The following is a 230,686-nucleotide window of genomic DNA, read 5'->3' on the forward strand; positions in this document are numbered from 1 at the left end:
GGGCTGAGGATGCGACGGGCTTCATCGTCCAGGGATTCCAGTTTTTCGTCAAAGACCAAGGTGCCAGCATCGTCAGTAGTGACCAGGCCGGTACCGTACAGCTGGCTGATGAAGTTTTTCAGTACTACCTTGTCGAAGAATTCTGGTGAGTTGAATTCGTAGAGCAGCGACAACCGTTGTGCCGTCTGATGAGCCAGTTCGCCCAGTTGATTGGCGGTCAGCATGCCGGAACCATACTGCACCAGAAGACGAATGGTCAGATAGTAGCGTTCCAGAGACGGCATGACGGTCTGGCCAAGATGGTCCAGCATGTCGGATTCATGGGTGTGAATCGGGGCCCCGTGCAGGCAGTCGTCTTCGCGGCTGATCAACTGTTCCTTCTCCAGCACATCCACCGTCTTGCTGACCGCCCGGGACAGGTCGTCGCCGTCCTGCCAGTGTAGATAGTACTCATTGCGCAGGAAGGGGTAGAGCAGATGCACCATGCTCTGCAGGGTGTCCATACTGATGGAGCGGGCGTTCATCACCAGCGAACAGATCAGGCCGGGCAGAATAAACAGGTGCAGGCTGTTGTTGCGGACGTAGGCCATCTGCAGGGCGGTTTTTTCATCGGTGGTCACCACGTCACCCAGCTTGTGCTCGATACGCTCCAGGAACTCGTTGTCTAGCCCGTACTGAATGATAGCGGAGGCATCATCCGTGGCGATGGAGGCGCTGTCACTGTAGGGGGCCTGTTTGAGCAGAGCGATGTACAGGTTCAGCTGCTGGCGTAACTGGGCCACATCCATGGTGTGCTTGGGCGACGCCAGCAGGGCCAGGCTGAGCAGGTTGATCGGGTTGGCCACGGCAGCGGCATTGATGGATTCCACCACTTCCTGTCCGAGTTCATTGACCACATGCTTGAACCAGGCTGGGCTTTCATCGGCAGCCAGGTCCTCGCTGCGCCAGGCGGTGTGATGCTCGTCGAGGAAGTCCACCAGCTTGATGGGCTCACCGAAATTCACGTGCACCTGGCCGAAGTGACTGCGCAGCACCGCCAGGGATTTCATCAGCCCGCCGACGGATTCCTTCTGCTTTTTCTTGCCGTGCAGCTCGCCGATATAGGAGCCTGATTCGATCACTTTCTCATAGCCCACATAAACCGGCACAAAGGCAATCGGCTTGCGGGCATCACGCAGGAAGCTGCGCAGAGTCATGGCCAGCATGCCGGTGCGGGGCTTCAACATCCGGCCGCTACGGCTGCGCCCACCTTCCACGAAGTACTCGATGGAATAACCACGCACGGTGATGGTATGCAGGTACTCGCTGAAGACGGTGGCGTACAGGGGGTTGTCACGAAAGCTGCGGCGCATGAAGAACGCACCGCCGCGTCGCAGGATAGTCCCGACGATGGGCATATTCAGGTTGATGCCGGCGGCGATGTGCGGTGGCACCAAGCCATTGCGGAATACCACAAAGGACAGCAGCAAGTAGTCGATGTGGCTGCGGTGGCAGGGCACATAGATCACTTCGTGATCGCCGGCCACTTTGGTCAGGTTGTCCATGTTGTACAACCTGACCCCGGCATACAGTCGGTTCCAGACCCAGTTCAGGAATAACTCCAGGGAGCGAATCACTGTATGGGAGTAATCCGCGGCGATTTCCATGGCGTAATGGCGAGCCTTGGCTTCCACCTTCTCGATACTGGTTTCCTGGCGCTGGGCCTCGGCGCGGATGGCTTCCTGTACCGGGATGGAGTCCACCACGGTGTTGGTGAGGGTGCGACGGTGCGACAGATCCGGGCCGATGGCGGCTTCCTGCTGACGGCGAAAATGCACACGCAGAATGCGGGAGGCCTTGCGCACGGTCTGTTCGTCCGTGGGGCACTGATCCACCAGGGTGCGTAGGGACATGGGCTTGCTGAAATGAACGTACAACTGCCGGCCCTGGGTGACGATGATAAAGAATTTCTTGATGAAACCCGCCGGCGACCAGTTGTCGGAAAACAGAATGCGCCACAGAGAGCTTTCCTTTTCCGGACGGCGGCCCCAGAACACCGATACCGGCACCAGCTGTACATCGGCCTCGGGATTGGCGCGTAGTGCGCTAACCAGTTTTTCCAGCCGTGGCGGTGACACGGGTGTTCGCTGCCGGCCATTACTGAATTTGCGCCGGTACAGCTGGAAGTAACTATGGCTCAGGTGGCTTTTGCCCAGCGTCAACCCGTGCAGTGCAGATGCAAGGCCCAATTGTCGTGCGGATTGGTCCGCTGCCGCGGCGTCGGCGGCAGAGCGATCACGCAGCACATAGACCACCGGGGTATTGGGGGCAAGTTGCAGTTCGTCAGGGTTGGAAGGCAGCGCGTTAGCACGTGTGCACAAACGCAGGAAAATGCGGATCAGGAAGAAGCCCAGGCGATCCAGGCCAAGCCAAGGTGTCATAGTCGGATTCAGTTAACTAGTGTGCCGCAAGTGTAGCGAAAGCCCTGGGCAGGGAACACCAGCGCATATTTCAATTTGTTTCAGAATTGCGTCTGCCAACTCGTACCATGGTCCAGTATACCGTTATATTCACGGGAACAAGTCAGGTAGCCTTGCTAGACTGTTGGCAGTTTATTGATAAGGACTAAGGAGTTAACGGTGTCGACACCGCAAACGGGGATTTTTGATCGTAGTTATCAACATCATCTGTTCTTCGAATTCTGCCTTGGCAGTGGCCAGGAGATGCAGGCAGTCAGAGCCGCTTTGCACCAGCTGAATTCGCTGAAAAGTGAAAAGACACCGGTGTTGATGGCGTTCGGGCCAGCCCTCTGGGAGCAACTGGACACCCGCTTCAGCTTCCCGCCGTTCTCCCTGGAAGGCCATGTGCCGGCCACCCAGGGGGATCTGTGGGTCTGGGTGCAGGCGAAAGAGCGCGGTGATCTATTCGATACCGGCATGCAGGTACGCGATGCTGTGGGCGAGCTGCTTTCCACGCAACTGGAGCTGAACAGCTTCGTCTACCATGACATGCGTGACCTGACCGGGTTTGTCGATGGCATTGGCAATCCCACCGGTGAAAAGGCAGAAGAGGCCGCCTTCATTGCCGAGCCACACCCCGGTGCAGGCGGCAGCTGGGTGCTGACCCAGAAGTGGGTTCATGACCTGAAGAAATTCAACCAACTGCCGGTCAACGAACAGGAAAACGTGTTCGGCCGCACCAAGGAAGATGCAGTTGAGTTTGACGAAGAACGCATGCCGGCGGATGCCCATGTGGGTCGCACCGATGTGGATCGCGATGGTGTTCCCCAAAAAATGTGGCGCCGCTCGGTCCCCTACGGCGACAGCAGTGAACACGGCCTGTACTTCCTGGCCTTCTGCTGCGAACTGGATCGCTACGACTACCTGCTTCGCCGCATGTACGGCATCGCCGACGATACGGTCAAAGACCGCCTGCTGGACTACACCCGCCCGGTAATGGGCTCGTGGTGGTATGCACCGGATCAGGAGTGGATTGATAAGATCAGTGAATAGTTAATAGTGAACAGTTAACAGCGGCGCGGTTTCGCGCCTTCTGGACTGAAAACAAAGAGGCCGCGTCCATGATTTGGACGCGGCCTCTTGCGTTTCAAAACAGTTCAAACCTGTTCCGCGAAACTGTTCACTATTAATTGTTAACTATTCACTGCCTCAATCCGTTTTCCATTTGGTAAACATCTTCTTCACCAGGAACGGGGTGAGTTTCAGTGAGGCGCTGAGCATCTGGCCGAGGCCTTTGGGGAAGACGAAGTGCAGGGCGTTCTTGATGCCGTTGTAGGTGGCTTCGTCGAAGGGGTACCAGAAGATGTTTCGCTTGGAGGGCAGGATGTCCCAGTTGACCGCTTTTGCCTGAGTCATCTCCTCCAGGCCTTCCGGGCCGTGGGTGCGGCCGATGCCGGATTCCTTCCAGCCGCCCCAGGGGGTTTCGGAGAGGCCGTGGCTGTAAAGGTGATCATTAATGGTGGTGACCCCGGACTGCAGACGGGCAGCAATGGCGCGGCCACGCTTGTTGTTCTTGGTCCACACGGAGGAGGTCAGTGCCAGCTTGGATTCGTTGGCCTTGCGGATGGCGTCTTCTTCGTTAGCCACGCGTTGCACGGCAATCAGGGGGCCGAAGGTTTCATCGCACATGGTGAGCATGTCGTCGGTGACATTGGTCAGCAGCGTCGCCGGGTGAAAGAAACCGTTTTCCACGTTGCCTACCGGGCGGGACTGGGCTTCGATACGGGCGCCCTTGGCCAGGGCATCTTCCAGGTGTTGCTGCACGGTGCGCAGCTGGCCGGCAGTGGTCAGGCTGCCGATATCCACATTGAAATCGTTGCAGCCTACGCCGTGACGCAGCTGGCGGGTCTTCTTGGCGAGTAGATCCACGAACTGGTCGTAGACCGCGTCCACCACATACACCCGTTCCACACCGCCACAACTTTGACCGGCATTCTGGTAACCGGCCCAGGCGGCACCGTTGGTGGCCCGTTCCAGGTCCGCATCTTCCAGCACCAGCATGGGGTCGTTGCCGCCCAGCTCCAGGGACACCGGAGTGAGGGTTTCAGCGGCCTGGGCCATCAGGGTTTTGCCGGCGGGGACGCTGCCGGTGAAGAACAGCTTGTCCACGCCATTCTCAAAGTAACCAGTGGCAACTTTGGAGCCGGAGCCGACGATGTGATGGAACAGACCCTCTGGCAATTCCCCAGCGGCAATGATCTGCTCGATGGCGCGCCCAACTGCCGGGGTGGCAGCGGCCACTTTCAGCAGTACGGCATTACCGGCCATCAGGCCCATGACAATTTCACCGAAGGGGATGGACAGCGGATAGTTCCAGGGGCTGATAATGCCCACCACGCCCAGGGGCACACGCAGCATGTGTGTCTTCTTGTTGAAGAACAGAATGCTGCCGCCGGGGCGGTTTTTCTCTTTCAGATATTTCTCGGCGTTGTTTGCATACCACTTGCAGGCCAGGGCGCAGGGCAGCACTTCGGTGGCCAGGGCATCGGTGAGGGTCTTGCCGTTGCTTTCGCTGACGGTGCGGGCCAGGTCGTCGGCGCGGTCCACGATATAGCTGCGCATCATGGTGATGTGGCGGGCCCGTTCCTTGAACGATTTGGCCGCCCAGATCGCCTGGGCTTCACGGGCCTTGGCCATGATCTCGGGCAATTTGGCCAGGTCGGTTTCATTCAGCTCGGCCACGGCGGTGCCGGTGGCCGGGTTGGTGTCCAGTACGGTTTTGCTATCGAGTTTTTCTTGCGCGGTCATGTGAGGAAGTCTCCATCACGGCAGGTCGCAAAGGCGGCCTGCGGGCTGTTCTGAGAGGGCCAGTGTCTGGCTCCGGGAAAGGCACATAGGTAAACACAGAGTAGACATTCTGGCTAGTGCTGTTGGGGCCGATTTCAGGCCGTGACACCACGGCTTTGCTGTGCTTCCGTCAGCCGGAACGCCATGCGCTCGAAGGTCAGGGCAATACGCTCCAGGGCACCGGCAATCAGCTCCCGGTCGCGCTGAGCCAGGTTGCCAGCGTTCTCCATATCCACTTTGAGCTTTTCTGATTGCAGGCGAAAGCCCTCGTCGACGGTGCCACGGGAACAGGACTGGTAGGCAGCAGCCAGGGCCAGTTGCCAGCGATCGGCGCTGTCGAGCAGCGCGGGTGGGGCATTGCTGCGCAGGCGACTTTGAATCCACAGGGAGACCTGGCCCAGGTTCAGTCCGGTGAGGCCCAGGTCGGTGAAGTGGCGCTGGGCCTCGGGCAGGGCCTTGTCACAGATGGTCAGCCAGCGCAGGCGGTCGGCCATGCGCGCGTTGAACCATTCCTCATTGATGTTGGCGGCACCTGATGTGGCCGTAGAGGGATTGCCCATCAACGTCAGGTCGGTGGCGGTCTGGCGGATCAGCCGGCGGCGCAGGTTGGGGCCATTGGGTGGCGTAATCAGACGGAACATGAGGAAGGCGATGGCGATGCCAGCGGTGATTGCCAGGCCGTTACTGGCCACCCGGGCCACATCAAAATCCATGGCGTTGCCCGGCTGCACCAGAATGAGATAGGGAGTGCAAAAGCCCAGGCCCAGGGGCAGGGTCAGGCGTTTACTGATGGCCAGCAGGCCGACAAACAGAGGCGCGCCGAGAATCAGGATGAGCAGGGGAAAGTTGCCGTTATTGATGGCCAGCAGGGGCAGGGTGAAAAACAGGGCCACCGGCGCGGCCAGCACGGAACTGAAGGTGGCCCGTTTCAGCACCAGATCCGGCTCTGGCAGGCGTGCAAAGAGAATAGTGAACATCACCGGCATGATCATCAGCATGATGGCCATGGGGCTGGCAGTGCCTACCCAGAGCCCGGCAGCAAGGGCAAACACCAGCGCACTGCGCAGGCCCACGGCGGCGGCGATCTGCAAATCCCGGTAAGGCCGCAGGCCCTGCGGTCGCAGTTGCACTTCATGGCTGAAATGCAGGGCACGGTTGGCCTCCAGGGCGAGGATCAGATCCGCTGTCAGGTTCTGGCTGACCTGGAAGAAGCGCCGCTGCAGAGGCGGGGCATCCTCGGCTTGCTCGCCGCGGGCTTCGCGCAGTTGCTGGCGCAGGCTCTGGGCTTCTTTCATTGCCTGCTCGGCGGAGTGGGTTTCGCGCATGCGCTGGAAGGCGGTGCGCAAGGCATCCAGCAGGTCGCGCAGGGCCGGGGTGAGCAGGTCATCGTGGTTGCGCATCAGGCGCCCGATCACGCGGATGCGGGCTACCAGTGACAGGGTTTTGTGGCAGATCACCGTGGCCGCCCGGGCCCGCCCCGGGCCATGGCTGCCCTCGTAGTGAACGGCGCTGCTGTCATCACTGAGGGCAAAAATGCCCTGCAGCAGGGTATCCACCTGATTATGGCGTTTGGCGTGGGTGCCCGTCGGGTCCAGTTCCAGTTCCAGATAGGCCAGTGTCTGATTGAGGGCGGTGCGGGCATGCTCCTTGAGCAGACCACTGACTCGTACAGGCCACAGCAAGCTGCTCACCAGGGTGGCGCAGACGGCGCCGAGAATGATCTCACTGACCCGGGCGTTGGCAATGTGGAAGATGCCCAGGCTGGAGGTATTGGCCGGGTCGGCGATGGCCAGCACGACAATGAGGGTGGCGGTGATGCCCGCCATGGCGAAACCGTAGATGAAATTGGCCTGACGGACCCAGGCGGAAGCGCCGGCATTGATGCCGATCCACAAGGTCAGTGCGCCAATGGCCAGGGCCGGGTAGGGGAGTAACCAGGCCAGGATCAGCAGCCCCATGGCGCCGCCTACCAGGGTACCGCCGATCTGGCAGAAGCCTTTTTCAATCACCAGCCCGGTTTCCGGGCGGACTTGCAGGAACACGGCGGAGATCAGCGCCCAGTAGGGCCGGTCCAGTTGCAGCAGCATGGACAGATAGAGTGCCAGGGCCATGGCGATGACCCCCTTGGCGGCAAACAGGACAGACTGGCGGTCAGGAGTGAGCAGAACGGCCAGTCGCGGATCCAGTTTCATGGGTCGCTCTTGGTGTCCCGCTCGTGGAGGCGCACGGTGGCAGTCATGCCAGCGGCCAGCAGAATGTCATCGGGAATGTGGTCCAGCTCGATATGCACAGGAATGCGCTGGGCCAGGCGCACCCAGTTAAAGGTCTGCTGGACCTGGGGCAATAGCTGGCCGTCAGTCTGAGTGTTGGCGTTGGCGATGGCCTGGCCCACGCTGGTGACCTTGCCGCGCAGTTTGCGGGCGCCGTTCATCAGTACCACTGTGGCACGCTGGCCCACGTTCACCATGGGTAGTTTGGTTTCCTCGAAGTAGCCGGTGACATAGAAACTGCCGGCCTTGACCATGGACACTACCGGAGTGCCCTGATTAACGAAGTTTCCTTGCTGCAGGGTCAGGTTGACGATGGTGCCGTCTGCGGGAGCTTCCACACTGGTTCGCTCCAGGTTGATTCTGGCGCTGGCCAGTTCTGCCTCGGCCAGCGCCACATTGGCGGCAGCAAGCTGGGCCTCGATACGGGCACTGTCCAGTTCTTCACGGCTGATGCTGTTGCCGGCGTGCAGGCGTTTGCGCCGTTCGTATTGATGTTCCGCCAGGCGCAAGGACTCCTGCTCGTGGAGCAGTTGGGCTTCGGCCCGGGCCAGTGTTGCCCGGTAGCGGATGTCATCAATCCGGAACAGGGGATCGCCCTGTTGTACGGCCTGGTCATCACGAATGTGCAGCTCGCGGACCCAGCCGGACACATCCGGGGATAGCGTAATGATTTCGGCGCGCACCTTGCCGTCGCGGGTCCAGGGCGCATAGAGGTAATAATTCCACACCCAGTTACCGGCCAGCAGGGCGAGAATGACCAGAACCACGGTGAGCAGAATACGTAGTGGTTGTTGCATGCGTTATCCCTGGCTCAGCACTCGTAAGGAAAGGGCGACAAAGCAGATAAACAGTGACAGATAGACCCAGGCACTTTTCCAGAGTTGCTGGTGCCAACCCAGTTTGCGCAGCAGAAGGAAGGTCAACAGGGTGAGCATCATGCCCAACAGCACGAACAGCACCATGGGGCTGATCAGCAGTCCGCCAACCGGAATTTCATGCAGCCACATCGTTGTTCCCTGGCAGAGTCATCTTAACGAGCATGGTAACGGATAATTCGGGGCACCTGTAGGAGCACCGCTCGAGGTGCGAACCCGAGCCCAGGCGAGGGGCATGATTTTCAGTGCCTTTCCGAATCTGTCGAACCCGGAAGCTATCGATAGGTCCTTGCTGACGCGCGGTTCGCACCTCGAGCGGTGCTCCTAAAGGTGCCATAAGAGAGGTCGGCTTGATCCCTATTACTGCTGCCGATTCACTGCATCAGCTTTTCGAGCAGGCGGGTGTAGATCCTGGTCAGTGTGTCCAGCTCACTGATACTGGTGTGTTCGTCCACCTTGTGGATGGTGGCATTGGTGGGGCCCAGCTCCACCACCTGGCTGCCGGTGGGGGCGATAAAGCGCCCGTCACTGGTGCCGCCGGCGGTGGACAGTTCCGTGTCGAGGCCGGTGACATCATTGATGGCGGTGACGGCAGCGTCCACCAGAGCGCCACGATCGGTAAGGAACGGCTGCCCGGACAGGGTCCACTGCAGATCGTAATCCAGGCCGTGTTTGTCCAGCACCGCCTCGGTACGCTCGCGCAGCAGGGCATCGGTCAGTTCCGTGGAGAAACGGAAGTTGAAAATGACCTGGCAGGTGCCGGGGATCACATTGGTGGCCCCGGTGCCGGCGTTGATGTTGGAAATCTGGAAACTGGTGGCCGGAAAGAAATCGTTACCCTGATCCCATTCGGTAGCGGCCAGCTCGGCCAGGGCCGGTGCCGCATCGTGGACCGGGTTGCGGGCCAGGTGCGGGTAGGCTACGTGCCCCTGAATGCCTTTGACGGTGAGCCGTGCGCCCAGGGAACCCCGGCGACCATTCTTGATCACATCGCCCACGGTGTTGGTGGAGGAGGGTTCGCCCACCAGGCAATAGTCGATGTGTTCATTGCGGGCCTGCAGATGCTCGACCACCTTGACGGTGCCGTTCACTGACGGGCCTTCTTCATCGGCGGTGATCAACAGCGCCAGGCTGCCGTTGTGGTCCGGATGGGCTGCCACAAAATCCTCAATGGCCACCATGATGGCGGCGATGGAGCCTTTCATGTCTGCGGTACCGCGCCCATAGAGCAGATCACCTTCCTCGGTGGGAGTGAAAGGGTCGTACTTCCACGCCGCCACATCCCCGGTGGGCACCACGTCAGTGTGACCGGCAAACGCAAACACCGGCCCTTGCGTACCGCGCCGTGCCCACAGGTTGCGCACTTCCTCGAACCACAGGGTTTCGCACTGGAAACCAAGGGCTTCCAGTTTTTCAATCATCCAGTCCTGACAGCCTTCGTCCTCGGGAGTGACGGAGGCACGGCGGATGAGTTCTTTGGTGTAGTCGAGGGTGCGGGACATGAAATCAGCTCCAAGCCTCAAGCTACAAGCTACAAGCTCACAGACCGGGAAGGCCTGCGTGTCGCTTGCAGCTTGTAGCTTGTAGCTGTCTTTAGTTGTGCTTATGTAGCTCTTCGTTCAGGGCAATGGCGCTCTTGTTGGTGAGGCACTGCACGGCACCGCTGAGGGTGTCACGACGGAACAGCAAGTCGGACTGGCCAGCCAGGTCTCGGGCTTTCACGGTGTCCACGATTTCACCCTTGTCGTCCAGCAGCTGCACCTTGGAGCCGGAGGTGATGTACAGGCCGGCTTCGATGGTGCAACGGTCACCCAGGGGGATGCCGGTGCCGGCGTTGGCGCCCAGCAGGCAGCCTTCGCCCAGGGAAATGATGATGTTACCGCCACCGGACAGGGTGCCCATGGTAGAGGCGCCACCGCCGATGTCGGAGCCCTTGCCGACGAAAACGCCGGCAGAAATGCGGCCTTCGATCATGCCCGGGCCTTCGGTGCCGGCGTTAAAATTGATAAAGCCTTCATGCATGATGGTGGTGCCTTCGCCCACGTAGGCGCCCAGACGGACCCGCGCGGTGTCGGCAATACGTACACCCTTGGGCACCACGTAGTCGGTCATCTTGGGGAACTTGTCTACGCTGTTCACTTCCAGCACCTTGCCATTCAGACGAGCCAGCAGCTGACGCTCGGGAAGCTCGTCCAGGTCCACGGCTCCTTCATTGGTCCAGGCCACATTGGGCAGCAGCGGGAACATGCCGGACAGGTTAACCCCGTGGGGCTTCACCAGACGGTGGGAGATCAGCTGCAGCTTCAGGTAGGCCTCCGGGGTGGATGCCGGTTCCGCATCGGTTTCCAGTACGGTGAGAACCACGGGACGGTCCGACTCCTGGAAGGCGACGGCATAGCTGGCTTCATGTTCAAAGCCGGCTTCACGCCATTCGCGGGCAATGTGCTGCACCTGACGGTGGGTCAGTTCGATGGCGGCATTGCCACCTTGATAACCCAGTTCTTCACGAATGACCTCGACCAGTTTGTCATCCGGGTTGAGAGCCGGATCGGGATAAAACACTTCCAGCCAGTTGTCGTTGCGGTTCTTGGTGCCGCAGCCCAGGGCGATGGCGAAAAAGTTGCTCATGGTGTCCTCTCTAATGCGTCGGACGTCAGGCGTCTGACGTTTCTTAATTCAAAGTGTCTTTCCACTCGTCGGCTTTGAAACCGGCGAGGATGAAATTGTCGTTTTGCAGAATCGGGCGTTTGATGATGGACGGATTCTCCGTCGCCACGGTAATCGCCTTTTCCGTGTTCATGGATTCCTTTACCGCATCATCCAGATTTTTCCAGGTGGTGCCGCGCTTGTTGATAACGGTTTCCCAGCCCAGCGCTTCCAGCCACTGACGAAGACGTTGCTCGGGCACGCCTTCCTTCTTGTAGTCATGGAAGTGATAGACGATGCCGTTGTCATCCAGCCATTTCATGGCTTTCTTCATGGTATCGCAGTTCTTGATACCGAAGATTGTTAGTTCCATGGAAAACCTTAAAAACAGTTGAAAGTTTAAAGTTCAAAGTTGAAACGCAGACTTGGCCGTGCGAGTTTTTGCTCGGTACCCGCGATTAACGCGGGGTCGCGGGCAAGGAAATCATTACATCTCAAGAGGTTGCCGCGCTTTTCAACTTTCAACTTTTACCTTGTAACTCATCCAGCAACGCCTTGATGCGTTTCGCCCCTTCCACACATTCTTCCAACGGTGCCACCAGCGCCATGCGTACCCGGTTCTTGCCCGGGTTTTTGCCATTCACTGTGCGTGACAGGTAGCGGCCGGGGAGTACGGTGACATTCTGCTCCGCTTGCAGGCGTTGGGCGAATTCCTCATCGGAAATCGGTGTTTTCGGCCACAGGTAAAAGCCGGCAGCCGGGGCGGATACCTTAAGAGGGCCGCCGAGAATGTCCAGTACCGCGTCGAATTTTTCCCGGTACAAAGCCCGGTTTTTTTCCACGTGGGTTTCATCATTCCAGGCGGCGATGCTGGCCAGCTGGTGGTGAATAGGCATGGCACAGCCGTGGTAGGTGCGATAGCGCAGGAAACCCTTGAGGATTTCGCTGTCACCGGCCACGAAGCCGGAACGCAGGCCGGGCAGGTTGGAGCGTTTGGACAGGGAGTGAAACACCACGCAGCGGCGATAGTCATCCCGGCCCAGTTCCGCACAGGCCTGCAGCAGGCCGGCGGGGGGCTTGTCCCGGTAGATTTCCGAATAGCACTCGTCCGAGGCGATCACGAAATCGTATTTATCCGCGAGCTGAATCAGGGCCTTGAGCTGGGCCTTGGTGAGCGTGGCGCCGGTGGGGTTGCCGGGTGTGCAGATAAACAGCAGCTGGGTACGAATCCAGGTGTCTTCGCTGACCGCATCAAAATCCGGCTGCATGCCAGTGTCGTCGGTGCAAGGCAGGTACATTGGCTCGCCACCGGCAAGCAAGGTGGCGCCTTCATAGATCTGGTAGAAGGGGTTGGGCATCAGCACCAGTGGCTGGCGCTGGCGATCGATGACAGCCTGGGTAAAGGCAAACAGGGCTTCCCGGGTGCCATTCACCGGCAGTACCTGGCTGGCGGCATCCACGCTGTTGAGGTGAAAGCGGCGCTTGAGCCAGGAGGCAATGGCGTCGCTCAGTTCCGGGATGCCGGCGGTGGTCGGGTAGCGCGACAGCAGGGCGCTGTTGTCGCGCAGCACCTGTTGCACAAAGTCCGGCGAGGGATGCTTGGGTTCGCCAATGGACAGGGCAATGGGCGACTTGTCCGAGGCGGGCAAATCCTTGAACAGGAGTTTCAGTTTTTCAAACGGGTAAGGGTGCAACCGTTCCAGATCTGGGTTCATAGGGTCAGGAGTTTCCGTTGTTCTTGTCGTCGAGTTCTTTGATGAGGGTTTCCTGCAGCTCCTGACACAGGGCCGGGTCGGAAACCGGGTCACCATCGAGATCGGTAATGAAAAAGACGTCTTCCACGCGCTCGCCGAGGGTGGCAATGCGGGCATTCTGCACCAGTAGTTCAAAGCGCATGAAAATGCGGCCGATATGGGCGAGCAGGCCGGGGCGGTCCAGGGTCTGGATATCCACGGCGGTGCGGTCGTTGACGATATCGTTGCTGATCAATACCTGGGTGGGGACATCGAAATGTTTGTGTCGACGAGGCATACGTCTGCTCACCGTGGAGGAGAAGCGTTCTGGATGCTTCAGGGTCTCGGTGAGCGTCTTGCGAATCTGCTCGATACGCGGCCAGTCCTCGCCAATCGGAGTGCCGTTCTCGTCCAGTACGATGTAGGTATCCAGGCTGAAGCCGTCGGCACTGGTAATGATGCGCGCGTCCATGATGGTCAGGCCCAGGGTGTCCAGGGCGTTCACCGTGGCGCTGAACAGATTGCGGGTGTCCGGGGTGTAGATAAAGATCTGCGAGCCGCCGGCCAGCACGCTTTGGCTGGATTCGCGGATCAGCACCAGTGGGTCTTCCGGGTCATCCCGGTCCAGCAGGGCTTCGGTATGCCAGGAGATATCCCGGGGTGTTTCGCGCAGGAAGTATTCGTCGCCGATATTGGCCCACAGGTTTTCGATTGCCCTGGGGTCGTGGTCCCGCTCGGTGAGCATCTTCATTGCCGCATCGCGGGTTTCGTCGATCCAGTCCTGTTTTTCCACCGGGTTGTTGAGGCCCCGGCGCAGGGCACGCTTGGTCTCCGTGTAGAGCTGACGCAGCAGGGAGGCGCGCCAGGAATTCCACAGGGTGGGGTTGGTGGCGTTGATGTCGGCCACGGTGAGCACGTAGAGATAATCCAGGTGCACCAGATCGCCCACCTTGCGGGCAAATTCGTAGACTACATCCGGGTCGGAGATGTCCTTGCGCTGGGCCGTCACGCTCATCATCAGGTGGCTTCTCACCAGCCAGGCCACCAGTTTGCCGTCCCAGGCGGTAAGCCCGTGACGCTGGCAGAAGGCAATGGCGTCTTCCGCGCCCAGTTCGGAATGGTCGCCGCCACGGCCTTTGGCGATGTCGTGGTAAAGACCGGCGGCATAGAGCAGTTCCGGCTTGGGCAGGCGATAGAACACCTCGCTGGCCAGGGGGAATTCCTCGCGCAGGTCTTCATAGCGCAGCCGGCGCATGTTCTTGATCACCAGCAGGGTATGCGCATCCACGGTGTAGATGTGGAACAGGTCGTACTGCATCATGCCGATGATGCCGCCGAACTCTGGCAGGTATTTGCCGAGAATACCGTAGCGCTTCATGCGCCGCAGCTGCGAGAACAGGGCGTGGGGGCTGCGCAGCAACTGCATGAACAGGCCGGTGTTTTCCGGGTCGTTGCGGAAGGCCTCGTTGATCTGTCGACGATTGTAGATCAGCGCGCGAACCGTAGAGGCACGAATCCCTTTAAGCTCCGGGTTCTGGGCCATCAGCACAAAGGCTTCCAGCAGGGCGCTGGGGTGTTTCTCGAAGACTTGCGGGCTGGTCACTTCCAGGTAGTCATTGCGGACCTGGAAGCGGCGGTTGAGTGGGCGCACCTGATCCGGCTTCTCGTTGTGCAGGATCACCTCATCGAACAGCTGCAGCAGCATCTCGTTGAGTACCGACAGGGCCAGCGCCACTCGGTAGAACCCTTTCATGAAATGTTCTACCGCCAGATTGGCACTGGAATCCTCGTGGCCCAGGCGGGTGGCGAGCTGGCGCTGATGATCGAATAGCAGCCGGTTTTCGTTGCGCTCGGTATGCACATGCAATTGCCAGCGCACCTCCCAGAGATAATCCAGGCACTTGCGCAGCACGCCGTATTCTTCAGCGGTGAGAAAGCCCACATCCACCAGGGCTTCCAGGCTGTCGGCATTGAAGTGGCGTTTGGCCACCCAGGCGATCATCTGCACATCGCGCAGGCCACCGGGGGCATTCTTCAGATCCGGTTCCAGATTGTATTCGGTGTCATTGAAGCGCTTGTGGCGGGCTACCTGTTCCTGCCACTTGGCGGCGAAGAAGGCGGCGGAGTCCCACATGTGCTCGGGGCCGGTGCGCGCTTCCAGTTGTAGCCGAAGGGTGTCGCTGCCACCCAGGGTGCGCGCTTCCATGATATTGGTGGCAACGGTGATGTCTTCCCGGGCCAGATCCACGCATTCATCCAGAGTGCGCACCGCATGGCCGATTTCCAGGCCCATATCCCAGAGGAAGGCGACGAAACGCTCCAGGCTGTCGCGCAGGGTCTGATCCGGACTGTCGGCCATCAACACCAGCACATCCACATCAGAACAGGGGTGAAGCTCGGCCCGGCCATAGCCGCCCACGGCCACCAGTGCCACGCCATCCCGGTCGGTGAGGCCGAACAGGGACCAGGCTGCAATCATTACCTGGTCCACCAGATCGGCCCGCGCGCGGACCAGTTCGGTAATGTCGGTGGAGGCAAAGGCCTGGTTGAGGCGCTCCTGACCCTGCTCCAGATACTGGCGGGCATACTGGCCCGGTTGGGCGCTTTCCTGGAGGGCCTCAAACAGTTGTTCCTGGGGCAGGGCGGGGGAGAAGGTCATGAATGTCCTGTGGTGGTGTTGCGGGCATGCCAGTCACCATTACGGTGACTGGCAGGAAACCGGTTGGCGGCCCGTGTCAGTACAAATCGGTCTCTTCGCTGCGGGCGGTGAGAACTTCGTAACCATCGGCGGTTACCGCGATGGTGTGCTCCCACTGAGCAGACAATTTGCGATCCTTGGTGACCACGGTCCAGTTGTCCGGCAGCAGCTTGTTCGCGGCCTTGCCGGCATTGATCATGGGTTCAATGGTGAACACCATGCCTTCCTGTAATTCAAGACCCGTGCCAGGCTTGCCGTAATGCACCACCTGGGGCTCTTCATGGAAGCCCTCGCCGATGCCATGGCCGCAATATTCGCGTACCACCGAGAAGCGTTCACCCTCGGCCATTTTCTGGATGCGGTTGCCGATGTCACCCAGACGGACACCGGGTTTGACCATTCTGATGCCGGCCATCATGCATTCGCGGGTGGTTTCTACCAGCCGGCGGGCCAGTACCGAGGGCTCTCCCACATAAAACATCTTGGAGGTATCGCCGTGCCAGCCATCCTTGATCACGGTGACGTCGATATTGACGATGTCGCCGTTCTTGAGGGCTTTGCGGTCATTGGGAATGCCATGGCAGACCACGTGGTTCACTGAGGTACAGACGGATTTCGGGAACGGAATGCGACCCGGCGCGCCGCCATAACCCAGGCAGGCGGGGATGGCCTGCTGCTTGTTGACGATATGATCGTGGCAGATGCGGTCCAGTTCCTCGGTGGTGACCCCCGCCTTGACGTGCTCGCCGATCATCTCCAGGACTTCGGCGGCCAGTTTGCCCGCTTCGCGCATTTTGGCGATCTGTTCGGGGGTTTTGATGACAACATTCATGAGACTTGAGGAAACTCCAGCTATTTCAGTGGGTTGAGCGGGCTAGGGGCGGTGCTCTCTGTGCCGGCAATGCGCCTTTGGCGTTGCCCGCGAAAGGCGTCTGTGGTATAAAGCGCGCGCTTTCCCGCTCACTGTCGGCCCTGTGGCAACAAGTGCCGCATTGTAACCGTCGTTGGGTGGGGAAGGAAATCACACATGCCCCGTCACATAGCCCCGGGTGCCGGCTTTCCTGTTTAAGGTTGCTGGTTGGGTTTATGCGGGGGCGTGGAGGCCTAACCCAAAGTGGAGTATTAACAATGTCCAGCGTAACTATGCGCGATATGCTGAAGGCCGGTGTGCACTTCGGCCACCAGACCCGTTACTGGAACCCGAAGATGAACGCTTACATCTTTGGCGCCCGTAACAAGATTCACATCATCAACCTGGAAAAGACCCTGCCTCTGTTCAACGACGCCATGGCGTTCCTGAACAAGCTGGCTGCCAGCAACAACAAGATCCTGTTTGTTGGCACCAAGCGTGCAGCGCAGAAAGCGGTGAGCGAAGAAGCTCAGCGTTGCGGTATGCCCTACGTTGATCACCGTTGGTTGGGCGGCATGCTCACCAACTGGAAAACGATCCGTCAGTCCATCAAGCGGTATCGCGAGCTGGAAGCCCAGTTCCAGGACGGTACCTTTGACAAGCTGACCAAGAAAGAAGCCCTGATGCGCAAGCGTGAGATGGACAAGCTTGAGCGTTCCATCGGTGGTATCAAGGACATGGGCGGCCTGCCCGATGCCCTGTTCGTGATCGACGTGGATCACGAAGACATTGCCCTGCAGGAAGCCCGCAAGCTGGGTATTCCGGTTGTAGCGGTAGTGGACACCAACTCCAACCCGGATGGCGTAGATTACGTGATCCCGGGTAACGACGACGCCATCCGTGCTATTCAGCTGTACGTGAAAGCGGCGGCCGACACCATTCTGGAAGGCAAGCAGTACGCCCAGAACCAGACCGGTGGTGAAAGCGAATTCGTCGAGGTAGCCGACGAGGCCGAAGGCGAGAAAGCCGAAGGTTGATCCGTCGAGGCAGGCCCCCGCGGCCTGCCTGTATTACCGAAACTTACCAAATTGAGAGGATAATCATGGCTGCTGTAACTGCTGCAATGGTTAAGGAGCTTCGCGAGCGTACCGGTCTTGGCATGATGGAGTGCAAGAAGGCGCTGGTGGAAGCGGATGGCGATATCGAAAAAGCCATTGATGATATGCGTAAGTCCGGTCAGGCCAAAGCGGCCAAGAAAGCCGGTCGTACCGCCGCGGAAGGCGGTGTCGTGGTTGCGACCAACGATGCCAACACCGTGGCTGTCATGGTGGAAATCAACTCTGAAACCGATTTCGTTGCTCGTGATGACAACTTCCTGGGTTTCTGTGACAAAGTCGCTGGCGCAGCTCTGGCTGCTGGCGAAACTGACGCCGCCAAAATTGGCGAGCTGAAGCTGGAAGATGGCTCCACCGTTGAAGAGGCGCGTCAGGCGCTGGTTCAGAAGATCGGTGAGAACATCCAGATCCGTCGTGCGGCCAAGCTGGAAGCAGAAGGCGCCATCGGCGCTTACGTCCATGGCGGTCGTATCGGTGTACTGGTGGCCCTGAAGGGCGGCGATGCCGAGCTGGGTAAAGATGTGGCCATGCATGTGGCTGCGGTTAACCCGATGGTGATCAGCGGTGATCAGGTTCCGGCTGAAGTGCTGGAAAAAGAGAAAGAGATCATCCGTGCCCAGCCTGATATGGAAGGCAAGCCGGCTGAGATCGTCGAGAAGATGCTCGGCGGCCGGATCAACAAGTACCTGAAAGAGGTTAGCTTGCTGGATCAGCCGTTCGTGAAGGACCCCAATACCTCTGTAGGTGCCTTGGTGAAGGGTGCTGGCGCCGAGATCGTCGCTTTCGAGCGTCTGGTTGTGGGCGAAGGTATTGAGAAAGAAGAAGTCGATTTTGCTGCCGAGGTACAGGCTGCGGCCAAAGGCTGAGGTTGAGCACTGATCGATGACCAAAGAACGCCTTGCTGGCGAGATCAGCAGGGCGTTTTTTTCGCCTGTTGACAGGCTGTTACGGGCGATTCAGGGAAAAGCGCTTGCAACCATCGTGCGGGGCGGTACTGTGCTAGCAGACCATATACCGACGCGGGATGAGCGCAGCGTAAAGGCCGGACTGGCAGCAGCTGCCAGGCCGGTAACAGTGTAAAAGCGGGTATTCATGGGTGGCGCTTTCTTATGAGTGGTGGAGAACAAGACATGCCGACGAACAAGGAGCGCTCGCCGCGCTATAACCGGATTCTGCTCAAGCTGAGCGGTGAAGCGCTGGCGGGTGACGAGGGCTTCGGGATTGATCCCAAAGTACTGGATGCGATTTCCCTGGAAATCGGTCAGCTCGTCGGTATCGGGGTCCAGGTGGGCCTGGTAGTGGGTGGTGGTAATCTGTTCCGCGGCGCGGCGTTGCAAAGCGCTGGTCTGGACCGGGTGGCAGGTGACCATATGGGCATGCTGGCGACGGTGATGAACGGCCTGGCGCTGCGTGATGCACTGGAGCGGTCCAATATCCGCACTCGTCTGATGTCGGCGATCCCCATGAGCGGGGTGGTGGAGCATTATGATCATCGTAATGCCAATCGCCATCTCAAGAATGGAGAAGTAGTGATCTTCTGTGCCGGCACCGGCAACCCCTTCTTTACCACCGATTCTGCGGCCTGTCTGCGCGGTATCGAGATCAGTGCCGATGTGGTTCTCAAGGCCACCAAGGTGGATGGCGTCTATAGTGATGATCCGCAGAAAAATCCGGCGGCAATCAAGTATGACACCTTGACCTATGACGAGGTGCTGGATAAAAAGCTTGGAGTCATGGATCTGACGGCTATCTGTCTGTGCCGCGATCACTCCATGCCTCTGCGTGTGTTTGATATGAACAAGAAGGGTGCGCTGCTGAACCTGATGCTGGGTGGCAGCGAAGGGACCCTGGTAGAGGCCGGTTAATCCCCGGCTGAAGCTGTTGGAAGTTTTTTTGTTGTCCGCCCTGCGGACGTTGCATAACAAGGGTCTGGTTGGCGTCTCGAGGCTTTCCAGGCTCTGCTGAAAAGAAAGGCGAGGAATAACGGTGATTGACGATATTCGCAAAGATGCAGAATCCCGCATGAAGAAGAGCCTGGCTGCGCTGGATACCGCGCTGAAACGTGTGCGTACCGGTCGTGCCCACCCCAGTCTGCTGGACAATATCACGGTGGATTACTATGGCGCGGAGACGCCGCTGCAGCAGTTAGGCAATATCTCCGTGGAAGAGGGGCGCACCCTGACCATCTCTCCCTTCGACAAGAGCCTGATCCCGCAGATTGAGCGGGCCATCATGACCTCTGACCTGGGTCTGAACCCGTCCACCTCCGGTAGCCTGATCCGGCTACCGTTGCCGCCGCTGACCGAGGAAACCCGTCGGGACCTGGTCAAGGTGGTCCGGGCTGAAGCCGAGCAGGCACGGGTATCCGTACGCAGCGTCCGCCGTGACGCCAACAGCGACCTGAAAGAGCTGCTCAAGGAAAAGGAAATTTCCGAAGATGAAGAGCGTCGCGGCGAAGAGCTGATCCAGCAGCTCACCGACAAGATGGTGGTGGAAGTGGATCGCGTGCTGAAAGAGAAAGAAGAGGAATTGATGACCGTTTAATACAACCGGTCATCGTTCACGGATGCGGGCTGTGACCTGAAGCCAAGGATTCAGGTGTGCGTCAGCCCGCTTTTTGTTATTTGGCGGATGCAGTATGGCCAGCGAAAACATCCACTCCAGTGCCCCGGATATCGATTCCCACCAAGGCGAACTCCCCCGGCATGTGGCCATTATCATGGACGGCAACAATCGCTGGGCCCGCAAGCAGGGGCTGCCCGGGGAAGAAGGGCATCGTGCCGGTGAAGCCACGGTGCAGACTATTATCCGCAGTGCGGCTGAGCGGGGTATCGAAGCGCTGACCCTGTTTGCCTTCAGCTCGGAGAATTGGCGTCGCCCCCAAGGGGAAGTGGACCACCTGATGGCGTTGTTCCTCAAGGCCCTGGGCGGTCGAGTGGAAGAGCTGCATGGCCACGGTGTGCGTATCCGCTTTATCGGTGATCGCAGTGCTTTTGCCGAGGACCTGCAGAAGGGCATGGCAGAAGCCGAGGCGCTGACCGGTGATAATCCTCGCATGACGGTGGTCATCGCGGTGAATTACGGTGGTCAGTGGGATATTGCCCAGGCGGCCCGTCAGCTGGCGATTCAGGTGGAGCAGGGCAGCATCACGTCCGACCAAATCACGGCCGAAGCCCTTGGGCAGCATGTGGCCATGGCCGATCTACCTCTGCCCGACCTGCTGATCCGCACTGGTGGCGACCAGCGCATCAGCAACTTTCTGCTGTGGCAACTGGCCTACAGCGAACTGTTTTTTTCCCCGTTGTTATGGCCTGATTTCGATGCGGACGCCTTTGCTGCCGCCTTGCAGGATTATGCCGGCCGCCAGCGTCGTTTTGGACGCTCTGGTGAAGAAGTGGCCGGATTGAAAGGAGAATAAGAATGTTGAAACTGCGCGTGATTACAGCGCTGATCCTGCTGCCCATTGTGTTGGGCGCCGTCTTCGGGCTTGGCCGATTGCCGTTTGCTCTGGTGGCCGGTGTGTTCTTCCTGATGGCCGGCTGGGAATGGGCGGCCATGATGGGAAAGGTGTCAGCCGCGGTTCGTAGCGGTTGGGTCATCGGTCTTGGTGTGGTGATGGCCTTGGCAGAGATCTATCGCCCTGCCTGGTTACTCAATGCTATTCCTGTCTGGTGGTTGCTGGCCCTGATTCTGGTTATCGGTTACCCGGGCAATGCCCGTGTCTGGTACCGCCCGGCCCTTATGGCTCTGGTCGGGTTGCTGTTGCTGGTGCCTTCCTGGGCAGCAATCGTACAACTCCAGGACGAGGGTGCGCTGGGTCTGGCGGGCCCGTGGGCACTGATGTTCATCCTGCTCTGGGTGTGGGCCGCGGATACCGGCGCCTATTTTGCCGGCCGAGCCTTCGGTAAACACAAGCTGGCGCCACTGGTCAGCCCCGGCAAGACCATTGAAGGACTTGCCGGTGGTGTGGCGTTGGCGTTGGCAGTGGTGGCGGGTGTCTATGCGGCCGGTCTTCTCGATGCCAAGTTGCTGCCACTGATGATTGTGGCCCTGCTGACGGTGCTGGCATCCGCTTTGGGTGATCTGTTCGAGAGCATGGTGAAGCGTGAGCGCGGCTTCAAGGACAGTGGCACCATCCTGCCCGGCCATGGCGGCATGCTGGACCGCATCGACAGTGTGACTGCGGCCCTGCCCATTGCTCTGGCCGGTTTCAACTGGTTTTCCCTGCCGGGAGGCAGTCTGTGACACCCTCTGCCAGACAGCGTCTGACTATTCTTGGTGCCACTGGCAGTATCGGCCAGCAGACCCTGGATGTGGTGGGCCGACATCCGGAACGCTATGAGGTGTTTGCCCTCACGGCCAGTTCCCGCTGGCAGCTGATGGCCGAGCTGTGCCAGACAGTCCAGCCGCGTTTTGCCGCCATGTCTGACCCGGCAGCGGCGGCGGCGCTCAGGAACCATCTGGCCGAGGCCGGGTCTCAAGTTGAAGTATTGTCCGGGCCCACGGCTCTGGCGGATCTGGCGGCCCATCCCGATGCGGATACGGTGGTTGCCGCCATCGTCGGGGCGGCTGGGGTCAGGCCCACCCTGGCGGCGGTGGAGGCCGGCAAGCGAGTGTTGTTGGCCAACAAGGAAGCCTTGGTGGTCACCGGCTCATTGTTTATGGATGCGGTAAAGCGTCACGGAGCCACGCTGCTGCCACTGGATTCCGAACACAACGCCATCTTCCAGTGTTTGCCGGATGAGGGCGTTAATGCCGGTGTGGAGCGTCTGTTGCTGACGGCCTCCGGCGGTCCGTTCCGTGAATTCAGTGCCGCCGAGCTTGCGGCGGTGACGCCGGCGCAGGCAGTGAAGCATCCAAACTGGGACATGGGCCCAAAGATTTCGGTGGATTCCGCCACCCTGATGAACAAGGGCCTGGAATTCATTGAAGCCTGCTGGTTGTTCGACGTGTCCCCGGACATGATCGATGTGGTGGTGCATCCGCAGAGCGTGGTGCATTCCATGGTGGCCTACCGGGACGGCTCGGTGCTGGCTCAACTGGGTACACCGGATATGAGAACACCCATTGCCTGCGGTTTGTCGTGGCCAGAGCGGGTGGAATCCGGCGCCCAGCGCCTGGATTTTTCTGCCCTCATCGGACTGAATTTCGAGGCGCCGGATCTGCAGCGTTTTCCCTGCCTGGGATTGGCGAGGAATGCCATGCGCGCCGGAGGCACAGCCACGGCAGTATTGAATGCGGCCAACGAAGAAGCTGTTGCCGCTTTCCTGGCTGGCAGGCTGGACTTTATGGGCATCCCGGCGGTCGTGGAACTGACACTGGAAAAGCAGGCTTCACCCGCCTGTACGGATGTGGATGCTGTGATGGAAATCGACCGCCAGGCTCGTGAAATGGCCTGCCGACTGATCAAGGAACGCGAATGCTGACGCTTCTGGCTTTTGTAGTCACCATCGTCATTATTGTGGCCTTCCATGAGTGGGGTCACTTTTTGGCCATGCGTGCGTTTGGCGTTCGTGTGCTGACTTTTTCTGTGGGCTTTGGCCCCAAGCTGTTCCGGTTTACTGACAAAAAAGGGACTGAATGGGTCGTCAGCGGGATCCCTCTGGGTGGCTACGTGAAGCCACTGGATGCCCGTGAAGATGAAACTGCCGAAGGTGACCCGGGCGAGTTTTCCAGCAAACCGGCCTGGCAACGGGTGATTACCTATGCCGCTGGCCCGGTATTCAATTTTATTCTAGCCCTGCTCATTTATTGGCTGTTGATGGTCGGCTTCGGCCAGAGTCGCATGCAGGCGGTGGTGGGGCCGGTGGCACCAGGGACGGTGGCGGAACAGGCCGGCTTTGCCCCTGGAGATCGCATTTTGGAGGCGGGTGGTACCGCTGTTGAGGGCTGGCGTCCTTTCTACAACGAATTGATTCTGCATCTGGGAGAAAAGGAAAAACTGCCGGTGACAGTAGCCACCGCATCCGGTGATACGGCGGTGCGCGAGCTGGATACGTCGCCCTGGTCTGCGGACCTGGAGAAGCTGCCACTGGATGCACTTGGCATCAGTCAGGCGGTGTTGATTGGCGAGGTTGTCGGGGGTAGTGCTGCAGATCAGGCCGGCTTGCTGGTCGGTGATCAGGTGATAGCACTGGACGGCGAGCCGCTCAGCGGCTGGCAGGCCTGGCAGGAAACCATCATGGCGTCTGCAGGGCAGACTCTGGAGCTCACTGTGCTGCGAGACGGGGCAATACGGCGTTTTGCTGTCACCCCGGAAACAGTCACAGAAGGAGAGCAGAGTTTCGGCCGTATCGGCGTAGCCATGGGCGGAATTTACCAGCAGCAATTCGGCCCGGGCGGTGCCATTGTGGCGGCCTCCGAACGTTTTGTGGAACAGAGCGAAGTGGTCTGGGCAAGCCTGGTAAAACTGGTGACTGGCAAGTTGTCCCTGGATAATCTGGGCGGCCCCATTACCATTGCGCAGGTGGCTGGGGAGAGTGCTTCCTATGGCATTGCCAGTTTTCTGGCGCTGCTGGCCTATCTGAGCATCACACTCGGTATTATCAATCTGCTCCCGGTACCCATGCTGGACGGCGGCTGGATTTTCTTTGGAATCATTGAAATGATTCGCGGTCGCAGTTTACCGGAGCGGTTTCTTATGGCCGCGCAAGGAGTAGGGCTGACGCTAGTGATCAGCTTTATGCTACTGGCCATTTACAACGACTTGGTGAAGCAGTTTTCATGATATTTGGGGACAAACTAAACCGCCCCCTGAAGGGCCTGTTGGCGGTAGCCTGCCTGTGTCTGGCACCTTGGGTGAACGCGGAATCCTTGGTGCCATTCAAGGTGCACGATGTACGTGTGGAAGGGCTTCAGCGCCTGCCTGTGGAGCGGGTCTATGCGGAATTGCCGATTCAGGCAGGTGACACGGTGGACCGCGATCAGATTGTTGATGCGGTTCAGCGTCTGTTTGCCACTGGCAACTTCGAGGATGTTCAGCTGGGTCGCGATGGCGATGATCTGGTAGTGGTGGTCGCGGAGCGTCCCAGCATTGCCCGCATCGAACTATCAGGCAACAAGTCCATCGACGAGGAAAACCTGCGCAAGGGGCTAACCGAAGCCGGTCTTGCCGAAGGCGAGGTGTTCCAGCGCTCCACATTGCAGGCGATCGCCGGTGAGCTGGAGCGCCAATACGTCAGCCAGGGTCGTTATGGTGCCGATATCAAGACCGAATCGGTGCCGCTGCCTCGTAATCGGGTCGGACTCAAGATCGAGATTTACGAAGGCAAGGCCGCTCGTATTCGCGATATCAATATCGTCGGCAACGATCTGTTCGATGACGAGGAACTGCTGAAAGATTTCGAACTGAATTCCACCGGCTTCTGGTCGTTCATCAAGGGTGATGACAAATACTCCCGGCAGAAACTGAGCGGTGACCTGGAGCGGTTGCGCTCCTATTACCTTGATCGTGGCTACATCAATTTTTCTATCGAATCCACCCAGGTGTCCGTGACTCCGGACCGTCGCAGCGTGTTTATCACGGTCAATGTGGCGGAAGGTGAGCAGTACACCGTCAATGAAGTGAGCCTGGCAGGTGATTTGGTGGTGGGCGAGGAGCAGCTCGAGCCCCTCTTGATCGTCAAAAAAGGGCAGGTGTTCAGCCAGCAGTTGGTGACCTACACCAATGATCTGCTCAAGCGCCGTCTTGGCAATGAGGGTTATACCTTTGCCGAGGTCAACGGCCGTGACCACAACGCCAACGATGAAGACAACACCGTCGACGTGACGTTCTATGTGGAGCCTGGGCGCAAGGTATACGTGCGCCGTATCAACTTCAGCGGTAACGCTAAAACCGATGATGAAGTGCTGCGTCGTGAGCTTCGCCAGTTTGAACAGGCGCCAGCGAATACCTCCCTGGTGGACCTGTCTCGGCAGCGCTTGCAGCGTCTGGGCTACTTCAGTGTGGTGGAAGCTGACACTCCCCGTGTGCCGAACTCCGAAGACCTGGTAGATGTGGAATACAAGGTGGAAGAGCAGCCTTCTGGCTCCATCGGCGCCAATGTGGGTTTCTCCGATGCCTCCGGGTTTATCTTTGGTGCCAATGTCACCCAGAACAACTGGCGTGGCTCCGGTAACCGGGTGTCTTTTGCACTGAGCCGTTCGGATATCCGCGATTCCTACAGCTTTTCCCATTACAACCCGTACTACACCCTGGACGGTGTGAGCCGTGGTTTCAGCCTGTTCTATTCCAAAATTGATTTTGATGAAACCTCGGTAGCCTCCTACGCGGCCGATCGTCTGGGTGGCTCGGTGACCTTCGGTTATCCGATTTCTGAATATTCACGGCTGAGTTTCGGTGGCACCTATGAGCAAACCGATATCACCACCGGTGATTTCGTTGCCGTGGATATTTTCAACTTCCTGGAGAAGGAAGGTACCGAGTTTAACGAGTACAAGCTCAATGCCTCCTTGCAGACCAGCACGCTGAACAGAGGTGTGTTGCCGGATCGCGGTTGGTCCAGCAGCCTTGGCTTGGAAGTTGCCGTCCCCGGCTCGGACTATGGCTTCTATAAACTGAATTGGAACGGCCAGAAATATTTCCCGATCACTCAGCGATGGACATTGCGTACCCGGGCAGATGTGGCTTACGGGGATGGTTACGGTGACGATGCCGTATTGCCGTTCTTCGAGAACTATTACTCCGGTGGCATCGGTTCGGTGCGGGGCTATGAATCGCGTTCCCTGGGCCCGCGCTCTGAAGGGCTGGCGTTTTTCCTCAACGGCACCCGTGACCCGGACCCGGATCCCATCGGTGGCAACTTGCTCACCGAGGCCAGCCTGGAGCTGATCTTCCCGACGCCGTTTGCGCCGGAATCCCGAAGCGTGCGAACCTTCCTGTTCGCCGATGCGGGCAACGTGTTTGAAACCGAACGCAGTGACATTGTGGCCGACTTCGAAGCTACAGACCTGCGTACTTCCGTGGGGGTAGGCCTGACCTGGCTGACAGCGATTGGCCCGCTCAGTTTCAACCTCGCCAAGGCACTGAATGACCAGTCCGGCGATGATACGGAAGTTTTCCAATTTTCTCTGGGACAGACTTTTTAGGAGTTTAATAATGATGAAAAAATGGATTGCTGTTTTTGCTGTAATGTTGCCGGCACTCGCCATGGCTGAAAGTCGTGTGGGCGTGATTGACCCCATCGGTGCGCTGCAGGCTGCTGACAACGTGAAATCCCGCATGAGTGCACTGGAAAAAGAGCTGGGTGCCGATGAGCAGCGTCTCAACAGCCTGCGTCAGGAAGTGGGAAAGATGCAGGAAAAAATGCAGAAAGAAGGCATGACCATGTCTTCCGAGCAGCAAGAGCAGATGCAGACCGAAGGTCAGCAGAAAATGATCGAGATCCAGAGCCTGCAGCGCAAACTGCAAAAGCGTGCCAACGATGCCCAGCGTGAACTGCTGCAGGAAATGGAGCCGAAGCTGCAAAGTGCCGTTGCCGAAGTGGCCAAGAAAGAAAACCTGGATCTGGTTGTCAGCGCCCAGGCAGTGATTTACACCAAGCCGGATCTGGATATCACTGAAGCGGTAACCAAACAACTGAACAAGATGAAGTAATGCTGACTCTCGGTGAACTGGCCCGGCAGCTGGACGCCGAGCTGGTCGGAGATCCCGACCAGCCGGTGGACGGTCTGGGTACAATACAATCTGCCACGGACAGCCAGCTGACCTTTCTGGCGAATCCCCGATATCGCAGCTTCCTGGAGCAGACGCGGGCTGCTGCGGTGCTGATCCCCGAGTCCCAGCGGGAGTTCTGCCCGGTGGCTGCGTTGATCGTGAAAGATCCGTATCTGAGTTTTGCCAGGGCCAGTGCCTTTTTCGAAACCGCGCCGGTAGCAACCCCGGGCATTCATCCCTCTGCCGTGGTGGATCCGCAGGCCCGGATTGCCGATTCCGCCTCCATCGGCCCCAATGCGGTGGTCGATGCCGGTGTAACGGTAGGCGAGGGGGCCGTGATCATGGCCAATTCCGTGGTGGGCGCCGGTTCGGTGATCGGGGATCAGTGCAAGATCTGGCCAAATGTTACAATTTATCATGGTGTGACACTGGGCCCGCGCACTATCATACATGCCAATTGCGTGATTGGCGGCGATGGTTTCGGCTTCGCCTTCAATGGCGGCGGCTGGACCAAGCTGCATCAAGTCGGCGGTGTCATCATCGGCGCAGATGTGGAAATCGGCGCCGGTACCACCGTGGATCGGGGTGCCATTGAAGACACTGTGATTGGTGATGGTGTGATTCTGGATAATCAGATCCAGGTTGCCCACAACGTGGTGATCGGGAACCATACGGCTATCGCGGGTAAAGCCGGTATTGCCGGTTCTGCCAAAATCGGCGCCTACTGCTTGATCGGCGGGGCTGCCGGGATTGCCGGGCATATCGAAGTCTGTGACAAGGTGCAGATACTGGCCATGTCACTGGTGTCGAGTTCCATCAAAGAGCCTGGTACTTATGGCTCAGCGTTACCCGTGGATACCCAGAGTCGCTATCGTCGAAATGTGGCTCGCTTCCGAAATCTTGATGATCTGGCTCGCCGTGTGCGCAAACTGGAACGTTCAAGCGATTAACGACCGCGTATTGCGGCACTTGCCTGTGTGGAACACATGATGATGGATATTCAGGCGGTCAGGGAATACCTGCCGCACCGTTACCCTTTTTTGCTGATTGACCGTGTTCTTGATGTGGAGCCCGGCAAGCGCATTGAAGCGATCAAGAACGTGAGCATTAACGAGCCCTTCTTTAATGGTCATTTTCCCCATGAACCGATCATGCCGGGTGTGCTGATCATCGAGGCCATGGCTCAGGCGGCGGGAATCCTCGGTTTTGTTACCGAGAACAAGAAACCTGGCGACGGTTTTATCTATTTGCTGGTTGGCACTGACCGCGCGCGCTTCAAGCGTCGTGTGGTGCCGGGTGACACGCTGCACCTTAGTGCCGAGTTCATCATGACCAAACGCAACATCCTCAAGTTCGCCTGTGAGGCCAAGGTTGACGGCAAGATCGTCGCCAGTGCCGAAATGCTTGTGGCTGAACAGAAGGTCTGAGTCGGGCGGCATATGCCATAACGGTTTGGCGTATACTCCCTGTATTTACAGCAGAATAAAGCGAAAATTCCATGATACATCCGACCGCCCTTATCGATCCGGCCGCGGAGCTTGCAGAGGATGTGCAGGTCGGCCCCTATACGGTCATCGGCCCCGATGTAAAAATCGGTTCCGGTACCGTCATTGCCTCTCATGTGGTCATCAAGGGACCGACCACCATTGGCAAGAACAACCATATTTTCCAATTTGCGTCCGTGGGTGAAGACTGCCAGGACAAGAAGTACAAGGGTGAGCCAACCCGGTTGGAAATCGGTGATGACAATGTGATCCGTGAGTCGGTGACCATTCATCGCGGTACCATTCAGGACAATTCCCTGACCAGGATCGGCAGCCGTAATCTACTGATGGCCTATGTGCATGTAGCCCATGACTGCATGGTGGGTGATGATTGCATTTTCGCCAACAATGCCTCTATTGCCGGGCACGCCCATGTGGGTAATGGCGTGATTCTGGGTGGCATGACAGGGGTTCATCAGTTCTGCAAGATTGGCTCCTATGCCATGACCTCCGGTTGCTCTCTGGTACTCAAGGATATTCCCGCCTACGTGATGGTGTCCGGAAACCCGGCCCAGGCTCGCAGCATGAATTTCGAGGGTATGAAACGCCGTGGCTGGTCCAAACAGACCATCGCGTCTCTGCGTACCGCCTACAAGGTGTTGTATCGCCAGGGGCTGACCCTGGAGCAGGCTCTGGCAGAGATGGAAGCCATGGAAGCCTCCGACGAGCTGCAACTGCTTATTGATTCGCTCAAGGCATCCGAACGCGGTATCACCCGCTGAGATGGAAGCCAGCAAGGACGCTCCGCTTGTTGCCCTGATCGCCGGAGAAGCCTCCGGCGATATTCTTGGTGCAGGATTGATGCAGGGCCTGCAGGCTCGTTATCCGGGGGCCCGATTTATCGGTGTCGGTGGCGAGGAAATGGCCGCCGCTGGTCTCTCCAGCCTGTTTCCCATGGAAAAGCTCTCGGTGATGGGAATTACCGAAGTGCTGGCGCATCTGCCGGAACTGTTGCGCCTGCGCAAACAGCTAGTGAGCTTCCTGCTCGAACAGCGCCCGGATGTGGTCATCGGCATTGATTCGCCGGATTTCACTCTCCCCATCGCACGACGCCTCCACGCACAGGGTCTGAAAACCGTCCATTACGTGAGCCCTTCGGTGTGGGCGTGGCGGCAGGGCCGAATCAAGGGCATCAAGCGCAGCATCGACTTGATGCTCTGCTTGCTGCCGTTCGAAGCGCGCTTTTACGAGCAACACCAGGTGCCGGTGGCGTTTGTGGGCCACCCCCTGGCGGACCGTGTACCCCTGGAAACGGATACCCCGGCGGCGCGTACCGAGCTTGGTCTGCCGGAAAGTGCCGACATTCTGGCAGTCTTGCCAGGCAGCCGGGGCGGGGAAGTGGGGCAGCTGATGCCCGCCTTTCTGGATGCCATGCTGGCCCTGCATGCTCGGCGGCCGGATCTGCACTTTGTGATTCCCGCAGCCAATAGTGCCCGCCGTGAACAGATTCAGGCATTGCTGGATACAGCGACGGATTTGCCGGTCACCCTGGTAGACGGGCAAAGCCGTACCGTGATGGCGGCGGCAGATGTGATTCTGATGGCCTCTGGTACAGCGACCCTTGAGGGCCTGTTGGTGGGTAAACCCATGGTAGTGGGCTACCGGGTGGGTAGCATTACCTATGCCATCGCCAGTCGATTGGTGAAGAGCGAATTCGTGTCGCTGCCCAACCTGCTCTGTCGCGAACAAATGGTCCCCGAGCTGATCCAGGACGGCCTGACCACCGACGCCATTGTGCAGTCCGTGGGCCATTGGTTCGATAACCCGGATCAGGCTGATGCCCTCAAGTCCCGCTTCCGTGCCGTGCACGAACAGCTGCGTGGTGGTGCCAGTGAAAAAGCGGCGGATGCGGTCAGCCAACTGCTGGAGCGCAGCTGATGGATCCGTTTTCCGAATACGCCCTGGCCGAGCCTTTCATTCCTTCCGTGTTTCGCTGGCAGCCGGGTATGCGAGTGGCCGGTGTGGATGAGGTCGGTCGCGGTCCCTTGGTGGGAGCGGTGGTGACCGCCGCAGTGGTGCTGGATCCTGCGCGCCCGATCCCCGGTCTGGCTGACTCCAAGAAAATCAGTGAAAAGAAAAGGTTGCAGCTGGAAGTTGAGATAAAGTCTCATGCTCTGGCCTGGTCGCTGGGGCGCGCTGAACCGGAAGAAGTTGATGAGCTGAACATCTTCCATGCCACCTTGCTGGCCATGCAGCGTGCGGTACTTGCCTTGCCTCTTGACGTGCACGCCGTGCTGGTGGACGGTAACCGCGTCCCCGAGCTTGTCTGTCCGGCAGAGGCGGTGGTGAAAGGTGATGGCCGGGTGCCAGCCATTTCCGCAGCCTCCATTCTGGCCAAGGTGGCTCGCGACCGGGAAATGCAGCAGCTTCACCAGCAACATCCCCAGTATGGCTTCGATCGCCACAAGGGTTACCCAACCAAGGTGCATCTGGCCGCGCTGGAACAACATGGTGCTCTGGCTCAACACCGCCGCTCCTTTGCGCCGGTGGCCAGAATTCTCGGCGTCCATGTTTGACCTGGCACTGACCGGGGCGGCTTGCCGAAATACGTTACGAACACAGCAACACTGAGGAACACCCCATTGAGTGACCCCCGTTTTGTCCACCTGCGCCTGCACACCGATTATTCCCTGGTGGACGGGGTCGTGCGGGTCAAGGAACTGATCAAGACCTGTGCCAGCCAGGCCATCCCGGCGGTGGCCGTGACGGATGATTCCAATCTGTTCGCCATGATCAAGTTCTACTCCGCAGCCATGAATGCTGGGGTCAAGCCGTTGATGGGGGCGGATCTGTGGGTGGAAAGCGCCCATATCGAAGAGCCGGCAAAGCTGTCTTTCCTGGTACAGAACGAACAGGGCTACCAGAACCTGACCTTGCTGATCAGCCGCGCCTGGCAGACCAATCAGGACCGGGGCAGGGCTCTGGTCAAGGCAGAATGGCTGGAAGAACTCCATGAGGGGTTAATCGTGCTGTCCGCCGCCAGCCAGGGTGAAGTGGGGCAGTTGTTGCTGGCCGAAAAAACCGACCTGGCGCGCCAGCAGGCTCGCTGGCTGCAGTCTGTTTATGGTGATCGTGTCTACCTGGAAGTCCAGCGCACCTCCCGGCCGGGGGATGAAGATTGCCTGCACGCCACCGTGGCTCTGGCGGCAGAACTGGCTCTGCCAGTGGTAGCGACCAATGACGTACGGTTTATTCGCCGGGGGGATTTCGAGGCCCATGAGGCCCGCGTCTGCATCCATGATGGCAACACCCTGGAGGATCCGCGCCGGCCCAAGAAGTATTCCGAAGAGCAGTACCTGAAATCGGAAGATGAGATGGCGGCGCTGTTTTCCGATCTGCCGGAAGCGCTGGAAAACACCGTCGAAATCGCCCGTCGCTGCACCCTGGATATTCGCCTGGGCGAAAACTTCCTGCCGGACTTCCCGATCCCGGATGGCATGACCATTGAGCAATATTTCGAAAAGCTTTCCCGGGATGGCCTGGAAGACCGCCTTGCGGTGTTGCTGGACAGAAATGACCCGGAGTACCCGAGCAAGCGCAAAGACTATGACGACCGGCTCAAGTTCGAGCTGGATATCATCAACCAGATGGGCTTTCCCGGCTACTTTCTGATCGTTGCCGACTTCATCCAGTGGGGTAAGGACAACGAGGTGCCGGTTGGGCCGGGGCGGGGGTCCGGTGCCGGCTCGCTGGTGGCCTATGCCCTCAAGATTACCGATCTCGACCCCATTGGCTACGACCTGCTGTTCGAACGTTTCCTTAACCCGGAACGGGTATCCATGCCTGACTTCGATGTGGATTTCTGCATGGAGAAGCGCGACCGGGTGATCAACTACGTGGCCGACAAGTACGGCCGTGATGCGGTGAGCCAGATCATCACCTTCGGCACCATGGCGGCGAAGGCGGTGGTGCGCGACGTGGCGCGGGTGCAGGGCAAGCCTTATGGCCTGGCAGACCGGCTCTCCAAGATGATCCCGCCCACCCCGGGGATGACCCTGGAAAAGGCGTTTGAGCAGGAAGAAACCCTGCGCGAGTTTTTGGAAAGCGACGAGAACTCCGACAAGGACTCCGCCAACGAAATCTGGGAAATGGCGTTGAAACTGGAAGGCCTGACCCGGAACGTGGGCAAGCACGCCGGGGGCGTGGTGATTGCACCGGGCAAGCTGACCGACTTCGCGCCGCTCTATTGTGAGGAAGACGGCACCAACCTGGTAACCCAGTACGACAAGGACGATGTGGAATCCGCCGGGCTGGTGAAGTTCGACTTTCTCGGCCTCAAGACCCTGACCATCATTGACTGGGCGGTGAAGGCTGCCAACGTCAAACGTCAGCGGGAAGGGCTGGATGATCTCGACATCGACCATATTCCGCTGGATGATTCGCCCAGTTTCGACCTGCTCAAGAAAGGCGATACCACCGCCGTATTCCAGCTGGAAAGTCAGGGCATGAAGGAGCTGATCAAGAAGCTCAAGCCCGACGTCTTTGAAGACATCATTGCACTGGTGGCCCTGTACCGGCCGGGGCCACTGGAATCCGGCATGGTGGACAACTTCGTCAACCGTAAACACGGCCGCGAGCCGCTGGCTTACCCGGATCCGCAGTACCAGCACGAATGGCTGGAGCCGATTCTCAAGCCGTCCTACGGGGTCATCCTGTATCAGGAGCAGGTGATGCAGATCGCCCAGGAGCTGGCTGGCTACACCCTGGGTGGTGCGGACATGCTGCGTCGGGCCATGGGCAAGAAAAAGCCGGAAGAAATGGCCAAACAACGGGTCATCTTTGAAGAGGGTGCCAAGGGCAAGGGCGTTGACCCGGACCTGGCCATGAAGATCTTCGACCTGGTGGAAAAATTTGCCGGCTACGGCTTCAACAAGTCCCACTCGGCTGCCTATGCACTGGTGGCCTATCAGACCGCCTGGCTGAAGGCTCACTATCCGGCGGAATTCATGGCCGCTACCATCTCGGCCGATATGCAGAACACCGACAAGGTGGTGACCTTCATCGACGAGTGCAAGACCATGGGCTTGCAGGTGTTGCCGCCGGATGTGAACTCCTGCGGTTACCGTTTTACGGTGAACCCGGAAGGCGACATCGTTTACGGTCTGGGCGCCATCAAGGGACTGGGCGAGGGGCCTATCGAGGCCATTGTGTCCGCCCGCGCCGACGGTGGTGGCTTCAAGGACCTGTTCGATTTCTGCCGCCGTATCGACCTGAAAAAGATCAACCGTCGCTCCCTGGAAGCCATGGTGCGAGCCGGGGTGCTGGACAAGCTGGGCCCCCCTTCCTCCGACAAGCGATCCAGCTTCCATGACCGCGCCACGATCCTGGCGACCTTGCCCGATGCCATCGCCGCCGCCGACCAGGATGCCCGTAATGAGGCCGCCGGCATCATGGATATGTTCGGTGCGGTGGACGAAAGTCCAGCCACGGCCGTGGAATGGAAACCGGCCCGCTCATGGAACGACGACACTCGTCTTAACGGCGAGCGTGACACCCTGGGGCTGTTTCTCACCGGCCACCCCATTGATCAGTATGAGAGCGAAGTGCGCCAGTTCGTTTCCGCCAGGCTCAACTCGCTGCTACCCACCGGTAAAGGCGAGGCCGCAACGGTGGCCGGCCTGGTGGTGGCTTTGCGTATAACCCGCAGCAAGCGCAGCGGCGAGCGTATGGCGTTCGTCACCCTGGATGACAAGACCGGGCGTGTTGAAGTCTCCGTGTTCGGCAAGACCTTTGCTGAATACGGGGATCTTGTGCAAAAGGATGCCCTGTTGATCTTCAAGGGCGGTGTCCGTAACGATGACTATACTGGCGGTTTCAATCTCATCGCCGATGAAATCATGGACATGCGCCAGGCCCGGGAAACCTTCGCCCGGCGACTGCGTGTGGCGGTGCCGGTATCCGACGGGCTGCCCCGACGCCTGCAACAGACGCTGGCTCCGTACCAGGGAGGGAGCACCCCGGTGCTGCTGGATCTGGACCATCCCATCGCCGCTGCCAGCTTCTGGATGGGCGAGGCCTGGAAAATCAGCCCCCACGAGTCCCTGGTAGAGGAGCTGCGAGTGCAGTTCGGCGAAGATGCAGTGCGGATGGAGTATTAACAGCAGCTTCTAGCTACTAGCCTCTAGTTGCGAGCTAAAAGCTAGAAGCTGATTTATTCCCTGAAACAGTTTGCAACCTAGCCGTGGGCTTCGCGTCTCGACCTTGTCATCCGGTTACGGCTACACTTGTGCAGGCCAATTCCGGCGGGATCAGGGATGACGATTCTGCCAGCCATGCGCCAGAGAGGGCGATTTTTCCCGGCGTTGCCAGCAAAACACCATAAACAGGCTCAGAGATATGAACCCGAACTTCCTCGAATTTGAACAACCCATCGCAGATCTGGAAGCGAAGATCGAGGAATTACGATTGGTAGGTAGTGGCAGCGAGGTCAACATTTCCGAGGAAGTGGCCAAGCTGCAGGAAAAGAGTATTTCGCTTACCGAGAACATTTTCAGCAACCTCAGTGCCTGGCAGATCTCGCAACTGGCCCGTCACCCCAAACGGCCTTACATGCTGGATTACATCAAGCGGATTTTCGCTGATTTCGATGAACTGCATGGGGACCGTGCCTTTGCCGATGATCCGGCCATCGTTGGTGGCATTACCCGCCTGAACGGTCAGCCGGTGATGGTGATCGGTCACCAGAAAGGGCGCGAAGTGAAGGAGAAGGTGCGTCGCAATTTCGGCATGCCCAAGCCGGAAGGCTACCGCAAGGCCCTGCGTCTGATGGAGATGGCCGAGCGTTTCAAAATGCCGATTCTTACCTTTATCGATACTCCCGGGGCGTTCCCGGGAATTGATGCGGAAGAGCGCGGCCAGTCCGAGGCCATTGCCCGCAACCTGCGCGTCATGTCCCAGCTGAAAGTACCGATCATCGCCACGGTGGTAGGTGAGGGCGGCTCTGGCGGGGCGCTGGCCATCGGTGTCTGTGACCACCTGCAGATGCTGGAATTCTCTACCTATTCGGTAATTTCCCCGGAAGGTTGCGCCTCTATTCTCTGGCGCAGCGCCGACAAGGCCCCGGAAGCCGCGGCGGCCATGGGCCTCACCGCGGGCCGACTCCACGAGTTGGGTATCGTCGATCAGGTCATCAAGGAGCCGCTGGGTGGCGCTCATCGTGATTATGACCAGGCGGCGGATGCCATCCGCAAGGCGCTGGTCAAGCAACTCGATGAGCTCAAGACTCTGGAGGTTGAAGCACTGGTGGAGCGCCGCTACGACCGGCTGATGAGCTACGGCAATGTCGTCAGCGCTACCGCCGACGAATAACCGTCTGCCGGCCGTCCTCTAGCCGCCCGTCACGCTGCTGTGGGAAGCTAGGTTTGCATAGCGAAGGCGGCGGCGCCTTTTTGCTAAAACCCGGTTCCGGCAAGCGTGATAATCTGATTCCCAATGGCAAACCTTCCCCTGATTTCTGATCTGGCACAGCAGGCCCCACCGGGGCCGTTGTTGCTTGCCTTCAGTGGCGGCCTGGATTCCACCGTATTATTGCACCTGCTGGTGGAAGCCGGTTTTGGCTCGCGCCTGCGAGTGGTTCATATCAACCATCAATTACAGCCTGACAGCGGTGACTGGGCGGCACATTGCCAGCAGGTCGTCTCAGCCATGGGGTTGCCCTGTGAGGTAATCGCTGTGCGGGTGGAGGCCGGCAAGGGCATTGAAGCCGGGGCCCGGCAAGCGCGATACCAGGCCCTGTTTGCTGACGCCCACCGGGATGGTGCCACCGTGATTACCGCCCACCACCGCGATGATCAGGCCGAGACCCTGCTGCTGCGCTTGCTGCGTGGCGCGGGTGTGCAAGGGCTTGCCGCCATGCGTGCCCTGGATCATCGTCAGGGAATAGCCGTATGGCGTCCCCTGCTGGACCAACCCCGATCTGTTTTGGAGTGCCATGCCCATGAGCAGGGGCTGCAATGGCAGGATGATCCCAGCAATCAGGATCAATCCCTGCGCCGTAACTATCTGCGCCACAGCATTTTACCGGCCCTGCGTCAGCGCTGGCGCGGGGCCGATGAAATTCTGGCCCGAACTGCCCAGCACATGGGCGATGCCCGTGAGTTGCTGGACGAAAGGGCGCAACAGGATGCTGACGCCGGTGGGGTTAGTGAACAGTTTCCACTGGCGGCACTGGCAGCATTAGGCCCGCCCCGGCAGCGAAACCTGTTACGTTGGTGGCTTCATCGTCGCGGTGCCAGCGCGCCCAGTGCAGCTGTGTTGGCCGAGTTGCTGGCCCTGCGGGGTGCCGCCCAAGACAGCCAGGCCAGGGTGGAATGGGGGCACTGGGCAGTGCGCTTGTTTCAGGGGGCCTTGTATTTGCTTCCCCGCGACGCCTTGGCGCCCTGGCAGGGCGAGTTGCTCTGGTCGGCGGACTCGCCCCCGCCCCCGCTGCCATTCTGGCGATTGGCGACCACGGCCGAGGAGGGCGGGGTAAGCCTGATGCGCCCGCCTGGTGACCTCACCCTGCGCCCCTTCACTGGTGGCGCCCGTCTGTTGCGTAATGGCATGCACCAGCGCATCAAGGAACTGTGGCGAGCGGCCGGCGTGCCTCCCTGGCAGCGTCATCAGTGGCCACTGTTATACCGGGGCGAGACGCTGGTATCGGTGCCGCTGGTAGGGTTGGCGGATGGCGAAGAGGCAGCAAGCTGTGAAGAATGGTTTTTGTTGCCGGACTCTCGTTAGCCATGTGAAGTGATGGTTGCTCCGCGAGGCCTTCAGCCTGTTTTACGGTGCAGTTCGCCTTAGGCTCAGTGCACCCTACGAAGCGTTCCAGATTGGCCAATGTCCTACAGATTTGATCAACGCTGACTGATATAGCAGGGGACTTCAGGTCTGTACCTTTGGATTATGGGCCTGCAAGCAGGCAGCCATGACCCTGGCCAGCGTGCCCCGAACTTCGCCTGATTAGCCAAAAGAGTATCCATGCAAGACGCGCAACAATTACTGCAACAAACATTCAAGCTCCCGACCTTTCGTCCCGGTCAGCAGGCAGTCATCGACGCGCTGCTGGCTGGCCGCTCGGCGTTGGCGGTGTTTCCTACCGGCGGCGGTAAAAGCCTCTGTTACCAGTTGCCGGCATTGATGCTGGATGGGCTGACGCTGGTGGTGTCGCCGTTGATTGCGCTGATGAAGGATCAGGTGGACCAGCTCAATCGCCTGAATATTCCGGCAGCACGACTGGATTCCAGTGTCGACGCCGGAGAGTTGCAGGCCATCTATCAAGGTCTCGACGAAGGCACTATCAAGCTGCTCTATGTGGCGCCGGAGCGTCTCGCCAATGAGCGTTTCCTGGCCCGGTTGAAGCGCCTGTCTATCAGCATGATGGCAGTGGATGAGGCGCACTGTGTGTCCGAGTGGGGGCATAACTTTCGACCCGACTATCTGAAGCTGGCGCAGCTGGCCCGGGATCTCAAGGTGGGCCGGGTGCTGGCGCTGACCGCCACGGCCACCCCGCAGGTGGCAGAGCAGATTTGCGATAGTTTCGACATCGCCGGGGCGGATCATATTCAGACCGGTTTTTTTCGTCCCAATCTGGCCCTGGCGGTGCGCCCTTGCCGTACTGCCGAGCGTGATCAGTACCTGCTGGATCAGCTCACCAGTCGGCCTGCTGAACCCGCTATCGTGTATGTGACTTTGCAGAAGACCGCCGAGACGGTGGCGGCCTTTTTGCAGGCACAGGGATTTAATGCCCAGGCCTACCACGCCGGGCTCAAAGATGAGCCCCGCCATCAGGTGCAGGAGGCGTTCATGGCCGGGGAGACCGACATCGTGGTTGCCACCATCGCTTTCGGCATGGGGATCGACAAGGCCGACATTCGCGCGATCTATCACTACAACCTGCCCAAATCCCTGGAAAACTATATGCAGGAAATTGGCCGGGCCGGTCGCGACGGACAATCCTCCCATTGCCATCTGCTTGCCAACCGGGATGACCTGACGGTGCTGGAGAATTTCACCTATGGGGATACACCGGACGGTGAGTCGCTGGCTGCCCTGATTCGCTGGCTGTTGTCGCAGCCGGGGCAATTCGACCTTGCCGTTCATGAGTTGTCCGGGCAGTTCGATGTGCGGCCTCTGGTCATCAACACCTTGCTGACCTACCTGGAACTGGAAGGGGTGATCCGCGCTACGGCGCCGTTCTATACCGAATACAAGGTGGCTTTCCAGGGTTCGAGGGAAGAGATTCTTGCCGGCTTCAACCCGGAGCGGGCCGCTTTTCTGGAGCGCCTGTTTGCCACTGGTAAGGAGGGTCGAGTTTGGCTGACCTTGCGGCCCATCGACGCCGCCCAGACACTGGGCGATGATCGATTGCGGATCCTCAATGCCCTGAACTATCTGGAACAGCAGCAGATGATCGAGCTACGGGTGGCCGGTGTGCGTCAGGGGTATCGAATGCTCAACCCGCCAGCGGAAAGTGAGCCCTTGATCGTGCGGATGCAGGAGCAGTTTGCCCTGCGTGAGCAGCGCGATATCCAGCGCTTGCAGCAGGTGTGTGACTGGGCGGGGAGTGGTGATTGTCACCAGCAGGCATTGGTCGGCTATTTCGGCGAGACTCTCGCGCAGCCCTGCGGCCAGTGCAGCGCCTGCCTCGGCGAACAGCCGCAGTTGCCGTCCCGTCGCCACCGTGCACCGGACCCGGCAGTGATTCACGCCATGCGTGAGGAAAACCACCAGGCCCTGACCACGCCCCGGCAGTTGGCCCGCTTTCTCTGCGGCATCACCAGCCCCAGAGCCAGCCGAGCCCGCCTGGCCCGACACCCGTCGTTCGGCTCACAGATGGGGGCGCCGTTTTCCGAGGTGCTGGCCGCCTGTAAGGGCGACTGACACCGGGGGCACGGGGGGGGAATTCCGATCACCTGGCGCAGCCTGGCTAATTCAGACCTGCCCAGGATGGCAGTTGCGAGTTACCAAAGGCCGGGCCGGTTTCCCATTTCGCAACCCGCACCCGCAACTCCTTGAGCATCGAAAGTGGCACCGGTAGATGAAATAACGACTGAGTCCTTCAGGATAGTCCTGCGCCGTGCATCAGCCGGCACCACTTTTTACGCTCCCGAGAGCGATTCCGATTGAGGCGAGGGGCGCCTTCTGTTAACATTTTCTCCCGTCCTGATGTAGCGCAAGCCCCTGAATTTTCAGGTGTTCAACCATCACTTGCGTAGCTGGCCAACCCGATTCAGAAAGCCCCTTGCCCGTGTCATGCGTGCAGGGTGTTTTTTTATTGGTGCCGGTTACACTGGTGAGAGTGCTACCAACCCACTAGCAATCTGGTGAGTGCATGTCACGTTTCATCTTTGTCACCGGCGGTGTGGTGTCGTCTTTGGGTAAGGGGATCACTTCAGCATCCCTGGCCACTTTGTTGGAAGCCCGCGGCCTCAACGTCACCCTGATCAAAATGGATCCGTATATTAATGTGGATCCCGGCACCATGAGCCCTTACCAGCACGGTGAGGTATTCGTGACCGAAGACGGCGCCGAAACCGACCTGGACCTGGGTCACTACGAGCGTTTTATTCGCACTCGCCTTAGTCGTCGCAACAGCTTTACCACCGGCCGTGTCTATCAGGACGTGCTGGACAAGGAGCGCCGCGGTGAGTACCTGGGTGCCACCGTGCAGGTGATCCCCCATATTACCGACGAGATCAAGCTGAAGATCCGCGAAGGGGCGGGGGATGCGGACGTTGCCATCGTGGAAATCGGTGGTACCGCCGGGGATATCGAGTCCCTGCCATTCCTGGAAGCGGCACGGCAGATGCGTGTGGAGTTGGGCTCCAGCCAGTCCTTGCTGGTGCACCTGACTCTGGTGCCCTATATCGCCACTGCAGGTGAGATCAAGACCAAGCCCACCCAGCATTCCGTGAAGGAGCTGCGCTCCATCGGCCTGCAGCCGGATATTCTTGTGTGCCGGGCAGATGACCCGATTCCGCAGAGTGCCCGCGACAAGATTGCCCTGTTTACCAATGTGGAAGCGCGGGCGGTGATTTCCTCCCCGGATTGCAAAACCATCTATCAGGTGCCCCGTGGCATGCACGAACAGGGCCTGGATGACATTGTGGTGGAGAAGTTCGGCCTGGATCTGCCGGAGCCGGATCTGGGCGAATGGGATCGTGTGGTAGAAGCCCAGCTGAATCCGGAAAGCGAAGTCACCGTCGGCATGGTGGGCAAGTACATCGAGCTGGTCGATGCCTACAAGTCACTCAATGAAGCCTTGATCCACGCTGGCATCAGCAACCGGGCCAAGGTGAATATCCTTTATCTGGATGCGGAAGATATTGAACGCGAAGGCACTGGGGTGCTGGAAAACCTGGATGCCATCCTGGTCCCCGGTGGCTTTGGCGATCGCGGCACGGAAGGCAAGATCGCTGCCATCCGTTATGCCCGTGAAAACAAGGTGCCGTACCTGGGCATCTGCCTGGGTATGCAACTGGCAGTAATCGAATACGCCCGTCACGTGGCCGGTATCGAAAACGCGCATTCCTCCGAACTGCGTCCGGATACGCCGGACCCGGTGGTAGGGCTGATCACCGAGTGGACCACGGAAGACGGTCGCAAGGAACAGCGTTCCAAGGAATCCGATCTGGGTGGCACCATGCGTTTGGGTGGCCAGGAATGTATTCTGGAGGCGGGCAGCCGTGCCGCCGAGTGCTATGGTGATACCAGTATTATCGAGCGCCATCGTCATCGCTATGAAGTGAACAACAATTACTTGCCGCAACTGGAAGCCGCCGGCCTCAAGATTGTTGGCCGTTCAACGGATGGCGAGTTGGTGGAAGTGATCGAGGTGGCAGACCACCCCTGGTTTGTGGCTTGTCAGTTCCACCCGGAGTTTACGTCCACGCCTCGTGATGGGCATGGTCTGTTCAGGGGCTATGTGGCTGCGGCCCTGGCGGAACAGAAAGCACACTAAGGACCTGTTATGCAGAAGACCATCAAGCTAGGCGAGCTGGAATTTGCCAACGACAAGCCCATGGCTCTGTTCGGCGGCATGAATGTGCTGGAATCCCGTGATCTGGCCATGCAGGTGGCGGAAGCCTATGCGGAAGTGACCAGCAAGCTGGGCATTCCCTGGGTGTTCAAGGCCAGCTTCGACAAGGCCAACCGTTCCTCGCTGAGCTCCTACCGGGGGCCGGGGATGGAAGAGGGGCTGAAGATCTTTGAAGAGATCAAGCAAACCTTCAATTGTCCGGTGATCACTGATGTGCATGAGCCCTATCAGGCGGCACCGGTGGCCGAGGTGGCGGATATCATCCAGTTGCCGGCCTTTCTGGCCCGGCAGACGGATCTGGTGGTGGCCATGGCAAAGACCGGGGCCATCATCAACATCAAGAAGCCCCAGTTCCTGGCTCCCCACGAAATGAGTCATATCCTGCACAAGTGCGAGGATGCCGGTAACGACCAGCTTATCCTCTGTGAGCGTGGTTCCAGCTTCGGGTACAACAACCTGGTGGTGGACATGCTCGGCTTTGGCATCATGAAACAATTCAACTACCCGGTGTTTTTCGACGTGACCCATGCCCTACAGAAGCCAGGGGGTCGTGCGGACAGCGCCGATGGTCGTCGTGCTCAGGTGGCTGAACTCGGTCTTGCCGGCATCAGCCAGGGCATCGCCGGATTGTTCCTGGAAGCCCACCCGGACCCGGACAATGCCAAATGCGATGGCCCCTGCGCCCTGCGTCTGGACCGTCTGGAGCCATTCCTGACACGAATGCAAACCCTGGATAATACCGTCAAGGCACTGCCTGCCTTTGAAAACAACTGATTGAAGAGAGATTGACTGTCATGTCCAAGATCGTTGACATCAAAGCCCGCGAAATTCTCGACTCCCGTGGCAATCCCACCATCGAAGCTGATGTGATTCTGGAATCCGGCGCCTCCGGCAGTGCCTGTGCCCCCAGTGGTGCCTCTACCGGTTCCCGCGAAGCGCTGGAGCTGCGTGATGGCGACAAGGCCCGTTACCTGGGCAAGGGCGTTACCAAGGCCGTTGGCAATGTGAACTCCGCCATCCGGGAACTGCTGGTAGGAATGGAAGCCGGCGACCAGAAGGCCCTGGACAAGGCCATGATCGATGCCGACGGCACCGAGAACAAAGCCAAGTTCGGCGCCAACGCCATTCTCGCAGTGTCTCTGGCTGCAGCCAAAGCCGCTGCAGTGGATCAGGGCAAGCCCCTGTACGAGTACATTTCCGACCTGCAGGACGATGACAACGAATACTCCCTGCCGGTACCGATGATGAACATCATCAACGGTGGCGAGCACGCGGATAACAACGTGGATATCCAGGAGTTCATGATTCAGCCGGTGGGGGCTCCCACGGTGGCTGAAGCAATCCGCTATGGCGCCGAGATTTTCCACGCCCTGAAAGGCGTGCTGAAAAAGCGTGGTCTGAACACCGCAGTGGGTGACGAAGGTGGTTTCGCCCCGGACCTGCCCAGCAACGAGGCGGCTCTGGAAGCGATCATGGAAGCCATCGAGATTGCTGGCTACAAGGCCGGTGATGACGTGACCCTGGCCCTGGACTGCGCAGCCAGCGAATTCTACAAAGACGGTAAATACGTGCTGGCCGGTGAAGGGCGCAGCATGGATTCTGAAGAGTTCGCCAGCTATCTGGCTGAGCTGTGCGACCGTTACCCGATCATCTCCATTGAAGATGGCATGGATGAATCCGACTGGGATGGCTGGAAAATCCTCACCGATAAGCTGGGTAAAAAGATTCAGTTGGTAGGCGACGATCTGTTCGTAACCAACACCAAAATCCTCAAGCGAGGCATCGATGAGGGTGTGGCCAACTCCATCCTGATCAAGTTCAACCAGATCGGTTCTCTCAGCGAAACTCTGGATGCCATCAAGATGGCCAAGGATGCCGGTTACACCGCCGTGATTTCCCACCGTAGTGGTGAAACTGCTGACAGCACCATTGCCGACCTGGCTGTGGCTACGGCCGCCGGGCAGATCAAAACCGGTTCTCTGTGCCGCTCCGACCGGGTGGCCAAGTACAACCGCCTGATCCGCATCGAGCAGGAACTGGGGCGTGCTGCCTACCATGGTCGCAAAGAGTTCAAGTTCCTCGGTTAAATGATGCCGGATACCAGAACCAGCAGGGCAGGGACGGAATCTGGCAAGCGGGAGGCCATGCAGCTGTCTCCCGCCAGTCAGATTGTGATTGCTCTGTTGGCTCTGGTATTTGTTGGCCTGCAGGCCCGGCTGTGGTTTGGTGAGGGCAGTCTGCGTCATGTGGCGACACTGGAAAAAGAGGTGGCCACACTCAAGCAGAGCAATGCCAAACTGAACGAACGCAACCGGCTGATGGCAGCCGATGTGAAAGATCTCAAGCAGGGCACCGAAGCGGTGGAAGAGATCGCCCGCAAGGATCTGGGCATGATCCGCGACGGTGAAAGTTTTTTCCTGATTCTCGAACAACCCCGGGGCGGTGAGTGAATCCTGTCATTAACGGCCCTCTCTTTGCGGTGGTACCGGCTGCCGGTATCGGTGAACGCATGGGGGCGGGTTTTCCCAAGCAGTACCTGTCACTGGCCGGCAAGACCCTGGCCGAGCATACCCTCAATCGTTTGTTATCGTTTGCCCCCATCGACCGGGTGTTGGTAGCCGTATCCGCTCAGGATCCCTGGTGGCCGACGCTGGGGGTGTCCACGCATTCGCGTATTGCCACTGTCAGTGGCGGAGCCGCTCGGGCCCAATCCGTGCGCAACGGCGTCGCCAGGGCGCTGGAGCTGGGTGGAGAGAACGCCTGGGTGCTGGTTCATGATATGGCCCGGCCTCTGGTACGGTTGTCAGACATTCAGAACCTGCTCGACCAGACCGACAGTCAGGGCGCTATATTGGCCTTGCCGGTGGTAGATACCATCAAGCAGGCCGATGAGGGCAACCATATTGCCGCCACTCTGGATCGTGACTGTATCTGGCGGGCGCTGACGCCGCAGTTGTTCCCTGCTCGTGCGTTGCACGATGCCCTGCAGGGTGATCTGACCGGCATTACCGATGAAGCCTCTGCCATGGAACGAGTGGGACGCCGTCCGGCGTTGGTGGCGGGGCATGGTGACAATATCAAGGTTACCGTCCCGGAAGATCTTGCACTGGCCCGTTTCTATCTGGCCTGCCAGCTGGGCGACGAGGAGAGCATGCTGTGAGTATTCGTATCGGCCAGGGCTTCGATGTGCATGCGTTCACAGACGGTGACCACGTGATGCTGGGCGGTGTGGCGATCCCTCACAGCCATGGACTCAAGGCTCACTCGGATGGTGATGTGGCCCTGCATGCCCTGTCGGATGCCTTGCTCGGAGCTCTGGCTCTGGGGGATATCGGTCACTACTTCCCGGACACCGATCCGCAATGGCAGGGCGCGGATTCTGGCACCTTGTTGGCGGCGATCTATCAGGATGTGACCGCGGCCGGCTGGCAATTGGGCAATGCGGATATCACCGTCATCTGCCAGGCCCCTAAACTGGCTCCTCATATTGGCGCCATGCGCCAGCGCATTGCCGATCTGCTCGATTGCGAGGTGGGGCAGGTTTCCGTCAAGGCGACGACCACCGAAAAACTCGGTTTCACTGGTCGCAAGGAAGGTATTGCGGTGCAGGCCGTGGTACTTGTGGAGTCTCGATGAGTCTTCCCTGCGCCCATGGCGGCCCGGCATCCACGGGGGTGCTGAAAGCTTCCCCGGCGGACTTTCAGGTATTCGAGCACATGCATGTGCGCCCGGAAGGCGAGGGCGAGCACCTGTGGCTGGAGATTGAGAAGACCGGCTGGAACACCGAGGATGTGGCGTTGTTACTGGCCAAACAGGCGGGCGTGCACCGCCTGGCTGTAGGCTACAGCGGGCTTAAAGATAAGCATGCCATTACCCGCCAGTGGTTCAGCCTGCATCTGCCCGGCAAGGCAGACCCTGAGTTTGACTGGCCGCCAGGGCTGAGGGTGCTTCAAGGCCTTCGCCACCGCCGCAAGCTGAACCGGGGTACTCATCGTGCCAACGGTTTTGTGCTTCGTGTCACCGATTTCCAGGGGGATCGCCAGCAGCTGGAACAACAACTGGCCACCATTGAGCGTCAGGGCGTGCCCAACTATTTTGGTGAACAACGCTTTGGTCGCGGTGCCGGTAACCTGGTGCGGGGAACTGAGTGGTTGTGTGGGGGTGAAGCGCCGCGCAAGAAAGCGCTGCGCGGCCTGTGGCTGTCAGCGGTGCGCAGCGACTTATTCAACCAGGTCCTTGCCGAGCGCGTTAACCGACAATGCTGGGACCGGGTACTGGCCGGTGATCTGCTGCAGCCGCAAGGGAGCCGCGGCCTGTTCCCTGCGGACGACGACACAGATGCCTACGAAAGAGTGATTGCCGGTGAGGTTCATCCAACCGCCCCTTTGCCGGGGGTGCCGGGCATGGCATCATCTGGCCCTTGCCGGGAACTGGAACAGCAAATACTCGCACCCTACGCCACCGTAATTGATGGCCTGTGCCGCGTCGGCGTTGACGAAGCCCGCCGGGCAACACGGTTGCCGGTACGGGAATTGCAGTGGTCCTGGCAAACTGAAAGGGAAGGGGAAGTGTGCCTGGAGCTGGCGTTTACGCTGCCCACAGGCGCTTTTGCCACGACAGTCATGGCGGAAATAATAAAACCTGAGTCACAAACCGCAGGTTAACCCTGAGTGATCCGCCGAGAGGCACATCCAGAGGCAAAAGAAGTACAGATGGATATCCAACTTAGTGGCATCGGCATGACCTCTGCACGGACCCGGGATCGTCTGGTGCAGCGGCTGCGTGATGCCGGTATCAGTGACGAACGTGTGCTTGATGCCATCCGCAATACGCCGCGTCACCTGTTTATTGAAGAAGCTCTGGCACACCAGGCCTACGACGATACGGCATTGCCCATCGGCCACGGACAGACCATTTCCCAGCCCTGGGTGGTGGCACGTATGACCGAATTGTTGATCGCCAACGGCAGACCAACCAAGGTGCTCGAGATCGGCACAGGCTGTGGTTATCAAACGGCAGTGCTGGCCCAATTCTGTGACGCCCTCTATTCCGTGGAACGCATCCGGCCATTACAGGATCAGGCGCGCAAGCGTTTGATGAAGCTGGGCCTGGCTCGGGTACAGCTCAAACACGCGGATGGTGGCTTTGGCTGGAAGAGTGAAGCCCCCTTTGATGCGATCCTGGCTGCCTGCGCCCGTGCGGACATTCCTGATGATCTGTTGTCACAACTGGCAGACGGTGGCCGTTTGGTGATGCCAGTGGGCGGTGATCGTCAGCAGATCCTTACTGTGGTCGATCGTGATGGCGACCAGTTCCATGTGCAATCACTGGATGCTGTCCGCTTCGTGCCATTCCAGCGTGGGGTGATGCGGTAGGGCAGCTACTAGCTACTAGCTGCGAGTAAAACAAGCACTTTTCTTTAGTTAGGGGTCGCGCTTCGTTTGGGGCGAGCCCCACCCTGAAAGCTAGAAGCTAGAAGCTCTTTTCAAGGACTAACATGATTCGACCCGGTATTTTCTTTCGCGGCATGGCCATGGGCGCAGCTGATGTGGTGCCTGGGGTCTCTGGTGGCACCCTGGCGTTGATCACCGGCATTTATGAAGAGTTGATCGATACTCTGGGCGGGCTGACGCCGCGTTTGCTGAAGGTATGGCACCAGCAAGGCGTTGTGGCGTTCTGGCAACAGGCCAATCTGACGTTTCTGGTGACGCTGCTGGCGGGAATATTCACCAGTATTGCCGTGCTGGCCCGTCTGATAACCTGGTTGTTGGACACGCACCCGGTGCCGGTATGGGCGTTCTTCAGTGGCCTGATTCTGGCCAGCATCTTCCTAGTATTGAAACCCCTGCGAAAGCGGGGCCCGGTGCAGATCGCCGCCTTTGTGGCGGGCACTGGCATTGCCGTGGCCATCGGGCTGGCGCCGGCGCTGTCAGCGGTGGGCAGTGGTGCAACGGTGTTCTTCTTCAGCGGCATGCTCGCCATCTGCGCCATGATCCTGCCCGGCATTTCCGGCAGTTTTATCCTTCTTTTACTGGGAATGTACCAACCGGTGCTGGAGGCAGTGAAGCAAGGTGAGATACCGTTGTTACTGGCCTTTATGGCCGGCTGTGCCATCGGGCTGTTGAGTTTTGTACATGTGCTCAAATGGACCCTGCACCGATATCACGACACCGTGATGGCCTTGCTGGCCGGGTTCATGGCCGGGTCGTTGCTGAAGCTGTGGCCCTGGCGGGTATCGGGTGAACAAGGTCTGGAAGATCGTTGGTTGTCACCGGCGCAATATGCCAGTGAAACCGGTGACGGTTCGCAATTGGCATTGGCCCTGCTGGCCGCGCTGGTCGCGGCAATGCTGGTGTGGCTACTGTATCGGCTGGCGCCAGTGCATAATGTTGCGCAGGATTCGTAAGTATTGAATTTCCGGTACCGTAATCCGGTGCCATTTCGAGGGAGTGGTTAATGGCGTGCCAACACCCGACAGGTAGCGACTCATTCTGATGCGTGTCCTGGCGACGGCATTGATCTTCGTGATGGTAAGCGGCTGCAGTGCGGGAAACTTTGCACCGGTCGTTGATATCTATGGTCAAGAGCCGCGAACCAGCAAGGTCACCGCTGGCACCCATGAAGTGCGCGGGGGAGAAACCTTATATTCCATCGCCTGGCGTTATGGTTGGGACTATCGTGAGCTGGCCAGGGCCAACAGGATTCCGGCGCCCTATACCATCTATCCGGGGCAGCGTATTTCCCTGGCGCTGAAAGCGCCCTCCAGCGGTACTTCATCGGCCTCCTCAAGTACCAGTAAACCGGCACCGAAAGCCCAGGACAAACCCACCAGCAAACCGGCACCCGCCAAGCAGCAAAAAACACCTGCGCCCAAACCCTCTGCGACTGCTTCTGCAGGCTCCACGGTGGGCCCGGTGAGCTGGCGCTGGCCGGCAGGCGGGCAGGTGGTAGAAACCTTTTCCAGTGACAACCATGGCCGCAAGGGCATTGCCATTTCCGGTAAAACCAACAGCCCGGTAGTGGCAGCGGCGGATGGGCGAGTGGTGTATCGTGGCAGTGGCCTGACCGGTTACGGCAATCTGTTGATTCTCAAACACAGTGATCGCTGGCTGAGTGCCTATGCCCACAATGACAGGATGCTGGTCAAGGAAGGAGATGCGGTAAAGGCAGGACAGCAGATCGCCGCCATGGGAGCCACTGGTACTTTCCGTACCCAGTTGCACTTTGAAATTCGCAAGGATGGCAAACCGGTAGATCCGCTCACCTACTTGCCCAAGAAATAACGCCTCTGCTTACCAATGGAACCCATCCATGACCAGTGAAACCCGCCGGGAACACCGCCTTTTGATGATTGCCGCATTGGCATCAATCTTTACGGCGTTGCTGCTGATCGCGGCCAAGACGGTGGCCTGGCTAATGACCGGCTCGGTGAGCCTGCTGGCATCGCTGGTGGACTCGGTGATGGATTCGCTGGCCTCGCTGATCAATTTCTTTGCCATTCGTTATTCTCTGGTGCCTGCCGATGAAGAGCACCGCTTTGGCCATGGCAAGGCTGAAGCGCTGGCGGGGTTGGGGCAGGCAATTTTCATTGCCGGCTCGTCAATATTCCTGATTCAGCAGTCCGTTTTCAAACTGATGGATCCGCAACCGATTGAGCAGAATGCCGTGGGGGTAGCAGTGATGGTGTTTTCCATCGCGCTGACCTTCGGACTGCTGCTGATCCAGAAATTCGTGGTCAGAGAGACCGGCTCAACCGCCATTGAGGCTGATTCACTTCACTATCTGTCAGATCTGTCAGTAAACGCCGGGATCATTCTGGTGTTGGTGGTCAGCCAGTATGGTTTTCTGTGGCTGGATGGCGCCATGGGGTTGGTGATTGCCTTGTTTATTCTTTACAGCGCCTGGTCGATTGCCGGCGAGTCCATTCAGTTGCTGCTGGATCGGGAGATTCCCGGTGATGTGCGTGATGTAATCGGGGCCATTGTGGCGGAACACGCCCCGGCACTGGGGTTTCATGACCTGCGTACCCGCCAGTCTGGCCGCACCCAGTTTATTCAGTTACATGTGGATATGGATCAGAACCTGTCGCTGCGTGAGGCCCATGACCTGGCTGAGCGTATCGAGCAGGGGATCCGGCAGGCCTATCCGGCGGCGGATGTGATTATCCACCAGGATCCGGTGGCGGTAGGCCCCAGCGTGCCGGTGGCGCGCCCCCATCACAGCGATTCCTGATACGCCTTTCTGGCCGCTTGTTCTGTGCGGTCAAGCCTCCCTGTCAGAGTAAACACATTGTATTCATGTGGTCTTTTGAGTAGCTTCAAGGCTGTGTTTCTGCGTTGAGGACAGACCATGAAAAGCCAGCTTCAGGCGCGGCGGGTTTCCGCCATCTGGCAACAGGGCATGGCCCGCCGGCGGTTTCTGAAATGGGGCCTGCTGGGCTCCGCAGGTGTGGCGGCTGTGGCCGCCGGGGGCTTCGCCTTCTTGCGCCGCTCCCCTCTGGACAAGCAAGCGGCTCCGGCCTGGGCACAAGGCCTGTCCGAGGCGGAATACCATCTCTTCAACCGGGCACGCCAGGTACTGTTGCCCGTTGATGGCACCACTTTGCTGCCCAGCGAGCAGGTGCCAGTTGTGCAGAATGTGCAAACCCTGTTGGGGCATTTGCACCCACTGACGCGAAAGGAGGTGGCGGCCGGCCTGGGTCTGTTTGATAACGCTGCGGTGTTCACGCTAGGCAGCCGTTTTGTCGATTTGAATGATGACGATGCCCGGGCCTATTTCGATAGTTGGGGCCAGGGCAATGTGATCCAGCGGACCCTGGCCACGGTTATCAAGCAGCTCGTCTATAGTGCCTACTGGCAGGATTCCGCCACCTGGCCACCCACGGAGTTCGATGGACCGGTGAGTGACAAGTGGGGGCTGGAATACCTGGGTAATGCACCGCTGCCTGACAGTGTTGCTGATGGGGAGGCGCGGGCATGAGCGAAGTGAAATGGCAGGCTTCCGGCTTGCGAGTCCACCAGGCCAGTGATGTTACCCGTGACCATTTGCAGCTGGAAGCCGATGTGGTGATCGTCGGGTCTGGCGCTGGTGGGGCAGTCAGCGCCTATGAGTTGGCCAAACGGGGAATGAAAGTGCTGGTGCTGGAGGCAGGTCCTTATGTGCCCTCCAAGGACTTCACCGAGAATTTCACCGACAGCCTGGACACCCTCTATCAGGATCATGGCAGTCAGAGTAACAGCGACGGCGATTTGCTGGTGCTTCAAGGGGCCTGTGTGGGAGGCTCCACGGTAGTCAACGGCTGTGTCTGTTTCCGAACCCCGGACTTTATTCTGCAGGACTGGCAGCGGGATTTCGGGCTGAATGAACTCACCGTTGACGAACTGGCGCCGTATTTCGACGAAGTGGAAAAGAACCTGGCCGTTCATGATAACGGTGAGCATGAAATTCCTCGGCATGGTCGTCTGATCCGCGCTGGTGCCAATCGACTGGGCTGGTCGGTGAAACCGCTCAAGCGCAATATCCGCCAGTGCGGCCTTACCGGACATTGCCTGTCCGGCTGCAAGACCGAGCGTAAGCAATCCATGCTGGTGACCTATCTGCCATGGGCGGCGGCTCATGGGGCGCAGATATACGCGGATACCCGGGTGGAAAAAATCCTCACCCGCGAGGGTAAGGCCAGTGGCGTGGAGGCGATCATTACCCGCCATGACGGCACGGTGGCGGCAACGCTGTCCGTGTCTGCGCCCCGTGTCATCCTGGCCGCTGGGGCAGTGCAGACCCCCTTGCTGCTGCTCAAGAGCGGGCTGGCAAATCGGTCCGGACAGGTGGGCAGAAACTTTGCCTGCCACCCCTCCCTGTATGTGCCTGCCCGTTACCCGGAGCCGGTGTACCCCTGGCGTGGGGCCATGCTGGGGGTCTATGTGGATGAATTTATGCATCCGGACAAGGGTGGCTTTGTGCTGGAAGATGGCGGGGCAGGGCTGGTAGAGCTGACCATGGCCGCAGAACCTGGCACCGGCAAGCCGTTTATGGATTATATGGCCAATGCCAAATATCTGGCCGGGTTGGTGACGCTGATCCACGATCACAATGTGGGCAGCATCGAATGGGATGGCGAGCGTAAAAAAATCAACTACCAGCTGAGTGATATCGATTTCCCCTCCATGCAGCGGGCGCTGAAGGCCGCCGCCAGGTTGCATCTCGCTGCTGGAGCCAGCGAAGTCTATGTGCCTGCCAGCGATCAGCGTGTCATCCGCAGCGAGGCCGATATCGACAGCCAGGTGGACAGCCTGGAAAACCAGCCCCAGCATCTGCGCATGGTCAGCTACCATCCACAGGGTACGTGCCGTATGGGGGCGGACCCGGACCACAGTGTGGTCGCCGCCAATGGCCAAAGCCATGATGTACCCGGCCTCTATGTGGCCGATGCCAGCCTGTTACCCACCTCTATCATCGTTAACCCTCAGATCACCGTGTATGCCCTGGCGACACGCATTGCCCGCCATATGGGCTGATTCAGTGCCTTCAACAGCCTGCCCGGGGGTGGCTGACAGGATGTCGGTTGCTCCCGGTCACTGGGGCTTTGGCGTTTGTAACGGTTTGTTATAGACTGGGACCTGCATCCGTGGCCTCATCGCGGCGCCTGACGTAAGCCTTTGCCGCCACAGACAATTTTCTTCAGTCGGTCGTATTGCCTGATACGCCGCTTCTTCAGAAAATTGCCTGTGACAACAAATTCTTGCGCCATGCATCCACACTGAAGCCACGGATACAGGTCACTAGAAATTACCGCTCCACCAATAACAACAAGGACCCAAAGGAACAGGGTCTGCCCAGGAGAGGGTTAGATGAATAACAACAAGCGTGCGCCGCTGCCCGGCTTTCTGGCCGGTCTGGAGCCGTTGAGTCGTCGCAGTTTTTTGCGCAGCTCCGTGCTTGCCAGCGCCGCAGTTACCTCCGGTTGTGCCAGTATGTTCGGGCGACGAAATGCCCCGCAAGCGCTGCAATATCATAGCCTCAATCAGGACGAAGCCCGGGTTATCACCCGCCTGACCGAGGTCATGCTACCCACCGCCAGTTATGGGCTGCCATCCAGTACCGAGGTCGTGCCGACGGTCAAGAATGTGGACGCCATGACCCAGCGTATGCCCCAGCAGACCCGCGAGTTGCTCGGCCTGGGCATCTGGGTGTTCAACAACCGCCCCATGGTCAGCTTCAAGTTCAGCCAGTTCACCTCCCTCTCCGATGACAAGGCGCTCGATTACGTTAACGCCATGCAGGAAGGGTCGTTCTTCGAGCGTGGCCTGATGACTACGCTGAAAGCGCTGGTGGCATTGAACTACTGGCGTGATGAGCGCACCTGGCCGGGGCTGGAATACCATGGCCCGGTGACCGAAGTGTGGGGCGTGCGGCGTCTGGGTAATGCACCGTTGCCGCGAGCCTGACAGGGGGAATTATGGCTTTTGTACGTGTCGCCCGTGACGGTGTCCCCGTCACCGAGGCAAAGGATGTGGCCCTGGATGCAAACCTGGGCAAACGCTTCACCCTGAAAACCGATGTGGTGGTGGTGGGCTCTGGTGCTGCCGGTTCCATTGTGGCCTATGAAATGGCCAAAGCCGGTCGCGATGTACTGGTGCTGGAATCCGGCCGCTATTACCCCAGCTCCCAGTTTACCGAACACCTGGGCGATACCATGACCAAGATCTATCAGGATCAGGTCGGCCAGGTAAATACCACGGCGGACATCATTTTCGTCCAGGGCGCCTGTGTTGGGGGTTCCACGGTGATCGGTGCCTGCGTGATGGAAGAGCCCGGCGATGCAGTGCTGGATGGCTGGGCGAGCCGGTATGGCCTGGAGAATCTGTCGGCGGAAAAATTCCGGCCTTACCTGGATGGTGTGGCCGACCAGTTGCAGATCCATATCAACGAGGCTCATGAAATCAATGCCTGTGCCCACAAGGTGATCCAGGGCTGCGAGAAAATGGAGTTTTCCTGGAAACCGGCCCAGCGCAACGTGAAGCAGTGCGCGCTGACCGGGCACTGCCTGGCCGGTTGTCCTTCTGACCGGAAAATGAGCTCTCTGGTGACGCATTTGCCCTGGGCTGCCGCCCATGGCGCACGAATTTTCTCGGATACCGAAGTGGTACGCGTGCTTACCCGTGATGGTCGTGCCCGTGGCGTCGAAGCGCGAATTACCGACCCGGACAGCGGTGCCCACGTGGCCGACATGCAGGTGGATGCGGACATGGTGGTACTGGCCGCTGGCGCTATCCATACACCGCTGATCATGCAGCGCAGTCAGGTGGAAGATCGCAGTGGCCAACTGGGTCGCAACCTGTCCATTCAGCCCTTCACCCAGGTACTGGGAAAGTTCAAGGAGCCTCTTTATGGCTTCCGCGGTGCGTTGGTCGGGGTGCAGGTGGATGAATTCACCCGCACCGATGGCTATACCATCTTCTCGGGGTTGGCAGAGCCGGAATCCCTGCTGGCTCAGGGTGACATGAAGGCGGGCAAGGCCCATATCGACTTCATGAAGAACTACAAGTACTACGCCGGTGTGAATGCGTTCAGCACGGACCAGGGCAGGGGATACGTGGAATGGTCCGGGGACGCCTATAGCGGCGACAAGACCATTCACTGGAACCCGAACCGGGAAGAATTCAACAATATGAAGGCGTCTGCTGCTCTGGCGGCGCGTATCTTCTTCTCCGGCGGCGCGGAAAAGGTCTACATGCCTACCTTCCAGAACCTGGAAGTGGATTCGGTCTTTGCGCTGGATGAAACCCTGGACAAGGTGGATTTCGGCCTGAAAGGCATGTACACCTTCCGGGCCAACAGCTTCAGCCCCCATGGTACCTGCCGGATGGGGTCTGACCCCTACGAGGCGGTGGTGGCGCCCACGGGGCAGGTGTATGGCACAGCAGGCCTGTTCGTGGCTGATGCCAGCCTGATCCCCGAACCCATGACGGCGCCGGTACAGTGGACCGTGCAGGCGCTGGCTCAGTATGTGAGCGACAAGATCAACGAGAACGCGCACAGCTACTTTATCAGTTAACCAGGAAACAGCCCCGAGACGGAACGCTAGGCGTTCCGTCTCGGGGCTACCGTTCTTCCTGAGTGTATGGCTAGCTTCCAGCCTGACCCCGTTTTTTCTCTTCTCAGTAAACTCTGTGCCCTCTGTGGGAAAAAATGATTTCCTGCTGGTAGCCACGACGCAAATCGCGGCCCCCACGGCGTCATTCGCCATCCCCGCCTGTGCTAGCATTGATGCCCTAATCGGCACGTCATTTCAGGAGAGTCATCATGCCGGGTTACGAATTCGCAACCACCCATCGTGTGCTGGTAGAGGCGGGCGCCGCCGGCCGTCTGCCCGGGCTGTGTCAGGAGCGTGGAGCCAGCTGGGTACTGCTGGTCACGGATCCGGGTATCCGCAGCACGCCACTGCTTGGCCCGGTGGAAGACAGTTTTCGCCAAGCCGGTATGTCGCTGACCATCTTCGATCAGGTCAGCGCTGATCCAGCCGATACGGTTGTGCTGGATGCAGCGCGGCAGGCCAGAGAGGCGAAAGCTGACCTTGTGATTGGGTTCGGTGGCGGTTCATCCATGGATGTGGCCAAGCTGGTGGCGTTGCTGGCGCATCCGGATGCCAGTCAGCAACTGTCCGATATCTACGGGGTAGGCCTGGCCACAGGGCCGCGCCTGCCGTTGATACAGGTGCCCACCACGGCAGGAACCGGTTCGGAAGTTACCCCGGTCGCTATTGTGACTACCGGTGCTACCACCAAGGCGGGTGTGGTAGCACCCTCCCTGCTACCGGATCTTGCCGTGCTGGATGCGGAGCTGACCCTCGGCCTGCCGGCCCCTGTGACGGCTGCCACCGGTGTGGATGCCATGGTCCATGCCATCGAGGCGTACACCAGTGCTCACAAGAAAAATCCTTATTCGGATATGCTCGCCCGCGAGGCCTTGCGCCTGTTAGGCGATAACCTGGTGACAGCAGTGAACGATGGCAGCAACCTGGCGGCCCGTGAAGCCTGTTTGCTGGGAGCGATGATGGCCGGGCAGGCGTTCGCCAATGCTCCGGTGGCCGCCGTGCATGCGCTGGCCTATCCGCTGGGTGGGCATTTTCATATTCCCCATGGTTTGAGCAACTCCCTGGTACTGCCCGAAGTGCTGAAATTCAATGCCGAGGCGGCTGCGCCTCTGTACGCAGAGCTGGCGCCGATTCTCAGTGATCGGAGTTTTACTGATGCCAGAGGTGGTGCCGAGGCACTGATTGAGGCGCTGGAGGCTCTGATCCATGCGGTTGGATTGCCCGTGCGTCTGCGCGATGCCGGGGTTAGCGAAGATAGCCTGGAAACTCTTGCAGCGGACGCAATGCTTCAGCAGCGTTTGCTGATCAACAATCCACGGGAAGTCTCCGAGGCGGATGCTCTGGCGATCTACAAGGCGGTGTACTGATGGCAGAGAAGGGCAACCGGCCTGGTCGTGATGCGTATGGGTATCTCTGCCCGGTGGACAGCCGCTGGAGCGACAACGATATCTACGGCCATATCAATAACGTGGTTTATTACAGCTATTTTGATTCCACCATCAACCGCTATCTGATTGAGCGCGGCGGCCTGGATATTCATGATGGCGAGCATATCGCCTATGTGGTCAGTTCCGGTTGTGATTATCTGGAAGCCGCTGCTTACCCGGACTCGTTGTCAGTGGGCATGAAGGTGGACAAGTTGGGTAACAGTTCAGTGCGTTATGGCCTGGCACTGTTCGGTGCTGAAGGGCCGGCCAAGGCGACCGGTTTTGTTGTGCACGTTTTTGTGAATCGGGAAAGCGGTCGACCGGTATCGATCCCGGAACCGTTGCGCGCAGCGCTGGATAAACTGATCTGACAGACAGATTCGTTTTACCTTTAAGGTCTCTCTAATGGGCAGGGGATAAAGTAGGGTGCACTGAGCCTGAGGCGAACTGCACCATTAAACGCCGGATCGGTGCAGTTCGCCTTAGGCTCAGTGCACCCTACGGATACAAAAAAGCCCGGCCTTTTGAGCCGGGCTTTTTTATGGCCGATCGTTATGATCAGTTGGGGAAGAAGTTCAACTTGTAGTCTCCCTTCCAGGTTTCCACATTCATGGCACCAAAGTTCATGCCCTTGGCAATCAGCATGATGCGCCGTTCCAGTTGGCTGTCGCCCAGCTGGCTGGATTTCACTTTCACATCCTGCACATCGCCATTGGGAGCAATCACCAGGTAAAGCACCACAGTGCCTTGCAGGGCCGGGTTGCTGCGCAGCGCCCGCTGGTACTGGCTATTGAACTTGCCAGCGTAGCGATCGAATACGCGCCGCAGCTGCTCCTGGGTACGACGGCTCTTGCCATCGCTGCCCTTGCGACTGGTGCTGGCAGCCTGGCCGGATTCGGCAATCTTGCTGTCCACCTTGCCGGCGCCAACAGTGCCAGCGGACAGGGTGCCACCGCCGCCACCGCCGCTGGAGGCCCTGGCAGTTGCCACACCGCCGGAGCCGGTTCCGGCACGCTTGCCGATCAGATCTCGCTCGGCCTTGGCTGCGCTATCGCCGCCGGTACGAAGGTTGTCGCCGGAATTCACCAATGGGCCGATATCATCCAGACCCGCCAGGGAATCGCCAAGATCTTCTTCCAGTCGAGCCTGGGCTTTTTCCCGGGCCTGTTCCCGCTGTGGTTCGACGGGGTCGGGCTTCGGTTGCGGTTTGGGCTCCGGTTTGGGTTCTTCCGGTTCCGGCTCTTCTTCCTCGGGTTCAGGCTCAGGCTCCGGTTCGGGCTCCGGCGGCGGCGGTTCTTTTTGCTTCTCAAGGACCAGCTGCGCCAGACGTTCCGGGATTTCCTGTTGTTCACGCGGGTCCGGTTTCTCGATGGTGACCGATTCCACCACAATCATCAGCAGCAATGACAGAATCAGCAGAATGATAATGATGCCGTAAAGGCGCCGGTCTTCCCCCTCTTGTTTGTCCCAGGGCAGGGAACCATCGATGAGTATGCGCAGTTTGTTGTTATTGTTCTGCGTCATTCAGACTCCTCCTCTGCCACTTTCAGGACAGCAAAGGCGACCTTGGTGTAGGGCGTCTCCATGCAACTGCGCATCAGTTTCTTGATGACGGCATAGGGCACATCCCGGTCGGCCTGAATCATCACTTCCCGTTCGTCTTCCGGGTTTATCGCAATAGCGCGGGAAGCCCGGAATTTCAGCTCTTCCACCAGGGCATCGACGGTACGTTCTTCTTGCACTTTAACCGCTTGGGTATCGGCAATTTTACGGCCATCGATAATCACATTAGTGGCACTGACCTGGATGATCAGAACATCGTTGGGCAGTTCCTGTGCGGTAGATTCCGGTAGCTGAATATCCTGATCTTCCGGTAATTTGGCAGCGTTGTTGTTATTCACCAGCAGGAAGATCAGCAGGATGGTGAAGATATCCATCAGTGAAGTCAGGTTCAGGGTGGCAACCATCTTGTGGCGGCCATGGTGACGGGCCATACGGCGGGCGCGGGCGGATTTCTTCACGCGTCACCTCCGTTACTGCCAGTCTGATCCTGTGGCGCTGAACCGATGCTGATACTCGGGAACAGCTCTTTCTTGATGGTCTGGCCATTGACCTGCGTGTTGTACAGGCGCACGGCATCCATGGTGTGGATCATCACCTCATAGGGGGTGTCATCCTCACAGAGCAGGGTTATGGCGGTTTCCTCGGGAAACTTTTCTTTCAGTGTCACCAGATAATCATGCAGGGCGGCACTGTCGTGATCCTCGCCCTGATTATCGACAATTTTCAGGACGGCACTGGTGTTACGGTCCACCACTTCATAGCGGTTACCGTAAATCAGCACTTCCAGCACCAGCTTGTCTTTTTCGTCGTCTTCCGAAGGTGGACTGCTTTCATTCACCGCCGGCAGGTTCAACTGCAGGATGGAGACCTGCGCGAAGACCGCGTTGATGAGCAGAAAGGGAATCAGCACTACCATCAGATTCAGAAAGGCAGTGATGTTCAGTTCCACATCGGTGTCGCGCGAACGTCGTCTGCGAAATCGCATACCAGATCCTTACACCAGATTGGCGAAAACAAGAAAGTACGGCTTACTGGCCGTCGTTCTTGCGCTCTTGCTGGGCAGAAACCTGGCGGAAGACGTTAACGAATTTCACCGAGGCCATTTCCATGCTATCCACCAGTTTGCCGGCCATGGCGTTGATAAAGGCGAAGGCCAGCAGCATGGGGATGGCGGCAATCAGGCCGAAGGCGGTGGTGTTCATGGCAACGGAAATGGAGGCGGAAAGCAGGTCGGCTTTCTGGGCCGGGTCAGCACTGGCCACCGCGGTAAAGGCGCTGATCAGACCGAGAATGGTACCCAGCAGGCCGAGCAGGGTGGCGATGTTGGCAAAGGTGCCGATGTAGGGGGTGCGGGCTTCCAGGCGTGGGATGATTTCCATCAGGCCTTCTTCCATGGCCAGCTCGATATCGTCATGACGCTTGGCAGTCTTGGCGCGCTCCAGGCCGTAGCCGATGACTTTGGCCATGCCTGTATTGCTGTTGCTGACCACATCCAGCGCCTGGCGAAATTGGCCCTTGGCGATCAAAGGATAGACGTCTTTCCAGGTTTTCTGGTTCTTTGCCTTGGTGGCCTGGAGGTAAATGATTCGTTCCAGGGACAGGGCAAGGCCCAGGGCCAGGACGACAAGAATGGGGTACATGAAGAAACCGCCATCCTGAATAAAGGTAATGGCGGTCTCGACAACCCCAGAGTTCTGGGCGGCGGTGGTGGTTGGCATGGACTTCTCCTGCGGTATTCCTGTTAGTGTTATTGTTTCGCGTGCAGCAATGCCGTGGTGGTGGCTGCTACACCTTCCCCAAAGCGCCAATTTTTATCAGAAAAAAGGCGTGGGCGCATCTAGTGATATCGGTTGATGTGCTATTTCAGGAACAGATCATCATTATCCGGCTCCTGATTAAGGAGCTGGTGATACTCGATTTCCCGCATCAACACCTCCTGGTCCAGGGGCTCAAGTACCCGGTTTAGCAGGGAAGAGGTGGGATCTTTTTTCTCCAGCTTTACCTCCCGGTCCTTCCAGGGCACCACGTTGAGCACCGTGGGGGCTTCCTGGGTGCCGATCACATTGGTTGACGCTTCCTGGCCATCGCCTTCAGCGTGGCTGACTGTGGCGCACATGAGGGCGGTGATCACGAGTAAAGGGCGCATCAGTTCAACTCTCCATTCTTGTTACCGGCATCCTGGTCCGCCACTGGCTGGCTGGGAGCGTCCGGCGCTCTGCGCTGCAGGTCTACAATCCAGTTGGACACGTTCTCATCCGGCAATTTCTGCAGGTTCTGGTAGGCCTGAAAATGTTCCAGTGCCAGTTGCAGATCCTGCAGGTAAAGCTCGGCGAGAACCGCCAGGTTGAAATGAGCGCGAGCATATTTCGGGTCCAGAACCAGAGCCCGCTCATAATGGATACGGGCGTCATCGAACTGGCCCTGCTCACGTAATGCCAAGCCCAGCCCATTGTGGGCATAGGGATTGGCATCATTGATGGCAAGGGATTGTTCGAAAGCCTGTTGTGCCTTGGCGTAGTCTTCCTGTTCCATGTAGATCAGACCCACATTGAGCTGAGGGCCGGACAGTTGCGGGAAACGCTCACCCAGGGAGCGGAACATCACCAGGGCTTGCTTGTCTTTGCCAGCTATTCGAGCCTGCAATGCACGGGCATATTCCGCCATGGCCTGCTCGGCGATCTTTTCTACCTTGGGATCATGGGGTACTGGCGGAATATGAATGGCGTCACTGTCGGCGGCAGCGCCACCGTCTTTCTGTTGCTCATATTTGCTGGTGCCGCCCTCGCCGGAGCCCTCCAGCCCGATGCCGCCTTTGCTGGCGCAGCCTGACAGTGCCAGGACGGCGAGCAGTGCGGTGGCCGCGCCCAGGCGGCCACGATCAGTAAATGATGTCCACATAGCTTTCTACCTGTTCAAACTTCGCATAGCGGCCTGGGATCAGTTCTGCCAGAGCGCCAAAGCTTTTCTTTACCCACTGGTCATAAATATCGTCGGTGACCAGATTGGTATTGGCGATAAGGATGTCGATAGCCTGGTCCTCGTAGGGGAAGGCCTTGTCTTCCAGCAGCATGGTGTACTCTTCGAGCTCCAGTTCATCCAGCCCGTTCGGGCGTTCAGATGCGATCAGGTCGCGGGCCAGTACCCGATACATTTCGCCGATTTTGTAGTTGGCGGCGGTGGCATATTCCGCGACGCCAATGTCAGCGACTGCCTGGTAATCCGCCAGAGCTTTTTTCATGACGGCGGTCTTGGCGGCCAGGGAGGGTTTCAGCGGCTGCGTAAGGGTAATGCGTTTGAATTCCGCGAAGTTGGGTTCTGCCAGGGTAAAGCTGGCGTAGGCAGCCAGCCAGGCAACCCGGTCATTGGCTTCACTGCCGGCTTGGCGGTAGCTGGTCACCAGTTGTTGCAGCCAATGGTTTTCCCGCTCGCTGTTGCCGGTTTTCCGATTCAGCTCTACCAGCCGGAACTGCGCTTCAGAGCGGAAATCGTAGGGTTGTGGCCATTCCTGTAGATACTGCTGGTAGAGGGCAATGGAGGCCTGGGGCTGTTCGGCCCGGTCCTGCATTTCCGCCGCTTTCCATAACGCCTGGCGGGAGAGCTCCGGATCGTCGCCTTTGTAATTGGCGGCAATCAACTGTAGCTCGCCGGCTGCGGCGGTGTAGTTGCCCTGTTTCTCGTAGGCAATGGCCAGCTTGTCGGGGATGGTGTCGGTGAGCGGGTCGTCGGGGTAGCGCTGACGGAAGGCCTCCAGAACCGGGATGGCATCGGCGCCGCGGCCCTGGTTGATGAACAGGGTGGCGGCATCGAATTCGGCATTCTTGCGAACCGCCGCTTCCGGCACGGCCTGGCCAACACGCAGGAAGGTGGCAGCGGCGATATCCAGGTTACCCTGTTCCTGCTGCTGCTCGGCCTGGCGGTAAATGCTGACCGCCAGTTTCTCCCGGTATTGTGCGCGTTGTTTGGCGGACATCTGCATATCGAGCAGTTTGCCGTAAGCCATTTCGGCCACTTTGAAACGGCCCAGATCGAATTCACCGTTGGCAATGGTGGCCCAGCCATAGCGCATCAGCTCGGCGGAAGGGGGCGGTTGTCGATTGACCAGAATGCCTGCGGTTTTCACAGCGCCTTCCACGTCACCCAGCGCCAGTTGGTCCTCGGCGGTGTCATGCAACACATTGGGGACTTCCGGGTGTTCCGGGAAGCGTTGTCCGTATTGCTGGGCGCTGGCGATTTTCTTGGTCCGCCAACTGCTTTCCTGTTCCTCGTCCGGGTTGCTGTCGAGAATCTGCTGGTAGGCTACCAGGGCGTTGAAGGCGGCATCACCGCCTTTTTCATAGCCTTGGTACTGATAGGCCGTACGTTCAAACTCGCTGATAGCGGCAGGGAAATCCTCGGCGGCGTAGAGCACTTCCGCATAGCGGTGATTAACCTTGCCCTGGTCTTCGCTCGGAGGAGGGGTGTCCAGGTATTCCTGGTACCAGCGCGCCGGGTTGCGGTAATCCCCCGGGTTGCCGGATTTCTGGGCCAGCACATGGTGGTATTCGGCCAGGTCGAGAATATGGCCCTTGAGCAGCGATACATACTCTTCACGAATATCGGGATGGCGGACCCAGTAATCGCTGTTGATCCCATAATGCTGAATGAATTTTTCCTTGGCCGGCAACACCAGGGTAGGGAAGCCACCTTTCTGGTAGGCGTCGATCTGCAGACTGGAGAATTCCGGTGCCAGGGTGGAATCCGGGTACACCTGGACAAACATGTCGAAGGCTTCTGCTGCATCGCGGAAGCGCTCCTGGCTCAGGTAGACCTGGCCCAGGGAGCGATAGATATCCGGTTCGTAATCCCGCTTGCCGTTGCGAGCAAACCATTTTTTCACCGACTGTGGACCATCCAGGTTACTGAATGCCAGGCTCACCACGCGCTGGGTGTCGGCGAACAATTTATTTTCCATGCTGGTGTCGTCATTGAGCTCACTGGCGCCATTCAGGGTGTCCAGCAGGGTAAAGAAGCTGGCCTGGGCCAGCTCGTAGTCGCCCAGTTTGTAATGGCTCCAGCCATGCTTGTAGAGCGCCTGGCTGTAGAATTCATTATTCGCGCCGCGGTTGATGACGTCCGCGTAGGCTTTTTCTGCGTAATCGTAATCACCGTCCGAGAACAGCATTTCGCCCCGACGGAACTGGGATTCCAGTGCCCATTCGCTGTTTGGATACTGCGCTACCAGGGCGTCCAGGCTGGCGCGAGCCTGTTCCAGGTTGCCATCCATGGCGTAGGCCTTGGATAACAGGTAATAGGCTTCGGCGCGCTGCTCCGGGTCGTTGGTGCTGTTAAGCAATTCCTGATACAGGGCGATGGCGGTGTTGTAATCCACGTCCTTATCGGCCAGCGATGGCGCCATGGTGCCGGCCAGATCCAGCAGCGCCAGTTTGCGTTCGGTATCCGGTGTGGTGTTCACCTGCTCCATGGCGTTGTCGTAGACGAGTTTGTCCACTTTTTGTTCGAGACGCTCGTTGTCGGCGTCTTCAATACCCATTTCCTGTTCGGTGGCGGAGGACAGGGCCAGATCCGCCATGCGCCGGAGGGTCTTGGCTCGACGCTCCGGGTCGTCGAACAGCTCAGCGGCCTGCCGGTAGCTGTTCAATGCATCCTGGGTGCTGGCACTTTCCAGTTGCTGTTCTTCGATGATGATGTCGGTGCTTTCCAGATCCGCCAGGGTTGTCCCCCCGAAACGGGCCTGTTGCTCCAGTGTGCCGTTCTGCGGTGCAGACGCGCAGCCGCCAAGAGCAATGATTGCGGCTGCCAGCCCATGCAGGCGAAATCGGTTCACGATCCTGTCCTCTGTTTGCTGCCGTCGGATGCCGAAGAGTCCTGCAGGCGGGCAACGGCCAGATGGGCCTCGGCCAACTGGTCTGCCAGTTTCTGCTGGTTGGCCAATAGCAGCGCAAGGGCATCGGCCTGCATGCTCTTTTCCAGAGCCTCTAGGGTGTCTTCGGTAAGACGCTTTATTGTTTCAATTCGCTGGGTCTGCTCGGCCAGTCTTTGGCCAAGGTCGTCCCGGGTGCGCAGAGTGGCATCACGGATCTGCTGTTGTACGGCAGCAATTCGTTCGCCCAGAACACTGCTTTCTTCTCGTAATTGGGTAGCAGCTTGCTCCTGTTTTTGCCGTTGTTCTATCGACTGGTGAGCAATATCCCACAACAACAGGCCGCGTACTTTGCGTAAACGAAGGGCATTGGCATGGCTTGAGCCGGGCAAAGTGCCGAACTGGCGTGCCATGGCATCCACTTTCTTCCACATGATGGCCTGTTCGGCGTTGGCCACGTCTTGCGGTTTACTCATGTCGACAAAGTTGGGGATCGCTGCGGAGACCTTGTCACTGGCCAGGGCCAGCTGTTCCTGTCGGCTCATGTGGCGGGTCATTTCGCCGCGCACATGGGGCAGGTTGCGGCTCAGGCTTTGCTGCTGGATTTGATAGGTTTCCTGAAGCGCAGGCAGTGACTGCTGCCATTTCTCTACCATGCTCTTGATCTGGTGAATCTGTCGGTAGTGCTCGAAGCGTTGGGCAAAGGCGTTGCTGGAGAACAGCTTGTAGAGATAAGAGAGTTCATTGCCCTGGGCCAGATCACCACTATTGGCTGGCAGCAGGCCGGCCTGATTACCGTCTTCCGGTAGCAAGGCTTCCGACCAACCGGGTTTGGCGATGTTGTCGATGGCTTTCTGGATATCTTTCAATGCCTGACGGTATTCCGAGGCGGCATACTGGTAGCCGGCCAGGGCCTGGGGCAGACCTCCGAGCTCTTCGTAGGCACGGGGGGCCAGCATGAGCGCTTCCTGCACGGAGGGGTGGCTGCTGTTGCGGCGTACCGCTTCCAGCCACAGGGGCAGGGCGCGTTTTATCTCGCCGGCCCGGTAATTGGCCAGTCCCAGGGCGAGTAAGGCATCTTCGGAGAAGGGACCGTCACTGCGGACTTGGCGCAGGTCTGCACGGGCGCTTTGCAATTTACCTTCTCTCAATTCGGTCAGGCCGGATGCCAGAGCGGCCCGATCGCGCAGGGCGAGAGCCTGGTCAGAACTGCCACCGGCTTCCAGCAGGGATTTGAGCAGGGCTACCCCCTGTTCACGGTGACCGCCGCGAATCAATGCCACGCCCATGTTGTAAGTGGCGTAGCGGCCTTCGTCCGTGCTCAGGGGAACGGAGTGCAGATAATCCAGGGCGCCGGCAAAATCTTCCTCGGCCATGAAGATATTGGCCAGCATGAGACGTCGGCGGGCGTCGTCTGCCGGATCCAGGCCTTCCACGTTTTCGCCGTCCAGAATCATGGCGGCTTCCGCCAGATTGCCTTCACGATAGTGCAGAGCGGCCTTGTGCAGCCAGGTCTGGGCCCGGGTGCGGCTGAGAATGTCCTTTTCCAACAGGCGGTTGAAGATGACCTCTGCCTTGCCTGGCAGGCCATAGGTTACATAGAGATCGCCCAGCAACAGCTCCGCGTAGTCGGTGTCCTCATTGAATAGGGCCTGCTGCTGATTGACCAGCAGCGTGTTGATGGCATTGAAGTTGGCATGACGATAGTAGTCGAACATGACCTCGCCAAAAGCCAGGTAGCGGTGCTCCTCTTGGCCAAGAGGTATCGGACCTTCGTTGATATCATCGAAGAACTCGACTTTTGCCGCCTGGACGGGGGACAACAGGGTGGCGAGGCACGCCGCGACCAGCCACCGTTTTCGCCGCACCTGTGTCATTGCTGATTCCACTCACGGAATTCAAACTTGTGTTGCTGCTTGTTCAGGTCGTCCACCACCTGCATTTCCACCATTTTCTTGCCGGCACCCTTGGTGAAGGTATAGCTGGTGGTTTTCTGGTAATCCTTGCCGAGTGGATCATAGCCGGTGATGGTGGCTTCCATGACATGGCGGCCACTGGCCAGGTTACCGGTGTAAAGACGTTGGATGCCGCCCTTGGTGAGGGCCTCGAATTCCTGGTCACTGTAAAAATGGTAACCCACGTGTTGGCCATCAATGGTCAGATTCACGTCGACCAGGCGGATCGGCGTACCCACATCCACGGAGACAAAGATGCTGGTTTGTGGGCTGGCATAGAGGAGCTCCTGCTCGAGCAGGGTGAGGTCCCGGTTCAGGTCCAGGGCTTCGCTTTTCAGCTGGCGGATCTGCTCGGACAGACCATCGTCATCGGCGGCGCTGGCGACCGTACACAGGCCGATAAGGAAGGCGCCGCACAGGGGCAAGAGTGCTTTCATGGGGTGGCGATCGCTTTGTGTTGTTGTTATTGGCCGGTAACCGGCTGGCGTAGTGACTAGTTGTAATCAGAAGAATGCCTTAAATCAAGGGGAACAGTCAGTCATTATTGGCCGTGAGAGCCGATTTTGGTGGCTTCTATAGTCAAGGAATTGCGTTTAATTGCTATGAAATTGCCATTATTGCTGATGAATGCCCTGAATCAGGCTGGTTTGCAGGGGGATTGGACTCTGACGCCAGTGGCGGGTGGCGACACCGCCCGTAGTGGCGTGCTCGAGGATGGCGTGAGTCGTTATTTTGTTAAACAACATCGCAACCCTCTGTTGCTGGAAGCGGAAGCGCGTGGCCTTGAGGCGCTGGCAGCAAGCCTGAGAGTCCCCAGGGTGGTGCACTGTTACTCATCCAGTGAAGGCGGTGTGCTGATTCTGGAGCACCTTCCTATTGCTTCCCTGACGGGAAGCAACCAGTGGATGGCCGCCGGAGCAGCGCTGGCTTGCCTGCACCGGGTTGAAGGGCCTGCCCGGTACGGCAGTCACCCGGATAACTTTATCGGCGCCAGCCCGCAGAGCAACGCGGACCACGGTGACTGGATCACCTTTTTTACCAACGAAAGGCTGGCGCCCCAGCTGCAACGGGCCACTCAGCGGGGGCTGCCGCCAGTGGCTGCGGAGCGCACTGCCCGGGTCATCGAACAACTGGACCGCTGGCTTCCTTCCCGGCCGCCCTGTGCCCGGGTGCACGGTGATCTGTGGCAGGGCAACCTGGGGCAGGTGAACGGGGAGCCGGTGTTCTACGATCCGGCCTGTTATCATGGCGATCCGCAGGTGGATCTGGCCATGTTGAACCTGTTTGGCGGTGTGCCTGCGGCGTTCTATCAAGGCTATCAGGCGGAGTATCCCTCTACGTTGCGATACCAGGCCTGGCCCGTGTATGACCTGTATCACTGGTTGAATCACTACACTCTTTTTGGTGGCCAGTATGCCCGGGCAGTGGATGACACTGCCCGCCGCTTGCTGGCCTCCCGTTGACAGGAAAAGCGATGCAGATTATTGCCGATGCCAACATGCCGGGACTGGAAGCCTTTGACGCCTTGGGCACGGTGACCCGGGTGGATGGTCGAAGCCTGACTCGACAGCAGTTGGGTGATGCCGAGGTGTTGCTGGTGCGGTCGGTGACCCGGGTGGATGACGGGTTGCTGGCTGGATCCCGGGTACGGTTTGTGGGCTCGGCGACCATCGGCACGGATCACGTGGATCTCGGCTATCTGCAGGAGCAGGGCATTCGCTTCGCTCACGCCCCGGGTTGCAATGCCCGAGCCGTGGCGGAATATGTGCTGCAGGCAGTGCTGCGGCTCTGTCAGGCAGGTAACCGTTCCCCGCTGGGGGCAACGGCGGCGGTAGTAGGGCTGGGCAATGTGGGGCACCGGGTAGCCGACTGGCTGTCCGATCTGGGCATGATCGTGCGTGCCTGTGATCCGCTTCTGGCAGAACAGGGCTATGAGGGCCCCTACGAACTGGAGCCCCTGGATGCCATGCTTGATGCGGACCTGATCACCTTGCATGTACCCCTGACAGACAATGGCAATCACGCCACCCGCCATCTGCTGGATGCGGGCCGGCTGGCACAGCTGTCTTCGTCGCAGATGCTGATCAATACCTGCCGGGGGCCGGTGATCGATAATCGGGCTTTATTGGCGGGGCTTGATACGGGTCGAGGGCCGGCTACCATTTTAGATGTCTGGGAAACCGAGCCACGGGTGCCCCCTGCGTTGTTCAAGCAGGTCCTGCTCGGCTCACCGCATATTGCCGGCTACAGCGCAGAGGGCAAGCTCAAGGGGACCCAGATGCTCTATCGCGCGTTCTGTGACTGGCTCGACGTGACGGCGCAACCGGCGCCGATCTCGGCAGGTAATGAGATCATTACGCAGCCGGTGGCGAGCGAAGAGGATTTGCTCAGGGTGTTGCAGATAGCGTATCGGTTATCGGAGGATCACAGGCGGCTCGGTGACAGCCTTGCCTCGGCGGATCCCGGCAAGGCATTTGACCGGCTGCGCAAGGAGTACCCGTTGCGTCATGAGCTCCATGATTGGCGTTACCAGGGGGATATTACTGCGCCCTGGCAGCCGATCATGCGCCGGCTTTTTGCGCCGGCGTAAACGGTTGGGCAGAAGCCTGACTGTTTTTTTCAAGGCGCTGGAATGCTTGCTGGATCATGGCTTCTGTAATGGGAATTTCCCGGCCCTGCTCATCAATGATGGCGGCCCCGTGGAAATTCTTGCCGGGTTGCTGGCTGTCGAGATTCATGGCTGCATCCCCTTGAGTCTGCATGATTGGGTCGTTTATTTAGGCGCTGACCACCGTGGACAGCAATGCCATTTTTGTATCTGGATATGACCGCTTTATGAAAGTCGACGAAAGTCTCTGCCTCGGTGTTCTGGTAAACCCCTACGCGGGGCTTGGTGGCAGCGTGGCCCTGAAGGGTAGCGATGGCGAGGCAACCCGTGACGAAGCGCTGCGACGCGGTGCCGAGCCCCAGGCCCCGGCCCGCATGACCCGCGCGCTCAAGGCGCTTGCCGAGGCGCAAAATCTGACCGTGCTGACCTGGGCCGGCGAGATGGGTGAAACTAGCTGCCGTGAAGCCGGACTGTCCTGCCAGGTCATCGGCCAATCCGTCATGCCCAGTGGTCCGCAGGATACCCGCAGGGCGGCAGAGGCTCTGAAAGACGCGGGAGCGGAAATGATCCTTTTCGCCGGCGGTGACGGCACAGCTCGGGATCTGGTGGATACCCTGGGGCAGGGGACACCGGTACTGGGCGTTCCGGCCGGCTGCAAGATGCATTCCGCAGTCTATGCCATCAACCCGGAAGCCGCCGGTAGCCTGCTGGCAGAACTGGCTACCGGCGAGCTGGTTGGGCTGGAGCTGGCAGAAGTCCGGGATATCGATGAGGACGCTTTCCGCGAGGGGGTTGTCCGTGCTCGGCATTATGGTGAGCTACAGGTCCCTGCTGAAGCCCGTTACCTGCAGCAGGTAAAATGTGGCGGCCGCGAAGTGGAAGATCTGGTGGTCACCGAAGTGGCCGCCTGGATAGCGGATAGCCTGGAAGACGATACTTTTTACCTGATGGGCTCCGGTTCTACGGTGGCAGTGGTGATGGAACAGCTGGGTCTGGAGAACACGCTGCTGGGTGTGGACCTGGTCTACAACCAGGAAGTGGTTGGCCGGGATCTGGGAGCACGGGCGCTGCTGGAGCAGATCGGTGATGCGCCTGCCAAAGCGGTGATCACCGTGATTGGCGGGCAAGGGCACCTGTTCGGTCGTGGCAACCAGCAATTCAGCCCGGCCCTGATTCGCCGCCTGGGCAAGGACAATATCCAGATACTGGCTACCCGCACCAAACTGAAGACGCTGGAAGGACGGCCACTGCTGGTGGATACCGGCGATGCGGAACTCGACCGGGAGCTTTGCGGACTGTGGCCGGTGACTACCGGGTATGAGGATCAGGTGTTGTATCGGGTAAGCACGGAGGCAGTTAACAGTGAATAGTTAACAGTTAACAGCGCCGCGATAGGGGTTGTCATGCTTTGAAACGCAAGAGGCCGCGCCCAAACCATGGGCGCGGCCTCTTGTCTTTCAGTGATGACGCGCTGGCACGCGTCGCTATTAACTATTCACTGTTAACTGTTCACTATCTTCACCCGTGCCGCTTCTCCTGCAATGCCGCAATGCGATCATCCAGCGGCGGGTGCGAGGCGAACAGGGCCTTGAAGCCTTTGGCCAACCCGGAGTTGATACCGAAGGCCACCAGGGTATCCGGCATCTGGTTGGGCATCTGGGATTCGGCTTTCAGGCGTTGCAGGGCAGAGATCATGTCGCGGCGCTCTGCCAGCTGGGCGCCGGCCACATCGGCCCGGTATTCCCGGAAGCGGGAGAACCACATGACGATGGCGCTGGCGGCGATGCCGAAGATGATTTCCGCCACGATTACCACGATGTAGTAACCGAATCCCAGACCGCCCCCGCCGTCACGGCGCATGAAGCTGTCCACCACATAGCCCACTACGCGGGCGGCAAAGATCACGAAGGTATTTACCACCCCCTGGACCAGGCTCAGGGTGACCATGTCGCCGTTGGCCACGTGACCGATTTCGTGGGCGAGCACCGCGCGCACTTCTTCCGGGCGGAAGCGGGTCAGCAGGCCCTGGGACACCGCTACCAGGGCGGCATTCTTGTTCCAGCCGGTGGCAAAGGCGTTGGATTGCTGGGCCGGGAAAATGCCCACTTCCGGCATTTTGATACCCGCCTTGTCAGACAGCTCTTTGACGGTCTGCAACAGCCATCGTTCCGCGTCGTTGCCGGGGTGCTCGATGATCTTTACCCGCGCAGACCATTTGGCCATGGGCTTGGAAATCAACAGGGAAATCAACGAGCCGGCAAAGCCGAATACCGCACTGAAGATCAGCAGGCTGGTCAGGTCCAGCCCAGAGCCGCTGGCGGCAAAATAGGAATTCACCCCGAGCAGACTCAGGGTAATGCTGGCGACCACAATCACCGCCATGTTGGTCAGCAGATAAAGCGCAATGCGCATCATCGTCGGTTATCTCCACGTCTTATCGGAAACTTGATTATGGGGGCGAAGGGTGTGAAGGCAAGGTATACTGCGCGGCAAAATTGCATCCTGCCACGTCTCTATCACTGCCTTTCCGATCCTATGCAACCCACCGAACTGTCAGACCTGCTTGCCCCTTATCTGGTTCCCTCCACGCCGACCCGGCACCGCCTTTTTCATGGCCGGGGAAAAACTGTGCCGGCCCTGGAATGGTTGACCATCGACTGTTTTGCGCCAGTGATGGTCGCCACCGTATTCCGGGCCCAGGACGAGGCCATTCTGAAAGCACTGGAGACCAGCCTGACAAAAGCGCTGACCGACCAGGGCTGTGACACTCTGGTGGTACAGCATCGCTATGACGGCAAGGCGGAGAATGTGCTGGTGTGTGGCGAGCTGCCCGAGTCGCCGCTGGCGGAGGAAGGCGGGTTGGTCTACAAGCTGGATTTTCATCGCGGGCAGAATCTGGGGTTCTTTGCCGATATGGCGCAAGGACGGCGCTGGATCCGCGAACGCGCCGAGGGCAAAAAAGTCCTCAACCTGTTCAGCTTTACCTGCAGCTTTTCCGTGGCGGCCCTGGCCGGTGGTGCCGATTCGGTGGTGAATATTGATCTCTCCGACCCGGCGCTCAGACTGGGGCAGCAGAACCATGGGCTCAACGGGTTCGAGGATGCCAAGGTGCATTACCTGCCGCACAACATTTTCCGCAGCTGGAAAAAGCTTCACAGCCTGGGCCGTTACGACATCATCGTGATTGATCCCCCCAGCGCCCAGAAGGGCAGTTTCATGGTGGAAAAGGACTATCCGAAATTACTGAAGAAGCTGCACAAGTTGCTGGCCCCGGAGGCGGAGATCCTGGCCTGTGTGAATGCCCCCTGGCTGGACTACGGGTGGCTGGAAGCCTGTGTGGAGGCGAATCTGACGGGAGCAGAGCGGGTAGGGCGGTTACCGGGGGCTCCGGGCTTCGACGAAGCGGGGGAAACGGCCTTGAAGACGGTGCATTATCGCTACCGGCGACCGGCAGATCTCGATAGCTGAGCTGGATCGCTGGCTCCTGCATTCCAACAGCTACCGTAGGGTGCACTGAGCCTAAGGCGAACTGCACTGATCCGGCGTTTGATGGTGCAGTTCGCCTTAGGCTCAGTGCACCCTACGCATAGGCAACGGGCGGGGCTTAAAAGCCGTCTTCGTTGACGAAGTGCGGGTTGTCATTCTGCTTGAGCAAATCGGCAAACTCTTCGGCCTGTACCGGCTGCGGATTGCGTGACAGCAGATAACGGACTACCGCAGTGGTGCGCACTGAATCCTGAGCGCGAATAGCCTGCAGGAACTGTTCGGCCAGGGTGGCTTTTTCGTGTTTTACGGTGGCGGGGAGTGTCGGGTCGGTGTTGTCGAAGCGCAGTTCACTGAGGGCGGTGAGCAGCACAAACGCCTTGTTGGTCAGTACGGCCTGCTCGATGCCTTCCTGAAAGATGGTCGCTTCATAACGCAGCAACCCTTCCTCCGCCAGCCACAGCATAGCCCCCAGGCAGGCCATGTGGCGGCTACTGTGCAGGCCCACATCGTCCACTTCCGTGGGCCCGATGATGTCTTCCACGTACAGCGCGCCAGGGCGCGGGAAGCTCATGTAGGCCTGCATGAGAATGCGGGCAACGTCATGGCTGAAGTCGTCGATGTGCAGGTGTGACATGGGCGGCTCTTTCAAGCAAATGTAAGAGCGTCGTTGGCGGCGCGATAAGCCAAACCAGGATCAAAAGCATTTTCACCACAGAGGGCACAGAGCACACAGAGAAAAACCTGTCTTTTCCTCAGTGATTTCTGTGCCCTCTGTGGTAAATACCGCTTTTCAGATTTTGGGTTATCGTGCCGCCAGCGACGCGCCTACAGGCAAATTTTATTTTTTTCGTGCCCGATCCAGATAACGGGCAATGCGGCCGATGGAATCTTCCAGATCATCCACCCGAGGAAGGAAGACCACACGGAAGTGATCCGGGTCTGGCCAGTTGAAGGCGGTACCCTGAACGATCAGGACCTTTTCTTCGCGCAGTAAATCCAGCGCAAAGGCCTCATCATCCTCGAAGGGGAAGACCTTCGGGTCCAGCTTCGGGAACAGATACAGGGCAGATTTGGGTTTGACACAACTGACCCCGGGAATGGAATCCAGCATTTCCCAGGCCAGATCCCGCTGGCGCCCCAGGCGCCCGGTGGGCAGCACCAGATCACCAATGCTCTGATAGCCGCCCAGAGCCGTCTGGATGGCATGCTGGCTGGGCACGTTGGCGCACAGGCGCATGCTGGCCAGCATATCGAGCCCTTCGATATAGCTCTCTGCCCGGTGTTTGGCGCCTGAAATCACCATCCAGCCAGCGCGGAAACCGGCTGCGCGATAATTTTTGGACAGGCCGTTGAAGGTGATAAAGAGAAGATCGTCAGCCATGGAGGCGATAGAGGTGTGCTCTTCGCCGTCGTAGAGGATCTTGTCGTAGATCTCGTCGGCGAACACGATCAGGTTGTTTTCCCGGGCAATCTGCAACAACTCCTGCAGCATGGCTGGTTCATAGTTGGCGCCTGTGGGATTGTTCGGGTTGATGATCACCAGGGCCTTGGTGTTCTTGTTCACCTTGGCACGGATATCGTCCAGTGACGGTTGCCAGTCTTGCTGTTCATCGCACAGATAGTGAACCGGGGTGCCGCCGGACATGCGCACCGCAGCGGTCCAGAGAGGGTAGTCCGGTGCTGGCAACAGCACTTCATCGCCGCTATTGAGCAGCGCCTGCATGGACATGACAATCAATTCGGAGACGCCGTTGCCGATGATCACATCATCCACGGTGACGCCTTCGATGCCCTTGGTCTGGGTATACTGCATCACCGCCTTGCGGGCCGGGAACAGACCCTTGGAGTGGCAGTATCCGGTGGAATCCGGCAGGTTGCTGATCACGTCCTGAAGCAGCTCTTCCGGTGCCTCGAAGCCGAAGGGGGCAGGATTGCCGATGTTCAGCTTGATAACCCGGTGACCTTCGTCTTCCAGGCGATGGGCTTCACGCAGCACCGGGCCGCGAATGTCGTAACATACACCGCGCAGTTTGTCGGATTTGTTGACGTGGTATTGGTCGTTGGTCATGCCGGTCCCGTTGAATTGGATAGAGCCAAGAGGCTGATTCTACAATGTCCCCAAATTACTGTATATCGACCTGAATCCCTGACTTCATCGCGACGTCTGGCGCAAGGAATTATTCAGAGGTTCCCAAGCCTTTGCCGCCACGCTCAAATCACGGATTCAGGTATCGAGTTACTACAAACAAAACGCAACCGGAGTAAAGCGTGACCCCATTCAAGGATTTGCTGGCCCTGGCGGTAAACCGCAAGGGGTCTTTAAAAGCGGTGAAGGCGGAACTGCCTGGCGTGGCGGATGCTGAGCTGTTGCGCAGCCGCGATGATGCGTTCTATTTTTCGGCGTTGACCCGGCGCATTTTCCGGGCCGGGCTCAAGCATTCCCTGGTGGACAACAAGTGGCCGGCGTTCGAGGAAGCTTTTTTCGGGTTTGATCCGGAAAAACTGGTGCTGATGCCGGACACCATGCTCGATGACCGCATGCAGGACACGCGCTTGATTCGCCACTGGGGCAAGATGAAAGCCATCCGCCATAATGCCCAACTGGTGCTGGATCTGGCCGAAGAATACGGCAGTGTTGGCAACTGGCTGGCGGATTGGCCGGCGGATGACACCGTGGGGATGTGGCTGCTGCTAAAGAAGCGTGGCAAGCAACTGGGTGGCAACTCAGGCGCCGCCTTCCTGCGCATGGTGGGGCGCGATACCTGGTACCCCACCGGTGATGTGATTGCTGCCTTGAAGGCCCAGAACATCATCGACAAACCCCCAGCCAGCCAGCGTGACCAGCGGGCCGCACAGGCGGCGTTCAACGTCTGGCAGCGGGAAAGTGGTTGGCCACAGGCTCATATCAGCAAGGTACTGGCGTTCACGATCGGTTGAGGCGGTGTCAAAGGCGTGAGGTCCTTGATGGCGGCAACCATTTAAATGATAATGCCTCTCCTTTCTATTTCGAACCTGGTTCAATTATGGTTGATGTTGCCGCCAAGGCCCGTTTTAGCGCGCTGCTGATCACGCTTTTCTCTTTCTGCCTGCCGGCGTTTGCCAATAACCAGACTGCGCTGGTGCAGCTGGTTGAATACGTGGGAGCGGATTACATCAATGCCGTGGTGGATGGCGATATCGTCAGCCCGGAAGAGTACGCCGAGATGGAAGAGTTTACCGCTCTCTTGGCGCAAGGGGTGGCTCAGCTCCCCGCCGCTGATGGCAAGCAAGACTTGCAAGATAAGGCGGATGCCCTGCAACAGGCGGTGATCGACAAGGCCACGGAACCGCGAATCAAGGCGCTGGCCCAGTCTGTCCGTGCCACCCTGGTCACCGTCTACGGTATCCCGGTGTCACCAAAAGCGGCGCCGGACCTGGAGCGCGCCGCCGAGCTGTATCAAACCCAATGCGCCGCCTGCCATGGCGAGCAAGGCCGGGGTGATGGGCCCGCTGGGGCGGCTTTGGAACCGGCTCCCACCGACTTTACAGCCGTCTCCCGCTATAACGGCCGTTCATTGCTGGGTCTGCATACCACCATCACCCAGGGGGTGGATGGCACCGGTATGGCCGCCTACAGCGATACCCTCAGCGACAAAGACCGCTGGGCCCTGGCGTTCTTCGTGGGGGCCAAAGCGGTCAGCGATGAGATGGCCGAAAATGGCAAGGCCGCCTTCAACCGGATTCCCGGCATGCAGACTTCCCTGACCCTCGATACGCTGGTGGCCCAGGCCCCGGAAGATGTGCTGAAAGAGCAGGGTGAGCAGGCCTATGCCGCTCTGGGCTATCTGCGTCGGGAGCCGTCAGCACTGTTCAACGAAAACCGCTTTATTGCCTTGAGTGATGAGCGTTTGCATGAAGCCGAGCAGGCGTACCGCAGCGGTGATCACCAGGCAGCCCGGAGCGCTGCATTGTCCGCCTATCTGGACGGTTTCGAGATGATTGAGCAGCAGTTGGCGGCGGTGGATGGTGACCTCATGCGCCGGGCCGAGGCGGACTTCATGGCTGTGCGTGAAGCCATTGATCGACGTCACGAGGCCGACATTGTCAGTGAGCGGGCGGCGACAGCCCGGGCCTCCCTGGCGGCAGCCGCGGATGCCTTATCCGGAGACGGCTTGAGCCCTGCGGCAACCTTTTCCGCCAGCTTCTTCATTCTGTTCCGCGAGGGGCTGGAAGCCCTGCTGGTGGTGGCAGCCCTGCTTACCTTTACCCGCAAGGCCAATGCGGCAAGCGCCACCCGCCATATCCATCTGGGCTGGGTCGCTGCGCTGCTGGCCGGCGGCCTGACCTGGTACGCAGCCAACTCCCTGATTACCTTCAGTGGCGCCTCCCGGGAAATGACCGAAGGGGTGGCCGGGGTGGTCGCGGCGCTGATCCTGTTCTATGTGGGTTTCTGGATGCACAGCAACAGCCACAGCCAGAAGTGGCTGGGGTATATCCGCAACAAGGTGGACGATGCCCTGGGTAGTGGCACCATCTGGGTGCTGACGTTTGTGTCCTTTATTTCGGTGTATCGGGAAATTTTCGAAACCATCCTGTTCTACCAGGCCCTGTGGAGTCAGGTGACGACGGCGACCCAGGCCTTCGTGTTTTATGGTATCGGTGCGGCTGTGACAGCCCTGGCGGTGGTCTGTTTCCTGTTCTTCCGCATTGGTATGAGGCTGCCCCTTAGCCTGTTCTTCCGGGTGACCAGCCTGGTGCTGCTGGTGCTCTCGGTGGTGCTGTTGGGCCGAGGCATTGCCGCCCTGCAGGAAGCGGGTGTATTGGATGCCTATTACCTGGGGGTACCGACCATCGAGTGGTTGGGTTTCTTCCCTACGGTGCAGGGCGTGACGGCGCAGGGAATGGCTGTGTTGCTTGGTGTTCTGCTGTGGTTACGGGGAAGCAAGCCGGACTGATGGGGGCTCCTGCAATGCCTGGGGGTGTGTACGGTGCCATTATCGGGAATAATGCCCGGCAGTATCAGAGCGGAGCGCTTAGCTCCGCTTGGCCCGACAGGTCGGCGCTTGCCCTGCAGACGGCCAGTTGCCCTCAGATTGAAAGCGGTACCCCATGTCACAAACCAAAATCAGTTTTCTCGGCATCGGTTTGATGGGCGCGCCCATGGCGGCGCGTCTGCTGGACGCCGGTTTCTCCCTGACCCTCTGGAACCGCACAGCGGAAAAGGCGCAGGCCTTGGGCGAGCGTGCGCGGCTGGCTGTCAGTCCGGCGGATGCGGTTGCCGAGGCGGATGTGGTGATCACCATGCTGGAAAACGGCACGGTTGTGGATCAGGTGCTCTATCACAGTGGTGCCATCAATCAGCTTCGCCAGGGCGCCCTGGTCATTGATATGAGCTCCATTGAGCCCGCCATGGCCCGCCGTCATGGGGCATTGGTGGAAGCGCAGGGCGGGACTTACCTGGATGCGCCGGTTTCCGGTGGCACCCGGGGCGCAGAAGCCGGCAACCTGTCGATCATGGCCGGCGGTGGCGATGAGGGTTTCGTCCGTGCCGCTGAGGTACTGCAACCCATGGGCATCGTGACCCATATCGGCCCGGTGGGTAGCGGTCAGCTAGCCAAGCTTGCCAATCAGGCCATTGTCGGTATCACCATTGGCGCCGTGTCAGAGGCCCTGTTGCTGGCAGCCAAGGGCGGGGCTCGGCCGGAAAAGGTCCGTGAGGCCCTGTTAGGCGGTTTTGCCGGCAGCAAAATTCTCGAGCAGCATGGCGAGCGTATGCTGCAGCGTAATTTCGAGCCCGGAGCGCCGGCGCGGATTCAGCTCAAGGATCTGCGCATGATCCTGGATGAGGCTCGCCATGAAGGCCTGACGTTACCGCTCAGTCAAAGGGTGTTCGAGCAATACCGGGCATTGCTCGCCAGCGGTAATGGCGAGGTGGACCACAGTGGGCTGTTGCTGGAACTGGAGCGGCTCAATGGCGTCCGACTAGGCAGCGCTGACGAGGAACACTGATGCCACGATTTGCCGCCAATCTGTCTCTGCTGTTCACTGAGTTGCCGTTTCTGGATCGCTTTGCTGCCGCCGCTGACGCTGGCTTCCAGGGCGTGGAGTTCCTGTTTCCCTATGACTGGCCGGCGTCGACGTTGGCGCAAAAGCTGCAACAGCATCATCTGACCCAGGTACTGTTCAATCTGCCACCAGGGGACTGGCAGGCCGGTGAGCGGGGGATTGCCTGCTTGCCTGACCGGGTAGAGGAGTTTCGCGAAGGGGTGTTTCAGGCCTTGGAGTATGCCGATGTGCTGGATTGCCAGCGGATCAATTGTCTGGCGGGCATTCGGCCGGGCTCACTGCCTGCTGATATCGCGTTCCAGACCCTGGTGGAAAACCTGCGTTTTGCTGCGGATCTTTTGGCGGCTAAAGGAAGGACCCTGACGGTGGAAGCGATCAATTCGAAAGTGGATATGCCGGGGTTCTTTATCGATACGTCTGTTGCTGCCATGGCGGCGATCGAGGCAGCGGGGCGAGAGAATATTCGGATACAGTTCGATCTCTACCATATGCAAATCATGGAGGGGGATCTGTGTCGTTCCCTTTCCCGACTTTGTCCCCATATAGGACATATTCAGTTTGCCGATAACCCGGGGCGTCATGAGCCGGGTACCGGCGAAATTCATTTTGATAGGGTGTTTGCCCACCTTGATACGCTTGATTATCGGGGCTGGGTCAGTGCGGAATATCGTCCGCAACAGGACACCGAGACCAGCCTTGGCTGGTTCAGACCAGGGACTCATTGATTGATGATGCAACTTAACTGGGGCGGCAAAATTATTCTCGGCCTGCTGGGGATGCTGGTGGGCGGGCCTATCGGCCTGGGTATCGGGGTGCTGATCGGGCACATGCTGGACAAGGGTGCGGCCCAGGTGCAGAGCTTTCGCCCGCAACAGGGAGAAGTGCAGAAGGCCCTGTTCGATACGGTGTTTTCCATCATGGGGCATCTTGCCAAGGCGGATGGCCGGGTCAGCGAGGATGAGATCGCCCAGGCCAGGGCAGTGATGGATCGCATGCAGCTCAACGAGGAACAGCGCGCTGAAGCCATTGCCCTGTTCAATCGTGGCAAGGAGGCCGATTTCCCGCTGGATGCCACCGTGGCGGACTTCGCCGCTACCGTAAAACATCGCAAGCAACTGATTCTGGTGCTGCTGGAAATCCTGCTGCAAGTGGCCCTGGCTGATGGCCAGATTGATCAGGCGGAAGAAGATGTTCTGGTTCGGGTTGCAGAAGGGCTGGGTGTGCCGCGGGCCCAGTTTCAGCAAATCCTCAACATGCTGCTGGCCCAGGCCCAGTTCTCCGGTGCTGGCGGAGCCTATAGCGGCGGGCGCAGTGCTGCCGGTCCATCGCGGCCATCACTGGGGCAGGCCTATCAGGTGCTGGGTGTCAGTGAGTCGGCGTCCAACCAGGAAATCAAGAAGGCCTATCGCAAGCTGATGAGCGAACATCACCCGGACAAGCTGGCGGCGAAAGGGGTGCCGGACGAGATGATCCGCATGGCCACCGAGAAGACCGCAGAAATCAGCAAGGCCTACGATATGATCAAGGAAAACCGGGGCTTTAAGTAGGCGGCACAACAGGAAATACGCCCACTGTTGGAGCTTTGCTTGCAAAGCTCCAACGGTTAACCGCCGAGTGCCGCGTCAGGCCGGTTGCGATATTTCAATAGCTCACGCTGGGTAGCCGGTCCACTTTTGGGATCGACCAGCCACTGCTCACCAGATCGCTTTCTCCCGTCCACCATCGATTCAGCAACCGGGTTGCCAGATCGGCACGAGCCCGGCCCTCCAGACGCTGGCTGGCTTCGTGATAGGCGGGCTGATAGCGCAATCGCGGTGGTAGTCGGCGGGTGATGTCCATTAGCCGGTTCAGATGCTTCTGGTAGGCTCGGTGGCTGTCAAGGCCGGTTTGCGGTAACTGGAAGGTCTGTCTCAGGTGTTCGGGGACCTGGAAAGAAGCCAGCGGCAAGTACTGTCCATAGGGCAGTCGGCCCGGGTAGCCCTGCTCGCGAATCAGGTCGTGGCCCAGCTGGCGGCGTCGATCACTGATCGGGCCATGGTGGTTGAAACGACGTTTCCACCAGCGCCGATGGGCGTGCCAGTCTGCCGGTCGCCGGCTTTCGGGAATTCCCATGACCTGCGCCAGCAACATGGTTTCCTCGAACAATCGTTCCTGATGCGCGGTATTCAGTGGCTCTATAACCTCCTGGTACACAGTCAGGCAGGAGTCCATCCAGGCTGTCAGCGCATACAGCAGGGTTTCACTGTCATCCACGTCGAACAGGGTCTTGCGTCGCATGCGTGGGCTATCCAGTGTCAGCAATGCCTGGTCCAGGTTGCCGAAGACCAGTTTCAGCATGAACACCTGGGTGTGCTGAAGTCGTTGTACCAGATCATGGGAATCTGCCAGTAACTGGGACAGGCGACTGTCCGCCAGTGCCAACAGCACCACTCGGCCATGTGCCAGGGAGGTGAGGTTCTCGCGCATCAATTGCCAGCAGATGGAGCCGGGGCCGAACAGGCCCGCGTCGGGCTGATGGCATTGTTCGCTGGCCTGGATCAAGCCGTTCTGGATATGGTCGCGGGTCAGTAATTGCGGTAACGCCATGTGCACGCCTCCTTTGTGCAGTGTGGGTTCCGACTACCTACCGTGCTGGGCGGTGACAACGTAGCGCTATAATTTCATCTTACGGGCCTGCCTGATTGAATCTAATCAGGAAATGTGGTGATTTAATGATGTATGGGAACAGTGGCGCAGTTTTTTGTGTCCGAGAGTTAGACGTAGCCCTTACCGGGTTACGCAACGTTACCGCAAAGGAGAAATGTCCATGTTGGGAGAGAATCACAGCATCCACCATGAATTTCCGGATCAACACCAGAAGATCGATGATCTGGTAAGCCATGACCCCGGATTCAAGGCGCTGGTGATGGAGCACGACAAGCTGGACAAGCAGATACGAGGCCTTGAGATGCGTGAGAGCCCGATTGCTGACCTGGATATGGAGCGCTTAAAGCGGGAACGAATCAGGCTGAAGGACGAGGTGTACCATCGTCTCAACAATGAAGCGAGCTAGTTTTATTGTTTGAGAAAAAGTCTTAAATTTCCGTTACGAGTCCTGAAAAGCAGGCTTTTTTTGCTCTTCGTGACTCGCCACAGGCAGTGACGTAGGGCACCTAGAAATCCACCCTTCCTGACACAATGAACTGGACATCGTCGACTTCGTCCTGATCTACCAGTGGTGCTGCTACATCCAGATGCAGCACCCGATCCACTCTGAATTTACTGGGGCTCAGGCGTAGTCCCAGTCCCGCGTTAGCCAGGGTGCTGCCGCGGGGCTCACCCTGTTCCCAGGCTTGCCCGGCGTCCACATAAACGGCTCCGCCCACATAGGCCAGGTTGAAAATTTGCCAATTGGTAAAGCGGCGTCGCTCAACGGAAAAGACCCAGCGGCGGTCGCCACGCTGATAGTTGGTTGGGTAACCGCGAAGGTTATCGTTGCCACCAATGGTCAGTTGTTCATCCTGACGCAGATTGCTACCGGCGTTCAGATTGAGGCGCGCGAACCAGCGATTGTTCTGGTTGAGGAAATAGTAATAACTGAGGTTTCCCCCATAGATGGTGCTGACAAAATCATCGTCTTGATAACGCCCGCTTGCAGACAAGCCGCTGCGAAACAAGTGATGCTTGCGAATAAAGCGGGTGTTGTTGGTGCTCATGTTGAAAATGATCGACTCGGCATTGCTGCCGAGGGATTCGCTGGCGTGCCCCACACGCGCAAAGTGATACCAGCCCAGGCGAATGTCTTCCTGACGCTGGGCGCGGTTCAGATTTGAGGCTACCAGATGCTGGTTCTCCTGATATTCCAGGGACAACCAGGGGTACACGCGACGCTCGTCCTCGGGCAGCGAGGTGGTTTCGTCGGGGACCGCGCTAAAGCGTTCCTCTTCGTCGGTGATCCCCAGCCGCCAGCGGATAACAGCTTTTTCCTTAACCCCCGGCGACCAGCCAATAAACGCTTCGTAACGGTTATCCTCAAGACGATAGCGATTGACCGTCTGATCATTTACCTCGATGCGTTCCAGCAGGTTTTCCCGCTGTACGTCGACGCCGCCAGACCAGTGGCTGTTCAGTTGATAGAAGGGCCGTACCAGGCCGCCTGACAGGGATTCACCGTCACTGGCATTGGTATAGCTAAGATTCAGTTGTACCCGCGCGGGGAGCAGAGGGTTGCGGTAACTGAAGAAATGGCCGCTGCGGTCGGCATCATCGAAGTAGCCGGTGGCGACCCTCTGGCCGCTGCCCAACAAATTACTTTCCGTGAAACCGGCGCTGGTGCTGTCATCGCCGCCGGAACGCGATGCCGAGGCAGAGGGTGAAAAAGTCCACACATCCCTAACTACCACCAACAGGTCTATGGTGTCTGCACAGACCTTGTGGGGGACGATCATGGCATCGACAAGATAGTCGTTACCACGCAGTAGTCGTTCATTTTCCCTGAGGCGATCCCGTTCAAGCGACTCACCACGGGTCAGGATCATCTGCTTTTGCAGGGTGCTTTTTCGTGTCTCGATATGCAGAAAGTTGGCTGCCCGATACAGCCAGTTATCCTCAGCCGGATCGTCTTCGTTGAAGATGGGCAGCACGGTGTAGTGAATCTCGCCGATGGAACGTCCCTGGTAGTCACTGAAGTCCACGTTCTGGCGGGTCTCGACAAATTCAAACAGGGCAGGATCACCGTAATCGTAGATAACGTTACAGCTTTCATCCGGGGAGGAGGCCCAGCTCGGCAAGGGCAACAACAACAGGAATGCCGTCAGCCAGGAAATGCCAAACCCGGCCCGGGAGAGTTGTTGCCGCTGCGTACCGGGACACAGTGCCTGCATGAACGAACGCCTTACCGGGAGAGCTTTCACTCTACAAAGCCCTCGACGGGAATGACAAGTTTTCTGCCGTACCTGGCACTCTTTCATGTTATTCCAATGTCAGGGTGGCGCTCGGCTCGTCCAGTTGCTGGCGGGCGTAGTTACCTGGCGCAAGCCCCTGGCTGTCCTTGCTGTAGAACAGCCGGGTAACAAAATAAAACTCCTGGCCAAAGGGTATGTCCGTCAATGAAAAGCCCACATTGGGAAGCTGGCCAGGGAAACGTTCAGGGTCGTTAACTAGTGAAGCATCATCCTGGTAGAGCAGACGGGCAGGGGTATCAAAGCCCTTCAGGAACGCCAACTGGGCGAGCAGATCAAAACCACGGCCAGTGCTGAACCATATCCAGTTGTCACCGCCCAGCGGTTTGTCGAGCATGGCCTTTTCGGCGTCGGACAACCGACCATCCGTGATCGCAAGATGATTGCCGGTCCAACTGGTCATCAGTTGGCTGTCATAGAGGCCATTGCCGTCCAGGGAAATGTCCAGTGCCGGGCGTTTCACAACGGTTTCGGCGATGCCGGGCAGGGTGAAGCGACTATGGATCTCCATCTGTTTGGGCATCACCAGAAAATAATTGTTGATGCGCAGCACGGGAACCTTGGCAACGGTTACCGACGTGGACGCGTAAACCAGCGCTGCCAGAGGGCCATTGATGACCTGTTTGACCTTGGGGTCCAGGTTGTTGTTGCTCAGGGTGATCCGGTTGTTTTCTCCGAAGAGACCGGCACTGAGGCGTAATTTAAGGGTATCGAGAATGCTCTGTCGCTCACCGTTTTCGCCTTCAAAGCCGCGAAAGTAAAAGTCGCTCCAGTTGAACAGGTTGCCGCCCGCCATGCTCAGTGCATAGTCGGTGCTTTTGATGGTCATGGACTGCGGGTCGAACTGAACGTAACGATCAGTATTCTGCAGGTAGGCATTCTTGATCAGGTAAAAGTAACGGGTTTGGCCACCTTGTTCCACGGCCAGTTCTGCTGCCACCTGTTCGGTAACCGGGCCATCAAGGGGTTGGCCGCCATCTTCAAAACGCAGCAGCAGGCGATCCTCGGCATCGATCCGCAGGGGGTCGCCAACCGGGCTGGTGCTGTCATCTTCTTCGAAATAGGGGTAGCCCTGTTCTGACCATTGCACCCACTGATGCGGCACGGGCGCCAGCCGCCCATCCTGAATGGTGAAGAACGAATAGAGCCCGCTCTGCTTTCCATGCAGGGTTTTGAAGGTTTCGCCGGTAAGCGTAATGATCTGCGCGTGCAAGGTGCCGGACAGAGCCGGCAAAAGGAACAGCAGGGCAGCTGCCAACGTCGGCAAGCGTTTATTATTCTTCATGTTTTACATCACTGGGCCGGTATAAGCCTACATGATGCGCGTTTAAACCGGGCCGTCAATGGCCCGGTAAACGGACGGTCATTTTGCCAACTCAGGCCGGTTGCAAAAATGCTCAAGTGCCTGCGGATTGGCCAGGGCATTGCGGTTGGTGACCGGGCGTCCGTGGATCACTTCCCGGACTGCCAGTTCGACAATCTTGCCGCTCACGGTGCGTGGAATTTCGGGCACCTCGGCAATCACCGCCGGCACATGGCGGGGCGTGGCACCTTCACGGATCGCTTTGCGGATTTGCGTCTGCAGTGCCTCGCTGAGATCGACGCCATCGGCCAGCACCACAAACAGCACCACGCGCACATCCCCTTGCCACTCCTGGCCGACCACAATGGCTTCGCGGATCGCATCCAGGGTTTCCACCTGACGGTAGATTTCTGCGGTGCCGATGCGAACGCCGCCCGGGTTCAGCACCGCATCGGAACGGCCGTGAATGATCAGCCCGCAGTGTTGTTCATGGGGAACCAGCTGGGCGTAATCCCCATGGGCCCAGACGCCGTCAAAACGGGCGAAGTAGGCCTTGTGGAAACGACTGCCATCCGGGTCGTTCCAGAACTGTATCGGGCAGCAAGGGAAGGGCTGTCGACACACCAGCTCGCCTTTGCTATCCGCCAGGGGAGCGCCGTTGTCGTCAAACACGGCCACGTCCATGCCTAGGCCCGGGCACTGCAATTCGCCGCGGTATACCGGCAGCAACGGATTGCCCAGAGCAAAGCAGGAAATGATATCGGTGCCGCCGGAAATGGAGCTGACCAGCAGATTCGGTTTCACCTGCTCATAGAGATAGTCATAACTCTCGTGGAGCAGGGGAGAGCCGGTTGAGAAGAGCGTTCGCAGGGTAGACAGATCATGGCTTTCGCGGGGCTTGAGGCCGGATTTCTCCACGGCCTGGATGAACTTGGCGCTGGTACCGAAATGGGTGATGGCTTCGTCATCCACCAGATCGAACAGCCGGGCAGTGTTCGGGTAAGCCGGGTTGCCATCGTAGAGTACCAGGGTAGCGCCGGTATGCAGTCCACACAGCAACCAGTTCCACATCATCCAGCCGCAGGTGGTGAAATAGAACAGGGTGTCATCCGCGCCCACGTCCGCATGCAGCTGCAATTCCTTGGTCTGTTGCAGCAGGGTGCCGCCGGCGCTATGAACGATGCACTTGGGCTGCCCGGTAGTGCCGGAGGAATAGAGAATAAACAGCGGATGATTGAACGGCAGTGAGGCGAAGTCCGGTGCCGGCCCGGCACTATCCAGCCAGGTTTGCCAGATCAGTGCTCGTCGCACCGGCGTACTGTTGCCTTTGCCGGGCACCACCACCATCAGTTCCGGTTTCAGGGCGTAATGCAGGGCGTCGATACGCTCGCCAAGGTCGATCCATTTGCCGTTGTAGTGGTAGCCATCACAGGCCACCAGCACGGTGGGTTCGATCTGGCCGAAGCGGTCGAGCACGCCGGATACACCGAAGTCCGGCGAACAGGATGACCATACCGCGCCTATCCAGGCTGCGCCCAGGGCGGCGATCACCGTCTCAATGCGATTGGGCATGTAGCCGGCGACCCGGTCACCGGGTTTCACGCCGGCAGCCTGCAATTGGGCGGCGACCTTGCCGGCGGCCACTCGCAGGTCGGCGTAACTGACCTGGGTGCGGGTGCCGTCTTCCAGCACGCTTATCAGGGCCGGGTGGGTATCGTTGCGGTGTAACAGGTTTTCCGCATAGTTCAGCTGCGCTTGGGGAAACCAGCGGGTGTCCTGGAAACGGTCGCGGCGGGTCAGTACGGTGTCGCCGGGCTCGCCCACCAGACCACAGAAGTCCCACACCTGTTGCCAGAATGCCTCCGGCTGCTCCACTGACCAGGCATGCAGAGCATTATAATCGACCAGCGGTTGGCCGCTGTGGTGACGGGCCTGTTCCCAGAATCTGGCCAGCCGGCTGTTCTGTTGTGCTTCACCCGGTTGCCAAAGCGGTGCGGACATTGTGTTCTCCCAAGTGTCAGGTGTCCGGCAGCAAGTGTCCGGCGGTTTCAATCAGCTCGGTAATACGGCCGGATGGCCGCGACTGTCTCAAGCCTCAGCGGTCTCTTCAAATTCCACCAGCAAGGTGCCTTCGCTGACGCTGTCGCCGACGGCCACATGAAAATCATGGACTGTCCCCGGCACCGTAGCGCGCAGGGTGTGCTCCATCTTCATGGCCTCCAGTGTAATCACCGCATCGCCAGCAGCAACGGTATCGCCGGCCGACACGTGCAGGGCCACGATAGTGCCGCTCATGGGCGCGATGAAGCCGGCTTCTTCGTCGTGCCGGGCACTCTCACGGCTGGGGTTCAATGTGACCGCACGGGCCTGGCCGGCCACGAACAACAGCAGGGTGTTGTCATCCTTGCGGGCATAGCGTGCGCGCAGACCGTTGTTACCCCAGTGCAGGTTGATGGTCTGCGCATCCATTGTCGCAACAAGGGGGGCCTGCTTGTCGCCCACAGACGCGGAGCCATCTTGTTCGCGGACCGTGATCAGGTCGCCATCGACCTGAAGCAGGGTTTGCCGGAAACGTCGGCCCAGCGGCCGCCAGCCCTGCAGGCTTTGCCAGGGGGAATCGCCGGTGTTGTCGGTGGCGAATACCTGGCTGGCAGCCAGGGCCAGCAGCTCGGGGGCCGTCTGCGTGGCCTCCAGCAGTTGCGGGCGGTGTTCCAGAAGACGGGTATCCAGTTCGCCACCGGCAAAGGCTGCGTCGTTGAGTACCCGGTGCAGGAAAGGGGCATTGTGATGGATGCCGCTCAGTTCCAGGGCTTCCAGAGCCGTGATCAGTTTCTGGCGGGCCTCATTGCGTGACGCGCCATGGCAGATCAATTTGGCGATCATGGGATCATAATGGTCGTCTACCCGATCGCCATTTTCATAACCGGCATCCACCCGGGCCACTTCATGGGGCCAGCGCAGATGGCTGAGCAGGCCGGAGGAGGGCAGGAATCCCTGCTCCGGATTTTCCGCGTAGAGACGCACTTCCATGGCGTGGCCGTGACGCTCGATCTGATGCTGCGCTTTGGGCAGCGGTTCGCCGGCGGCGACGGCGAGCTGCCAGGCAACCAGGTCTTCGCCGGTAATCATTTCCGTCACCGGGTGCTCTACCTGCAGACGCGTGTTCATTTCCATGAAGTAGAACTGGCCATCGGGACCGTAGAGGAACTCGACGGTGCCGGCACCGCGATAATCAATGGCCTTGGCCGCTTGAACTGCGGCGTTGCCAAAGGCGTCCCGGGTGGCCTCATCCAGGCCAGGTGCCGGGGCTTCCTCAATGATTTTCTGATGGCGACGCTGTACCGAACAGTCGCGCTCGAAAAGGTGTACGGCGTTGCCGTGATTGTCGGCGAATACCTGCACTTCCACATGGCGAGCCGTGGGCAGATAGCGCTCCAGCAGTACCCGGTCATCGCCGAAGGCACCGCGGGCTTCGCGGCGTGCTGCCGCCAGCGCTTCGGAGAACTCGCCGGCGTTGTTGACCACACGCATGCCCTTGCCGCCACCGCCGGCCACCGCCTTGATCAGAAGCGGGAAACCTACCTGCTCACTGGCACGAACCAGGTCGTCATCACTGGCGCCTTCTTCGTCGAAACCGGGCAATACCGGCACACCGCTGGTTGCCATCAATTGCCGGGCGGCGGCCTTGTCGCCCATGACGTCGATGGCGCGGGCATTAGGCCCGACAAAAATGATGCCGGCGTTTTCGCAGGCGGCGGCAAAGGCAGTGTTCTCGGAAAGGAATCCGTAACCCGGGTGAATGGCATCGGCGCCGGTATCCTTGGCGGCGGCGATGACCTTGTCGATGACCAGGTAGCTTTCCCGCGCCGGGGCCGGACCCAGACAGACCGCCTGATCCGCTTCACGCACATGGGGCAGGGTGGCGTCGGCCTCGGAGTAGACCGCCACGGTGGCAATACCCTGCTGGTGGCAGGTGCGGATAATACGCCGGGCAATTTCGCCACGGTTGGCGATCAGGAGTTTTTTTATCTGTGCCATGTTGTTGCCTTTGTCCTGCCGCAGGAGCGTCGCCGGTGGCGCGATTCCGGCGTGGGTTGCCGCGCCGCCAGCGACGCTCCTGCGGATAGTGGGTCAGATCCAGTTCGCTGTTCGTTTTTCCAGAAAGGCGCTCAGTCCCTCCTGGCCTTCTTCGCCGGTACGCAGCCTGGCGATCAGGTTGGCGGTGTCGTTGAGCATGCTCTGACCGATTGGGCCGTCACTGACGCGGGCGATCAGGTTGCGTGCTTCGATCTGGGCACGGGGGCCGGCGCTGAGCAGGGCGGTGATGAGGTTGCTGACCGCCTCATCCAGTTCGCTCTCCGGTACCACTTCATGGGCAAGCCCAAGCGCGACTGCCTTACTGGCAGGAATGACCTCGGCCGTCATGAAATAGCGATTGGCCTGCCGGGCGCCCATGGCGCGCACCACATAGGGGCTGATCACCGCCGGTACAATGCCCAGTTTTACCTCGCTGAGGCAGAAGCGGGCATTGTCGGCAGCCACCGCCATGTCGGCGGCGCAGATCAGGCCCAGCGCGCCGCCAAAGGCCGCGCCCTGCACCCGGGCGATGACAGGTTTGGGGCACTGGTCGATAGCCTGCATCAGCCGCGCCAGTTTCAGTGCATCGTCGCGGTTCTGTTGCGCATCCAGTTTGCCCATGGCGCGCATCCAGTTCAGGTCTGCACCGGCGGAGAAATGCTTGCCCGTGGCCTGAAGCACCACAATGCGCACGCTGTCATCGTTACCGGCTTTTTCAAAGGCCTCGGTGAGCGAGGCGATAATGGTGTCGTCGAAGGCGTTGCGCTTGTCCGGATTATCCAGAGTGATTTGCGCCACACGGTCTTTGATCTGTGTCGTTACGCTCATGTTATACGTCCGATGTTCTCGTAGGGTGCACTGAGCCTAGGGCGAACTGCACCGTTACGGCGTTGGATGGTGCAGTTCGCCTTAGGCTCAGTGCACCCTACTTGTGGTCTTTGCTTGCCGCGTGAAGCGTGCAAGTATCTCTTAATCACATCCGAAACACGCCATAACGCGTCTCTTCGATCGGTGCGTTCAAGCTGGCTGAGATGGCCAGCCCGAGGACATCACGGGTATCCGTCGGGTCAATCACGCCGTCGTCCCACAGTCTCGCGCTGGCATACCAGGGTTGCGCCATCTCTTCGTAGCGCTCGGTCATATCTGCCTGGAATGCGGTTGCTTCCTCGTCACTCCATTGCTGGCCTTTCTTCTTCAGCGACGCCTGCTTTACCTGAGTGAGAACGCTGGCGGCCTGTTCGCCCCCCATCACGCAAATACGGGCATTGGGCCACATGAACATGAAGCGCGGATCATAGGCGCGCCCGCACATGCCGTAATTGCCGGCACCGAAACTGCCACCGGTGATCACTGTGAACTTGGGCACGCTGGCACAGGCCACGGCGTTGACCATCTTGGCGCCGTGTTTGGCGATACCTTCGGATTCGTATTTCTTGCCCACCATGAAGCCGGTGATGTTCTGCAGGAACAGCAACGGAATCTTTCGCTGGTTGCACAGCTCGATAAAGTGCGCGCCTTTCTGGGCAGATTCGGAGTAGAGCACGCCATCGTTGGCGAGAATGCCCACCGGGTAGCCATGGATATGGGCAAAGCCGCACACCAGGGTGGTGCCATAGCGGGCCTTGAATTCATCTAGCTCGGAGCCGTCTACCATACGGGCAATCAGTTCCCGCGCCGGCATGGGCTGGCGGGTAGTGGTGGGGATGACGCCGTATAGCTCGGTGGGATCGTAGGCCGGCGGGCGGACCGGTTGACGGTTTACCTGATCCGGCTTGTGCCAGTTCAGGTGCGCGATGGAACGGCGTGCCAGCTCCAGGGCATGGGGTTCGTCGTCGGCCAGATGGTCGGCCACGCCGGATTGTTCGCAGTGCAGGTTGGCGCCGCCCAGCTCTTCGGCGGTGACCACCTCGCCGGTGGCAGCCTTCACCAGTGGTGGGCCGGCCAGGAAGATGGTGGCCTGTTCCTTCACCATGATCACTTCGTCGGCCATGGCCGGCACGTAGGCGCCGCCGGCGGTGCAGGAACCCAGTACCACACTGATCTGGGGAATGCCCCGGGCGGACATGTTGGCCATGTTGAAGAAGATGCGACCGAAGTGATCCCGGTCCGGAAACACTTCGTCTTGGCGGGGCAGGTTGGCACCGCCGGAATCCACCAGATAGACACAGGGCAGACGGTTTTCGGCAGCAATGGCCTGGGCCCGCAGGTGTTTTTTCACGGTGAGCGGGTAGTAGCTGCCGCCTTTCACCGAGGGGTCATTAGCGACGATCATGCATTCCACGCCGTGGATCTGACCGATGCCACCCACACAGCCCGCTGCCGGAACGTCTTCACCATAGACACCTTCGGCGGCCAGGGCGGAAATCTCCAGGAACGGTGAGCCTGGATCCAGGAGAAGATTGATGCGCTCGCGCACCGGCAGTTTGCCGCGTTCGCGCAGACGCTGTTCGGCAGCCTCACCTCCGCCGTGGGCGATGTGGTCCAGTTTTTCCTGCAGCTGCTGGCGCAGTGTCAGGTTGTGTTCCCGATTGGCCTGGAATTCCGGGCTGGCGGGATTGATCTGGCTATTGATCTTGGGCATGGGCGCCTCACAAAACACTGTTAACCACAGATGGCACAGAGCACACAGAGTAAAAAGATTCTTCTCAGTGAACGCTGTGCTCTTTGTGGTAAATCATCTTTTACGCTGTTTCGTTAAACAGCTCACGGCCGATCAGCATGCGGCGGATTTCACTGGTGCCGGCGCCGATTTCATAGAGCTTGGCGTCGCGCAGCAGGCGGCCGGTGTTGTAGTCGTTGATATAGCCGTTGCCGCCCAGGGTCTGGATCGCTTCCAGGGCCATTTTGGTGGCGTTCTCGGCGCAGTAGAGGATTACGCCGGCGGCATCCTTGCGGTTGGTCTCGCCGCGGTCACAGGCCTGGGCCACGTGATAGAGATAGCTGCGGCTGGTGTTGAGCATCACATACATGTCGGCGATCTTGCCCTGCATCAGCTGGAATTCGCCGATGGCCTGGCCGAACTGTTTGCGTTCATGGATGTAGGGCACCACCTCATCCATGCAGGCCTGCATCACGCCCACCGGACCACCGGACAGAATGGTGCGCTCATAGTCCAGGCCGCTCATCAGGACCTTTACGCCCTCATTTTCCTTGCCAAGGATGTTCTCGGCGGGGACTTCGCAGTCTTCGAACACCAGCTCGCAGGTGTTGGAGCCACGCATGCCCAGTTTGTCGAGCTTCTGGGCCCGGGAGAAACCGGGGAAATCACGCTCGACGATGAAAGCCGTGATGCCACGGGGGCCAGCGCTGCTATCCGTCTTGGCATAGATCACGTAGGTATGGGCGTCAGGGCCGTTGGTGATCCACATCTTGTTGCCATTGAGGATGTAGCGGTCGCCTTTCTTTTCGGCGCGCAGCTTCATGCTGACCACATCAGAGCCGGCACCAGGCTCGCTCATGGCCAGAGCACCGATGTGCTCGCCGCTGATCAGTTTAGGCAGATACGTGTCTTTCTGTTCAGCGCTACCGTTGATGGCAATCTGGTTAACACACAGATTGGAATGGGCACCGTAGGACAAGCCGATGGAGGCAGAGGCGCGGGAGATCTCTTCCACCACGATGGTGTGAGCCAGATAGCCCATATTGGCGCCGCCGTATTCTTCGCCGGCAGTGATTCCAAGAAGCCCCAGATCACCCATTTTCTTCCACATCTCCAGAGGGAACTCGTTGCTGCGGTCGATCTCGGCGGCGATGGGCGCGATTTCCTTCTGGGCGAAGGCGCGAGCCGTATCACGCAGGGCGTCAATGGTTTCGCCCAGGTGGAAGTTGAAGGTGCTGTTAAACATTTTCCTTGGACTCCAGTTGGTTAAGACTTTCCAGGCAGCGTTGTTCGGCGTTATCCAGTTCCTGTTGCAGTAGCTGGATGTCACGCAGTTGCTGATCAAGCTGTACGCGGCGCTGGTGAATTTTTTCCTGCAGGGCAAGCAGCTGGGATCGGTTATCGCTCTGGGGCTGGTACATGCCGATTAGCTCGCGGGATTCGGCCAGCGAGAAGCCCAGGCGCTTGCCACGCAGAATCAGTTTCAGGGTGACCCGGTCGGCAGGGGTGTAGACCCGTGTCTGCCCACGACGCTCAGGGGCTACCAGGCCCTGGTCTTCGTAAAAGCGGATGGTGCGGGTGGTGACATCAAATTCCCGGGCCAGCTCGCCGATGCTGTAGGTCTGTTTTTTGCTCATGGTAAAAGAGTAGGGGAAGTTTACGTTAACGTAAAGTATTGGGTTTTGGCCCTTTCGGTCCGTGACACAGTGTTTACCCCTGCCTAGACTGCGGCTACCGAATAAGGGGGATACGCATGAAAGACGCATGGAGTCGCTGGCTGGTGGCACATCCGGTGTGGGTACTGCTGGCCTGTACTGGCCTGTGCCTTGCCATGGCCGGTGGCATGAGCCACTTCCATAACAACAACGATCCACGGATCTTCTTCACGGAAGAGAATCCGGATTTCAAGCGCTTTGTTTCCCTGGAGGACAGTTTCACCGCTAACGAAATGGTGTTGTTTGTGGTGCACCCGAAAAACGATCGGGTGTTTGAACCGCAAACGTTGGCGGCCATTGAAGGCCTGACCGACGACGCCTGGACGTTGCCGCATTCCACCCGGGTGGATTCGCTGACCAATTTTCAGCACACGGAAGTGGAGGGCGATGACCTCTTTGTGGCACCGCTGGTGGAAGACGCGCTTTCCATGTCGGCGGAGGATATCGAGCAAGCCCGCGAGATTGCCCTCGACGAGCCCGCGCTGGTGGGCCGACTCGTCTCGGGCAAGGGGCATGTGGCCGGGGTGGTGGCGACAGTGACCATGGGGGAGGGCAATACCGAGGCCCCGGAAATCACTGCCGCCGCCCGGGAAATGGCCCGGGCCTATGGGGAGCAATACCCGGATATCGAATTCATGGTGACCGGCACTGTGGTGTTTTCCCAGGCCTCTGCCGAAGCCACAGAGCAGTCCATGGCGACCACGCTGCCTTTGGCCTTTGTGGTCATGCTGGTATGCCTGTGGCTGATCCTGCGCAGTGCCATGTTTGTGGCGGTCACGGTGGTGGTGATCGCTTTCTCCATTGCGTCGGCCATGGGCGTGGCCATGTGGCTGGGTATCGAGTTTTCGCCCATCGTGGGCATGGCGCCGGCCATGATCCTGACCCTGGCAGTGGCGGACTCCGTGCATCTTCTCGCCAGTTATCGTCATGAGCGCCTGCAGGGAATTGCCAAGACACCGGCGCTGCTGGAAAGCCTGCGTATCAATCTGCAGCCAATCTGGTTGACCAGCCTGACCACGGCAATCGGCTTTGCCATCCTCAATTTTTCCGAGTCACAACCGTTTCGGGCACTGGGGAATGTGGTACTGATCGGGGTGCTGCTGGCCTTTGTGTTCTCTGTGCTACTGCTACCGGCGCTTGTGATGCTGTTACCACACCGCATCGAACCCGGCAGACAGCGTGATTATGCGCCCTGGATGAGCGCATTGGCCGGCCATCTCAGCCGTCATTACAAGCGTTGGCTGGCAGGTATGTCGGTTGTCGTCGTGGTGCTGACGGCGAGTGTTGGGCTTAACCGTACCAACGATGTGTTCAACGAATATTTTGACGAGACCTTCGAGGTAAGGCGGGTCAACGATTTTGCCATGTCGGAAATGACCGGCATGCACCGTATTGATTATGCGGTGCCCTCCGGTGAATCCGGCGGCACCATGGAGCCGGAGTACCTTCAGCACCTTGATGATCTGATGACCTGGCTGGAGCAGCAGGACGAAGTGGTCTATGCCACCTCCTACACCAATGTGATCAAACGCCTTAACCGGGATTTGCACGGCGGTGACCCTGCTTACTATCGCATTCCGGATTCCCGGGAACTGATTTCCCAGTACACCCTGTTGTACGAGTTGTCGCTGCCCCAGGGGCTGGGCCTGGAAGATCAGCTCGATATCGACAAACGCCAGGCTCGCGCCATCGTGGTGCTGGAAAATATCGGCTCAAAGCCGGTGCTGGATTTCAACGACCGGGTTGAGCAGTGGATGCAGGATAACTGGCCCGCGGCCATGCAGACCAAAGGGACAGGCATGGATATCCTGTTCGGCCGGGTCACCATGCGGAATATCGAAAGCATGCTGGGCGGCGCCCTGATCGCACTGATCAGTGTCTCGCTATTGCTGATCTTCGCCCTTCGCTCGGTTCGCTACGGCCTGCTGTCGTTGATTCCCAACCTGCTGCCCGCAGCCATGGCGTTTGGTCTCTGGGGGTTGATCAATGGCGAAATCGGTCTGGCGGTATCGGTGGTGGCCTGTATGACCCTGGGCATCGTGGTGGACGATACGGTCCATTTTCTCAGCAAGTATGTGCGTGCCAAGCGGGAGCTGGGTCTGAATACCGAGAAAGCGGTGGATTATGCCTTTCGCACCGTGGGGGTCGCCCTGGTTGCCACCTCCGTGGTGCTGGTTGCCAATTTTGCGATTATTGGCACCAGCCACTTCTACCCCAATGCCAGCATGGGCTTGCTGTCGGCGATAACCATTGCCATGGCCCTGTTTGTGGACTTTTTCTTCTTTGTACCGTTACTGATTGCCCTGGATCGTGCGCGGCGGAGTAGCCAGCCCGGAAAAGCAGTGCTAACGTAGCGCCACATTGTCCGGAAACGTTCCACGGAACAAGACACGGTGACATACAAGAAAGATCGCAAGGTTCTCAAGCGCGTCGATTACGGGGCCGCCAAGAACTCCCTGATGGGGGTTTTGGCGGCCCTTCTGATTTATGCCCTGGTTTTTGCCTGGGGGCAGGTTTATCAGAGTTTCGAACTGGAAGCGCTCATCGGAGGCGGGGCCGTTCTGGCTGTTACTGCCTATCGACTATGGCTGGTTGCCCGTTTCGATGCCCTTTACGGCTCGGGGCCGGCACGCTGGCGCAAGCTGTTTGGCGCCGGTCTGGCCATGCATGCGCTGCTGTGGGGGATACTCCCGGCCTGGCTGGCGTGGCGACTGGGCTCCGGCTTCAACTTCTTCGCGGTACTGCTTTATAACGTCGGTGTCACCACGGCCCTGGGTAGCTCCTGGATGGCCGGTCTGCGGGTGCGTCAGGCGTATATCGTGCTGATGTTTCTGCCCACCGTGCTGGTACTGCTGATCACCGGTTCGCTGCACGACTGGGTGATCGCGATCATGATCAGCATCTATGCGTTCTACCTGTTCCGGCTCTACCGCGGGCAGTATGAAACCTTCTGGCATGCGATGACCCGCGAACGCCGCGGACGGGGCGAAAGCAGCAGTCAGCAGCCGGTTCGCAGCAGTACGGAGGTGCAGCTCAGTCTGGTCTACCGGCTGGCCCACGAACTGCGCACGCCGATGAATTCCCTGATGGGAATGATGTCCCTGCTGGAAGATACCCGTCTGGATGATGAACAGAAGGATTACCTGCAGGTAGCCGGGCGCAGCGGCAAGCTGCTGTTGTCGTTGATTGATGACGTACTCGATTACTCCCGCATCCTGTCCCGGCGGGTCACCCTCAATTCCGAATTCTTTGATTTCCGCACCGCCATTGAACAGGCCCTGGAAGCCTTCGGCCCCATGGCCCAGACCACGGGGCTGGAACTGACCTGTGTAATCGACCGGTTGCTCCCCAAACGCATTCGCGGCGACCGTGAGCGCCTCATGCAGGTGCTCAACAACCTGTTCAGCAATGCCATCAAATTCAGTGATAACGGTGAGATCCGGCTCGATGTGGATTTTACCGTGGAAAGCGAAAGCAACGGTGTGTTGCGGGTGCGCCTCAGCGACCAGGGCTCGGGTATGGATCCGGAAACGTTGCGCCATCTGTTCCAGGATCGCTTTATCGAAGAGGGCCAGGATGTCTACAGTAGCCGTCATACCGGCTTCGGCCTGCTGGTCTGCAAGGGCCTGATTGATGCCATGGGAGGCACCCTTGGCGCCGAGAGCGTACCGGGGGAGGGCTCCACCTTCTGGTTCACGGTGCCGGTGCAAATGCAGCCTGACATGCGCGAGGCCCAGGATCTGGTACGTGCCCTTGATGGCGCCGAAGCCGTGGTAGTGGGTGCCGCCTCCGGTACCGTTGCCTGCCTGCAGGAAGAGCTTGAGACGCTCGGTTGCCAGTGCTCTTCCGCCCAGGGTTATGACCATGCCTTGCAGGCCCTGCGGGCCGGCCACCGGGAGCACAGTGATTTTGACCTGCTGCTGGTGGATACCTGGACGCGCCCGGAATTGGCTCTGAACCTGTGCCGCAATGTGCTGGAAGATCCTTCCCTGCGACCGGTGCGACTGGTGCTGCTGGCCACTATCGAAGAGCGTGGCACCCCGGCGGTACAGAAGCTGATCGACAAGCACGGATTGGTGGTGCTGGTGCGCCCGGCCCATCGCCGCAGTCTGCGCAACGCGTTGGCTCGTCTGGTGGGCCTGCAGCGTCAGCAACCGGTTGGCGATGCGCCCATGCAGACCCGTGAGGAGCGCCAGCGGCGCAAGCAGTTCCGGTTGATGCTGGTGGAAGATAATGAGGTCAACCAATTGGTGACCCGGGGCATGCTAAGCAAGCTGGGCTATCAGGTGAAAACCGTCAGTAATGGGGAAACGGCACTGGCCCTGGTGGACCAGGAAGGCTTTGATCTGATCCTGATGGATTGCATGATGCCGGAAATGGACGGCTTTGAAGTGACCCGCCGGCTGCGCGATCGCGAGAAGCAGAATGATGGCACGCGAACTCCGGTTGTGGCGATTACCGCCAATACGGCGGAAGGCGTGCAAGCACGTTGTCTGGCGGCGGGAATGGATGATTTTCTGGCGAAACCGGTGCACCTGGACGCACTGGAAACGGTTCTGCGTCGCTGGTTGCCTGCGGAGCCAGACGTTGATGAGGATGATGAATGACAAGAAAAGCCTTGCTGCTGGGGGCCACCGGACTGGTCGGTAACGACTGTCTTGCCAATCTGCTGGAAAGTGATGAGTACGAACAGGTACGGGTACTTTGCCGTCGCCCCCTTTCCATAGAGCATCCCAAGCTCGATGTTCATGTGGTTGATCTGGATCAGATGGAAGCCTGCCAGGCGTCTTTTCAGGTAGATGATGTGTTTTGCTGCCTGGGCACGACCATGAAGAAGGCCGGGTCGCGGCAAGCCTTCCGCCATGTGGACCATGATCTGGTGGTGCTGGCCGGCCAAATGGCCCTGCGCGCCGGCGTGCAGCGTTTCCTGGTGGTTTCGGCCGTCAATGCCAAAGCTCGTTCCCCGTTTTTTTACGCCCGCGTAAAAGGGCAGATGGAAAAAGCACTGGTTAAACTGGAGTTGCCGTTACTTGCTATCCTCCAGCCCTCCCTGCTGCGCGGTCAGCGAAATGACCGGCGGCCGGCGGAGGACTGGGGCAACATCTTCAATCGCGTGATTGAGCCGCTAACCCGCTGGACTGACGCCCACTGGCTGCCGGTAGACAGCCAGAAAGTGGCAGACGCCATGGTGGGGATGGCCCTTGAGGGGCCGCAGACCGGTCTCTACAAACTACGCTACCGGGATTTTCTGGTGTTTGCCGGCAAGTTCCGTAACCAACGAGAAGTGAAAGGCGAGTAGAGCTGGTGGTTAAAACGGCGCGACTGTCGCCTGCCACGCTGGAACACCTTTCTCACCACTGTTTTAAGGAGTCAGTATGACTTTTGTGACCTGCGATCTCTGTGATGACAATGCCGACAGCGTGTCTGTGGTAACCGGCTATAACTGGTTCAGCTACGGTGCACGTAGTGCCTTTGGTGGGGAAGTCGTGACAGTGAAATGTTTCGAGGACAACAGTCGCGTCAAGGAACATCTGGGCACCGACGGTAAAGGGAAAGTGCTGGTGGTCGACGGTGGCGGTAGCCTGCGCAATGCCCTGATCGGTGACATGATTGCCGAGAACGCGGTCAAGAATGGCTGGGAAGGTGTGATCATCTATGGCGCCTGCCGGGATGTGGACGAGCTGGCCAAGCTCGATATCGGCGTTGTCACTCTGGGCTGCGTGCCGATCAAATCCGTGCGCCGCGATGAAGGGCAGCTCAATATCGACATCACTTTCGGTGGCGTTACGTTTCACCCGGGGGATTATGTCTACGCGGATAACAACGGCATTATTACTTCGCCGAAGGCGTTGCTGTAGCCTATCTTTGTCAGCTGCCCCAAAGGGGCAGCTTAGGTGCGGATTTCTGGTGCCAGCCCAAATGATGCTTTTGCTTGCATATCGCGGATATACATCATCAATTCCTGTTCTGCGTCTCTGTGAGTATCAAAAGGACCTTCAACAGTATTTTCCCTGGTCGAAAAGAACCAGCGTCCTCCTTCGTTAAAAAAGCGATCGCTGCGAAACCAGGTCTTTGCTTCCATGTCTTCGGCTCTGACTTTCATAAAATTCCCTTTTTTGCATATGGCCTTTTTCAAAAGGTAACATTGTGTAACTATTTGCATCTACCGCCGTTCGTCGTTCAGCGGCTAAACAGAGCCCGTGGTGATCAAAGCAATATCTGTTATAAAAGGAACCATTGGCCTATTTCGGTCCGATACACAGGGAAGTTCTCTCTCATGCTGAAGTCGATTCGGGTCGCCGATTACATGACCCGCAACCTGGTTACCCTGAAACCCCATGTTTCGGTCAATGATTCCATTCGTATCCTCCTGGAAAACCGGATTTCCGGTGCCCCAGTGGTGGATGAAGCGGGAGGTTTGGTAGGGGTTTTTTCCGAGTCGGATTGTCTCAAGGGTGCTTTGCAGGCCAGCTACCATGAAACAGAAATTGGCCCGGTTGCCGAGTATATGACCCGGGATCCTCAGACTATCTCGCCGGACAGCTCAATACTGGATGCGGCAGAAATCTTTATTGCCGATCATCGGCGTCGTCTTCCGGTGGTAGATAAGGGCAAGCTTGTCGGGCAGATCAGCCGTCGCGATCTACTGAGGGCGATGGATGATTTCAGTCGAAAGCACACTCTATAAGGAATCAACAGTGGCCGGCTCCAGCCAGTCACTGGTAATAGCCAAATTCGCAGTTGCAGTCTTCTGTCCGGTTATTTCTCTGACCCATTGCAGGAAGTAGCCGCCATTACTGAGGCTGACCTTTTAATATGTAATCACTTTCCCAAGGGGGGGAACCATGAACCAGCCTTATCAGGCTCCATCCGCGGATGTGTCCGCCGCCAATGCTGATGAAAGTTATCAACCCAAATTCTTTGCGGCCTCAGGCCGTATCGGTCGGATGCGTTATGTAGTCTATGCCTTTGGTCTGACCATGTTGTCCTATCTGGCGATAGCCGTCGTGGGAGGCATTCTTGCCGCGATCATGGGCGGCTTTGACAGTGCTTCTGCCAATTCCGGGGCCACCATGCTGCTGGGTTTTCTGGCTATGGTGGTGATGCTGTTTATTCTGGTGATGACGGTTATCTATGCAATCCGCCGGTTGAATGACATCAATGCCAGCGGTTGGTTTGTGCTGTTATTTCTTGTCCCGATCGTGAATCTGATCATGGGCTTGCTGTTGATCTTCATGCCGGGCACCAGGGGAGCGAACAAATTCGGCCCCAGGCCGGTAGCTAACAGCGGTGGGGTGATAGCGGCTTTTGTTGTGGTGACGGTGTTGTTCGTGGGTTATATCGGTGTACTGATGGCAGTGGCCGTGCCGGCCTACAATCAATATGTCGAGCGTGCCCAGGCTGCTTCTGAAATGCAGTACGACTATGACTACTGAGCAATAGAGCAAGAGCGCTACATCGGGTATAAAAAAAGGGGCTCCGAAGAGCCCCTTTTTTATTCCTGCGAAACCTTACGGCAGCAGGTGGGAAACGGCGTCACGTTCTTCCGCCAGTTCCTTCTCGGTGGCTTCCATCTTGCCACGGGAGAAATCGTTCACTTCCAGACTCTGAACGATGCTCCAGTCACCATCCTTGCAGGTGCAGGGGAAGGAGTAGATCAGGCCTTCCTGGATGCCGTAGGAACCGTCGCTGTAGATACCCATGGAAACCCAGTCACCGTCGGCAGTGCCGAGGGCCCAGGAACGCATGTGATCAACAGCTGCAGAGGCTGCAGAAGCGGCAGAGGACGCGCCACGGGCCTTGATGATGGCGGCACCGCGCTGCTGGACTTCCGGAATGTAAGTGCCTTCGTACCAGTCCTGTTCGATCTGGTCGACGGCCACTTTGCCGTCCACTTCGCAGTGGTGCAGATCCGGGTACTGGGTGGAGGAGTGGTTGCCCCAGATGGTCATCTTGGTGATGTCGTTGACCGTCTTGCCCAGTTTGTTGGCCAGTTGCGCCATGCCACGGTTGTGGTCCAGGCGGGTCATGGCAGTAAACTGACGGGGGTTGATGTCCGGCGCATTGCGCTGGGCGATCAGGGCGTTGGTGTTGGCCGGGTTGCCGACAACCAGCACCTTGATGTCCTTGCTGGCGTTGTCGTTGATGGCTTTGCCCTGGGCAGAGAAGATTGCTGCGTTGGCTTCCAGCAGATCTTTGCGCTCCATGCCTGGACCACGCGGACGAGCACCAACCAGCAACGCGTAGTTGGCGTCCTTGAAGGCCACGTTGGCATCGTCGGTGCCAATAATGCCGGCGACCAGCGGGAAAGCACCATCTTCCAGTTCCATGATAACGCCCTTCAGGGCTTCCATGGCCGGGGTGATTTCCAGCAGTTGCAGAATAATGGGCTGGTCTTTGCCGAGCATGTCGCCGGAGGCGATACGGAACAGCAGGGAATAGCTGATTTGGCCAGCGGCGCCGGTAACGGCTACGCGTACGGGTGCTTTCATTAACAATCTCCTAGCTTTAATTCGGGAGAACTTATGGGGCTGAAACCAGGGGAGCCACTGAGCAATGGCGAATTCCGCCATGGGTCAGGGGTCCCGGACGGGGCGCATTATAAAGGAAGCACAGGCCTATTCATACTTGGACCGAGGTCCGGTTGACTGACTTGAGGCACGGAATGACGAAATGGGATGTGATTATTGTCGGGGCGGCTCAGGCCGGCTGTGCCGCCGCCTGGGATTTGGCGGCGGCCGGACGGCGTGTACTGGTGTTGTCACGGCCTGCCGGGCAGGGCAAACCCTGCGCTGGCGGGGTGACAGCCAAGGCCCTGAATCGCTACCGATTTTCCATTGCGCCAGTAGTTCGTGAAGTGGTCTCCACTCTCTGGGTCGGGCGTTTTCCCGCAAACAGCCAGGCTCTGCATGCCCCAAACCCCTTCTGTGTGATGACCGAACGGGCCGAACTGGATGCGTTTTGCCGACAACAGGCGCAGCAGCAGGGCGCCAGTTTTGTGGAGACACGAGGGGTTCAGTCCCTGCGTCAGGACGGCCGCTCTGTCACCCTGACCACCCGTGAGGGCGAGCGCTTTCAGGCCGACGCATTGATTGCCGCCGATGGTGCCCACAGCCCGGTACGCAAACTGTTGGGCGAGCGCCGTTTTGCCGGCGCGGTGGCCATCGAAGGGTGTGTGCCTCGAGACCAGCTCTCTCGCTATCCGGGCATGACGCTTGATTTTGCGGCAATCAAAGGTGGCTACGGTTGGCTGTTCCCCAAGGGAGATCATGTCAACGTCGGGCTTTACGTGTGGCGCCAGGGTATTGCCTCCCCGAGCCGTGAGCTGCTCGATCGCTACAGTCAGCAACAGCTGGGCACCCGTCCCTCTGGGGTACAGGGCTACCCGCTGGGTACCTGGCTGCCTCAGTCCCGTTTGTGTCAGGGCAGAATCCTGTTTGCCGGCGATGCGGCCGGTTGTACTGAAGCGCTGCTGGGTGAGGGGATTTATGGCGCCGTTCTCAGCGGTCAGCTGGCCGCCCAGGCGATTCTTGCCGGGCAACTGGCGAGCTACCCTCAGTGGCTGGCGGGCTGGCGCGAAGAGTTGGCGACGGTGGAGCAGCTGGCGCGGCTCTTTTACCCGTTAATGCCGCTGTCTACCCGCATGCTGCAGGGTAATCTGGGGGAGACCCTGGTTGAGGGCTTTGCCCTGGGACTTACCCTGGGTCAATGCAAGCGCCGCTGGCGCGGCGCATCAATCGTCGGGAGATAAAGCGCTGCCTTGTTGTTCCCGGTAGTGAACCGGGGTGACACCGAACCAGCGCTTGAAGGCCCGATTGAAAGCGCTTTGTTCCGAATAGCCCAGATCCAGGGCGATCTGGTTTACCGAGCGGTCGCTGTGCAATAACCAGTCACAGGCCAGACGTCGGCGTTCATCTTCCAGCAGGCTGGAAAAATCCGTGTTCTCTGAGCGCAACTGGCGGCGCAGGGTCCAGGGCTTTATCCCCAATTGGTCGGCGATAGGTTCCAGTTGCGGGACACCCTGCTGCAGGCGTTTCTGAATCTCCAGGCGCACCTGTTCCAGCAAATTGTCGCGGGCATGGTACTTGGTTACCGCCCGCTGCATGCGAGAACGCGCCACCTTGTGCATTTCCGGGTCCGCATCGCGCAGCGGCAGGTCCAGCAAACCGGCGTCCAGCACGATGGCATTCACTGGCTGCTCGAAGGCCACCTCACAGCGGAAGATTCGCTGGTATTCCAGCTCATCGCCCTGGGGCGGGTGGCGAAACAGCACCCTGGCTGGCGACATTTCCTTGCCGATCAACCAGCGGCCGTAAACGATGGCGCCGGCGAAGTTGGCATCTATGCGAGCCGGATAAGTGGCCAGGTCTTCCAGGTCGCTTTCCCAGATAAGCCACAGGGACTTGTCGCGCCACTCAAAGCGCAGCTGGGCACATTCACTGGTGACTTTGGTGAAGGGAATCATCAGCTCGATGGCGTCACCAAGGGTGGCGCTGGACATGCTGGCATAGCCCAGCTCGCCCATGAAGCGCGGGCGGATGCCTTCGCCCATATGCAGACCGAAAAGCGGATCACCACTTTCTTTCATGGCCTGCTTGAGCAGCTGGTTCTCCACCGACATGGCAATCCGGGACTGGGGGTTTTCCAGATCGTCGTTGCTGATACCCAGATCCACCAGGGCACGACTCAGATCGACACCGGCACGCAGGGCGGCATCCAGCAGGAATTCAAGCCAGAAAGGGGCGACGGTACGCAATTTCAGTGAAGAAGACAGGCTGGCGGACATCTTGGCTCGCGTCATTTTTGTTATCTGCAGAGGCTACTAGATAACGAGAGGCGGGCGGGGAAGTCAACGGTTCAGGTGAGACAAAGAAGAGAGAGCAGGGGCGGCGGTACCGCCCCTGAGGCTGGCAAAGCGATTATTTCGCTTCTTTGGCCAGCTTGTTGACCTTACGGGTCAGGGTGGCCAACTTCTTGTTCAGGGCTTCTACCTCATCGCGAGTGGGCAGACCCAGGGCGGAAGCAACTTTGCCGCGGACTTCGTCCAGCTGGGACGGCTGCTTCTTGGCAGTGGTTTTTTTCTGTGGCTTGGCTACGGCTTTCTGACGCTTCTCGCCAGTTTTCACCAGCGTCTGAAACAGCTCATTGCCGTTTTCTTCCAGACGGGTGTAAGCACCGCGTACGGCGGTGTTCAATTTTTCCAGAGCCGCTTTGGCTTCGGTAGTAACTTGCTCATAGCGCTCGTTGAGTTGCTCGATCGTAGCGTTGCTCATAGGGGGCTTCCCTCCGTAGAAAAAATGGATTAGCAAAGCCCTCTGGCGGTGGCTGCGAGGGCGTGAACAAGTGTAAGTCAGGATTCTGACAGTGTTGTTAATGTTGTCTAACAATTAAACATGAGGTTTGGCCTACTCATCAGTAGGTAATTTGCTAAGGTCTACATCCAGCCTTTGCGGGGGTAGTCATTATCGCTTCTGAGGCACCATTTTCCGGCGAATGAAACGCGTCGGGCATGACCGGGCTGTCGGACAGAAATCAGAAAAGGATCCATCCATGTCAGTAGTGATTCGTCAGGGCCACTATCAAGGGCTTAGCGGTAACGGTGTCACCGAGTACAGAGGCATCCCCTTTGCCTTGCCGCCGCTGGGCGAGCATCGTTTCAAGGCGCCCCGGGCGCTGCCGGACTCTGATAACGAGATCACGGCGGATCAATACCCCCAGCCCTCGCTGCAGATGAAGAACCCGTTGATGGGAGTCCATGACTCCAGTGAAGACTGTCTTTACCTGAATATCTGGGTGCCGGAGGGGCAAGGCCCCTTTCCGGTGATGGTCTGGTTCCATGGCGGTGCCTATCTGGCCGGCGCCATTTCCCAGCCGCTGTACAACGGTGCTGAGCTTGCTCGTAGCCAGCAGGTGGTGGTGGTGAATGCTGCCTATCGGCTGGGAGCCATGGGCTTTGCCGATTTCACGGCGGTGGCGCCGGAGCTTCAGGCCGACACCAATCTGGGGCTACGCGATCAGCTGGCGGCGCTGGAATGGGTCCAGGAAAACATCAGCGGTTTTGCCGGTGATGCGGATCGGGTCACCGTATTCGGGGAATCCGCCGGTGGCTTCAGTGTCTGTGCGCTACTGGCATGCCCGCGGGCCGCAGCACTGTTTCATGCAGCTATCGTTCAGTCCGGTGCGGCGGATTTTGTACTGGCGCCGGAACAGGTTCGCAAGGTCACCGATGCCTTTGTGGCCGCTCTGCCCGGCGAGGGCAGTGCGACGGAAAAGCTGCACGATGCCACCGCCAAAGACTGGGTCAAAGCCCAGAACCAGGCAGTGAAAGTGCTGGTGGACCGGGGGCTGCGCACGACAACGCCACAGTACGCGATGAATCTTCTTCCCATGGTAGATGGTGACCTGTTGCCGCTGCTACCGATCGAGGCCATTGCCGCCGGTGCTGCCGCTGACAAGAGACTGCTGGCCGGGGTCTGCCAGGATGAATACCACTTTTTCCAGTACGCCGGGGTGCTGGCCGGAACAGTGAAAATGGCATCCCTGCGAGACGTGGATGAGCAAGAAATCCAGCGTCGTTTTGAGCGTGGGCTGCCGGGAAACGGAGCCCGGGCATTTGACTATTATCGCACCAAGGTAACGCCGGATCCGCGTCGCAGCCCGCTGGATGTGTTTTCAGCCATGGAATCCGATCGCCTTTTCCGTGTGCCCACGGTCCGTCTGCTGGATGCCCAGAGTCGCCATAACCCGGATTGCTGGGGCTTCCAGTTTACCTGGCAGAGCGAGCCCTTCGGCCTGCCGCTGGGTGCCTGCCATGTGGTGGATGTGCCCTTTGTGTTTGGTGTCACTGATACCCCGGCGGGAATGTATTTCACCGGCGGCGGTGATGCCGCCAGGGCCCTGTCCCGTAAGGTGCAGGATGCCTGGGGGGCGTTTGCCCACGGTGATGATCCGGGTTGGCAGGGCTGGTCCGCCGGACGGCAGGTGCGCCAGTTCGGTCCGGGCGAGGAGATGGCCGGTTTGCTGGATGAGGCTGGCGAGGGCCTCTGGGAAACCATCATTCCCTTCCCGAAGTAAGTGAATAGCGCTCGATCGCCGGAGATTTCTCACAATCCCCTAAAGCGCGTAGAATACCGCCCCCGTGCGGCCCTGCTACCGCGCTATACGGGTTGTGATCTGCCACATTTGCGATGTGGGTGAGTAGAGAGTGGTGAGCGTCATGAGCGTAGCAACATTGATCGAGCGCAAGGTTTCCGAGGCCGTCCCTGTGGCACATTTGGCCCTGGAAAACGAAAGCCACAAGCACAGTGTGCCGCCCAATTCAGAAACCCACTTCAAGCTGGTGCTGGTGAGTGATGCCTTTGACGGCATGCTGCCGGTGCGTCGCCACCAGTTGCTCTACAAGGTACTGGCCGACGAGCTGGCCGGGCCGGTGCATGCGCTGGCGCTGCACACTTATACCGTGGCGGAGTGGCAGGCCAAAGGGGGTGAGGTGAGCGAATCGCCTGACTGTCTTGGCGGCAGCAAGCATGATCCGGAGTTCAAGGCGTGAGTCAGCATAAAGTGGAAAGGTCGGACAGCATTGTCGTTGCTGCCCTGTACAAGTTTGTCCGTCTGGATGATTGCGAGCAGTTGCGGGAGCCGCTGCTGGCACTGATGTTGGCACAGGATGTGCGCGGCACTCTGTTGCTGGCCGCGGAAGGCATCAACGGCACCATCTCCGGGCCACGGTCCGGCATTGATACGGTGCTTGGCTGGCTCCGCGAGGATGCGCGTCTGGCGGATCTGGAGCACAAGGAGTCCTTCCACGACGAACATCCCTTCCTGCGTACCAAGGTTAAACTCAAGAAGGAAATCGTCACCATGGGCGTGGAGGGAATCGACCCCAACCGCACCGTGGGTACCTACCTGAGCCCGGAAGAATGGAATGCGGTGATCAGCGATCCGGAAACCCTCCTGATCGATACCCGTAATGATTACGAAGTGGAAGTGGGCACTTTCAAGGGTGCCATTAATCCGGAGACCCGCACCTTTCGTGAGTTTCCGGACTATGTGAAAGACACGCTGGACCCGGCGAAACACAAGAAAGTGGCCATGTTTTGCACCGGCGGGATTCGCTGCGAAAAATCCACCGCTTACCTCAAAGAGCAGGGCTTTGATGAGGTCTATCACTTGAAAGGTGGCATCCTCAAATATCTGGAAGAGATGCCCAAGGAAGACTCCCTGTGGGAAGGTGAGTGTTTTGTTTTCGATGAAAGAGTCACGGTTGATCACGATCTCAATCCTGGCGAATTTGACCAGTGTCATGCCTGCCGTCGTCCCATTAATGACGACGAAAAGGCCTCGGAAAAATTCCAGCTGGGCGTCTCTTGCCCCAAGTGCTACGACGAGTCATCTCCTGAGCAGAAGGCGCGTTTCGCTGAACGTCAGAAGCAGATCGAACTGGCCCGCGCCCGCGGTCGCCAGCATCGTGGACAGAACCCCCGCAAGCCGTCCTGAGCTCTCCAGTTTCCAGACACGAGCCTCCAGTCGCGAAGATCCCGGTTGTTGATTTTCGCTGCTGGATTCTCGTTCCGCGATCACAGCATGTCGCTTCTTAACGGGACAGATCACCAATAGTGCCGCCGGGCGTGATGACATAGACTGGGCACTGCCAGGTCCTCGTGGAGTCTCCATGAAGTGTTTGCTTGTCAGCCTGTTGGCGGTAGTCACCACCATCGCAGTGGCTGAGCCCGTTCAGGTTGCTGTTTCTGCCAATTTTTCCTCCCCACTGAAACAACTGGTCCAGCGTTATCGCCAGCAATACCCGCGGGCGGATATTCAAATTACTGTGGGTTCCACCGGCAAGCTTGCCGCCCAGATTCGCCAGGGGGCTCCCTATGATATTTTTCTGGCGGCGGATGACAGGCGGCCGCAGGAGCTGGCTTCTGAAGGTTTGCTTGAGGCCGACACAGTGCGCACCTATGCCATTGGCAGGCTGGTGTTGTGGTCACCGGATGCCGGGGCGGTTCTCGATGGCTCTTCGCTGGTGACCGGCATGGTCACTCCGGTGGCCATGGCCAATGCGCGTAGCGCTCCCTATGGCGAAGCCGCCGAGGCAGTGCTGGAACGGTTTCCACTACCGGATTCGGTGAGCCTGGTGCAGGCGGAGAATGTGGCGCAGAGCTATCACTTTGCTCACAGTGGCGCCGCAGAGGCTGCCTTTGTGGGCCTAAGCCAGGTACAGGACCAGGGAGGGCGACAGTGGCGTATTCCCGAGGCGTTCTATCCACCGATACGTCAGCAGGGTGGTGTACTGAGGGATGGACTTGCAGTACATCATTTCTACGATTTTCTGTTTTCTGGCGAGGCTCAGGCAATGATACGCAGCCTGGGGTATCGCACTGATGAGGCCGCCGATGATGTTGAGTGATGGCGACTGGCTCGCTCTGTGGGTAGGGGTCAAACTGGCAGTGGTTACCACCCTCATCCTGCTGCTGGTATGCACGCCGCTGGCCTGGTGGTTGGCCCGCCGTCGTTTGCCCGGGCAGGCGCTACTGGAAGCCTTGCTGGCCCTGCCTCTGGTGTTGCCGCCGTCGGTGCTGGGATTTTATCTGCTGATCGGGCTGGGACCGAATGGGCCGGGCGGCTGGCTGGCACAATGGGGCGGTGTCCGTTCCCTGGCGTTCAGTTTTACCGGCCTGGTGATTGGATCTTTGGTCTACTCGCTGCCCTTTGTCCTGCAACCCCTCAAGAGCGCCTTTGCGGCCATTGAGACACGGCAACTGGATATGGCGGCGGTCTCTGGTGCCCGGCCCATGGATCGTTTTTTCTCGCTGGTGATTCCCCAGGCGCGGCATGGCTATGCCAGTGCGGTGATTCTCGGTATTGCGCATACCCTCGGGGAATTTGGTGTGGTGCTGATGATCGGTGGCAGCCTGGCCGGGGAAACCCGGGTTGCCTCCGTGGCTCTTTATGAGCATGTGGAGGCGGGGGACTACGCCAGTGCGCATCGGTTGGCAGCGGTGCTGCTGGTGGCGTCTGTGTTGATGCTGTGGGCTCTGTTTCGCTGGCAACGAAAGCAGCAGAGCACCGGGGTGATGCCATGAGTCTGACATTCTCTCTGTCTGGCCAGGTGGGGCCATGTCGTTTGCAGGCGCAGGCGCAACTTGCTGCCAATGGTGTGACCGTTCTGTTCGGTCCTTCCGGGTCTGGTAAGAGCACGCTGCTGAGAATGCTGGCCGGGCTCCAGGATTGCGATGGCGAGATTCGCTTCGGTGATCAGCTCTGGCAAACCGACGACGCCACGCTGCCGCCCTGGCAGCGTCCCCTGGGCATGATGTTTCAGGAGCCGACCCTGTTTCGCCATTTGAGTGTGCGCGGCAATCTGGACTATGTGGTGAAACGTCGGGGAGCAGCAGGGGACCTGGACAGCGTGGTAAGTCAGACGCGTATTGAGGGTTTGCTGGGGCGTTCCGTGCAGACACTTTCCGGGGGCGAGGCTCAGCGGGTGGCGCTGGCTAGAGCGTTACTGGCCGGACCGGAGCTGCTGTTACTGGATGAACCCCTGTCGGCGCTGGATCACGGTCATAAGCAGGAACTGCTGAAGATGATCAGTGACATCGCCAGACAGGTACCGGTGATCTATGTCACCCATGATCTGGATGAGCTGCTGACCTTGTCGCGGCAAGTCTGGCTGATGGAGCAGGGACGTATCGTGGCGCGGGGCAAGGCTCACGAAGAGCTGGCCCGGCTGGATGGGCCGCTGGCACAGCGTGGCGATGCCACGGCCTTGTTGTACGGTGAACTGGGGGATTATGACAACCGGGATCACCTGCAGGCGGTGACCGTTGCACAGCAGACATTCTGGCTACCGGCTGCGCAGCCCGTGGCTGGCGAACAGCCGGTACGACTTCGCATCGCTGCCCGGGATGTGAGCCTGTGTCGTCAGGCGCCGCAGGATTCCAGCATTCTCAATATCCATCCGGTGCAGGTGGCTGCTTTGCGCGAAGTAGGGCCGGGACAGGCTGTGGTACAGCTGGCTCTGGGAGACCAACGGTTGTTGGCTCGCATCTCCAGCCGCTCCGCCCGCGAACTTGAGGTGTTCCCGGGGACGCGACTTTATGCGCAGGTAAAGGCGGTGGCGCTGGGGTGAGGTCAAAGCTACAAGCTACAAGCCTCAAGCTAGAACGTGGCTCAATAATGTTGGTATTTGAAACACAAGAGGCCACGCCCGGGTCCTTGGCGCGGCCTCTTGCGTTGGAAACCTTACATTCGTTTCTCGTGTTGTAGCTTGAGGCTTGTCGCTTGAAGCTGTTCAAGCCGCCGCGTTTTCCTTTGCCTGGCAGCCTTCCTCGTCACAGCCCGCCTGGCTGCGCCAGTCTGCGGCGAGACCGAAGCGGAGTTCGCCGGTGGTGATGGTGCTGGTGCCGGAGAAGAAGAACATGGCCACGGTGATGACCTGCAGGCTGAGAATAACCCCCGGTGACCAGAGGGCTCCCAGGCCGGCAGCAAGATCCGGCGACAGGCCCGCATGGTCCGGCAGGGCGAGGCTGATGGCAATGCCGTAGAGTGCGGCCAGCAATGCCATCATCTGGTATACCGAGAACAGTCTGCTGCCGCCACGATAGTCTGCCCGCAACGTTTCTGAATATACCCGCCACAACTGACTTCCTACCAGGCTGAGGGCAAAAGCCAGGGCGAATTGGCGGTGGAAGAATAGGGCACTGCAGACCAACGCGAGGGCGGTATAAACCACACAGGTGACCGCCTGGATGGGGATCACCTTGACGGCTTCCATCTCCCCGGCAAAGGCAATCTTTTTGGTCTTGCCGATAAACACATGATTCAGGGTGCAGAACAGGCGCTGGGCCCAACGCGGTGAGTGCCGCAGCGCCTTACCGTAGCAACAGCCAAAGCTGATGCACGCCAGTCGTCCGATGCCTTCGCCCAGCACATAGGCAATCGACATGGCCGCCAGCATGGGCAGAATCGGTAAAGCAGTCTGCCACCAGTGCTGGCTGGCCAGATCCGCCAGCCACAGGAACAGGGGGGCGATAATAATGCCGACAAAGCTGGCACCGCCGACGGTGAAGCCATGGCGGTTTTTTTCCACCACGGTGGCAATGATCTTGGCGGCGGGCAGGCAGATTGCCAGTGTCCCCAGCGTCAGTATCAGTGCGGTGCCCAGCGACACACCGGCGGAAGCGGTTAATAGAATAAAGCAGGCAACCCCTAGCCCGCCGGCGATACCGGTGAAGAGGCCGTAGAAGGTCAGGTTCAGTCCCTGCCAGGAGCCATCATGGTTTTTCTTCAGGGGTAACGAGGCCACGAATTGCCAGCGCTCTTCGGGCAGATGACGGAACAGAAAGCGAAAACCTGCCCCGAAGATCAGGGCACACCCCAACAGAAACAGATCCACAGCCATAGCGAGTTCCTTCAGCGGTAGCGTCAGGGCTCAGCATGTGGGTATATCAGTGCGCAGGAATGACAGCCAGGTGACGGTTGTATGAAGGTGGAGCGCAGCAAGATTCAGGGAAGATCCGAGAAAGTGCGAGGTTAACTAGCGGCTTGAATAAAACTGGAAAGGAGTGCTTGGCGGATATTCTGCGGACTAATCCCGATTGCGTAAAAAACACTCGGCGGCTTGCACGATCAGTTCGGTGACGGAGCGGTCTTCCATCAGGGCCTGCATTTTCAGACGTTTGTGCAGATCGGCGGGGATATCGGCGGTGAGGCGGCGGTAGCCATCACGAACAGCTCCCGGGCGCTGTGGCTTCGCGGCTTTCTTCGGACCGGGTTTACGAGCGGCACCGTTACGCTTGCGGGGGCGTTGCTGCTCTTCAATAGTGACGAAATCGATCTGTTCCATGGGTGCTGCAATGAGGCCGGCGAAGACAGTCGCCAGATTACTGGAAAGTGCTGCAAATAGACAGGATTGGCCGTTAATTTTATAGTGCAAAACCTTGATTAAAAAAGCGTTGTCGCAAAGGCGACGAAAAGAACAGGGGTTGGGGGAGATGATGGAAAATGTGGATGTCCTGATCATCGGCAGCGGCTTTGGCGGCTCGGTGATGGCCTGCCGGATGGCGGAGAAGGGAAGCCGGGTGGTGGTGCTGGAACGGGGGCGGCGCTGGTTGTCGGACGATTACCCATCGGTGTCCCAGCGCGACTGGTTCTGGGATGAAGATGAACCGGAAAAACAGAACGGCTGGATCGATTTCCGCTACTTCGGCGACATGAGTATTGCCATGGGCGCCGGAGTGGGTGGCGGCTCGCTGATCTACGCCAATGTCAGTATCGAAGCCAAGCCTGAGGCCTTTGCCCAGGGCTGGCCGGAGGCTATCGATTACGCCACGCTCAAGCCCCATTACGATACCACTGGCATCATGCTCAACGTGCAGGAGCTGCCGGGCAATCAATGGACGCCGCGAACCCATCTGATGAAGGAAGGCGCTGACGCCGTCGGGGCCGGCGACCGGTTTCGTATTGTGCCCCAGGCGATCACCTTTGATCCCGACTGGAGCACGCAACGGGATGATCCTTACTCCTATAGCCATAGCCAGAGCTGGGTAAATCCGCAGGGCAAAACCCAGGGCACCTGCGTGCATTGTGGTAACTGCGACCTCGGCTGTCCGGTGCAGGCCAAGAACACCCTGGATCTGAATTACCTGGCGGCGGCGGAGAATGCTGGCGCCGAAGTCCGGCCGCTTCATCATGTGCGCACCATTCGCGCCCTGGACGGCGGCGGCTATGAAGTGCTGGCCCGTGACCTGGACAATCATTGCTGGCGCCGCTTCAAGGCGGAAAAGGTGATCGTGGCTGCCGGTTCCATGGGGTCCACGGAATTGCTGTTGCGCTGCCGGGATCAGTACAAGACCCTGCCGAAACTGAGCCGCACGCTTGGCCATAATTGGTCCTGCAATGGTGACTTTGCCACCATGGCGTTTTACGACGAACGCCAGATTTCTCCCACTCGGGGGCCGACCATTACCAGCGCCATTGATTACCTGGATGGGGCAGATGGTGGCGCCCGTTATTTTGTCGAAGATGGGGGCGTGCCCGATATTCTCGGCAGCTGGATGGAGCGATTGGGCAAGGATCCCCGCTTTGCCAGTACCCGGTTGGGTGCCGCCATGCTCAAGTATGGAGAGAGTAGCGATCCTTTTGCCAAAATGATGCCCTGGTTCGGACAGGCCATGGATGATCCCGGTGGCCGTTTCTATCTGGGCCGCCGCTGGTACTGGCCCTGGAAGAAAGACCGCTTGAAACTGGATTGGAATTATCGCAAGGCGGAAAAGGCAGTACAGGGGCTGGCGGACCGCCATCTTGCGTTGACCGCTGCCACCGGCGGGGATCCGATGACGCCAGCGACCTGGGACTGGTTCAAGGACCTGGTGACCCCGCACCCGCTGGGGGGCTGCAATATGGCAGATTCTGTGGATCAGGGCGTGGTAGACCACCGGGGAGAAGTGTTCAACTATCCCAATCTGTTTGTGATTGATGGTGCCATGGTGCCACGGGCACTGGGTTTGAACCCATCACGGACCATTGCTGCGCTGGCCGAGTACGCCGCCAGTGAAATGGGATGAGCGTGGCTTCACGTGGCTTCACGTGGCTTGCTTCATGAAACCCCTGACACCGTGCGGTTTGCGTGTTGTCAGTAAGGCAAGCGTGCTGCTCATTTCCGGGTACGATACATTGGTAGTCAGTAGAGAATCAGAGAGGAATCCACAATGGCCGATGCCCGTTTCCATATCGTCTTTGCCGGTCAGCTGGTGAAAGGGTCGGACCTTGCGACGGTAAAGAGCAACCTGGGAAAAATTTTCAAGATGGATGCCGCCCGGGTGGAGAAATTGTTTTCCGGGCAGCCGGTAGTGCTGAAGAAGGATGCTGACCAGGCCACCGCAATGAAATTCCGCGCGGTGCTGAAACAGGCTGGCGCTGAGTGTGAATTGCGACCGGTAGCCGCCTCTGACCAGACACTGGCTAACTCATCGGCGCCGGTACCGGAACCCCGCGCAGCCTCTGCGGCCCCGGAAACTCGAGAGCCGACAGAGCCGGCGTCAGGCGAGCTGGAAACGGTGGGTACCATCCGCACCGGGGGGACCGGCTTTTCCGGGGCCTACTCGGTGGCGGAAGTGGGTGCGGAGATGGATAACAGGGAAAAGGTCGCTCCTCCACCAGCGCCGGATGTGGGGCACTTGACCATGGCTCAGCCAGGAGAAGTGCTGGGGCAGAAAAAAGAGGAGAAAACACCGGTGGCACCGGACATCAGCCATCTGTCTCTGAAAGACGACTGACGACCGTGCTGTTATGACATCAGGGGCTGGATGCGGCCTGGAATACGGTTTCCCGCTCGTTACCTTCCAGGCGATTCAATAGCCGGTGACGACTTTGCAGCGCCGGATAAACCGGGCTGTCTGGGGAGATGGAAATCACCAGCGTTTGCATAAGTTCACGGGCGCCGTTTACATCCCGCTGGCGGATCAGTTTGTCCAGTTGGGCAAAGGCTTCGTTGTCTGCGGCCAGGGTATCCAGCTCAGCCTGTTGTTCCGGATTGGCTGTGAGCGCGCGAGCACGGCGTATCGCCACCTTGACCGCGCGGGTATCGCCCAGATCAAGAAGCTGGCGAATCACCGCGTAGTTTTCACTGAGATCCACTGCGTCGCTCTTGGCTTTTTCCGGCGGCGCTTTGGGAGGCGTTTCTGAGGTTTTTTTCAGCGCTGGTGGCGAGGGTGCTGCTGGGGCTGGCGACTCAGTGGCTTCGCCATCATCGCTGAGCGTCAACGTCCAGCTACCCAGCTCACAGCCACTTTCTGTGCTGACGTTTACCTGCCACTGACCACCGGCAGCCAGATCAAGGCCGGCGAAGGTTTTTGACGACCAGGTGCGCCAGTAATCCGAGCTCACTGCCAGCGGCACATCAACAATGGGCTCACCGTTATAAGACCAGGTATGGTGAAGCTGCTCGCCGTTGCCATCCTGGATGGCGGTAAAGAATAGCAGCTCATCGACAGAGAGCGGGGCGGTTGTGAGCTGAGCGAGCGGTTCCCGTTCTTCCACCGCGGTGGTGAAAGCGGCACTGACCAACGTCGGGCATGCGTTGTCGGTGGCAGTTTCAGCGAAGGCCAATGCCGGAATCAGCAGGCCGGTGACAATGCAGATACGCACCTTGATACCCCCCAGAATGTTGTCTGGCTGCCGCTTATGTCTGAATCGTTTTTTGGATAGCGGCAGCGTCTACAACAAGACTAGTGGTACAGCGGCAACAAGGCGCAGAACTGCGTCACGTTAGCGGTGAACGTTCGGCTATGGACAATCAGTCTGCCGAGGCGGATTCATCACCCTGATCCGGGCCATGGAACACCAGGTACAGCTCTTCCAGTATTTCCGGAATGCTCAGAGCCATTTGCCGGACTACCTGGCTGTTTTCCCAGAGCGTGTCCAGGGCTTCGTCATCATCCACTCCAGAGATCAGGATGAAGGGCAGTAGCAGTTGCGCCATCTGCTCTTCATCATCCTGATACCAGTTATCTTCAGCCACGAAGACGCCGGTCATGAAACCGGCACACCAGCTGGCCAGATCCTGGCCGTCATCTTCCTGATAAGGGTCAAGCAGGCAGGGCAGGTTGATGGCGTCGCCACCGAGTAACTGGGTCACCAGCCTTTCACGCAGCCGGTTTAGGGCATCGGTGACTTCCTCGGGAACCGGCATTTCCAGCTCTTCGCTGTAGTCCACCGTGTCCGTATCTGGCCCGACGGCCAGGGCACAGAGCATGCCATGGATTTCCGTCCAGGTAGGGGCGTCTTCGCCAAGGTCCTGGAAGTACTGGCGAACGGTGTTTTTCAGGCTGGGATTGGTAATGTCTGACATGGAGTCCTCCGCTGCCGGCAAGCATACCGGGAGTTGTTCAGTGGCTCCAGGCATTCCCGGCATTATGACTCAGGGCAGTTTAGCAATCCGGTCCCGTCCCCTGGATTTGGCGTCATACAGAGCAGTGTCTGCCCGTTTGGTTAATTGATCCGCGGTTTCTCCTTCCTGATAAGCAGTGAGACCGGCAGAAAAGGAGGTATGAAGCTCTGGAGCAAAATCGTAATGCTGTTCAGAAAACTGGTTGCGCAAGCGCTCGAGAGCGGCTTCGCTGGCGCCCTCGGAGGCGTGGGGGAACAGCACCACGAATTCCTCGCCACCATAGCGGGCCAGCAGGTCTGACTTGCGCAGGCTCTGACTGGCGATGCGGGCAAAACGGCTGAGAACCTCGTCGCCGCTGTGATGACCATAGTTGTCGTTTACCTGTTTGAAATGATCCAGGTCGATAATTGCCAGGTAAAGCGGGGTGTGATTACGGTTGGCGAGGGAGAGCTCCTCTTCCAGTCTCTCCAGGAAATGGCGGCGGTTATATAGCCCGGTAAGGTCATCGCGCACGGCAATGGCTTCCATGCGTGTGTGAGCGTCACGCAGGTTTTCCCGTTGGTCTCTTACCCGGCTCTGCAAGTTATGGATGTAACCGCCCATGTAGATAAACCAGCAGAGGATCAGGGCAAGAATGATCCAGTGCCCGATCAGAAACGAAAAGATCGCCTGCTGGGGTGTTTCCAGCCACTCGTACACCTGCAACGTGGTGAAGCAAAAAAGAGTAAAACCGGCCATGGCCATTTGCCGACGCCGGTCCAGGGCAAAAATGCCGAATGTCATCACCATAAAGTAGATACTCAGCATGGCGCCACGCAGCTCGCGGGTATAATGCAGAATCACCGTGGTCAGGATGATACCGGTGGCCATCTGCAAAATGGTCAGGCTGGGGTCGCCGAGGCGTTCGCTGAGACCACTGCGAATGAGCACAAAGAACACCAGGTTGATCGCAAATAGCACCGAGAACATCATCAGGTGCGGGGTATCCGGTGCAAAGGCACTGAGCTCGACGCCGAGGATGGTGCCCACCCATAGCAAGCAATAGGAATAAACAGCCATTATCTGGCGGCGAAGGCGGGTGGCGCGCTCCGGCGGGTCGGCGGGAATCAGGGTAAACACGTAAGTAATAGGATCCTGTTGGTGGCCTGATGGCTTTTTGGCCAACTTTACCGTTTTTCTCATTCGAGGTCACAGGGATGTCATTGTGAGAGGTAGACAGGGGCTGACAAACTGTCTCGAGTGAAACAATCGTTTGATTGGTTGTGTTAATTCGACCCCCTGAGGCCCGATCATGTCGACCCCCCTGTTTGATCTCACGCTCACAGAAGAGCAGCGCATTACCCGCGAGAGCATGCGACGCCTTGCCCGCGACTCCCTGTCACCCCAGGCTCGAGCGGCTGACGACGCGGCGATGGCCAATCCGGCTTTATTGGATGCTATTAGTGGTTTCGGGCTGGCATTGATGCCCATGCCGGAAGCGCTGGGTGGCGTAGCCATGCCCCGTTCGCCGTTATCGAACGCCCTGGCCGTGGAGGATCTGGCCCAGGGGGACATGTCCCATACCCTGGCCGCACTTCAGCCCATGGCAGCAGTGAATGCATTGATGGATTTCGGTGATGAGCAGCAACAGGAGCGTTGGCTCCCGGCCTTGGCGGCGGAGACGTTTACCGGCGCAGCGCTGGCGGTCAACGAGCCTCGTGCCACTTTCGAGCCTGCTGCGCCGGCCACCATGGCCAGTAAAGACGGCGACATCTACACCCTCAACGGCGTGAAGAGTCTGGTCCCCATGGCTGCGCAATGTGAGTGGTTTGTGGTGGTGGCGGCTATTGATGGCGAGGTGGCGGGCTTTGTGGTGCCAGCGGAAGCGGAAGGGCTGAGCATTGAGTCCGAGCCGTACATGGGCCTGCGCAGTGCCAACATGGCGACGCTGACCCTGGAAAACGTGGCAGTTCAGGCTCGTGACCGGTTGCCGGGCTTCGACCTGAATCGTCTGCTGGGCCTGAGTCGTATCGGCCAATGCGCCCTGGCGGTGGGCTGCTGTCAGGCGGTGATGCAATACAGCATCCCCTATGTGAAAGAGCGTAAGGCGTTCGGGGAGCCGATTGCCTGGCGTCAGTCCGTGGCTTTCATGGTGGCCAACATGGGCATCGAAATTGAAGGCATGCGCCTGATGATGCTGCGTGCCGCCAGTCGGGCAGAGCAAGGCCTGGATTTTCACAAGGACGCCTATCTGGCCCAGTTGCAGTGCATGGAAAAGGCCATGGAGATCGGTACCAACGGTATCCAGTTATTTGGTGGCGCCGGTTTTGTGCGCGATTACCCCCTGGAAATGTGGTACCGCAACCTGCGCAGCATTGCCGTGTTGCACGGCAGCCTGATGGTATAGGAGAGAGTCATGATCAATCTGGAAATTCCGGCCAAGCTCGAACAGGTCCAGCAGATGGCCCAGCAACTGGCAGCGGGCGTCTTTCGTCCCATTGCCCGTAAATACGACGCCATCGAGCACTGCGACACCCCGGAAGAACTGAAACCGGTGGCACAGATGATGGCGGCCATGCCTCGCGGCAGCGGCGGCAAGGGCGGTGGCGACGAGATCAAGAACGGTAGCAACATGACCGGCATCCTGGCGGTGGAAGCCATGTGCTGGGGAGATGTGGGGCTCATGCTCTCCGTTCCCGGCTCCGGGCTTGGCAATGCGGCCGTCATGGCCGTTGGCACCCCGGAGCAGAAAGAAAAATACGGCAAGCTCTACTGTGCCATGGCGATCACCGAGCCGGGTGCGGGTTCGGATTCTGCCGCCGTCAGCACCACCGCCGAACTGGACGGTGACGAGTGGGAGCTCAATGGCGAGAAGATCTACTGCACCGCCGGTCAGCGCTGCGACGCGGTGGTGGTCTGGGCGACTCTGGACAAGTCCCTGGGCAAGGCGGCGATCAAATCCTTTATCGTCCCCCGTGATAACCCGGGCCTGCAGCTGGTACGGGTGGAAGACAAAATGGGGCTGCGGGTGTCCGATACGGCGGCCCTGTCGTTCAACAACTGCCGCATTCCCAAGGATCATATCCTTGGTTCGGCAGAGATTGGCGATACCGAAGAGGCCCGTAAAAAGGCCTTCGGCGGGGTAATGCAGACCTTTGATAACACCCGTCCCCAGGTGGCCGCCATGGCATTGGGTGTGGCCCGGGCGGCACTTGAAATAACCAGGGAAACACTTGAAAAAGAAGGTGTTGAGGCTGATTTCTCGAAACAACCTTATAACTCTACGGCGCGTGAGCTGGAGCTGTACCGGCTGGAAGCCGACCTGGAAGCCGCCCGGCTGATGACCCTGAAAGCCGCCTGGATGGCCGATAATGGTCAACCAAACTCCCGGGAGGCATCCATGTGCAAGGCCAAAGCCGGGCGCATGGGCAATGAGGTCACTCTCAAGTGCGTCGCTCTGTGTGGCGAACTGGGCTATTCCGAGCGATCCCTGCTGGAAAAACTCGCCAGGGACTCCAAGATCATCGATATCTTCGAGGGCACTCAGCAGATCCAGCAGTTGATCGTGGCGCGGCACCTGCTTGGGCTGTCTTCCAAAGAGCTGAAATAGCTAGCGACAAGGCCGCTGTAGGAGCGCCTCTCGAGGCGCGAACTGGCCGTGGCAAGTTGTCTTCTAGCTTACAGACTAACCTGCATACAACTGGCGAGCCCTGAAACGCCTGATCGTCCCGCGGACGATTTCCGCGCAAGCGCGGTTCGCGCCTCGAGAGGCGCTCCTACAGCGGCTGCGTAGTTAGCGTATTTGCTGTTTCAGCCTTTGGATTTCTCGGCCATGGCATTACCCTTGCGGTGTCTTTGACTTCAAGGAGCGTGTGAGATGGCCGAAACGCTGGCTGGCAAGGTGGTGTGGATTACCGGGGCGTCCTCCGGGATTGGTGAGGCGGTGGCGAAGGAGTACGCCCGCCGGGGTGCCACCCTGGTACTCTCGGCCCGCCGGGAAGAGGAGCTGAACCGGGTCCGCGAGGGGCTGGTCAACAGTGATGATCACCTGGTGCTGCCGCTGGATCTGGCGGATGCCGGGGCCATGCCCGCTGCCGTGGCGGCGGTGCGCCAGCGTTTTGATCGTCTTGATCAGGTGGTCCATAACGGCGGTATTTCCCAGCGCTCCCTGGTGGCCGACACCGACCTGGCCGTGGACCGGCGCATCATGGAGGTGAATTTCTTCGGCACAGTGGCACTGACCAAGGCGGTGCTGCCCTGGTTGAAAGAGCAGGGCAGAGGTCGGTTTGTGGTGGTGACTTCGCTGGTCGGTGAGCTGCCCACGCCACTGCGCAGTGCCTACAGCGCCAGCAAGCATGCCCTGCACGGTTTCTTCGAATCATTGCGGGCGGAAGAATACGATTCTGGTATTCGGGTGACCCTGGTGATGCCCGGCTTTATCCGCACCCAGGTATCCTTTAACGCACTCACTGCCGACGGTTCCGCCCAGGGCAGTATGGATGACGCCCAGGAAGCCGGTATTGCCCCTGACGAATGCGCCAAACGGATGGTGAAGGCCGTGCAGCAAGGCCGCGATCAGGTTATCATCGCCGGCCGCGAGGGTGCCGGGGTCTACCTGAAACGCTGGAGCCCCGCGCTGTACCGCCGATTGATCCGTAAAATGAAGGTCACATAATCGCCCACACGCTTCACGCAAAATCCGCTTCTTGCGTCATTGCTGTTCCATGAAGCGTGATGGCTGTTACACAGAGAGAGAAAGGGTTCCCATGGACACGCTGGACGCCAAACAACGGACTCGCCTCAACAAGCTGCAGAAGAAGCTGCGGCGCGAGGTCGGTCGTGCCATTGCTGATTTCAATATGATCAGTGAGGGCGACAAGGTGATGGTGTGCCTGTCTGGCGGCAAGGATTCCTACACCATGCTGGAAATCCTGCGCAATTTGCAGCATTCAGCGCCGGTGAATTTCGAGCTGGTTGCGGTGAACCTGGACCAGAAGCAGCCGGGCTTCCCGGAGCATGTACTGCCTGAGTACCTGGAGCGCGAAGGGGTGGCCTACCACATCCTCGAGAAGGACACCTATTCCATCGTCAAGGAGAAGGTGCCGGAGGGGAAAACCACCTGCGGGCTGTGTTCACGGCTGCGCCGTGGCAGCCTGTATGGCTTTGCCGAAGAGATCGGCGCCACCAAGATCGCCCTGGGCCACCACCGCGATGACATCGTCGAGACCCTGTTTCTGAACATGTTCTTTGGCGGCAAGATGAAAGCCATGCCGCCCAAGCTGCGTAGCGACGATAACCGCAATATTGTTATTCGTCCGCTGGCTTACAGCCGCGAAAAGGACATCATCGAGTTCTCCAACTTCAAGGATTTCCCGATCATTCCCTGTAACCTGTGCGGCTCCCAGGAGAACCTGCAACGCCAGGTGATCAAGGATATGCTCAACAAGTGGGACCGGGACCAGCCAGGGCGCATCGAGAACATCTTCGCCGCCATCCAGAATATTGCCCCCTCGCAACTGGCCGATACGCGTCTGTTCGACTTCGAAAACCTGGAAGACGGCCGGCAGCAGGGCGGTGAGCAGGCCCATCGATTGGATGTGGTCAACCTGTTCGGTTGATCAAAAAAGCATCGTTTCGGCGATTTTGCCACTAAACATGATTCACGGCGCCGTTTCCGGTAAAATACCCGCGCCTTTTTGCGGTGCGGTCTGTCAGGCCGCCATGTAACCGTTTCCCCGGGCTTCTGCGACTTCCTCCGACCCCCTTCAAGCGGGGTCGACCCTTGGGTTTTCGCCGAATGTCCCGATTAACCAAGACTCTCTCGACCAGAAGGGTAGGAGCACCATGACCGATCGTATTCAGAAGGGTAGCCTCGAAATCGCTGCCGAACTCCATGATCTGGTAGTCAACGAGATTGCGCCGGGCACCGGCGTGGACCCGGAACACTTCTGGGCCGAGCTGGAAAGCATCCTCAAGGACCTGGCGCCCAAGAACAAGGCGCTGCTGGAAAAGCGTGAAACCATCCAGGCGCAGCTGGACGAGTGGTACAAGGCCCGTAAAGGCCAGGCCATCGATATGGTCGAGTACAAGCAGTTCCTGACCGAGATCGGTTACCTGCTTCCGGAAGGCGAGGACTTCAAGGTCACCACCGAGAATGTGGATGACGAGATCGGCACCATCGCCGGCCCGCAGCTGGTGGTACCGGTGAAGAATGCCCGCTTCGCCCTGAATGCCGCCAATGCGCGTTGGGGCAGCCTGTATGACGCCCTCTACGGCACCGATGTGATTTCTGATGAAGGCGGCGCCGAGAAAGGCGGTGCTTACAACCCCAAGCGTGGCGCCAAGGTAATTGCCTGGGCCCGTAACTTCCTGGACAGCTACTTCCCGCTGGCCTCTGGTTCCCACAAAGACAGCACCGGTTACGCCATTGTTGATGGCAAACTGGAAGTCTCTCTGGGCGCTGAAAAATCCGGCCTGAAAGACGAAGGCCAGCTGCAGGGTTATGTGGGCGAGGCTTCTGCGCCGTCCGGTATCCTGCTCAAGCACAACAACCTGCATGCAGAAATCCAGATCGATGCCAGCCACCCGATTGGCGCGGACGATGCGGCCAACATGAAGGATGTGCTGCTGGAATCGGCCATCACCACCATCCAGGATTGCGAAGACTCCGTGGCTGCCGTGGATGCGGAAGACAAGGTTGAGGTGTACCGCAACTGGGCCGGCCTGATGAAGGGCGATCTGCAGGAGTCCTTCCAGAAAGGCGGCAAGACCATGACCCGTTCCATGAACGGTGACCGTGAGTACACCGCCCTGGACGGCTCCACCCTGACCCTGCACGGCCGCTCCCTGCTGCTGGTGCGGAACGTGGGTCACCTGATGACCAACCCGGCCATCCTCATGAACGGGGAAGAAACCCCGGAAGGCATCATGGACGGCATGGTCACCGTGCTGGCCGGCATCCACGACCTGAAGAAGCTCAACAAGCTGAGCAACAGCCGCACCGGTTCCATGTACATCGTGAAGCCGAAGATGCACGGTCCGGAAGAAGTGGCCTTCGCCGTTGAGCTGTTCGAGCGTGTCGAGAAAGCCCTGGGCCTGGAAAAAAATAGCCTGAAGATCGGCATCATGGATGAAGAGCGTCGCACTACCGTAAACCTGAAGGAGTGTATCCGTCAGGCGAAGGAGCGTGTGATCTTCATCAACACCGGCTTCCTGGACCGTACCGGTGACGAAATGCATACCTCCATGGAAGCGGGCCCCATGGCACGCAAGGGCGACATGAAAGCCCTGCCGTGGATCAACGCCTACGAAGACTGGAACGTGGATATCGGTCTGGAATGCGGCCTGCCGGGTCACGCCCAGATTGGTAAGGGCATGTGGCCGAAGCCGGACGAAATGGCAGAGATGATGGCCACCAAGGCCGGTCACCCGAAAGCCGGCGCCAACTGCGCCTGGGTGCCGTCCCCGACGGCTGCGACCCTGCACGTTACCCACTATCACGAGATTAACGTGGCAGAAGTCCAGAAAGAGCTGGCTAACCGCAAGCGTGCCTCCCTGGACGACATCCTCACCGTGCCGTTGCTGACCCGTGAGCTGTCCGCTGAAGAAATCCAGCAGGAGCTGGATAACAACGCCCAAGGCATTCTGGGTTACATGGTTCGCTGGATCGACAGTGGTGTGGGTTGCTCCAAGGTGCCGGACATCAATGATGTGGGCCTGATGGAAGACCGCGCCACCCTGCGGATTTCCAGCCAGCACGTAACCAACTGGCTGCACCACGGCATCACCAATCAAGAACAGGTGACCGAAACCCTGAAGCGCATGGCAGAAGTGGTGGATCGTCAGAACGCCAACGACCCCACCTATGTGCCCATGGCCAAGGATTTTGACAACTCCGTGGCCTTCCAGGCAGCGATGGAGCTGGTGTTCGAGGGTTGCTCCCAGCCCAGCGGTTACACCGAGCCGGTCCTGCACCGTCGTCGCCGTGAGCTGAAGAACAACGGTTAACAGTGAATAATTAACAGTTAACAGCGACGCGTTCTCGTGTCGCAGTTCTTGAAAGCAAAGAGGCCGCGCCCAATCGTTGGGCGCGGCCTCTTGCGTTTTAATCCCTGCCTGTTGCTCGCCGCGCAACTATGAACTATTCACTGTTAACTATTCACTGATCTCCACCATGACTTCCAACGGCAGGTTGACCTGCTGGCTGCGGCGTTGCACCCCGCCAAGCCCTCGCTGGTCCTGTTGTCGGTCTACACTAATGCTGCCCATCGGCTGCCAGACTCCAGGTTGTACCCGCAGGGTGGTGCCGCTGGACTGGGTATTGGCCAGGCCCGGGCCGCCGGCCTGGTCATAGCGCTGGCTGATCTGCAGTACCACGTCGCCGTCCGGGGTCAGTTGCGGAATTACCTGGATACCCTGTTGCAGCTCAGCAAGCACGGTGCCGTAATAACCGCCGCCGAGAGCGAGCAGGGTGCCCTGACTGATATGGGCCGGGTAACCGCTGAGGGTGCGGATCTGGTAATGGTCTTGTTGGCTGCCGTGCTGCCGGCTTTGTTCAATGCGGATATCAGCGGAGACGCCGCCAGGAATGCGGCCCTGGATACGGGTATCCACGCCGCTGCGCTGGCCGCTGCTGGTGCCTTGACGACGAAGGTGAACAACCAGAGCGCAGGGCGTGGCTTCCAGGCTGCCCAGCACCCCTTCCAGCTCGGCCATATTGTTGTCGGTGGTACGCACGATCAACTTGCCCTGATAGGCCCGTACGCTGCCGCCCGGGGCCAGTAGGGGTTCGATCACCGACACCAGTGCCGGCGCATCCGGGCGCGGCAATACGTGGATGCGCATGGTATCTGCCACGGCCTGTCCGATCGTCCCCAGCAGCAGGCTGAGTAGCAGAACGAGATGTCGGCTGCGGTGTATGGGTTGCATCATGATCGACTCCAGCACGCTTTTTCTCACTCTATCATGGCGGCTACATTGCGCATCTCTACGGGATCACAGGCATAATGGCCGCCGCCTGAAGTTGCCCCAGAGTTGCCATGTTCGCCAACAGCCGTAGCGTTACCTCGAATCAGACCGGAATCCACAGTGACTTGGACCGGGTGGTCCGTCGCCATCTGCAAAGTCCCTGGCGGGCGCCTATTGCAGACCATGATGCTCAGGCGTTTGCCCGGTTGCAGCAATGGCGGCAAGCCCAGGGGGCCGAGAGAGCCCTGATACTGGATTCCGGCTGTGGCACCGGGCGCTCCTCCTTGTTGCTGGCCCGTCAGCAGCCTGAGGCACTGGTGGTGGGGGTAGATCAGTCTGCTGTTCGCCTGGAGCGTGCCAGTAAGCGTTTCCAGCTGCCGGACAACCTTCTGCTCTTGCGGGCTGATTGTGCGGGTTTGTGGCGGCTGATTGCCGGCGAAGGCTGGCAGCTCCAGCGCCATCAGATCCTTTACCCGAACCCGTGGCCGAAAAGCGCTCATCTGAAGCGGCGCTGGCATGGACACCCGGTATGGCCAACGATGTTGTCGCTGGGTGGCGAGCTGGAGATGCGTAGCAACTGGCTGCTGTATCTGCAGGAGGTGCGCGATGCGCTGGCGATCAGTGACATCCACGCCGAGTTGTCGCAGCTGCCGATGCAGAGTGAACCGTTGACGGATTTCGAGGAAAAATACCAGGCCAGCGGCCAGGTAAACTGGCGGCTTACGGCGAGACTGTGACGTGGCGGTCTGGGCGCGGCGGGTAGGGTGGATTAGCCTGAAGGGCGTAATCCGCCAGATTCCTGGTGCCAGGCGTTGCACCCTGTGACGGAGGATTACGCCTTCGGCTAATCCTCCTTACAAGATTCTATAAACGCAGCTCTCGCAACTCTACGGAGGAAGCCGCCCGTTCCCAGTGTTCCTGAAACTGTCTTGCCAGACGTGGCGCGCGGGGAAGACGGTGGCCGCACAGGTCTATCCGTCCGGGCCGGGGCCAGCCCGGGGCTTCGAACAGCCCGGTGCCATCACCGATAGCAAAGCAGAGCTGATTGTCCCGGTCATCATCCTGACTCTGGCGCATCTGTATGCGAGAAGGGAGCCGTCTGGCCAGATGGACCAGGCGATGCCCATTGCGCACGGCCTTGTCTTGGCTGTCGTACTGAATGCGGATATCGGTTTTTGCGCTGCTCAGGGCCAGGCGCTTGAGGGCATCGCACACGGCGTGGTCAGCGGTCAGGGCGTCCAGTTGCGGCACCCGCAGCCAGAGGCTGCGACGGCAGGCTGAAATCAGCGAAGCCAGCGCAGTGCCTGCCTCGCGAAATTCAGGGTGGAGCAGGGTGTCGTCGTCACCGATGACAAAAGGCATCAGGCGAGGGGTTTGAACATCTGCCGGTGGGGGATGTTGGCATCCATGAAGATGCCACCGGAAACCGTAAAACCGGCGGCTTCGTAGAAGCTGGTGGCATGGGTCTGGGCGTGCAGAAAGATTTCTTCCATGCCCTTGGCGCGGGCGGCTTCTTCCGACGCCACCAACAGGGAGCTGCCGACGCCATTGTTGCGCTGCTCGGACAGGACGCACAGTCGGCTGATCTGGCCGCTGGGAAGAAGGCGAATACAGCCTACCGGATTCTGCTCCCGATCCAGGGCCAGAAAATGGATGGCCTTGTCATCTTCGCCATCCCATTCCAGCTCTTCGGGAACATGCTGTTCGTTGATGAAGACCGTTTGGCGAAGGGCTCGCAGGGCGGTTTCGTTTTCGTCCCAGCGGGTCTCGATAATGCTGATAGCCATAGGGGTCTCGTTAAAGTTGGGCGAAGAAGCCCTGTTCAATCCAGTCATGTAGCAATTCACTCCCGGCTGGCTGCAAGACGGCATCCAGCGCTTCACGGGTATAGCAGCGCTGGCGGGCCAGCAGCTGCACCAGTGGTCGTTGTTGTTCTGTCAGTGAGTAAGGCTCACCGTTTAGCCAGACAATATTGCCCTGCAAAATCAGGCGCACACTACCATGGCGCACCAGGGCGATGGATGGATCGCGCTGGCGAATATGGGCATCATCGACGGCAAATTCAAGTCCATCCAGCCGGGGAGTGGACAGCCAGCGATAAACTGCCCGCTCAATCGCAGCCGGATTGAGCAGGTCCAGGGCGCCGCGAACCAGTTGTTGACGGTCCCCATCGGCCAATACCGCCGGGTCTTTGGGCTCCTGCCGGTCCGCGTCAGTAAACAGCTCGCTGTCCGCATCGGCCAGGCATTCGCCGGCGATTTCCGCCATCAGCATCTGGTAATCCGGAGCCCGGAAACCCACTGACCAGGTGATGCAGTCACTGTCCTCGGCGACGCCATGGTGGGCCACGCCCGGGGGCAGGTAGAGTACATCGCCGGGGTTGGCCACGAACTCTTCACGCACCGGCATGTCGGCCAGTAACTTCAGATCTGGATGCAGCAATTTCGGCGTTTTTTCGTCGCAGACATCACCGATCTGCCAGCGGCGACTGCCGGCGGCCTGGATCAGGAAAACGTCATAGCGGTCGAAATGGGGGCCCACACTGCCACCCTTGGCGGCATAACTCATCATGATGTCTTCAAGCCGCCAGTTGGGCAGGAAAGCGAAGCTGTCCAGCAGCAGGGACACATCGGTCAGATAATGGTCCACGGACTGCACCAGCAAGGTCCAGTCCCGCTCGCCCACCTCGGCGAACACGGTTTCCTCGAACGGCCCCTGTTTGAGTTCCCAGGTGCCGCCAGCAGCGCCGCGAATGATACGGGCTTCCACATTCTCTTCCAGCGCCAGCCCGGCCAGGGTGTCCGCGTCCGGTTCATCCAGGCCGCTGGCGGCACCGGGCATGAACAGTGGCTTTTTCTGCCAGTAATCACGCAAAAACGCTGCCGGGGCAAGCGGCAGCGTGAAGGTGGGAAGGCCCGGTTCTGTCATCAGATATTGCGCGCTTGCTGGGGCGCGTTGCCGATGTAGCTGCCCGGGGTCATGGCCAGCAGGATTTCCTTGGCTTCATCCGGGATCGCCAGATCATTGATGAAGGCCGTCAGGGTTTCCTGGTTGATGCCATCCTTGCCACGGGTCAGGGCCTTGAGTTTTTCGTAGGGCTTCTCGATGCCGTAGCGACGCATGACGGTCTGGATGGGTTCGGCCAGTACTTCCCAAGCCGCGTCAAGGTCTTCGTTCAGGCGCCCCGGGTTCACTTCCAGCTTGCTGATGCCTTTCAGGCTGGCTTCGAAGGCGATCAGGCTGTGCGCCATGCCCACGCCCACGTTACGCAGCACGGTGGAGTCGGTGAGGTCGCGCTGCCAGCGGGACACCGGCAGCTTGGCGGCCAGGTGATCCATGATGGCGTTGGCCAGGCCCAGGTTGCCCTCGGAGTTTTCGAAGTCGATGGGGTTGACCTTGTGCGGCATGGTGGAGGAACCCACTTCGCCTTCCACGGTTTTCTGCTTGAAGTAGCCCAAGGAGATATAGCCCCACACGTCCCGGTCGAAGTCGAGCAGGATGGTGTTGAAGCGCATCAGGGAGTGGAAGTATTCGGCCACGCAGTCGTGGGGCTCGATCTGGGTGGTGAAAGGATTAAAGGACAATCCCAGGCCTTCCACGAAGCGGCGGGCAAAGGCTTCCCAGTCCACGTCAGGGTAGGCGGACAAGTGAGCGTTGTAGTTACCCACGGCACCGTTGATCTTGCCGAGCAGTGCCACGGCGGCGAACTGGTCGCGCTGGCGCTGCAGGCGGGCCACCACATTGGCCATTTCCTTGCCCACGGTGGTGGGGGAGGCTGACTGGCCATGGGTGCGCGACAGCATGGGCTGATCGGCCTGGGCGTGCGCCTGGCGGCGAATGGCACTGATTACCTGATCCATCTTCGGCAACAGGATTTCCCGGGCTTCTTTCAGCATCAGGGAGTAGGACAGGTTGTTGATGTCCTCGCTGGTGCAGGCGAAGTGAACAAACTCGCTCATGCCGGCCAGCTCGTCGTGCTCGGCCATCTGTTCCTTGATGAAGTATTCCACCGCTTTCACGTCGTGATTGGTGGTGGCTTCAATGGCCTTGATGCGCTCGGCATGCTGGACGTCGAAATCGCGGGTAACGCCACGCAGGTGCCAGGCCGCCTGGCCGCTCATCAGCGGGACTTCAGGGATGTTCTTGTCGTGGGCGAGCTGTTCCAGCCAGCTCACTTCCACATGCACGCGGAAGCGGATAAGGCCGTATTCACTGGTGGTGTTGCGCAGGGCATCCACCTTGCCGGCATAGCGGCCATCGACCGGTGAAATGGCAGTCAGAGAGGTAAGGCTGGACATGGAAATGGCTCCCGAATCGTTTCCGTGAGGGTAAAAGCGGCGCAATGATACCGTAAATCGGCAAAGGCTGCGTTGTTGTTTGCCGGGTTAGCGGATGCTTCCTGTAGGAGCCCCGCTTGAGGGGCGAACCGAGCGAAGCGAGGCGACAGCGCGAGAGGGTTGCGACAAGCGTTCCGGAGATTTGCAGGGCTCTGATTCGCCTGATCGCCCTTTGGGGGATTTCCACGCTACCGGGCGGTTCGCGGCTCGAGCGCCGCTCCTACAGGTGACTTTAAGAAAGCCTTACAGGTTGTTGATATCTATAGACTCTATGGCGCTCAAAAGTCGCTTTCTCTGGAACAGTAACTGCCAGCGGCGGCCGCCGAGCTGGTGCCAGAGGAAGGCGGCACGCACCCCCGCCAGGAACAGGGCCCGGACCCGGGCGGCTTTGTTCTCGTCCTGCAGGTGGGCCGGTTCGCCCTTTACCTGGATCCGGAAACGGAAAGTGCCCAGGGTGTCCACATAAATGCCGGCCAAGCGATGGCAGAAGGCATCGTCCCGCACACTGCTGAAATGGGCCTGCTGGCCATCCAGTGCCTTGAGCCGATGGCGCAGGATATTCACGGTGTCATCGGTTTTGCGCAACTTGGCCGCCAAGTGCAGCAGGGCCAGGCCGTAATTGAGCGGGCGCAGGTTGCCACCGGCGGAATCCCGGTTGAGGCTGCGGTTGAGCAGGCTGACGCCATCACGGAGCAGGGCCGGTTGTGAGTAAATGGTGTCAAAACTCTCAGCATCCAGAGCCATGACGCCCTGCATCAGGGCTTCGAAAGCGCGTGGGTCGCAATCGCCACGCAGGGCAATGTCGTCGGCCAGCTGGGCGGCCTGAAAGACCGCTGCCAGGGCCAGAAGCTGTTGTTGTTGCGGGCTGAAGCGTTCGCTCATGCGGTCTCCTCAATAACAGCACCACCCAGACACACAGGCCCATCGTAGAACACCACGGACTGACCTGGCGTGACCGCGCGTTGGGGGTCGTCAAACACCACGTGAACACGGCCATTGCCGGCGTCGCTGACGGTGCAGGCCTGGTCCGGTTGCCGGTAGCGGGTCTTGGCGGTGAGTCGGGCGGGCAGCGCCGGCGGTGCCAGGGCGACCCACTGCATGGGGGCGCTGGTCAGTTCACGGCTGTAAAGCAACGGGTGATCCGTGCCCTGAACGGCGATCAGCACGTTGAGCTCAAGGTCCTTGCCGGCCACATACCAGGGTGCATCGCCGGCGTTGGCAAGACCGCCAATGCCCAGGCCCTGGCGCTGGCCCAGGGTGTAATACATGAGTCCGTCGTGATCGCCGATCACATTGCCATGGTCATCCTCGATCTTGCCAGGCTGGGCGGGCAGGTACTGTTCGAGAAAATCCTTGAAGCGTCGTTCACCAATGAAGCAGATCCCGGTGGAATCCTTCTTCTTGTGGTTGGCAAAGCCCTTTTCTTCGGCGATGCGACGGACTTCCGGCTTTTCCAGGTCACCCAGGGGGAACAGGGTGCGCTCGAACTTGCGGTGATCCACGGCGTGGAGGAAATAGGTCTGGTCCTTGTTGGTATCCACAGCTCGCAGCAGGCGCCCCTTGCCGTCGTGGCTCACCTGGGAATAGTGACCGGTAGCAATGTAGTCCGCGCCCAGGGTGATGGCGTGATCCAGAAACGCCTGAAACTTGATTTCCTTGTTGCAGAGGATGTCCGGGTTGGGGGTACGCCCGGCCCTGTACTCGGCCAGGAAGTGCTCGAACACCCGGTCCCAGTACTCCGCAGCAAAATTCGCCGTATGCAGTTCGATACCCAGTACGCCCGCTACCTGCATGGCATCCATCAGGTCTTCCCGGGCGGTGCAGTAGTCGGTGCCATCGTCCTCGTCCCAGTTCTTCATGAACAGGCCTTCGACGTGATAACCCGCATCCAGCAGACGCGCCGCGGCCACCGAGGAATCAACGCCGCCGGACATGCCGACGATCACATGGGTGTCTTGTGGGGCTTTTGCGGAAACTTGGCTCATGGTGCTGCCTTCATCTCAGCCGCGTTGCAGCGGCCAGGGGTGCTGATAGATGGTGTCCAGTGGCAGGCGCCGGCCTGACAGGTAGTCATCCAGGCATTTTTCCACCAGGGCACTACGGTGTTGGGGGCGGCGGCTGCGTAGTTCGTCCGGTGTCAGCCATTCGGCGCCAAGAATACCGGTATCCAGCTTCTGGCCCGGGTCATGGCTGACAGGCCTGGCCACAAAACAGGTGCGGTAGTAGACCCCGGCGCCGCGGAAGGGCTGGAAGATATACCAGCCCAGCAGGTCGGTGATTTCCACCTGCCAGGCGGTTTCTTCCAGGGTTTCCCGGTAGGCCGCTTGCATCAGGTTTTCACCGAATTCCACATGCCCGGCGGGCTGGTTCAGCACTTCCTGGCCCTTGCTCATTTCCCGAACAAAGAGGAAGCGCCCGTCTTGTTCCACCACACAGGCCACAGTAATGTGCGGCTCAAAGCTGTTCATAGCAACCCTACCGGTACTGGCCCCGTCCAAATGGGGCACAATAATAACGCAATCCGTTCTGTCACCATGGATCCAGACGGACAATAAAGGCGGGAATGGTAGCGCAGCAGCGCCACAGACAACAGGAGTGATCAATGCCCGGTGACCGGTTTACCCACCTGGATGACCAGGGACGCGCCCAGATGGTGGACGTGACCGACAAGGCGCAAACGCAGCGAGAGGCGACCGCCCGGGCGCGCATTCGCATGCAGCCGCAAACCCTGGCAATGATCCGCGATAAGCGGCATCCCAAGGGGGATGTGATTGCCACCGCGCGTATCGCCGGTATCCAGGCGGCCAAGAAAACCTGGGATCTGATCCCCATGTGTCACCCCCTGTTGCTTAGCAAGGTGACGGTTGCGATTGAAGAAGCGGGGCAAGATGGCTTGGAAATTCTCACCACCTGCAAGCTCAAGGGGGTGACTGGTGTGGAAATGGAGGCGCTTACGGCGGCCTCGGTGGCCGCACTGACACTCTATGACATGTGCAAGGCGGTGGATCGTGGCATGGTGATTGAAGAGATCTGTTTGCTGGAGAAGAGCGGTGGTCGCAGTGGCCATTACCAGCGAGAGGATTGCGAACTGGGCGACGAGTGATGATAGAAGTGCGTTTTTTTGCAGCCCTGCGCGAGCGGGTCGGCAACGACAATATGACGGTATCGCCACCGGAAACGGTTAATACAGTAGCGAAGCTGGCGGACTGGCTGACAGAACAGGACCCGCGAGTCGCTCAGGCGCTGGCCGCCACGCCGCGGCGTATGGTGGCAGTGAATGAAGTGCTGGCTACCGAGGATGCGGCGATTTGCGACGGTGATGTGGTTGCCCTGTTCCCTCCGGTGACCGGCGGATGAAAACCCGTATCGAGATTCGTAATGGGCCACTGGATAGTACCGAGCCGGCCGCATGGCTGGGTGATGCCGGTCTCAGCGGTGCCCAGGTGCAGTTTGCCGGGCAGGTGCGCGATGAGCAGGGCAGGGTGGAAGCGCTCCATCTGGAGCATTATCCGGGGATGACAGAGTCGGTGCTGAGCACCATTGTCGAGCAGGCCGCAACGCAGTGGCACCTTAATGGTGCCTGGGTTGTGCACCGGGTTGGCACGATATCGCCTGGTGACGACATCGTTCAGGTAGCGGTAAGTGCCGCTCACAGACAGGCCGCCTTCGAGGCCTGTGCGTTTATCATGGATTTGCTGAAAACCCGGGCACCGTTCTGGAAGAAAGAGCTTATCGGCGGCCGCTGGTTTTGGGTCGAGGCCCGCGAGCGGGATGCCGAGGCCGCGGCCGCCTGGCTGCAGGGGCTTTCGGGGCATGAATTGCCGTAGAGTGCCATTTTCCGGGAGCCAGGCCGGTCAAGTCCCAGTCGCCGATCTGCCAGCGAACCAGGCGCAGGGTGGGGTAGCCAATGGCCGCCGTCATGCGTCGTACCTGCCGGTTTCGACCTTCGTCTATGGTGAGTCTCAGCCAGCTATCCGTTACCGTTTTACGAGTCCTGACCGGGGGGTGGCGCGGCCATAGATCGGGTGCCGGGATGGCTTCCACCTTGGCTGGCCGACAGGGACCGTCCTTGAGAGTGATCCCCTGGCGCAGTTTTTGCAGTTCCTGCTCCCCGGGCGTACCTTCCACCTGCACCAGATAGGTCTTGGGCAGATGAAAGCGCGGCTGGCTGATGCGTGCCTGCAGGGGACCGTCATCGGTTAGCAACAGCAGCCCTTCAGAATCCCAGTCCAGCCGCCCGGCCGGGTACACACCGGGTACTGGCACGAACTCGCGCAACGTTCGGCGCCCCTGATCGTCGCTGAACTGGGAAAGGACCTGAAAGGGTTTGTTGAGCAAAATCAGTTGCGCCATATGGCCTGACATTCCTGATGGCTGTCATTGATGATTTGAGTCGCGTTACCGGGTGGCTACGCTAACAAGGGTAGGCGGTCGGTGCTATACTCGCCAGCTGATGCAGAATACGGTTTATCTGGAGGGAGCACTCCTGTTCGGTCTCGCTGATCTGACGGCCAAAAGCCGGCTCATATCGGGCGGGAAGCACTGCCAATACAATTGGGACCTGTAATTTTATGACCACCCCTAAAATTATCTATACCATAACTGATGAGGCGCCAGCGCTGGCGACCTATTCCTTTTTACCCATCATTGAAAAATTTACGTCGATCGCTGGCATAGACGTTGAAAGCAGTGATATCTCACTGGCTGCACGCATTCTCGCTACGTTCCCTGACTATCTGTCAGAAGAGCAAAAGGTGGAGGATGCTCTTTCTGAACTCGGTGCTTTGACGCAAGATCCTGAAGCCAACATCATCAAACTCCCCAATATCAGTGCCTCCATTCATCAGCTCAGGGAAGCTATCGCGGAGCTGAATGAACACGGGTTCAAGGTGCCTGAATATCCTGATGAGCCTCGCAGCGAAGAGGAAGAGGAGATCCAGGCCCGCTACACCAAGATTCTGGGTTCAGCGGTCAACCCGGTACTTCGCGAAGGCAACTCGGACCGTCGCGCCCCGATTGCGGTAAAAAATTACGCCCGCAAGAATCCTCATAGTATGGGCTACTGGAGCCAGGCATCCCGTACCCATGTTGCCCATATGCGTGGCGGTGACTTCTTTTCCCATGAGACCTCTACCACGGTTGAGAAGGCATGCAACGTACGCATCGAGTTTGAGGATGCCAATGGCAACATCACTGTCATGAAGCCGGAATTACCGCTTCTTGATGGCGAAGTGATTGATGCCATGTACATGAGCAAAAAGGCGCTGTGTGATTTCTTTGACGAGCAGCTCGACGATGCCAAGAACACGGGCATACTTTTCTCCCTGCACGTAAAAGCCACCATGATGAAGGTGTCTCATCCCATTGTGTTCGGCTATGCGGTTCGTCGTTTCTATAAAGAGCTGTTTGACCAGCACGGTGAAACCCTGGAACAGATCGGCGCCAACCCGAACAACGGCTTGAGCCATATCTACCAGAAGATCGAGGAACTGCCGATTTCCCAGCGGCTGGAAATCGAATCCACCATTCGGGCCTGTTACCTGCATCGTCCTGAACTGGCCATGGTTGATTCAGACCGTGGCATTTCCAACCTGCATGTGCCATCTGACGTTATTGTCGATGCCTCCATGCCGGCGATGATTCGCCAGGGCGGGAAAATGTATGGCGCAGACGGCAAGCTGAAAGACACCAAGGCCGTTATTCCTGAAAGCACCTATGCCACCATCTATCAGGAAGTCATCAATTTCTGCAAAACCCATGGCGCCTTCGACCCGGTGACCTGTGGTTCTGTGCCTAATGTGGGTTTGATGGCGCAGAAAGCCGAGGAATATGGCTCTCACGACAAGACCTTCGAAGTAAAAGGGGACGGTACCATGCGTATCGTCCGAGAAGATGGCCAAGTGCTACTGACCCACGAGGTGGAGAAGGGCGATATCTGGCGCATGTGCCAGGCGAAGGACCTGCCTATCCGTGATTGGGTGAAGCTGGCAGTAAACCGAGCCCGGCAAAGCGGTACGCCTGCCATTTTCTGGCTGGATAAAGAGCGGGCGCACGATGCGCAGCTTATCCAGAAGGTCAGGGAATACCTCAAGGATCATGATACCGAAGGGCTTGATATTCGCATCATGTCTCCGGTTCAGGCGATTCGCTATACCATGGAGCGCATGATCCGCGGCAAAGATACCATTTCGGTGACAGGTAATGTGTTGCGTGATTATCTGACGGACCTGTTCCCGATTCTGGAGCTCGGTACTAGCGCCAAGATGCTTTCCATTGTGCCTTTGATGGCCGGCGGCGGTCTCTATGAAACCGGTGCTGGCGGCTCTGCGCCGAAGCATGTGCAGCAATTCACGGAAGAAAACCACCTGCGTTGGGATTCGCTGGGCGAATTTCTGGCCCTGTCGGTGTCCATTGAAGAGCTTGGCGAAAAGTATGGCAACAAGAAGGCCAGCGTCATTGCTGCAGCCCTGGATAAGGCCAACGAGCAGTATCTTGAGCAGAACAAGTCACCGTCACGCAAGGTGGGTGAGCCCGATAACCGGGTCAGTCATTTCTATGTGGCCATGTACTGGGCCCAGGCACTCGCTGCACAGGATGATGACGCTGAGTTGAAAGACAAATTCACTGAGATTGCCTCTGCACTCACCGAAAACGAAAATGACATCGTCAAGGAAATGATAGCGGTGCAGGGTTCTCCCATTGATATTGGTGGTTACTATAACCCCGACTTCAGCAAGGTCTCCGCTGCCATGCGGCCAAGTGCCACCTTCAACAATATTATGGATAAACTGTAAGCGTCAGATGCAAAGATAAAAGCCGGCGAAAGCCGGTTTTTTTCTGTCAGGCGGTACCCGTTATGCGGTAACCGCATTGCTGAGCCTGTCCCTGTTTGCCCACTCCGGGCATGCTGGCACTTCTGAGCATCATTGCGGTGATTTCGCTTCTGTGGAAGAGGATTTGAACGATCTGAGGAGCCGCAGAGGAGGGCAGAATCACGGTGAACCCGGCTTTGCCCTTGATGTCCGCGAGCTTCATCTCGGTGCTATACTCGCCGACAGGCGCCTAATTCGCTTTTATTCAGAGGGAGTAGTGTAGATGGGATACCAAAAGATCACGGTCCCCGCAGACGGTGACAAAATCACAGTCAATGCGGACCTGTCCCTGAATGTCCCCAACCACCCGATTATTCCTTATATCGAAGGGGACGGCATTGGTGTTGATATCTCACCAGTGATGATGAACGTGGTGAATGCCGCAATTGAAAAAGCCTATGGAACCAAGCGTGGCATTACCTGGATGGAAGTCTATGCCGGGGAAAAGGCCACCGTCGTCTACGGGCCCGATGTCTGGCTGCCTGAAGAGACCCTGGAAGCGCTGCGTGAATTCACCGTGGGTATCAAGGGACCGCTCACCACCCCGGTAGGTGGTGGCATCCGCTCTTTGAACGTGGCCCTGCGTCAGGAGCTCGATCTTTACACCTGTATGCGCCCGGTACGCTACTTTGAAGGGGTTCCGAGCCCGGTGGTTCACCCCGAACTGACCGACATGATCATCTTCCGCGAGAACTCCGAAGATATCTATGCGGGTATCGAATGGGCGGCGGACAGCCCGGAAGCGACCAAACTGATCCGTTTTCTGCGTGAGGAAATGGGCGTGACCCAGATTCGATTCCCGGAAGGCTGCGGTATCGGCATCAAGCCGGTGTCCCGTGAAGGGACGCAGCGACTGGTTCGCAAGGCGATCCAGTACGCCATCGATAACGACAAGGATTCTGTCACCCTGGTGCACAAAGGCAACATCATGAAGTACACCGAGGGGGCCTTTAAAGACTGGGGGTATCAGCTTGCCGGCGACCGTTTCGGCGCTGAATTGCTGGATGGCGGCCCCTGGATGACCATGAAGAACCCGCGTACCGGCAAGGAAATCATCATCAAGGATGTGATTGCGGATGCTTTCCTCCAGCAGATCCTCATGCGTCCAGCCGACTACAGCGTGATTGCCACCCTGAACCTGAATGGGGACTACATCTCCGATGCCCTGGCAGCGGAAGTGGGCGGTATCGGCATCGCGCCGGGCGCCAACATCGGTGGCTCCGTGTCCCTGTTCGAGGCGACCCACGGTACTGCACCGAAGTACGCCGGTCAGGACAAGGTGAACCCCGGGTCTCTGATCCTGTCAGCGGAAATGATGCTGCGGCACATGGGTTGGAATGATGCCGCCGACCTCATCATCAATGGTGTGGAAGGGGCCATTGCCGCCAAGACCGTGACCTACGACTTCGAGAGGCTGATGCCGGATGCCACGTTGCTGAAGTGCTCTGAATTCGGTGATGCAGTGATTGAGCATATGGGTATCTGATCAGCCAGATACCCACTCATGGTGCTATCAGGAAGGCGTCGACTGTTTTTCAGCGGCGCCTTCTTCGTTATCGGCTTCCACGTATTCCCCATCAGCACGAAGATTGACGGCATGAAAGCCCTTGTTGGCCGGCTGAACCTCGTATTCCACGGGTTGGCCTGCCTTCAGGCTCTTGTAGCCCTCCATCTGGATATAGGAGTAGTGGACGAACAGATCCTCTCCCCCTTCATCTGGCCTGACAAACCCGTACCCCTTGGCATTGTTAAACCACTTTACTCGTCCCGTTGCCATGGTCCTTCCCTCTTGCCTATCCAATGGCTGTCATTGTTTGTTGTTATCCCCGGGCCGACTGCTACGGTAAACTGGTAACCGGAGTTATCGTGCAACTTTTAAACATGCGTCGCAGGGTGTCAAGCCCGTGAAATATTTACGGGCAGGGATTGAAAAATCCGTTACCGCCCATCATTTCTTCATTGCCTGCTGACGCCAGCAGGGTTACAACGGTTTTGAGGCATTATGAACTGGCAACAACAAGGGCACTCGGTGATGGCTCACGGAAAAGATGATCTCCGTAACGGGCCTGCAGATTCCCCTTCCGACCCGGATCGCCATGGTGATCTGGCGGTGGAAGAGGCCAGGCCGAAGTTGAAGCCCCCCTCCATGTACAAGGTGTTGATGCTCAATGATGACTACACCCCCATGGATTTTGTGGTAGAGATACTGGAAGACTTCTTCAATCTGGGCCGCGAGCAGGCAACCCGTGTGATGCTTACGGTCCATACTGAAGGAAAGGCGGTGTGCGGGGTGTATCCCCAGGATATCGCCGAAACGAAAGCCACTCAGGTGGTGGAATATGCCCGTGAAAATCAGCATCCGCTGATGTGTCAGGTGGAGAAGGCCTGATTCAGGCCCCCCAGCTGAATGTCCGGGTACTGCAGTGAGGTAGCCTTATGCTCAGCAAAGAACTGGAAATGACGCTCAACGAAGCGTTCCGCCACGCACGTAGCCACCGGCATGAATTCATGACCGTTGAGCATTTGCTGCTGGCGCTGCTGGATAACGAGGCGGCCGTCGAGGTTCTGCGTGCCTGTAGCGCAGATCTGGAGGAACTGCGCGATTCGTTAAGCCAGTTTATCGAGGATTCCACGCCGTTATTGCCGGAAAGCGACCCGGACCGCGATACCCAGCCAACCCTGGGCTTCCAGCGGGTGCTGCAGCGTGCGGTGTTCAGCGTGCAATCTTCCGGCAAGAAAGAAGTGACCGGCGCCAATGTGGTGGTGGCCATCTTCAATGAGCAGGAAAGCCAGGCAGTGTATTTCCTCAACTGTCAGGATATCCATCGCCTGGATGTGGTGAATTTCATTGCTCACGGCATCTCCCAGGTGCAGGACGCGGAGCCGTCCATGGAGGCGGAACAGGACATGGAGAACGGCGGTGAGAGCGCGCCAGCCAGTGCCCTGGAAAACTACGCCAGCAACCTGAATGAACTGGCCCGCGCTGATCGCATTGATCCGCTGGTGGGTCGGGCTTTCGAGATTGAGCGGGCAGCGCAGATTCTCTGCCGTCGCCGCAAGAACAACCCGCTGCTGGTCGGCGAGCCCGGTGTCGGCAAAACGGCCATCGCCGAAGGGCTGGCCCGCATGATCGTGGAAGAGAAGGTACCGGCACCGCTGCTGGATGCCACCGTCTACTCGCTGGATCTGGGCGCATTGCTGGCTGGCACCAAGTACCGGGGCGATTTCGAGAAGCGCCTGAAATCGGTACTGGCGGAGCTCAAGAAAGACCCGAACTCGATTCTCTTTATCGATGAGATTCACACCATCATTGGCGCGGGCGCGGCCTCCGGTGGCGTTATGGATGCCTCCAATCTGCTCAAACCGATGCTGGCCAGCGGTGAACTCAAGTGCATGGGCTCGACCACCTTCCAGGAATACCGGGGCGTGTTCGAGAAGGACCGTGCCTTGTCACGTCGCTTCCAGAAGATCGATGTGGTGGAGCCCTCCGTGGAAGATACCGTGGGGATTCTCAAGGGGCTGAAAAGTCGTTTCGAGAAGCATCATGATGTGAGCTACAGCGATGCGGCCCTGAAAGCGGCGGCGGAACTGAGTGCCCGTTATATCAATGATCGCTACCTGCCTGACAAGGCCATCGACGTAATCGACGAGGTAGGGGCCTGGCAGCGCCTGCGCCCGGAAGATCAGCGCAAGCACACCATCGACGAATCCGATGTGGAAGACATGGTGGCGAAGATTGCCCGCATTCCTCCCAAGCAGGTGTCCTCGTCTGACAAGGAGCTGCTGCGCAACCTGGAGCGGGACCTGAAGATGACCGTGTTCGGCCAGGAAGAGGCCATCGACACCATCTCGGCAGCCATCAAGTTGTCCCGTGCCGGCCTCAAGGGTGAGCACAAGCCCATTGGTAGCTTCATGTTTGCCGGCCCCACCGGCGTCGGCAAGACCGAAGTTAGCCGTCAGCTTGCCCGGGCTCTCGGTGTCGAACTGGTGCGGTTTGACATGTCCGAGTACATGGAGCGTCACACCGTGAGCCGGTTGATTGGTGCGCCGCCAGGGTATGTGGGTTACGACCAGGGCGGGCTGTTGACTGAAGCAGTGACCAAGACGCCGCACTGTGTGCTGTTGCTGGACGAAATCGAGAAGGCCCACCCTGAGGTGTTCAATATCCTGTTGCAGGTGATGGATAACGCCACCCTGACCGATAACAACGGTCGCAAGGCGGACTTCCGTAATGTGATTTTGATCATGACCACCAACGCCGGCGCAGAGGTCCTCAACAAGCGTTCTATCGGCTTTACCGAGCAGGACAACAGCACGGACGGTATGGAGGTGCTGAAGAAGGTATTCACGCCCGAATTCCGCAATCGCCTGGATGGCACCATCCAGTTTCTGCCGCTCACCAGCGAGGTTATTCTCGGTGTGGTGGACAAATTCCTGGTGGAACTGCAGGCGCAGCTGGACGAGAAGGGTGTGGTGCTCAACGTGGACAAGGCCGCCCGAACCTGGCTGGCAGACAAGGGCTACGACAAGGATATGGGTGCCCGCCCCATGGCACGCCTGATCCAGGAGCAGCTCAAGAAGCCGCTGGCGGAAAAATTGCTGTTCGGCGAATTGTCCGAGAACGGTGGGCAGGTCGATGTGACCGAGAAGGATGGCCAGCTGTCGCTCACCGTAAAGGCGGCGGAACCGGAGCCAGCATAAAGAGAAGCAGTGAAAAGTTAACAGTGAATAGTTAATAGCTAAGAAAAAACAAAAATACCCCCGGCTCTGTGAAAAGACGGGGGTATTTTTTTAGCTGTTAACTGTTACTTATTAACTGTTAACTGCCTTTCACTTATTTCATGCGGAACGTAATACGGCCCTTGCTCAGGTCATAGGGGGACATTTCCACCTTGACCCGGTCGCCGGTGAGAATGCGGATATAGAATTTACGCATCTTCCCGGAGATATGGGCGGTAATAACATGACCGTTGTCCAGCTTCACACGAAACATCGTGTTTGGCAGGGTTTCAACGATGACACCTTCTAGTTCAATCTGCTCTTCTTTCGCCATCCAACGAATACCTTGGGTTACCGGCTATTAGCGGGCGCAATTGTGCCGGAAAAGACGGCTGGCTGCAAAAGAAGTTGGGAAGCGGTTAAAAAGCGGGTTATTCGGCTCATTGCAGGGGGCCTGGAGAAGCGATTCAGTCCGGGTCGAACTCTTTCCAGGCACCACTGCGGAGAATTTCCAGGGGGCGGTACTGGCTCTTGTATTCCATCTTTTGGCATTGATGAATCCAGTAGCCCAGATACAGGTAGGGAAGTTCCAGGTGCTGGCAGTGGCGGATCTGCCAGAGCAGCGCCATTACTCCCAGGCTGCGCTCAGGGAGCTGCGGATCAAAGAAGGTGTAGACCGCAGAAAGGCCGTCTTCCAGTTGGTCGGTGACCGCCACGGCTAGCAAGGTTTCGCCCTGCCGGAAGCAGTAGAAATGGGTGTCTGCCCAGTCACAGGTCAGAAAGTTGGTGAACTGCTCCTCTGAAGGGGGATACATATCCCCGTCACCATGACGTTGATCTATGTAGGCTGCGTAGAGATTGTAGAACTCGCGGGTGTAGCGAGCCGGCTCCCGGTGGACGGTGAGATCCTGATTGGTCTTCTCGATCCGCCGGTGGCGGCGACGGGGACGGAAATCCGCCACCCTCACCCGGGCCGGGATGCAGGCGTTGCAGCCTTCGCAGTGGGGGCGATACAGATAATCACCGCTACGACGAAACCCCAGCAAGCTCAATTCACTGTAGAGCTCTGGTGACAGTTTGGCCTGTGGGTCCACAAACAGCGTAGAGGCCTGGCGGTCCTCGAGGTAACTGCAGCTGTGGGCCGGGGTGCGGAAAAAGCGCAGCGTGGACAGATCAGTCATGCCTTCAGTGTAGAGGAGAAATAACGCCAGACGCCAGATGCGTGAGGCAGGAAGCAGAAATCACCGAAAGGCGTTGATGCCTGCTGGCATGGAGTCTCTGGTGTCGCATCATTGGCGTCAGTCGTCAGTCGTCAGTCGTCAGTCGTCAGGACCAGGGACCGGCTCCATTCGGTTTCAGGCCAGCGTTCGGCCCTTGGGGCGTCTGGGATCAGTGCTTTGAGCAATCCCTCGAAAGTAGGGCGGTTGATGAGTTCGGCGCCCAGCGTGAGCAGATGCGGGTTCTCGACCTGGGCATCGATAAGCTGGATGCCGAGAGTGGGCGCCAGCGCGCGCAGGGCGGCGAAGGCCATCTTGGAACCGTTGGGCTGCGGGGAAACCATGGATTCGCCAAAGAACAGCCCTCCCAGCTTGATGCCGTAGACAGCACCGGCAATCTGCCCGTCCTGCCAGATTTCCAGGCTGTGGGCGTAGCCAAGAGTGTGCAGGCGCACATAGGCCGCGATCATCTCTTCACTGATCCAGGTGCCCGTGCCATCAGCGCGGGGAGCGGCACACAGGCGCATCACAGATTCGAAAGCCCGATCAAGGGTGACGGTGAAATCGCTACGGCGCAGGTGGCGGGTCAGACTGCGGCTGATATGAATCTTGTGCGCATGGATGACACAGCGCGGGGCAGGGGACCACCACAGGATTGGCTGGTAGTCCGCGTCATACCAGGGAAAGATGCCCAACGAATAAGCCCGGAGCAGGGTCTCCGGGCTCAAGTCGGCCCCGGCGGCCAACAGGCCCTCCGGGTCGCTCAGGGCGGTGCGGGTATCCGGGAACGCCGTTCCCGGTTCCAGCCACGGCACCATGCCTTAGTGGTTCAGGCTGTCCAGATACTTCTCCGCATCCAGAGCCGCCATGCAGCCGGCACCGGCGGAAGTCACCGCCTGACGGTAGACGTGATCCGCCACATCGCCGGCGGCAAAGACGCCCTCAACGGTGGTCGCAGTAGCATTGCCTTCGATACCGCTGTGGATCTTGATGTAGCCGTCATTCATGTCCAGCTGGCCCTGGAAGATGTCGGTGTTCGGTTTGTGGCCGATGGCAATAAACACGCCCTGCAGTTCAATATCCTTACTGCCTTCGCCCTTGGTGGACTGGATGCGCATGCCGGTAACGCCGCTATCATCGCCCAGCACCTCTTCGAGGGTGTGGTCCCACTCAACGCTGATGTTGTCCTTGGCGAGCAGCTTGTCCTGGAGGATTTTCTCCGCACGCAGGCTGTCGCGGCGGTGTACCAGGGTCACGTGTTCAGCGATGTGCGACAGATACAGTGCTTCCTCGACAGCGGTGTTGCCGCCGCCGATAACGGCCACGCGCTGGTTCTTGTAAAAGAAACCATCACAGGTGGCGCAGGCGGAAACGCCGCGGCCCATAAAGGCTTCCTCGGACTCCAGACCCAGATACATGGCGGTGGCGCCTGTAGCGATGATCAAGGCATCACAGGTGTAGGTGCCGCTGTCACCCTTGAGGGTAAAGGGGCGATTGCGAACATCCACTTCGTTGATGTGGTCGTACACCATTTCTGTATCAAAGCGCTCGGCATGCTGCTGCATGCGCACCATCAGGTCGGGACCCTGCAACCCTTCAACGTCACCGGGCCAGTTATCCACCTCGGTGGTGGTGGTGAGCTGCCCACCCGGCTGAATCCCGGTAATTACCACCGGCTTGAGGTTGGCACGGGCGGCGTAAACGGCGGCGGTGTAACCCGCAGGGCCGGAACCGAGGATAATCAGGCGATGGTGCTGCACGTCGCTCATTGAGAACTCCAGTTGATAGGTAAGGTCAGGTACTGATGGCTCCCAAACAAATGGGGGCGCGGCCCTGCGCATTCAAGGCGTGTGAAAACTACCGTAAAACAGGGGGTTCGTGAAGCCTATAAGTGTCATAGGATAAGCCAACTGCACCCCGCTCGGGCAGGCAGTCGAGAGGATTTATGCGATAATCCCCGCCGGCCCGCCAGTGGCGGGGCGACAAAGCTGGCCGCTCCCAGCGGGATTGACTACAATCGCAATAATTTCAATTCGTTATCGGCACTTCCTTAAGCTTAACTTTATGAATTCAAGGGGTAAGGCGTGAGTAAAACGGTTGCCGGGCAAGGACAGTCCGGGTTTTCCCGCCATCTCAAGCGCGGCTTGATCGAGGGCATGGTGATCGCCCTGATTGCCCTGTGCCTGTATCTGCTGCTGGCGTTGATCAGCTTCGACAGCCGGGATCCGGGTTGGTCCTACGTGGGCAATGTGGACGCCGTGCGCAATGCCGCTGGCCGTGCCGGCGCATTCAGCGCCGATCTGTTGCTGGGCCTGTTTGGCTATATGGCGTACCTGTTTCCGGTGCTGGTGGGCTTCTGGGCCACCAAGGTGCTGCGTGAACGTCACGCCGGTTTGCCTGGCAGCTGGCCACTATTCAGCCTGCGCCTGGTCGGCTTCGTGTTGACCATGCTGGCCGGCACCGCGCTTTCTTACATGCACTTCACCGTTGGGGATGCACTCCCGGAAGGGGCAGGCGGAATTCTCGGCCACGAAGTCGGCGCCGCCGCGCTGAATGGTTTCAATCCTCTGGGCGGCAGCCTGATCATGGTTGCCCTGTTTCTGATCGGGGTCACCATCTTTACCGATCTGTCCTGGATTGCCCTGGCTGAGGGCCTGGGGGCCATGGTGCTCGGTGCCTTCGAGAAAATCCCCGCCTGGTGGCAGGCGCGCCGCAAACGGCGTGAGGAAGCGCAGCAGAAGAAACAGGCCCATGAAAAGCGCGCCAAGGTGATCAGCGAAGCCAAGAAGAAGGCGGAGACCCGCACACCGCCGAAGATAGCCAAGCCGGCCAAACCGGTGGAGAAAAGCGCACGAGTCCACAAAGAGAAGCAGCAGAAACTGTTTACCACGGAAGTGAGCGGTGAATTACCGCCACTGGTGTTGCTTGACCCGGTAGAGGAGGCCAAGGGCGGTTTCTCCGAGGAAGCCCTGGAAGGTATGTCCCGCCTGCTGGAAATCAAGCTCAAGGACTTCAATATCGAGGCCGAGGTAGTAGCGGTACAGCCCGGCCCGGTCATTACCCGTTTCGAAATTCAGCCTGCACCGGGCATCAAGGTGTCCCGGATCACCAATCTCGCCAAGGATCTGGCTCGTTCCCTGGCGGTGATCAGCGTGCGTGTGGTCGAGGTGATTCCCGGCAAGACCACCGTGGGTATCGAAATTCCCAACGAGCAGCGGGAAATGATCCGCTTTACCGAAGTGGTCGGCACCCAGATGTTTGACCAGTCGCCGTCGCCGCTGACTATGGCTCTGGGCAAGGACATCGCCGGCAACCCGGTGATGGCCGACCTGGCCAAGATGCCCCACCTGTTGGTGGCAGGTACCACCGGCTCCGGTAAGTCCGTGGGCGTGAACGCCATGCTGCTGTCCATGCTGTTCAAATCCAACCCGGAAGATGTGCGGCTGATCCTGATTGATCCCAAGATGCTGGAACTGGCTGTCTACGACGGCATTCCTCATCTGCTGACCCCGGTGGTTACAGACATGAAAGAAGCCGCCGGCGCTCTGCGCTGGGGCGTTGGTGAAATGGAGCGCCGTTACCGGCTGATGGCGTCCATGGGCGTGCGTAACCTTTCCGGCTATAACCGCAAAGTCGCGGATGCCAAGAAAGCGGGTCAGCCTCTCAAGGACCCCATGTGGAAGCCCGACGACCCCATGAATCTGGAGGAAGAGGCGCCGCTGGCGGAACATCTGCCTTACATCGTTATTGTGATCGACGAATTTGCCGACATGATGATGATCGTCGGCAAGAAGGTGGAAGAGCTGATCGCCCGTATCGCCCAGAAGGCCCGGGCCGCCGGCATCCACCTGATTCTGGCCACCCAGCGCCCGTCCGTGGACGTGATTACCGGCCTGATTAAGGCCAACGTGCCGTCCCGGATCGGCTTCCAGGTATCCTCCAAGATCGATTCGCGCACGGTGCTGGACCAAGGCGGGGCGGAGCAACTGCTCGGCCACGGGGACATGCTTTATTTGCCCGGCGGCAAAAGTGTTCCGGAACGTGTTCACGGCGCCTTTGTCTCAGATGAGGAGGTGCACCGGGTTTGTGACGACTGGCGCAAGCGCGGAGAGCCCAACTATCTGGAAGAAATTCTCGATGGCGGCAGCGACCTCAATGCACCCATGCCCGGTATGGAAAGTGCCGGTGGCGGGGGCGATGACGAAAACGACCCGCTTTACGATGAGGCGGTGGCTTACGTGACCCAGTCGCGCCGGGCCTCCATTTCCTCCGTGCAGCGGAAACTGAAAATCGGCTACAACCGCGCCGCCCGTCTGGTGGAAGCCATGGAAATGGCCGGGGTTGTCAGCGAGGCGGGAAATAACGGCCAGCGAGAAGTGCTGGCGCCACCGCCGGTGTAATCAGGCCGGAAACGGCCAACAAGGAGTCTCAATGCGCAAGCTGGTAACGGGTTTACTGATCATGCCGTCGCTGTTGTGGGCGGCCCCCACTGACGAGCTGCTGTCCAAGCTGCAGAAGCTGGAATCCATGAAGGGCCAGTTCGAACAGATGGTGCTGGATCAGGGCGGCACCCATATGCAGGAAGCGGAAGGGGACTTTCAGGTGGCCCGAGGCAATCGTTTCTACTGGTCCACGGAAATGCCCTTCGAGCAACTGGCGGTCTCCGATGGCAATACCGTCTGGGTCTATGACAAGGATCTGGAGCAGGTAGTCGTGCGTCCCCTCAGCCAGGACCTGGGCCAGACTCCGGCCTTGTTGTTTGGTGGCAAGCCCGCGGATGTGGCCGAAGCCTTCACCATTTCCGAGCGCAGCCGGGAGGGGAAAACGATTACCTACCGGCTGAAGCCGAAAGGGAAGGATCCGTTGTTTGACCAACTGGATGTCACCTTCCAGGGCGATCAGCCCAGCTCCATGCGCCTGCAGGATGCCCTGGGGCAGCAGACCGTGATCGATTTTCGCGATCTCAGGGTCAACTCAGGCATTGATGCCTCCCTGTTCAGCTTCGTGCCGCCGGAAGGCACGGATGTCATTCAGCAACAGCAATGAACGACCTGTTCGCCACCGATGCCGCCCAGCAGGCCCAGCCCCTGGCGGCGCGCCTGCGCCCCACCTCGCTGGACGAGTACGTGGGCCAGCAGCATCTGGTGGGCGAGGGTAAGCCTTTTCGCCAGGCCCTGGAGCGTGGGCAACTGCACTCCATGATTCTGTGGGGGCCGCCGGGTACCGGCAAGACCACCCTGGCGCTGATTCTGGCCCAGGCGGTGGATGCGGCTTTTGTCACGCTATCCGCTGTGCTGTCGGGTGTGAAGGATATCCGCGCGGCGGTAGAGCAAGCCCAGGTCCGCTTGGGCCAGGGTCGCCGCACCGTGTTGTTCGTGGACGAGGTGCACCGCTTCAACAAGGCCCAGCAGGACGCCTTCCTGCCCCATGTGGAAGAGGGCACCATTACCTTTATCGGTGCCACCACGGAAAACCCCTCCTTCGAGCTCAACAACGCCTTGCTGTCCCGGGCCCGGGTGTATCGGCTGAGATCGCTGACGGCGGATGACCTGCGCGGTTTGCTGGCGCGGGCTCTGGCGGAGCCGAGCCTGAAGGGCATGCAGCTGGACAATGACGCCAGCGAATTACTGCTCAACTACGCCGACGGTGATGCCCGGCGCCTGCTCAACATGCTGGAAGTCGCAGCGGATCTGGCCGACGGCGAAACGCCCGTTATCGATGCGGAACTGATGCGTGAAGTGCTGCGCGATGCGGTACGACGTTTCGACAAGGGCGGGGATTTGTTCTATGACCAGATCAGCGCGCTACATAAATCCGTGCGCGGGTCCGACCCGGATGCGGCCCTGTATTGGTTTGCCCGCATGCTGGACGGTGGCTGTGACCCCCTGTACATTGCCCGCCGCGTAGTGAGGATGGCCAGTGAAGAGGTGGCTAACGCTGACCCTCGAGCACTCACCCTGTGCCTGCAGGCCTGGGATGTGCAGGAGCGGCTGGGCAGTCCGGAAGGGGAGCTGGCCATTGCCCAGGCCATTGCCTATTTGGCCGTGGCGCCGAAGAGCAACGCGGTTTACAAGGCCTACAACCAGGCCCGGGCGCTGGTGCGCGACCATCCCACTGACGAAGTGCCGCTGCATCTGCGTAACGCGCCAACCCAGTTGATGAAAGACGAAGGCTTCGGGGCCGAGTATCATTACGCCCACGATTTTCCTGATGCCTTTGTGGCCGGCGAAAACTACTTTCCGCCCAGCCTCAGTGGCACGCGTTTGTACGAACCGGTCCACCGGGGGCTGGAGATCAAGGTGGCGGAAAAACTGGCCCGCCTGCGTGGACTGAACGAGCAGAGCGACTGGAAGCGCTACGGAGACGAGCAATGAGCATGGCAACCCTGGCGCCCTGGCTCGCCGTTGCCGGCGGTGGTGCCATTGGCGCTTGCCTGCGTTTCGCCACCACCCTGTGGATTGGCGTACCGTCCATGCCGGCCTGGCCCTGGGCCACCTTCGGGGTGAATCTGGTGGGCAGTTTTCTGTTCGGTTTTCTGGCCGTGGCACTGGCCAGCCTGCCAGTGGGTGAGCTCTGGCGCCTGGCACTGATGACCGGCATGCTCGGCGCGCTGACAACCTTTTCCACTTTTTCCTTCGAGCTGGTTCGGTTGGTGGAGATGAAAGCCTTCGGCATGGCGGCAGGTTACGGCCTGGCGTCGGTGCTGGTCTGTTTTTGTCTCGGCGGGCTGGGGTTGCTGCTGGGGCGGTTGGTGTTCGAATAACGACCGCCGAAAAAATACACCGTAGGAGCCATGCTCGCATGGCGAACCGCCCGTCAGGGCGCTCTCGCGAGAAGGTTCGCCATGCAGACATGGCTCCTACGGGAAAGAATCTTATCAGCGTCTTGCGTCAGACATCTGGCGTCGGGTGTTTTTTGCTTGGAGTAAAACAAACATGCTGGATATTCGTGCCCTGCGTCAGGACGGTGAAGCCATCAAGGCGGCGTTGAGCAAGCGTGGTTTTGACCTGGATCTGGATGCTTTTGCTGCGCTGGATGCCCGCCGCAAACAGGCGGACGTGCGCTCCCAGGATCTTCAGGCCGAACGCAAGAAAGCGTCCAAGCAGGTGGGGCAGCTGATCCAGTCCGGTATGGATGTGGAGCAGGCCAAGGCCCAGGTGGCCGAATCACTGAAGACCATTGATCAGGAACTGGATCAGGAAGTGGCTAACGCCAAGGCGATCCAGGAGGAAATCCGTGACTTCCTGATGGGCATCCCCAATGTGCCCCAGGAGGCCGTGCCCGCCGGCAACGATGAAGATGACAACGTGGAAGTGCGCCAGTGGGGCACGCCGAAGACCTTTGCCTTCGAGCCGAAAGACCACGTGGACGTGGGCGAGGCACTGGGGCAGGGCGGTCTCGATTTCGAGCGCGCCGCCAAACTCTCCGGCAGCCGCTTTGCGGTAATGACCGGTGGCCTGGCCCGTCTGCACCGTGCGCTGATCGATTTTATGCTCGACATTCACAGCAGCGAACATGGCTATGAAGAAGTCTATGTGCCTTACTTGGTGGGCCCGGAAGCCCTGCGCGGCACCGGCCAGCTGCCCAAGTTCGCCGATGACCTGTTCAAGATGGAAGGTGAGCGCGAGCTGTATCTGATTCCCACTGCCGAGGTGCCGGTCACTAACCTGGCCGCTGATGAAATTCTCGATGCGGAGGCGCTGCCCAGACGTTATACCTGCCATACCCCCTGTTTCCGCTCCGAAGCGGGCAGTCACGGCAAGGACACCCGCGGCATGATCCGCCAGCACCAGTTCGAGAAGGTGGAGCTGGTGCAATTGGTACGCCCGGAAGAGTCGGATGCGGCCCTGGACGCGTTGACCGGCCATGCGGAGGCGATTCTGCAGAAGCTGGATCTTCCCTATCGGGTAGTGATCCTGTGCGGTGGAGATCTGGGCTTTTCCTCCTCCAAGACCTATGACATCGAGGTATGGCTGCCCAGCCAGCAGCGTTACCGGGAAATTTCCTCCTGCTCCAATTTCCGTGACTACCAGGCCCGTCGCATGCAGGCCCGTTGGCGTAACCCGGAAACCGGCAAGCCCGAACTGGTACACACTTTGAATGGGTCTGGTCTGGCAGTAGGGCGTACACTGGTGGCGATCCTGGAGAACTATCAGAATGACGATGGTTCCGTGACCGTACCGGAGGCATTGCGCCCCTACATGAGAGGCCTAGAGCGGTTGCAGTAGCACGCTCCTGCTCATTGAAACCGGGAGCATTGATGGAATTCCTACCAATCAGCTGGCGACTGCAGGGCAAATCTGCCCTGCTTGTGGGGGGCGGAGAAGTCGCCCTGCGCAAAGGGCGCCTTCTGCACCGATCAGGTGCGAAAGTGAGCGTGGTTGCTCCCCATGTGTGCGCAGATCTGCGCGACATTGCGGTGCAGAGCCAGGGTGTCATCCACGAGCGGGCCTTTGAAAGTACCGATCTGAGCGGGCAGACACTGGTTATCTGTGCCACCGATGATCCGGCGGTGAATGCGGCGGTAGCCCAACAGGCCCAGGCTCTGGGATTGCCGGTTAATGTGGTGGACAACCCCTCCCTGGGGGACTTCATTTTTCCGGCCATCGTGGATCGTTCGCCGGTACTGATCAGCATTAGCTCCTCTGGCGCCTCTCCGGTACTGGCGCGCAAGCTACGTAGCCAGCTGGAGTCCATGTTGCCGGCTCGCTGGGGCCGCCTTGCCGACCTGATGGCAAAGTTTCGCCAGCCCCTCAAGGACAAGCTCAACAATGTGGGCGCACGCCGTCTGTTCTGGGAGCAGGCCCTGGAAGGGCCGCTGGTCGAAAAGGTCATGGCCGGCAAGGACAGCGAGGCGGAAGTCATGCTTGCCGAGGCCATTGAGGCGGCGGATGCTTCACGGCTGAGTCGAGGTGAGGTGTATCTGGTTGGCGCCGGTCCCGGTGACCCGGATTTGCTCACCTTCCGTGCTCTGCGCCTGTTGCAGAAAGCGGACGTGGTGCTCTATGACCGACTGGTAGGCAAGGGCATTGTGGATCTTGCCCGTCGTGATGCGGAGCTGGTTTACGTGGGCAAGGCCCGCGACAAGCATGCCTTACCCCAGGACAACATCAACGAGCTGCTGGTCCACTACGCCAAACAGGGCAAGAAGGTGTGCCGCCTGAAGGGAGGTGACCCCTTTATCTTCGGTCGTGGTGGCGAGGAAATCGATCTGATCGTGGCCGAGGGTATCGACTTTCAGGTAGTGCCGGGCATCACCGCCGCCAGCGGTTGTGCCGCCTACGCCGGGATCCCGCTGACCCACCGGGATCATGCCCAGTCCGTCCGTTTCGTCACTGGCCACCGCAAGGATGGCACCGTGGATCTGGATTGGCAGCATCTGGTCAGTGAAACCGAGACCGTGGTGTTTTACATGGGGCTGGTCGGTCTGCGACAGATCTGTAGCAAGTTGATGGAGCACGGTCGCGGCGGGGATACGCCGATAGGGTTGGTCTCGCGAGGCACCACCAATCTTCAGGAAGTGATCACCGGCACCCTGGACAGCCTGCCGGACCAGATTGAAGGCCGGGAAATCCATGCGCCCACGCTGATCATCGTCGGTAGTGTGGTGAGCCTGCATTCGCAGTTTGAATGGTTTAAAAAAAGCAGTTAACAGTTAATAGTTGCGCGGTCACGCGTATAGGGTTCCCAGATAAAGAAGCCGCGACCATGGCCATGGTCGCGGCTTCTTGCTTTCAAAAGAGAGGGGATGTCTCGTGGCGTTATTAATTATTCATTATTAACTATTCATTGCCTTTCAGCACCTGCTTGTCCCTTTTTTGCCACAACTCACGTGCCTGTCCCTGCGCCTCGTCCAGCGAAGCCGCCCGATCCAGCCCCCATAGCGCTACCGCTACCGTCTGAATTACCGCATTTTCGCCATAGTCATCGCTCTGTTCGCCACGCCATACCGCCAGCACCGTTTGCGCATCCGGCTCGCCAGGGGGTGTTTGTCTTGGCATGACATTGTCCAGAACGGCTGCGCCTTCCAGGTGCTCGCCATGGCGGATACCGGTGATCTGGGTGCGCGCATCAGGGCGGATTTCCAGTTCGCCGCCTTCGCCCTTGAACAGCAGCAGGTCCTGATCACCGGCCAGGTCAGCGGCCCCCTGGTGCAGTTCGATATAGGCTGGATGGAAAACGCTCTGCATGGACAGAGGGGCTCTGGCCGGATTGAGACTGCGTGCCAGCGTGTTGATGGGGGAGCGCAGGCCGAGGAAGTAGCGCAGGGTCAACAGGCGTGACAGTGGCTCGCAGAACGTCTCCAGCGGCAGATACGCCAGGCCATGCTGATCCAGATGCGCGGCGGCCTCCTGTGGGGAGTTGGCCACCGGCAGGCCCAGTTGTGGCAGAAGCTGATCGCTGTAGACCCGGTTGGGGGTATGGGCGGGGCCACCGTGGAGCAGGGTGCGGATGCCCTGGTTGGCCAGCAACAGCGCTGCCAGCAGGTACCAGGGGTGGTGTTTCTTCTTGCCCGCATAGCTGGGCCAGTCCAGATGCACGTCAGGCAAGCTTTCCAGCACCTGGTAGCAAACCGGGCGGCAGGCATCCAGAAAACCGGCCAGCTCTTCCGGGGTTTCTTCCTTCACCCGTAGCAGCATCAGGAAGGCGCCAAGCTGAATGTCCTCCACCTGGCCATCGAGGATAGCTTGCATGGCGTCCCGAGCTTCCTCGCGGGTGAGGCTGCGCCGGGCCCGTTTACCGCGGCCAAGCGTGCGTACAAAGGGGGCAAAAGCATGTTCAGTCATGGACAACCTCGTGGATGCTCGTCGTGCCTCAGGCTTGCAAGGGCGGATGTTGCGAGCAGCGTACTGCGTGTGAGCGTTATATCAATACCAACTGGTACAAGGGCCATGCTCGGCGACCAGCTCCAGCAGCCGGGCATGGTCGATAACAGGCAAGGGGCTGTCCGGCAGGGCCAGTGCGGGATGCTGAAGCAGGTAGCCGTCGCCCTTCAGGGGTAACCGTGAAGCAAACAACAGTCCCGCATCGCTGAATACGCAGATATCGCCGTCCCGATACAGGCTTTCGAATGCCTGGCGCTGGGGGCTGTCCGGGGTGAAACCAATCAGGTGAATCATCGCCTTAGAACACCAGAACCTGACCGCACTGGTCGCGCAGCGTCTGCAAGGATTGAGAATCCAGAGTCTCTACCGGGATTGGCGCGAGCGGCGCCGGCCCGTCAGTGACACAGCGTACGCCGAAGTCCGGCAACTGTGCCAGGCTATCGCTGGGAGCCAGTTGCAGCTGCTGCAGGCACACTTCGGTGAGCCACAGGATCGTGGGCTGGCCGAAGGCTGCCCCGGTTAGCAGCATATCCAGGGTTTCCTGAAACTGGCTGGACAGCGGTGCGCTGCCACTGGCGATATAGAGAATCTGATTAGCCAAACTGTATTACCCGATCGCTGTGAATCAGGGCATCTGCCCACTGGCCCAGTCCGGCCAGGGAGAAACCGTCCGCCAGGGTAGCCGCTACCACTCCCCGGCGCTGTGCTGCCCCCACACAAACCACCGCGTCCAGCGGGTTGTCAGCCAGCCATTGCTGCCATTGCTGGGCCGCATTGGCTTGGGCTCCGTCGGCACTCCAGGCATGACGATGTGCCAGGTGCACGGCGTCCCGGTAGAAAAAAAGGCGATATAGTTGGTGATCTGAGTGGCCCAGCAGGGCTTGGGCGGTGTGGAGAGCGGTCAGTGCGGCGGCGGAATCCGCCGCCGCATTGACCAGAAGGGCAAACCGCATCAATCGTCGCCGCCGAGGGCGGTGAGCAGGTGCAGCAAAGACATGAAGAGGTTATACAGGGACACGAACAGGGTCACCGTGGCCATGATGTAGTTGGTCTCGCCGCCGTGAATGATGGCGCTGGTCTGCCACAAGATCAGCATTGAGGACAGCAATACGAAAGCGGCGGAGATCGCCAGGGCCAGTGCCGGTATGGCGAAGAAGATATTGGCGATTGCCGCAACAAAAGCCACCAGAATACCGACCATGATGAAGTTGGTCATGAAGCTGAAGTCTTTCTTGGTCACCAGCGCGATGGCTGACATGGCCACAAAGATACCTGCAGTACCGCCCAGAGCCATGGTCACGGTTTCCATGCCGCCAGGCATTTGCGCGTACATGTTGATGATCGGGCCGGTGGTAAAGCCAAGCCACCCGGTCAGGCCGAATACGGCCAGGATGCCCCAGGCGCTATTGCGGAGCATATTGGTGGCGAACAGCAGGCCGAAGTAGACGCCGAGGGTCAGCCATACGTTGACGAAACCGATGTTGCTGGCCATGGCAAACCAGGATGCACCGGTAGCGACAATCAGTGACAGCCCCAGCAGCATGTAGGTGTTCTTCAATACCTGGGCCGCACGTTCTCCGGTGACGGCAGCGCCGTGCGAGGAGACGGAATAGGGGTTGGTCTGGTTATTCATGTGTTTGCACTCATCCTGCTAATTGTACCTGTGATCATAAGGGCGGCCGCGTCAAAATCAAGCAATGAAACAAGGGATAAACCGGGTTTGTCAGCTATTTCGTCGGCTTTGCTCGAACAAGGGTTTAACCGGAGCCCCGAGGCGCGCCTGACAGGTTCTTTGCGGCGTCCCAGGCATGCAATTTCGGCCATTAAGAGCAGAGGCAACGCTGTGTGACCGAAACATCAGCGAATTTAGTCCTGTTGATGAATGATGAAGGCGATTAAGTGAGTCAGTCTGGTTAACTTTCAACCGTTTACGCTTGCCGAGATTGACTGACCTTACTGCTCATGTATTATTGCTGCCCTGTCCGGAGGGGTGGCAGAGTGGCCGAATGCACCGGTCTTGAAAACCGGCGACGGGAGACCGTCCGTGGGTTCAAATCCCACCCCCTCCGCCAAACAAGAAGCCCGCACTCAAATGAGTGCGGGCTTTTTTTATGCTCAGTGGGCGGCCTGTTGTTTCGCTTGTCATGACGCCAGGCGAGCAAATTCGCTCATTCCTCTGTCGAATGGATTACTCGCCTAGGCCGTCGGTTCCAGCAGGGCGGCGAACGCCTGTAGTCCCTCAAGCCCTTGAATATCATCTTCCAGCAAAGGCAACTGGACTCTTGGCAGCCCTTTGAGAGTGTCACCCAGTTCGATCATATGTCGTTGCTGGCGTGCCAGTCGGGCCGCGAAGAAGGCGCTGTCGGCGGCATCCGCAAGCACACGGTTGACGATGGCCCCGGCTACCGGAATATGGCTGTCGCGCAGGGTTGCTACGGCACGGGCGGTTTCCAGAATAGGCAGGCGCTCCGGTGTCAGCACAAACAGGAAGGCGCTGTGCGCGGGGTCACTGAGCTGTCTGCGGGTGCGGTGGAACAGGCGTTGTCTGGCCATTAATGTCTCTGCGACGTCCCGGCTTCGTGGATCCAGGTCGGCGGTGGCGTGCTCGGTGGGGTCCTGCAGCGGGCTGTCCAGATCCTTGCCAGGCGTCAGGTGCCCGAGCACCTTGCCCAGGGTCCGAGCTTTCTCATTATGTCGCAGCAGGCCATCGGTCCAGGCGGCCATCACTTCCGGCAGGCTGAGCAGGCGCAGGGTGTGGCCGGTGGGGGCGGTGTCGAAAATCAGCAGATCATAGTCGCGGCTGTCATCGTCAATGATGCGGGAGATACGCTCCAGCAACGCTGCTTCCTGGGCTCCGGGAGACTGGCGGCTCAGGCGCAGCTGTTTTTCCAGTTCGCGCACCTGATCCGGGCCGGCAAAACGGCGCATCTGGGCGCTGACCCGGTCCAGGTAGGCATCCACTTCCTGGTCCGGGTCTATCTCCAGGGCCACCAGGTTGGTGGCCAGGCGGGTAGGGTGGTTGCCTATGGGGCGGTCGAAGGCATCGGCCAGGCTGTGGGCGGGGTCGGTGGACACTAGCAGCACGCGCCGCCCCTGTTCGGCAGCGCGCAGCGCCAGGGCTGAGGCGGTAGTGGTCTTTCCTACGCCGCCCTTGCCGCCGACCATCAGCAGGGATTTTTCCGCCAGCAGTTTGTCCAGATTCAGTGAAGGCATCAGCAGCAGCGGAAATGGTCGAGCGGTGAGCGTTCCATGCCCATGCGGGTATGCCAGTCGTGAAAACGGTCCATCAGCAGTGGCTGTAGCTCCAGGGTGCTCCAGGCAGCGGGGTTGGGCACTCCCATCATTTCGGCAAATACCAGCAACATGAACAGATCTTCCTCATCCCGTTTGGCGCGGGCAATGGCGGCCCGGTAGGGAGCGTTGTAATACTGGGCGCCCAGTTCTCCCAGGCGCCGGAAAAACAGCCGGGTCTTGCCAGGCATCAGATTCTCTCCGGCGGGGCGTTGAAGGCCCGTTTCAGAGCGGCGGCGCACTCCAGGGTGACCAGCAGGGCTGCCACCAGGACCACCAGATCCAGACCCAGCAGGAACCAGTCAGACTTGTCATAAAAGCTCTTCAGCTGGATCAACAGCGCGTACAGGGTCATTACCAGCAGGAAGACTAATGGCGCCAGGGTATAAATGGCGGGTCGGCCGCGTTTGACCAGCATGATGGTAATCACCAGCAGTGTCAGGCCGGCGAGTAACTGGTTGGTGGTGCCGAACAAGGGCCAGATCAGCAGACCGCCGGAGCCATCTGCGCCGCCGGCACCGAAGGCCAGCAGCAGGCAGCTGGCAACCGCCAGCAGGGTGGCGGGCAGCGGGCGGGTCAGCCATTTCTGCTGATAGATTTCTCCCCATTCCTGGAAAATGTAGCGCTGCAGACGCAAGCCGGTGTCCATGGTGGTGCCGGCAAATAGGGCTGCCATCACGGTCAATAGCGTTGCTGCTACCCCCACATCCATGCCGGTGCCGCCGGCCAGGATATTGGCCCCACCGTTAACAAAGGCGGTGAGGCTGCCATCCCCAAAGGCGGTGTAAACGGCCTGCCAGTCAGCCAGAGTGGCAAAGCCGGCAGTCGCCGCAATGATCGCAGCCAGGGCCAGGGCCCCTTCACCCACGGCACCGAAATAGCCGACAAAACGGGCATCCGGCTCCTTGTCCAGTTGTTTGGAGCTGGTGCCGGACGCCACCAGGCCATGGAAGCCGGAGATGGCGCCGCAGGCGATGGTGACAAACAACAGAGGGAGCAGGGAGGGAGTTCCGGCGGGCACATCATGATTGATCATCGGCGCCACCACTTTAGGGTTGCCGATGAGTACGGCGCCGTAGAGCAGGATCAGGCCGACAAACAATTGCAGACCGTTGATGTAATCCCGCGGCTGCAACAGCACCCACACCGGCAGCAGGGAGGCGATGGCGGCATAGCCGAACAGCAGCAGGATCCAGCTTGCATTGGCGGACAGGCCCATGACCTGTTCCGGCAATTCCACCGGGACCTGCGGGCCCACATAAATAAGGCTGTAGAGGGCTATGACGCCCACCACGGACACCACACCCAGGCCGATTACCCGCCGGTAGATCAACTGGCCGATTACCAGTGCCACCGCAATGGCGCCCCACACCGGCACCACGGCGCCGGGGTTGTTGATCAGCAGCTTGGCGATGACCACGCCGAAGACGGCGTTGACCATCAGCAACACCAGGAAGATGACGATCATGAACACGGTGCGGGCGCGTCGACCGACAACCTCGCCAGTCAGGGCCCCAACGGATTTCGCTCGATTGCGGACGCTGGCCCAGAGGGCGCCGCTATCGTGGACGCCGGCAAAGAAGATGGTGCCGAAAACGACCCACAGGAAGGCGGGCAGCCAGCCCCAGATTACCGCGATGGCAGGCCCGACAATCGGTGCGGCGCCGGCCACAGAGGTAAAGTGATGGCCCCACAGCACAAAGCGGTTGGTAGGAACAAAATCCACGCCGTCCTCGAATTCGTGGGCCGGCGTGCGAAAATTCGGGTCGAGCTTGTAGATGCGCGTGGCGATAAAGCGGGAGTAGAATAAATAACCGGCGGCCATGCCACCCAGGCCGAGCAGAAGCAGGACGATTGCGCTCATGGGGTGCCCTTTGTCATTGTCGCTTTTGGTGGCCCGTTGGGGCATATGATGATGCCCATGGTTAGTGCTTTTGCTTCGGGCGTCAACGCGACCATTGGCTAACAGGTTTCGGCTTGTGTCTGTGCGAGGTCGGGCCGCGATTTGGAAAATTGGCGTTTTGCATGGATGCTGAGCTGTGACAAAAATGGAAATATCTGGGGTGGCGTGAGATATGTCATCGTTTGATAACACGGTCCTATGCATGTGGGTGCACAGACGCTACCCTTCGTGCCTTAATGAAAAAGAAGTGGGTAAAGGAATTACCCGGGGGAAGCAGTAATGATCAAAGTATTGGTAGTGGACGACCATGATCTGGTCAGAACCGGCATTGCCAGAATGCTGGATGAAGTGGACGGCTTGCGGGTGGTTGGCGAAGCCAGCTCCGGTGAGCAGGCGGTGCAGGTGGCCAAGGACACAGTGCCGGATGTGGTGCTCATGGACATCAAGATGCCGGGCATCGGTGGTCTGGAGGCCACCCGTAAATTGTTGCGCGTGGACGAGGGTATCCGTGTCATCGCCGTGACCATGTGTGAGGAAGAGCCCTTTCCCTCCCGCCTGATGAAGGCCGGTGCCGCTGGCTATATGACCAAGGGGGCCGACCTGGAAGAAATGGTCCGCGCCATCAAGATTGTCACCACCGGACAGCGTTACATCAGCCCGGAAATTGCCCAGACCATGGCTCTCAAGCCCTACACCGGTGATGAAGCCACTCTTCTGGATATGCTCTCAGAGCGTGAGTTGCAGATCATGATGATGATCGTCAATTGTCACAAGGTGCAGGACGTGGCCGATAAATTGTGCCTGTCCCCGAAAACCGTCAATACCTATCGGTATCGCATTTTCGACAAGCTGGGTGTGACCAGCGATGTGGAAATGGCGTTGCTGGCTGTGCGCCATGGCATGCTGGATGCGGTAGAGAACACGGTTCCCTGAACGCAAAAGGGAGTAACAGGCCGGCCTAAGCTGTTACACTTTTGGTGCAGTAACTGGCCGAGACCTATCCCTTGTCAGAGTTCGATCCCCAACATTTTCTGGATCATTGCGCCCGCAAGCCGGGCGTCTATCGCATGCTCAATGAGGACGGTGATGTCCTCTATGTGGGCAAGGCGCGCAATTTACAGGCGCGACTGAGCAGTTATTTCCAGAAAAACATCACCAGCGCGAAGACCCGGGCTCTGGTGGCCCGCATTGCCAGTGTCCAGACTACGGTGACCGGCAGCGAGGCAGAAGCCTTGCTGCTGGAGCAATCGCTGATCAAGGAACTGCGGCCGCCCTATAATATTCTGCTGCGCGACGACAAATCCTATCCCTACATTCGTATTACCTCCGCGGACCGGTTTCCACGCATCACCTTTCATCGCGGTAGTCGCCGTAGCGGCAGTCACTATTTTGGCCCTTACCCCAGTGGCGGCGCGGTGCGAGAAGCGCTTTCCCTGGTGGAAAAAGTCTTCCAGGTGCGCAATTGCAGCGACAGCTACTTCCGCAATCGGACCCGGCCCTGCCTGCAGCATCAGATCAATCGTTGTACTGCCCCCTGTGTCGGGCTGGTCAGCGAGGAGGCCTATGCCCATCAGGTGAAACTGGCCATGGACTTCCTGGATGGTCGCAGCCGGGAAGTGGTCGAGCAGCTCAGTGCGGAAATGGATGCTGCGTCCCAATCTCTGGATTTCGAGCGGGCCGCCATCGTCCGCGATCAGCTGGCAGCGATTCAATCTGTGCAGCAGAAGCAATACGCGGAAACCGGGCAGGGCAACCTGGATGTGGTTGCCATCGAAAGCCGTCATGGCCTGGCAGTGGTGGAGGTGCTGATGATTCGCGGTGGCCGGATTCTCGGCCACCGCACCTTCCGCCCGGATACCCGTGGCGAAGAGGACCAAAACGAAATTCTGGAAGCGTTTCTGGCCCAGTATTACCTGGGCGACCGGGAAGATCCGGTGCAGCCCCAGGAAATCCTGCTGGGGCTTGAGCCGACCAGTGCCGAGGCGCTGCAGCAGGCATTAAGTGGCCACTGGGGCAAGAAGGTTCGTCTCGCCTGGCGAGTCAGGGGCGAGCGCGCCGCCTGGATCGACATGGCGCAGACCAATGCCCAGCAATCCCTGGCGGCAGAGCTGGCGGCCCGCGAACACATGGAGCAGCGCTTTCTGGCCCTTGAAGCGTTGCTTGGGGCGGAGGAGCCGGTGCGCCGCATTGAGTGTTTTGATATCAGTCACACCCAGGGTGAGAAGGCGGTGGCGTCCTGTGTGGTCTTCGATCAGCAGGGAGCCAGGAAAACCGACTATCGCCACTTCAACGTGGCCCCGGCCCATGCCGGGGATGACTATGAAGCGCTGGAAGAAGCGGTGCGACGTCGTTATCAGCGAGTGATCAAGGAGCAGGGCAGATTGCCGGATCTGTTGCTGATCGATGGTGGCAAGGGACAGATGCAGCGCGCCTGGGATGTGGCCCAGGAGCTGGGGTTGCAAGAGCGCGTGCGGGTAATGGGTATCGGCAAGGGGCCCAGCCGGCGGCCAGGTTTTGAAGTGCTGTATTTACCCGATGGGCAAGAGCTGGTGCCGGGCCCATCCCATTCTGCGTTGCACCTGCTGCAACAGGTTCGCGATGAGGCCCACCGGTTTGCACTAACTGGCCATCGGGCCCGGCGCGGCAAGACCCGTAAACAGTCTTCCCTGGACGAGATACCCGGCATCGGCCCGAAGCGGCGCAAGGCGCTGCTTACCCATTTTGGCGGCCTCAAGCAGTTGCGTAATGCCTCCGCCGGAGAGCTGGCGAGGGTGCCGGGGATCAATGCCCAGATGGCGCAAACCCTTTACGATTGGTTTCATGACTAGGCCCTGATCGCAAAATCGGCAATGAGTCACAGTCGGCTTTCCGTTATACTGGCGCTTTCGGCCTGTTAGTGCCCGCGGTGTTCCGATTCCGCGGGTGTTGAGGCTGGCCATGCGCTGCGTTCGTGCCGCTATCCATGCTTTTTTCAGGTATGCGACGGCCGAGCAGTGTATCAACAGGCCCTTATTTTGGCGGTAGTGCATATGCAGAAAACGAGCCCGATCCTGAATTTGCCCAATATTCTGACCATGATCCGTGTATTGGCAATTCCCGTTCTGGTTCTGGTGTTCTATTTGCCGTTCAAGTGGAGCGACATGTGCGCGGCGGCCCTGTTTCTGGCAGCGGGTGTGACCGACTGGCTAGACGGTTATCTGGCCAGACGCCTGAATCAGACCAGCCCTCTGGGCGCGTTTCTGGACCCGGTAGCGGACAAGCTGATCGTCGGGGTGGCTCTGGTGATGCTGGTACAGATTCATGCTACAGCCTGGCTGGCGGTGCCAGCCATGGTGATTGTTTCCCGGGAAATTGCCGTGTCAGCCCTGCGTGAGTGGATGGCGGAACTGGGGCAGCGGGGCAGAGTGGCGGTGAGCCAGCTCGGCAAGATCAAGACGGTAACCCAGATGACAGCAATCACCCTGTTGTTGGCTCAGAAGCCCGGCTTCGATGCGTTTGGCGATATCGTCATGACCCCCTGGCTGTGGCTCAGTTACGGCCTGTTGTATCTGGCCACGGCGCTGACACTTTGGTCCATGGGCTCCTATCTGCGCGCGGCAGCCCCTGAGTTACTGAAAAGCGGGGACTGAGTCGACCGCACCAGCCTGGCCTGGTGCCGAGGCGGGTCCGAATCGGGGATTTTTTAGTCAAAGTGCTGAAAAATCAGAAAAAACAACCAGGCCCGGCTTGACAGTGAGAGGGCGATGAGTAGAATTCTCCCCCGCAACGACGCATGATTCGGGGCAGAAAAAAAGCGGGAATAGCTCAGCTGGTAGAGCACAACCTTGCCAAGGTTGGGGTCGCGAGTTCGAATCTCGTTTCCCGCTCCAAGTTTTCGAAAACCTCGGCTCCGCCGAGGTTTTTTCTTGGTAAACCAGTTTAAAGGCGCGGTGGCAGAGTGGTTATGCAGCGGACTGCAACTCCGTGTACGCCGGTTCGATTCCGACCCGCGCCTCCAATTATTGACCTGCACGGTCACCGCCCGGGTGGCGAAATTGGTAGACGCAACGGACTTAAAATCCGTTGACCTTTGGTCGTGCGGGTTCAAGTCCCGCCCCGGGCACCAGCTTTTATCCCTTCCTGCGACACCCTCCATTTCCAGTATCAATCAGCATCGCCGCTAGTCGGAAATAATCCCAGCCAAATCAACCACCTGGTTACGCAACTTCAGGCACTTTATTGCCGTGTTGCCAGGCTTTCTGGTAGCCTCACACTTTAGTCTTAGCCTGCTTCTGCGATCTGTTCGCGGATTCGGGCCTAGCCCTTTCGGGGGGCAATGAGAACAAAAAGCCGGAAAGGCGAGAGGGCTATCTGAATGAACTGGTTCCAGAACCTGTCTGTGCGGCTGAAGATTCTGTCTGTGGCCGCACTGGGCATTGTGTTGTTTGTGGTCTATGCGGCCTACAGCTTCTATATTGCCGAAACCAATATTGATCACCTGAAACGGATCGAAAGTCAGGACTTTCCGGTTCTGGAGCTGGTCAACGCCAACAATGTGGATTTCATTGCTATCAGTGAATCCTTTATTGCGGCCATTACCCAGGCCGATCCGGATCTATTGCAGGAAGCGCAGAGTCGTGCCGCCGAGTTCGAGCAACGGCTGGCGGATATCCGCCGTACCGACCCCAGCCTGTCGGGCAGCGTTGAAGACTTGCGCAGTAGCTTCAGTGCCTACATCGGTGAGGCCACCACTCTGGCGCGCAGCCTGATTGACAACGATACGGCTTCCGATGATCTATACCAGCGAATCAGTCATGTTCGCAGCCTGCAGGATGCCTACGAGACACACCAGAAAGCGTTTGAGAAACAGCGCTACGAAGCGTTTCGTGAAACGCTCAATGCCAGTCGTTCCGATAACCTCAGCACCCAGAAAATCGGCCTGTTTCTGGGTCTGGTTGCCTTTACCTTGTTGGCCCTGATTGCCCTGCGTGTGACCCGTGCGATCACCTTGCCGCTGGAAGGCGCGGTGAACGCGGCGGACAACATTGCCAATGGCAAGTGGGATACCAAGATTGAAAAGGGTGGCCGTGACGAGACCGGCCACTTGTTGCACGCCATCCGCAAGATGCGTGACTCGCTGATAAAGCGCCACACCGAGGACCGCCGTCAGGAAACCATCAAGAATCATCTGGCGGAGCTCAATAACCGCATGCGCGGCGAGATGAGCTTTGAACAGCTGGGCAATAACATGCTCAGTTTCCTGGTGCCGGTGCTGGAAGCTCAGGTGGGTGCGTTTTACAGCTTTGACCCCTCCACCGAGCAGCTGATCCTGAGTAGCTCCTATGCGATGCAGCGGCGTAAGCATCTGGCTAACGCGTTCAAGCTGGGTGAGTCCCTGGTGGGGCAGTGTGCGCTTGAGCGCAAGAGCATCCTGTTGGAGCAGGTGCCGGAGGATTACATCAGTATCGCTTCCGGGACCGGTGCCGGGCAGGCTCGCAATGTGATGGTGATGCCGGTTGTCCATGATGATGAAATCAAGGGTGTGCTCGAAATCGGCGCTTTCCGTGAATTCAGTGACGAAGACCTGACATTCCTGGAGCAATGCGTGTCTGTGATCGCGGTGTCTGTGCACAGCGTGCAAAGCCGCATGCGTCTCGCGCAAATGCTTGAACAGACCCAGGAGCAGGCTGTCGCTCTTGAGCGACAGAAAGAAGAGATGGCCCAGGTCAATGAAGACCTGGAAGAACAGGCCATGGAGTTGTCCGCCTCGGAATCCCGCCTGCAGCAGCAGCAGGAAGAGCTGAAGGCGATCAACGAAGAACTGGAATCCCAGACGCAGGCTTTGCGCGCCTCCGAAGAGAGTCTGCAGGCTCAACAGGAAGAATTGCGCGTTACCAATGAAGAACTGGAAGCTCAGGCGCGTTTGCTTACCGAGCAGAAGAGTGAGATGGCGCAGAAGAACGATGAGCTTGAGCTGCTGCGCCACGAGCTGGAAGACAAGATCCGCGAACTGGAAATGTCTTCCAAATACAAATCCGAGTTCCTCTCCACCATGAGCCACGAACTGCGGACACCGCTCAACTCGATCCTGATTCTCTCCAATGCGCTGGGTCAGAACAAAAAAGGCAATCTGGATGACAAGCAGGTAGAGCACGCCCAGGTAATCCACTCTGCCGGCTCGGACCTGCTCAGCCTCATCAACGATATTCTCGATATTTCCAAGATCGAAGAAGGCAAGATGGATGTCATCATTGATGACTTGTCCCCACAGGAAATTGGTGAGCATTTCCGCCGAAACTTTGCCCATGTGGCGGAAAGTCGCAATCTGGATTTCCATGTCAATCTGGGCGACAACCTGCCGGATTACTTCTATACCGACCGTCAGCGCCTGGAGCAGATCATCAAGAACCTGCTTTCCAATGCCTTGAAGTTCACCGAGCAAGGCTCGGTGACGCTGACCATCGCCCGCCCCGAAGAAGACGAGTCGCTGCCGTCCCGACAGTTACTGCGTGACCAGACCATCAAGTTTGCGGTGACCGACACGGGCACCGGTATCGCGGCTGAAAAACAAAAGCTGATCTTCGAGGCGTTCCAGCAGGCGGATGGGACTACCAGCCGCAAATATGGCGGCACCGGTCTGGGGCTGACCATTTCCCGGGAACTGGCACGCTTGCTGGGTGGCGAGATCAGTCTCTACAGCGACGGAGAAGGCACGGGCTCTACCTTCATGCTGTATCTGCCGGAAGGCTCCGAGGAGTCCATGGAAGCATCAGCCGGCGGTGTGCCGCAGGAAGCAGACATCGGCACGAATGCGGAAGCCCATACCGCACCACTGACTCATGCCGAACCCGCCCGCGATGATTTCGTCGTACGTGAAAAGACCGTACTGATCGTCGAGGATGACAGCGAATTCGCCAATGTCCTGCTGGAATTGGCAGCCGATTATGGGCTGGAAGGGCATATCTGTTCTGATGGGGAGGCAGCACTGGAATACGCCAGCCACTATCGCCCCAGCGCCATCATTCTGGATATCGGCTTGCCGGGCATTGATGGCTGGGAAGTCATGGAGAAACTCAAGGCCGACCCGCGCACCAAGGATATTCCCGTACATTTCCTGTCGGGACGGGATGAGCGCAAGAAAGCCCTTGAGCTGGGCGCCATCGATTTCCTCACCAAGCCAGCCAAACAGGATGACATTCTCTCTGCCTTTGCCAAGATTGAAGGAGCCATCGAAACCAATGTGCGCCGTCTGCTGGTAGTGGAAGACAGTGAGATCCAGCACGAGAGTATTCGCGAGCTGTTTGATCAGAAAGGTGTGGAAATCACCGCTGCAACCAGTGGTGAAGAGGCCCTGAAAGCCCTGCGCGAGACCGTGTTCGACTGCATGATTCTGGATTTGACCCTGCCGGACATGAGCGGTTTCGAACTGCTGGAAACCCTGCATGCCAGTGAAAGTTATGACAGCGTTCCGGTGGTCATTTACACCGGCAAGGACATGACTCGCGAAGAAGAAGCGAAGCTGCGCAAATACGCTGACAGGATCATTCTCAAGACAGAGCGTTCCCACGAGCGGCTGCTGAATGAAGCGTCTCTGTTCCTGCACTGGCTGGAGTCTACGCTGCCTGCCAACCGCCGCCCCAGCACGGATGCCATCGAGCATCGCGACGATATTTTCGAAGGTAAGCAGTTGCTGCTGGTGGATGATGACATGCGCAATATTTATGCGCTGTCGGCCCAGCTGGAAGAGCTGGGCTTCGCTATCACCATTGCCAACAATGGTCGCGAAGCACTGGATGTTCTGGAGGAGCATCCGGATATGGATATCGTGCTGATGGATATCATGATGCCCGAGATGGATGGCTACGAGGCCATGACGCTTATCCGCGAGCAGGCTCGTTTCCAGAAGTTGCCGATGCTGGCACTCACCGCCAAGGCTATGAAGGACGACCGGGCCAAATGTATTCAGGCGGGCGCCAACGATTACTGCTCCAAGCCGATTGATATGGCAAAACTCACCTCGCTGTTGCGGGTTTGGCTCCACAAGTAGGCCCTGGAGGATCAATGAATGGCTGAGCCGTACCCCATCGATGATGATGAGATCAATGTGGAGGATATCGAGATCCGGCTATTGCTGGAGGCTATCTACCAGATGTATGGGTACGATTTCCGCTCTTACAGCAAGGCGTCCATTCGTCGCCGGGTCATGCATCGTATGACCATGTCCGGTTTCGCCTCGATCATGGAAATGACCGACAAGGTACTGCGCGACCGGCCGTTCTTCGTGACCCTGCTCAACGATCTCACCGTCAATGTGACCGAGATGTACCGGGACCCGGAGTTCTACCGGGCCTTCCGTGAAGACGTGGTGCCGGTATTGAAAACCTTTCCCTTCATCAAGATATGGCATGCCGGGTGCTCCACCGGCGAGGAAATTTATTCCATGGCCATCCTGCTGGAAGAAGAAGGGCTCTACGACCGCGCCATGATCTATGCCACTGATATCGACAAGAATGTGCTGGCATCCGCGAAAAAAGGGATTTATTCCATTGAGGCGGTGAAACAGTATGGTGACAATTATCGTCGGGCAGGGGGGCGACACTCACTGTCTGATTATTTCACTGCGCGCTATGACAGCGTGATTATGGAGCAGCGCCTCAAGCGCAATATTGTTTTTGCCGACCATGACCTGGCAACGGACCAGGTTTTTGGTGAAATGCACGTTATCCTGTGCCGCAATGTGCTGATCTACTTTGATCGTGCCCTGCAGGCCCGTGTGATTCGCTTGTTTAGCGACAGCCTCGACATGGGCGGCTATCTCTGCCTGGGCACCAAGGAAAGCCTGCGTTTCAGCGGCCAGGAAGAGACCTTTGATGTGATCAACACACCGCTACGGATTTTCCGCAAGCGGCAATTACTTCACAACGCATGACTAGAGACAACCAATGATAGAGCAGAAGCTGCTACTCGTGGATGACCAACCCGCCAACCTGGTGTCGCTGGAGGCAGTCCTGGAAGGCGAGGGGCGTACCCTTATCAAGGCACATTCCGGTCAGGAAGCCTTGAAGGTTCTGCTTAAGGAAGATATTTCTCTGGTGCTGCTGGATGTGCAGATGCCAGGTATGGATGGCTTTGAAGTTGCTGAATTGATGCGTCAGCGCAAGGATACGCAGACCATCCCCATTATTTTTGTGACTGCCATCAGCAAGGAAAAGAAATACGTATTCAAGGGCTACCAGGCCGGAGCCGTGGATTACCTGTTCAAACCCCTGGATCCATTGATCTTAAAGAGCAAAGTGGATTTCTTTCTCAGCCTGGACAAGCAGCGGCGCGAACTTCAGGAGAAGCTGCGTGAAGCTCAGGCCCATCGTGCTGCCTACGAAGCCGGAAAAACCCAGCGAGGGGAGGGTAGCGGTAACTCATCGTGATGAACAGAATCGGGCCGGTAAAGGCGATTGTCATGGGGGCCTCCTGGGGAGGCCTTAATGCGTATACTCGCATCCTGTCGGCGTTGCCGGCCGACTTTCCGGCTGCCATTCTGCTGGTTCAGCATCAGCATGCCAGCGCGGAAAATCGTTTGCCATGGTTGCTGGCCCGTTATTGTCAACTGCCGGTGATCGCGCCGGAAGACAAGGAAGAGATACAGCCGGGCTGTGTCTATGTGGCACCGCCCGGCTATCACATGCTGGTGGAAGAGGATGAGACGTTGGCTTTTTCTGCAGGAAGGGCTGTACTCTTTTCTCGCCCATCGGTAGACGAGCTGTTTCTTTCCGCGGGGGCGGTTTACGGGAAACAGCTTGCCGGGGTTATTCTCACCGGCGCCAACGAAGATGGTGCAAAAGGAATTGACTATATTCACCGTCGTGGCGGGTTCACCATTGCCCAGTCACCGGTAAGTGCAGAAGCACCGGCCATGCCCGAAGCGGCAATAAAAACAGGTGCGGTTTCCAGAGTGCTCGACCTTGAAGCAATCGGGCCCTTTCTGGCAGAACAGGTTGCAGGGTAGTAGACCTATGAAGCAAAACATTTTGGTTGTGGATGACCACAGGGAAAATCTTATCGCCCTTGAAGCAATTCTCGACGGGGAAGGGCGTAACCTCGTTATGGCACAATCGGGTAACGAGGCACTCTCACTGGCGCTGAAATATGATTTCGCGCTGGTGTTGCTGGATGTGCAGATGCCGGAAATGGACGGCTTTGAAGTCGCCGAGCTGATGCGCAAGAACAACAAAACCCGCCATATCCCCATCATTTTCGTCACCGCCATATCCAAAGAGCAGAAATACGTGTTCAAGGGCTATGAATGCGGCGCGGTGGACTATCTGTTCAAGCCCATTGACCAGAAAATACTGGAAGCCAAGGTCAATGTGTTTCTTGAACTGGATCGCCAGCGAAAGAAACTCCAGCAGGCTGTGGTACAGATGAAACGCCTGAAGGACGAAAACGAACGCCTGCTACACGCCCTTGGCGAGGCCCTGATAGGGGCTGATGCCCGCGGCAAGGTGTCTTTCTGTAATGAGGCGGCCTGTGCCCTGCTGCGCCGCCCCCGCGATGAGCTGGTAGGTAAGGATATTGCGGCGCTGATTTTCAATGATGACACTGGCAAGCGTCGCTGGGAGTGGAAGGAATCACCGTTACGTCAGGCCTGTCAGCAGGGGGAAGGCTGGAAAAACGAACACAGCCTGTACACACAAGATGAAGACGGACTGGTAGCCTTGTCGGTACGCGGTAACGCTATCAACGATGATGCCGGCAATTTTACCGGTGTCGTCATTGTGTTGCGTAAGGCTGACGACGAAAATGATGTGAGAGACAGTCGCAAGGATCATCGCCGCCACCCGCGCAAGAAGCTGTTTCGGGAAATGGTGGTGTTCGATCGCAGCACCGGTGGTAACGTGGGCCGCCTGATGAATATCAGCCTGGACGGCTTCAAGCTGTTTACCCGCCGTGAGCTTCCCCATGGTGAGGTGTTACATATGGGCATGGTGTTGCCGGATCAAATTGCCGGGGTAAACACCATCAGCTTCGATGCGCGGGTGGTATGGTCGGAAATTCTGGATGCCCCCGGGGAATACCAGGTGGGTTTCCAGTTCATGGAACTGACAAAGATCACGGCTAATGTGATCGAGAATCTGATGGATAAATACTGAAATGAACGAGCACATCGAGACGCCGGAAAATAAAGACCTTCCCCCGTCGTTGCTGCCCTATGGGTTTGCCCGGCGCTACGGTGTGCTGTTGCGTGAAAAAGATGGCCATCGCGAGTTGTGCTACCGCAAGGATGTGCCGCTGTCCGCTCTTAGTGAGGTTCAGCGTTATATAGGACGGTTGCCGGCGCTGGTGCCCATGGATGAGGCTGCTTTTACCGCTGCCATGGCCATCGCCTACGAGCAGCAGCGCGGCGCTGCTGCGGAAGCGGCTGGTGACCTGGAAGGACTGGATCTGGCCAGCCTCGCGGATTCATTGCCGGAAACCTCCGATTTGCTGGAACAGGAAGATGACGCGCCGATTATCCGGTTGATCAATGCCCTGTTGCAGGAAGCCATCCGCGAGGATGCTTCCGATATCCATATTGAAACCTTCGAACGGCGCCTTGTGGTTCGCATGCGGGTCGATGGGGTATTGCGTGAAATACTCACCCCGAAACGGGAGCTGGCGCCACTGCTGGTTTCGCGTATCAAGGTGATGGCACGGCTGGACATTGCCGAGAAACGGATTCCCCAGGATGGCCGTATCTCCCTGAGAATTGGCGGCCGTGACGTGGATGTGCGGGTGTCCACCATGCCGTCCAGTAATGGAGAGCGGGTAGTGCTGCGCCTGCTCGACAAGCAGGCAGGGCGACTGCAGCTGTCCCATCTGGGCATGGGCGATGTGTGCGACCAGCACATGCGCGAACTGATTCACAAGCCCCACGGCATTATCCTGGTGACCGGCCCTACCGGGTCCGGTAAGACCACGACGCTGTACGCCTCACTGGCGGATCTCAATGACAGCACCCGTAATATTCTCACAGTGGAAGATCCCATCGAGTACCAGCTCGAGGGGATCGGCCAGACTCAGGTCAACACCAAGGTGGATATGACCTTTGCCCGCGGGCTGCGCGCCATTCTGCGCCAGGACCCGGACGTAGTGATGGTGGGTGAAATCCGTGACCTGGAAACCGCTGAAATTGCCGTGCAGGCATCACTGACCGGTCACCTGGTGCTGTCTACACTGCATACCAATACTGCCGTGGGTGCCATGACCCGGCTGCAGGATATGGGCATCGAGCCATTCCTGCTCTCCAGCTCCCTGCTCGGGGCCCTGGCACAGCGACTGGTGCGTGTCTTGTGTGATGACTGCAAGACACCGTATCAGCCCAGTGCCAGCGAATTGAGAATGATGGGGTTGCCGGAAGGGGAATCCTGTACGCTCTATCATCCAAATGGTTGCGATGCCTGTAACCAGCAGGGCTACCGCGGGCGAACCGGTATTTACGAACTGGTGCTGATTGATGAAACCATGCGCCAGCTTATTCATGACCAGGCCGGCGAACTGGCATTGAACCGACACGCCCGTACCCTCACCAGTGGCATCCGCGAGGATGGCTGGCGTAAAGTACTGGCTGGACACACCAGTGTGGAAGAAGTATTGCGTGTGACCCGCGAAGACTGACCGGACCCCTGATCCATGCCTGCATTCGAATACCGATCCCTGGATCACAGGGGCAAAATCAAGAAAGGCACGCTGGAAGCCGACAGTGCTCGCCAGGTGCGTCAACAGCTCCGTGACAAGGGCTGGGTTCCCATTGAGGTCAATGAGGCCCAGGACAGCAGCAGTTCTGCCGGCCTGGGGCGCTTTTCCGGTTCCGGCAAGCTCAATGGCGCCGAGCAGGCATTGTTGACCCGCCAGCTGGCCACTCTTCTCAAATCCGGCCTGCCCGTAGAGCAGGCCCTGTCGGCGGTGGCCAAGCAGGCTGCCAATGACCGCATCGAACGGATTATCCTGGCGGTTCGCGCCAAGGTGCGCGAGGGCTTCAGCCTGGCCCACAGCTTCGAATCCTTTCCTCGGGCTTTTCCGGAAATGTACCGGGCCACCGTGGCGGCCGGCGAGCAGAGCGGCCACCTTGAGCAAGTCCTCGAGCAATTGGCCGATTACCTGGAAACCCGCCATGACACCGGCCGCTCGGTGGCTCAGGCGATGATCTATCCGGCCTTTATCATGGTGTTTGCCACCATTGTCATCATGCTGATGATGACCTTTGTAGTGCCCAAACTGGTGGCTGTGTTCGAAGGGCGTGAACAGACGCTGCCGCTATTGACCCGCATTGTCATGGCACTCAGTGATTTTGCCCGCGACTGGGGCTGGCTGCTGTGCTTGCTGATTGTTGTCGCGGTGGTGGCTTTCATGCGAGCCATGCGTGACCCGGCATTCCGCCTGCGGGTGCATCGCCGCTTGGTGACCATGCCGATGGTGGGCACCATGCTGCGGGCCGCGGACAGTGCCCGCCTGGCAAGCACCCTGGGGATTCTCGGCCGTTCCGGCGTGCCCCTGGTGGATGCCCTGTTTATTGCCGCCCAGGTGGTGGGTAACCTTGAAGTGAGAAACGCGGTCAAGAATGCCGCCGCCAAGGTCCGTGAGGGCGGCAGCCTGAGCCGTGCCCTGGATGCCAGCGGCTATTTCCCGCCCATGCTGGTACAGATGATTGCCAGCGGTGAGGCCAGCGGTGAGCTGGATCATATGCTCACCCGGGCCGCGGATTATCAGGAACGAGAACTGAGTAGCACTGTCAGTACTATGGTGGGTCTGCTGGGACCTATCATGCTGCTGTTCATGGCGGGAGTGGTGGTGCTTATCGTGTTGTCGGTCATGTTGCCCATCATGCAAATGAACAATTTACTAGCCGGATAGGTGGAAGAATGAAAACGAAAGGCGCCATGTCAGGGTTTACCCTGCTGGAAATTATGGTGGTAGTGGCCATTATCGGCCTGCTGGCCGCAGTCATCGTGCCCAATGTGATCGGGCAGGGCGAGGGGGCCAAAGTGGACCTGACCAAGGCCAATATGGGCAAGATTGTCCAGCAGTTGGACCTCTACAAGTTCAACAACGGCAGTTATCCCACCAGTGAAGAAGGGCTCAATGCATTGGTTGAGCGCCCGGCGTCTGCCCGCAAATGGCCTGACGGCGGCTATCTGTCCAGCGTGCCCGAGGATGCCTGGAATAATGACTATGTGTATATCTCTCCCGGTGTCGAAGGGCCCTTCGATCTGCTTTCCCTGGGCGCCGATGGGGTAGAGGGTGGTGAAGGTACTGATGCGGACATCAACTGGCGCGACATTCAGTAATATGCGCCTACGCCCCGTCGGTCAGGCCGGATTCACGCTACTGGAAATCATGGTGGTGGTGATGCTGATGGGGCTGCTAACGGCGGTGCTGGTATCCCAGGGAAACTGGACCAGTGATGACCGCCAGCTCGAAGAGGAAGCGGCCCGCCTGGAAGATACCCTGGCGCTACTCAATGAGCGCAGCCTGTTCTCTGGCCAGTTGCTGGCCTTGCGGCTGGAAACCACCGGCTGGACTCCACTGGCCTACGACAGAATTGAGGGTGATTTTCTGCCCGTGGATGATACGGCACTGAAGGCTCACAGACTGCCGCCTTCACTGGAGCTGGTTTGGGAGCTTGATGATCTGGGTGAAGATCAGGCCAGCCTGAGTGAGGTGGCCGAAACCCTGGTGCAGGACGATGTAATGGCCGGGTCGGGCAAGGCATTGCTTGATGACGAAGAAAGCGACGGCTCCGATCAGGACGAGGCGGTTTTTCCCCAGGTGTTTTTCTTCCCCAGTGGTGAAGTCTCGCCGCTGACAGTGACGCTTCGTGCCTATGATGATGTGGAGGCCGAGCAACGTTTGCGCGTTTCCGCACTGGGCCAGTTCAGTGATCCTGACGCCGGGGATGACGAGGAGGGCGAGCAGTGAGACGTGGACATCAGGGCTTTACGTTGGTCGAAGTGCTGGTCGCCGTGTCCATCCTGGCCCTGGTGATGGTGACCCTCGGGCAGAGCATGGGCGCCACCGCGCGGGCCTACACCAATATCAACGAAACGCATCTGGGATTTCTGGTGGCGTCTGACAAGCTGGTGGAAATGCAGGTGTATCAGCAATGGCCCACTACCGGCACCTCTGACAGTGAAGTCACCCGTAACGGTCGTGATTGGTGGATAGAAACCACCATTTCCGAAGGTCCTTATCCGGATACCCGGCGTGTGGATATCGAAGTGGGTCCGCTTCAGGGTGACGACAAGGGTGGCATGGCCTACCGCTTGGCAAGTTTGATCGGCAAGCCGGCGTCATGATGACAGGGCGCGCTGCGATCAAAGGCTTCACGCTGCTGGAGATGGTTGTCACTATCGCCATCTTTGCGTTTATCTATGTGTGGGTAGCCAGCTTCCTCGGCAGTGCGCTGCAGGGCCGTGAGCAACTCAATGCCAACGCCAGCATCATGGAGCGCAACCAGCGCGCCATCACCTACCTGACCCTGGATTTCGAGCAACTGATCAGCCGCCCGGTCCGCGATCCCTATGGCGACCCGCAACCCGCCATTATCGGCCGCGACAATTACGTGGAATTTACCCGACTTGGCTGGTCCAACCCCTTCGGGCTGCGTCAGCGCAGTGAGATGCAGCGGGTTATCTATACGCTGGAAGACGGCAAACTCTATCGTCGTTACTGGCCAGTGCTGGATACCAATGTGGCCACCGAATATCAGCAAGATGTGCTGATCGACGATGTGGCCCGGTTTACGGTGCGTTATCTCGACAAGACTCCACAGGGAGAGTGGCAATGGCTGGAGCTGTGGCCGGATGTGGCCCTGGCTGCGGTTCCCGTCTGGCAGCAGCGATTACCGAAAAGCATCGAAGTGGAAATTGAGCTGGAAGATGGCGATACCATTCACCGTTTCTACCGTACGGTGGTGAACCCGTGGACATGACAGCCAGCAAGCAACATGGTGTGGCTCTGATTATCGTGCTGATGCTGTTCGCCATCCTCAGTACCATTACCCTGGAAATTGTTTTCCGGCAGGATCGCTTCCTGACCCGGGCAGATAACTTGCTGCAGTGGGATAAGCGCTATCAATACGCCATGGCGGCAGAGGTGGTCGCCCAGCAGGGGCTGATCGATGATCTGGATGATGATCGCAACAACAATGCCATGGTGGACGACTGTGTCGAAGAGCAGTGGGCTGTGCAGTTGCCGCCCACCCCCTATGACGACGCCATGCTCAGCGCCAGCGTCCAGGATTTGCAGGGGCGTTTTAACCTGAACTGGCTGATTACGACATCCGGCGGACAATTTATCCGAAACCCCGAAGCCATCACTCAGTTGACCCGCCTCATCGAACAGACGTTTCCGCCCGAAGCCAATCCCTCACGGCTGGCCAATGAAATGGCTGACTGGCTGGACAGCAACAATATTGTAGACAGTGTGGAAGGGGCAGAAGATCCGGAGTACCGAAACCGACGTACGCCTAATATGCCTGTGTCGCACGAGTCAGAACTGCGCGCACTGCTCAGTTTTCGGGTCAATAGTCAGCCCGCTGAATCGCTGGTGTGGGGCCTGTTTACTGCATTACCGCAAGGCACTACCTTGAACGTCAATACTGCGCCACCGCAGGTATTGGATGCGGTGATTGGCAGCGTGGCTGGCACAGGGGCAGTCAAAGCAGTAATAGAGGAACGCAAGAAGGCCCCCATAACGGCAATCAGTAATTTAATGCAGGAACCCGCTTTCAATGGCCTTAACGCCAATCAGAAAAACGATCTTGCCAGTCTATTGGGTGTCAGCAGCGAGTATTTTCAGGTAATGGTAAATGTGGAAGTGGATGGCCAGCTCAGTCGACTGGTCAGCCGCCTTCATCGGGCCAATGGCCAAGGGAAAACAACCTCCGTGTTCAGTCGTCAGGTCAGTCCACTGCTGACGCCACTCGAACCGGCGTGCAATCCCTTCTACAATGCTGACGGTACCTGACAAAAGCCAGATGTGGCTCCGCAATTGTGTGGCACATGCTGAAGAATAATGATGGAAGGACGGATTAGCGTGGCAGATGCTCCCTTGATTTACCTTGCCGGCGCCGGGGAAACCGAATGGCAACCGGACAGCCCGGTGCTGTACCAGTACCGCAACGGTGAAACCGTACAATGGCTTGCCCTGGGTGAGGCGCTGGCTGCCTGCCAGGGCAGCAAAGTCGCTGTGGTTGTCAGTGTCTCCTGTGCAAGGCTGACCCATGTCACTCTCAGCCGCAAACAGGCACGCCACCTCCAGCGAGTGCTTCCTTATTTGCTGGAAGAACAGCTGCTCGATAATCCGGATGACCTCTGGTTCGTTTCCCGCAAGGGGGGCGGCGACGACTATCAGGTGTCGGCGGTGCGTCGCGAACTGATCACCAACCTCAAGCAATGGGCGGGGGAGGCCGGTGCCCACCTGGCCTCATTACAAGTCGATGCGGATTGCCTGCAGGCCGTGCTGCCGTTGACTGCAGACCTGGGAAATGGCCAGCAACTGTTGTTAATTGACCGGGAGCAGGGGCTGGTTATTGACGAAGACCAGCAGGAAGCGTTTGCCCCGCTGTTGGGTGACAGCCTGGATCAGGCCCGTCAGGTCGACCTGCAAGTCCTGTTTGCCGACCTGCGCCATCGCCACGGACAGGAGCTGCTTACCGGCCCTTACATGCCACGCCAAAACCGCAGGGAAAGTGCGCTGCTAGGGCCCTGGCGTCCGGTTGCCTACCTGGCAGCGGCTGTATTTCTGGTGGCCGTGGTGGCCGTTTGGGTCCAGCAGTGGCGTTATCAACGGGCGGCGGATGCCGCCCTGGCGCAAGCCAAGGATCGCTATGAGCAACTGTTCCCCGGAGACAAGGCAACCTCTGCACTGAATCGCCAGTTTCAGGGGCGTCTGGCTCGCCTTGGTGGTGGTGCGGATGGTGGCGGTGCGGCCTTTTTCCCGCTGCTGGCGCCGGTAGCGCAGGTCCTCAAGGACATGAAGGTGGAGCCCAAGCGACTCCAGTATGATCAGCGCCAGAATGTGTTGCTGGTAGATGTGGGGGCCAAGGATTACGCCCAGCTTGAAGCCCTGCAGAACGCCATAAGGAAGCAGGGAGGCAATGCTTCCATTGCCAATTATCGCAACGGCGCCCAGGGCGTCAGTGCGCGGATCAAGGTGGAGCAGCCAGGATGACATCTGCTGAATTGAAGAAACTGGCTTCCGAACGCTGGTCGCAGCTGGAGCAGTGGTATGCCAGCCGAGAAGCCCGCGAACAGACGGTACTCAAAGTGCTCGCCGGGGTGGCGGTTTTCGTGGTGCTGTATTGGTTGATCTGGGCGCCGTCACTGGCTGCCAGGGATCAAGCCCGCCAGCAATACGTGGCTAACATGCAGACCCTGGAATGGATTAACGCTAACAGCGGTGCGGTGCAGGCCGCCCGTGCCGGCAGCAACAGCAATAGCCGTTTGCCCGACAACTGGGTCAGTGATGTGAGCCGCAGTGCGGATGATTTTGGCCTTACCCTGAAAGGCTTTTCCCCGGATGGCAATCGCTCAGTCCGTATCCAGCTTGAAGAACAGCCTGCCGCCCAGACCGTGCTCTGGTTGCAGTCCCTGCAAGAGAAGGGGGTGCAGCTGGGGAACCTGGAAATGACGCCGGGAGGCAAATCCGGCACTGCAACCGTTCGGGCAACTCTGCAGCAATAATATGACGCTTCGCCTCCTTCTGGCTTTCAGTACGCTGATTCTCGCCGCTACGGTCGACGCTCAGTGTCGCTTCGACCCTCTTGACCGCGGCCGAGTGGTGAAAATTTCCGGTGCCCAGCTCCCGGCTGCATCCGCAATGGAGCTGTCGGCCCTGTCGGTAATGCGGGTTGAGCGGGGGCGTTTTGTCCCGGTGGCCTATCAGTTTGATGAAATGGACCAGAAGGGCATGGTCTGGTTTGAGGACTCCGGCTTTGCGCTTGCCGGTTCACCGGGCCAGCTGGATGCAGATGACCAGCTTTTGATGATGCTGACAGATGCCGGGCCGCACGCTCCGGAGGGGCTCGAGCCTGAACAGGGAGAAGTGATCAGCGAACTCACCGTTGCCGATAGTTGCCATTTTTATCTGGTGCGAGGCAACAATGAGCGTAGTGGCAATTATTATGTGGCTCACGATGTTGATAGCGGGGAAACCCGTACAGCGCTCTATCGGCTGGACGTGGATCCAGACAACGAACTGAATTGGCATTATCTCGGCTACCGCGGGTATCAGGGTGAAGGCTCCATCATTGATACCTTGAAGATGCGCATGAGCGCAGGGGTGCTGTCCCGGTTTACCCGCATGACACTGGATAACCATAATCTGCGGCCGAAACGTGTGGGATTTTCTGTGGGGCCGATCCGCTCGGTCATGCACCTGCGCACCCGGGTAGTGCTTGCTGGCATTCCCGTCATGACCATCCAGGTGCAGGCCATGCGTTATGCATCTCACTATGAAGCTCACACCTATGCCAAAATTCCGGACCTTTACCGGGCCACACTGAAAGAGCCGGAAGTGTCGGTGACGGTAGATGGGAATAATCAGTCAGGTGCCGCTGTGTACACAGCGAATTTTGTCGATAATCCGGTCATTGTTGACGGCAAGGCGGATGATCAGGCCTTTGCAGATCAGACCATGACCATGGATGCCAACTGGATCCTGTTTGACAGCAAGCGTGATTTTGCGTTGCTTACCCATCTGACCGTTCCTGATGAACTCATGGAAACGCCGTTGGCGCTGATTTATCAGGATGATGCTTCGCTGGCCGTTGAGCCCGAGCAGTTCCCCGGCCAGTGGCCCAACCTGGGATACTCTCTGCACGGGTGGCCGCAGCCGGAAGAGCTGCGGTTTACGGTGAGCCTGTATTTCGAGGATGGACTGGAAGGGTTTGCGGCGGATGAGTTCGCGCGTCAACGATCTGCCGTGGTGCCTGTTCAGATCAATCAATGAGAGGGTGTGGAATTTACCTGGTCATGTGTCCCGCACCCTCTTTCTCCCCACCGTCAAGACGGCGTTTGTGGTTAGAAAGGTCGGTCCGGTACCAGCGAAATAGCCTCTTCACGGGTCAACGGTAACCATATATCCCCTTTGACCGTGGCGTTTCTGGCCAGGAAGGCGGAGTTCAGCGGGAACTGGGCCGTAAATCCGTAAATAATCAGACCGACACGATCCCCGTCCTCGAGCGGCTGACTTACCGCCGGCAATTCCATGTTGTGGATGCCCTTTTCCGGTAGCGGCGTGAGTTGTTCGCTGGCAACGTGTACCCGGCGGCGGTTGGCGTGCTGAATCCCCACCCCCACAAACACCGGCATGCTTTTACCACCGGAGGTGCCGGCCAGGTTCAGATCAATGCGCGGCTTGCCCAGCAGGACTTCATCATCGCCACGTGCCACATAAAGGGGAACAAATTTGGGTCGCCCGAAGCCGCCATTGGGCTTCAATTCCCGCAGGTCGGCACCAGGCCACATGGCACGGAACATGTCACCACCGATATCGAAGCCGGCCATCAGCCACTCGAAGGCACCGGCCAGGGGAATGGTCACGCGGGTAGGGGAGAGGCTATAGCGGCTACCGCCATCCATAATCCCTCCGCCTTCCATGGCAAGCCCCCGGTCGCTGGTTACATTGATACAGTATTGCGGCACGCTGGGTTCTTCGCCGCGCAGTTTTTCGTCCCACCAGTTAATGATGGTGTCCACGGTGGTCTCGCTATAGTCGCCGCAGTGCACCATGTCATCGGTCTGGTAGAATGGGAGCCAGCCGCGCCATTTCTGGATAGGCCAGGGCATCACATGGCCGCTTTCCAGGCCGATGATCCTGGCGTCACGGCCCTGTGCCTGCCAGCAGTCGTAGTTCATTTCTGCCTGCTGAAAAGGGAACAGGCTGTCGCTGAAGCCCTGGATAAAGAGGGCATCGGCATAGGGTGTCTTTCCCTGGTCGCAGAAGCTGGCAGCGCTGCGTTCGTACATCAGCGTCTGCATGTCTCGGCTGACAGTGCCATCGAAGGCGCTGCGCCAGGGGTCGGCAAACATCTCGCCGATATCAAAACCGCTATTGATTCCGCCAAAGCCAAGTAATACTGCGCCCCAGGCAGTGCGAAATTCGCCATTGGGAGCGATACTGTTCATGTCGTACCAGCCGGTGAGCGGAACCAGAGCTTTCAGGCGAGGCTCGGTAAATGCCGCCAGGGTTTGCAGGCCGGCACCGTAGGACTCGCCGATCATGCCGATGGCGGGGCTGCCGTCTTCCAGGCGTTTGACGCCGGGCAGATGGGACAGTGACCAGTCGATCACCTGACTCAGGTCTGCCACTTCATAATCCGGGTCCATCATATGCACTCGGCCGTCGGACTGGCCCCAGCCACGCTGGTCATAGAAGACCACCCAGTAGCCGGCTTTCCAGGCGGCAATGGCAGCTTCACCGGTGAGAATGGCCTTGCCGTAGACTGATAGTGGCCGCTTGGCGCGGAAGCCGCCAAAGCCATGGGTGGCAATCACCAGTGGCGCACTCTGGCCGCTTTGCAGCTCCGGTTGATATACCGTGGCGGCCAGTTTCTTGCCGTCCCGGGTCGGGATGCGAACCTGGTAGTAATCGGCTTCCAGGGCTTGCCTGGCAAAACGATCATTGGTGTTGGGAAGTGTGGTGGTACAGCCGGTAATGGCGATGGCGCCCAAAAAAAGGGCTATCGACATGAAGAGCGGTCGCATGGCGCTACGTCCTCTGTTTATTATTCTGGTTTATGCTTGTGGGGTGCTATGAAAAAAACAGTACAAAAATGCCCGATCGCTGCCACTTTAGTGTGGTTCTTCTACGCTGTCACGGCTGTATTGCTTTCCGTGCTGATCAGTTGGGCGCTGTACAGCCTGGCCAATTATGGGTATGGCTTCTGGTATCAGCAGCTCGATATCGGTGCACACATCGAAGAGTACGGCCCACAGAATCGCTTCCGTTATGGTTTTGAGCAATTGCCGAGCGAGCAACACCATCGGGCATTCGAGCAAATCCGTGATGCCGTTCACCAGCAGGGTGAAGGCCTGGCAGATATTCATTACACGCTGCCGGGCAAGCCACCGATACCGCTTCTGCACGAAGCGGAGGTCCGTCATTTGCAGGATGTGGCAGACCTGATTGATGCCGGGCGCTGGCTGATGTTGGCCCTGGCGTTGCTGTGGCTGCCGCTGGCCGTGTTATGTATCCGCCTGGGGATACCGCCCATGCGGCAACGCTTGGGGATAACTGTTTTCGGGGTAGGGGCTGTGATAGCGTGGTTGGCCGTTGCCGGGCCGACTCAGGTTTTCTATCAGTTACACGTGTGGCTATTTCCTGCCGAAAATGAGTGGTTTTTTTACTGGCAGGATTCGCTGATGAGTACCCTGATGAAAGCGCCGGTACTGTTCGGGGGAATCGCCGCGGCAATCGCTATTGGGGCGCTGTTGCTGATACCGGTGTTGTACTGGTTCGGGCTGCGGCTGTCGAAAAACATCGTCAAACAAGAATCAGGTCATGGGCATTGAAGTACTGACTGCTGACGCGCAGGGCAGCGAAAACCTGCAGCGCTGGGCGGCCATGGGGCTGCCTGTGCCGCCAAGCTGGCGGGTGGGCCGGGATGTGGTGCAGGACAGCTCCCCGGAATCGCTGGCACAACAACTGCGCGCCTTGCCGCGCATGTTCAGCGAAGAACGTTATTGGGTCCTGCAACAGGGGCCGATGAATCCGGATTCGCGCCGTGAAAGCTTGCTCAATCTGGACTCCGATGAGTCTCTTGCGGCGGCGTTGCGCAGCATCTTCCAGCGAGAACAAGGGCCGGATCATGTAGTGATTCAGGCATTGCCACGGCAGCAGGCTGCCGGCGTACTTTTCACCCGCCACCCGTTAAGACAGGACCTGCCCCATATGGTGGTGGAAGGGGTGCTTGATGGTAGCAGCGAGCGCCAACGGCTGATCTTCGATGATGATGGCCGTCTGGTGCATGCCTCCCACGAGGAGCTGGCACTTGGCGACCAGGTGGGTGCGCCACTGTTGCGCGAGCTCCATGAGCGCCTTAAACAAAACTTCCAGCGCCCTCAGGCCGGTGAATGGGTCTTTGATGGGCAGCAATTGTGGCTGTTGCAAACCTTGCCGGTGGGCTCACTACCCATGCCCAGGGAGGCATGGACACGCCGGGCAGGGAACGGATTGTTCACTCAGGTGGAAACGCCATTGTGGTACACCCTGGCAGGGCGCTGGCTGAAAACCGCGTTCTGGGAGCCACTGGTTGTCCGTGAGGGGTGGCAATCGCTGGCCAAGGTTGAACCCTACCGTCGCCAGCATAGCCACCTTTACACCAACTGTGCATTTTTCCGTGAGCTGCAAAGTCAGCATGCAGGGGCCAGCCGCTTCCTGCCACCGGCATGGCAACAGCTTGAGGGTCGTGCTGATCCGGTTACGGGCAGCCACCTGGCGGACAGATTCACGGTTTACCGGCACCAGCTGACGCTGGCCAGGGTGAGCAGGGATTTGAAGCGCTGGCAGCAGCCGGCCGCTACCCAGGAAGGGCTATGGCGCGCCTTCATGCAGCTTGACGGCATGGGCGAACGACTGAGCGGCGTGGAGGGGGAAGTCGGATACCTGGCCTTGCCTGACCGCAGCTGCCGCTACACGGCGCCTTTTCCTCTGGAAATGCTGGTTACCGGTGCCGAGAAAGGTGCCATCGATGCTCTGGTGGCTGAGCGCCCCGAGGCATTAAGGGAAACCGGTCTGCGCCCGGGGGCTGACCCGGTACACGCGCCACTGAATGAAAGCCCTGCACAGGCCGGCAATCTGAATGGTTTGTATGCCAGCGCCACAGGGGATCTGCCCGCCTGTGCCGAGCCCTCAGTGGACGATGCTCGCTGGTTGTCACTGGCTCGCCAAGCCCGTGGCCTGCGCTTTGCCATCGGCAACCGGCTGCGTGCTCTGCTGCGCGCCATGGGTGCTGTGGCGGTTAATCAGGGGCGGCTACAACATCCGGATGATATTTATTTTCTGTACTTCGATGAACTCTGGCAGCTCTGGATGGGGCAACAATTGCCTGCCAGTGCCAGTCGCGAAGTGATTGGCGACCGCAAATTACGTTACCTGGATGACGGTTTGCAGGGGGCGCCGGACTGGAAAATGGACCAGATTGGTTACGGTTTTGGCGGCGGTCAGCGCCTTAGCCCGCTGCTGCGCGGCTTGCCGCTGGTGCCGGGCAGGGTAGAGGGGCCGATACGGCGGGTGTGCAGCGCCTGGAGCCTGAATCGGATCTGCCCCGGGGATATCGTGGTGATCGATCAGGTGGAGCCTGCCTGGTTGCCGTGGCTGGTTCAGGCTGGGGGGCTGGTTATCGCCGAGAAAGACCCTTGCAACGGTGCAGCCAGCCTGGCGGTCAGCTATGGGATTCCTGCCATCTGGTCCGCCAGTGATGTGATGCACAGTGTCCAGGATGAGCTGATTGGTCATCTGGATGCCACCCAGGGCAGTCTTGATGTGTCCGCGAAGATTGCCGAAGATTGAACAGGTATCGTCTCACCATGCGGCCATGCCATGAACAACGATAATAATCAGCAGGAAGAAGATACCCGCCCCTTTGTGGCGCCCTGTCACAGCATTGCCCCGTCGGCGCCTTTGCGCTGGTTGCGCAAGGGTTGGCAGGACTTTCGTGCCGCACCGGGGCCAAGCCTGATCTATGGTTTTATCATGGTCGGCCTGAGCTATATGATCACGGCCGCCACCTGGTGGTTTGGCAATATGGGCCTCTACCTGGGGCTGATTTCCGGGTTTGTCTTTCTCGGGCCGATTCTCGCCCTGAACCTGTACGATATCAGTATTCAGATCCAGCAGGATCAGACCCCGACACTCAAGGAAAGCCTGCGCCAAGCCCGGCATTGCATGGGAGATGCACTGACCTACACCGTGATAATGATTGTGGTGTTTCTGATCTGGGCGCGGGCGGCGAACCTGATTTATATCTTCTACCCGGTGAATGAATGGCACTGGAACGACATCCTGCTGTTTTTCGGGGTGGGCAGCAGTGTCGGTGCGGTTTTCTGCGCCATTATCTTTACCGCCAGCGTGTTCTCGCTGCCGATGATCATGGATCGTCGTACGGATATGGTGACAGGCGTGATTACCAGCATTAATGCGGTATTACGCAACAAGCTGGCGCTGTTTCTGTGGGCCTGCCTGATCGGGGTGTGTTTACTGGTGGGCCTGCTGACGGCCTATCTGGGCCTTGCTGTGCTGCTTCCGGTGCTCGGCTATGCCACCTGGCATGGTTATCAGGAATCCATTGATGCCAGCGACTGGGAGCCCCGTTTCGAGCTCCCGCCTCAGCGCCGCTGAAGAGTGCGGTTGTGGAGCGCCTCTAAAGGCGCTCGTCCAGCGCGTCAGCCTTGTTCTTCGTCCATATAGCCCAGCAAATGCGGCACCATCCGCTCAATCTCCTTGCGCGTCATTCCCTTGCGGGCGGCATAGTCGTCCATCTGGTCCTTGGCCAGCTTGCCGGTGCCGAAGTATTTGGCCTCGGGGTGTGAGAAGTACCAGCCGGACACCGCCGCCGCTGGCAACATGGCGTAGCTTTCCGTCAACGTCATGCCGGCATTGTGTTCCGGGTCCAGCAGCTCCCACAGCAAGGCTTTCTCGGTGTGGTCCGGGCAGGCCGGATAACCGGGGGCAGGGCGGATGCCCCGATATTTCTCGCTGATCATGTCCTGATTGCTGAGTGCTTCGTCATTGGCATAGCCCCAGTACTCCTTGCGGACTTTTTCGTGCATGCGCTCAGCCAACGCCTCGGCAAGACGATCCGCCAGGGCCTTGAGCATGATCGAGGAGTAGTCGTCGTGATCTGCCTCGAAGCGAGTCACGTGTTCGTCAATCCCGCTACCTGCGGTAACGGCGAAGCCGCCGAGCCAGTCGGTGAGGCCGGTTTCCTTGGGTGCGATAAAGTCACTGAGGCAGAAATCCGGCTTTTCGTTCTTGGTCCGGTCTAGCTGCTGGCGCAGGTGATGAAGGGTCATGAAAGCCTCCTCATCACCGGGGTTGCGGTACAGCTCGATATCATCCATGACTGAGTTTGCCGGCCAGAAACCTATTACAGCACGGGCAGTTAGCCACTTTTCTTCAACGATTTTCTCAAGCATTGCCTGGGCGTCACGGTAGAGTTTGGTGGCTTCCGTGCCCACCACCTCGTCTTCCAGGATGCGCGGGAATTTGCCAGCCAGTTCCCATGACCGGAAGAAGGGCGTCCAGTCGATGCGCTGAACCAGATCTTCCAGGGGATAGTCGTCGAACACCTTCAAGCCTTTTACTTTTGGCTCAGGCGGGGTGTAGCCGGACCACTCTGGCTGGAAGCGATGCTGCCGGGCCTGCTCGATGGAAATCAGGCTGCGATCTACCTGCTGCTGCTTGCGACGCACACGCAGGCCTTCGTAGGTTTCCTTGAGCTCTGCGACATAGTCGGCCTTGGCGGTCTTGGAAAGCAGCTTGGAGGCCACGCCCACAGCCCGGGAGGCGTCGGCCACGTGAACCACCGCCTCCTGGTAGGCAGGATCGATTTTCACGGCGGTATGGATGCGACTGGTGGTGGCGCCGCCGATCATCAGCGGCAGATCCATGCCCAGGCGCTGCATTTCGCTGGCCACATGGACCATTTCTTCCAGTGACGGTGTGATCAGGCCGGACAGGCCGATGATGTCTACCTTCTCGGCCTTGGCGGTTTCCAGGATCTTTTCGCAAGGCACCATGACGCCCATGTCCACCACGTCGTAGCCATTGCACTGCAGCACCACGCCAACGATGTTCTTGCCGATGTCGTGGACATCACCTTTCACCGTGGCCATGAGAATTTTGCCGTTGGCCTCGTCCTGGGTGCCCAGCTCTTCCTTTTCCTTTTCCATGTAGGGCAGAAGGTAAGCCACGGCTTTCTTCATCACCCGGGCAGATTTGACCACCTGGGGCAGGAACATCTTGCCCTCGCCAAATAGGTCGCCGACCACGTTCATGCCATCCATGAGCGGGCCTTCGATCACATGCAGGGGGCGGGCCGCATTCTGGCGGGCCAGCTCAGTGTCTTCTTCCACGTAATCGGCGATGCCTTTCACCAGGGCATGTTGCAGGCGCTTTTCCACTTCCCATTCGCGCCAGGCCAGGTCTTCCTTCTTGACCTTCTCTGCACCGCTGCCACGGTATTTTTCTGCCAGATCCAGCAAGACCTCGGTACCGTCCTCGCGCCGGTTGAGGACCACATCCTCCACGGCGTTGCGCAGCTCCTCGGGAATATCCGAGTACACCGCCAGCATGGTCGGGTTGACGATACCCATGTCCATGCCGTTCTTGATGGCGTAGTACAGAAACACCGCGTGAATCGCTTCCCGGACGGTGTCGTTGCCGCGGAAGGAGAAGCTGACGTTGGACACCCCACCGGAAATCATGGCGTGGGGCAGGGTGCGCTTGATATCGCCTACTGCTTCGATGAAGTCCACGGCATAGTTATTGTGCTCTTCGATGCCAGTGCCGATGGCAAAGATATTCGGGTCGAAGATGATGTCTTCCGGCGGGAAGTTCACTGCTTCGGTGAGCAGTTTGTAGGCGCGGGTGCAGATCTCCACCTTGCGTTCGCGGGTGTCAGCCTGGCCTTCTTCATCAAAGGCCATGACGATCACGGCGGCGCCGTAGCGGCGCAGCAGGCGCGCCTGATGCAGGAAGGCGTCTTCGCCTTCCTTCATGGAGATGGAGTTCACCACCCCTTTGCCCTGGATGCATTTGAGGCCCGCTTCGATCACCTCCCACTTGGAGGAGTCGATCATGATCGGCACCTTGGAAATTTCCGGCTCCGATGCCACCAGGTTGAGGAACTTCACCATGCACTCGGCGGATTCCAGCATCCCCTCGTCCATGTTGATATCGATGATCTGGGCGCCGTTCTCCACCTGGTCACGGGCCACATCCAGGGCGGCGTCGTAATCCTCTTCCTTGATCAGGCGCAGGAAACGCTTGGAGCCGGTCACATTGGTGCGCTCGCCCACATTGACGAACAGGGAATCCTTGCGGATGGTGCAGGGCTCCAAACCGGACAGTCGGCAGGCCACCTCAATCTCGGGGAGCTGGCGCGGCGGCAAATCTTCCACAGCCTCAGCCATGGCGGCGATATGTTCCGGTGTGGTACCGCAGCAGCCGCCGATGATGTTGAGGAAGCCTTTTTCTGCCCAGCCACGAATTTCCTTGGCCATGGTGGCCGGGTCCAGATCGTACTCACCCATTTCATTGGGCAGCCCGGCGTTGGGGTGGGCGGACACATAGGTTTCGGAGATCCGGGACAGCTCTTCGATGTAGGGGCGCAGCTCCATGGGGCCCAGGGCACAGTTCAGGCCGACACTGATCGGCCGTGCGTGGCGCAGGGAGTTGTAGAAGGCCTCGGTGGTCTGCCCGGTGAGCGTGCGCCCGGAGGCGTCAGTGATGGTGCCCGAGAGCATCACCGGCAGGTCCAGGCCATTCTCGTAGCAGTACTGATCCACCGCGAATACTGCTGCCTTGGCGTTCAGGGTATCGAAGATGGTCTCGATCAGAATCAGGTCGATACCGCCTTCTACCAGGCCATCCAGCGCTTCCAGGTAGGCGTCGGCCAGCTTGTCAAAGTTGGTGTTGCGGAAGCCAGGGTCGTTCACGTCCGGGCTGATACTGGCGGTACGGTTGGTGGGGCCGAGTACGCCGGCCACATAGCGTGGTTTGTCCGGGGTGGAGGCTTCGTCAGCAGCCTGTCGGGCCACGCGGGCGGCCGCCACATTGATCTCCCGCGCCAGATCCTGCATGTCGTAGTCGGCCATGGCGATGGACGTGGCGTTGAAGGAGTTGGTCTCGATGATGTCAGCGCCGGCGTCCAGATAGCCCTTGTGCAATTCCTTGATCCGCTCCGGCTGGGTCATGCAGAGCAGGTCATTATTGCCTTTCAGATCACTGGGCCAGTCGGCAAAGCGGCTGCCCCGGAAGTCTTCCTCGGTGAACTTGCAGCCCTGGATCATGGTACCCATGCCACCATCCAGAATCAGAATGCGTTGTTGCAATTGGGCGGTCAGGGGCGCACGCACGCTCTTGGGCATTGAAGACTCCGACAGGACAGCAAATGTGACCGCGCATTATACCGGCCAGCCCGACAGATACCCAGACATGAGCATGGATTGATAGGAAATCGGAGCCCTGAGGGCCTTGAGACTGGTCACGGACGCGTGAAGGTTTCATTATGTGCAGCAAGCCGGTGGCTGGGTGGGGCGCCTGCCTCGTTTTCACCAGGTGAAACCTTTGTAAAATCCTGCTTCGCCAGATCGATGCATCTTGGGCTGAACGCAGGAATCGGCATAATTCGCGCTCACTGGATGAGGAGTACGTTTAATGGATCAATATCTGTCTCAACTTGAAACCTTTGCCAACGAAAACCTGATGCCCTACGCCTGGAATATCATCGCGGCGCTCGTCATCTTTATTGTCGGTAAATGGATCGTGGGCAAACTGGCCGGCTGGCTTAGCCGGGTGATGGACAAAAAACTGGATACGGAAGTGGCCAAGTTCCTTGGCAATATCATCCATGTGCTGCTGTTTGTCTTTGTCATTATTGCCTCTCTGGATCAGCTGGGCGTGCAAACCACATCCCTGGTTGCCATTCTTGGTGCCGCCGGCCTGGCCGTTGGCCTGGCGCTGAAGGATTCCCTGGGCAACTTCGCCGCCGGGGTAATGTTGATCATGTTCAAACCGTTCCGGGTCGGCCATTACGTGGAAGCGGGCGGCACCTCCGGCACCGTGAAGGAAATCCGCATCTTTGCCACGGTCATGAACAGCCCGGATAACAAGGTGATCACCGTGCCGAACGGGTCAATCATGTCCGGTAATATCACCAATTATTCTGAATTGCCTACCCGCAGGGTAGATATGGTGTTCGGTGTTGCTTACGATGCGGACCTCTCCGTGGTGAAGAAAGTCCTGGAAGAGGTACTGGCTGCCGATGAGCGGGTTCTGAAAGATCCGGCTCCGACCATTGTGGTAGGCGAGCTGGCTGATAGCTCTGTGAACTTCCTCTGTCGTCCTTGGGTGAAGAGTGCGGACTACTGGCCGGTACTCTGGGGCACCACGGAAACCGTGAAACGCCGCTTCGATGAAGCAGGGATTGGCATTCCGTTTCCGCAGATGGATGTGCATCTGGACAAGAGTGAGTAGAGGAGAGATTCATGCGCAGTAAGTATCTCGCTGCCATGCTGATTGCCACCGGTTTGCCGGTGGTATCGGCAGCGGCCGAGGAAGGCACCAGCGAAGCGAGCAAGTGGTCCGGGGATGTGTCTCTTGGTCTGCTGTTCAAGCGCGGTAACACGGATTCCGATTCGGTGAATGCCCACGTTAACGCAAGCCGTGACAGCGCTTTCTGGCGTCACCATTTCAAGGCGGACGCCAACAACGAGAAAGAGCGCGATCCGGATACGGAAGAATACAACCGTACCGACGAGAACTACTTTGCCTCCTACAAGCTGGATCGCAAGCTGGGCGAGGAATCCCGCAATTACCTGTTCAATGTGGTCACCTACGAGAAAGACAATTTCTCCGGTTTTCACTACCAGGCCAGCTACGCCATCGGTTTGGGGCGTCGCTTTATCGAAAATGAAACACATGTCCTCGATCTGGAAGCCGGTCCCGGTTATCGCGTCCAGTGTCTGGAGCCGGAAGACTCCTATGGCGACTGTGCCAATACGGAAGAAAGCGCCATCGCTCGTCTGGCTTTGAAGTATAGCTGGCAGATCAGCGAAAACGCGGAGTTCAAGGAAGAAATCAGTAGTGAAGTCGGCGAAGATTCCACCAGCACCCGGATGGAAACGTCCCTGACCAGCAAGATCAACAGCCACTTCTCACTGCGGCTGCGTCATCTTCTGGAGCATGAATCCAAGGTGCCGGCAGGTACCAAGGAATCGGATCATCAGGTGTCAGTGGGCCTAGTTTATACCTTTAAGTAACAGAATAAGAGCAGCAGGCTTCACGCTGCAGGCACCACGGAAAGCCCGCCTCAATGAGGCGGGCTTTTTTGTGGGCTGTTGACGGAAAGGTGAACGCTTTCTAGTGCGTAGGGTGGATTAGCCCGAAGGACGTAATCCACCAGAAGACCTTATCGGCATGTCGGAGAATTAGATATCGGAGCGTTACGTTTTTTTGCCTCGCCCTACGCAGAGGAAGTTCAGACACAAAAAAGGGGAGCCGAAGCTCCCCTTTTTCCTGATCCTGATACCGATCAGCCTTCTTTCAGGGCGGTGGTGATATCCAGCACCGCACCTTTGCCGTCGCCGAACAACATCAGGGTGTTGTCCTTGGCGAACAGCGGGTTGGGCAGGCCGGCAAAACCGGCGCTCAGGGAGCGTTTTACCACAACCACGGTCTTGGCTTTGTCCACGTTAAGGATGGGCATGCCGTAAATCGGGCTGCCTTTGTCTTCGCGGGCCATGGGGTTGGTTACGTCGTTGGCGCCCAGCACGATGGCTACGTCGGTCTGCTCGAAGGTAGGATTGATGGTATCCATGTCCTTGAGCTTGTCGTAGGGCACTTCGGCTTCCGCCAGCAGTACGTTCATGTGACCGGGCATACGGCCAGCAACTGGGTGGATGGCGTATTCGACTTCGATACCCATCGCTTCCATGGTGTCCGCCATTTCGCGGACCGCATGCTGAGCCTGAGCCATGGCCAGGCCAAAGCCGGGCACGATGACAACGCGGCGTGCGGTTTCCAGCATCATGGCAACTTCGTCTGCAGAGGTAGACTTCACCTTGCCAGCATAGACTTCGTCTTCATCCATGGCTTCGCCGGCTTCCGCCATCACACCGAACAAAACGTTGGTGAGGGAGCGGTTCATGGCTTTACACATGATGCTGGTCAGGATCAGACCAGACGCACCGACCAGGGAACCGGTGATGATCAAGGCACTGTTGCCCATCACGAAACCGGCAGCGGAGGCTGCTACGCCAGAGTAGGAGTTCAGCAGGGCGATAACCACCGGCATGTCTGCACCACCAATTGGCAGCACCAGCAACAGGCCAAGAACCATGGCAGCAGCTACCAGACCCCAGAACACCATCTCATTGCCCGGATTGGCAACCAGGTAGCCGATACCGACAATGGAGCCGATGAACAGGACAGCATTGACCAGCTTCATGCCGGGGAAGCCCATTGGCTTGCCGTCGATCAGTTCCTGCAGCTTGGCGAACGCGACCAGAGAGCCGGTCAGGGTGACCGCACCGATCAATACGGCGGCGCCGGTAGCGATGATGGACACCGTATCGTTGGCAGAGCCGCGGAAAAACTCGGCTGAAGCCACGGAAAAGGACGCACCACCACCAAAACCGTTGAGCAGAGCGATCATCTGCGGCATGGCAGTCATCTGCACCTTCTTGGCCATAACGGCGCCAATCAGGCCACCGACCACTACGCCGGCAATGATGACTTCATAGGTAACAATATGCTCGTTGAGCAGGGTAACCACGGCGGCAACACCCATACCGGCAGCAGCCAGCAGGTTCCCGCGCACGGCAGTTTTCGGCTTGGTCAGCCCCTTGATGCCCACCACAAACAGGCAGGCGGCGATCAAGTAGGCGATATCAATCCAGTTCTGCATGAATTACTTCCTCTTGAACATCGCCAGCATTCGATTGGTGACCATGAAGCCGCCAATCACGTTGATGGTGGCCAGCACCACAGCGATAAAGCCCAGCACGTTGATCAGCATGCCGGAGTCGGAACCGGCGGCGATCAAGGCGCCCACCACGGTAATGCCGGAAATCGCGTTGGAACCGGACATCAGTGGGGTGTGCAGGGTGGGCGGAACCTTGGTGATCAGTTCCACACCGAGGAAGATCGCCAGCACAAACAGGGTTAGTTGGGCTACGAAATCCATTATTTCTCCTCCTCCTTGGTGGCGTCGGAGTCCGCATCGGCGGATTCGTCTGCCTCGGGCTCAGGTTTAGCCAGAGCGGGCAGGCCGAGCAGGTCGCGCAAGCGAGCCTGTGGGACGTCGCCATTGTGGCTGACCACGGTTTCGGCAACGATCTCGTCTTCGAAGTCCAGTTGCAGATCGCCGTTGTCGTCCAGCAGCAGGTTAAGCAGGTTTTCCATGTTTTTGCCGAACATCTGGCTGGCATGGAATGCCACGGAGGAGGGTACGTTCTCCGGGCCGACGATGGTGACGCCGTGCTTAACAACGGTTTTGCCGGATTCGGTCAGATCACAGTTGCCGCCACGTTCTGCAGCCAGATCCACGATAATGGAGCCGGGTTTCATGGCCTTGACCATGTCTTCGGTGACCAGAATCGGGCTTTTGGCGCCGGGAACGGCAGCGGTAGTGATCACCACATCCATTTCCTTGATGACTTCTGTCATCAGCTCGCGCTGACGCTTGAGGAAGTCTTCGCCCTGAGCCTTGGCATAACCGCCTGAACCTTCGGCTTCACCGGTATCCAGGTCCAGCTCGACCGGCTTGGCGCCAACAGACAGGATCTGTTCGCGGGCAGCGGGCCTAACGTCATAGGCTTCGACCACGGCACCCAGGCGCTTGGCGGTAGCACAGGCCTGCAGGCCTGCCACACCAGCACCCATTACGAACACGCGGGAGGCGTTCATGGTACCGGCAGCGGTCATGTTCATGGGGAACATGCGCTGGGATTCGTTGGCGGCCAACAGGACGCATTTGTAACCGGCAATCATCGCCATGGAAGAGAGAACATCCATGGCCTGGGCGCGGGTGATCCGCGGCACCAGTTCCAGAGCCAGGCCAGTGACTTTCTTGTCAGCCAGGGTCTGGGCAAATTGCGGGTTGGCCAGTGGATCGGTCATGCCGATAACGATCTGGCCTTGCTTGAATTTCTCCAGATCTTCATTGCCGTTCTGGGTGTTGCTGCCAGGCGTTTGCACCTGCAGTACCACCTGAGCGGAAGCGAAGATTTCGTCGCGATCAACCAGTTTGGCGCCGGCAGCTTCAAACGTGCTGTCCGGGTACCCGGCTATATCACCGGCACCACGCTCGATGATGATCTCGACACCTTGTTTTTTCAGCAGTGCGCTGACATTGGCAGGCGTTATAGCAACGCGCTGCTCGCCAGGGCAGATTTCCTTGGGAACACCGATAATCACCTGCGTTACCCCCGTCTGTGGTTCGCAAATAATCGGCTATCAGGGCGGCAGAGTTGGCAACCCAGCGCCTGAAAGCCTCGTTAAACGGTCGCTTCGTGGGAGCCGACCGACAAGAGCCTGTCTCAGGCCCTTGCGTCCCGAGTGTGCTGGAAACGAGGTGGCCGGCTGGCCGTTACTGTCATCCATCACACTGCGAAGGTCGAATACCGCCGGTGGACCCGATACTGCAATCTTTGCAGTGAGGCAAACCGGAGCACGATCTCCGTCGGTGGCGCAAAGGCCTGAAACAGGCTCTCAGCAGGGTGCTAACCTTATTGTGGCTATGCCACCTTGGCAAATGACAATTCGTTATCGCACCGATAAGCGGGTGATAAACCCGCATTTTTGTCACTTTCTGAGCAATTAATCTACCGGACTGATGGTTTTTTGATCAACCAGGATCACGTCAGCTTCTTCCTGCATGTGAATAAAGGGCTCAAGAATCGTGTTGCCCCGTACTTCCGCTTCAATAACGTGCAAAAAGGTGTAGGCGCCGAGCAGCTTGCGGGCCAGGAAGATAAATTCCTTGGGCGGCACGTCAAAGTGCAGTGACAAGGCATTGCGGCTGGCGCGATTCATGACCCGATTGGGCAAGTCGCTGTTGCCCCAGCAGTATTCCCCTTTGTCATTGAGCACTTCTGCCGGTGGTGGATAGCGGTCCGGGTCCTGCAGCACTTCAATGGCTTCAAAGCACAGCGAACAAAAATCATCCAGCAGCCGGCGCGGGGCGCCACGAGCCAGAAAATCCAGGGCGTTAAGGGCGCGCACCAGGCGGTCGCCGTCGTGATGGAAGGAGGCGCGAATCATTTCCCGGCCCGGGCCCAGCACCTCGTTATCAAAGTCACGAATGGCGCCGAAATCCAGCAGTACGATCTGGTCGTTTTCCGGACTGTCACCAAAACGCAGCAAATAGTTACCGAAATTCGGGTCGGTCTGCATCTTGTTCCATTCGAATACTTCCCGGCAGCACAGCTCCATGATGGCGCGACCGATAAAATTGCGCCGCTCCTGGGACAGCTTCAGCACGGATGGGTCCGTGACGCTGATGCCGCGCTCGAAGGTCATGCACATGATGTTGTGGCTGGAGTATTCCGTGACGATTTCCGGCACCACAAAACGGGTATCTTCGGCCAGCACATGTCGGAAATGGCGAGTGGTATGAGCCTCCAGATCGTAATCCACTTCACGCTGCAGCATTTCGCGTACTTCATCGAGCCACAGATTGAATTGCTCGGTCATGGGAACCAGGCGGCTCAGCTTGAGCAGGCGCACCAGAGCGCGCATGTCTGAATCAATAGCATCGGCTACGCCGGGGTACTGGATCTTGAGCACCAGCTCCTTGCCGTCGGATTTGCGGATGGCCTTGTGGACCTGGGCCAGGGAGGCGGCGCCCAACGGGGTTTCCTCGATCTCCAGCTCCGCCATTTTGACTTCGCCGAGCTCTCGCTTGAGGTGGCGCTCAATGGACGGCCACTCCAGGGCGGTCGTCTGGTTTTCCAGCGTATGCAGGGCCGTGGTCACTTCCTCGGGCAGGAAATGCTCGCCGAACAGAGCCATCATCTGGCCAATCTTGACCACAGAGCCTTTCAGCCTGCCCAGTTCATCCACCAGCTCCTGGGCACGGGCGGACAGGTTCTCCTTGCGGCGAGCCTCACGCTGGTCTTTTGGGGTAAAGATGGACCCGGCACTGGCGGTCGCATACTTGGCACCGGCCAGAAATCCGGCCTTGGCCATGGAAAAGCGTCGCTCTACCGAGCCGGTCTTAACCCGTTTTACGGTTTTTCGTGTCATAGTCGCGAAGAAACTCCGTTTGCCATCCTGAACGCCGGTGGCATTCTAGCCGGTATTGAATACCGGGTCATTGATGTACCGAAAGTCACGGTTCGATTTTGTTTGTATCTGGAGAGGTAAGTCAGCATGGGAAGAACCTGGGTGTTGTTGCGGGGCCTGGTTCGTGAGCAGAGGCACTGGGAGAACTTTCCCGAGCAGTTTCAGGCCAGTGTGCCACAGGATCAGGTGGTAACGGTGGATTTGCCAGGAAATGGTCGTTTCTGCAAGGACCGGAGCCCCACGCGGGTTGCTGCAATGGTCTCGCATCTTCGTGAACAGCTGGCCGCGCAGGGCCATCAGGGGCCTTATCACTTGGTGGCCCTGTCACTGGGGGGCATGGTGGCGGTGCAGTGGCTGTGCCAGGCACCACGTGAGGTGGCTTTTGCGGGCCTGATCAACACCAGTGCCAGCCGCTACAGTCCGTTCTGGCGACGCTTGCGGCCGGCGAATTACCGGCGCCTGTTGAGCGACGCGGTGTTCAGCCGTGACCGGTTGCGCAAGGAAACGGCCATCCTGGAAATTACCTCCAATCTGCGCGAGCAGGCCTTTCTTCATCAACTGGCGCAAGCCTGGTCCGACTATGCCCGCGAACAGCCCGTGTCGTTGCGCAACAGCCTGAGACAGCTACTGGCTGCCATGCGTTTTCGCGCTCCGGCTGCATTGCCGGAGAGCGTGCCCGTGCTGATTATTAATGGGGCAGGGGACCGCCTGGTCAGCCCGGCATGCTCACAGACCCTGGCCCAGGCCTGGGACCTGCCCATGAAATCCCACCCCCAGGCGGGTCACGACCTTCCCCTGGATGCCCCGCAGTGGCTGATCAACACCCTGATCGAAGGGGTAACAGATTTCGCTGTTTAGTGTGTTGACCGTTTTACCCGGTGCGCCTAGCGTTATCATAGAACCCATGAGTTCTGTGATAACAAGAAACGCGAGGTAATGATGGCAACACCGCAGGAACTGACCCGCTTCGAGCGAGGACCACAGAGCCCCCGGGAAAGGGTCTGGTGGGACCGCTATTCCCATGAACGACTGAATACCTGGCGGCAGGTGCAAGATCCGCTGGCGGACTGCTGTGCGGCACAGATCAAGTTCACTCGTCCTTCCGGTCTGCTGGAGGAAGTAGAAAGGCGGGCCAGGGAAGAGGGTGGTGACTTCCAGGCCTTTCTGGATCATTGCCATACAGTGCCACCCTGGGTGGATTTCGACGCCATGGAGCTGGGTCGGCGCATGTACCGGCGAAATGGTGCACTGCAGGGCCTGGTGCTGATGTGTTCAAGCCTTGTTGAGGGCTACGCGCACAACAAGCCCTCCCAGGTGCTGGTGGCAACCGGTCGCTTGCAGAAAGACGTTTCCCGCAGGATTTACGAAACCGGACAGATGCTTCACAACATCGTTGGCGACGACGGCATCCGCCCCGGTAGCTTGGGCCACCGTACGCTGATGGAGGTGCGGCTGTTGCATGCGGCAGTTCGCCAGTTTCTAGCCAGCAATCCCCGTTGGGACAATGCCAAATACGACCTGCCAATCAATCAGGAAGACATGGCTGGCACCATCCTGGAGTTCGATTTCATGGTGGTTCGGGGGCTCAAGCGTCTCGGCCTGCAGATCAGTCGTCATGAGCATGAATCCATGCACTATTTCTGGCGTTATGCGGGCTACCTGCTCGGCGTCGACGAGGCATTGCTGACAACCACACTGGAAGAGCAGGAAATCCTCGCCATGCAGTTGACTTCGCATCTGTACGAGCCTACTGCAGACAGCGAGTCTCTTGCCAAGGCGCTATTGCGCGACATGGCAGGCAAGCCGCCGTTCAACTTGTCCTATGAGGTATTGCTGGGCTTCAGCCGCTATCTTATCGGTGACAAGGTGGCGGATGATCTCAACATCAACAGCAGTGTTCCGGCTGCCACAGCAGTGAGAGTGGTAAAGACCGCTGTCAGTGCTGCCAGTTTTGGAGTGCGGCTTCTGCCGGACCCGGCCAAGCGGGCCCTGGAAAATCTGAATCACCAACTGGGTCGACGAACGCTCAAAGCCGGGCTGGGGGACAACCCGGCCCGCTGGGGTTTCAAGGCGCTGGCCTGAAAAATAAAAAACCGGCTTTCGCCGGTTTTTTATTGCAGCAGCCAAGGTCAGCCCTGACGGGCCACCTGGTTCTCTCGTATCAGGTTCATGTAGTCCACCAGAATCTCCCCGGTTTCCCTAACATAGGGGTCTTCGTCGATAGACTCATCGTCACTTTCCGGGTCCAGCGCCCGCTGTTCCTCCAGATCACGCAGTTCCTTGATACTGCCCAGCGGCTCTTCATCGCGGGATTTGCGGCGGCTGTTCTCAATGGCAAGGCGTTCACTGTCGAGCGCTTTCTGTGTTGCCGTGCGGTTTTTCTCATTCAGAGACAGCTCGATACGGTTGCGATTCTCCTCCAGGAGCTTGCGCAGCGACTCCACGTAGATGAACTCCGGGTCCTTATCAATACGGCTGGAGTGCTTTTCACGTAACTGAGGCAGATAAGGGACAATATCACTTACCCGCTGGTATTTTGCCGAATCGATCTCGTCCCAGGGCAGGGCATTGGGCAGGGAGCTTTCGCCCACCTCATCCTTGTCGATAAGAGAAGGCATATCCACGTCAGGCACGATGCCCAGGTTCTGGTTACTGGAACCGGAAACCCGGTAAAACTTGGCATTGGTCATCTTCAGCTTGCCGTGATTCAGATCCAGCAAGGTCTGTACAGTACCTTTGCCGTAGGTCTGGTCGCCAACAATCAGGGCGCGGCCATAATCCTGCATGGCGCCGGCGAAAATCTCCGAGGCGGAAGCACTGAAACGGTTGACCATTACCGCCATGGGGCCGGCATAGAGCACCCCGGGAAATTTATCGCCTTCAATGCTGACGCGACCACTGGACTCGCGCACCTGTACGGTGGGGCCTCGATTGATAAACAGACTGACCAGTTTGTTCACCTCCAGCAGGGAGCCACCGCCATTGTTACGCAGATCAATCACCAGGCCGTCGATGTTTTCCTTGCGTAATTCCACCAACAGTTTGGCTACATCACTGGTGGTGCTGGTGTAATTGGGATCGCCCCGGTGGAAGGCGGCAAAATCCAGGTAAAACGCCGGGATTTCGATAATGCCCAGTTTCATGGCTTCGCCATCACGCTGGATGGTAATCACATCCTTCTTGGCCGCCTGTTCCTCCAGCACCACCTTGTTGCGCTCAATGGTGATAGTGCGGGTGTCGTGTTCGCTGGCGCTGCCGGCAGGGATGATCTCCAGATTAACCTTGGTGCCCTTGGGGCCACGGATCTGATCCACTACTTCGTCCAGGCGCAGGCCGATCACCGGTTCTGGCGCCTCGCCATCCTGGGAAACACCGACAATCCGATCCGCCGGTTTCAACTGACCGCTTTTGGCAGCAGGGCCACCGGGAACCAGACGCACCACCTTGGTATAACCGTCTTCGTATTGCAGCACCGCCCCGATACCTTCCAGGGAGCGGCTCATGCTGATGTCGAAATTTTCCGAGTTATGCGGTGTGAAGTAGTTGGTATGCGGATCAAAGGTCTGTGTCAGGGCATTGATGTAGACCTGAAATACATCCTCTGGCGTGTTCTGGTTAATTCGTTTGAGCTGGCTTTCATAGCGACGGGTCAACCGCGTGCGAATATCGTCCAGTGAGCTGTCATTGAGCCGCATGGAGAGCACCGCATTTTTCAGCTGTCGTTGCCAGATGGCATCCAGCGCCGCCTCGTCCGCTGCCCAGGGTGCTTCGCCGCGATCCACCAGTACGGTTTCTTCATCGTCGAAGGTCAGCGATTCCAGGTCATTCTCGATGGTGTCGAGCAATTTCTCCAGGCGGGTTTCCAGGCGTTCCTGGAAGCGATTGAAGATGGTGTAACCGGCTTCCAGTTGGCCATCGCTTAACTGGTCATCGAGTTTGTTGCGGTAACGCTCGAATTCACGAATGTCGCTGGCGAGGAAATACTGGCGATTAGGGTCCAGATCTTCGAGATAGCTGTCCAGAACCTGGCTGGACAGGGAGTTGTCGAACTCCAGCCGCCGATAGTGGTGCTTCAAGTTGGCAGCAATTTCCGCGGCGGCATCCAGCTGGTCGCTGGTGGGTTTCAGGTCACCCTGAACCTCCGGCTCGGAACGAAGGCCACTCACTCCCTGAATGGCGCCCCCCAGCAGGACCAGTGCCAGTGCCAGAGGGAAGAACTTACGAACTAGTGACATGCTGTTTCTCAAACGGTTTACCTGCAGTATAGACGACGGCCCGAAAGCGGTCATTCGCGGTTGAATTCCTCTATAACCTGTAGACTACCGTGAAAGCGCGAAGTTGCACTGTCATAAAAGTCGCCAAATTACGGATTTTCAACAAATTACCACGACCCTAGCTTACGGGGGATGCTTTGCACAGACTGTTCAGCCTGTTTTTCCTTGCGGGTATCGCCGGAGCGGTGATCCAGCTCATTGGTGGTGACATGGCGGCGCCAGGGCGCTTGATCAATGCCCTTTGGTCGGCGGCAGATCTGGCCGTGGAGGTCAGCCTGGGGCTGATCGGGGTGCTGGCACTGTGGAGCGGGCTATTCAAGATGGCTGAGGCCAGCAACCTGGCGGCGCGATTGTCGTCCTGGGTAGAGCCGGTGCTGGCTCGCCTGATGCCGGGGGTCCGGCACACTCCGCAAGCATCTGCACCGGTTTCCATGAACCTGGCCGCTAACATGCTGGGGCTGGACAATGCCGCCACACCGCTTGGGCTCAAGGCCATGGAGCGCCTCCAGCAGGGCAATCCGCAACCGGCACGGGCCACGGATAGCCAGATCATGTTCCTGGTGCTCAACACCTCGTCGGTGACGCTGGTGCCGGTGACGGTGCTGATGTTCCGGGCCCAGCAGGGTGCTAGCGACCCGGCTGCTGTCTATCTGCCTTTGCTGATGGCCACCACGGTATCCACTCTGGTGGGCATTCTGGTTACCGCTCGGGTCCAGCGTATTTCCCTGCGCGATCCATTGTTGCTGGTGGTGGCCGGTATCTGGCTGGCCATGCTGGCCGTGCTGGGGATCATTATCTGGTTGGCGCCCACGGAGCTTGCCAATACGCTCTCCAGCCTGCTCGGCAACGGCATTCTGCTGCTGGTGTTGAGCGCCTTCTTTATTGCCGCCTGGCGGGGTGGGGTAGATAGCTACGACACCTTTGTGGAGGGCGCCAAAGAGGGCTTCACCCTGGCGGTAAGGCTGATCCCCTACCTGGTGGCCATGCTGGCGGCCATTGCCATGCTGAGAGCGGGCGGTGTGCTGGATCTGTTTCTGGATGGTATTCGCTTTGGCGCCGCCGCGATCGGCTGGGATACCCGTTTTGTGGACGCACTGCCGGTGGCCTTTCTCAAGCCGCTTAGCGGCTCCGGGGCCCGGGCGGCCATGGTGGATGTGATGCAGACTCAGGGTGTGGATTCCCTGGCCGCACGCATGGCCGCAGTGATGCAGGGCTCCACGGAGACCACCTTCTATGTTCTGGCGGTGTACTTCGGCAGCGTGGGAATTCGTGATTTCCGCTATGCCCTGTGGTGCGGTCTGGCCGCGGATGCGGCGGGACTGATCGCGGCCATTCTGCTCAGTTACGCGTTCTGGGGCTGATCCCGGTGAAGATTCTGCGAAACGTCAGATTGAGACGTTCACCCTGAACCCGTTGTCGGCGCGGCAGCGCATGCTGGAATTGCTGCTGCACCTGCGGGCTCATCAGTAGCAGACTGTTATCCGGTAGTGCCAGCGAGAAACACTGGCGACCTCCACCACGAGGGCGAAACACGAAATCTCGTTCTGCTCCCAGGCTGTAGGAGGCAATCCAGGGCTCCGGGCCAAGCTCGGGCTCGTCGTCACTGTGATAGCCCATGCAATCCTTGCCGTTGCGATAGCGATTGGCGAGCACCGAGTTAAACCGTTGCCCACACAATTCGCTCACCGCATCGCGCACGGGCTTCAACACGTCCGGCCAGCCGTCCGCCACATGCTGGTGACCGGAGTAACGATAGGGAATGCCCGCATCGCCATGCCAGGCGGTGAGCCGTGGTACGGTATGATAACGACCAAATACCTGAATCTGCGGCTGCTGCCAGTCCAGAGCTGCATTCAGATCTGCTTGTAATGACCGGTGCTGCGCAGCGGGCAGGGCATGACGCCAAAGCCATAACCTGGCCTTACCGGCCAGGATAATCGTTTCCGGCTTTTTCATGCCGGCTGCAGACCTGGAATCGTTGACAGTCATAAGCTCCGTGCTATATCAAATTGCTGCCGGTATCTTGCCGGCAATGGTGATCAGGGAAACATCATGCTGCATATCTTCCGCATCGAAAACGGTGTCCTGCGTGAAAAGGACACGGAAACCATCCTGCCCACTCTGGCTGATGATGCCAGCTGGATCGATCTGGTGGACTCGGAGGAAAACGAGCGCGAGCTGGTGCAGCAATTCCTGGAAGCGGAACTGCCGGCCTCCGATGACATGGAAGAAATCGAAGCGTCCGCCCGTTTCTTCAGCGACGAGCAGGGGCTGCATGTCCACTCCCTGTTTCTGTTCCAGTCTGAGGGGCGTGCGCGCACCTCAACGGTGGCTTTTGTGGTTCAGGAAGGCCGGCTGCTGTCTTTCCGCGATTCACGCTTACCGGATTTTCGACTATTGCGGCTACGGGTGCGTCGCGGCTGGGTCAAGGCTCAACAGCCCATTGATATCCTGCTGAGCATTCTCGAGCAAAAGGTGGAGAACCTGGCTGATGCCCTGGAGGATGTGCACCGTGATCTGGAACAAGTGGGTTACAGCGTGCTGGAGGAGGAAAACGGGGAGCTGGAAGACGATATTGAAAAACTGGCCCGGCTGGAGGATACCAACGGCAAGATTCGCCTGTGCCTGATGGATACCCAGCGTTCTATTTCCTTTATTCAGCGCTATGTCCGCACCGACAAGGTTCGCCGTCGCACCTGTGCCGAGGTGCAGCATGACCTGGACACATTGATGTCGCACACCACCTTCCTGTTCGACAAAATCAACTTCCTGATGGATGCAGCGCAAGGGTTCATCAATATCCAGCAGAACCAGATCATCAAGATCTTTTCCATTGCCGCGGTGGTGTTCCTGCCACCTACCATGATTGCCAGTATCTACGGCATGAACTTTGAGATCATGCCGGAGCTGGACATGGCTTATGGCTACCCCATGGCAATATGCCTGATGCTGCTATCCGGCATGACGCCTTACTGGTTTTTCAAGCGTAAAGGGTGGCTGTGAAAGGCAGTTAACAGTTAATAGTGAATAGTTAACAGCGGAAAACCCCTCGGCGGAGCGCCTGGTAGGAGCATCGCTTGAGATGCGAATGGACTGAGCAGGAGGCGAGTAACGAGTCGCGAAAACCAAAACCATAGCGCCGGTTTGCTTTTCACCTTTTGACACTCACTGCTCGCCTGGCCTGGCGCAATCAGGTCTTGTGCCAGCCTTGATCGGTTTCTTCGGCTTTGCCATCTTCGGCCAGCTTGATCAGGTGGGCTTGCAGAGAGAATTGGGCCACGCCGTGCAGGAATTCGGGCACGTCGTCGTAGACCACCTTCACCAAGACCGCCAGGGTTTGCGGAACACCTGAGAGGCCTTCCAGCACCTTGTCTTCGCGTTTCTGGCGGTGCGCCAGCGTATGGGTCAGGGTCTCTTCCGGGTCGCTGATCAGATCACCGTGGCCTGGGGCCATCACCATGATGCCGCGCTGCTGCAGTTTGCGCAGGGACGCAAAGTAAGCCTGCATGGAACCGGAGGGTGGGGCGATCACGACTGTTGAGCCCTGGATCAGGTGGTCGCCGGTAAACAGCAGACCATCATCACTGAGGTAGCACAGGTGATTGCCCACATGGCCCGGGGTCTCGATCACCTGTAGTGAAACGCCGCCGCAATCCACCCGGTCTCCCTCGCCCAACAGACGGTCTGACTGCCAGCTTTCATCCTGCAGACCGTCGTCGGGTACCGAAGGCCCCAGGCAACGGGCGCCGGTGGCTGCCACCAACGCCAGAGCGCCGGGGGAATGGTCTCGATGGGTATGGGTGACCACCACCTGGTCGATGGGTTTTCCCAGGGTGCGGGCGGCCTGCAGGAGTGCCTGCAGGTGTTCCTGATCCTCGGGGCCGGGATCAATGACAGTCAGGCTATCCTTGCCAAACAGATAACTGTTGGTGCCTGGCCCGGTCATCATGCCCGGGTTACGCGCCAGAACCCGCCAGGCATTATCGCCAATCGGGGTAAGCTGGCCGGGAATCAGTGATGCCATAATGACTCCTGGGAGTTTGGAGGGCGCATTGTGACGATTCACCCGGCAGGATGCCAGTCTACGACTCCGGGTAGGCCAGCTTGTCGATCGCTTCCAGTTCCCAGCGATCCACCGGGGTGTCTTCTTTCGGGTGACGACTGACAACCGCAAAGGGGTAATCCTGACCAGCGGGCAGATACATTTGCACATCAATGGTCTGCTGGTAGATCACCGTGCAGTCATTCTCTGCCTTCGGGCATGACAGGGCACGGGCCTGAAGCGTTACCGCTGCCACATTCATCTCACTGCGATTGGCCAGATTGCCGGTAAGGCGCACGCCGGATTCAGAGGCAAGGAATTCTTTCAGCGTTACCTGGATACCATCCGGAGGCAGGCGCACCTGATCGTCACGGCCGCCTTGCCAGACACCGATGCCGAGCACCATCAGGCTGGCCAATACCAGGCTCAGCACCAGATAAAACGGCCGACGGCCCCATTGCCAGCTACCCCAGAGCAGAACGGTAACCGCGATAATGACAGTCAATACCAGTAATAGGCGCATTTATTCTCCAGAATTGCAGACCTCGCTCCCTCTGATTCATATAATCCCGGGAGTCATATGTAAAGGAGTAGGCCATGCTGATTGTTGTATCGCCAGCAAAAACCCTGGATTACGAGAGCGAATTGCCAGCACTGAAAACCACCCAGCCCCGATTGCTGGATGATAGCGACGTGTTGATCGAGCGGGCTCGCCAGCTCTCCCCGGCGGATGTCAGCAGCCTGATGAGTGTCAGTGACAAGATCGCGCACTTGAATGTGGAGCGGTTTGCCCAGTGGCAGCGGCCCTTCACAAAGAACAATGCTCGACCCGCAGCGTTTGCCTTCAAGGGCGATGTCTATACCGGCCTGGAAATCGGTACCTTCACTGACAACCAGCTCAAGGAAGCCCAGACGTCTTTCCGCATGCTGTCAGGACTGTATGGCGTGCTACGCCCGCTTGACCTGATGCAACCCTACCGGCTGGAAATGGGCACAAAACTGGATAACCCCCGCGGCAAGGACCTCTATACGTTCTGGGGCGACATTATCACCGAACAGCTCAACAAGGATATGAAAGCGGCGAAAACCGACGTGCTCGTCAACCTGGCATCCAATGAGTATTTCAAGTCGGTGAACAAGAAAGGGATCAATGGCCGCATTGTTGAACCGGTTTTCCAGGATGAGAAAAACGGCAAGTACAAGGTGATCAGCTTTTACGCCAAAAAGGCGCGTGGCCTGATGGCGGCGTGGGTTATCAAGAAGGGCATCAAGGACCCGGACAAACTGAAGAATTTCGATGTGGCGGGATATCGTTTCGCTGCAGAGTTGTCGAGCCCGGACAAGCCGGTGTTTCGTCGGGCCGAGCAGTAGAGCTGCGCAGGAGCGCCGCTGGTGGCGCTCCTGAAACAGGGGTTAGTCTCTATCTTCGAATTCGCTGCGGGCGGCAAGCAGGCCGGTTTTCAGGCCATCCCATGCCAGTTCCACGCCGGCTTTTATGTCATCCCAGGCATCTTCGCCGTGGGACTCCAGTTTTTCCAGTTTTGCTTCCAGCTCGTCGCGACGATCCTGAATCTCGGCGATTTTCTGCTTCGCCTCGCTACGCCACTCTTCGCGCTTGTCTCCCAACCGGGCGGTCAGCCGATCCAGCTGATAATCCCAGTCTTCCAGTTTCTGGCGAATGTTGTCGGCAAAATCCTTCTTGTCTGTCATTACGTTATGCTCCTGATTAGGCTTGCCAGGGACTCTGGAAACCGTCGGGTTTGATCACCAGCACATCCGTGCTGGCACGGGTTATCACGGATTCTGCGGTGGCGCCCAGCAGCAACCTTTCCGGCAGGTTGCGATGCACAGTGCCGACCACCAGCACATCCATCTTCTGTTCATCACAATATCTGGCCAGTGTTGGCGCTACCGGGCCGGACAGGATTGCCATCTGATCCGGGCCAAGTCCGTGGGCCGCACCGAATTGCAGGAAGCGTTCGCGGTAGAATTCGCGCACCTTGTCCATGCCGCCGCTGTAATCGGGGATCGCTTCCCCCACCAGCAGGATCAGGCTGTCGTCCATTTCATCCAGCACATGGCAGGCCCGCAAGGTACCGCCTAACTTGCTTGAAAACTGGCCTGCAGCATCAAGTACCTCGATTGCCAGGGGATCATTCGCCAGCTCCTCGCTGCCCGGATCCAGGGCGGCCAGTATTCTTGGGGAGGGCGACCACTGGCGGCCATGCACACACAGCACCGGGCAGGGCGCCTTGCGAATCAATTGCCAGTCCCGGGGCGTAAAAAGATGCCGGCGCAGGCCGCTCTCTTCGCTGGTATGGACAACCACCATGGCGGGTTGCAGGTCGAGGATGCTCTCGCGCAGGGCCGCCATGCTGTCTTTGTGCCACAAAATGGAAAGCTCGCAGCTATCCCTGTCTGTCAATTCACCGATCCGTTTCTGCCAGGCCTTATGGATCTGTGTGCGGGCGGCGTCCTGTCGTTGCTGGTCGACGCCAACGGCGCGCACCATGGCGGAGGAATAGGCATTGACCAGAACATGTAGCGGCGCCTTGGTGGAATCTGCTACCTGTCTGGCTTTGTGCAGGGCCGGCTGGGTGGCTTTCAGATCACTGTCGAGAATGGCCAGTACCGCAGCGCTCACAGGCTGGCTTCCATGCTTTGACGCTCGCCGCACAGGCTTTGTCGATCAAGGATTTCCACTTCGCGGCCTTCTACGCGCAGCCATTCATTCTGTTGAAAACGGGTAAAGATACGGCTGACAGTTTCCACCGCCAAGCCTAGATAGTTGGCGATGTCATAGCGGGACATGGGCAGGCGGAATGCGCGTTCGCTGAGCCCACGCCGCTGGTGTCGAGCTGACATGGAAAGTAGCAGTGAAGCCACCCGGTCATCGGCATTTTTTTTGCTGAGCAACATGTGAAGCTCACGGTCAGAGCGGATTTCATTACTCATCAAGCTGAAAAAATGATGCTGCAGAGAAGGAATACGCTGGGAGAGCGTTTCCAGCTTCGAAAAGGGGATCTCGCAGACGGTAGCGGTTTCCAGGGCTTTGGCATTGGACACATGGTGTGCGGTGCTGATGCCATCCATACCCAGTACTTCACCGGGCAGATAAAAGCCGGTGACCTGTTCGTCGCCTTCATCGCTGAGCACGTAGGTCTTCAGTGCGCCAGAACGAACCGCATAGACGGCCTGGAAATCATCCGCTGCGCGATACAGGTGCTCGCCGCGCTTCAGAGGGCGGCCCCGGTGAATGATGCGATCCAGCTCGTCGAGCTGTGCCGGCGCCACTGCCAGTGGGAGGCAGATGGGACTCAGGCTGCAATCATTGCAGGAAACATGTTGGGACACGATGCGTCTCCGGTTAATAGCTGCGTAATGCAAATTTCACCTTACAGTATAGGGCAGGGTGAACAACAAGCGAACAAGGTTCAAATGATGCGACTGAAACGGTTAATGGCCTCGTTCTGGGTATAACGATCAAACGGCATCACCAGGGCCCGGCTTACCAGCCGGCCCTGCTCGGTGATCACCAGCCGCTGCTTGTCCACGCGCACAAGGCCCTGATCCTCAAATTCCACCCAGGAGGCCAGGGCATCCACGAAGTAGTCCGGGAAATTGATTTGCCACTGCTCACTGAACAGATTCATGTCCACGTAAAGGTCGCACAGCAGGCGCATTATCAGGTCACGGCGCATCTGATCATCGCGATTGAGGAGATAGCCCTGCTCAATGGTGGACTGGGCCTGATCAATGGCATCGGACCAATGGCTTAATGATTTCATGTTCTGGGCATAAAGATTGCCGATCTGGCTGATGGCACTGACCCCGAAGCCCAGCAAATCCGCATCCCCGTGGAGGGTGTAGCCCTGAAAATTGCGGTGCAGAAGCCCGTTGCGCTGAGCGACGGCAATCTCGTCGCTTTCCAGCGCAAAGTGGTCCATACCAATAAAGGTATATCCGGCATCCTGAAGAATGCGCCCGGCACGCACGAACATGGACAGCTTTTCTTCCGGGCTGGGCAAGGCCATATCCGGTATCTGCCGCTGAATTTTGAAACGCGCGGGCAGGTGAGCGTAGTTGTAGAGCGAGATTCGTTCGGGCCGCAGCTCTGCAATCTGCTCGATGGTCCGGGCGAGGCTCGATTCAGACTGCCAGGGGAGGCCATAAATCAGGTCGGTGTTAATGGACTTGAAGCCGAAGTCCCGCGCCCAGCCCATGGTCTGACGAATCATCTCATAGGGTTGGACTCGATTGACCGCCTGCTGTACCCGCAAATCCAGATCCTGAACCCCGAGGCTGATGCGATTGAAGCCCAGGCCGCGAAGCAGCCCCAGACGGGCCTGGTCCACGGTGCGAGGGTCAATCTCGATGGCATAATCACCACGGTCATCTTCACGCAAGGTGAAGTGCCGGGCCATGTAGTACACCAGCTCGGTAATCTGGGCATCGCTGAGAAAGGTGGGGGTGCCGCCACCCCAGTGAATCTGGGTGACCGGCCTTTGGCTGTCGACCTGTTCAGCGCGCTGGCCGATTTCCTGCTTCAAACGTTTCAGGTATTCCGCCGCCCTGCCTCGGTTGGCGGTCACAACCCGGTTGCAGGCACAGTAATAGCAGACGGTGCTGCAAAACGGGATGTGCATATACAGCGACAGAGGCCGGCGAGCGGCATTGCCGGCAGCAATGGCTCCGGCAAAATCCGCCTCGCTGATTTCCTCATGAAACTGGGGAGCAGGGGGGTAAGAGGTGTATCGCGGTCCGGGACCGCCATACTGGCTGATCAATGTTTTGTCCCAGGTAGCCACGCCCGCTCTCCGGTTAAATGATTTCCGCCATTATTGCGGCCCCGGAATGGACTGTGTTGACCTGGATCAAGTCTCCGGCTGATGGTGATGGCTGTGTGTGTTTTTATCGACAGCACTATGGTGGCCGTGATGCGGCATCTGGCTCATGGACCAGGCCTGCCAGAAGAATACCAACGCCAGCAGAAACGTCAGTGATGCCGCCACTTTTGGCCAGATACCGTTGCGAAAATGCTGCAGTCGCGAGGCGATCACACCGGTAATGGCCACCGGGATCACGGTCACCACACCGAAAACCAGCATCACCAGGGCGCCAGCCAACGCGCTGCCAGCCGTAACGGCAAGCGTCAGGGCGGTATAAATCAGGCCACAGGGCAACAGGCCCCACAAGCCGCCCAACGCCAGCGCTTTCAGCGGGCGATCCACCGGGAGTAGCCGCCGGGTCAGGGGCTGTAATCGACGCCACAGCCCGGCCCCTATGCCTTCCAGTTTTTTCAGCCACACGCCTTGCCCGAGAAGATAACCACTGAGCAGCAGCATCAGAACGCCGGACAGGCTCAGCCCAATGGCCATGGAGGGACCAGGGAGCCAATCCAGCAGCACCTTGCCCAGCATGCCAGCCAGGGCGCCAAGTACCATATAGGTGGTCACCCTGCCGATACCGAAGAGTAGCTGCCATCCCCACAGCGACTTGCCCTGGCGGCGCGATTCCGGGATCGAGAAGGTGAGTGCGCTGCTGATACCGCCGCACATGCCGATACAATGGACGCTGCCGGCAGACGCCAGCAGAACCGCGCTGGCAAGCAGAGTCAGCAGGGCTTCGGGGCTCTCTGGCATCATGGGTTTCGCTCGTCGTCGTTATCTGCAGCCTCTTTGCTCGTGCCCGGGCGGCCTTTGCGCTGTTCACGGTCTTCGAACACTACCCGCCAGGAGGCATTGTCCAGATCATCAAACTGATCCTTGCGCAGGGCCCAGAACAGGGCCCAGATCGCCCCGGCCAGGAACAGCAATGCCAGTGGAATCAGGAGGAGGACGATTTCCATCGGGTAACTCGCGTCGCGTTGAGGGTGACCAGCAATGAGCTGGCAGACATGCCGATAGCCGCGGCCCAGGGCGGAATCCACCCGGCAACAGCAAAGGGCACCGCCAACACATTATAGAGCAGGGCCCAGGTGAGATTCTGGCGAATGGTGCGCCGGCAACGCCTGGCAAGGGCTGGCAGGGCCGCAATAGCATCCAGGTTATCCTTGAGCAGATACAGGCCTGCCGCCCGCTGGGCCAGACTGGTGGCGTTGGCCGTGGCCACGGATACATCCGCCGCCAGCATGGCCTGGGCATCATTGATGCCGTCACCCACCATCATTTGCGCTGTGTCCATTTGCAGCTCCTTGAGCCAGCGGGTCTTGTCAGCGGGCTGCATGCCGGCACGCCATTCCTCCAGCGATAACGCGCGGGCCACCGGCGCGGCAGCGGCATTGTTGTCGCCGGTTGCCATGCGCACAGCCAGGCCTTGCTGGTGAAGAGCTCGGGTTAACGCAGCGCTTTCTTCGCGAATGCTGTCCTGGAGCCACAAATACAGCTGCACAGCGCCGTCGCGGCTTAGCTGCAGACAGGTGGTGCCCGGGCGCGCCTGTTGCGGTGCGCCACTGATGCGCCATTGCTGACCGTGCAGGATACCGGTGATGCCATTGCCATCCGGCAGGATGTCTGCCATTTGCGGGTTGCGTGCAATGTCACGAAAGGCCTGGGCCAGCGGGTGAGGGTTGTTCCATTCCAGTGCGGCGACAATGGCAAGCAGGGCTGGCGTTTGCTCTTCACCGACAACCTGGGTATCCACCAACGAGAAACGTCCCAGCGTCAGCGTGCCGGTTTTATCGAAGAGCACCCCGCCGATATGGGGCAATCGCAGCAGCTGGCGGGGGGATGCCACCAGCACCCCTTCACGCAGCGCCGTGCCCAGGGTCGCCGAGAGAGTCAGAGGCACAGCCAGCGCCAGCGCGCATGGGCAAGTGATGACCAATACCGCCAGGGTGTGGTCGAAGGCCTCACCGGCACCGGCCGGCCAGTGCCACAGCAATGTAAAGGTGGCCAGCAGCAGCACGGCAGCGGTAAAGAGTGGGGCGATGCGGTGCCAGTCACGGATGACATCCAGCCGCTCCCGACTGGCAAGCTCCACCTGCTCGGCGATACGGGCAATCTGGCTATGGTCTGCGGCGCACTCTGCCTCCAGCGTGATGGACCCTTCCTGCAGCCGGGCTCCGGCCACCAGACGCGAATCCAGGCCACGGCTTATCGGCACCGATTCACCAGTCAGAGCCGCTTCATCGAAGGTGCCCTGGCCGTCGATGATACGGCCATCCACCGGCACCACATCGCCCTGAATCAGCAGCAATCGGTCGCCCGCTGTTACCTGCCTGAGACTGACCCATTGTGGCTGATCATCACTGAGACGCCGGACCGCACGGGGCAGGGTATCGCCAAGCCTCGCATAGCCGGCGTGTATGGCCTGGCGCTGACGGTGCTCCAGCCAGCGGCTGACCAGCAGGAAGAAAACGAACATGGCGGCGGAATCAAAGTAAACGTGGCTGCCGCCGGTGAACATGGCTACCAGGCTACCGCCCCAGGCCAGGAACAGCGCCAGGGCAATAGGGGTGTCCATGGTCAGGTTGCCATTGCGCAACCCGCGCCATGCGCCTTGAAAGAAGGGCCAGCCAGCATAGAAAACCACCGGCGTGGCGACAAAAAAACTGGCCAGGCGGAACACCCACTCGTAAACCGCATCCGAACCATCAAACACGCCGATATACAGGGCCATGGAGTACATCATGGCCTGCATGGCACCCAGGCCGGCCAGTATCAGTCTGCCCAGCAGGCGCTTGTGCTCGCGGCGGTTCGCAGCGGTGGCGGCAGGATCACCGGGCAGGCTCACGCCATAGCCCAGTTGCTGGATCCGGCGGGCGGTTTCCCGGGCTTGCGGTGCCCCCTGGTAGTCCACCGTCAATGTCATGCCCGCCAGATTGACGCTGGCGCGACTGACCCCCGGTTGTGTGGACAGGGCTTTCTCGATTAGCCAGCTGCAGGCCGCACAGGTCAGGCCGCTGAGTTGCAGCTGCAGGCGTTCGCCGTCAGGCAGCGAAGTACAGTGGGGCGCCAGCAGGTCGGGGATCTCGAACAGTGCCAGATCCAGTTCTGCCCGGCGCGCATCCGGCGCCGGTGCTTCGTCCTGTCGAATCCGGTAGTAGTCATCCAGCCCCATCCCGTAAACGGTTTCGATGGCCGCAGCACATCCCGGGCAGCAAGCATCACGGTTTCCCTCCGGGGTGCGGGCGGAGAAGGCGCCAGACGGTGCAGGTTGGCCGCAGTGCCAGCAGGGTGGGGTGAGGCTCTGGTTCATGGCGTGGCAACGTGCCCCAGGCGCACACTGCCGTCTTCAATGCTGCCGCTCTGGTAAAGACGCCAATGCCCCTCAGGCGTGGAGGCGGTAGCGATATAACGGCCCGATGAGGGAAGGATGCCGTCGCTACGAAAAACGCCATTGCCCTGATGGTGGAATGTCAGCAACACATCCTTTTCCTTGAGGGTGGGGTGGCGCAGCGCCACGGTAATAACGTCTGGCGCGGGGATTCCGGCGTCGCTGGTAAGCCTTGCCTGAACCCCGGCGCCCACCTGGGACATCACCAGACCAATACCCAGCCGTGTGGCAATCTGTTCCTGTTCCACGGAACGGTTAATGCCCCGGCCTTCCTTGTACCACTCGTCGACCACCGGAGCGTCTGCATTGATGACGGCGATATACAGGGTAGTCAGGCCGGCAATCACTGAACTGGCTGGCAGCAAAATGGCCAGCCACAGCAGCGGGTAGCGATACCAGGGGCGATCATCAACGTGGGGTGATGAAACGGGATTCATGCTGTTTCTCCAGGTCCGGGTCGTCCAGTGACCTTACTGAAAACCAGATGGTGGATGACGGCATTTCCACCTCGTAGGGGTCATAACTCACTGTCACTGGCAGGGACAGGTGCTGTCCGGGCTGAATGGTAAACTCGGTGCGGTTTTCCATGCGCAGCCCTTCAGGGCCTTCCAGGCTCAGTGTATAACGATGGGCGTTCTGGCCCTTGTTGAGAATTTCCAGGCGATAGACATTCTCTACGCGACCACTACTGGCAACCCGGAAAAGCTGATTACGATCGCGCAGTACATCTACCTGCAAGGGCACACGGTTATAGAGCGTCACCATGAACAGGGTAGCCATGGCCAGCAAGACGATGCCATAACCGATCAACCGGGGCCGCAGCACCCGGGATTCCTTCCCCTCAAGCGCATTCTCGGTGGTATAGCGGATCAAGCCCCGGGGCTTATCGATGTGATCCATGACATCGTCGCAGGCATCAATACAGGCCGCGCAGGTAATGCATTCGTATTGAAGTCCATCGCGGATATCAATGCCCGTCGGGCAGACCTGAACACACATTCCGCAGTCAATGCAGTCGCCTTTTTCGACAGCCTGAGGCGTCTGAGTGCGCTTCTTGCTGCCTCGGCCACGGGGCTCGCCGCGCTCTTCGTCATAGGAAACGATGAGCGTTTCACGGTCGAACATGACGCTCTGGAAGCGGGCATAGGGGCACATATACAGGCACACCTGCTCGCGCATGAAACCCGCGTTCATATAGGTGGCAACGGTAAAGAACCCGACCCAGAACAATTCCCAGCCACCCCATTCAAAACTGAAAATACGGACAGTCAGATCGGTAATCGGGGAGAAATAGCCGACAAAGGAGAGCCCGGTAAGAAAGGCCAGCGCCAGCCACATCACATGTTTACTGCCACGGCGGAGCAACTTGCTCATGGACCAGGGTGCCTCGTCCATTTTTATGCGGCTGTGCCGGTCGCCTTCACAAAGTTGCTCTATCCACTGGAAAAAGCGGGTCCAGGTCGTCTGCGGGCAGACATACCCGCAATAAACGCGCCCGGCCAGAACCGTGAAAAAAAACAGCGCGAAGGCGGCAATGATCAACGCCCAGGAAAGAAACAGGAAATCCTGCGGCCAGAGGGTCAGGCCAAAAATATGAAACTGCCGGTTAGGCAGATCAAACAGCACCGCTTGCTGGCCATCCCAGCGAATCCAGGGCAGGGCAAGATAGAGTCCCATGGTGCTGATAATGCTGAAATCGCGAATACGCTGAAAACGGCCAGTGATGGATTTCACCTGGATCCGTTTACGCTTGGCATAGAGGCTGATGGGCCCTTGTGCGTGCGGGCTGTCATCAACGGTTTTAATGCGGTCGCGCTCACTCATTACGCACCTCGAAGACTGCTGGCGTGATCCGCCGACACGGCCTGTCGCAGCCTTTTGCAGGCTGCGACAATGGCCCTGACGTTACGGGGCTGGCTTGTTGGACAGGCTGTAAACGTAGGTCGCAATGACATGAATCTTTTCTTCAGTGAGCAGATTCTCATGCTTGGGCATTTCCCCTTTGCGCCCTTCGCGAATGGTGGTTTCGATGTCCTCCAGGCGTGGACCGTAAAGCCAGGTGGTGTCTGTCAGATTGGGCGCTCCCATGGCCTGAATGCCTTTGCCATCCTGCCCATGGCAGGCGGCACAGACTGCGAATTTTGGCTTCGCGCGCTCAATGGCGGCGGCCTTATCCGCATCCTTGGCCAGATTCGGGCGGCTCAGGCTTTGCACATAGATGGCCATGTCGCGCACGGCCTTGTCGGTGTTACCGATAGCCGCGGCCATGGGCGGCATCATGCCGGTGCGGCCCTGGGCAATACTGGCAATAATCTGCTTGGGTTCACCGCCATACAGCCAGTCATCATCCGCCAGGTTCGGGTAGCCCTTGGCACCGCGGGCATCCGAGCCATGACAAATGGCGCAGTTGTTGGCAAACAGACGACCACCCACGGCCAGAGCTTCCGGGTACTCGATCAGTTCATCCACAGGGACCTTGGCAAACTGCTCAAACAACGGATCGGTCTGCCGCGCCACCAGGGCGACTTCCTTTTCGTATTGCAGTGTGCTGCTCCAGTTCAGCAGACCCTGATACTTGCCCAGACCGGGATAGAGCACCAGATATACACAGGCGAAGATCAATGTGCCGATAAACAGGAACAGCCACCAGCGGGGAAGCGGGGCATTGCGTTCCTGAATACCGTCAAAGCTGTGGCCGGTGGTTTCCTTGGCCGCTTCCTCGGGAGAGATCTGATTGTTCCACAACAACAGGCCCGCACAGCCGAGCAGATTGATGGCAACGATAATGATGATGAACCAGCTCCAGAAATCACTCATTGCTCGTCCCTCTCTTTGCGGCGGTCAGCCTCAAGGGCCATGTGTGAGAGTTTTTCGTAGTCTTTCTTGCGGCTGGGGCGATACACCCAGAGGGTCATCGCCATAAAAGCGACGAAGAAGACCAGCGTAAACAGGGCTTGAAAGCTCATTGTGCTACCTCCTTACGTTCCTGGCCCAGGGAAAGCAGATAGGCCACCAGGGCATCCTCTTCCGTGGCATCGGCCCATTCCCCCTCGATCTTGTTCAGCTGCTCGGCAATGTCCTGGTCGGTATAAGGCACACCAAAGGTGTCCTTGAACAAGCGCAGGGTTCGCTCGGTGTCGCGCCAGTCCACGAGATTTTCCTGCAACCAGGGGTAGGCCGGCATATTGGATTCCGGTACCACCTGGCGGGGATCACGCAGATGCTCACGGTGCCACTGATCGGTGATCGGGCGCAGGCCGACACGGGCCAGATCCGGCCCGGTGCGCTTGGAGCCCCACAGGAACGGATGCTCCCAGACATCTTCGCCGGCCACGGAGTAGGCGCCATAGCGTTCGGTCTCTGCACGCAGGGGGCGCACCATCTGCGTATGGCAGACGTGGCAGCCTTCGCGGATATAGATGTCACGACCTTCCATTTCCAGAGCCGTGTAAGGCTCCAGACTTTCCAGCGGCTCAGTGGTGGCCTTCTGCCAGAACAGCGGCACGATTTCCGCCAGGCCACCGAAACTCACCGCAATCAATGTCAGCACAATCATCAGGCCGACATTCTTTTCCACTCTTTCATGGGCATTGGACATGTCGGTCTCCTCAGGCAGCCTGCAGCACGTTGTCGTCGCCATGGGTATCGCGCTCGGCAACGATGGTCTTGTAGACGTTGACAGCCATCAGCACCATGCCGGCGAAGAAAACCACCCCGCCGAGCAGGCGGATGGCGTAGAACGGTTGCCGTTCTACCAGCTCCTGCACGAAGTTGTAGGTGAGGGTGCCGTCCGCATTCACTGCCCGCCACATCAGGCCCTGCATGATGCCGGACACCCACATGGAAGCGATGTACAGCACCGTACCGATGGTGCTCAGCCAGAAGTGGGCATTGATCCAGCCGATGGAGTACATCTGCTTCCGATCAAACAAGCGGGGAATCATCACGTAGATAGCACCGATGGTAATCATGGCCACCCAGCCCAGCGCACCGGAATGCACATGGCCGATGGTCCAGTCGGTATTGTGGCTGAGCGCGTTGACGGTCTTGATGGACATCATCGGCCCTTCGAAGGTGCTCATGCCGTAGAAGGAGAGGGCGACGATCATGAAGCGGATGATCGGATCCGTGCGCAACTTATGCCAGGCACCGGACAGGGTCATCATGCCGTTGATCATGCCGCCCCAGCTGGGCGCCAACAGCACAATGGAGAACGCCATACCCACAGACTGCGCCCAGTCTGGCAGGGAAGAGTAGTGCAGGTGATGCGGGCCGGCCCACATGTACACGGCGATCAGGGCCCAGAAATGCACAATGGAAAGACGGTAGGAATATACCGGGCGCTGGGCCTGTACCGGCACGTAGTAATACATCATGCCCAGGAAGCCTGCGGTCAGGAAAAAGCCCACCGCATTGTGCCCGTACCACCACTGCACCATGGCATCGATGGACCCGGAGTAGACCGAGTAGGATTTCATCGCCGATACGGGAATGGCGATATTATTGATCACATGGAGCAGCGCCACCGCAATGATGAAGGCCCCGTAGAACCAGTTCGCTACGTAAATATGGGGTTGTTTACGCCGGGCAATGGTGGCGAAGAACACGATGGCATAGGCCACCCAGACCAGGGTGATCAGGATGTCGATGGGCCATTCCAGCTCTGCGTATTCCTTGCTGCTGGTGTAGCCCATGGGCAGGGTGATGGCCGCGGCCACAATCACCGCCTGCCAGCCCCAGAAGCTGAAAGCGGCCAGCTTGGGAAACGCCAGGGTGGCCTGGCAGGTTCGCTGCACCACGTAGTAGCTGGTGCCGATGAGGGCAGAGCCGCCAAAGGCAAAAATTACCGCGTTGGTGTGCAGTGGCCGTAACCGGCCGAAACTGAACCAGGGTAACTCGAAATTGAGGACTGGCCAGGCAAGCTGGGCGGCGATGATCACCCCCACCAGCATACCTACAATCCCCCATACAACCGACATGATGGTGAATTGCCGTACCACCGTGTAGTTGTAAGAGGGTGAAACCGCTGAGTTTTCCATTTGCGTTCCCTTCCGAATGATGCGCCGGGAGACGATACCAAGCGTGTTCCCCGGCTTTCTTGATATAGATCAACTGCGCCGTTCGTAACCCTGGGACAAAATGTCTCACCCATCCTTGGATAGGTACACTGCCTTTGTGGTCACTTTTGGCGCAGTCGTCAACCGTCGGAAGGAAACGTTGCGGATTTAGACCCTCTTTTGGAAAAGTGAAAGCACCAGCGCAGTGAGCGCCGGCAGGAAAGTGATGGTCACAATGGCGGTGCCGAGCAACCCGAACAGGACAATCGCCCCGACACCCTGATAGAGCTCAGTGCCCTCACCGGGGATCAGCACCAGCGGCGCCAGGCCACAGACCGTGGTGATGGTGGTCATGGCGATGGGGCGCAACCGTGAGGCGACGGCCTCGTTCACTGCGTCCACAGCACTCATGGCATTCTCGCGGAAATTCAGCGTCGCCTGATGCACGATCAGGATCGGATTATTCACCACCGTGCCCATCAAAATCAGGAAGCCGAGCATGGTGATCATGTCGAACGGCTGGGTCAGTGGCGGCAACCCAAGCACAGGCAGTAATGCGCCCACCCCGTTCATCATCGCCAGGCCCAGCAGGCCGCTGGCAATGCCCAGCGGGATTGTGGTCATGATCAGCAGTGGAAAACCCCAGTGGGTAAAAATGGCCACCAGCAACAGGTAAACCAGCATCAGCGCCACGACATAATTGCTGGACAGGGATTCCTGGGTAGCCTGCAACTGGTCGCTGGCGCCGGACAGGGTGATGCTGATGGTGTCCGGAATCTCGCCGGCATCACGCAGTTGCTGAATCATTCCACGCACCCGGCTGACCCCGGTTTCCAGGGCGACGCCCCGGGGCGGGATGATATTCAGGGTGACCGTACGCCGGCCGTTGACCCGTCGCACCACACTGGTGTCCACGGTTTCTTTCAGGGTTGCCAGGGACGACAACGGCACCGTTGCTCCGATAGGCGTATGGACCGGCAAGCCGGGGAGGGCGGCCAGCTCCGGCCGGGTGCCGGTACGGTGGCTGTAGGCATAGATGTCGATCTTGTCGTCACCCAGGAAAAATTCATCCAGATAGGCGCCATCGGTAAGCGCGGCCACGGTAAAGCCCAGGTCTTCGGTGGAAAACTGTACTTCGGCGGCACGGTTCCAGCGCGGATGGACTTCGATCAGCGGCTGGGCCAGGGACAGGCTGGCGGGCTGGGACTGGATGCGCGGGTTATCAAAGACCTGCTCGGCCTCACGCTCCAGCCTTGACGCCACCGTGTAGATTTCCGCCAGATCCGCCCCGGCCACATCCAGCGTCACGCTGCGGGTGCCGCCGTCGTTACTGGAAATGATCGATCCGCGAGCCGCAAAGGCGCCCATGCCCGGGTAGCGCTGATAGACCTCGGTGATGGCATCCATCATCGCTTCCATGTGTGCCGGGTCCACCGGCTCGGCGATGATGCGCAGACGCTCCGCATCCACGCCCATATTCACATACTTCATTGGCGGCCTGGCCAGTTCGCCCGACTCGTAGTCCGCCGGGTCGGCGCCCACCAGCGGCAAGAATTCTGCTTCCACCTCGTCGGCGATGGCTTTCATGGTGCTGAGGTTGTAACCCGGCGGCGCACTCATGCTGGCAAAGGTTTTCGGTTCCTCACCCTCGGGTAAATATTCCGCTGGCGGCGTCAGGAACAGCACAATGGCGCCCCCCATCAACAGGGTTGCCAGCAGGGTAGTCACCTGCCGGGGCCGGCTACTGGAGAGGCGATCGGAAAGGCGGTGCAGGGCGGTCATCCAGCGGCTGTGCTGGCCGTCATGGGCGACCACCGCACTGAAGTCGAGCCGGGCGGAGAGGGTGGGAATCACCGTCATGGCCACCAGCATGGAGACCAGTATCGACGCGGATACGGCAATGGCGATATCGGAGTAAAGCTGGCCGGCCTCTTCCTGAATAAACACCACAGGCAGAAATACCAGCACCGTGGTCATGGTGGAGGCGAACACCGCCGGCCATACCTTCTGGATGCCGCTCACCGCCGCGCGAAAGCGATCCAGCCCCTTGCGCCGTTCCATTTCGATGCTTTCCAGCACCACGATGGAATTATCCAGGGTCATGCCGATGGCAAAGGCGATCCCGGCCAGGGAAATCACATTGATGGTGCGCCCGGCCACCAGCAGGCCCAGAAACGCCGCAATGGTGCAGATGGGAATACCGATCACGCCCACGGCGGTGATCTTCACCGAGCGCAGAAACAGGAACATGACCAGGGTGGCGAACACCGCACCGATGGCCAGATTGGTCCACACGTTGGCCACCGAGGCTTCCACGTAGCGCACATCATCGGCGATCAGCGCCATACGCATGCCCGCCGGCTCCAGCACCTCCCGGTTGATCTGCACCACTTGATCAAACATGGCGTACTTGATGTCGATGACATTGGAGCCGGTTTCCCGGCGCACCGCCAGGCTGATTACCGGTTCGCCATTGACCCGTGACAGGCTGCGAACCGGGAAGTGATCGAGCACCACGGTTGCCACGTCTTTCAGGCGCACCAGGGAATCGCCGCTGCGGACCAGAATCAGTTCATTGAGGCTGTCGATATCCTTGAAGCGGCCCACCGTGCGCAGTAAATAACGCCGCTTGCCGCTTTCCAGCTCGCCACCGGATACATCCCGGTTGCGTTCACGCAGGGCATCGCGCACATCCACCACACTGAGCCCGAACTGGGCCAGCTTCTGCGCATCCAGCAGTAGCTGAACCTGCCGTTCGGCACCGCCGCGCACTTCCACCTGGGATACCCCGGCCACGCTCTCCATGCGCGAGCGGACTTCGTCGTCGATGAAGTCCTGCATCATGTCCATGTCGAGCCCGCGCGGATTATCAGGCAGGGGAGAGACGCGGTAATACATGAAGGCGTTGCTGGAAAACGAGCTGGACAGAATGCGCGGCTGATCTACGTTGTCGGGATAGGCAGGGACCTGACTGAGGGCGTTATTCACCCGGATCAGTGCGTCGGTGATATCCACGCCGAAGGGAAATTCCAGTTCTATTTCTGCCTCGCCGCTGCCCGCGGAGGAGGTCATCCGTCGCAGGTTGGGAAGGTTGCGCAGGTATTCTTCCTGCTCAATGAGGATTTCCTTTTCCACATCCTGAGGCGTGGCACCGGGCCAGCTTGTCACCACGGAAATGGTGCGGACTTCCAGGTCCGGTATCATCTGCACCGGGATGCGCAGTGCGGCGAGAACGCCGAGGAGGGTGATGATCAGCACCACGACGGTCATCAGGGTGCCATGGCGGACGATCCTCTCGAACATTATTCCACCACCCGGATCTGATCACCCTCGCGCAGACTTTCGTTGCCGCGCACGACCACGCGATCGCCGCGCTTCAGGCCTTCGAGAACGGAAGCTTGTGGTGACTGGCCTGACGCGACTTTGACTACCTTGCGACGTGCGACCAGGTCATCACCGTTACCCTCCGCAAGCCAGACCGTCACATTACCCTGACTGTCACGGAGCAGGGCGTCTCGGGGAACCGTGGGGCCTGCATTCGCTGACAGCATCGCTAGCCGGCCATTGACCGCCATCCCCGGGGTCAGCCCTTTTTCGTCAATGCTGGCCCGCACCGTAAAGGTTCTCGCGGTGGGGTCGTTTACCGGAACAATAGCGGTGATTTTCGCGCCCATGGGCTTGTTGTCTTCATCGTCCAGCCAGACATCAAGGCCGGTATCTCGGGAAATCTGCGGAAAATAACGCTGTGGCACGGCAAAATCCGCGTGCAGCTCATCGCTGCCTACCAGCTCGAACACGGTGCTGCCCGGAGTGAGCCATTCGCCCACCTCGGTGAGTTTTGCGCTGATAACACCGCCAAAAGGGGCTCTCAGGGTATGCCGCTCAAGCAGCGCCTGCTGGCGTGCCACCTCGGCCTGGCTGGCTGCCAGGGATGACTTGGCCACCTGAACCTCGGATTCCAGGCTGCGCACCTCACTGGCAGCGATGCTACGCTTGGCGACGAGGCTATTGGCTTCTTCGAGACGTCGGCGGGCATCGGCCAGGGTGGCCTGTTGCTGCTGATAATTGGCCCTGGCGCGTTGCAGCTCCAGGCGATTCAGCTCCGCATCAAGTTCAATCAGCGGCGCACCGGCGTCCACCTGATCACCGATATCCACGAGCAGTTTGCTCACCAGCCCGGATACCGACGAGGAAAGCCGGGCGGCACGATCCGCCACCAGGGTGCCGCTCACCAACAATGCATCCTGGGAGCGCGACAAACTCACAGTTGCCACGGAGACAGGCTTGCGATCATCCGCCAGTGCAGGAACGGCGAATGACATGAGAAGAACAACCCGGAAGAGAAAGTGAAATGGCAGGGACAGTGACGGCATACGTGTCCTTGTTGGTTATTTTCAGATTCAATCTTGATTCGTAGTCTAGCAGGGCCAAAGGCAAGTCCGGGTGAATCGCGGGCGTAAGTATTGTACGTATCCACTCTGGAACAGGACCAACTATGGCTACGCATAATGTATATTATGTTAATATAGACACCAAGCATGTCTATGTCCACTGTGTACATTATGAGGATGTAGTTGAGCTTCTCAGAATGGCCAGTCAGTATATGCACACCTTGTCCACTCTGCATGGAAGCAGCTTGTGCTGGAACTCGTAAAGATCCGATTTGATGATTCTAACTATTCATGGACCGTTATAGATGATCACGGAAACCCAGTAGACGAGATTCGTGATTGGATCGTGCATCTTGAACAGATCAATCTCTCTCCCAATACAATCCAGGCATATGCACGTCATGTTGCTCGTCTTGGGACTTACCTCCACTCAAACAGTAAGGAAATCACCGGGATAACTGTTTCCGACTATGATCGTTTCCTTGAGTGGCTGCCTTACCATCTGAGTGGTATGGCCGATGATTCCTCAAATCTTGCCTTTCTTTCTCCTTCATTGGAGCCTGCAGCTAGGCTGGGCCCAACGGTGAATAACCAGGTGCACCTGGCCGTTAAGTCCTTTTATCGCTATTTGACAGGCAGAGAGCCTGCTTTTGCATCAGTCGCTGTCAGCAATCGACATCAGCCTGTAGACAGCTATAAGCCTTTCCTTGAACACATCAATCAACGCAGAAGTGTCAGGAAGAAAGATCCTTACCTTAAAGGGGATCTGGGGTCCGTAAGGAAGAGAGTAACTGAAAAAAGGATGTCGCCTGAGGCGGTTCTGGAGCTCATAAAGGCATGCAGCCTGGTCCGCGACGCCTTTCTTGTCACCCTCCTCTACAACACCGGAATGCGGATTGGAGAAGCTTTGGGACTTCGCCATGCTGATGTTGACCTTGCTGACGGTGTTATTTGGGTAATTCCTCGATCTGACAATGAAAATGGGGCCAGGGCCAAATCCAAGCGTGCTAGAGCAATCCCTGTAATGCCTTACCTGCTTGAAATGTACGAAGATTACATTACAAGCACAGAATACCTGGCAGCGTTTGAATCAGGCACGGAATATGTGTTCTGTAATGTTAAGAAAGGCAGGATTGGAAAAGCCCTATCTCGGAGCTACGCCGAGAATCTAAAAACGTATTTAATCAAACGTACGGGCTATACATTTACTTGGCACCACTTTCGCCACACACATGCTAGTGAGGCTATCGCTGATGGGCACGGGTTGCTAGCCGTTGCTGATCGACTTGGGCATGCCAGCCCTCAAACAACTCTCGATTTTTATAAGCACCTCTTTAGTAGTGAGGTTAGAAAATTACATCTGACCGGCCCAAACAAGCTGAAGGAGCGGCTTGAAGAATTTATGGAATCCGGCACCCAATTGGCTGAGCGAGGCATTAAATGGATTTAGAGCTGATTTCACATGACAAGGAAGGCGCTGATTTATATTCGGCGCAAATGGAAGCACGTTTAAACGCTATATCACCAGTATTAGCACAAGAAAGTGTATGGAATAAAAGCCTTCTCGATGAGACCCCATGTTTCGTTAATGAATATATAGCCGACCGAAGCCCTATTTCATTTGTTGGAATTCCTGAGACACCTTCACTAGAGGTCAAGCTCTACTGGGCTAACCTTCTTTCTGATCCAAGAATGAATTCGCAGTCTATAGTCCAAAGAAGAAGACTCCCAATGAGCTGGTTGATGGCATGCTGTGAGAATACGCTGCAAAAATTTGGGGTGACATGCATAGCCGATATTCCTCATCCAGAATTCCCACAAAAAGGCTCAATTGGTCCTAACAAGAAAGGCCACAATAAAGATCTGATTGCACATTTTATGTTGTTCGATGAAAACCCTAACAGGGCGATGGTGAAAATACAGTACACTAAGTCGGGCGAGTTGAAGGAAAAGGAATACACCTCCCCACAAATTACTGTTGTTGGCGACTTCCATAAAAAAATAATTATTCAGCGCGACCAATTTAAAAGCCTAAGAAAACGGAATATATTGCTCTTCGATGACTTGTACTCTGAGTATCACGTAAGGTACAAGGATCTCCAGAAGCAAAAAAGTAGCTACGCCAATTTATACCAGTTCCCGGAGTGGTTAAGGGATGCTGTCAGAGAACACATTGTCGACAAGGTCACGCACGGAGAATTGGGCCCCAAAACACTTACCGGCTATGTTGCGAGACTCAAGCATTTTAGTAATTTCATGCATGAGACATTCGAGCGGCCATCTCCCAGCTCAATAACGGATGTTATTATTGGTGATATGTTTGTTGATTGGGGGAACGCAAAAGGCTTGTATGGCAGAAACTGGTATACCGACACACTGGCTATGCTGGCTACAGCAGCCAGGAAGTGGCCTGACATTTGGCCTAGCTTAACTGTTTCAGGTCGATCTTCGAAGAAAATTAAGAATGTGCATTATAAAGAAGGTCTTGGAAGGTTGGGTTATGCGCAGGAAGGCGGTGGCCGTGCTTACTCTCAGAGAATTGTTGATGAGCTCTATTCCGCAGTAAAGCATGCGCCCTCACCTACCCCATGTGTTTTTACTTTGATAATGGGGGCTGGCATGAGGTCTGAAGATGGCCATGCCATTTTGTTTGATTGTCTAGATGAAGATCCGAACGACGCAGATTTCATGCTGCTTACATTCTGGCAGAGCAAAGTTAGCAAGTGGAATGTAAAGCCTTTGCACAAGAATAATAAAGACCATGCTCAGATAATTAACGCGATTGAAGAGCAACGGTCTGCAGTTATTAAACGACACGGAAAGAAGACCAAATACCTTTTCCCTGTATTCAATGGCACTCATGAAAGCTTTACATCGCCCGCCTACACTATGGGCGAAATAAAAAAACAATGCGTAAGCACTGGTGTATTATCTGATGACGGGTCCCCTCTTTCATTTTCCTGGCATCCTCTGAGGCATACCAAAGGCACCTCAATGGCCAAAGATGGCCATGACATATTATCGATTATGATGGAGCTTGGACATGCCAGTCCTGACATGGCCACCGCATATATAAACAACCGGCTTGAGCTCAAGAAAAAAGCCCTTCTGCAAAATGGCGGTGGCCGCTTTTACACAATTGAGGGGGAGGTAGATGAAAGCGTAGCCAACCTCCTCGTAAGAAAAGGTCAGATAAGAGCTACACGGGTGTGTGGCGGCGCTTGTACAATGCCTGCTCAAATTGGTGATTGGTGCGAGCATGCGAATGCTTGCTATACATGCAAACATTACCGCGCTGACGCTAAAGATGTAGATTTCTTTAAGAATGAGAAAGGCGCAGTAATTAATCTGATTGAAGAGCAGCAAGAAGAGCTTGTGGCTTTGCAGGAGAATCAGCAAAGTCGTATGTCTGAAATTACAGGCCGCAGACTTGCTAAAAACAAGGAAATATACAAGCGGCTTAATGACATAGTTTCTTCGATTGAAGCTGATGGCCAGTATCAAGGTCGTGAGCAACAAGCGCGCAAAACCTCACTGGAGGATAAATGAGTGAAGACAACCTTGATGGTTTGCGTCAGGCCAGGGATGAGCGCAGCCTTCAAAAGCGTAGAGCCGTCGAGCAAGCGGTTGATCAATTGAAGCAGAGCAATGAAACGATCACATTTAAAGCTGTTGCCAAGCTGGCTGGTGTAAGCCGACAGTATCTTTACAACAACTTTAAAGACCAGATTTCTAGTATGAGGGAGGGAGACCGGGCTTCGAGCGTAAAAATTGATAATGTCACCGTTCCAGCTAGAACACCCGAGGAGTCTCGGCATGTTGAAGCCCTGCTGAGAAACAAGATAGATCGACTAAAAAAAGAACTTGGCTCTGTTCGGCATGAGAATTCCAGGCTTAAACAAGCGCTTGAAAAAGAGCGAGGGAAGTCTGAGCATTTTCGGAAAAATTGGATAAATTCAAGAGGTAAGTAATAAATTGATAAGTGCCAATTTTTGAAGCCGCCCAAAATTTGTTCCTTGCTGGTTTTGAGCGTAGAAAGCCTGCCGGCCAGTTTATCTTGGCCGGCAGGTTAATCACGAATAAGGCTTTGCTTGCCCTACTTGCCCTTGGAATGCGGAACGAGAACCTCGGCAGAACCGAAGCCTACATTACCGTTTTCGTCCGTTGCACGATAAGTGATTGTGTAAACTCGTCCATCTCCGCCGCCACTTCGTTCAGCCCGGAGGTAAATGGTGCCATCTTGAGGGTTGGCAGACAAACGTGCAAAATCCCCCAAAAACATCGTAACCTATTGTTCTATAGAGAAATAAGTTATTACCCCTGTGACTCTCTACCACAACCAGCCATCCATAGGGCATCTGGACATGACTATTCGTTTCGGGGGGGTATCGCAGCCCCCCCCTCAATTATCAGTGCCGGATCAGCAGCTGATCCGGCGCCAAGACTAGGAGATTACCACCCAAGCTTTAAGCTTGGTCAATCCGGATTCCTATCACGTCGTTGCATCAGCAGATAGGCTGCGGGCAGCACGAAAAGTGATAACAAAGGTGCTGTTACCATCCCTCCTACCATGGGTGCAGCAATGCGGCTCATGATCTCGCTACCTGTGCCTCCCCCCCAGAAAATCGGAAGAAGGCCGGCAATAATAACAGCTACAGTCATCGCCTTAGGTCGAACACGTAATACCGCGCCATCACGGATAGCACCCATCAAGGCAGCTTCACCCTTTTGGCCCTGCTCCTGTCTCTCCTGCCACGCCTGCTTTAGGTACAGCAACATGATCACGCCAAACTCCGCAGCGACACCCGCCAGGGCGATGAAGCCGACACCAGTAGCCACTGACAGGTTGTAGTCCAGCAGATACAAGAACCAGATACCACCGGTCACCGCGAACGGTAGCGTCGCCATAATCAGCAAGGCTTCACCGACACGGCGAAAGGTCAGGAATAACAGTACGAAAATAATCAGTAAGGTCGCCGGTACCACCACTTTTAGCCTCGCATTGGCCCGCTCCAGGAACTCGAACTGACCGGCAAAGGACAAGCTGACCCCCTCTGGCAACCTGACTCCATCATTCACTGAGGCACGTAGATCATCCACTACCGAGGCCAGGTCACGCCCCCGAACATCGATATACACCCACCCAGACAGTCGGCCATTCTCACTTTTTAACATCGGCGGCCCATCGGTAATCTTGATATCCGCCACGGTTCCGAGGGTAATTTGTTTTCCTTCGGGAGTGACTATGGGCAAATCGCGTAAGCGATGCACCGTGTCGCGCCACTCGCGAGGATATCGAAGGCTGATCGGGTAACGCTCCAGCCCTTCCACTGTCTCACCGATGTTTTCACCACCAATCAAACCACTGACCACCGACTGAATATCCGCGATGTTGAGGCCATACTGAGCCGCAATGCCACGCCGAATATCGATATCCACATAACGACCACCAGTCAACCGTTCAGCCAATGCTGAGGAGACACCGGGTACTTGTTTGGCTACCTGTTCGATTTGACGGCTCACCTGGTCAATGATCTCTAGGTCATTACCCGCTACTTTGATGCCAATTGGGCTCTTGATGCCAGTGGCAAGCATGTCGATACGATTGCGTATCGGAGGAATCCAGATATTTGCCAGTCCAGGCACGCGTACAATACGGTCCAGCTCTTCGACAAGCTTCTCCGTTGTCATGCCTTCACGCCATTGGTCCTTGGGTTTGAAACGGATGGTGGTTTCAAACATCGTCAATGGTGCAGGGTCAGTCGCTGTCCGCGCACGCCCCGCCTTGCCGAACACCTGCTCCACCTCAGGCACCGTTTTGATCAACCTATCGGTCTGCTGTAGAAGCTCGGTAGCTTTTTGTGCTGACAAGCCTGGTAAGGCACTTGGCATATACAGCAAATCGCCCTCATCCAGCGGTGGCAAAAATTCACCACCAAGCTGACTTAGCGGCCAAAAGGCGGTAACAAAAACTAAACCGGCAACCAGCAAGGTGGTTTTCGGCCACGCCAAGACTCGCTCTAGTACGGGTTGATAACAACTAATCAAAAAGCGACTGATTGGATTACTTTCCTCGGAAGGTATCTTTCCCCGAATCCAGTACCCCATTAACAGTGGAACCAATGTCACCGATAGGCCGGCTGCCGCCGCCATAGCCCAGGTTTTGGTAAATGCCAGTGGGCCAAATAGCCGCCCTTCCTGTGCTTCCAAGGTAAAGACAGGAATAAACGACAAGGTAATAATTAGCAACGAGAAGAACAGCGCTGGCCCCACTTCGACAGCTGCTTGCTCTATGACTCGCCAATGCGCATTACCAGTCAGAGATTGCCCTGGGTTATCCCGATGCCAAATCTCAATTTTCTTGTGAGCGTTCTCGATTAACACCACTGCTGCATCCACCATAGCGCCGATAGCGATAGCAATGCCGCCAAGCGACATGATATTGGCATTGATGCCCTGGTAACGCATCACAATAAAGGCAGCAAGGATTCCCAGCGGTAGGGAAATGATGGCCACCAGTGACGAACGCAAATGGCCAAGAAACAATACGCACACCAGTGCAACTACAATGAACTCTTCAATCAATTTGTAACTGAGGTTTGTTACCGCTCGATCAATCAGCTCACTTCGATCATAGGTGGTGACGATCTCAACCCCTTCCGGCAAGCTTTCCCGCAGTGTCTCAAGTCGCTCATGCACGGCAGATAGCACGGCGCGGGCGTTCTTGCCTGAACGCAGAATTACGACCCCGCCGACGACTTCCCCTTCACCGTCCAGCTCGGCAATACCACGCCGCATCTCCGGACCAAGGCGAATCTGCGCCACATCTCCAAGCTGTACTGGCACTCCATCAACCAGTTTTAGTGGGATTTTTCGGAAATCTTCGAGTGATTGAAGGTAGCCACTGGAGCGCACCATGAACTCCGCTTCGCCCAGCGTCAGCACTGCTCCCCCGGTTTCCTGGTTAGCTTGTTCTATCGCCTTGCGTACTTGTTGATGACTGATCCCATGGCTGGCGAGTTTGACCGGGTCAGGGACTACCTGATATTCACGTACCATGCCGCCTATGGTTGCCACTTCTGCAACGTCAGGCAGAGTCTGCAGCTCGTATTTTAGAAACCAGTCCTGTATCGAGGTTAGTTGCGATAGATCATGCTGGCCGGTGCGATCGATCAATGCGTACTGATAAATCCAGCCGACACCGGTAGCGTCTGGCCCAAGTGATGGTCGTGCTGTACGCGGCAATTCAGACTGGACCTGACTAAGGTATTCCAACACCCGTGAGCGTGCCCAATACAAGTCGGTACCATCTTCAAACAACACGTAAACATAACTATCACCGAAGAACGAGTAACCACGTACTGTGCGCGCACCTGGCACGGCCAGCATGGTGGTGGCAAGTGGATAGGTAACCTGTTTTTCCACCAGCTGCGGTGCCTGACCTGGGTAACTGGTGCGGATAATCACCTGTACATCGGACAGATCCGGTAAAGCATCTACGGGGGTATTGTTGATAGACCAGATCCCCCACGCACTCATGAACAGCGTCGCCAGCAGCACCAAAAATCGGTTAGCCAACGACCAGCGAATCAGGGTAGCGATCATGGTGCAACCTCCTGTTTGTCGAGAGACACCACCGTCAAGCCATTATCGGTATCTTTGACGCCGACGAGCACACGATCGCCCACTGCTATATCGCTGGCCACCTGTTCGCTGGCAAGACGAAAGCGCATGGTCATGCCAGGCATACCGAGCGTCTCAAAAGGCCCGTGTTTAAGCTTGACCTTGCCGTCGGATAGCCCCTCGATAACCCCCTCGGCGTAATGCAACGAATTCACTTGGGTGTCTTTTTGTTCCGCCACCTGCTTTTCTAGGCGCTCCACAATCAACCCTTTGTCTGTATCACGAATGCCAATGCGCACGCGATCACCTACCGATATCCCTTTGCCTACTTGTTCATTCGCCAGGTTAAAACGCATGGTCATGGCAGGCATGGACAAGCTCTTGAAAGGGCCATGGTCCAGCATTATTTTGCTGCCATTCAGTTGCTCGACAACACCTTCGGCATAGTGCAGTGCGTTCATCATTTCCGTCTCATCTGACATAGCCAGCTCCTGAACGGCAATGCCTTGCAGGCTGGCTTCGGAATCGAGCAGGAACTGACCACTGACAACCACCTTCTGGTCTTCCTTCAGCCCTGCCAGGATCAGCGTTTGGTCTCCCAGCTCGCCCCCCGGCAACACTGCCTGCGGACGATATCGACCCTCCTCCTCATCAAGCATCACCAGGCTGCGCTTTCCTGTATGCAATAAGGCTGCGGTTGGTACGGCCAATGCTTTCTGTGTGGCTTCGCCATGAATGCGTACCTGAGCGCTCATGCCCGGACGCAGATCACCCTCGTCATTGGACAAGGTCACTCGCACCGGCACAGTTCGGCTGGACTGATCCACCAGAGGCAGAATGTCGGCAACTTGCCCCTCACGCAGTGCTGGCTTCACTCCTTGAACGGTCACGTCAACAGCGTTACCACTACTGACTTGCCCCAATTGGCGTTCCGGGACTGCTATCTCCACCCACACGGGGTTGAGTGACTGAATCTCCGCCACGGGAGCACCGGCCGACAGCGTCATGCCAGCACGAGCATTGAGACTGCGTATCACGCCATCATGCGGAGCTGTCACCGTCCAGGTTTCCAGCGGTTTACGTTGGCGTTCAATACTTCGGATCAGGGATGCAGGCATGCCCAATGACAACAGGCGCTCCCGCCCGGCGACGATCAGTTCGTTGTTGCCGCTGCCGAGCACGGCCAGCCATTCATGCTGAGCTCCAGTCCAGGCCGGAACTCTCAATTGCATCAGCGGCTGACCACTGGAGATAGTGTCGCCCTCAGCCAGAGGCCAGACCTTGTCTACGAAGGAAGGCGCGGGGCTTTGCAGGCGTGTCAGGGCGCGGTCGTTGTAAGCAATCAACCCCGTGACATCAAGCTGAGATTGTGACTGAGCCACGACCACCGAGGCACTGCGAATTCCCAGATTTTGTACCATGGCTGCATCAATACGGACCGTTGGCTGATCGCTATCATCACCACCATTGGCATAACGGGGCACCAACTCCATATCCATGAAAGGTGAGGGCCCGGGCTCGTCAAAGTGCTGCTGGGGATACATAGGGTCATACCAGTACAGCACTTCCTTTTCATCCGCTTTGCTGTTGGTTTCACCGCTGTCCATCGCCATCGATATACTGCTCTGCGAAGGGGTGACGTAACGGCCCAAATATATTCCGGCTAGCAACAACAGCGAGGCAGCCAAACCGATCAAGGCATTGCGTTTAATGTTCATTATCTTGCTCCTCGCCCACCATGCCGTGGTGGTCGTAGGTAAAATGGAGGGCGGCTGCCTGCTGGTCATACTGCCCGCTGAGATCAATCTCCTTCAGTTTGGCGTCCAGCCATTCGCTACGTGCCCGTACAAGATCGGCCAAACTGCCATCACCGCCGCGCCAAGCGGCCCTAGCCAATCCCACTTTCTCTTTTGCCAGAGGCACCAGTCGCTCCCGTTGCCGGGCAAGCGTGCGTTCCTGGCGTTCATATTCGGCCAGATCGCTCTGCAGCATCGCTTCATGTTCGCGACGTACCGCCTCTGCACGAGATTCCAGTGCTTGCCACTCAGCTTCCGCCGAGGCAATGCGAGGCCCCTGGCGCGACCGGCTGAACAATGGCAGGTCCACATTGACCTGTAGCATCGCCATGTCACTGAATTCTTCACGATTCATATAAGCCAGAGTTAAAGCCCAGTCCGGCTTCTTGGCGGCACGAGCCTCGTCCGCGTTAGCCTGGGCGACAGAAGCCTGACGCGACGCTATCTCAAGTTCAGGGTGCTTATGCAGGCTATTCAGTAACTGTTCAGCATTGATGGCGAAATCAGGTGCTTGGCCAGCCGGTGATTGCCGGCCGGCTTCCCCCAGCCAGCGTATTAAACGAGCCTTAGCCTGGCGTTGCCTGGCCAGAAGAGCATCTCGCCGATCCAGTAATGTCACGGCTTCCTGCCTGGGTGCCACGCTATCAATAGCCTTTCCTTGACCCGATGAAAGCCGGGCACGCACTGCCTTGTCGAACAAACGATTTTCAGCAATGAGTTCTTCCAGCAGGACTAGTTGACGATCCAGAGTGTGGAGCTCAATCCAGGCTTGAGCGGTCTGACGCAGCACGGCCAGACGAGTGGCCTCTTTCGTGGCCTCCGTTAAGCCGATTTGCTGTCTGGCACCTTCTGCCCTTGCTGTGCGTTTGCTGCGATTGGGGAAACGCTGGGTTACACCAATACGCTGCATGGTCATGAAATCACTCGACAGGCTGTAACGATCGGCGCCATCCACAGGTACATTGTCGAGGCCAAGAATCAGGGTGGGATCGGGCAAAGCATCGGCAGGCCCTTCTGCCTGCTGAGCGGCCTCGACGCGGGCCGATTCCGCCCGCAATTCCGGTGATTGACGTAAGGCGAGCTGTAGCGCCTGATTAAAAGTCAGGCCTTCTGCCCCAAACGCCTGGACACTAGCTAGCAGCAGGGAGGGCGCTAGCCAGCCGAGTGCGCGCCGATACCGGCCGGCGCTCAGAAATATCCAATACATGTGTCACTCCAACACGGATCATGGCGCGCAACGCGCCCTCAGTGGGCCCAGACCAGGCCGGACCCCGAAAAGATCAGTGAGAAAGTGCTAGAGGCGGTCGCCAGATGGTAGATAAGGCAAGGGGGAGATAGAGAGGGTTAGAAAAATGAGGGGTAGCCGGATTTGCTGCCTGAAAAGAAACCGCCGGAGCCGTATTCATGATCGAGAGCTGCCCAGCATGGCACTCCTGGCCAGGCTTGCAAACCGGGCCGCTGTGCGTGTTGGATTCACCATCCAGACAACAATCGTTTTGTGGCATGGCGGACATCATGCTGCAACGGTCATCCATGTCTGCCTGCATCATGGTTTGTTCCATGGGGCAAGGCTGCGCCAATTGCACCGCTGCCATCCCCTGCAAGGAGATGCTAAGCAGAAATAGGCAACTAATGAAAAACCGAGCAATAAACATATGGTGTCAGCATAGTCCGAAGCAATGTGCTATTAACAACATAAACCTTGGGGTAGCCCCCATGTCAACGTTTAATATTGAGCTATGTAACTATTGATCGCCAGCTCTGCTCCCTCTGGCATGCTCTTCTGCTACGCCACAGCCTTCAATAGCATTACTTGATGAAGCGTGAAAGTGTCTCT

Annotated in this window: 204 protein-coding genes and 4 tRNA genes (1 of these 208 cut by a window edge); 116 read left to right on the forward strand and 92 right to left on the reverse strand. The window is 58.4% G+C overall.

Annotation, left to right across the window (positions count from 1 at the left end; translation table 11 throughout):
• Positions 1–2,420: the 5' portion of a glycerol-3-phosphate 1-O-acyltransferase PlsB gene (gene plsB / locus Q0Y02_RS01205; protein WP_297763209.1), read on the reverse strand. It extends 76 nt beyond the left edge of the window; the window shows 2,420 of its 2,496 coding nt (coding positions 1–2,420); the start codon lies at positions 2,418–2,420; the stop codon falls past the left edge of the window.
• A gap of 198 nt (positions 2,421–2,618) precedes the next feature.
• On the opposite strand from plsB, the gene Q0Y02_RS01210 reads away from it, so the two are divergent.
• Positions 2,619–3,491, forward strand: a complete 873-nt coding sequence (locus Q0Y02_RS01210) for a Dyp-type peroxidase (protein WP_297763211.1) — start codon at positions 2,619–2,621, stop codon at positions 3,489–3,491.
• A gap of 156 nt (positions 3,492–3,647) precedes the next feature.
• Here the strand turns inward: Q0Y02_RS01210 and Q0Y02_RS01215 are convergent, their stop codons facing one another.
• From Q0Y02_RS01215 to map, 10 genes are all read right to left on the reverse strand, one after another.
• Positions 3,648–5,246 carry an aldehyde dehydrogenase family protein gene (locus Q0Y02_RS01215; protein ID WP_297763213.1) on the reverse strand — a complete coding sequence of 533 codons (1,599 nt, stop codon included), beginning with the start codon at positions 5,244–5,246 and terminating at the stop codon, positions 3,648–3,650.
• 134 nt (positions 5,247–5,380) lie between these two features.
• Positions 5,381–7,477: an FUSC family protein gene (locus tag Q0Y02_RS01220; protein ID WP_297763217.1), complete on the reverse strand. Its 2,097-nt coding sequence runs from the start codon at positions 7,475–7,477 to the stop codon at positions 5,381–5,383.
• Complete coding sequence (locus tag Q0Y02_RS01225) at positions 7,474–8,352, reverse strand: HlyD family secretion protein (RefSeq protein ID WP_297763218.1); 879 nt, start codon at positions 8,350–8,352, stop codon at positions 7,474–7,476. The genes Q0Y02_RS01220 and Q0Y02_RS01225 overlap by 4 nt, the downstream gene beginning before the upstream one ends.
• 3 nt (positions 8,353–8,355) lie before the next feature.
• Complete coding sequence (locus Q0Y02_RS01230) at positions 8,356–8,562, reverse strand: DUF1656 domain-containing protein (protein WP_297763221.1); 207 nt, start codon at positions 8,560–8,562, stop codon at positions 8,356–8,358.
• A gap of 242 nt (positions 8,563–8,804) precedes the next feature.
• A complete protein-coding gene (gene dapE / locus Q0Y02_RS01235) occupies positions 8,805–9,932 on the reverse strand; it encodes a succinyl-diaminopimelate desuccinylase (protein ID WP_297763223.1) in 1,128 nt (375 codons plus the stop codon).
• Between the two features lie 91 nt (positions 9,933–10,023).
• Positions 10,024–11,058 carry a 2,3,4,5-tetrahydropyridine-2,6-dicarboxylate N-succinyltransferase gene (gene dapD / locus Q0Y02_RS01240; RefSeq protein ID WP_297763224.1) on the reverse strand — a complete coding sequence of 345 codons (1,035 nt, stop codon included), beginning with the start codon at positions 11,056–11,058 and terminating at the stop codon, positions 10,024–10,026.
• Between the two features lie 43 nt (positions 11,059–11,101).
• Positions 11,102–11,449, reverse strand: a complete 348-nt coding sequence (locus Q0Y02_RS01245) for an ArsC family reductase (protein ID WP_297763227.1) — start codon at positions 11,447–11,449, stop codon at positions 11,102–11,104.
• Positions 11,450–11,597: 148 nt separating this feature from the next.
• Positions 11,598–12,791: a succinyldiaminopimelate transaminase gene (gene dapC, locus Q0Y02_RS01250; protein ID WP_297763229.1), complete on the reverse strand. Its 1,194-nt coding sequence runs from the start codon at positions 12,789–12,791 to the stop codon at positions 11,598–11,600.
• Between the two features lie 4 nt (positions 12,792–12,795).
• A complete protein-coding gene (locus tag Q0Y02_RS01255; protein WP_297763232.1) occupies positions 12,796–15,468 on the reverse strand; it encodes a [protein-PII] uridylyltransferase in 2,673 nt (890 codons plus the stop codon).
• A 76-nt stretch (positions 15,469–15,544) separates the two neighbouring features.
• Positions 15,545–16,339, reverse strand: coding sequence for a type I methionyl aminopeptidase (map, locus tag Q0Y02_RS01260; RefSeq protein ID WP_297763235.1), 795 nt, complete (start codon positions 16,337–16,339; stop codon positions 15,545–15,547).
• Between the two features lie 296 nt (positions 16,340–16,635).
• Between map and rpsB the strand changes: the two genes are divergently transcribed.
• The 36 genes from rpsB (at position 16,636) to Q0Y02_RS01440 (ending at position 56,580) form a co-directional block, all read left to right on the forward strand.
• Entirely contained in the window at positions 16,636–17,394 is a 759-nt protein-coding gene (gene rpsB, locus Q0Y02_RS01265) for a 30S ribosomal protein S2 (RefSeq protein WP_062817763.1), read from the forward strand.
• 65 nt (positions 17,395–17,459) lie between these two features.
• Entirely contained in the window at positions 17,460–18,338 is an 879-nt protein-coding gene (tsf, locus tag Q0Y02_RS01270; RefSeq protein ID WP_273010287.1) for a translation elongation factor Ts, read from the forward strand.
• A 264-nt stretch (positions 18,339–18,602) separates the two neighbouring features.
• Positions 18,603–19,337, forward strand: a complete 735-nt coding sequence (pyrH, locus tag Q0Y02_RS01275) for a UMP kinase (protein WP_272962864.1) — start codon at positions 18,603–18,605, stop codon at positions 19,335–19,337.
• 121 nt (positions 19,338–19,458) lie between these two features.
• Positions 19,459–20,016: a ribosome recycling factor gene (frr, locus tag Q0Y02_RS01280; protein WP_290510556.1), complete on the forward strand. Its 558-nt coding sequence runs from the start codon at positions 19,459–19,461 to the stop codon at positions 20,014–20,016.
• Between the two features lie 94 nt (positions 20,017–20,110).
• Entirely contained in the window at positions 20,111–20,890 is a 780-nt protein-coding gene (uppS, locus tag Q0Y02_RS01285) for a polyprenyl diphosphate synthase (RefSeq protein ID WP_297763251.1), read from the forward strand.
• Between the two features lie 2 nt (positions 20,891–20,892).
• Positions 20,893–21,717, forward strand: a complete 825-nt coding sequence (locus tag Q0Y02_RS01290; protein ID WP_297763254.1) for a phosphatidate cytidylyltransferase — start codon at positions 20,893–20,895, stop codon at positions 21,715–21,717.
• Positions 21,714–22,898: a 1-deoxy-D-xylulose-5-phosphate reductoisomerase gene (ispC, locus tag Q0Y02_RS01295; protein ID WP_297763257.1), complete on the forward strand. Its 1,185-nt coding sequence runs from the start codon at positions 21,714–21,716 to the stop codon at positions 22,896–22,898. The genes Q0Y02_RS01290 and ispC overlap by 4 nt, the downstream gene beginning before the upstream one ends.
• Positions 22,892–24,199, forward strand: a complete 1,308-nt coding sequence (gene rseP / locus Q0Y02_RS01300; protein WP_297763260.1) for an RIP metalloprotease RseP — start codon at positions 22,892–22,894, stop codon at positions 24,197–24,199. Before ispC ends, rseP begins: the two co-directional genes overlap by 7 nt.
• Positions 24,196–26,559, forward strand: a complete 2,364-nt coding sequence (bamA, locus tag Q0Y02_RS01305) for an outer membrane protein assembly factor BamA (protein WP_297763263.1) — start codon at positions 24,196–24,198, stop codon at positions 26,557–26,559. The genes rseP and bamA overlap by 4 nt, the downstream gene beginning before the upstream one ends.
• Positions 26,560–26,569: 10 nt before the next feature.
• Positions 26,570–27,067: an OmpH family outer membrane protein gene (locus Q0Y02_RS01310; RefSeq protein WP_297763266.1), complete on the forward strand. Its 498-nt coding sequence runs from the start codon at positions 26,570–26,572 to the stop codon at positions 27,065–27,067.
• Positions 27,067–28,077, forward strand: coding sequence for a UDP-3-O-(3-hydroxymyristoyl)glucosamine N-acyltransferase (gene lpxD, locus Q0Y02_RS01315; protein WP_297763270.1), 1,011 nt, complete (start codon positions 27,067–27,069; stop codon positions 28,075–28,077). The genes Q0Y02_RS01310 and lpxD overlap by 1 nt, the downstream gene beginning before the upstream one ends.
• 36 nt (positions 28,078–28,113) lie before the next feature.
• Positions 28,114–28,554: a 3-hydroxyacyl-ACP dehydratase FabZ gene (fabZ, locus tag Q0Y02_RS01320; RefSeq protein WP_297763273.1), complete on the forward strand. Its 441-nt coding sequence runs from the start codon at positions 28,114–28,116 to the stop codon at positions 28,552–28,554.
• 71 nt (positions 28,555–28,625) lie between these two features.
• A complete protein-coding gene (gene lpxA, locus Q0Y02_RS01325) occupies positions 28,626–29,393 on the forward strand; it encodes an acyl-ACP--UDP-N-acetylglucosamine O-acyltransferase (protein WP_297763275.1) in 768 nt (255 codons plus the stop codon).
• 1 nt (position 29,394) lies between these two features.
• Positions 29,395–30,549: a lipid-A-disaccharide synthase gene (lpxB, locus tag Q0Y02_RS01330; protein WP_297763278.1), complete on the forward strand. Its 1,155-nt coding sequence runs from the start codon at positions 29,395–29,397 to the stop codon at positions 30,547–30,549.
• Positions 30,549–31,187, forward strand: a complete 639-nt coding sequence (gene rnhB / locus Q0Y02_RS01335) for a ribonuclease HII (RefSeq protein ID WP_297763281.1) — start codon at positions 30,549–30,551, stop codon at positions 31,185–31,187. Before lpxB ends, rnhB begins: the two co-directional genes overlap by 1 nt.
• Positions 31,188–31,253: 66 nt before the next feature.
• Entirely contained in the window at positions 31,254–34,769 is a 3,516-nt protein-coding gene (dnaE, locus tag Q0Y02_RS01340) for a DNA polymerase III subunit alpha (protein ID WP_297763283.1), read from the forward strand.
• Positions 34,770–35,007: 238 nt separating this feature from the next.
• Positions 35,008–35,979 carry an acetyl-CoA carboxylase carboxyltransferase subunit alpha gene (locus tag Q0Y02_RS01345; protein WP_297763285.1) on the forward strand — a complete coding sequence of 324 codons (972 nt, stop codon included), beginning with the start codon at positions 35,008–35,010 and terminating at the stop codon, positions 35,977–35,979.
• A 123-nt stretch (positions 35,980–36,102) separates the two neighbouring features.
• Positions 36,103–37,389: a tRNA lysidine(34) synthetase TilS gene (tilS, locus tag Q0Y02_RS01350; protein ID WP_297763288.1), complete on the forward strand. Its 1,287-nt coding sequence runs from the start codon at positions 36,103–36,105 to the stop codon at positions 37,387–37,389.
• A 240-nt stretch (positions 37,390–37,629) separates the two neighbouring features.
• A complete protein-coding gene (locus tag Q0Y02_RS01355; protein ID WP_297763291.1) occupies positions 37,630–39,531 on the forward strand; it encodes an ATP-dependent DNA helicase RecQ in 1,902 nt (633 codons plus the stop codon).
• A gap of 451 nt (positions 39,532–39,982) precedes the next feature.
• A complete protein-coding gene (locus tag Q0Y02_RS01360) occupies positions 39,983–41,611 on the forward strand; it encodes a CTP synthase (protein WP_297763294.1) in 1,629 nt (542 codons plus the stop codon).
• A gap of 9 nt (positions 41,612–41,620) precedes the next feature.
• On the forward strand, positions 41,621–42,463 hold the full coding sequence (gene kdsA / locus Q0Y02_RS01365) for a 3-deoxy-8-phosphooctulonate synthase (RefSeq protein WP_035244635.1): 843 nt from the start codon (positions 41,621–41,623) through the stop codon (positions 42,461–42,463).
• A gap of 20 nt (positions 42,464–42,483) precedes the next feature.
• Complete coding sequence (gene eno / locus Q0Y02_RS01370; RefSeq protein ID WP_297763302.1) at positions 42,484–43,776, forward strand: phosphopyruvate hydratase; 1,293 nt, start codon at positions 42,484–42,486, stop codon at positions 43,774–43,776.
• Between the two features lie 57 nt (positions 43,777–43,833).
• The gene (locus tag Q0Y02_RS01375) at positions 43,834–44,139 is read left to right on the forward strand and encodes a septum formation initiator family protein (protein ID WP_297763305.1); all 306 of its coding nucleotides are present in this window, start codon (positions 43,834–43,836) and stop codon (positions 44,137–44,139) included.
• Positions 44,136–44,849: a 2-C-methyl-D-erythritol 4-phosphate cytidylyltransferase gene (gene ispD / locus Q0Y02_RS01380; protein ID WP_297763308.1), complete on the forward strand. Its 714-nt coding sequence runs from the start codon at positions 44,136–44,138 to the stop codon at positions 44,847–44,849. Before Q0Y02_RS01375 ends, ispD begins: the two co-directional genes overlap by 4 nt.
• Positions 44,850–44,851: 2 nt before the next feature.
• Positions 44,852–45,325, forward strand: coding sequence for a 2-C-methyl-D-erythritol 2,4-cyclodiphosphate synthase (ispF, locus tag Q0Y02_RS01385; RefSeq protein ID WP_297763806.1), 474 nt, complete (start codon positions 44,852–44,854; stop codon positions 45,323–45,325).
• Entirely contained in the window at positions 45,322–46,353 is a 1,032-nt protein-coding gene (locus Q0Y02_RS01390; RefSeq protein ID WP_297763311.1) for a tRNA pseudouridine(13) synthase TruD, read from the forward strand. The genes ispF and Q0Y02_RS01390 overlap by 4 nt, the downstream gene beginning before the upstream one ends.
• A gap of 48 nt (positions 46,354–46,401) precedes the next feature.
• Positions 46,402–47,064, forward strand: a complete 663-nt coding sequence (locus Q0Y02_RS01395; protein ID WP_297763315.1) for a protein-L-isoaspartate(D-aspartate) O-methyltransferase — start codon at positions 46,402–46,404, stop codon at positions 47,062–47,064.
• Positions 47,065–47,186: 122 nt separating this feature from the next.
• Positions 47,187–48,095: a DUF368 domain-containing protein gene (locus Q0Y02_RS01400; protein WP_297763318.1), complete on the forward strand. Its 909-nt coding sequence runs from the start codon at positions 47,187–47,189 to the stop codon at positions 48,093–48,095.
• Positions 48,096–48,183: 88 nt separating this feature from the next.
• Positions 48,184–48,972 (forward strand): peptidoglycan DD-metalloendopeptidase family protein, encoded by a 789-nt coding sequence (locus Q0Y02_RS01405; protein WP_297763321.1) that lies wholly within the window; start codon positions 48,184–48,186, stop codon positions 48,970–48,972.
• Positions 48,973–49,000: 28 nt separating this feature from the next.
• Positions 49,001–49,921 (forward strand): cation diffusion facilitator family transporter, encoded by a 921-nt coding sequence (locus tag Q0Y02_RS01410; RefSeq protein WP_297763324.1) that lies wholly within the window; start codon positions 49,001–49,003, stop codon positions 49,919–49,921.
• A gap of 117 nt (positions 49,922–50,038) precedes the next feature.
• A complete protein-coding gene (locus Q0Y02_RS01415; RefSeq protein WP_297763332.1) occupies positions 50,039–50,668 on the forward strand; it encodes a hypothetical protein in 630 nt (209 codons plus the stop codon).
• Complete coding sequence (locus tag Q0Y02_RS01420) at positions 50,665–52,203, forward strand: GMC family oxidoreductase (RefSeq protein ID WP_297763335.1); 1,539 nt, start codon at positions 50,665–50,667, stop codon at positions 52,201–52,203. Before Q0Y02_RS01415 ends, Q0Y02_RS01420 begins: the two co-directional genes overlap by 4 nt.
• Positions 52,204–52,536: 333 nt before the next feature.
• Positions 52,537–53,133 carry a transcriptional initiation protein Tat gene (locus Q0Y02_RS01425; RefSeq protein WP_297763338.1) on the forward strand — a complete coding sequence of 199 codons (597 nt, stop codon included), beginning with the start codon at positions 52,537–52,539 and terminating at the stop codon, positions 53,131–53,133.
• Positions 53,134–53,144: 11 nt separating this feature from the next.
• Positions 53,145–54,743: a GMC family oxidoreductase gene (locus Q0Y02_RS01430; protein ID WP_297763342.1), complete on the forward strand. Its 1,599-nt coding sequence runs from the start codon at positions 53,145–53,147 to the stop codon at positions 54,741–54,743.
• A gap of 248 nt (positions 54,744–54,991) precedes the next feature.
• A complete protein-coding gene (locus tag Q0Y02_RS01435; protein ID WP_297763345.1) occupies positions 54,992–56,149 on the forward strand; it encodes an iron-containing alcohol dehydrogenase in 1,158 nt (385 codons plus the stop codon).
• Complete coding sequence (locus tag Q0Y02_RS01440; protein ID WP_297763348.1) at positions 56,149–56,580, forward strand: thioesterase family protein; 432 nt, start codon at positions 56,149–56,151, stop codon at positions 56,578–56,580. The genes Q0Y02_RS01435 and Q0Y02_RS01440 overlap by 1 nt, the downstream gene beginning before the upstream one ends.
• 187 nt (positions 56,581–56,767) lie before the next feature.
• Here Q0Y02_RS01440 and Q0Y02_RS01445 read toward each other — a convergent pair whose 3' ends face one another.
• The 9 genes from Q0Y02_RS01445 to Q0Y02_RS01485 form a co-directional block, all read right to left on the reverse strand.
• Positions 56,768–57,733 (reverse strand): AgmX/PglI C-terminal domain-containing protein, encoded by a 966-nt coding sequence (locus Q0Y02_RS01445; protein WP_297763350.1) that lies wholly within the window; start codon positions 57,731–57,733, stop codon positions 56,768–56,770.
• Positions 57,730–58,230, reverse strand: a complete 501-nt coding sequence (locus Q0Y02_RS01450; RefSeq protein ID WP_297763352.1) for a biopolymer transporter ExbD — start codon at positions 58,228–58,230, stop codon at positions 57,730–57,732. The genes Q0Y02_RS01445 and Q0Y02_RS01450 overlap by 4 nt, the downstream gene beginning before the upstream one ends.
• Entirely contained in the window at positions 58,227–58,757 is a 531-nt protein-coding gene (locus Q0Y02_RS01455; protein ID WP_297763355.1) for a biopolymer transporter ExbD, read from the reverse strand. The genes Q0Y02_RS01450 and Q0Y02_RS01455 overlap by 4 nt, the downstream gene beginning before the upstream one ends.
• A 43-nt stretch (positions 58,758–58,800) precedes the next feature.
• Positions 58,801–59,490, reverse strand: a complete 690-nt coding sequence (locus Q0Y02_RS01460; protein WP_297763358.1) for a MotA/TolQ/ExbB proton channel family protein — start codon at positions 59,488–59,490, stop codon at positions 58,801–58,803.
• A gap of 140 nt (positions 59,491–59,630) precedes the next feature.
• On the reverse strand, positions 59,631–59,918 hold the full coding sequence (locus Q0Y02_RS01465; protein ID WP_297763360.1) for a hypothetical protein: 288 nt from the start codon (positions 59,916–59,918) through the stop codon (positions 59,631–59,633).
• The gene (locus tag Q0Y02_RS01470) at positions 59,918–60,670 is read right to left on the reverse strand and encodes a tetratricopeptide repeat protein (RefSeq protein ID WP_297763363.1); all 753 of its coding nucleotides are present in this window, start codon (positions 60,668–60,670) and stop codon (positions 59,918–59,920) included. Before Q0Y02_RS01470 ends, Q0Y02_RS01465 begins: the two co-directional genes overlap by 1 nt.
• Positions 60,651–63,596, reverse strand: a complete 2,946-nt coding sequence (locus tag Q0Y02_RS01475) for a tetratricopeptide repeat protein (protein WP_297763365.1) — start codon at positions 63,594–63,596, stop codon at positions 60,651–60,653. The genes Q0Y02_RS01470 and Q0Y02_RS01475 overlap by 20 nt, the downstream gene beginning before the upstream one ends.
• Entirely contained in the window at positions 63,593–65,509 is a 1,917-nt protein-coding gene (locus Q0Y02_RS01480) for a hypothetical protein (RefSeq protein ID WP_297763367.1), read from the reverse strand. Before Q0Y02_RS01480 ends, Q0Y02_RS01475 begins: the two co-directional genes overlap by 4 nt.
• On the reverse strand, positions 65,506–66,024 hold the full coding sequence (locus Q0Y02_RS01485) for a hypothetical protein (protein ID WP_297763369.1): 519 nt from the start codon (positions 66,022–66,024) through the stop codon (positions 65,506–65,508). Before Q0Y02_RS01485 ends, Q0Y02_RS01480 begins: the two co-directional genes overlap by 4 nt.
• Positions 66,025–66,189: 165 nt before the next feature.
• Between Q0Y02_RS01485 and Q0Y02_RS01490 the strand changes: the two genes are divergently transcribed.
• Both Q0Y02_RS01490 and Q0Y02_RS01495 read left to right on the forward strand, forming a co-directional pair.
• Entirely contained in the window at positions 66,190–67,050 is an 861-nt protein-coding gene (locus tag Q0Y02_RS01490) for a fructosamine kinase family protein (protein WP_297763372.1), read from the forward strand.
• Positions 67,051–67,061: 11 nt separating this feature from the next.
• Positions 67,062–68,177: a 4-phosphoerythronate dehydrogenase gene (locus Q0Y02_RS01495; protein ID WP_297763374.1), complete on the forward strand. Its 1,116-nt coding sequence runs from the start codon at positions 67,062–67,064 to the stop codon at positions 68,175–68,177.
• On the opposite strand, the gene Q0Y02_RS01500 is transcribed toward Q0Y02_RS01495, so the two are convergent.
• Positions 68,149–68,349: a PA1571 family protein gene (locus Q0Y02_RS01500; protein ID WP_297763376.1), complete on the reverse strand. Its 201-nt coding sequence runs from the start codon at positions 68,347–68,349 to the stop codon at positions 68,149–68,151. The genes Q0Y02_RS01495 and Q0Y02_RS01500 overlap by 29 nt on opposite strands.
• A 73-nt stretch (positions 68,350–68,422) precedes the next feature.
• On the opposite strand from Q0Y02_RS01500, the gene Q0Y02_RS01505 reads away from it, so the two are divergent.
• Positions 68,423–69,565 carry an ATP-NAD kinase family protein gene (locus Q0Y02_RS01505; protein WP_297763378.1) on the forward strand — a complete coding sequence of 381 codons (1,143 nt, stop codon included), beginning with the start codon at positions 68,423–68,425 and terminating at the stop codon, positions 69,563–69,565.
• 148 nt (positions 69,566–69,713) lie between these two features.
• Here the strand turns inward: Q0Y02_RS01505 and htpX are convergent, their stop codons facing one another.
• Positions 69,714–70,610: a protease HtpX gene (gene htpX / locus Q0Y02_RS01510; RefSeq protein ID WP_297763381.1), complete on the reverse strand. Its 897-nt coding sequence runs from the start codon at positions 70,608–70,610 to the stop codon at positions 69,714–69,716.
• A 120-nt stretch (positions 70,611–70,730) separates the two neighbouring features.
• On the opposite strand from htpX, the gene Q0Y02_RS01515 reads away from it, so the two are divergent.
• Entirely contained in the window at positions 70,731–71,663 is a 933-nt protein-coding gene (locus tag Q0Y02_RS01515; protein ID WP_297763384.1) for a class I SAM-dependent methyltransferase, read from the forward strand.
• A gap of 136 nt (positions 71,664–71,799) precedes the next feature.
• Here Q0Y02_RS01515 and Q0Y02_RS01520 read toward each other — a convergent pair whose 3' ends face one another.
• The gene (locus Q0Y02_RS01520) at positions 71,800–72,315 is read right to left on the reverse strand and encodes a hypothetical protein (RefSeq protein WP_297763387.1); all 516 of its coding nucleotides are present in this window, start codon (positions 72,313–72,315) and stop codon (positions 71,800–71,802) included.
• A gap of 204 nt (positions 72,316–72,519) precedes the next feature.
• The gene (locus Q0Y02_RS01525) at positions 72,520–73,749 is read right to left on the reverse strand and encodes a pyridoxal phosphate-dependent aminotransferase (protein WP_297763390.1); all 1,230 of its coding nucleotides are present in this window, start codon (positions 73,747–73,749) and stop codon (positions 72,520–72,522) included.
• A 200-nt stretch (positions 73,750–73,949) separates the two neighbouring features.
• On the opposite strand from Q0Y02_RS01525, the gene Q0Y02_RS01530 reads away from it, so the two are divergent.
• The 5 genes from Q0Y02_RS01530 (at position 73,950) to djlA (ending at position 79,273) form a co-directional block, all read left to right on the forward strand.
• On the forward strand, positions 73,950–74,618 hold the full coding sequence (locus Q0Y02_RS01530; protein ID WP_297763393.1) for a DNA-3-methyladenine glycosylase I: 669 nt from the start codon (positions 73,950–73,952) through the stop codon (positions 74,616–74,618).
• A gap of 86 nt (positions 74,619–74,704) precedes the next feature.
• The gene (locus Q0Y02_RS01535) at positions 74,705–76,615 is read left to right on the forward strand and encodes an FTR1 family protein (protein WP_297763395.1); all 1,911 of its coding nucleotides are present in this window, start codon (positions 74,705–74,707) and stop codon (positions 76,613–76,615) included.
• Positions 76,616–76,769: 154 nt separating this feature from the next.
• Positions 76,770–77,669 (forward strand): NAD(P)-dependent oxidoreductase, encoded by a 900-nt coding sequence (locus Q0Y02_RS01540; protein WP_297763398.1) that lies wholly within the window; start codon positions 76,770–76,772, stop codon positions 77,667–77,669.
• Complete coding sequence (gene hyi / locus Q0Y02_RS01545; RefSeq protein ID WP_297763401.1) at positions 77,669–78,451, forward strand: hydroxypyruvate isomerase; 783 nt, start codon at positions 77,669–77,671, stop codon at positions 78,449–78,451. Before Q0Y02_RS01540 ends, hyi begins: the two co-directional genes overlap by 1 nt.
• Positions 78,452–78,454: 3 nt before the next feature.
• Positions 78,455–79,273 (forward strand): co-chaperone DjlA, encoded by an 819-nt coding sequence (djlA, locus tag Q0Y02_RS01550; protein ID WP_297763404.1) that lies wholly within the window; start codon positions 78,455–78,457, stop codon positions 79,271–79,273.
• A gap of 94 nt (positions 79,274–79,367) precedes the next feature.
• Here djlA and Q0Y02_RS01555 read toward each other — a convergent pair whose 3' ends face one another.
• Entirely contained in the window at positions 79,368–80,312 is a 945-nt protein-coding gene (locus tag Q0Y02_RS01555) for an oxygenase MpaB family protein (RefSeq protein WP_297763407.1), read from the reverse strand.
• A gap of 220 nt (positions 80,313–80,532) precedes the next feature.
• On the opposite strand from Q0Y02_RS01555, the gene Q0Y02_RS01560 reads away from it, so the two are divergent.
• Entirely contained in the window at positions 80,533–80,778 is a 246-nt protein-coding gene (locus Q0Y02_RS01560; RefSeq protein ID WP_297763409.1) for a YdcH family protein, read from the forward strand.
• Positions 80,779–80,878: 100 nt separating this feature from the next.
• Here the strand turns inward: Q0Y02_RS01560 and Q0Y02_RS01565 are convergent, their stop codons facing one another.
• From Q0Y02_RS01565 to Q0Y02_RS01600, 8 genes are all read right to left on the reverse strand, one after another.
• Positions 80,879–82,588, reverse strand: a complete 1,710-nt coding sequence (locus tag Q0Y02_RS01565) for a ShlB/FhaC/HecB family hemolysin secretion/activation protein (protein ID WP_297763411.1) — start codon at positions 82,586–82,588, stop codon at positions 80,879–80,881.
• An 88-nt stretch (positions 82,589–82,676) separates the two neighbouring features.
• The gene (locus Q0Y02_RS01570; protein ID WP_297763414.1) at positions 82,677–83,951 is read right to left on the reverse strand and encodes a hypothetical protein; all 1,275 of its coding nucleotides are present in this window, start codon (positions 83,949–83,951) and stop codon (positions 82,677–82,679) included.
• 78 nt (positions 83,952–84,029) lie between these two features.
• Positions 84,030–85,970, reverse strand: a complete 1,941-nt coding sequence (locus Q0Y02_RS01575; protein ID WP_297763417.1) for an acetoacetate--CoA ligase — start codon at positions 85,968–85,970, stop codon at positions 84,030–84,032.
• A gap of 87 nt (positions 85,971–86,057) precedes the next feature.
• On the reverse strand, positions 86,058–88,007 hold the full coding sequence (locus Q0Y02_RS01580; RefSeq protein WP_297763420.1) for a biotin carboxylase N-terminal domain-containing protein: 1,950 nt from the start codon (positions 88,005–88,007) through the stop codon (positions 86,058–86,060).
• 93 nt (positions 88,008–88,100) lie between these two features.
• Positions 88,101–88,874 (reverse strand): enoyl-CoA hydratase/isomerase family protein, encoded by a 774-nt coding sequence (locus Q0Y02_RS01585; protein ID WP_297763423.1) that lies wholly within the window; start codon positions 88,872–88,874, stop codon positions 88,101–88,103.
• Between the two features lie 145 nt (positions 88,875–89,019).
• Positions 89,020–90,627, reverse strand: a complete 1,608-nt coding sequence (locus Q0Y02_RS01590; RefSeq protein ID WP_297763426.1) for a carboxyl transferase domain-containing protein — start codon at positions 90,625–90,627, stop codon at positions 89,020–89,022.
• A 100-nt stretch (positions 90,628–90,727) separates the two neighbouring features.
• Positions 90,728–91,891, reverse strand: coding sequence for an isovaleryl-CoA dehydrogenase (locus Q0Y02_RS01595; protein WP_297763429.1), 1,164 nt, complete (start codon positions 91,889–91,891; stop codon positions 90,728–90,730).
• A complete protein-coding gene (locus Q0Y02_RS01600) occupies positions 91,884–92,282 on the reverse strand; it encodes a MerR family DNA-binding transcriptional regulator (protein WP_297763432.1) in 399 nt (132 codons plus the stop codon). The genes Q0Y02_RS01595 and Q0Y02_RS01600 overlap by 8 nt, the downstream gene beginning before the upstream one ends.
• Before the next feature lie 116 nt (positions 92,283–92,398).
• On the opposite strand from Q0Y02_RS01600, the gene Q0Y02_RS01605 reads away from it, so the two are divergent.
• From Q0Y02_RS01605 to rraA, 4 genes are all read left to right on the forward strand, one after another.
• Positions 92,399–94,714 (forward strand): MMPL family transporter, encoded by a 2,316-nt coding sequence (locus Q0Y02_RS01605; protein ID WP_297763435.1) that lies wholly within the window; start codon positions 92,399–92,401, stop codon positions 94,712–94,714.
• Positions 94,715–94,753: 39 nt separating this feature from the next.
• Complete coding sequence (locus tag Q0Y02_RS01610) at positions 94,754–96,967, forward strand: response regulator (RefSeq protein WP_297763439.1); 2,214 nt, start codon at positions 94,754–94,756, stop codon at positions 96,965–96,967.
• Complete coding sequence (locus Q0Y02_RS01615) at positions 96,964–97,659, forward strand: NAD(P)H-binding protein (RefSeq protein ID WP_297763442.1); 696 nt, start codon at positions 96,964–96,966, stop codon at positions 97,657–97,659. Before Q0Y02_RS01610 ends, Q0Y02_RS01615 begins: the two co-directional genes overlap by 4 nt.
• A 76-nt stretch (positions 97,660–97,735) precedes the next feature.
• The gene (gene rraA / locus Q0Y02_RS01620) at positions 97,736–98,218 is read left to right on the forward strand and encodes a ribonuclease E activity regulator RraA (protein ID WP_297763444.1); all 483 of its coding nucleotides are present in this window, start codon (positions 97,736–97,738) and stop codon (positions 98,216–98,218) included.
• Between the two features lie 32 nt (positions 98,219–98,250).
• Here the strand turns inward: rraA and Q0Y02_RS01625 are convergent, their stop codons facing one another.
• Positions 98,251–98,463, reverse strand: coding sequence for a DUF6316 family protein (locus Q0Y02_RS01625; protein WP_297763448.1), 213 nt, complete (start codon positions 98,461–98,463; stop codon positions 98,251–98,253).
• 174 nt (positions 98,464–98,637) lie between these two features.
• Between Q0Y02_RS01625 and Q0Y02_RS01630 the strand changes: the two genes are divergently transcribed.
• Positions 98,638–99,048: a CBS domain-containing protein gene (locus tag Q0Y02_RS01630; RefSeq protein ID WP_297763450.1), complete on the forward strand. Its 411-nt coding sequence runs from the start codon at positions 98,638–98,640 to the stop codon at positions 99,046–99,048.
• Positions 99,049–99,205: 157 nt separating this feature from the next.
• Entirely contained in the window at positions 99,206–99,796 is a 591-nt protein-coding gene (locus Q0Y02_RS01635; RefSeq protein WP_297763453.1) for a DUF805 domain-containing protein, read from the forward strand.
• 75 nt (positions 99,797–99,871) lie between these two features.
• On the opposite strand, the gene Q0Y02_RS01640 is transcribed toward Q0Y02_RS01635, so the two are convergent.
• A complete protein-coding gene (locus Q0Y02_RS01640) occupies positions 99,872–100,852 on the reverse strand; it encodes a malate dehydrogenase (protein ID WP_297763456.1) in 981 nt (326 codons plus the stop codon).
• 173 nt (positions 100,853–101,025) lie between these two features.
• On the opposite strand from Q0Y02_RS01640, the gene Q0Y02_RS01645 reads away from it, so the two are divergent.
• A complete protein-coding gene (locus Q0Y02_RS01645; protein WP_297763459.1) occupies positions 101,026–102,111 on the forward strand; it encodes a geranylgeranyl reductase family protein in 1,086 nt (361 codons plus the stop codon).
• On the opposite strand, the gene Q0Y02_RS01650 is transcribed toward Q0Y02_RS01645, so the two are convergent.
• Entirely contained in the window at positions 102,094–103,161 is a 1,068-nt protein-coding gene (locus Q0Y02_RS01650) for an AraC family transcriptional regulator (protein WP_297763461.1), read from the reverse strand. The genes Q0Y02_RS01645 and Q0Y02_RS01650 overlap by 18 nt on opposite strands.
• A gap of 118 nt (positions 103,162–103,279) precedes the next feature.
• Entirely contained in the window at positions 103,280–103,633 is a 354-nt protein-coding gene (locus Q0Y02_RS01655; protein WP_297763464.1) for a poly(hydroxyalkanoate) granule-associated protein, read from the reverse strand.
• 277 nt (positions 103,634–103,910) lie between these two features.
• Between Q0Y02_RS01655 and Q0Y02_RS01660 the strand changes: the two genes are divergently transcribed.
• The 6 genes from Q0Y02_RS01660 (at position 103,911) to modC (ending at position 109,491) form a co-directional block, all read left to right on the forward strand.
• Positions 103,911–105,434: a carboxylesterase family protein gene (locus tag Q0Y02_RS01660; RefSeq protein WP_297763467.1), complete on the forward strand. Its 1,524-nt coding sequence runs from the start codon at positions 103,911–103,913 to the stop codon at positions 105,432–105,434.
• A 142-nt stretch (positions 105,435–105,576) separates the two neighbouring features.
• Entirely contained in the window at positions 105,577–105,909 is a 333-nt protein-coding gene (locus Q0Y02_RS01665) for a BolA/IbaG family iron-sulfur metabolism protein (RefSeq protein WP_272963213.1), read from the forward strand.
• Complete coding sequence (locus tag Q0Y02_RS01670; RefSeq protein ID WP_297763473.1) at positions 105,906–106,856, forward strand: rhodanese-related sulfurtransferase; 951 nt, start codon at positions 105,906–105,908, stop codon at positions 106,854–106,856. The genes Q0Y02_RS01665 and Q0Y02_RS01670 overlap by 4 nt, the downstream gene beginning before the upstream one ends.
• Before the next feature lie 175 nt (positions 106,857–107,031).
• Positions 107,032–107,769 (forward strand): molybdate ABC transporter substrate-binding protein, encoded by a 738-nt coding sequence (gene modA, locus Q0Y02_RS01675; protein WP_297763476.1) that lies wholly within the window; start codon positions 107,032–107,034, stop codon positions 107,767–107,769.
• Entirely contained in the window at positions 107,759–108,445 is a 687-nt protein-coding gene (gene modB, locus Q0Y02_RS01680; protein ID WP_297763810.1) for a molybdate ABC transporter permease subunit, read from the forward strand. The genes modA and modB overlap by 11 nt, the downstream gene beginning before the upstream one ends.
• A complete protein-coding gene (gene modC, locus Q0Y02_RS01685; RefSeq protein ID WP_297763479.1) occupies positions 108,442–109,491 on the forward strand; it encodes a molybdenum ABC transporter ATP-binding protein in 1,050 nt (349 codons plus the stop codon). Before modB ends, modC begins: the two co-directional genes overlap by 4 nt.
• 162 nt (positions 109,492–109,653) lie before the next feature.
• On the opposite strand, the gene Q0Y02_RS01690 is transcribed toward modC, so the two are convergent.
• Positions 109,654–110,763, reverse strand: coding sequence for a prolipoprotein diacylglyceryl transferase family protein (locus tag Q0Y02_RS01690; protein ID WP_297763482.1), 1,110 nt, complete (start codon positions 110,761–110,763; stop codon positions 109,654–109,656).
• A 186-nt stretch (positions 110,764–110,949) separates the two neighbouring features.
• Positions 110,950–111,207, reverse strand: coding sequence for a hypothetical protein (locus Q0Y02_RS01695; RefSeq protein ID WP_035244540.1), 258 nt, complete (start codon positions 111,205–111,207; stop codon positions 110,950–110,952).
• Positions 111,208–111,355: 148 nt separating this feature from the next.
• On the opposite strand from Q0Y02_RS01695, the gene Q0Y02_RS01700 reads away from it, so the two are divergent.
• Complete coding sequence (locus Q0Y02_RS01700) at positions 111,356–112,927, forward strand: GMC family oxidoreductase (protein WP_297763488.1); 1,572 nt, start codon at positions 111,356–111,358, stop codon at positions 112,925–112,927.
• A gap of 144 nt (positions 112,928–113,071) precedes the next feature.
• On the forward strand, positions 113,072–113,638 hold the full coding sequence (locus tag Q0Y02_RS01705) for a hypothetical protein (protein WP_297763491.1): 567 nt from the start codon (positions 113,072–113,074) through the stop codon (positions 113,636–113,638).
• A gap of 19 nt (positions 113,639–113,657) precedes the next feature.
• On the opposite strand, the gene Q0Y02_RS01710 is transcribed toward Q0Y02_RS01705, so the two are convergent.
• From Q0Y02_RS01710 to Q0Y02_RS01720, 3 genes are all read right to left on the reverse strand, one after another.
• On the reverse strand, positions 113,658–114,509 hold the full coding sequence (locus tag Q0Y02_RS01710) for a DUF2914 domain-containing protein (RefSeq protein WP_297763494.1): 852 nt from the start codon (positions 114,507–114,509) through the stop codon (positions 113,658–113,660).
• A 148-nt stretch (positions 114,510–114,657) separates the two neighbouring features.
• Complete coding sequence (locus Q0Y02_RS01715; RefSeq protein WP_297763495.1) at positions 114,658–115,212, reverse strand: YecA family protein; 555 nt, start codon at positions 115,210–115,212, stop codon at positions 114,658–114,660.
• A 69-nt stretch (positions 115,213–115,281) separates the two neighbouring features.
• Positions 115,282–116,370 (reverse strand): GGDEF domain-containing protein, encoded by a 1,089-nt coding sequence (locus tag Q0Y02_RS01720; protein WP_297763498.1) that lies wholly within the window; start codon positions 116,368–116,370, stop codon positions 115,282–115,284.
• Positions 116,371–116,542: 172 nt separating this feature from the next.
• Here Q0Y02_RS01720 and Q0Y02_RS01725 point away from each other — a divergent pair, with 172 nt between their 5' ends.
• The 5 genes from Q0Y02_RS01725 (at position 116,543) to Q0Y02_RS01745 (ending at position 123,237) form a co-directional block, all read left to right on the forward strand.
• Positions 116,543–117,637 (forward strand): acyl-CoA dehydrogenase family protein, encoded by a 1,095-nt coding sequence (locus tag Q0Y02_RS01725; protein WP_297763500.1) that lies wholly within the window; start codon positions 116,543–116,545, stop codon positions 117,635–117,637.
• A gap of 9 nt (positions 117,638–117,646) precedes the next feature.
• Positions 117,647–118,840 (forward strand): acyl-CoA dehydrogenase family protein, encoded by a 1,194-nt coding sequence (locus Q0Y02_RS01730; RefSeq protein WP_297763503.1) that lies wholly within the window; start codon positions 117,647–117,649, stop codon positions 118,838–118,840.
• 267 nt (positions 118,841–119,107) lie between these two features.
• Entirely contained in the window at positions 119,108–119,905 is a 798-nt protein-coding gene (locus Q0Y02_RS01735; protein ID WP_297763507.1) for an SDR family oxidoreductase, read from the forward strand.
• Positions 119,906–119,996: 91 nt separating this feature from the next.
• Positions 119,997–120,848 carry a tRNA 2-thiocytidine(32) synthetase TtcA gene (gene ttcA / locus Q0Y02_RS01740; protein ID WP_297763510.1) on the forward strand — a complete coding sequence of 284 codons (852 nt, stop codon included), beginning with the start codon at positions 119,997–119,999 and terminating at the stop codon, positions 120,846–120,848.
• A 226-nt stretch (positions 120,849–121,074) separates the two neighbouring features.
• Complete coding sequence (locus tag Q0Y02_RS01745; RefSeq protein ID WP_297763513.1) at positions 121,075–123,237, forward strand: malate synthase G; 2,163 nt, start codon at positions 121,075–121,077, stop codon at positions 123,235–123,237.
• Positions 123,238–123,384: 147 nt separating this feature from the next.
• Here the strand turns inward: Q0Y02_RS01745 and Q0Y02_RS01750 are convergent, their stop codons facing one another.
• Complete coding sequence (locus tag Q0Y02_RS01750; protein WP_297763516.1) at positions 123,385–124,161, reverse strand: hypothetical protein; 777 nt, start codon at positions 124,159–124,161, stop codon at positions 123,385–123,387.
• 107 nt (positions 124,162–124,268) lie between these two features.
• On the opposite strand from Q0Y02_RS01750, the gene Q0Y02_RS01755 reads away from it, so the two are divergent.
• The gene (locus Q0Y02_RS01755; RefSeq protein ID WP_297763519.1) at positions 124,269–124,934 is read left to right on the forward strand and encodes a methyltransferase domain-containing protein; all 666 of its coding nucleotides are present in this window, start codon (positions 124,269–124,271) and stop codon (positions 124,932–124,934) included.
• A 127-nt stretch (positions 124,935–125,061) separates the two neighbouring features.
• Here Q0Y02_RS01755 and Q0Y02_RS01760 read toward each other — a convergent pair whose 3' ends face one another.
• From Q0Y02_RS01760 to Q0Y02_RS01790, 7 genes are all read right to left on the reverse strand, one after another.
• Positions 125,062–125,559 carry a hypothetical protein gene (locus tag Q0Y02_RS01760; protein ID WP_297763522.1) on the reverse strand — a complete coding sequence of 166 codons (498 nt, stop codon included), beginning with the start codon at positions 125,557–125,559 and terminating at the stop codon, positions 125,062–125,064.
• On the reverse strand, positions 125,559–125,984 hold the full coding sequence (locus tag Q0Y02_RS01765; protein WP_297763525.1) for a GNAT family N-acetyltransferase: 426 nt from the start codon (positions 125,982–125,984) through the stop codon (positions 125,559–125,561). The genes Q0Y02_RS01760 and Q0Y02_RS01765 overlap by 1 nt, the downstream gene beginning before the upstream one ends.
• A gap of 10 nt (positions 125,985–125,994) precedes the next feature.
• Positions 125,995–127,125: a cupin domain-containing protein gene (locus tag Q0Y02_RS01770; protein WP_297763528.1), complete on the reverse strand. Its 1,131-nt coding sequence runs from the start codon at positions 127,123–127,125 to the stop codon at positions 125,995–125,997.
• Positions 127,125–128,495 carry an adenylosuccinate lyase gene (gene purB / locus Q0Y02_RS01775; RefSeq protein WP_297763531.1) on the reverse strand — a complete coding sequence of 457 codons (1,371 nt, stop codon included), beginning with the start codon at positions 128,493–128,495 and terminating at the stop codon, positions 127,125–127,127. The genes Q0Y02_RS01770 and purB overlap by 1 nt, the downstream gene beginning before the upstream one ends.
• A 282-nt stretch (positions 128,496–128,777) precedes the next feature.
• On the reverse strand, positions 128,778–129,416 hold the full coding sequence (gene hflD / locus Q0Y02_RS01780; protein ID WP_297763535.1) for a high frequency lysogenization protein HflD: 639 nt from the start codon (positions 129,414–129,416) through the stop codon (positions 128,778–128,780).
• A complete protein-coding gene (gene mnmA / locus Q0Y02_RS01785; protein WP_297763538.1) occupies positions 129,413–130,519 on the reverse strand; it encodes a tRNA 2-thiouridine(34) synthase MnmA in 1,107 nt (368 codons plus the stop codon). The genes hflD and mnmA overlap by 4 nt, the downstream gene beginning before the upstream one ends.
• Positions 130,520–130,534: 15 nt before the next feature.
• A complete protein-coding gene (locus Q0Y02_RS01790) occupies positions 130,535–131,002 on the reverse strand; it encodes an NUDIX hydrolase (RefSeq protein WP_290511387.1) in 468 nt (155 codons plus the stop codon).
• Between the two features lie 134 nt (positions 131,003–131,136).
• Here Q0Y02_RS01790 and moaC point away from each other — a divergent pair, with 134 nt between their 5' ends.
• From moaC to Q0Y02_RS01805, 3 genes are read left to right on the forward strand one after another with little or no spacing between them, the layout of a single operon-like run.
• Positions 131,137–131,637: a cyclic pyranopterin monophosphate synthase MoaC gene (gene moaC, locus Q0Y02_RS01795; protein ID WP_297763544.1), complete on the forward strand. Its 501-nt coding sequence runs from the start codon at positions 131,137–131,139 to the stop codon at positions 131,635–131,637.
• Complete coding sequence (gene moaD / locus Q0Y02_RS01800; protein ID WP_297763547.1) at positions 131,637–131,891, forward strand: molybdopterin converting factor subunit 1; 255 nt, start codon at positions 131,637–131,639, stop codon at positions 131,889–131,891. Before moaC ends, moaD begins: the two co-directional genes overlap by 1 nt.
• Positions 131,888–132,361 (forward strand): molybdenum cofactor biosynthesis protein MoaE, encoded by a 474-nt coding sequence (locus tag Q0Y02_RS01805; RefSeq protein ID WP_035244508.1) that lies wholly within the window; start codon positions 131,888–131,890, stop codon positions 132,359–132,361. Before moaD ends, Q0Y02_RS01805 begins: the two co-directional genes overlap by 4 nt.
• Here the strand turns inward: Q0Y02_RS01805 and Q0Y02_RS01810 are convergent.
• Positions 132,264–132,887 (reverse strand): pseudouridine synthase, encoded by a 624-nt coding sequence (locus Q0Y02_RS01810; RefSeq protein WP_297763551.1) that lies wholly within the window; start codon positions 132,885–132,887, stop codon positions 132,264–132,266. The two genes, Q0Y02_RS01805 and Q0Y02_RS01810, sit on opposite strands and share 98 nt — an antisense overlap.
• A gap of 218 nt (positions 132,888–133,105) precedes the next feature.
• On the opposite strand from Q0Y02_RS01810, the gene Q0Y02_RS01815 reads away from it, so the two are divergent.
• Both Q0Y02_RS01815 and icd read left to right on the forward strand, forming a co-directional pair.
• The gene (locus tag Q0Y02_RS01815; protein ID WP_297763554.1) at positions 133,106–135,328 is read left to right on the forward strand and encodes an NADP-dependent isocitrate dehydrogenase; all 2,223 of its coding nucleotides are present in this window, start codon (positions 133,106–133,108) and stop codon (positions 135,326–135,328) included.
• Between the two features lie 301 nt (positions 135,329–135,629).
• The gene (gene icd, locus Q0Y02_RS01820) at positions 135,630–136,892 is read left to right on the forward strand and encodes an NADP-dependent isocitrate dehydrogenase (RefSeq protein WP_297763556.1); all 1,263 of its coding nucleotides are present in this window, start codon (positions 135,630–135,632) and stop codon (positions 136,890–136,892) included.
• A gap of 27 nt (positions 136,893–136,919) precedes the next feature.
• Here the strand turns inward: icd and Q0Y02_RS01825 are convergent, their stop codons facing one another.
• Positions 136,920–137,183, reverse strand: a complete 264-nt coding sequence (locus Q0Y02_RS01825; RefSeq protein WP_297763559.1) for a cold-shock protein — start codon at positions 137,181–137,183, stop codon at positions 136,920–136,922.
• Between the two features lie 255 nt (positions 137,184–137,438).
• On the opposite strand from Q0Y02_RS01825, the gene clpS reads away from it, so the two are divergent.
• Complete coding sequence (gene clpS / locus Q0Y02_RS01830) at positions 137,439–137,795, forward strand: ATP-dependent Clp protease adapter ClpS (protein WP_297763562.1); 357 nt, start codon at positions 137,439–137,441, stop codon at positions 137,793–137,795.
• A gap of 47 nt (positions 137,796–137,842) precedes the next feature.
• On the forward strand, positions 137,843–140,107 hold the full coding sequence (clpA, locus tag Q0Y02_RS01835) for an ATP-dependent Clp protease ATP-binding subunit ClpA (RefSeq protein WP_297763565.1): 2,265 nt from the start codon (positions 137,843–137,845) through the stop codon (positions 140,105–140,107).
• 133 nt (positions 140,108–140,240) lie between these two features.
• On the opposite strand, the gene infA is transcribed toward clpA, so the two are convergent.
• The 4 genes from infA to trxB form a co-directional block, all read right to left on the reverse strand.
• A complete protein-coding gene (infA, locus tag Q0Y02_RS01840) occupies positions 140,241–140,459 on the reverse strand; it encodes a translation initiation factor IF-1 (RefSeq protein ID WP_008929746.1) in 219 nt (72 codons plus the stop codon).
• Between the two features lie 133 nt (positions 140,460–140,592).
• A complete protein-coding gene (locus Q0Y02_RS01845) occupies positions 140,593–141,306 on the reverse strand; it encodes an arginyltransferase (RefSeq protein ID WP_297763573.1) in 714 nt (237 codons plus the stop codon).
• A 131-nt stretch (positions 141,307–141,437) separates the two neighbouring features.
• On the reverse strand, positions 141,438–142,160 hold the full coding sequence (gene aat, locus Q0Y02_RS01850) for a leucyl/phenylalanyl-tRNA--protein transferase (RefSeq protein ID WP_297763576.1): 723 nt from the start codon (positions 142,158–142,160) through the stop codon (positions 141,438–141,440).
• Positions 142,161–142,163: 3 nt separating this feature from the next.
• Positions 142,164–143,111, reverse strand: a complete 948-nt coding sequence (gene trxB / locus Q0Y02_RS01855) for a thioredoxin-disulfide reductase (protein WP_297763579.1) — start codon at positions 143,109–143,111, stop codon at positions 142,164–142,166.
• A gap of 315 nt (positions 143,112–143,426) precedes the next feature.
• On the opposite strand from trxB, the gene Q0Y02_RS01860 reads away from it, so the two are divergent.
• The 6 genes from Q0Y02_RS01860 (at position 143,427) to cysG (ending at position 150,994) form a co-directional block, all read left to right on the forward strand.
• Entirely contained in the window at positions 143,427–145,742 is a 2,316-nt protein-coding gene (locus Q0Y02_RS01860; RefSeq protein ID WP_297763582.1) for a DNA translocase FtsK, read from the forward strand.
• Between the two features lie 31 nt (positions 145,743–145,773).
• Positions 145,774–146,388 carry an outer membrane lipoprotein chaperone LolA gene (lolA, locus tag Q0Y02_RS01865; protein WP_297763586.1) on the forward strand — a complete coding sequence of 205 codons (615 nt, stop codon included), beginning with the start codon at positions 145,774–145,776 and terminating at the stop codon, positions 146,386–146,388.
• Positions 146,385–147,716 (forward strand): replication-associated recombination protein A, encoded by a 1,332-nt coding sequence (locus Q0Y02_RS01870; RefSeq protein ID WP_297763589.1) that lies wholly within the window; start codon positions 146,385–146,387, stop codon positions 147,714–147,716. The genes lolA and Q0Y02_RS01870 overlap by 4 nt, the downstream gene beginning before the upstream one ends.
• The gene (locus tag Q0Y02_RS01875; protein ID WP_297763592.1) at positions 147,713–148,105 is read left to right on the forward strand and encodes a CrcB family protein; all 393 of its coding nucleotides are present in this window, start codon (positions 147,713–147,715) and stop codon (positions 148,103–148,105) included. The genes Q0Y02_RS01870 and Q0Y02_RS01875 overlap by 4 nt, the downstream gene beginning before the upstream one ends.
• Before the next feature lie 172 nt (positions 148,106–148,277).
• Positions 148,278–149,570, forward strand: a complete 1,293-nt coding sequence (serS, locus tag Q0Y02_RS01880) for a serine--tRNA ligase (protein ID WP_297763595.1) — start codon at positions 148,278–148,280, stop codon at positions 149,568–149,570.
• A 32-nt stretch (positions 149,571–149,602) separates the two neighbouring features.
• Complete coding sequence (gene cysG / locus Q0Y02_RS01885) at positions 149,603–150,994, forward strand: siroheme synthase CysG (RefSeq protein ID WP_297763598.1); 1,392 nt, start codon at positions 149,603–149,605, stop codon at positions 150,992–150,994.
• Positions 150,995–151,124: 130 nt separating this feature from the next.
• Here the strand turns inward: cysG and Q0Y02_RS01890 are convergent, their stop codons facing one another.
• From Q0Y02_RS01890 to Q0Y02_RS01910, 5 genes are all read right to left on the reverse strand, one after another.
• Positions 151,125–152,129: a glycosyl transferase family protein gene (locus Q0Y02_RS01890; protein WP_297763601.1), complete on the reverse strand. Its 1,005-nt coding sequence runs from the start codon at positions 152,127–152,129 to the stop codon at positions 151,125–151,127.
• Positions 152,130–152,210: 81 nt separating this feature from the next.
• Positions 152,211–152,462 (reverse strand): hypothetical protein, encoded by a 252-nt coding sequence (locus tag Q0Y02_RS01895; RefSeq protein ID WP_035244487.1) that lies wholly within the window; start codon positions 152,460–152,462, stop codon positions 152,211–152,213.
• A 4-nt stretch (positions 152,463–152,466) separates the two neighbouring features.
• On the reverse strand, positions 152,467–152,769 hold the full coding sequence (locus Q0Y02_RS01900) for a hypothetical protein (protein WP_297763605.1): 303 nt from the start codon (positions 152,767–152,769) through the stop codon (positions 152,467–152,469).
• On the reverse strand, positions 152,762–153,121 hold the full coding sequence (gene tusD / locus Q0Y02_RS01905) for a sulfurtransferase complex subunit TusD (RefSeq protein ID WP_035244485.1): 360 nt from the start codon (positions 153,119–153,121) through the stop codon (positions 152,762–152,764). Before tusD ends, Q0Y02_RS01900 begins: the two co-directional genes overlap by 8 nt.
• A complete protein-coding gene (locus tag Q0Y02_RS01910; RefSeq protein ID WP_035244483.1) occupies positions 153,121–153,801 on the reverse strand; it encodes a Bax inhibitor-1/YccA family protein in 681 nt (226 codons plus the stop codon). The genes tusD and Q0Y02_RS01910 overlap by 1 nt, the downstream gene beginning before the upstream one ends.
• Before the next feature lie 351 nt (positions 153,802–154,152).
• Between Q0Y02_RS01910 and Q0Y02_RS01915 the strand changes: the two genes are divergently transcribed.
• Positions 154,153–154,240: transfer RNA gene (locus Q0Y02_RS01915), tRNA-Ser, on the forward strand.
• Between the two features lie 124 nt (positions 154,241–154,364).
• Here the strand turns inward: Q0Y02_RS01915 and Q0Y02_RS01920 are convergent.
• Genes Q0Y02_RS01920 through Q0Y02_RS01930 form a run of 3 tightly spaced genes read right to left on the reverse strand, consistent with a single transcriptional unit; the run spans position 154,365 to position 157,323 of the window.
• On the reverse strand, positions 154,365–155,381 hold the full coding sequence (locus Q0Y02_RS01920) for an ArsA family ATPase (RefSeq protein WP_297763611.1): 1,017 nt from the start codon (positions 155,379–155,381) through the stop codon (positions 154,365–154,367).
• A complete protein-coding gene (locus Q0Y02_RS01925) occupies positions 155,381–155,650 on the reverse strand; it encodes a cory-CC-star protein (RefSeq protein WP_052042422.1) in 270 nt (89 codons plus the stop codon). Before Q0Y02_RS01925 ends, Q0Y02_RS01920 begins: the two co-directional genes overlap by 1 nt.
• Positions 155,650–157,323, reverse strand: coding sequence for a carbon starvation protein A (locus Q0Y02_RS01930; protein WP_297763616.1), 1,674 nt, complete (start codon positions 157,321–157,323; stop codon positions 155,650–155,652). The genes Q0Y02_RS01925 and Q0Y02_RS01930 overlap by 1 nt, the downstream gene beginning before the upstream one ends.
• Positions 157,324–157,641: 318 nt before the next feature.
• Here Q0Y02_RS01930 and uvrY point away from each other — a divergent pair, with 318 nt between their 5' ends.
• The 21 genes from uvrY (at position 157,642) to Q0Y02_RS02035 (ending at position 177,327) form a co-directional block, all read left to right on the forward strand.
• Complete coding sequence (uvrY, locus tag Q0Y02_RS01935; protein WP_297763618.1) at positions 157,642–158,295, forward strand: UvrY/SirA/GacA family response regulator transcription factor; 654 nt, start codon at positions 157,642–157,644, stop codon at positions 158,293–158,295.
• Positions 158,296–158,366: 71 nt separating this feature from the next.
• Complete coding sequence (uvrC, locus tag Q0Y02_RS01940) at positions 158,367–160,190, forward strand: excinuclease ABC subunit UvrC (RefSeq protein ID WP_297763621.1); 1,824 nt, start codon at positions 158,367–158,369, stop codon at positions 160,188–160,190.
• A 201-nt stretch (positions 160,191–160,391) separates the two neighbouring features.
• Positions 160,392–160,991 carry a CDP-diacylglycerol--glycerol-3-phosphate 3-phosphatidyltransferase gene (gene pgsA / locus Q0Y02_RS01945; RefSeq protein ID WP_084573356.1) on the forward strand — a complete coding sequence of 200 codons (600 nt, stop codon included), beginning with the start codon at positions 160,392–160,394 and terminating at the stop codon, positions 160,989–160,991.
• Between the two features lie 164 nt (positions 160,992–161,155).
• Positions 161,156–161,231 (forward strand) — tRNA-Gly (locus Q0Y02_RS01950).
• A gap of 54 nt (positions 161,232–161,285) precedes the next feature.
• Positions 161,286–161,359: transfer RNA gene (locus tag Q0Y02_RS01955), tRNA-Cys, on the forward strand.
• A gap of 22 nt (positions 161,360–161,381) precedes the next feature.
• A tRNA-Leu gene (locus Q0Y02_RS01960) sits at positions 161,382–161,467 on the forward strand.
• Positions 161,468–161,716: 249 nt separating this feature from the next.
• Complete coding sequence (locus Q0Y02_RS01965) at positions 161,717–165,388, forward strand: response regulator (RefSeq protein WP_297763625.1); 3,672 nt, start codon at positions 161,717–161,719, stop codon at positions 165,386–165,388.
• 18 nt (positions 165,389–165,406) lie between these two features.
• On the forward strand, positions 165,407–166,270 hold the full coding sequence (locus Q0Y02_RS01970) for a protein-glutamate O-methyltransferase CheR (RefSeq protein WP_297763629.1): 864 nt from the start codon (positions 165,407–165,409) through the stop codon (positions 166,268–166,270).
• Between the two features lie 13 nt (positions 166,271–166,283).
• Positions 166,284–166,766, forward strand: coding sequence for a response regulator (locus tag Q0Y02_RS01975; RefSeq protein ID WP_297763632.1), 483 nt, complete (start codon positions 166,284–166,286; stop codon positions 166,764–166,766).
• A gap of 32 nt (positions 166,767–166,798) precedes the next feature.
• The gene (locus Q0Y02_RS01980; protein WP_297763634.1) at positions 166,799–167,344 is read left to right on the forward strand and encodes a chemotaxis protein CheB; all 546 of its coding nucleotides are present in this window, start codon (positions 166,799–166,801) and stop codon (positions 167,342–167,344) included.
• Positions 167,345–167,351: 7 nt separating this feature from the next.
• Positions 167,352–168,488 carry a response regulator gene (locus Q0Y02_RS01985; protein WP_297763637.1) on the forward strand — a complete coding sequence of 379 codons (1,137 nt, stop codon included), beginning with the start codon at positions 167,352–167,354 and terminating at the stop codon, positions 168,486–168,488.
• Between the two features lies 1 nt (position 168,489).
• Positions 168,490–169,992, forward strand: a complete 1,503-nt coding sequence (gene gspE, locus Q0Y02_RS01990; protein WP_297763640.1) for a type II secretion system ATPase GspE — start codon at positions 168,490–168,492, stop codon at positions 169,990–169,992.
• Positions 169,993–170,007: 15 nt separating this feature from the next.
• Positions 170,008–171,228: a type II secretion system inner membrane protein GspF gene (gspF, locus tag Q0Y02_RS01995; RefSeq protein WP_297763642.1), complete on the forward strand. Its 1,221-nt coding sequence runs from the start codon at positions 170,008–170,010 to the stop codon at positions 171,226–171,228.
• Positions 171,229–171,236: 8 nt separating this feature from the next.
• Positions 171,237–171,662 carry a type II secretion system major pseudopilin GspG gene (gene gspG / locus Q0Y02_RS02000; protein ID WP_297763645.1) on the forward strand — a complete coding sequence of 142 codons (426 nt, stop codon included), beginning with the start codon at positions 171,237–171,239 and terminating at the stop codon, positions 171,660–171,662.
• A gap of 1 nt (position 171,663) precedes the next feature.
• Positions 171,664–172,293, forward strand: coding sequence for a type II secretion system minor pseudopilin GspH (gene gspH, locus Q0Y02_RS02005; protein WP_297763648.1), 630 nt, complete (start codon positions 171,664–171,666; stop codon positions 172,291–172,293).
• A complete protein-coding gene (gene gspI / locus Q0Y02_RS02010; protein ID WP_297763652.1) occupies positions 172,290–172,670 on the forward strand; it encodes a type II secretion system minor pseudopilin GspI in 381 nt (126 codons plus the stop codon). The genes gspH and gspI overlap by 4 nt, the downstream gene beginning before the upstream one ends.
• The gene (gene gspJ / locus Q0Y02_RS02015; RefSeq protein WP_297763656.1) at positions 172,667–173,305 is read left to right on the forward strand and encodes a type II secretion system minor pseudopilin GspJ; all 639 of its coding nucleotides are present in this window, start codon (positions 172,667–172,669) and stop codon (positions 173,303–173,305) included. Before gspI ends, gspJ begins: the two co-directional genes overlap by 4 nt.
• Positions 173,302–174,342 carry a type II secretion system minor pseudopilin GspK gene (gspK, locus tag Q0Y02_RS02020; protein ID WP_297763659.1) on the forward strand — a complete coding sequence of 347 codons (1,041 nt, stop codon included), beginning with the start codon at positions 173,302–173,304 and terminating at the stop codon, positions 174,340–174,342. The genes gspJ and gspK overlap by 4 nt, the downstream gene beginning before the upstream one ends.
• A gap of 69 nt (positions 174,343–174,411) precedes the next feature.
• Complete coding sequence (gspL, locus tag Q0Y02_RS02025) at positions 174,412–175,548, forward strand: type II secretion system protein GspL (protein WP_297763662.1); 1,137 nt, start codon at positions 174,412–174,414, stop codon at positions 175,546–175,548.
• Positions 175,545–176,060, forward strand: a complete 516-nt coding sequence (locus Q0Y02_RS02030) for a type II secretion system protein M (RefSeq protein ID WP_297763665.1) — start codon at positions 175,545–175,547, stop codon at positions 176,058–176,060. The genes gspL and Q0Y02_RS02030 overlap by 4 nt, the downstream gene beginning before the upstream one ends.
• Position 176,061: 1 nt before the next feature.
• Positions 176,062–177,327: a hypothetical protein gene (locus Q0Y02_RS02035; RefSeq protein WP_297763667.1), complete on the forward strand. Its 1,266-nt coding sequence runs from the start codon at positions 176,062–176,064 to the stop codon at positions 177,325–177,327.
• A 71-nt stretch (positions 177,328–177,398) separates the two neighbouring features.
• Here Q0Y02_RS02035 and Q0Y02_RS02040 read toward each other — a convergent pair whose 3' ends face one another.
• Positions 177,399–179,084, reverse strand: a complete 1,686-nt coding sequence (locus Q0Y02_RS02040; RefSeq protein WP_297763670.1) for a CocE/NonD family hydrolase — start codon at positions 179,082–179,084, stop codon at positions 177,399–177,401.
• Between the two features lie 48 nt (positions 179,085–179,132).
• Between Q0Y02_RS02040 and Q0Y02_RS02045 the strand changes: the two genes are divergently transcribed.
• The 3 genes from Q0Y02_RS02045 to Q0Y02_RS02055 are packed head-to-tail and all read left to right on the forward strand — an operon-like array spanning position 179,133 to position 182,718.
• Positions 179,133–179,891, forward strand: coding sequence for a DUF1461 domain-containing protein (locus Q0Y02_RS02045; protein ID WP_297763673.1), 759 nt, complete (start codon positions 179,133–179,135; stop codon positions 179,889–179,891).
• Positions 179,881–181,890, forward strand: coding sequence for a PEP-utilizing enzyme (locus Q0Y02_RS02050; RefSeq protein ID WP_297763676.1), 2,010 nt, complete (start codon positions 179,881–179,883; stop codon positions 181,888–181,890). Before Q0Y02_RS02045 ends, Q0Y02_RS02050 begins: the two co-directional genes overlap by 11 nt.
• Before the next feature lie 30 nt (positions 181,891–181,920).
• Entirely contained in the window at positions 181,921–182,718 is a 798-nt protein-coding gene (locus tag Q0Y02_RS02055) for a DUF2189 domain-containing protein (protein WP_297763679.1), read from the forward strand.
• Positions 182,719–182,762: 44 nt separating this feature from the next.
• On the opposite strand, the gene metH is transcribed toward Q0Y02_RS02055, so the two are convergent.
• Positions 182,763–186,470, reverse strand: coding sequence for a methionine synthase (gene metH / locus Q0Y02_RS02060; protein ID WP_297763681.1), 3,708 nt, complete (start codon positions 186,468–186,470; stop codon positions 182,763–182,765).
• Positions 186,471–186,759: 289 nt separating this feature from the next.
• On the opposite strand from metH, the gene Q0Y02_RS02065 reads away from it, so the two are divergent.
• Positions 186,760–187,578, forward strand: coding sequence for a mechanosensitive ion channel domain-containing protein (locus Q0Y02_RS02065; protein WP_297763683.1), 819 nt, complete (start codon positions 186,760–186,762; stop codon positions 187,576–187,578).
• An 11-nt stretch (positions 187,579–187,589) separates the two neighbouring features.
• Positions 187,590–188,363 (forward strand): DUF481 domain-containing protein, encoded by a 774-nt coding sequence (locus tag Q0Y02_RS02070; protein ID WP_297763686.1) that lies wholly within the window; start codon positions 187,590–187,592, stop codon positions 188,361–188,363.
• 272 nt (positions 188,364–188,635) lie between these two features.
• Here the strand turns inward: Q0Y02_RS02070 and Q0Y02_RS02075 are convergent, their stop codons facing one another.
• The 4 genes from Q0Y02_RS02075 to Q0Y02_RS02090 form a co-directional block, all read right to left on the reverse strand.
• Positions 188,636–190,009 (reverse strand): NAD(P)(+) transhydrogenase (Re/Si-specific) subunit beta, encoded by a 1,374-nt coding sequence (locus Q0Y02_RS02075; RefSeq protein WP_035244441.1) that lies wholly within the window; start codon positions 190,007–190,009, stop codon positions 188,636–188,638.
• A 3-nt stretch (positions 190,010–190,012) separates the two neighbouring features.
• Positions 190,013–190,288 (reverse strand): NAD(P) transhydrogenase subunit alpha, encoded by a 276-nt coding sequence (locus tag Q0Y02_RS02080; RefSeq protein WP_035244439.1) that lies wholly within the window; start codon positions 190,286–190,288, stop codon positions 190,013–190,015.
• Positions 190,288–191,520, reverse strand: a complete 1,233-nt coding sequence (locus tag Q0Y02_RS02085) for a Re/Si-specific NAD(P)(+) transhydrogenase subunit alpha (RefSeq protein WP_297763691.1) — start codon at positions 191,518–191,520, stop codon at positions 190,288–190,290. Before Q0Y02_RS02085 ends, Q0Y02_RS02080 begins: the two co-directional genes overlap by 1 nt.
• A 402-nt stretch (positions 191,521–191,922) precedes the next feature.
• Positions 191,923–193,350, reverse strand: coding sequence for an AarF/ABC1/UbiB kinase family protein (locus Q0Y02_RS02090; protein WP_297763693.1), 1,428 nt, complete (start codon positions 193,348–193,350; stop codon positions 191,923–191,925).
• A gap of 126 nt (positions 193,351–193,476) precedes the next feature.
• Between Q0Y02_RS02090 and Q0Y02_RS02095 the strand changes: the two genes are divergently transcribed.
• A complete protein-coding gene (locus tag Q0Y02_RS02095; protein ID WP_297763696.1) occupies positions 193,477–194,247 on the forward strand; it encodes an alpha/beta hydrolase in 771 nt (256 codons plus the stop codon).
• Between the two features lie 78 nt (positions 194,248–194,325).
• Positions 194,326–195,471 carry an oxygenase MpaB family protein gene (locus tag Q0Y02_RS02100; protein WP_297763699.1) on the forward strand — a complete coding sequence of 382 codons (1,146 nt, stop codon included), beginning with the start codon at positions 194,326–194,328 and terminating at the stop codon, positions 195,469–195,471.
• A 47-nt stretch (positions 195,472–195,518) separates the two neighbouring features.
• On the opposite strand, the gene Q0Y02_RS02105 is transcribed toward Q0Y02_RS02100, so the two are convergent.
• Positions 195,519–197,624, reverse strand: coding sequence for a carboxy terminal-processing peptidase (locus Q0Y02_RS02105; protein WP_297763702.1), 2,106 nt, complete (start codon positions 197,622–197,624; stop codon positions 195,519–195,521).
• A gap of 176 nt (positions 197,625–197,800) precedes the next feature.
• Here Q0Y02_RS02105 and Q0Y02_RS02110 point away from each other — a divergent pair, with 176 nt between their 5' ends.
• Entirely contained in the window at positions 197,801–199,024 is a 1,224-nt protein-coding gene (locus tag Q0Y02_RS02110; RefSeq protein WP_297763707.1) for a nucleoside recognition domain-containing protein, read from the forward strand.
• Here Q0Y02_RS02110 and Q0Y02_RS02115 read toward each other — a convergent pair.
• Complete coding sequence (locus Q0Y02_RS02115; RefSeq protein WP_297763711.1) at positions 199,002–199,619, reverse strand: alpha-ketoglutarate-dependent dioxygenase AlkB; 618 nt, start codon at positions 199,617–199,619, stop codon at positions 199,002–199,004. The genes Q0Y02_RS02110 and Q0Y02_RS02115 overlap by 23 nt on opposite strands.
• A 96-nt stretch (positions 199,620–199,715) precedes the next feature.
• On the opposite strand from Q0Y02_RS02115, the gene corA reads away from it, so the two are divergent.
• Positions 199,716–200,666 carry a magnesium/cobalt transporter CorA gene (gene corA / locus Q0Y02_RS02120; RefSeq protein ID WP_297763714.1) on the forward strand — a complete coding sequence of 317 codons (951 nt, stop codon included), beginning with the start codon at positions 199,716–199,718 and terminating at the stop codon, positions 200,664–200,666.
• Positions 200,667–200,853: 187 nt separating this feature from the next.
• On the opposite strand, the gene Q0Y02_RS02125 is transcribed toward corA, so the two are convergent.
• The gene (locus Q0Y02_RS02125) at positions 200,854–201,687 is read right to left on the reverse strand and encodes an MBL fold metallo-hydrolase (protein ID WP_297763717.1); all 834 of its coding nucleotides are present in this window, start codon (positions 201,685–201,687) and stop codon (positions 200,854–200,856) included.
• A 58-nt stretch (positions 201,688–201,745) separates the two neighbouring features.
• Positions 201,746–202,228: a hypothetical protein gene (locus Q0Y02_RS02130; RefSeq protein ID WP_297763720.1), complete on the reverse strand. Its 483-nt coding sequence runs from the start codon at positions 202,226–202,228 to the stop codon at positions 201,746–201,748.
• 74 nt (positions 202,229–202,302) lie between these two features.
• Here Q0Y02_RS02130 and yaaA point away from each other — a divergent pair, with 74 nt between their 5' ends.
• Positions 202,303–203,076, forward strand: coding sequence for a peroxide stress protein YaaA (yaaA, locus tag Q0Y02_RS02135; protein WP_297763723.1), 774 nt, complete (start codon positions 202,303–202,305; stop codon positions 203,074–203,076).
• Between the two features lie 42 nt (positions 203,077–203,118).
• On the opposite strand, the gene Q0Y02_RS02140 is transcribed toward yaaA, so the two are convergent.
• From Q0Y02_RS02140 to Q0Y02_RS02210, 15 genes are all read right to left on the reverse strand, one after another.
• Positions 203,119–203,415 carry a hypothetical protein gene (locus Q0Y02_RS02140; RefSeq protein ID WP_297763725.1) on the reverse strand — a complete coding sequence of 99 codons (297 nt, stop codon included), beginning with the start codon at positions 203,413–203,415 and terminating at the stop codon, positions 203,119–203,121.
• A gap of 16 nt (positions 203,416–203,431) precedes the next feature.
• Positions 203,432–204,349: a universal stress protein gene (locus Q0Y02_RS02145; RefSeq protein WP_297763729.1), complete on the reverse strand. Its 918-nt coding sequence runs from the start codon at positions 204,347–204,349 to the stop codon at positions 203,432–203,434.
• Positions 204,346–205,092 carry a fumarate/nitrate reduction transcriptional regulator Fnr gene (gene fnr / locus Q0Y02_RS02150; RefSeq protein ID WP_297763732.1) on the reverse strand — a complete coding sequence of 249 codons (747 nt, stop codon included), beginning with the start codon at positions 205,090–205,092 and terminating at the stop codon, positions 204,346–204,348. The genes Q0Y02_RS02145 and fnr overlap by 4 nt, the downstream gene beginning before the upstream one ends.
• Positions 205,093–205,139: 47 nt before the next feature.
• Positions 205,140–206,513: an oxygen-independent coproporphyrinogen III oxidase gene (gene hemN, locus Q0Y02_RS02155; RefSeq protein WP_297763735.1), complete on the reverse strand. Its 1,374-nt coding sequence runs from the start codon at positions 206,511–206,513 to the stop codon at positions 205,140–205,142.
• Positions 206,514–206,579: 66 nt separating this feature from the next.
• Positions 206,580–207,350 (reverse strand): sulfite exporter TauE/SafE family protein, encoded by a 771-nt coding sequence (locus tag Q0Y02_RS02160; protein ID WP_297763739.1) that lies wholly within the window; start codon positions 207,348–207,350, stop codon positions 206,580–206,582.
• Positions 207,347–207,553 carry a cbb3-type cytochrome oxidase assembly protein CcoS gene (ccoS, locus tag Q0Y02_RS02165; protein WP_297763741.1) on the reverse strand — a complete coding sequence of 69 codons (207 nt, stop codon included), beginning with the start codon at positions 207,551–207,553 and terminating at the stop codon, positions 207,347–207,349. The genes Q0Y02_RS02160 and ccoS overlap by 4 nt, the downstream gene beginning before the upstream one ends.
• Positions 207,532–209,904 carry a heavy metal translocating P-type ATPase gene (locus tag Q0Y02_RS02170; protein WP_297763744.1) on the reverse strand — a complete coding sequence of 791 codons (2,373 nt, stop codon included), beginning with the start codon at positions 209,902–209,904 and terminating at the stop codon, positions 207,532–207,534. The genes ccoS and Q0Y02_RS02170 overlap by 22 nt, the downstream gene beginning before the upstream one ends.
• Positions 209,901–210,419: a FixH family protein gene (locus Q0Y02_RS02175; RefSeq protein ID WP_297763746.1), complete on the reverse strand. Its 519-nt coding sequence runs from the start codon at positions 210,417–210,419 to the stop codon at positions 209,901–209,903. Before Q0Y02_RS02175 ends, Q0Y02_RS02170 begins: the two co-directional genes overlap by 4 nt.
• Positions 210,391–211,806 (reverse strand): cytochrome c oxidase accessory protein CcoG, encoded by a 1,416-nt coding sequence (gene ccoG / locus Q0Y02_RS02180; RefSeq protein ID WP_297763748.1) that lies wholly within the window; start codon positions 211,804–211,806, stop codon positions 210,391–210,393. The genes Q0Y02_RS02175 and ccoG overlap by 29 nt, the downstream gene beginning before the upstream one ends.
• An 81-nt stretch (positions 211,807–211,887) precedes the next feature.
• The gene (gene ccoP / locus Q0Y02_RS02185; RefSeq protein WP_297763750.1) at positions 211,888–212,799 is read right to left on the reverse strand and encodes a cytochrome-c oxidase, cbb3-type subunit III; all 912 of its coding nucleotides are present in this window, start codon (positions 212,797–212,799) and stop codon (positions 211,888–211,890) included.
• Complete coding sequence (locus Q0Y02_RS02190) at positions 212,796–212,948, reverse strand: cbb3-type cytochrome c oxidase subunit 3 (RefSeq protein WP_297763753.1); 153 nt, start codon at positions 212,946–212,948, stop codon at positions 212,796–212,798. Before Q0Y02_RS02190 ends, ccoP begins: the two co-directional genes overlap by 4 nt.
• On the reverse strand, positions 212,945–213,580 hold the full coding sequence (gene ccoO / locus Q0Y02_RS02195) for a cytochrome-c oxidase, cbb3-type subunit II (RefSeq protein WP_297763756.1): 636 nt from the start codon (positions 213,578–213,580) through the stop codon (positions 212,945–212,947). Before ccoO ends, Q0Y02_RS02190 begins: the two co-directional genes overlap by 4 nt.
• A gap of 10 nt (positions 213,581–213,590) precedes the next feature.
• Positions 213,591–215,021 (reverse strand): cytochrome-c oxidase, cbb3-type subunit I, encoded by a 1,431-nt coding sequence (gene ccoN / locus Q0Y02_RS02200; RefSeq protein WP_297763760.1) that lies wholly within the window; start codon positions 215,019–215,021, stop codon positions 213,591–213,593.
• Positions 215,022–215,207: 186 nt separating this feature from the next.
• Complete coding sequence (locus tag Q0Y02_RS02205) at positions 215,208–218,342, reverse strand: efflux RND transporter permease subunit (RefSeq protein WP_297763763.1); 3,135 nt, start codon at positions 218,340–218,342, stop codon at positions 215,208–215,210.
• Positions 218,342–219,361: an efflux RND transporter periplasmic adaptor subunit gene (locus Q0Y02_RS02210; RefSeq protein ID WP_297763766.1), complete on the reverse strand. Its 1,020-nt coding sequence runs from the start codon at positions 219,359–219,361 to the stop codon at positions 218,342–218,344. Before Q0Y02_RS02210 ends, Q0Y02_RS02205 begins: the two co-directional genes overlap by 1 nt.
• A 316-nt stretch (positions 219,362–219,677) precedes the next feature.
• Here Q0Y02_RS02210 and Q0Y02_RS02215 point away from each other — a divergent pair, with 316 nt between their 5' ends.
• The 3 genes from Q0Y02_RS02215 to Q0Y02_RS02225 are packed head-to-tail and all read left to right on the forward strand — an operon-like array spanning position 219,678 to position 223,401.
• Positions 219,678–220,880 (forward strand): tyrosine-type recombinase/integrase, encoded by a 1,203-nt coding sequence (locus Q0Y02_RS02215; protein ID WP_089031988.1) that lies wholly within the window; start codon positions 219,678–219,680, stop codon positions 220,878–220,880.
• Positions 220,871–222,979: a tyrosine-type recombinase/integrase gene (locus tag Q0Y02_RS02220; RefSeq protein WP_297763770.1), complete on the forward strand. Its 2,109-nt coding sequence runs from the start codon at positions 220,871–220,873 to the stop codon at positions 222,977–222,979. Before Q0Y02_RS02215 ends, Q0Y02_RS02220 begins: the two co-directional genes overlap by 10 nt.
• Positions 222,976–223,401, forward strand: coding sequence for a DUF6262 family protein (locus Q0Y02_RS02225; protein ID WP_273633852.1), 426 nt, complete (start codon positions 222,976–222,978; stop codon positions 223,399–223,401). Before Q0Y02_RS02220 ends, Q0Y02_RS02225 begins: the two co-directional genes overlap by 4 nt.
• Positions 223,402–223,906: 505 nt before the next feature.
• On the opposite strand, the gene Q0Y02_RS02230 is transcribed toward Q0Y02_RS02225, so the two are convergent.
• The 3 genes from Q0Y02_RS02230 to Q0Y02_RS02240 are packed head-to-tail and all read right to left on the reverse strand — an operon-like array spanning position 223,907 to position 230,056.
• Positions 223,907–227,035: an efflux RND transporter permease subunit gene (locus Q0Y02_RS02230; protein WP_119917530.1), complete on the reverse strand. Its 3,129-nt coding sequence runs from the start codon at positions 227,033–227,035 to the stop codon at positions 223,907–223,909.
• Positions 227,032–228,771 carry an efflux RND transporter periplasmic adaptor subunit gene (locus Q0Y02_RS02235; protein ID WP_297763779.1) on the reverse strand — a complete coding sequence of 580 codons (1,740 nt, stop codon included), beginning with the start codon at positions 228,769–228,771 and terminating at the stop codon, positions 227,032–227,034. The genes Q0Y02_RS02230 and Q0Y02_RS02235 overlap by 4 nt, the downstream gene beginning before the upstream one ends.
• On the reverse strand, positions 228,761–230,056 hold the full coding sequence (locus Q0Y02_RS02240; RefSeq protein WP_035246375.1) for a TolC family protein: 1,296 nt from the start codon (positions 230,054–230,056) through the stop codon (positions 228,761–228,763). Before Q0Y02_RS02240 ends, Q0Y02_RS02235 begins: the two co-directional genes overlap by 11 nt.
• Positions 230,057–230,686: the final 630 nt, after the last annotated feature.

The organism is uncultured Alcanivorax sp. (assembly GCF_947258575.1).
In the GTDB taxonomy this organism is placed as follows: domain Bacteria; phylum Pseudomonadota; class Gammaproteobacteria; order Pseudomonadales; family Alcanivoracaceae; genus Alcanivorax.

Bases quoted from the DNA above. Each gene is read 5' to 3' on its own strand.
- Q0Y02_RS01215 (WP_297763213.1), bottom strand. From the start codon at position 5,246: ATGACCGCGCAAGAAAAACTCGATAGCAAAACCGTACTGGACACCAAC.
- Q0Y02_RS01220 (WP_297763217.1), bottom strand. From the start codon at position 7,477: ATGAAACTGGATCCGCGACTGGCCGTTCTGCTCACTCCTGACCGCCAG.
- Q0Y02_RS01225 (WP_297763218.1), bottom strand. From the start codon at position 8,352: ATGCAACAACCACTACGTATTCTGCTCACCGTGGTTCTGGTCATTCTC.
- Q0Y02_RS01230 (WP_297763221.1), bottom strand. From the start codon at position 8,562: ATGTGGCTGCATGAAATTCCGGTTGGCGGACTGCTGATCAGCCCCATG.
- dapE (WP_297763223.1), bottom strand. From the start codon at position 9,932: ATGTCCCGCACCCTCGACTACACCAAAGAACTCATCCGCCGTGCCTCC.
- dapD (WP_297763224.1), bottom strand. From the start codon at position 11,058: ATGAGCAACTTTTTCGCCATCGCCCTGGGCTGCGGCACCAAGAACCGC.
- Q0Y02_RS01245 (WP_297763227.1), bottom strand. From the start codon at position 11,449: ATGGAACTAACAATCTTCGGTATCAAGAACTGCGATACCATGAAGAAA.
- dapC (WP_297763229.1), bottom strand. From the start codon at position 12,791: ATGAACCCAGATCTGGAACGGTTGCACCCTTACCCGTTTGAAAAACTG.
- Q0Y02_RS01255 (WP_297763232.1), bottom strand. From the start codon at position 15,468: ATGACCTTCTCCCCCGCCCTGCCCCAGGAACAACTGTTTGAGGCCCTC.
- map (WP_297763235.1), bottom strand. From the start codon at position 16,339: ATGAATGTTGTCATCAAAACCCCCGAACAGATCGCCAAAATGCGCGAA.
- rpsB (WP_062817763.1), top strand. From the start codon at position 16,636: ATGTCCAGCGTAACTATGCGCGATATGCTGAAGGCCGGTGTGCACTTC.
- tsf (WP_273010287.1), top strand. From the start codon at position 17,460: ATGGCTGCTGTAACTGCTGCAATGGTTAAGGAGCTTCGCGAGCGTACC.
- pyrH (WP_272962864.1), top strand. From the start codon at position 18,603: ATGCCGACGAACAAGGAGCGCTCGCCGCGCTATAACCGGATTCTGCTC.
- uppS (WP_297763251.1), top strand. From the start codon at position 20,111: ATGGCCAGCGAAAACATCCACTCCAGTGCCCCGGATATCGATTCCCAC.
- Q0Y02_RS01290 (WP_297763254.1), top strand. From the start codon at position 20,893: ATGTTGAAACTGCGCGTGATTACAGCGCTGATCCTGCTGCCCATTGTG.
- rseP (WP_297763260.1), top strand. From the start codon at position 22,892: ATGCTGACGCTTCTGGCTTTTGTAGTCACCATCGTCATTATTGTGGCC.
- bamA (WP_297763263.1), top strand. From the start codon at position 24,196: ATGATATTTGGGGACAAACTAAACCGCCCCCTGAAGGGCCTGTTGGCG.
- Q0Y02_RS01310 (WP_297763266.1), top strand. From the start codon at position 26,570: ATGATGAAAAAATGGATTGCTGTTTTTGCTGTAATGTTGCCGGCACTC.
- lpxD (WP_297763270.1), top strand. From the start codon at position 27,067: ATGCTGACTCTCGGTGAACTGGCCCGGCAGCTGGACGCCGAGCTGGTC.
- fabZ (WP_297763273.1), top strand. From the start codon at position 28,114: ATGATGATGGATATTCAGGCGGTCAGGGAATACCTGCCGCACCGTTAC.
- lpxA (WP_297763275.1), top strand. From the start codon at position 28,626: ATGATACATCCGACCGCCCTTATCGATCCGGCCGCGGAGCTTGCAGAG.
- lpxB (WP_297763278.1), top strand. From the start codon at position 29,395: ATGGAAGCCAGCAAGGACGCTCCGCTTGTTGCCCTGATCGCCGGAGAA.
- rnhB (WP_297763281.1), top strand. From the start codon at position 30,549: ATGGATCCGTTTTCCGAATACGCCCTGGCCGAGCCTTTCATTCCTTCC.
- Q0Y02_RS01345 (WP_297763285.1), top strand. From the start codon at position 35,008: ATGAACCCGAACTTCCTCGAATTTGAACAACCCATCGCAGATCTGGAA.
- tilS (WP_297763288.1), top strand. From the start codon at position 36,103: ATGGCAAACCTTCCCCTGATTTCTGATCTGGCACAGCAGGCCCCACCG.
- Q0Y02_RS01355 (WP_297763291.1), top strand. From the start codon at position 37,630: ATGCAAGACGCGCAACAATTACTGCAACAAACATTCAAGCTCCCGACC.
- Q0Y02_RS01360 (WP_297763294.1), top strand. From the start codon at position 39,983: ATGTCACGTTTCATCTTTGTCACCGGCGGTGTGGTGTCGTCTTTGGGT.
- kdsA (WP_035244635.1), top strand. From the start codon at position 41,621: ATGCAGAAGACCATCAAGCTAGGCGAGCTGGAATTTGCCAACGACAAG.
- eno (WP_297763302.1), top strand. From the start codon at position 42,484: ATGTCCAAGATCGTTGACATCAAAGCCCGCGAAATTCTCGACTCCCGT.
- Q0Y02_RS01375 (WP_297763305.1), top strand. From the start codon at position 43,834: ATGCAGCTGTCTCCCGCCAGTCAGATTGTGATTGCTCTGTTGGCTCTG.
- Q0Y02_RS01390 (WP_297763311.1), top strand. From the start codon at position 45,322: ATGAGTCTTCCCTGCGCCCATGGCGGCCCGGCATCCACGGGGGTGCTG.
- Q0Y02_RS01395 (WP_297763315.1), top strand. From the start codon at position 46,402: ATGGATATCCAACTTAGTGGCATCGGCATGACCTCTGCACGGACCCGG.
- Q0Y02_RS01400 (WP_297763318.1), top strand. From the start codon at position 47,187: ATGATTCGACCCGGTATTTTCTTTCGCGGCATGGCCATGGGCGCAGCT.
- Q0Y02_RS01405 (WP_297763321.1), top strand. From the start codon at position 48,184: ATGCGTGTCCTGGCGACGGCATTGATCTTCGTGATGGTAAGCGGCTGC.
- Q0Y02_RS01410 (WP_297763324.1), top strand. From the start codon at position 49,001: ATGACCAGTGAAACCCGCCGGGAACACCGCCTTTTGATGATTGCCGCA.
- Q0Y02_RS01415 (WP_297763332.1), top strand. From the start codon at position 50,039: ATGAAAAGCCAGCTTCAGGCGCGGCGGGTTTCCGCCATCTGGCAACAG.
- Q0Y02_RS01420 (WP_297763335.1), top strand. From the start codon at position 50,665: ATGAGCGAAGTGAAATGGCAGGCTTCCGGCTTGCGAGTCCACCAGGCC.
- Q0Y02_RS01425 (WP_297763338.1), top strand. From the start codon at position 52,537: ATGAATAACAACAAGCGTGCGCCGCTGCCCGGCTTTCTGGCCGGTCTG.
- Q0Y02_RS01430 (WP_297763342.1), top strand. From the start codon at position 53,145: ATGGCTTTTGTACGTGTCGCCCGTGACGGTGTCCCCGTCACCGAGGCA.
- Q0Y02_RS01435 (WP_297763345.1), top strand. From the start codon at position 54,992: ATGCCGGGTTACGAATTCGCAACCACCCATCGTGTGCTGGTAGAGGCG.
- Q0Y02_RS01440 (WP_297763348.1), top strand. From the start codon at position 56,149: ATGGCAGAGAAGGGCAACCGGCCTGGTCGTGATGCGTATGGGTATCTC.
- Q0Y02_RS01445 (WP_297763350.1), bottom strand. From the start codon at position 57,733: ATGACGCAGAACAATAACAACAAACTGCGCATACTCATCGATGGTTCC.
- Q0Y02_RS01455 (WP_297763355.1), bottom strand. From the start codon at position 58,757: ATGCGATTTCGCAGACGACGTTCGCGCGACACCGATGTGGAACTGAAC.
- Q0Y02_RS01460 (WP_297763358.1), bottom strand. From the start codon at position 59,490: ATGCCAACCACCACCGCCGCCCAGAACTCTGGGGTTGTCGAGACCGCC.
- Q0Y02_RS01465 (WP_297763360.1), bottom strand. From the start codon at position 59,918: ATGCGCCCTTTACTCGTGATCACCGCCCTCATGTGCGCCACAGTCAGC.
- Q0Y02_RS01470 (WP_297763363.1), bottom strand. From the start codon at position 60,670: ATGTGGACATCATTTACTGATCGTGGCCGCCTGGGCGCGGCCACCGCA.
- Q0Y02_RS01480 (WP_297763367.1), bottom strand. From the start codon at position 65,509: ATGACACAGGTGCGGCGAAAACGGTGGCTGGTCGCGGCGTGCCTCGCC.
- Q0Y02_RS01485 (WP_297763369.1), bottom strand. From the start codon at position 66,024: ATGAAAGCACTCTTGCCCCTGTGCGGCGCCTTCCTTATCGGCCTGTGT.
- Q0Y02_RS01490 (WP_297763372.1), top strand. From the start codon at position 66,190: ATGAAATTGCCATTATTGCTGATGAATGCCCTGAATCAGGCTGGTTTG.
- Q0Y02_RS01495 (WP_297763374.1), top strand. From the start codon at position 67,062: ATGCAGATTATTGCCGATGCCAACATGCCGGGACTGGAAGCCTTTGAC.
- Q0Y02_RS01500 (WP_297763376.1), bottom strand. From the start codon at position 68,349: ATGCAGACTCAAGGGGATGCAGCCATGAATCTCGACAGCCAGCAACCC.
- Q0Y02_RS01505 (WP_297763378.1), top strand. From the start codon at position 68,423: ATGAAAGTCGACGAAAGTCTCTGCCTCGGTGTTCTGGTAAACCCCTAC.
- htpX (WP_297763381.1), bottom strand. From the start codon at position 70,610: ATGATGCGCATTGCGCTTTATCTGCTGACCAACATGGCGGTGATTGTG.
- Q0Y02_RS01515 (WP_297763384.1), top strand. From the start codon at position 70,731: ATGCAACCCACCGAACTGTCAGACCTGCTTGCCCCTTATCTGGTTCCC.
- Q0Y02_RS01520 (WP_297763387.1), bottom strand. From the start codon at position 72,315: ATGTCACACCTGCACATCGACGACTTCAGCCATGACGTTGCCCGCATT.
- Q0Y02_RS01525 (WP_297763390.1), bottom strand. From the start codon at position 73,749: ATGACCAACGACCAATACCACGTCAACAAATCCGACAAACTGCGCGGT.
- Q0Y02_RS01535 (WP_297763395.1), top strand. From the start codon at position 74,705: ATGGTTGATGTTGCCGCCAAGGCCCGTTTTAGCGCGCTGCTGATCACG.
- Q0Y02_RS01540 (WP_297763398.1), top strand. From the start codon at position 76,770: ATGTCACAAACCAAAATCAGTTTTCTCGGCATCGGTTTGATGGGCGCG.
- hyi (WP_297763401.1), top strand. From the start codon at position 77,669: ATGCCACGATTTGCCGCCAATCTGTCTCTGCTGTTCACTGAGTTGCCG.
- djlA (WP_297763404.1), top strand. From the start codon at position 78,455: ATGATGCAACTTAACTGGGGCGGCAAAATTATTCTCGGCCTGCTGGGG.
- Q0Y02_RS01555 (WP_297763407.1), bottom strand. From the start codon at position 80,312: ATGGCGTTACCGCAATTACTGACCCGCGACCATATCCAGAACGGCTTG.
- Q0Y02_RS01560 (WP_297763409.1), top strand. From the start codon at position 80,533: ATGTTGGGAGAGAATCACAGCATCCACCATGAATTTCCGGATCAACAC.
- Q0Y02_RS01565 (WP_297763411.1), bottom strand. From the start codon at position 82,588: ATGCAGGCACTGTGTCCCGGTACGCAGCGGCAACAACTCTCCCGGGCC.
- Q0Y02_RS01570 (WP_297763414.1), bottom strand. From the start codon at position 83,951: ATGAAGAATAATAAACGCTTGCCGACGTTGGCAGCTGCCCTGCTGTTC.
- Q0Y02_RS01575 (WP_297763417.1), bottom strand. From the start codon at position 85,970: ATGTCCGCACCGCTTTGGCAACCGGGTGAAGCACAACAGAACAGCCGG.
- Q0Y02_RS01580 (WP_297763420.1), bottom strand. From the start codon at position 88,007: ATGGCACAGATAAAAAAACTCCTGATCGCCAACCGTGGCGAAATTGCC.
- Q0Y02_RS01585 (WP_297763423.1), bottom strand. From the start codon at position 88,874: ATGAGCGTAACGACACAGATCAAAGACCGTGTGGCGCAAATCACTCTG.
- Q0Y02_RS01590 (WP_297763426.1), bottom strand. From the start codon at position 90,627: ATGCCCAAGATCAATAGCCAGATCAATCCCGCCAGCCCGGAATTCCAG.
- Q0Y02_RS01595 (WP_297763429.1), bottom strand. From the start codon at position 91,891: ATGTTTAACAGCACCTTCAACTTCCACCTGGGCGAAACCATTGACGCC.
- Q0Y02_RS01600 (WP_297763432.1), bottom strand. From the start codon at position 92,282: ATGAGCAAAAAACAGACCTACAGCATCGGCGAGCTGGCCCGGGAATTT.
- Q0Y02_RS01605 (WP_297763435.1), top strand. From the start codon at position 92,399: ATGAAAGACGCATGGAGTCGCTGGCTGGTGGCACATCCGGTGTGGGTA.
- Q0Y02_RS01615 (WP_297763442.1), top strand. From the start codon at position 96,964: ATGACAAGAAAAGCCTTGCTGCTGGGGGCCACCGGACTGGTCGGTAAC.
- rraA (WP_297763444.1), top strand. From the start codon at position 97,736: ATGACTTTTGTGACCTGCGATCTCTGTGATGACAATGCCGACAGCGTG.
- Q0Y02_RS01625 (WP_297763448.1), bottom strand. From the start codon at position 98,463: ATGAAAGTCAGAGCCGAAGACATGGAAGCAAAGACCTGGTTTCGCAGC.
- Q0Y02_RS01630 (WP_297763450.1), top strand. From the start codon at position 98,638: ATGCTGAAGTCGATTCGGGTCGCCGATTACATGACCCGCAACCTGGTT.
- Q0Y02_RS01635 (WP_297763453.1), top strand. From the start codon at position 99,206: ATGAACCAGCCTTATCAGGCTCCATCCGCGGATGTGTCCGCCGCCAAT.
- Q0Y02_RS01640 (WP_297763456.1), bottom strand. From the start codon at position 100,852: ATGAAAGCACCCGTACGCGTAGCCGTTACCGGCGCCGCTGGCCAAATC.
- Q0Y02_RS01645 (WP_297763459.1), top strand. From the start codon at position 101,026: ATGACGAAATGGGATGTGATTATTGTCGGGGCGGCTCAGGCCGGCTGT.
- Q0Y02_RS01650 (WP_297763461.1), bottom strand. From the start codon at position 103,161: ATGACGCGAGCCAAGATGTCCGCCAGCCTGTCTTCTTCACTGAAATTG.
- Q0Y02_RS01655 (WP_297763464.1), bottom strand. From the start codon at position 103,633: ATGAGCAACGCTACGATCGAGCAACTCAACGAGCGCTATGAGCAAGTT.
- Q0Y02_RS01660 (WP_297763467.1), top strand. From the start codon at position 103,911: ATGTCAGTAGTGATTCGTCAGGGCCACTATCAAGGGCTTAGCGGTAAC.
- Q0Y02_RS01665 (WP_272963213.1), top strand. From the start codon at position 105,577: ATGAGCGTAGCAACATTGATCGAGCGCAAGGTTTCCGAGGCCGTCCCT.
- modA (WP_297763476.1), top strand. From the start codon at position 107,032: ATGAAGTGTTTGCTTGTCAGCCTGTTGGCGGTAGTCACCACCATCGCA.
- modB (WP_297763810.1), top strand. From the start codon at position 107,759: ATGTTGAGTGATGGCGACTGGCTCGCTCTGTGGGTAGGGGTCAAACTG.
- modC (WP_297763479.1), top strand. From the start codon at position 108,442: ATGAGTCTGACATTCTCTCTGTCTGGCCAGGTGGGGCCATGTCGTTTG.
- Q0Y02_RS01690 (WP_297763482.1), bottom strand. From the start codon at position 110,763: ATGGCTGTGGATCTGTTTCTGTTGGGGTGTGCCCTGATCTTCGGGGCA.
- Q0Y02_RS01695 (WP_035244540.1), bottom strand. From the start codon at position 111,207: ATGGAACAGATCGATTTCGTCACTATTGAAGAGCAGCAACGCCCCCGC.
- Q0Y02_RS01700 (WP_297763488.1), top strand. From the start codon at position 111,356: ATGATGGAAAATGTGGATGTCCTGATCATCGGCAGCGGCTTTGGCGGC.
- Q0Y02_RS01705 (WP_297763491.1), top strand. From the start codon at position 113,072: ATGGCCGATGCCCGTTTCCATATCGTCTTTGCCGGTCAGCTGGTGAAA.
- Q0Y02_RS01715 (WP_297763495.1), bottom strand. From the start codon at position 115,212: ATGTCAGACATTACCAATCCCAGCCTGAAAAACACCGTTCGCCAGTAC.
- Q0Y02_RS01725 (WP_297763500.1), top strand. From the start codon at position 116,543: ATGTCGACCCCCCTGTTTGATCTCACGCTCACAGAAGAGCAGCGCATT.
- Q0Y02_RS01730 (WP_297763503.1), top strand. From the start codon at position 117,647: ATGATCAATCTGGAAATTCCGGCCAAGCTCGAACAGGTCCAGCAGATG.
- Q0Y02_RS01735 (WP_297763507.1), top strand. From the start codon at position 119,108: ATGGCCGAAACGCTGGCTGGCAAGGTGGTGTGGATTACCGGGGCGTCC.
- ttcA (WP_297763510.1), top strand. From the start codon at position 119,997: ATGGACACGCTGGACGCCAAACAACGGACTCGCCTCAACAAGCTGCAG.
- Q0Y02_RS01745 (WP_297763513.1), top strand. From the start codon at position 121,075: ATGACCGATCGTATTCAGAAGGGTAGCCTCGAAATCGCTGCCGAACTC.
- Q0Y02_RS01750 (WP_297763516.1), bottom strand. From the start codon at position 124,161: ATGATGCAACCCATACACCGCAGCCGACATCTCGTTCTGCTACTCAGC.
- Q0Y02_RS01755 (WP_297763519.1), top strand. From the start codon at position 124,269: ATGTTCGCCAACAGCCGTAGCGTTACCTCGAATCAGACCGGAATCCAC.
- Q0Y02_RS01760 (WP_297763522.1), bottom strand. From the start codon at position 125,559: ATGCCTTTTGTCATCGGTGACGACGACACCCTGCTCCACCCTGAATTT.
- Q0Y02_RS01765 (WP_297763525.1), bottom strand. From the start codon at position 125,984: ATGGCTATCAGCATTATCGAGACCCGCTGGGACGAAAACGAAACCGCC.
- Q0Y02_RS01770 (WP_297763528.1), bottom strand. From the start codon at position 127,125: ATGACAGAACCGGGCCTTCCCACCTTCACGCTGCCGCTTGCCCCGGCA.
- purB (WP_297763531.1), bottom strand. From the start codon at position 128,495: ATGTCCAGCCTTACCTCTCTGACTGCCATTTCACCGGTCGATGGCCGC.
- hflD (WP_297763535.1), bottom strand. From the start codon at position 129,416: ATGAGCGAACGCTTCAGCCCGCAACAACAACAGCTTCTGGCCCTGGCA.
- mnmA (WP_297763538.1), bottom strand. From the start codon at position 130,519: ATGAGCCAAGTTTCCGCAAAAGCCCCACAAGACACCCATGTGATCGTC.
- Q0Y02_RS01790 (WP_290511387.1), bottom strand. From the start codon at position 131,002: ATGAACAGCTTTGAGCCGCACATTACTGTGGCCTGTGTGGTGGAACAA.
- moaC (WP_297763544.1), top strand. From the start codon at position 131,137: ATGCCCGGTGACCGGTTTACCCACCTGGATGACCAGGGACGCGCCCAG.
- moaD (WP_297763547.1), top strand. From the start codon at position 131,637: ATGATAGAAGTGCGTTTTTTTGCAGCCCTGCGCGAGCGGGTCGGCAAC.
- Q0Y02_RS01805 (WP_035244508.1), top strand. From the start codon at position 131,888: ATGAAAACCCGTATCGAGATTCGTAATGGGCCACTGGATAGTACCGAG.
- Q0Y02_RS01810 (WP_297763551.1), bottom strand. From the start codon at position 132,887: ATGGCGCAACTGATTTTGCTCAACAAACCCTTTCAGGTCCTTTCCCAG.
- Q0Y02_RS01815 (WP_297763554.1), top strand. From the start codon at position 133,106: ATGACCACCCCTAAAATTATCTATACCATAACTGATGAGGCGCCAGCG.
- icd (WP_297763556.1), top strand. From the start codon at position 135,630: ATGGGATACCAAAAGATCACGGTCCCCGCAGACGGTGACAAAATCACA.
- Q0Y02_RS01825 (WP_297763559.1), bottom strand. From the start codon at position 137,183: ATGGCAACGGGACGAGTAAAGTGGTTTAACAATGCCAAGGGGTACGGG.
- clpS (WP_297763562.1), top strand. From the start codon at position 137,439: ATGGCTCACGGAAAAGATGATCTCCGTAACGGGCCTGCAGATTCCCCT.
- clpA (WP_297763565.1), top strand. From the start codon at position 137,843: ATGCTCAGCAAAGAACTGGAAATGACGCTCAACGAAGCGTTCCGCCAC.
- infA (WP_008929746.1), bottom strand. From the start codon at position 140,459: ATGGCGAAAGAAGAGCAGATTGAACTAGAAGGTGTCATCGTTGAAACC.
- Q0Y02_RS01845 (WP_297763573.1), bottom strand. From the start codon at position 141,306: ATGACTGATCTGTCCACGCTGCGCTTTTTCCGCACCCCGGCCCACAGC.
- aat (WP_297763576.1), bottom strand. From the start codon at position 142,160: ATGGTGCCGTGGCTGGAACCGGGAACGGCGTTCCCGGATACCCGCACC.
- trxB (WP_297763579.1), bottom strand. From the start codon at position 143,111: ATGAGCGACGTGCAGCACCATCGCCTGATTATCCTCGGTTCCGGCCCT.
- lolA (WP_297763586.1), top strand. From the start codon at position 145,774: ATGCGCAAGCTGGTAACGGGTTTACTGATCATGCCGTCGCTGTTGTGG.
- Q0Y02_RS01870 (WP_297763589.1), top strand. From the start codon at position 146,385: ATGAACGACCTGTTCGCCACCGATGCCGCCCAGCAGGCCCAGCCCCTG.
- Q0Y02_RS01875 (WP_297763592.1), top strand. From the start codon at position 147,713: ATGAGCATGGCAACCCTGGCGCCCTGGCTCGCCGTTGCCGGCGGTGGT.
- serS (WP_297763595.1), top strand. From the start codon at position 148,278: ATGCTGGATATTCGTGCCCTGCGTCAGGACGGTGAAGCCATCAAGGCG.
- cysG (WP_297763598.1), top strand. From the start codon at position 149,603: ATGGAATTCCTACCAATCAGCTGGCGACTGCAGGGCAAATCTGCCCTG.
- Q0Y02_RS01890 (WP_297763601.1), bottom strand. From the start codon at position 152,129: ATGACTGAACATGCTTTTGCCCCCTTTGTACGCACGCTTGGCCGCGGT.
- Q0Y02_RS01895 (WP_035244487.1), bottom strand. From the start codon at position 152,462: ATGATTCACCTGATTGGTTTCACCCCGGACAGCCCCCAGCGCCAGGCA.
- tusD (WP_035244485.1), bottom strand. From the start codon at position 153,121: ATGCGGTTTGCCCTTCTGGTCAATGCGGCGGCGGATTCCGCCGCCGCA.
- Q0Y02_RS01910 (WP_035244483.1), bottom strand. From the start codon at position 153,801: ATGAATAACCAGACCAACCCCTATTCCGTCTCCTCGCACGGCGCTGCC.
- Q0Y02_RS01920 (WP_297763611.1), bottom strand. From the start codon at position 155,381: ATGCCTTCACTGAATCTGGACAAACTGCTGGCGGAAAAATCCCTGCTG.
- Q0Y02_RS01925 (WP_052042422.1), bottom strand. From the start codon at position 155,650: ATGCCTGGCAAGACCCGGCTGTTTTTCCGGCGCCTGGGAGAACTGGGC.
- Q0Y02_RS01930 (WP_297763616.1), bottom strand. From the start codon at position 157,323: ATGAGCGCAATCGTCCTGCTTCTGCTCGGCCTGGGTGGCATGGCCGCC.
- uvrY (WP_297763618.1), top strand. From the start codon at position 157,642: ATGATCAAAGTATTGGTAGTGGACGACCATGATCTGGTCAGAACCGGC.
- pgsA (WP_084573356.1), top strand. From the start codon at position 160,392: ATGCAGAAAACGAGCCCGATCCTGAATTTGCCCAATATTCTGACCATG.
- Q0Y02_RS01965 (WP_297763625.1), top strand. From the start codon at position 161,717: ATGAACTGGTTCCAGAACCTGTCTGTGCGGCTGAAGATTCTGTCTGTG.
- Q0Y02_RS01970 (WP_297763629.1), top strand. From the start codon at position 165,407: ATGGCTGAGCCGTACCCCATCGATGATGATGAGATCAATGTGGAGGAT.
- Q0Y02_RS01975 (WP_297763632.1), top strand. From the start codon at position 166,284: ATGATAGAGCAGAAGCTGCTACTCGTGGATGACCAACCCGCCAACCTG.
- Q0Y02_RS01980 (WP_297763634.1), top strand. From the start codon at position 166,799: ATGGGGGCCTCCTGGGGAGGCCTTAATGCGTATACTCGCATCCTGTCG.
- Q0Y02_RS01985 (WP_297763637.1), top strand. From the start codon at position 167,352: ATGAAGCAAAACATTTTGGTTGTGGATGACCACAGGGAAAATCTTATC.
- gspE (WP_297763640.1), top strand. From the start codon at position 168,490: ATGAACGAGCACATCGAGACGCCGGAAAATAAAGACCTTCCCCCGTCG.
- gspF (WP_297763642.1), top strand. From the start codon at position 170,008: ATGCCTGCATTCGAATACCGATCCCTGGATCACAGGGGCAAAATCAAG.
- gspG (WP_297763645.1), top strand. From the start codon at position 171,237: ATGAAAACGAAAGGCGCCATGTCAGGGTTTACCCTGCTGGAAATTATG.
- gspH (WP_297763648.1), top strand. From the start codon at position 171,664: ATGCGCCTACGCCCCGTCGGTCAGGCCGGATTCACGCTACTGGAAATC.
- gspJ (WP_297763656.1), top strand. From the start codon at position 172,667: ATGATGACAGGGCGCGCTGCGATCAAAGGCTTCACGCTGCTGGAGATG.
- gspK (WP_297763659.1), top strand. From the start codon at position 173,302: ATGACAGCCAGCAAGCAACATGGTGTGGCTCTGATTATCGTGCTGATG.
- Q0Y02_RS02030 (WP_297763665.1), top strand. From the start codon at position 175,545: ATGACATCTGCTGAATTGAAGAAACTGGCTTCCGAACGCTGGTCGCAG.
- Q0Y02_RS02035 (WP_297763667.1), top strand. From the start codon at position 176,062: ATGACGCTTCGCCTCCTTCTGGCTTTCAGTACGCTGATTCTCGCCGCT.
- Q0Y02_RS02040 (WP_297763670.1), bottom strand. From the start codon at position 179,084: ATGCGACCGCTCTTCATGTCGATAGCCCTTTTTTTGGGCGCCATCGCC.
- Q0Y02_RS02045 (WP_297763673.1), top strand. From the start codon at position 179,133: ATGAAAAAAACAGTACAAAAATGCCCGATCGCTGCCACTTTAGTGTGG.
- Q0Y02_RS02050 (WP_297763676.1), top strand. From the start codon at position 179,881: ATGGGCATTGAAGTACTGACTGCTGACGCGCAGGGCAGCGAAAACCTG.
- Q0Y02_RS02055 (WP_297763679.1), top strand. From the start codon at position 181,921: ATGAACAACGATAATAATCAGCAGGAAGAAGATACCCGCCCCTTTGTG.
- metH (WP_297763681.1), bottom strand. From the start codon at position 186,470: ATGCCCAAGAGCGTGCGTGCGCCCCTGACCGCCCAATTGCAACAACGC.
- Q0Y02_RS02065 (WP_297763683.1), top strand. From the start codon at position 186,760: ATGGATCAATATCTGTCTCAACTTGAAACCTTTGCCAACGAAAACCTG.
- Q0Y02_RS02070 (WP_297763686.1), top strand. From the start codon at position 187,590: ATGCGCAGTAAGTATCTCGCTGCCATGCTGATTGCCACCGGTTTGCCG.
- Q0Y02_RS02075 (WP_035244441.1), bottom strand. From the start codon at position 190,009: ATGCAGAACTGGATTGATATCGCCTACTTGATCGCCGCCTGCCTGTTT.
- Q0Y02_RS02080 (WP_035244439.1), bottom strand. From the start codon at position 190,288: ATGGATTTCGTAGCCCAACTAACCCTGTTTGTGCTGGCGATCTTCCTC.
- Q0Y02_RS02090 (WP_297763693.1), bottom strand. From the start codon at position 193,350: ATGACACGAAAAACCGTAAAACGGGTTAAGACCGGCTCGGTAGAGCGA.
- Q0Y02_RS02095 (WP_297763696.1), top strand. From the start codon at position 193,477: ATGGGAAGAACCTGGGTGTTGTTGCGGGGCCTGGTTCGTGAGCAGAGG.
- Q0Y02_RS02100 (WP_297763699.1), top strand. From the start codon at position 194,326: ATGATGGCAACACCGCAGGAACTGACCCGCTTCGAGCGAGGACCACAG.
- Q0Y02_RS02105 (WP_297763702.1), bottom strand. From the start codon at position 197,624: ATGTCACTAGTTCGTAAGTTCTTCCCTCTGGCACTGGCACTGGTCCTG.
- Q0Y02_RS02115 (WP_297763711.1), bottom strand. From the start codon at position 199,619: ATGAAAAAGCCGGAAACGATTATCCTGGCCGGTAAGGCCAGGTTATGG.
- corA (WP_297763714.1), top strand. From the start codon at position 199,716: ATGCTGCATATCTTCCGCATCGAAAACGGTGTCCTGCGTGAAAAGGAC.
- Q0Y02_RS02125 (WP_297763717.1), bottom strand. From the start codon at position 201,687: ATGGCATCACTGATTCCCGGCCAGCTTACCCCGATTGGCGATAATGCC.
- Q0Y02_RS02130 (WP_297763720.1), bottom strand. From the start codon at position 202,228: ATGCGCCTATTACTGGTATTGACTGTCATTATCGCGGTTACCGTTCTG.
- yaaA (WP_297763723.1), top strand. From the start codon at position 202,303: ATGCTGATTGTTGTATCGCCAGCAAAAACCCTGGATTACGAGAGCGAA.
- Q0Y02_RS02140 (WP_297763725.1), bottom strand. From the start codon at position 203,415: ATGACAGACAAGAAGGATTTTGCCGACAACATTCGCCAGAAACTGGAA.
- Q0Y02_RS02160 (WP_297763739.1), bottom strand. From the start codon at position 207,350: ATGATGCCAGAGAGCCCCGAAGCCCTGCTGACTCTGCTTGCCAGCGCG.
- ccoS (WP_297763741.1), bottom strand. From the start codon at position 207,553: ATGGAAATCGTCCTCCTCCTGATTCCACTGGCATTGCTGTTCCTGGCC.
- Q0Y02_RS02170 (WP_297763744.1), bottom strand. From the start codon at position 209,904: ATGAACCAGAGCCTCACCCCACCCTGCTGGCACTGCGGCCAACCTGCA.
- Q0Y02_RS02175 (WP_297763746.1), bottom strand. From the start codon at position 210,419: ATGAATCCCGTTTCATCACCCCACGTTGATGATCGCCCCTGGTATCGC.
- ccoG (WP_297763748.1), bottom strand. From the start codon at position 211,806: ATGAGTGAGCGCGACCGCATTAAAACCGTTGATGACAGCCCGCACGCA.
- ccoP (WP_297763750.1), bottom strand. From the start codon at position 212,799: ATGAGTGATTTCTGGAGCTGGTTCATCATCATTATCGTTGCCATCAAT.
- Q0Y02_RS02190 (WP_297763753.1), bottom strand. From the start codon at position 212,948: ATGAGCTTTCAAGCCCTGTTTACGCTGGTCTTCTTCGTCGCTTTTATG.
- ccoO (WP_297763756.1), bottom strand. From the start codon at position 213,580: ATGTCCAATGCCCATGAAAGAGTGGAAAAGAATGTCGGCCTGATGATT.
- ccoN (WP_297763760.1), bottom strand. From the start codon at position 215,021: ATGGAAAACTCAGCGGTTTCACCCTCTTACAACTACACGGTGGTACGG.
- Q0Y02_RS02205 (WP_297763763.1), bottom strand. From the start codon at position 218,342: ATGTTCGAGAGGATCGTCCGCCATGGCACCCTGATGACCGTCGTGGTG.
- Q0Y02_RS02210 (WP_297763766.1), bottom strand. From the start codon at position 219,361: ATGTCATTCGCCGTTCCTGCACTGGCGGATGATCGCAAGCCTGTCTCC.
- Q0Y02_RS02220 (WP_297763770.1), top strand. From the start codon at position 220,871: ATGGATTTAGAGCTGATTTCACATGACAAGGAAGGCGCTGATTTATAT.
- Q0Y02_RS02225 (WP_273633852.1), top strand. From the start codon at position 222,976: ATGAGTGAAGACAACCTTGATGGTTTGCGTCAGGCCAGGGATGAGCGC.
- Q0Y02_RS02230 (WP_119917530.1), bottom strand. From the start codon at position 227,035: ATGATCGCTACCCTGATTCGCTGGTCGTTGGCTAACCGATTTTTGGTG.
- Q0Y02_RS02235 (WP_297763779.1), bottom strand. From the start codon at position 228,771: ATGAACATTAAACGCAATGCCTTGATCGGTTTGGCTGCCTCGCTGTTG.
- Q0Y02_RS02240 (WP_035246375.1), bottom strand. From the start codon at position 230,056: ATGTATTGGATATTTCTGAGCGCCGGCCGGTATCGGCGCGCACTCGGC.